Source organism: Candidatus Syntrophocurvum alkaliphilum (assembly GCF_009734445.1).
Lineage (GTDB): Bacteria > Bacillota > Syntrophomonadia > Syntrophomonadales > Syntrophomonadaceae > Syntrophocurvum > Syntrophocurvum alkaliphilum.
Genome location: NZ_CP046457.1, coordinates 865,071 through 1,095,756 on the forward strand (window position 1 = coordinate 865,071; position 230,686 = coordinate 1,095,756).

A 230,686-nucleotide genomic window follows, 5' to 3' on the forward strand; every position below is an offset into this window, starting at 1 on the left:
GTTGGATGCCTAAAAGTTATTTTATAGGAATTGAGAGCTATTTGCTTTCTCCGATTATTATTTTTCACCCCATATTTTTGATCTCCATATAAAGGATACCCTATTGTAGCAAATTGGACACGAATTTGATGTGGTCTTCCAGTATGTAAATTTATTTTGACTAAACTAAAATCTTGTTTTTTATCTATTACCTCATATTCAAGTATAGCTTCCTTAGCTTGTCTTACACTCTTACTAACAGCACTTACTGTATTTGTTTTCTTATCTTTTAATAAATAATGTGTTAATATGTCCTTACTCTTTAAGGTGTTACCATGAACAATTGCAATATAGGTTTTTTGAAATTCTCTATTTCTTATTTGATTTGACAATCGTGAGGCAGCTTTTGATGTTTTGGCTAATACCATAACACCCCCAACAGGTCTGTCTAATCGATGAATTAATCCTAAATAAACATTACCTAGTTTATTATATCGTTTTTTAAGATCTTGTTTTAGTAAACTTAAAATATCTGCATCTCCAGTTTTATCACCTTGTGATAGGATATTAGGAGGTTTATTTATTACCAATAAATGATTATCTTCAAAAATAATTGGTATTTTGATCATAGAAAACACTCCTCTTCTTAACACATAGAACTTTCTTTAATACGGGATATTAACTTAATAGACATGTACTATTTTATTATTTAACATAGCACTTCATAAAAAATTATGCAAAAAATCATAAAATTCTTATTTGCTTACCTTATAAAAATCTATCATATTGTTTTAAAGTAATAAAAGTTTTAACAAAACTAATTGTTTATCATAACCAATTAGAAAAGAATATTATTAATAAACTACAGTTTAACAATTCCAATAAAAATATATCAAGTACCGCAAAAAGTTCTATAAGGACGGTTTGATGGTTCAGGCAATGAAGAATAATCAGCCTGTTTTGGAGAGTGGGCGTAGGGTTTTAAAAGCACTTCAAGAAACCTCTCCATTACACTGTAGTCACCATCTTTTTCTGCTGCCTCTATTGCTTCTTCTACTCTGTGGTTTCGAGGAATTATCGCAGGATTGCTATTTCTCATTAATTGATGAGAGTCAGTTTTAGTTTCCTGTTGTCTATCTAGTCTAGATTGCCACAACTCATACCAATTAGTGAATTCTGTAGTGCCAAAAAGGTCTGTATCCTCTAGATTATCAAAAGTTAATGCAAGAAAGGTATTAGTATAGTCGGCACTATACTTTTCCATCATAATAAGAAGTTCTTCAATTAAGGATTCATCATGTTCTTCTTCGTTAAATAATCCTAGTTTCGCTCCCATTCCACTAAGCCAATCACTATGATATAATTTGGGGAAAATCGAAAGTGCATCTTGAGCTATTTTAATAGCTTGCTCCTGATTATCATGTAACAATGGCAATAAGGTCTCAGCAAATCGTGCAAGATTCCATGCGGCAATATTAGGTTGATTACCATAGGCATAGCGACCATGCTTATCAATAAAACTAAAAACCGTTGCTGGGTCATAAGCATTCATGAAAGCACAAGGACCATAATCAATTGTTTCCCCACTAATGGTCATATTGTCTGTATTCATAACACCGTGGATAAAACCAACCAATTGCCATTTAGCAATTAACATAGCTTGACGTTTGATAACTTCCTGGAGTAAAAAAAGATATGGATCATCTACAGTTTTGGCTTCCGGAAAATGTCTTTGTAGAGTATAATCAGCTAGTATTTTAAGGTCCTCAAAAGTACCCCAATGTGAAATATATTGGAAGGTACCTACACGCAAGTGACTAGCTGCTACTCTAGTTAGAATTGCACCAGGTTGTTGGGTTTCACGGATTACATGCTCACCAGTTGTCACCACCGCTAGGCTACGGTTAGTAGGAATTCCAAGTGCATGCATAGCTTCACTGATAATAAATTCGCGTATCATTGGTCCAAGTACTGCTCGACCATCACCACCACGGGAGTATGGTGTTCTTCCTGAACCCTTTAGTTGAATATCAAAACGCTCACCGTGTGGAGTAATCTGTTCACCAAGAAGCAAAGCTCGGCCATCCCCTAACATTGTGAAATGCCCAAATTGATGTCCAGCGTAAGCTTGAGCAAGAGGTAATGCACCATCAGGAATCAAATTACCAGCAAACACCGCTACACCATCATTAGTTTGCAGTGCTTCTACGTTTAAACCTAGGGATGTTGCCAATGTTTTATTTAAAATAATCAACTCTGGAGAACGTACAGGAATTGGGTTAATAATAGTAAATAATGATTGTGGTAAACAAGCATAACTATTATCAAAATTCCATCCTATTTTATTAATTTCTTTTATCTCTGTCATCATATCGCCTCTTTTTTATCTTTTTGTGTTTAGTTTTATCATTATAAGTAAAAATAAATCATTGATTCTGCTGCAAAAAGTAACTACAAAGAACTTAAGGCTGAGCAAACATGTTTGTCTAAGTCCCGAATAGCAAGGCGTGGTGCATAGATCACGGCTAAGTATAAATAAATTTTACTTTAGATAATAAGTGCTAAGCAAAAATGAAGATAAAGACCGATGAGCGGCGTGATAAACATGTTTGCTCAGCCGATTCCATAGCCTAAGTTTAACTTTTCGCAGTGAAACCAATCATTGAATTATTATTTTTTAAAATATAAAAAATGACTGCTCTATGCTTTAGAGAACAGTCATTAATTATTTGTTAAAAAGCTAGTATTGTTCTATACTCAAATGAACATACCACTATGCTTTCAACAAACTTTAAAATTTGTTGAAATGTAGCTTATCGTAAAGCAAATCACTTTCATCATATGGTTTTTTATGTTCTGCAGGGTAACCTATAGCGATTATACATTCAACATGATACTTTTCAGGAATTTCTAATATATTTTTGATATAATCCTCGGCCATTTGATTTTCGGGGTGTTCTCTCATTCGAACCTGTATCCAACAAGAGCCAAGTTCTAATGAGTGAGCAACCAATTGCATAATAATAGCTGTAATAGAACAATCCTCTATCCAAACATCACACTTTTCAGGATCTGCAATTATAACAATTCCTAAAGGTGCTCCCGCTAAAAAACTAGAACTGTGTTCCCTACAATTTGATAGCTTTTCAAGTAATTCTTTATCAGATACAACAATAAACTCCCATGGTCTCCTTGAACGTGAAGATGGGGAAAGCAAAGCACTTTTTAAAATTATGTCAAGCTTCTCCTTCTCTACTTCTTTATCTGTATATTTTCTAATACTTCTTCTAGTTTTCAACAAGTCAAATAGCATCAAAACAACCTCCTTTTTTCTTAGTCAAAAGGACAATCAGGCTTTAAATCCAAATTTTTTTGCAATCATTTCATAAGTCGGTACATTAACACCATATTGTTTTCCCAAAAGCACTACCTCAAAAATGAGACCTTGTATCTCGGAATTCTTACCTTGTTTTATATCTCTCTGCATCGAAGTAGTAGCTGTGGGTGATAAATTAGCGAGAATCTCCAGATTGGTTTCCACTATATCTACCGTGAAATGTATGCCCATAGCTTTTGCCAGTGTATCAATCTCACGCATCAACGCAATAAAAGTATCTCTTACTTCCCCTTCCTGTTGTGCTGCTCCAGCATTAATATCATAATATATGCCACAGGCAGCCATAGGGGATACATAAGAGAATTTCTGGAGTGCATCTCTTTTAATATTATCAGATACAATGCCCATTATACCACTATCCTCCAGATCTTTAGCGACTTGTTCAAGGACAATTCGATACTCATCTGGTTTTCTCACACCATATACAATCCTAAATATATCTCCTAATTGAAGAATGGTACCAGGTTCTTTAATTTCTGCAGATACATAAATACATCCATCTGTCACTAATATATCCGGTAACAGTTCCTGCATCCTGCCCCCAGTACCATATATATTTAGTACAGGAATTACAACAGTATCTTTATGAGCTACTCTTTTAATAAAGGGAATCGTTTCATCAATGGAATAACCTTTCACACAATTAAATATCACATCAGGTTGATCGTTATAATCAGCCATATTATAAGCTTTCATGGGAAAGACAGTATAATTCCCTTTACTTGTAGTCTCCATTTTTAAGCCATTTTTTTGAATTGCCTCTAAATGTGCTCCTTTGTCAATTACTGTAACATCTTTACCTGCCTCTGCCATAAATGCCCCAATACTTCCACCTGTACCACCAGCTCCAATTATTAAATATTTCATTTTATTACCTCCGCTATTTAAAAATAATTCACTTAAGCCAATTTTTCTGTGGCACATATTACAGTTTAATAATTATCTGGTACTAATAATGTATTTTCCTTTTAATGTTATTTTACAATATTATATATAATTGCCCATTATCCTCTTTTGTTTCCTTCATTATTATAATTTTTTCCTGTAGCACAGAGGGTAGGACTGGGGATGCTTCTCCTGTCCTACACAGATTCGATATTAATATTATGGTTAAGGCAAGCTAACCTCCAGGATAAAAGTTTTTACGCATAGTTGCACGCAGCTCACCTCTTAAATCTAGATGAGTAATTGCTATCAATTCATTTGCCCGTTCTTTCCTTGTCCTATATTTTAAATCAGCAACACAGTATTGAAACAAGCACATATGGACCTTTCTCTCCCGACAGTTCCAACGCCTTTCGTGTTTCTTCAAGCATGGTATCTATATCCCTTGGACTATTTGATGTCTCACTCCAGCTGTAACCTGATTTTTCTACTACTGCAATCCTGTATTTATCTATCATCCTCATCCATATTTGTTGGGATTAGGTCTACTTTTGAAATCCAAATACTGTCGTAATGAAAAATCGGTTTATAATGATTCCCCCACATTTGTAGGGTTTTTTTAACTATTTCTTCTAATTGATGATTACATTCTTGTGCATAGTGATGGGTGACATTTTTGTTATGTCTAATCTGATTGTAAAAGAGCTTATCAATCCAAATAAAATCAAATTTATCTATAAGCGATACCATTACAGCATAATCATCGGGTAAAAGTCTTTCGTTTTCAATTATATCTTTTGGCCAACCTCCTATATAATCTAAGGCTTCTTTTCTAAAAAATCGGGGACAATGTGTTTGCATCAAGGCTAACATTTCATATTTATCTTTATATTGAATGCCTTTATATATAGGACCTTCGTGCAATATACCTTCTTTATCTATCCATATTTTGCGATTACCATAAGCTAATGCAAAGTTATTAGCTAGTTTATCCATTTCCTTTACTAAAACTTCTAGAGTATCTGGCTCTACCCAGTCGTCACCATCTAATTCCATTACATATTGACCTAAAGCATATTGCAAACCAATATTTAAACATTCAACTTTACCGCGGTTTAAAGTTAGATGTACAGGAATTATTCTTGAATCATAAACGGCATTAATCTTTGTCCATGTATTATCAGTTGAGGCATCATCTATTATTATTAAATGAAAATTTGTATAGGTTTGATTTAAAACACTATATATAGTATTAGTTATGAATTTACTTACATTATATGCAGGTATAATTACCGAAACTTTTGGTATATCGCCACATTTTTTTCGATGATATACACTTGCATACGCACTTTTCATAGAGATTTTTTCTTCTTTATTTTTGTATGTTACAGAATACTCATTATTTATTCGATATTCCATAAGTATTTCTTCAATAAACACCTTATCTCCAACTTCTAGTAATCTCATCCAAAATTCATAGTCTTCTACATTCTCAAACCTACTATCATAATTACCTGCTTTATCATATGCATCTTTTTTAAACAAAAATGATGCACCGATAAAACAATTTTGGACAATTTGATCTTTTGGCCTATTCATAAACTTAACCATAAATTCTTGGTCTTGATTTAATTGTTTTCCTTGTTCATTAATTATCTCAAATAACGAATATGCTAAAACAATATTCTCATTTTTTTGTTCTAAATGCCTAACTAAAGTTGATAAAAAGTATGGATAGTGTTTATTGTCACTTGATATCTATGTGAGGTAGTCACAATTGGAAAGACATGAGAAGCCTTCATTTAATGAATAAGCTATTCCTTTATTAGTAGATCGTTCTAAAATTTTAAAAGGCTTTGGGAATTTTCTTAAAGCATTAAATAAAGCCTGTTTAGTACTTTTATTAGCTCCATCAATTACTATAACTAATTCAAAATTATTATAATCCTGAAGCTTCATTGAATAAATACATTCATATACGTATTCCGGTTTTTGGTCATATATTGGCAAAACAACTCCAACCTTTTTTATCTTATCGTGGATTAACAAATCAATCACCCCGGACACTTTTATAATAATTTATGAGTTTTACAGATATTAAGTGTATAAATTATGAACATTTATTAGTCACAAACCATGTACTTAACACATTTAATATATAAAAAGTACTGGGGGGATTATATGCAAAACGCTACTGCTTCCATAACTTTTCGGCCATCTCAAGATGCCTATATTACTCAGTTTTATCCTGAAATAAATTTTGGAAATGAACCATATTTATACACTGGACCTTATCAAGATTTAAATGATTGTTATAGGTGTTTACTTAAATTTGACATGACAAATGTAGGCTCAAATTATTTACCACCTAATAGTACCATTTGTTCTGCCTACCTAATACTAAAGATTTATCGCAATGAATTACCTTATGAAATACCATTATATGCTTATCGTATTTATGAGCAGTGGGATGAAGCCAATATTATGTGGGCAAATCAACGCGAAAAGTCCATAGAATTCTATGGTAAATCTTTGATAACTCCAGAAAATAATGATTATATTACAATTAATATTACAGATCTTGTTAAAGGGTGGTATACAGGATGGTATGTTAATAATGGCTTAATATTATCATTTGAGGAAAGTGTAAAAGGGTTAATTGGGTTTTATAGTAAGGAGTGTCCTAATACGAAATATTGGCCTAAGTTATTAGTTTATTACTATCAGAATTGTTGCATAACAAATTCTAATAAAACCTGTTATCCTGGTATAGTTTTAGAGTAAATTAAAAAATAAAATATATTATTAGCAATACTAATAAGTTTATTAAAATGCTATTTAGCTAAGAACAGAGAACCGTCAGTGGGTGTGAAAACTATTTTCCGATGCATATTTATTTAAATTAGCGCATATTATGCATTTGCACTTTCATTTTTCAGGCTAACATAAATGTCGCTTGTATAATTATGCAATACCCAAAGGGTTTTCACACAGTCTGCCGTCCCCTGTTCTGTTCTAAAATATAAAAAATGACTGCTCTATGATTTAGAGGACAGTCATTAATTATTTATTAAAAAGCTAGTATTGTTCTATACTCAAATAAACATACCACTATGCTTTCAACAAACTTTAAAACTTGTTGAAATGAAGCTTATCGTAAAGTAAATCACTTTCATCATATGGTTTATTATGTTCTGCAGGGTAACAGGAGAAACATCCCCTGTCCTACACAGATTTGATATTAATATTATGGTTAAGGCAAGCTAACCTCCAGGATAAAAGTTTTTACGCATAGTTGCACGCAGCTCACCTCTTAAATCTGGATGAGCAATTGCTATCAATTCATTTGCCCGTTCTTTCCTTGTCTTATATTTTAAATCAGCAACACCGTATTCAGTAATGACATATTGTGCATAGGTTCTGGGTACTGTTACCGGACTTCCAGTCGGTAACTCAGGTACTATTGAAGATACAAGACTACCATCTTTCATCTTTCTAGCTGAATTCAATAATGTAATTCCTTTACCGCCTTTAGCCCAATAGGAACCAATCATAAAGTCCAATTGTCCACCAGATCCACTTATTTGTTGATGTTCTATTCCCTCTGCGTTGATTTGCCCACTTAAATCAACCATTAGGGCCATATTCATTGTAACCATATTCGGATGTTGAGCAACTATAGCAGGATTGTTTGTATACGATGCAGGGTAAAATTCACAAGACGGATTTTCACTAACATAGTCATACATATCTTTATCTCCCATACAAAACGTAGCAACTGTTACTCCTTTATGTATTGGTTTTCTTTTGTTAGTTACAATACCCTTTTCTACTAACTTTTGCAATCCTATAGGAAACATTTCAGTTATAACTCCTAAGTCATGTTTTCCTTCTAAGCCACTAACTACCGCCTCTGGTATACCACCTATTCCCATTTGTATTGTATCTCCATCGTTAATTAACTCTAAAACATATTGGGCAATTGTTTTTTCAATATCTGTTGGCTCTCCCCGACCGAAAGATGGAATTATGGTTGAATTTTCTACGAAATAATCAAACTCAGAAATATGCATCCAGTTATCTCCGTAAATAATTGGCATTTGTTCATTAACTTCAGCGATTGTTACACGCTGTTTCCCAGATTCCCTACCTTGTCTTATTGCTTCCATGGTATAAAAATTTGTTAATCCCAAATTAACATAACCATGCTTATTAGGTGGTGTTACCATAGTTATAAATACATCTGACTTTTCCGAGTATTTGTAAGCTAAATCAAGAGTGGTACTCGGGTAAAAATCTGCCTGTCTAGTTTTTCCCATATTTCTTATAGTAGCTACTCCAAAAGTTGGAGCATAGTTAATATGTCCATCAATTTTTCTCATATATTGCGGGTCATAAAGTTTGGAAGGACGTAGTTGTACTGAATCACTAATTCTAACCTCTCGTAGTTCTTCGTAACGTTCCAAAATTGCATCATACATATCTGCGGAACACGCTCCAGCTGCCAATCCTACTCCAACGAAATCCCCAGATTCTATTGTGGCTGCTGCTTCTTGTAAAGAGACTGACTTTTTATTATATTCCTGCTTCCAATTCGACATATCTTATCCTCCTTATATGTAATGTTAGCAAATCGAACAACTCTTTTTGCCATTAATTAACAACGATTAAATTATTGAATGCTTTTAATGACAATTAACCCGATATTTCTTTTTAGTTATTCATTTAATCTAACAATAATACAAAATTCATTTTCTGCAAAGTTATTAGTACTATTTTTTGCAAAAATAATATTATTAAATCTTTATATTCCATCTTACTTTAAACATATTTTTATTTAGAATAAACGCATTTACTTATCATCACTAAAACCGCAATGCCTCGACCAACTATTTTAAACCCCTTCGTTTGTTCCTTGATATTTAATAAGCTATTAATGATAAAAATTAGGAACAATGAAAACAACTTATGATATTGAATCATTTTCTGCAATTTGACTAATTATAGATGAATTGTAGATATAGGCACCACTTTTTTCTTTTTTAGCTACTTTATACATTGTACAGGCAACCTTTTTACCCTCTATGGGTTTGTATGATTTCATTGGCCCTTTAAATATAAAAGGTATAAATCTTGTAATTTTAGCTGCTGTATATTCACCTAATCTTAACTCGTTTCTATCACCTAAAAGTAGAGATGGTCTAAAAATTTGTAGCCCATTTAATTCTAAGCTACATAGGGCTTCTTCAAGTTGTCCTTTTACGCTATTATAAAATATCATTGAATTAGCATTTGCACCGATAGTTGTCACAACCAAAAACTGTGATACTCCTTTATTTTTTGCCCATCTTGCTAATGCAAGTGGATAATGTAAGTCAACCTTTGTAAAAGCATCTTTAGATTTTGCCTTTTTCATAGTAGTTCCTAAGCAACAATAAACATGATCAACTTTATTATCTATTTTATAAGATTCTATTTCTTCAAAATCAATTACTTTCTCCTCTAATTTTTTATTAGAAATGTTAGTGTGTTGCCTAACCCAGATAATCACCTTGTTATATTCATTTGATTGTAAAAGTATTATTAAAAGTTCACTCCCCACTAATCCTGTTGCACCAACTATTAATGCAGTTTTGCCTTCATTGCTAATACTTTTCACCTCCAAAATTGTTTAAAAAAAAGTAGAACAGGGGACCGTCCCCTGTTCTATCCTATTCTACTAAGCCTAGATATAGCCTATCCCCTCTCTATCAACACGACACACTCGACGTGTGATTTGATAAAAAAATGATACAAAAACGCGTCACTGTGGGATTTTGCGTAAATATATACCCACCAAAGATGTTTTTTCCTATGGGGGTTCCGTTAACTAGCATAATAAAAACAGTAAGCGGCATTTGTTAATTGTATTATGGCAAAACTGATTCTTAAAATCTTTAATATAACCCATTATTTAATACTAATTAAGTGTTTTGCTCAATTGCGTGATACTTAGCAAGCGAACCCTTGCGCTTATAAAATATAACAGCATACCCCCATTTTTTTAGTAATCCTTTAGATATGAAAGCAATAATTCTTCTAGCCACTTGGGTATAAACTCAACACTTTTTCGCTTTAAGATTTTACCTAATATTTCAGCTCCATCTTCTTCTTTAAAGAACCTATTTCTAACATAACAATCGTTACTACAAAATTTACTGTTATTGCTTTGCGATATATATTGTTTTCTACAGTATTGACACCATAATTTATATACTTTTCGATTATTCTTTTCCCAATCTCTTTTGCAATCAATGGAACAGTATTTTTTCTTTTTACCTCTTTTAGATTGGACCAGTTTTGAATCACATTGCAAACAGTATACATATGTCTTTTCATTTATCAAATTCAAATTATGTTGTTCTGCCAAGTCAGCTCCAAAGCCATTTATTCCATTCCTTTTACAATAACCTCTGACAACATCACGTGATAAACAAAGATTTGCCGCTATTTTTTTGTATCCTTGACCTTGGTTTCGCATAACCCTGATTTGATATTTTTGTTCTTCTGTCATTATCACATCAACTCCTTGACTCGTATTCATCGCTTCATAATAATTACTTGTCAAGGAGTTTAATGAGCAATACTTATTAAATTAAAATTATTACTATATAACTAGATATTGCTTTTTGCCTTGTATTTAACTGCCAAAAACAATATTTTTAATATACTCTTCAGCCTTGTATTTTTCCCTACTAGGTAAATCAATAAATTCAGCTACTTGGTGTAATGAAACTGGTTGAATCATAACCTCTGCATATTTATTTCCATTAACAGGGTTCTTAATATCAATTTTCTGTAATTTCGCTGCTTTAGACATTGACGGATATAGTATTTTAGAATTATTATTTCCAATTCCACTTACAGCATATATTGATAGCTGATATAGCCAACCGCTCGGAAGCTTTGTCTCCCATAGATCTCTGTATTTTGCATCGAGTAAACATACTACTTTGCTTCCCTTTATAACTGCATAATCTGGACGTGGTTTTGGTGCAGTATTGCTTTTTGGGTTGTATCCCGGAGTATAAGAAAATAATTCATGTAGTGTATATTCATCTCTTATTATGTAGCCGTTTAAAAACTCTTTCATAAGTTTTGACAATAAAGATTGGAAGAACATGTTCATATCAAAAAAGAAGCCATTTAATTTCATATAAGAAGTTCCATCTTCAAGTTGAATACCTTTTGATTCAAATAAAATATTTATTAGTTCTAGTGCAGGCCTATAATGCTCACTTAACCGATTAATACTTTTTATTGTTTTATTTAATATAGTTCTGTTTAATTCTATATGGGTAATTTCATCACCCATGATTTTACAAAGTCTGTGAAGTTGCATTTTAATGTTTAAATCCTCTGTTAAATCAAGAGCTAAATGCAGACCTGCTAAAAGCACCTGGTTTAAATCATTGTTTTCACTTCTTGCAAAATAGGTACAAGGAAGTGTTGCACTAATAGAAGCAGAACGCATAGTTAACTTATTAAAATTTATTCGCCCCCTTGGCGATTCTAAATCCGCCTCATTTTTCTTATACTTTTTATTAAGCCCCCTATATACTAGTTCATTAATTTCTGCATATAGCTGATAGATAAGAAGATCATAAAATGGGAATGAATCTATATCGTGTATAGCACTTTCAAATATATTAAAATCTCGAAGCCCATAAGCATACTTAAGTAATTTGTAAAGGGGCATACCATCAATTTTGGGATGAATGTTTATTTGAAGTTCTCCAATATTAATTTTACCAACATAAGAATTTGATAAAATCTTAATACCATTTTTCAATTCAACGATGTTCAAGATTCCTTTATTATTCAAAATTTCTACAGTACGTCTAGAAGGCTCATCTTCTAAAAATCTGTTATATAAGAGGTTTCCCTTTTCCGGTAAGATTTCTTCCCACTCTTTTATATTTATGGTTAATCTATTCATGATTCCTGCACTCCACCAATGTCTTCATTGTCTATTTCGTAATCATCTTCATCATTTTCTTCTTGCTTTACAGATGATGATGTAGCTATTTCAGGTTTCGGTTCTAGAAGAGCTGATATTAATTCCGATTTATTTGTAAACTTAAATAAATCATGATTGATTTCTTGAGTTGATGTGTTAACAAATCGACTACCAATTATCTTAGATATCGTATGGTAATCTCCATAGCAGTATTCCTCAATTAATGGAATTACATCTTCTTGAATAACTTTCCGAAGTTTATCAAAATCCTTAATAGGATGGTCTTTTTCCATAAAGTATGAGTGCCCAATTTGGAGATTACGAGCATCACGCCCAACGTGCTCAACTACTCTTTTATTTAATTCTGAAAGCCATAGTCCCATTGGCAGGTTTTCGATTGTTATTTCTGATAATAGACTATAATCTGGCATAAGTTCAAAAAAGCCAAATCTTCTTCGCAATGCAACATCTAATAAAGCTATGGATCTATCTGCAGTATTCATAGTACCAACAATAAAAACATTTTCAGGAACACTAAATGAATCACCAGATAAAGGTAATATCATTTCCTTTCCTCTTTTACCTGTTTCAATAATAGTAATCAACTCTCCAAATATTCTTGATATGTCACCCCTATTTATCTCATCTATGATTAGGTAGTAATTTTTATCACTGTTGTTTACGGCCTCTTGACAGATATTTTTGAATATACCATCCTTCAAACTAAAAACAGTTTGACCATTTGATATACTTGGTTTAATTCCTTCAATAAAATCTTCGTAACCATATGACGGATGAAAACAACAGAATCTAACAACTCCTTTTGATTTTCCATCACCTAGTAAATACGCTTTTTCATCATCATTTGTCTCCGCATAAGTTTTTCTAAAAGCTTTTCTAGCTGCAAGTTCAAGACATGCTTTTTCCGCCCAATATGTTTTTCCCGTTCCAGGAGGCCCATAAATAATAACTTGATTTTTTCTTTGAAGTATTTCTTCAATTCTTTTGATGATTCCACTCAAACTTTCAAGTGTTCTCTGAGGTTGTTGTGGGAATTCTTTAATAGGTTCTGCACTATTCATTAGCCCTTCAATTGCTATAAGATTGTCATAATTTTTATATTGATTAACGGTTGTCATAAGACCTTCACTAGGATTTGGCAGTTTTTCATTAACATTTATAAACCACCTAACATTTAGACAGTGTGGAAATGATAGCCCCTCTTTATATTCATAATCTCCTATTACTCTTCCTATACCTAGTATTTTTTGCCCTTCAGCTGCTATAACTATATCTTCTTTTTTTATATCTTTATAAAATGATAGTATCTGATTTGCTGTTCTACCGATAGCTTGTGGAGTATTGGGATACTTTTCTGAAAGTTGATTTTTCAGATATTCCTTTGCTTCTTTATTACTCATATTTTCAAGATTATTAAGATCTCCTAGTTTAGGCCACCCTATTGATACATAACCATCTTTAAGCATTTGTGCCCAATAGCTTTGACTATCGTCAGTTGTGCCTATTCTCCAATAATTATGAGGTGAACCAAATAACTTCATTAAAACTCCGGTAAAATAATTTATTGGCATATTTAGTTGAGTTGCTAATCTCATATATTGCCCAGCTAAGGCATATCTACCATATGGTTTTAAAGGTTTTTCATGCATCTTAATTAAATAAAAATTTTGCCACTCAACAGAATGGAAGTCATCTATTTTATCTGGGTAAATCATATGATAATATTTATGTACCCAACCTAAATTTCCTAAATTATCTAATTCTTTATCGATTTTCTCTTGTAATTTTAGATATGTTTCATCTTCATAATTATCCCCTATTAAACTAATAAGTTCTGCTCCTTTTACCAATAAATCACGTCGTTCCCTTGCAACAATGATTGCTTCTTCTAGGTCAAGTTCTCGCATATCTTTTGAGCTACCTGTTATCCATTTTCCGTCCTCTTTTCTTTTATAAATACCAAATTTTAAGGCACTCCCGCCACCAATTCCTCCATATCTATTTGTTTGAAGTTCATCATCATTTTTAAATTCTAGCCAATACACTAGACTATCTCTATTTCCGTGATTAAAGATTGTTTCAAGTAATATTTCTCCATCTAAATTTTTTAATTTAGCAGGAGCAAATTTGTCCTTAAATATTTCATAGCCTTCTTTTAGTCTGTCTTCTGGAAGAAATTTGTCTTCCGCTAACATCTTTTGATAAATTTCAATTATTTTATTTTTAAAATCCATATTAGTAAACCCCTCCCATAGAATTTAATTACTCATTTTTATTTGCTAAAGTTTAACGTTCTTTAGACATTTTTATAGATTTAATTATGATAAAACCTTTACCTATTAAAAAACTTCATAAAACTATTCTTTTTAAAGTCAATATTGAAAAAATCTACCGCTTTATCTAAGTTCATTATTACTAATGTGTTTGATTTACGTGCCTCTAAATCCTCAGGAAGTTCTTTAATAATGCGGTCAGCTTCCCATGTTGCCCCTGCATTAAAAGTTAATTGAGAATATTTCTTGTTTACTTCAAAAGCCTTTCTATTTAACTGCCACGCTGTTCGAATATTCTTAAGCGCTTGAGATGCAGTTACTTTTTCACTAAAATAATCATCTAGTGATAACAAGCGAATATAATCAGGTAGCTCTCTTGTAGCATATTCTGAAATAATCTCATAAACAATTTTTGAGGATATATGTAAGATATCTGGTGCCCCTTCACCCTCCTCCTCCTTGAGAACATCAATTAAATTTGGCATTTCGGACATCATTCTTCGGAGATACTCGCGATAAAATGCTGTACCGATATTCTTTTGGATTCTTCTCACAACACCGGTTTTCATTAATTCTGTATTCTTTAATCCTGCTTGAACATGACAAAGTATTGTTCTCCTTGTTACTTCTGGTGCTACTGCCTTAACATCTTCATTAGCACTTATAACAACCGCTGGATACGTATTAATATTATCAACAATACCAAAATCATCGTTTTTTATTGTTTCTATAGCATGTTGGCTAAACCTTGCCTGAGTTAGGTCATCCACAATAATAGGAGCACCTTTAACTGATCTTTTTAATCCATCTATTGTAGAACGTGTAAAATCTGAAGCAGCAATTTTAGTTTTTTGCCCTATCATCATTTTTAATAAAGTTTCTAAAAAGCTTGTCTTACCTGCTTTACTCTTACCATATACTAAGCCAAATACAGGATAAGGAAGTAAGTTGTGGTTATATTTAACAGCCATGTTTCGCATAATAGCCATAAATGGTGTTGTGAAGAACCAATTTGCAAAGGCATAGTAATTTAATTGCATACCTATTACATCACCATGAAATTTTTTATAACCGTCCATATATTCCAAAAATAAATCAACATCATTTCTAATTTCCTCTTTTGTAGGATTCAAATCAACAACATTATCATTTAAACTAACTTGACCAAGAAAAATATCTATAACTAATTGTGGGTATTCATTACGTAATTCTTTCTCTTTTATATTTGCATCTACAACTCTTTTTCTTGTATGTATTACATTCTCAGGTGTTAATATAATTTTTCCCTTTTTATCAGCTTTGGGCATAAAAGGTGTTAGTTTGTTCACCAAATTATTTACATCTAAAACAAACTTAATTTCATCTTTTAATTCTGGCTTTGGTTCAATTATCATAGCCTTTTTTGTTTTTACTGTTTCCATAACAGGAATTTCATTAAGATTATCTCCATCGTTACCTAATTTCAATGCAGATACAGATATATCATCTGAACTAGTTTCTTTAAAATCATCAAAACTTTCTTTGTACCACTCAAAAGCACGCTCTCCATCTATGTAGCAAATGTTTTCTCGCTGTTGTCCAGAAAAAGCTGCATTAGACATATTTGCCGAACCCATAATTACACGTTTTTTTCCGTTGTCTGATTCCAATAGATATATTTTCTCATGCGATAACTGTTTACGTGCTACAAACATTTTTAATTCTTGATTGTCAATTTTGCTTATTATATCAACCTTTTTTTTATTAGAAGTTGTTCGTATCCTCTCAATTGTTTTAAGTTGATATGCCATTATTTCTTGTAAACTATAGGTCATTACACCTTCAAAACCAAATATTATTTCTGCGTATTTAAAATGCTGAAGCAAATCAGATATAAACCCTATACCAGAGGAATATGTAATTGCATAAAGTCTATCATATCCAGAAAACAGTTCATCCCAATTTAATTGTTTCGCTTCTACAAACTCCATCTGTACCACATCAATTTTTTTAGAATTGGTAGAAGGGTCATCAAATAAATTTTCATCTTGGTTTTCTTCTATATTAAATAATGAAATGTTCTCTTTCATGATTTCTATTCCCCTCCTAAAAATAATTTTTTTAGTTTAGTTTTAAAATAAGGTTACACTAGACTCTTTAATCTTAAACAATAGCTATTTTAATAACCTTTATTAATTTAAACTAATCTAAATCCCGCTTCCTTTAAGTCATCTACTATTGATATAAGGTCTTCACTACCGCTATTAACTTCTGGCACAAAGTAACGATGCACATCATCAAATGTATCAAACATACTGTTTAAAAAGCTTTTCTTAAAATCCTTATCTCCCATAAATAACTATGCAAATCGCCAATATGAGATATTCGCCTTTCATTGACACTTGTTTTTTTAATGGGGCACTTTATAAATTTGTTACTTAATTATAGTAATACCCCTCGTTACCATCGTAATCAACTGGTACTGCTAATTCTAACTAACAAAGAATAGAGATACAGCTACTACCCTGATCAATCATTTCACCATTTACTAAAAAAATAGCTAGTGCAATGGTAAGCATAAATAATTTTCTATTAGTATAACCTGAATCTGTCTAGTGTCTGGGAGGTAGAGTGCATGTTCTCGTAATTTGCTAAATCCAAAGAAATATTTAATTGTTTTTCAATTCTCAATTTTATCTTAATAACTATACTAATCTGTTTATCTGTAAGCATCTTACCTTTTTGAAAAAGTTTTAACTGATTTCTAAGAAAATTTAATTCCCATTCATTAACTAACTCTTGTTTTTGTTCTATTAAATAAACCAAATAGGGCAAAAACTTAATGTTATTTTTAGTCTCTTCTATTATTTTTGTAGATTTTAGAGATTTTTGTCTTAAAAGTTCATTAAAGTTCTCCAATGAATTATAGGATTCATCATCAGCATACTCTGATAATGCTTTACTAAGTATCGCATTGTCCTCCAAATCATTGTAAATAGGCAGCTCATCACAAATTATTCTGTGGTACTTACTATCATAAAAACTAATTTGCTGTGTTACTCCAATTTCGGAAAGATGTTCAAAAAAATTATAAATTGCAAATGAGTAATGCCTATTCTCATTTCTAGATACATACTTAACTCTGAATATGCCCTTATTAACCATAGATTTAAATTCTTCATAAACTTTAGGTACCCAAACTTTTTCTTGCTTGGATATTTTTTTATATATAAAATTATCATAAATCCAGAGTTGCCATAAATAAGGCGGTGTAGCAATTAAATCTGAACATTCAGTATCAATGTGTAAAATCGGTGGAAAGTTATTTTCATTAAACCTCAGTTTATTGCAGATAACTTTAAATTGTTTTTTTTCCTTTTCAGTCATTAATTTTGTAGCTTGTAACCGTTCCTCCTTAATATCATGAATGTAAGTTTTTGCTTTTTTCTCTTTTTCCATTTGTTTGCGTTTCTGCTCTTGTTCATAACGAAGTTGTTCTTCTTTTGCTTTAGCCTTTTCTTTTTCTAACTCAATTAACTTTGTATGTTTCTCTTTGGTTATTAGCATATCTTTAAAAATGTATACATCTTTAAATTCACAGATAATTTCATCACAGATAATAACAGTATCAGAGTGGTAATAAGATTCTTTTTTATATAAAATCCTTATTATTTCAGTATCAGGGTTGAGGTAATAAATACCTTCATATGCAGAATAAACTTCCTTTTCAAAAGAGCATAATTTATGTTTTTCGTAATCATTTTGATTTTCTGTTCTACCATAGGAGTGCATAGAACCGCCAAAAATCCATATGTCCTTAACTCCCGCTTTTTCATATAACAAATGTCTATCCAACCATACTTGATTAGAAATCTTAGAACATTGAATTTCAACTGCCCAAATTTCTCCATTTGAATGAATAATAGCAATATCTGAACGCTGGTTTGTTTGCTTTATACTATATTCTAATTCAACTTGTGCTTCAGGATATAGTTTTTCAAAGTGTTGCTTGATCAACAACTTCCCTTTTTGATGTTCTAGTGTTTCTGGCTCATGATATAGGTAACTACATTCGGATTTATGCGCAAAGTGTTTAATCTTTTTTTCCCCAGCTCGAAAAATCATACTGCTATTACATTCAGGACAAAAAAGTTCTCCATTCTTAGACATAGTCTTAAGCTTACTAACATTATCGTCCAAAGCTGATATTCTGGTTCCATATTTATCTTGGACTATAAACAATATAATTCACCCCGCAGCATCTAGTTTAATAAGCTTGCTTATGTGTATGGCTCAACATTAACTTTACTATTACTAATTATTACAAAGAGTAAAGTGTAAAATTTCTTGTTTAAATTAACTTCCTTTATTTAATAAATAAATGTTTGTCTTTATTTTAGTATTGCAACATAGACAATACATGTCCATGTTGTATATTATCTATAGTTTTTTCTAAACTATTTATAAAGTTGTTTCATCTTGAAAGTTGTCTCCTTCATTTCCTCCCTAAACTCCTTTGGTTCTAATACCTCTAAACAGTCACCCTGGCTTAAAAACCACATCTTAATTCCCTGCCCAAAAACCTCTGCTTCCAAAATGTATTTACCTTCTTCATACTGTTCAATTACTTTAGCCGTAGGAAGCCGGTCTAAAATAGCTTCTATTGATTTTCCCCAGTACTTAAATTTAATTTTAAGAAGTTTACCGGTCTGCATAAACTGAACTCTTTTTCTAAATTCACCTTCTTCAAAGCGATCACAATATGGTATATGAAAATGTTCATCCTTTATCGTATAATCTTTAATCCTGTCTATCCTATAAATTGTTGGAAATTCGTATATATGTTCATCAAAATATGCTATTAGATAAAAGTAATATTCTGAAAATACTATCCCTACTGGTTGCAAATTGCGTTTAGCTGCGGTTGTACTTGCTAAACTTGAATATTCTATACTAATAGCTTTTTGTTTTTTTATAGCAATACTTATATCCCATAGAATATTAAAAATAGATTTGCCGTGTTTAACTGGTATGTAGTGAAATAATTCATTTGATATAATTTCTGTGATTTGTTTTCTTTTGGTAGGTTCACATTGAATAATTATTTTGTTCACTATATCTTCTAAATCTTGTTTGGGGAAAGCTCTACTTTCAAGTAAAATCCTGCTCATAGCTAAAATCTCATCTGGTAATAGCCAGTAGTTGTCATGCTTATCTAAAATATAACCTTTCTTACTATTGCTATATATAAGTTCAACTGGTTTATCGCTAATATAGTTCTCACTAAAATAAGCCCTTAATTCTTCTAAATCTCTTTGAATAGTTCTCTCGTTTACTTGATACTTAATAGCTGTTTCCTTTTTATTAATTACTTCTCCCTGACATAGCTTTTCAAACAAAGATATGATTCTAAAAGACTTATTAGCTGAGCTTTCTTTAAAATCTCGCATATTTTATACCTCATGTCATAATATGTATTATTCTCTAATATTTGATGTAAAGGTTTTATTTTCCTGTTTATTGTAAGTGAATATTTCCTAATTTTTTATTTGTTGTTTGTTCTGATACATCCTTCTATCTGCAAAACTAATTAATTCTTCAATATCATAAGTATCTTCTGGATAGTTGGCTATTCCAATACCTAAACTAACACCATATACAGATAATTCAGAGTTATTTAGAGCAGTAACTATTCTTTCTTCAATTTCTTTAGCGTCTATGATATTTGTATCAGGTAAGATTAGTATAAATTCATCTCCTCCATATCTAATAAATAAATCTCTTTTTCTTATATTACTTTTAATTGTTTTAACTAACTTTTGTAAAAACTTATCCCCTATCTCATGACCAAGGTTATCGTTAACATTTTTAAAGTTATTAATATCCATGAAAATCACTGATAAAGATGAATTATCTTTTTTGGCTTTTTTAACACATTTCTTTAAGATTCTTTTCAAGTTGTTTTTGTTGTAAATACCAGTTAATGAATCATAGGTTGCAATATAAGCTAGTTTTTTTAATGCTTTGTTAACTGAAATAGCTAAAAGAATAATACCACTAGCTAGAAGAAATTCTAATACATTTTTATAACTTACTCCCTCCATAACCTGACTAGATAATATAGAAATAGTAATTAATAAAAACCCAACAATAAATAACATCATTAATTGTTTATCCCAGTTTATTAACTCTATCTTCATAAAAGTTATTAAGATACTTATAAGGCCTAATATAATAGCAGTTCTTGTGAAAACAAATATAGTTCTATCTAAAAGTAAAAAATCAAACATTGTATCACTTCCTAATGTTGTTAATACAATAATACCTAATACTCTTAGACATATAGTGTCTATGTATAAAAATAAACCACTATTGCATTAAACAATTGTGGCTTTGAGTTAAGTATATAATTGTCGACTACTTATTATTTTTGTATGTCTTGTAATGCTCAATCAATTACCTTGTTCTGTTTATCTAATATTTCATCATAAATTCTCTTTGCATATATCTCAGAGAGTATATTTGAACTTTTATCTTGTATATATGGAATGCTAGGTATTATTGAAAAACATTTCATTCTTCTTTTATTTTTACCTCTACCCGTAAAAGTAGGTTCAGATGTATCCTCAGATATTTGAATTTTTATAATATTAATTGCTTCTAAATAATTTCCTTGAATTGTTGCATTATAAATTTCAATACCATTATTATTAAGAACCTGCTCTAATTCTTTTAACTGAAAACTTAATAATTCATTAATTATATCTTTTTTCTTGTTTTTATTAGTATTACTCTTAATAGGCACAACAAAGTCCTCAAACCTTTGATCGTGCAACAAATCTACATGAAAGCTCACTGTCAACTTATATACCATTCCATTAACAAAACTATCTTTACGTGTTTCTATCACATTGTTTAATTCTTGACTTAAATTTTTATCAAATATATCAGTGTTTAATGTATATTTCATATCAGCATCTCTCCTAGGTGTTTTATATACATTTATTTGCTTTTAACCAAACTAATATACGTTTATTTCCTACAATAACAACAAACAAACTGATTGAGCTATACTTTACAACTCAATCAGTTTGTTTTACTAATAATTAACTTTTTATTATGTTTACTTTATTACTATACTATATTTGGTTTATCAAATCGCTATACGTACATGGCCAAACCATTATTTGTCAAAACGTGTCTTGATACCCTCCCACTACCTTCTATTAAATATAGAAAAATGACTACCTTGTTTTAAATATATCATTCTATATGGATTACTACTTGGGAAATCAACATTTGCTTGATTAATATATACAAAATCACCAATCTTAAAGTTTTCATTATTTTTCCATTCTCTTAAATAATGATGGTTAATAAAATAGTATTGTAATTCATCATTTTCAAAATAATAATATCCTATAATTTGATGAGGGAAAAGTGCATATTTAACCATAACTTCATTATGAATATTTCGGTACCAATTTACTCCCATCCTTTTTAGTTCGTTTCTTACATAATCTGCATTTCTATAAGTATGGTTTTCTTCAGAAACAAGCTCCCAATAATCTAAAATAACAAATGCTTTATTCTGTATTTTATTTATAGACTCTGGAAATCTTAGGTTCCCAACGCCATAAAGATATGCATTCTTATATCTGTTATTCCCCATAGATGTTGAAACCCATGGACTTATTGCACTAAACTTCTTATTACCACCTGTATGTAAAGCAAAACCTAACCACTCTTTAATAAGAAGTAAATCATCATACAAATCAGTATCTATAATTTTTTCTCTAATTTTATCTATAACTTCTTGTGATTCTGCCTTATTATTTTTTAAATATTTTCTGCAATGATATGAAATTTCTTCTTCATACAAATTAAGCAGTCTAAATAGCATTTCTTTATTTACTACGTCCGGTTCCAAAAATTCTCTAACTTCAGAGCTTTCAAAAAAAGCGTGCATGGATTTTTGTCCCCAATCAAAAATTATTTCAGGAGAATTAATTATTGATTTGAGAATTAATCTTCTACCCTCGCCGCGAGCTAATTTTATAATATTATTATTATCTTCAGATATTAGTAATTGATTTTTTAAATATTCATTATCTAGATTAAGCAAATCAGGGTATTGGGATTTAAAACACGGTATGGAATTTATAAGATTCTTTGGTTGTAGATTCTCAAATATATTCACACTAATCATCCTCATCTCGTGAACAGTTTATATTCCATTCAAATTAGCAAACTATTAATTTTACACTATTAGGTAGTTAATTATTTTTTTTCTTCAAAAACTAAAAAATCCCTTCTTTTCCATTATTATAATTTCACTAATAGCTTTAAGACATAATTAATCATTCAACTGATTTCTATATTATTCAACCTCGCACTCAACTTCACTTCCATCAAGCAAACTAAAAACAACTATTCCCCCTGTTGTTTTGCACAATAAACTAACCACACTTTAGCACATTAAAAATAAATAAAATCCGTTTTAATCTGCAAAATTAGCAGATTAAAATTCTTTAAAAACCAAAGTTTTGCAAATTAAAACAATTAAAAAAGCCGGTACAAAGACCGGCAAAAAAATATATTACATACCTAAATCTATTGCAGCTAATCGAACTGCCTCGTCATCAATATACTTTAGTCCCTTTTGACAACCAAAAACTAGACTATTAGTCGCTAGGCTATTAATCAAACGTGGCCATCCACGACTTACAGAAGTAATTGCTTCAATTGCTGCATCTGAAAATATAGGATAACTAGATCCAGCTAAAGTCATTTGGTGTTCAATATAAGCTTTAATTTCTTCTCTAGACAAAGCTTGCATTTTGTATCGCATAATAAGCCTTTGGTTTAATGGTTGATGATGTCCTAGTGATAACTTCATACTTAAAGATGGCATACCACACAGTATAAGAATAAAAGGATTTTCTGCATCCATAGAGAAATTAAATAGCATATGTAAATCACTTAAAAAGCTTGAAGTTGCAAATTGTAATTCATCTAAAACAATAAAAGGTGTAATCTTTTTATTATGGTAAAAGCTTAAAATAGCCTCTTGAATTTGTTTAAAAAGATCAATTTTTCTAGAAGCAGGTTCTAAATCAAGACTATAAGCTAAGCCTCTATAAAAATCATTAACAGTAACAGTAGATAAAGGGAAATATACAGTCTTGTATAAAGCAGGATTAAGAGAAGTGGTAAAAGATCTTAATCCTGATGTTTTCCCTGAACCTGCTTCACCTACTATCATGCCAATTCCACGATTATCTTTTAAATAATTAAGTCTAGCAGTTAATTCATTGTAAGAATTAGAAGTAAACATATTCTTAGAATTAATTTCTTTACTAAAAGGTTTAGAAGATAAAGAATAAAAACTTTTAAACATAATTAACTATCCCCCTTTTGCGTTGAAGCCTGATGAAAAGAAAGCTTCTGTTCTGGGTTATCTAGAGAATAGTCACGTTTAATAATAGCATTATCAGCTAAAGATACTAACTTACCATATTCTAAAAACTCATCATTTTCATATACCATTACCTTATCCATATTTTTAGGATCAAATCTTACTTCAACACGTTTACCTATAAAAATAGAAGAGACCTCATAAAACTGATTGTAAAGAGAAATAGTAGAATCATTATTCACCTTGCGTTTCTCTCTTTTTAAAAATAGATTATTAACCCATAAAGGGTCATCAACCACCTTGATTTTGCTTGCCTGGGACATATACTTATCAAGAGGTGAAATTTTCAAAGCAGAATGTATGCGCCTGTGATAATCCTCTTCTAACCATCTTAAAAAAGCGTTATTAAGTTCTTCTAAAGAAGACGGCTTTTTAGGGATTAACGGTAAAAACCTATCTCTTACAGTGCGAAAAAATCTTTCTATTTTCCCTTTACTAGCAGCATCATACGGCTCGGTATGTGAAATAGCAGTTCCCATTCTAGCGCATGCTTCATGAAATAGAGTAGAGCGATAAACCTTAGCATTATCAAGATAAACTACTTGAGGAATACCCCTTCTAAGTAAAGCCTCAACATATATACTCTTCATACTCTCAAAATTTTGCTCTACATCAAATCTAGCAAAAGTAACAAGTCTTGAACAATCATCAATAAATGCAAAAAGATAAGTAGGTTTTCTTTTTCCATTAACATAAAGATAAGGTCCAACCATCATATCGCCTTGCCATAGGTGATTAACTTCATCATAAGCAAATTTTTTTCTAACCTTAGAAGATGATTGTTCTACTAAAGGTTTAGCTAAATTTCTTTTAGCAAGAAAACGGTAAACTGAATGATAAGATATCTGTGAACGTAAAAACAAGCCATCTTTAACCATCTGTTCATAAAGTAGCATTACACTAATACTAGGGTTTTCTTGTCTATAGGATATTATCTTTTCACCTAAAGATGAAGAAATAACTCTAGAAGAGCCCTTGTCTTTTCTGCCTTTAGGTTTCAGTGCATCTAAGCCGCCTTTTTTGTAATCATAAAACCAGATCCGAATTGTTTTAGCATTATACTCTCTTTTACCGTAATAAGGGACATCATGGACTTGTGATGCTAATGTCTCTAAATACTCACTAATATCTTCAATTTGATTATTAAGAATTGGAGCAACAAGAGAAAAGCGAAATAGAGCTATTTGTAGTTTTTGTTCTTCTGTAATAGCCATTTAAACACCTCCAGTTATTATTGGAGGTTAACCGGTTAACCTAATTAAATATATTTTATTAGTAAATACCTATATAAAGCTAGGCAAAAGGTTTGTGGAATAAAAAAATTGTTTAAAAACTTCTTAAAAATGTTAAAATGAAAGTGCCATAAAGTTATTAATTATTTGATCATAATGACCTTTTAAGGTTGTTTCTCTTGGCGGAGGGGTTAAATATTTTAATAACTGAATGGCTTTTTTATTTTCATCTCTAGAAATGCCATACAATTGCTGCTTCTCTCTTAATGCAACTATTAAAGCATTCATATTCCTTAAAAATCTAGCTTTATAAAAGGCTGCTTGTTGCCTTGATAATCTTGTGGGAAGTTTACTAAAAATTTTATTAAGTTCTTTTAATATAAGTGGGCGAGAATGCTGAAAATATGGTAGTAGGAAACTTGGGATTAAAGAAGTGGTTTTCTTGCAAGAGCGACAATAGTACCTACAGATTTTTATCTGGTATTCCTTCTTATAATAAATGACATTTCTATAGTAATACCCATGCCTATATAACTTAATCCTAGCTTTACAGCAAGGACATTCTAAAATATGAGGAAAAGTATTATTTACTGTAGTTTTTATATACTTTGAAATTTTATTTGCCTTTGTCCATATAATTTGCAATATTATTACCTCCATAATAATCTGCAAAAAGTTTAGCAAATTATTATGGCTTTAACATCACTTTTATTAGTTGTAATTTGCAAATAAAGTAAGGGGTTTTGTATAGTTTAATGTGCTAAATAACACCCCCATCATAAACTGTTATCTTTTCAACCAGTTTAAAGTACAAATCAATATCAAACTGCTTAATTATTTCTGCCTTAGAAAAAGTCTTAATAAATCTTTTAGCTACAATAACCTTTAAAACATCATCACAATTAAGTAACTCCTCCCACTTTTCAATAAATTCATCCTTATTTTCAACTATCACATTAAAAACACTTACAAAAGCTTCATATAAAACTTTATCATCTATATGCTTGCTCACGCAGCCCTTTTGGCCTTTTGCTAAATACCTAACATTACAACGCCATATAAACCTACGCAATTGCTGGTTAGTAGAGTTCCATACTTTCCTGCCATATGTCTTGCCACAATTACCACATATAACCCTGCCTGCAAATGGATTATCTATGGTTGCATAATCAACTTTTTGTATTCCATGCAAAGCTGCAAATGCCTTTCTCCTATCCATTTCAAGCTGTACTGCTTCCCAAGTATCCTTATCAATAATTACTGGGTGGCTATCCTCAACATAATACTGTGGAACTTGACCATTGTTATTCATTCGCTTCTTACTTAAAAAATCTACTGTATAGGTCTTTTGAAGCAGAGCATCACCTTTATATTTCTCATTACTAAGCATTTTTCTGATACTACTTTCATACCACTTAGTCGAACCATTCCAATTTAAAACTCCATCAGTTTCAAGATCCTTAGCTATACGGTTAGCACCTTTTCCCTCTAGAAACTCAGTATAAATCCGCCTAACTATTTTAGCTTGTTCTGCATTAATAATAAGATCACCATTTTCATCTTTATCGTAACCTAGAAACTTGTTGTGATTAACAGTTACTCTTCCTTGCTCAAATCGTCTGCGAATTCCCCAAGTTGAATTTTCTGATATAGATCTGCTTTCATCTTGAGCAAGTGAACTTAAAATGCTTAAAAGCACCTCACCCTTGCTATCTAATGTATTTATATTCTCTTTTTCAAATATAACTCCAACACCTAAATCCTTAAGTAACCTTACATAGTTAAGACAATCTAATGTATTTCTTGCAAACCTAGATATAGATTTGGTTATTATCATATCTATTTTTCCTTGCTTACAATCCTCAATCATTTTATTAAACTGTTCTCGCTTTTTAGTGTTAGTTGCTGAAATACCTTCATCAGCATATATACTTGCTAGTTCATAATCTGGGTGGCCATCTATGTATGTGGTATAGTAATTAACCTGAGCTTCATAGCTTGATAACTGTTCTAATTGGTCGGTTGATACCCTGCAGTAAGCTGCCATTTTCTTTTTCTGTGTTGTTAATTCCTGAGCTAGATTTGTCCTGTTCGCCTTTGCGGGTATAACTGTAATGTTTTTTGCCATTCTTGATTACCTCCTCAACAAAAGTAGGTTCTTGTATATTAACTTTAGAGATTGTTTCATCATCAATACTGATACCAGTACAAGCATCTTTGCCATTCTTTATATAATTGCTGCATTGCCATACGATTTTTCTACATGCATGTTTGCTATTCCAGGTTCTACGTCTTAATGTAGCTTTACATTTATTACAATAAAGCAATCCAGTTAATTGATACCTGTTTTGATACTTGTTTGTACCTGCATAAATACCTTTAGCTTCAGCTCTATTTTTAATCTCATTCTGAACTTTATCCCACATTTCTTTTGGAATAATAACTGGATGGTTTTCTTCTATATAATAACTATCTAGTTGACCAATGTTTTTCTTTTTAAGTTTATTTAAGTGGTTCATAATAAAGGTTTTTTGTAAAATAGCATCACCTTTATACTTTTCGTTTTTTAAAACTGCAAGAATAGTTGTCTCATTCCACTTTGAGCCTGTAACTGTAGGTATCCCCTCTTGATTAAATAGTTTTGCTATTTTAAATGTTCCTTTTCCTGATAAATATTCTTGAAATATACGTCTTACTATAGAAGCTTCTTTTTCATTTATAATTAAATCTCCATTTTCATCTTTGTCATAACCAAGAAAGCGATTTGTATTAATAACTAATTCACCATTTTTAAACTTTTTATGATAGCGCCATTTTATATTTTCACTTACACTCCGGCTTTCTTCTTCTGCAAATGAAGAAAGGACGGTAAGCATCAACTCACCGTCCCCTGATAATGTATTTATATTTTCTTTTTCAAACCTTACTTCAACCCCGATTTCTTTTAGTTCTCTTACTGTTTGAAGCATTACCGTTGTATTTCTAGCAAACCTTGATATTGATTTAGTTATAATTAAATCGATTTTACCTTGCCTACAAAACTCAAGCATTTTTTGAAACTCTGGTCTGTTTTCAGTTGTACCTGTTATTCCTTGATCAGCAAATACTCCAATAAACTCATATTTGGGATTACTTGTAATTAGGTTTTCATAATAACTTACTTGATTTTCTAGGGATTCACCTTGTTTTTCGCTATCAGTAGATACCCTAGCATAAGCACATGTTTTTCTTTTTTTTAAAGTTTTCTCTTTAGGCTCAATTACTCTAACCCTCAAGAAACCACCACCTTCTATTATATTGGTAGTAACATATATCACTCTGGATTTAATAGAAGTCAAGCTATGTATTGCTTAATAAAGCTATCCTTTTTATAAGAATTGCAGCATATTCTCCTTTGACTGTTTTATCTTTTCTTGCATTATCAATCCAATATTGAGGGGAGTTAATAATATTTTTATCAACTAATATATTTACAGCATCTATTAATTCTTTATCTTCCTCTACATATGTTATTCCTAGTTGATCTAATATAGCTTTAGTAATACCTGTTGTTATTTCTTCTCTCCTACTGTCAAAAAGGTAATTATCATTTTTATTATCAAGAAAACCTATTTCTATTAAAACTGCAGGTGCTTTTGTTTCTCTTAATACATGAAAGTTTGCTGTATTAACTCCGCGATTTATAAAACCTATATCTGTTAATGCATTTTGAATTTTAGCTGCTAGTTCTTTTGACTCTTTACTAGCTCTATTAAATATATAAGTCTCAACTCCTGAAGCTACTTCAGGTTTAAAGGCATTTCTATGTATTGATATAAAGTAGTCATAATTACCCTTATTGGAAAAACTACTTCTTTTATTTAAAGAAACTGTAGTATCTGATGTTCTAGTTTCACCTACTTTAATACCATGACGTCTTAACTCTTTTGCTATTTCTCTTCCTATATATAAGTTGTCATCTGATTCTTTTCTTCCTTTATATTTAGCACCGGGATCATTTCCACCATGACCATAATCTAAACAGACTTTATACATTTTTACTTACCCCCCTTGTTATTTAGTTGTGCTAGAACATCTTTTAGTTTTTGTGGAATTGGTAAACCAATATTTGATGTATTTTCAATAATACTTATACCTTCATTTGAAATATAAAAAAAGATGACTGCTGTGCGAATTGCACTTCCGTCACCAATTATATAAGTATCTATTATATGGGCTAAACCTACTAAAATAAATATAAGTATCTTTTTTAATATACCTCTTGCTCCTATATCACTAGATAATTCTTTATTAATTATGGCTAACATTACACCGGTAATGTAGTCAACAATCACAAATACTATAAGTGTATATAAAAAGCCATCATAACCTCCAAGAAACCAACCCAACCATCCCCCAACGGCAGCAAAAATAACTTGTGTATATGTCCATAATTCTTTTAGTTCCATATTTATCCCCCATTTAAAAAAGCCGCCTAAGTGGCGACCTCTTTGTAATTGCTATATTTTTTTTACTCTTCATCATAAATTCTATTACTTGATTTTTCTTGTGTAATTTTCCCTATATAATCTGTTAATCTTCCTTGGCCAATTCTTCCTCCACTATCCACTGTAAATTCAGTGTAAAAGCCACCCTTTCCAAATCTGTGTCTAATCTGAGTAATTAATCCAAGGTTTTTCCCTCCTCTATCATCGATAATAACAGCTTCATCCCCAACTAATAAATATGGTCTAAATGGGCCTGTAAAACTTTCTACTTTCCCAACATATTCAAGCTGCTTTACAATATTTTCAGCATAAGTATTAGCATCACTTTCACTTGTTCCTTCAGGGATAGGAATATATATAGTTTTATTTCCTCTTAAGTTCCAACCTTGATAGGTTTGGACTTCTTTGTAAACATGGACTTTGAAATCTCTATCATGAACACAAACCCTTCGATATGACTCCATATCGTCTCTAACTATATTTCTTGAGAAAATATCTTTATTTCTTCTAAATTGATATATACCTCGCGTCTCAAAAACACCATAGTCAATACTTCCCACAATAATAGTTCCATCTACCTTCTCTTCAATTTTCCAATTGCTTTCACTCTTCAAAATGTCCTCTATTCCACAAAGATAATCCATACTAGGATTAAATTTATATCCTGCTTGAACACTTGAAGCTTGAATGGAAATACTGTAGGGACTTACTCCTGCTTTAATTAGAATTTCTCTAATATGTTCATGTATATTGTTATAATTTAGTAGATGTCCTTCATCAAAGGATTGATCCTTTAAGGCTTTTCCTATTAAATTTCTACCACTGCAATTTGCAGTATGACTTAGTACTCTATAATTTGAACGATCAATATAAAATCCACCTAAATCATAATCTTCACTGTCTCCCATTCTTAATTTAAAGTTTATTTTTGCTCCTGGAATAAGGTAAGATTCATGTTCAGATATTCCAATATTGCCTTTCTTTTCTGGGTCTGGGTTTTCAATATTTTCTATAGTTAACTCAAAATTAGATACTGGACTATTAATGTCATATTGGATACTTGCATTGTCCAAATAGGGGCTAATATCTATCTGTAATTCATAAATTAAAAGTCTATGAATATTACCAGTTTTATAAGCACCTATGGCTCCAAATCCACTCATGGATTCTATCCCAAAATACTTAATATTTTGATCTATAGATATATCTTTCTTTTCCTCAAAGTTGCGATTATCCCATTCACCATAAGGAACTTCAGTTATTTTTCCGTATAACCTCCCATCTTTAATAAAAAATACTTGGGCTTCATTATTAAAAAAATGAAGAAGATCAGGATACTCACCCTGATCAATTTCTTGTATTTCTATAAAGTTTAATTTCATGTAAACACCTGCTTAACTTCTTCACTTAGCCTATCTTTCTCCGAATTGAATCTCAAAATCAACATCTAATACGTAATCCTCTGTCTTAGGAATAAACGGAACACTGTAATCCGCTGTAATAATAGCATCTTCTTCTGGTGGCGTATCAAAGGTAACTGTCGGTCTATTGTTTACATTATTTAATATGCTTACAGAGTGAATACGTCCTGTTGTATTACCGTAACCAGTAAATCTAAATCTTAAGTATTCATAAGGTTCTTCAATTGTATAAAAGTACGATTCAGCACCATTACCACTATTCCAATCTGTATATATTTCAGTAAAATCCTCCCCGTCATTTGAAACATCTAAATAGACCCTAGCAGATCTCGGACTCATAAAATACTGCCCTTCTAATACAAACTCTAGGGTTTTTCCTACTAAAAAGGCAGGATCCACTTTGGTAATTACTGAAGGCATACTTTGAGCATATATTGACATTCCAATAAACGGTCCAGAAAATATATTAAGATCTTTTATCTCAGAAGTTAAGTCCACCGCCTTCCAAAAAGGAAACTTCTCTCGATTAAGATCTTTTTCTATGTTATTTAGTGTGTATTCATTTGTAAGCTGTCCATTTATTTTTATACTTACATTGTTAACATCATACCACTTTAAATCAAATTCTGTGGTTTCTCCGTCTCCTGTTCCAATATCTACGTCCTCAAGCATATAGGGATTCCATATCAAAGAATTTACTATATTTGCTCTGCAAATATCCGATAATGCAACTTCATAAATATCGTGATTTCCTTCTTCCGTCCCTAATCTTGTTGAAAAAGTAACCTTTCTATTTTCTACGTCTGCACTTCTATTAATAGATTTAGAATATATTAAATTGCCAATACCCTTAGCCGCATTTTCTTCACCAACATCTCCTGTAAGTACATTTGGATTAGAAAAGCTACTTCCAGTTAAATATGAAATTAACCGATTGTCTATTGCATTTTCGTAAAATTTCACATCGGGATGTTCATTATCTAACTCTATAAAAACTGTTGCATATATAATGATAATATCAATGTCTGTTTTTGTAATGTTCAAAAGGTTACCCTCTGCATCGCGAATTAAGGCATGGGTGTTTATGTTTGTACTATGATCACTAATTCCAACCTCAGTAATTACCTCTCCTACAAACTCATCAGGTTCTAGCCTTATTTTCCTTGTCCATGAGCTTATGGGAAACTCTTTAATAACTTCTTCTGTTGTAGCATTCTTGTTTCCAATCCTATCAAATAATGTTATTCTGGATGGGTCAAGGGAACCTGTCCCGCGTCCAAAGACGATGTTATTAAAATAATTATTAAAATTAACAAGTCTTTGATACATTCTATCTAAAATAATATTCTCAGCTTGTCCCTTGTTTTTTAACATATTTGACTTTGCATCCCTAACTTCAATATCAAATCGGTTATGTATTTTAGTTCGTGTTTGAATCTTCATATTAATTCACCTCTATGGATTAATTATATCGGCGTGGATAAGATCTAAATTTACATTTAATACTCTTGCTGTTATTATCCCTTGGTCTAAAGGACTTAGATAGTGTAAATTAACTTTAGCAAAATGTATTTTTACTGTTGCTAATATCTTCAGATTTTCGGACACATAAGGGTTTGGGGTTGGGTTTAAATCTTCTGGTGTAAATGAAACTTCAAAGCTTTCTACACTTCCTCCTGCCCCCCTTAGATTTCCCTTTGATGCATCGTATTTTATCGCTAGCTCACCTTCCACATTATGAAATCTCTCTAATGAATCTGTTATTAGTTGCATATATTTCATATCATTAGAAGTCATGATTTTAAAATCCATCTGATTTATAGATGGTGATATTTTAGGGTTGGATGTCTCTAATTCTACCTTGATAAATAGATTTTTATTTGATAGATTTGCTCCTTCTTCTACTGATAAAATCTGTGTGCTTCCAAAAGGTTGATAAATCCAATCTTCACTTTCTGGAGTGTTTCCTTTATCAATAACTGCAGTTGATACTATTACTTGTGTTCCTTCAGGAGTTTCTTGCATCCAAGAAATCTCACTACTTAATACTTGCTCTACATTTGATACATCTTTGTTATATGTAAACATTCCATAAGTTTTGTACTCTTTCCCTAAATTTATAATTACTTCTGTTCTTTCACTATCACTAAATAAATTTGCTAAATGATATTGATTATATAGTGTTGTATTAGTAGAATCATTTCCTTCAAATACATTAAGATATAATTGATGACTTGTTCCATTGATCTTTTGAAAAAAGAATTTAACTTCCTTTTCTGTAACTTGTATTGCCAGGGCAAATTTATCTGTGCTGCTATTATATCTTCTGTGCTCTGCATAAATACAAAATCCTTTTTCATTCTCATTCCATTTTGTGTTTTCACTTCTTAAATCTTGAGATGGCGGTCTAAATGTAAAAAATATTAGTGGTAAGTTAAAAGTTGTGTACATTCTACTTACATTAGGAATAGAACTTGCTATAGACCTTCTTGATATATTAGAAGGTGTAGTATTATAAAATCCTAAACCTGCTTCAGATGAATAGTTAAACCCTGTGGAAAATTCAATTTCTCCTTTGATTGATGATAAAGTTTCAATAAACCAACTACTATCGTCAGCATTAAAACTACCTTTAGATATGTTTTCATTAATTCCTAGTTCACCACAATAATTTTCATACATGTCCAATGCTGTTAAATTAGTTTCATCTTTTTTTACTAAAACTTGAGTCTTTGCTATTAATAGATCCTCTTTTCCTGTTATTTCTAACTCCATCATTCTCCATCACCCTCAGCAAATTCTAAGATTAGTCTGTCACCTATAATTTCAAGATCTATCACTTCTCCTTCTTCAAACTTTATTTCGCTACTAGCAACTGGAGGTCTATATTTTACTTCTGAAATTGTATATTTCTTTTCTATCTCCTCACCATTCACATGTTTAAACTCTTCACCTTCAACATTAAAAGCTTGTTTATTTTGATTTATATCATCTGTTGTATTTGTTAATAATTGTGTAAATTTAATTCCTATCTTTTGACCTTGCCCCTTACTCATTCCAAATCGCCTCCACTTCAGGTAGCGGTAATCCTACTGGTTCTAAGTTTTGGGGATAAAATATTTGTTCAAAAGGAGTATATACTTCCCCTACTCCATTTTTAGTTTCCATTCCTAGAAACTTTAATGTCCCCTCTTTATCTACATCATTGAAATTTGCAAATGTAAGCTTATACTCTTTATAACCTAACCTTTCAATACTTTCTGGATAATATAAACGACTAAATTTATCTTGAATTTCAAAGTCTATTGTTGAATAATTGTATAACTCATTTTGAGTTCTTAAGATTAGAATTTTCCCCCAGTCCCCTTCTTCATCAGGTGTATTTTCAATATAAGTAAATTTATTGTCTGTTTTGCTGTATAAAAACGCTATATTTAGCTCCTTTATATTTAAAGTTATGCTTCCATGAATTGACATTAAATCTTGTTTAACTGTGTTTATAAAGTCAAGCTTTGCTCCTTGTCTTACATATATTCTTTCAGGGGATATAGCCATACCAGCCCAATTTCTAGATGTTATTACCCAGCTTGTAATTCCCAAAACATTTTCTATCATAAAGCCTACTCGGTAATCATTTGTAATAAATAAGTTAATATTTTGAGCTATGCCAGTAAACTCTTCTACAACACGCTCATTTTCCCATCGATAATTTCCATCTTCTTGTTCTGAATAATTTTTATAATAAACTTTTCCATCCTCTTTAATGTATGCTGCAATTACTCCATGGTCATGTGTTGGTATCCCTACACTTTTCCAACCCCTTATGGCCTTTACTTTACTCACATTGACTGCTAATTCTTTTCTTGTTTCTTCTTCATCCCATAACTGTGTAAATAAGTTCCCATCTTCTTCAACCCAAAATATGTACGGTTTTAAAAATGTTCTAATACTCCACTGATTAATTCGGTTTAACTCCCATCTCCCATCAAAGGCAATGGCAACAGATTTTGCAGGTCCTATTTCAAATTGATTAATAAACCCCTCTGCATATTTATCGGGATACTCTCTTTTGGAGGTCTTTGCTATTCCATTATCTATATGGATGTCATAAATTCCTGTAGGACTTCCATGAGGAAGAAGTCTTTGTATAGCTACAGCCACTTCTGAAATCCCTACTTTTTCCCTTATGGTTTCAATATTAAAATAATTGGTATCTTGAATAGAAGATCTGGCTCTAGCAATAGTTACTTCAATTTGAGGTTCACTGTTTTGATATTTTGTATATTCTTGTTTGGATAGTTTTTCTTTTAAAGAGGGTGGAATTCTCCTCATTAAACCTCACCTTCTTCAACAATATTTAAAATGCAATCTCCCTCATAAAGCCTACGATTTCTTTCTTTATAACCGATAGTCAATCGTTCCCAGGAGATAGGGTTTCCAATTTCTCCAATATAGGTTCTATCATATTCAATAAGCTTTATATTTTCTCCATTCGTTTCTAATCTATTAATTTTTTCCACTTGATCTTGGTTAGCAATAACCTTGAAATTAATGCTTTTAAGAGGTTCTCCTATTATTTGTGTATGATAACTTCCGTCTAACAGTTGATTCCTAATCTTTATACTCTTATATTGTATTGGCGAGACATGCTTTACAATTTCACTTAGACGTTCTTGATTTATATTTTCAATTCTAATGTTATTGAACATTACATCCTCGCCTCCTGCCTTAATCGATCCATGATAATTTCAACTGTTCCCTGAAGTTCGTTTTTATTATTAACCCCAATTACTGTTATACTTCCAGAGTGTTCAACCTTTCTTTTAAAACCTTCTCCTATAATTTGATTGGTTTGATAGTCATTATATATCTTACTTGCTCTAGGCAATTCCACAAGTTCTGGTCCAAGTTCTCCTACCATGGTAAGTCCTCCTTGGAAATATGAGGTTCCTGAAAAATTCTTTTTTATAGGCGATGTTACCGTACTTACAATGTTTTCGGTAATGTTTCTAATTCTATTTGTAAAGGTAGCCTCTTTATTTTCTACCCTTTGACTATTCCATTCTAGTAGCTTGTTAATCCCACTTTGAATGGACTCTCTAACCCTAGAAAAAGCTCTAGAAACTTTATCGGACATAGCACTAAACTTTGATCCAGTTACACTATCCATGGTGGATAGAGCTGTACTCCAAACATATCTATACCCTTCAGTGTAAGTTGTGATTACTCCACTAATGCCTCCACCATTTTCTTCAATAGTTCCTTTAATATTTGCCCATGCTGAAGATGTATTGGTTTTTAAAAACTCCCATGTTTCATTAGTTCTTCCTCTTACTTTTTCCCAGCTAACACTTACATTTTCTCTAATACTACTTAATGACTCAGATGTACTAAGCTTTATACCTTCCCACTTATCTACTATTCCAGCCTGAATTAATTCCCATCGTTCATTAGTTGAGGTTTTAATATTTTCCCATCCAGTGGTGATGTTTTCATTTATATTAGTTAAAGTATCGGCAGTATTTTCTTTTATACTTTCCCATCTATCACTAATTCCTGTTTTAACATTTTCCCAAGCTTCAGTTGTGTTTTCTCTAATGGAGTTCCATCTTTCACTGATTGATTCTCCTAGTTCTGCAGCTTTTTCCTTGATGGTGTCCCAATTTTTCCATAAGGTAATCCCTACTGCCGTTATTGCTGTTATAGCTAAAACGGCTAACCCTATCGGACCAGTTAAAGCTGTAAACGCAGCAGCTAACACCCCTTTTATAGCAACTAGTCCTCCTGCAGCAGTTGTTGCTGTACCTATTGCTGCTGTTTTACCTGCAAGAGCAATTGATATTTTAGATAATGCTCCAATTACAGTTCCAGCACCTATTACTATCTTTCCACCTATTATTAATACAGGTCCTAATGCAGCAGCTAAAGCAGCTATTTTTACAATAGTTTCTTGAGTAGCTGGGTTTAGATTAGAAAACCAAGTTACAGCTCTTTGTAGGTTCGTAACTAGTGTTTTTAAGTGTGGTACTAAAATTTCAAATATCTCTATTGCTACACCTTCGAGTTGTGATTTTAAAATAGTTAGCTGACCTTGAAGGTTATCCTGCATTATATCTGCCATTTCACCTGCTGCACCACTATATTCTCTAGTAGCTGCAGTTAAGTTTTGATAATCCTCCTCTGATGCATTAATTATTGCTAACATACCACTCATAGCTTGCTGTCCAAATAAAGTTGATGCATATTGGGCTTGTTGCTCCTGAGTTAGATTGGCAAAGGATACTCTTAACTGATCCATTACATCTTTAAAAGGCAACATATTACCACTAGCATCAGTCATGTTTAGACCTAGCTGAGATATAACATCTGCAGCTTGTGATGTAGGCTGGGCCAGTCTTGTTATAGATCCTCTTAATGTTGTTCCAGCTTGAGACCCTTTTATTCCAGCATTAGCCATTAAACCTAAAGCTAGGGCTGCATCTTCTGCACTATAGCCCATTGAACCAAATATAGGAGCTACATATTTAAAGGACTCCCCTAGCATCCCAATATTTGTATTAGCATTACTTGATGCACTAGCTAAAAGGTCAGCAAAACCTCCCGCATCACTAGCTTGCATCCCAAAGGCGGTTAAGGCATCTGTTACTATGTCAGATACAGTAGCTAAGTTTTCACCTGAAGCAGCAGCTAGCATCATTACGCCATCTAAACCATCTAGCATTTGGTTTGTATCCCAACCAGCCATAGCCATGTAGTTTAAGGCTTGAGCTGATTGACTTGCACTAAACTTAGTAGAAGAACCCATTTCTTTAGCTTTTTCACCTAGTTTTTCTAGTTCATCACCTGTTGCTCCAGATATAGCTTGAACTTTACTCATTTCTGCTTGAAAGTCTGAGCCAATTTTAACTGCAGCAGCCCCTATCCCTACTAGTGGTAAGGTAACTTTTTTAGTAAGGTCTTTACCCACACTTTCCATCTTCATTCCGATATCCTGCATGGATTTTCCTACTGGTTCTAGGCTTTTACCTAACTGATACCAACCAGATGATTGAACTTGAATCTCTCTATTTATACTTACTAAATCTTGCTCCATCTGAACAAGCTGGGTTCTTGCTTGATTAAGTTTAACTTCTAAATCTGCTGTTGCTTTAGCATCTTTACCTTTGGTTTCTACTGCATTTTTATGAGCTTTTTCTAATGCTTCTACCCTTTGTTTTTGTATCTCTTTTTGTTTGGTTAAAGAATCTGATCTAACTTTTAGTTTATCTAGTTCACTACCATGCTTTCCTAGTTCAGTACTTGCTAGTTTAAATTCAGACTGAACTTTTCGCATTTCTTGATTAAGTTTACTAATCCCATTTTGAAAGCCACTACTATCAAGTCCAACCTTAACATTTAGTTGCCCTATGTCTGACATATCCCTCACCTCCTTTTGGGCATAAAAAAACACCTATCTATAGGTGCTACAAGATTTCATCTATATATGATTGGTGTGTTTGCAGTTTCTTTTTTAGTAGTTTTAGATAATAAATGATATCCATAGTATCAATATCATTTAAGGTCCATCCTTGTTCTAAGAGGTTAAGGTAAAGTTTATCAATAAAGTCTTGGGGACTCATTATGTTCCCCTCTAGGCGTTTTTTTCATCACCTGTAGTCACACTACCCATTTCTCCTACTACTTCATTAATACAACTTATTAATGTTGGTACTAATTCTTTAGATGGAAGTCCATCATATACATCATCTAGAGTAAACTGTTTATTAAAAAGCTGTACTAGAAATTCAACCATTAGGTCTAGCTCATCTACACTTATTTGTTCAAAGTTAATACTCTGAGATATTTCTATAGTTCTTCTCATCATACGAGCACTAATGAAGTCTGAAACAAAGGTTTTTTCTTTCCCATCAATTAATAAAGTTATTTGCAAATGTTTCACCTCCATTAATCTTCAAAGCCTTCTTCTTCATCATCTCCTGGAACCTTATCAAACCAAGTATCAGCTCCGGTAAAAGAAGTACTATCTTCATCAGCAGTATGTTTCCACTCACCATCATGAGTTCTTGGCATAAAGGTTAATTTAAGTTGAGGGGTTTTGTGTTCAACATTATCTTTTTTGGTAGAGTAATCCTCGGCCATAGGTTGAGCTATTCCTTTTAAAAGCCATATATATCTGTACTTACCATTGGATTTTTGGCTTTTAAAACCTAGGGCAATATGGGGTGCTACATCACTAGATTTTTCAATCAAGACTCCTTCTTCTATGGTATTTCCACCTAGTTCGGCTCTAATGTTTAATGGTAAATCTGCAGTTTCAATTTCTACATCAATTTTTCCTAAAGCTGAAACAGACTCCCAAAGTTGATCATCAGCATATAATTCTTGGGTGTTTACTGTGGGGCTTATAGTAGCATTAATTGCTCCAATTAACGGTGTTGGTGTTTCATATATAAGTGAGTCTTTACTATCTTCAGTTAAAATTGCATAATGTAAATTTTTTAATCCAACTTGAGCCATTACTATTCCTCCTTTTCAATTCTATATCTCATCACTTTGTGATAGATTTTTAAGTCGTTTTCATATAGGTCGTTAAAACTTATCTTAATAAATCCAGCTTGTTGCATAAGGTTATGAACATTATCTACTAGGTCTGTATAATCTGAATTAGACCAGATATCTAACTGGATATACTGACCGGTAATTCTTTCTTCATCATCAGCATGTTGTTCTGCTTTATCTAGATAGGTAAAAAATGTGATATAGGTATTAGCTTTTCCTTTGTATGTTTGGAAAGTTACTGGTACTTCTAAATTAGAAAGGGCTGTTAGGATAGTTTTATTAATACTCATATCCCTAAGCCTCTTTTTAGTTCATATTTTATTGTGTTAACAGCATCTCTTTTGGATTTTTCATAACCTCTACCCATAAAGGGGTTAGCTTTCATTTTTACTGTGCCATATTCTATGAATTTGCTATAAAATACTTTATTGCCTGGCCCAACTAACACATGTTTTGCACCATCTTTAGTTCTAATACCTGAGGTAGAAATACTTCTTTTAAGTGTTCCTGTTCTAGTGGGTGCTTCACTTTTTATCGCCTCTTCTACAACATTACCAGCTTTTCTTAAGGCTGAATTTTCAATTCTCTTAGCTTTATCTCCTAACTTTTGCACTTCATCTAGTAGTTCTTGCATACCTACTAGCTCCATCTTAACCACTTACACCCACCTCCTGTGCTCTAATCTCTATATACTTGTTTTGATATTTGATATTATCAATTGCTATTATGTTGTACTGTTTATCTTTAAAGATAATTCTCATACTGTTATCTATTCCAGTAATATAGCGGATAGTAAATTCAACTGTATTTTCAGCTTGAACTGCTGCAGCCGCATAGTATTCTCTACCCCTAAGATTTGAAACTGCTGCCCATACTGTTTTGAAGTCTTTTAAAGTTTCTTCCTCAAAGCCATTAAGATTGGTGGTTATGATAGGTTTTTGCAAAGTAATCCGGTGTCTTAGTTCTCCTATCTCCATTTAATCACCAGCTTTCCTTACGAAAAGGGTTTAATAATCTTTTGATAGTATCTAAGGTTTCTTTTAATCCTTCTCCTTCTCTTTTTTCATACATTGAAGCAATACTAAATAAAACAGCGCTTTTGATTAACTGTGGTACTTCTTCAAATTCGGATACAGGATATCTTAATATTCCTTCACATAGTTCAATTGAGGATTCTATTAAAGAGGTGATAAGAGCATCTTCCTCATCACCTTCCATTCTTAAATACAGTTTTACTTCTTCAAGTGAGACTATCAGTTTCCCTCACCCCTATCTAGTTTAGTTTAGTCCCCTTCAACCGTTACACTTGCTACTTCTGATGTTACATCAGGAGCTTCTTCTGCAGTAATAACACAGTAGTAATAAATTGTTCCTTCGGTTAAATTAGTAGGTAAATCAAACACTGCTTCTGTAGCTCCTTCAATTAATGTTCCATCTTCATTAGACTCTGTGTTATTGCTATACCACTGATAAGATAATTCACTACCATTACTTACTGTTGCATCTACTGTAAGACTCTCCTCAATGCTTCCTTCTGTAACTATTACATCTTCTGGTTCTATTAGTATTGTAATTACCGGTGCTTTAGAAAACATAACTCCTGCTGATCTAAGTTTTACTAAAAGTTTATTAAAATCAGCTACTAGTCCGGCAATTGTAGTGGCCTGACTATTAGATTGATAGAGTGCTTGTGATAACTCCTCTCCATTAAACATTAGTTTACCTTGCTCTATAATGTTTAGTTCCCCACTGATGATGGTTTTTTCTCCACCTTGTTCGGTATAATTTTTCGTGTTGTATGTCATGTTAGTTCCTCCTTAAAAATATAGAAGGCAGACTATTAAGACTGCCTACCAATATTTAATTTACGCTTTTTGTTGTAATACCTTAACTGCTTCAGAAAGTATTAGTTTTCCATCAAGGCGCTGCCAAGCTAGGAAACCTACTTGTCCATTAGCTGCATATAGCTCATTAAGTCTTTTAAATGTTCTACCCTGACGATCTGCAATCCAATAATAACTTAAATCACCAAAAAGAATAGTTTTCTCACCTGCTGCCAGTGTTGGCATGTACTGTGACGTTACTACTGGGCGGTTTAAAATAGTATCTGATGTTCCAGCTACTACTGAAGGCTGCCAGATATAATTCCCTTGTCCATCTTTTAGTTTTCTAATAGCCTTAATAGTAGCATCATTAACAACAAAGGTAGCATTTTTTCTATATGGTGCTTTAAGGCTATGATATAGATCAATTACTTCATCCATTGTTATAGCTGTAGCACTTGCTGCTGTTACTCCAACATCTGCACCACCAGCACTATTTAAAAGTCCTGTAGGTTTACTACTTCCATCACCTAATAGAAAAGCTTCTTCTTCTGCAGCACCTATTCTTCTAGCAAACTCGGTAGCTACATAAGATTCTAAGTTAAAGAAAGCATCATGTAAGAGTTCATCAGATATCTTTAACATAGTCCCTAATTTATAGGCAGATAAGCTTACTTGAGTAAAACTATCATCACTTTCTTCAAAAGCTCCTGCTTCATCCATCCAAGCTGCACTACCATGACTTGCTACTACAGGAATTTTACGATCACCATGACTAGTATTTATAACATGGCATAGATTTCTCATTAAATTAACGTCTTCTAAAGCTTTTATTAGCTGTTGTTCATATTCATCAGGAACTAGGTAACCCCCTTCAGAATCTTCTCCGGTCTGTAAGGCGTTTTGCACAGTTGGATTAACCTTATTTCTCATAGCACCCCAAAATGCACTCTTGTATGCATCAGTTGCTCTACCGGTTTTTTCTTCTATGTTTGTATTCGGGTTGTTTCTAATAGGGTTACTAGTGGCCTTTGATAGTTCTAATTCTATTGATGCTTGTCTTTCTAAACGCTCTATTTCTTTACCTAAACTGATTACTTCTGCTTCCATTTTTTCATAAGTTGCAGTATCTTCTGCTGATAAGAGTTCATTCTCATTTCTTCTGGAATCTAAAAAAGCTTTGGTTTCTTCCCAAAGCTTCGCACGTTTTTCTCTTAGTTCTAATATTTTATTCATTTATAAATCCTCCATTTATTTAAGTATTTCTAGCCTTTTAGCTAGGTGGTTGTAAGGCGTTCCTGTTTCTTTTGGTTCACTGGTTTTAGGTAATTTACCCATAAAGTTATTGGTTACAGTAACCTTATCAAACATAAAGCCATTCATGATTGCTTCAGGGATAGCTTGTTCTGTGTATAAAACCTGATCACAGAATCCTAGTTCATGAGCCTTTTTAGCGCTCATCCAAGTTTCTCTATCCATCATATTTGAGATTTTATTTCTTAAAAGACCTGTTTTTTGTTCATAGGCATTGATAATACTTTCTTTTACTTCAGATAACATTTCGATCCCTTTTTTAATGTCAGCCTCCTCTCCCCAAACTATTGTGGCCGGGTTATGAAGCATCATCATTGCAGTTGGGGACATTAAGACTTCATCTCCTGACATAGCAATTACTGAAGCAGCACTAGCAGCAATTCCATCAATCTTGACAGTAATTTTTCCTTGGTATTCTTTTAGCATAGTGTAAATCTGACTTGCTGCAAAAACATCGCCACCAGGGGAATTAATCCAAAGGGTAATATCACCATCTGCTTCTTCAAGTTCTGCTTTAAATTCTCTAGGGGATACATCATCATCAAACCAGCTTTCCTGGGCGATATATCCATCAAGATAAAGGGTTCTACCATCTTCATTTTTAACCCAATTCCAAAACTTCAATTATTCTTCACCTCCATTTTGTTTGTTCGCATAAGCTCCAATATCCTCAAGCTTAAGCATATTACCATTAACTGCGTAGACATCTCCGTGTTCTATGGTGTTCATGTTTTCTAGCTCTCTTACATCGTTAGGTGATAGAAAGCCATTTTGAATGCCAATGCTGTAACCTTCCATGCGAGTTTTATAGTCACCACGCAGTAAACCTTCAACATTCAGCTTAAAGAAGTAGTCTTTCTTTTCATTTGGTGATAAAAGAGCTTTGTTTAGGACCATTTCCCATCTAGATAGCCAAGGGGTTAAGGTGTATTTCACAAACTCAATACTTTGGTTTTCTATATTGGAAAATGTAGCTCTCTCTAAGTCACCAATTAAATGTGGTGGTATCCTAAATATCCTAGCTATTTCATTAAGCTGAAATTTTCTAGTTTGTAAAAACTGAGCCTGTTCTGGTGGTATTCCAATAGGTTTAAAACTCATACCTTCTTCTAATACTGCAACTTTATGAGCATTTCCACTACCACCATAGACACTGTTCCAACTATCTCTTACTTTGGCCGGGTCTTTTAAAATGGCTGGATGTTCTAATACTCCACCGGGATTAGCTCCATTATTAAAAAATTTAGCTCCATATTCTTCAGTTGCTATTGCCATACCAATAGCATTTTTGGCCATAGCTATCGGAGAATAACCTACTAGCCCATCAAAACCTAGTCCTGGAATGTGTAGTACTTCGTAGTTTCTTAGAAGGTATTCCTGGCCTTCTTTCTTATAGCTATAGTAAATCTCACCTTTGTCACTTCTATTAACAGACATGTTATCTGGCATTAATGGGTATAGCGCAGTTATTTTTCCTCTACCATCTCTTATTATTTGGCTGTATGCATTTCCCCATAATAAAAGATGACCCATCAGTGTTTCGCGAAACACAAATGAAGTCATCTCGGGATTAGGCTCATCATGTAAAAGATAATATAGTGGATGGTCTAGTGCTTTTTCCTTACCTTTATCAGTTCTTTTGTAAGTATGTAAGGGTAAGGAAGCTAAGGTTTCAGCTAAGATTCTTACACAGGCATAAACTGCAGTAGTTTGCATTGCTGTTCTTTCATTAACTAACTTACCACTTGATGTTGAACCAAATAAAAAGTTATATGTGTTGTTAAACATATTATTCTTGGGACTAGCTCGGGGGTTTAGTAATTTTGATAAAAACGGTATTATGATTATGATCACCTCCTAAAAATAGGCATAAAAAAAGCACCTCATTCGAGATGCTTAATTACGAGCTAACATTCATAAAGGAGCAAAACATATAGATCTACTCCTCCCGTAAATGGAATATTTGGATTAAGGCATTACCCATGCCTTCCTACGGTAAAAATCTTTATCTAACTTCTTATTTTAAAGTTATATTTTAGCTACTCATTGTTATTTGTTTTGTATTAATAGAAAGTTCTAATTTAACCCTTATACACTCTTGGCATTGCATATCTTTATTTAACTCAACTACTTTCACTTCGTATGTTGCTCCGTTTTTGAGAAATCTAATAACACCTTTACTATAGTATCTCGGTATATATCCAACATGGCTTCCCTGCTTATCAAGTATTTTGATTGCATTTTCATCATATTCATTTGTCGGTTCTAATTCTAAGCTTAATTGGTCGCCTAAATTTAAATAATTATTTTTTTCACAATTATAACCATCACAGCCTATACAATGTCTTACACCCGCAATATAAAAAACTCTTTTAACTTTACCGTTAGGTTTTTCAGGAATCGGATCAATAAATTCTAGGGTATCGATTGGTAATTTTGCACCACTTTTTTTTAATAGCTTATACTCATCAAAGTTTGTCAGGTCATATTTTGCTAAAATTTTTTCGATTCCTCTCCTTTTGCTATCAGGTAATCTACTTGAAAAGGTCGGAAATAAAGTGTCACTTTTATAAACTTTATCAATATCATCAAAAGGTATTAATAGTTCAAACCCTTTTTCAATTGCCTTTTTCACCTCATGACCATAGGAAAATTCATATTGACTATTTTTGGATAGCTGACCCACGATAAAATTTCGTCTTGAAATAGGATCCTTCCATATTAAATAAAGGTAATCCTTTTCATTTTTCCTTGACACTGTTATTCCTCCTTTCTAAGATTAAACTGATGTGCCATTAAGTTAACTTTTTCAATTAAAAACTTTTTTATTAAAATTTTTCTACGTTTACTCACTATGTCAGCTGTGTATTGTTCTAATATTTCATCTAAACTATTTTCATTAATATGATAATTTATTGTTTGTACAATATCAATAACATCATTATAGTAATTATCTCTTAAAAACCTTAGTACTTCTAGATGCGTCGGTTCCTTTTTTATATTCTTATTTATTCTAATTCTCGACGTGGATTTGGTGTCAACTAAAGACAGGAATCTTACTTTATCATTCCCAAGATAACCATCTATTTTCGATTCTTGTATATAACAACAAAGAGACGAAGCATTATCATACAAAGGACATAAAGTATAACTTTTTCCTTTTTGTAAAATCGCCCAGTTGTTTTGATGTCTATCAGTATTACCTATCAAAAAATCAAATATAGGTATTTTAAGAAACTCCTTTTGAAAATCAAATTCTTTTAGAGAGTGTAGTATCATATCTAATGAATAGTACTCCATTTGTTCGTTATCATATAAAAGATTTGGATCATAACTGGGATAATACTTGTTAATAAATTGTATTCCTTCTCTTAAATTTTCGTTATCATTATTTATTTTATAACTTATACAGCCTATTCTAGAATTATATGAACCTAAATCCACTTTCATACATTCAATATTAATTAACTTGGCAATTTCAGAAGCTATTTTCTCAGATAAATGCTCTGTTGTATATTCTGATTTTCTAAACTTAAACAAACCTACCTCACTATTATTTGGATCGACTAACCAAATCTTTTCACTACGACCACTACCTTCAGAAGCTCCCTCGTATTCCATCCACGAACTAAAATCTTTTATCATAACACCCAACCCCAACTCAAATACGTACTTTGAATTAGTTTAATGTAAATATTTGTATAATGTCTAGAATAACATAAATGTATGATATTTTACAACATAATTAGCCCCTCTAACTATAAACACTTCCTTAATTTCCGCCTTCATTTCTTACAGTATCATGTGCCATAATAAGAGAACTACACCATCTATCTTTTAAGTTTACTTTTACTTAAAAAGGGTATTTTAATTATGATCACCTCCTGAAAATGGGCATAAAAAAAGCACCTCTAAGTTCTTATGAGATGCTTTATATATTTTATCTATTAATTAAAGTTCTTATTTTTGGCTTAAAGTCTAGTAATCTTCTACTTTTTACCGCATAACCAAGATTAATCATTAGGTTAGTTCTTGCAGTTGGAATAACAGATGTTGGAATAGTTGCAGTATGAATTTCTCCTACTGCAGTCATCTGCGGTCCAGCATAAAGAATACCTAAGAAAAGCAGTCTAGTACCTATACTTATACCATTTGTAGTTGGATATGAACCTTGATTATATATAAATATCGGTGAACCACTGGAACCCGGAAAACATGCCATATCAACTACAATGTCGGTTTTATTATTGTAATCAAATCTTGGATGAATAGCAGTAACCCCTCTTCTAATTATTGGTAAGTTATTCGTTTGATCCCATAAACCGTTCGGATAGCCTACCATAATAACATCTTCCAGAACAGATAATGTCTCTATTTGTTCAGAAGTTGGAATTAATGATTCGTCTAATGACATAGTAAACAAACTCTTATTATATTTCGCAATTGCATCTTCATAAATTGGTTGCATAAACATAATACATAGGTCAACGTTTATATCAGGATGAAAAGTAAATGCTTTCTCAAAATCGTAAATTACATATGAAAATTTCTCTCCATAATCTGGGTTATTTTGAGAATCCGCGACTGTAAATACAAGCCTCCCGATTTTTGCACCTTTGACTACGTGTTTGTTTGTCACAAGTATTGGGACGTACTTATCTTCATCAAATATGTATCTAAAAGAGAACCCTGTTCCGGTACTTAGTATAATTCCTTCTTTATTTATTACTTCAATTCTAACCGTACTATGCATTAACCTTTCAGAAATTGTAAGTTTCATGTATTACTCCTTTAAGATGTTAATTTTTCTGAATATATCTAATAATGATTATAACAAAACTATACTTAGATAACTTAAGGTATACTATAAAAATTACTATTCCTATCTACCATAACACTCCCTGTCTAATGCAATAATTAGTGCTAAGGAAACGTTAATGCACTCGATATTTCTTTGTCATTTAATTATGTAGGTATTATAATCTCACCATTTCTTATTCTTCGAGATAATTTTTCAGCTTCATAAACTGCTTCTGGAAATTGTTTGTTTAATTTAGAGTTGACTACAACTTCTAATGCTTCTATCGCTCTTCCTGATTCTATTATTCTTAACAAGCAATTTACTCTTGTTCTTGTTGCACTAATTTCTTTATCAAATTCATTATCTCCATCGTTGTAGATTTCTTCAATAAATTTAGTTTTTGATACACTATCTTTTAGTTCATTAATTCTTAAAATAAATGCTTCCATATAAAGTGCAACAAACCATAGACCTGCTGATCGATAACAATTAATAAATTGCTTATCCGAAATCTGTTTTTTATCCATTAATTCGCCCCCTCGATTTTTGCTATTTATAGTATAACAATTATTCGAGCAGCCTGATTTAGCAATTTTACAGCTAACAACCATCATTAATCACCTATGATTATATACGGTTACAATATCAATATCCCTCTATCATCATATACACTTCCACCACTTCTACCTTCATTCCTGATAGCTCTATCCAGTGCCATAATTAAGGCAACTGCACCATCTATCTTTTCAGTACTTTTATCCTTATCCGGTTTGATATTGCCAGCTGGATCAGTTTTGATGTAGATATTATCCATCATCCACCTTAAGACAGGATTACCACCATGGGCTATCTTTTTTTCAAGTGTTAGCTTCATAAGTTCCTTTGAAGATGGTGACATGTCCTTATACCCTTGCCCGAATGGTATAACTGTAAACCCCATATCATCAAGATTTTGGGCCATTTGAATAGCACCCCATCTATCAAAAGCTATTTCTTTTATGTTATAAATCTTACCTAACTCTTCAATGGTTTTTTCAATAAAAGCATAATGGACTACATTTCCTTCTGTAGTTTTAATATATCCTTGCTTTTCCCAAACATCATATGGAACATGATCACGTCTAACTCTTACTTTTAAGTTTTCATCTGGTATCCAAAAGTAAGGTAAAATAATATAATTCTCCTGCTCTGTTCTTGGTGGAAATACTAAAACGAAAGCAGTAATATCTGTTGTACTAGATAAATCTAATCCTGCGTAACATTCTCTTCCCCTTAAAGAATCTAAATCTATATTTTCATCACAAGAATCCCATTTCTCCATTGGCATCCACCGGACTGATTGTTTTACCCACTGGTTAAGTCTTAATTGCCTAAATAAATTTTCTTCCGCAGGATTATCTACTGCACTGTTATATGCATTTCTAACTTTCTCTACATCAATTGTATAACCTAAAGATGGATTAGCTTTATACCAGTTTTCTTCTAAGCTCCAATCATCATTGTCATTAATACCATATATTACGGGATAAAAAGTAGGATCATTTTTTCTACCTTCAAGTATATCTACTGCTTTTTGATGTACTTCATAACAGATTGAATTTCTATCTGTACCTGCTGTTGTTATTAAAAAATATAGTGGTTGAAGCCTTGCATCACCAGAACCTTTTGTCATAACATCGAATAAATCTCTGTTTGGTTGAGCGTGAAGCTCGTCAAATACAACTGCATGGACATTAAGCCCGTGTTTTGTGTAGGCTTCAGCTGATAATACCTGATAAAAACTGTTAGTTGGTTTATATATTAAGCGTTTTATAGACATAACTGGCTTAATTCTCTTTTTTAAAGCAGGAGATTGATCTACCATATCTACTGCAACATCAAATACAATGGATGCTTGTTGACGATCTGAAGCACAACCATAAACCTCAGCGCCCCATTCATTATCCCCACAAGTCATAAGTAATGCTACTGCTGCAGCTAGTTCACTTTTGCCATTTTTCTTAGGCACCTCAATATAGGCTGTATTATATTGCCTATAACCATTTTCTTTAACTGTACCAAAAATATCTCTTATAATTTTGTCTTGCCAAGGTAATAAATCAAAAGGTACGCCTCTCCACTGTCCTTTAGTATGTTTTAAGCAGTTAATAAAATTTACAGCATGTTGAGCTCTCTTTTCATCATACACTTTTAACCACCACCCTTAAAAAGAACAAGTTCCATAGGGTCTTCAGTTATGTCAGGTGTATCTGCTACAATTCTACTTCTAGATGAAGGTGTTAGCCCAAACTGCTCACAGAATCTATTCATTAGTTTTAAATAGGTCTGGGCAATTGATACTTGTGGCACTTGCTGCCAATATCCTGAAGGAGTTTTAACAATTGTGCCATGTTTAGTTATAAATTCTTCTGCTTCTTTCCACCTAGCGTAAGCTTGACAATATCCAGCGAAAGCGGCCATATCTATTTCTGTTAATAAACCTAGCTGTTCTAGTTGCTTGACCATTCTTCGCCATTCCTTTTTGGCTTCTGGTTCAAGCCAAGTAGGACATCTTGGTGCTTGCTTTTTTGGTTTGGGCTCATGTTTATTTATATCCCGCTTACCTGGATTACCTTCCAGCACTTTTATTGCTGTTGGCTTTGGTTTACGTCCACGTTGGGCCACAGGTATCACCTCCTTTATTTAATTTATATATAACAAAAAAGAGCCTTAATGGCCCTTTGTCAAAACACTGTTATTATATTTCATTCTTACGGGGTAATGGCTTATTAGACCAAGTGCATATGTTTAAAGCCTTATCGAGAATGATTAAGGTTATTTTTTTCTATAGGTTCAATTACTAGTTTACCTTCTTCTTCTTTTACAATGATGTTATCACCAATTTCATAACCTAATCTTTTAAGCCACTGCCCTTGCAATCTTATACATGGGATGTTTTTAGATTTACTATTTGAGCTTTCATAAACCTTTAATATTCTTTGATTCATGACTACTTGCCCCCTTGTCTAAAAGCTGCGTTCCCACTTAAGTTTTTAAGTAGAACTTTTCTCGCCTCTTTATATTCATCACCTATCATCCCAAGTCTAAGTAGCCATGTTCTAAATGTGTACTTTTCATTATCAGTAGGCTTTGCATTAAATACTACATGTTTCTGGTTTTTAGATTTTGCATCGATTAGGTTAAATAACTGGATAGCTACTCCTTCATCTTTTGGTGTTTGTGGTAAATTAAAGGTTATACTTTCATCGTCTATTTCTATGTTGGTTTCAAGTGGCTTAATATCTAATTTAAATTCTTGTATGGTTTCAGCTTTAGCTATATTAATGTCTGCAACTAAATCATCCTCTACTATGTTGTCTATTAAACCTATTGATTTTTTAATTAAGTCCTGTTTGCTGTATATCATGTTTATTAGATTTCTTAGGGTTCTGCCACTATGACCTTCTAAAGAAATATCAATTTTAAAACCTAAATTTTCTTTGGTTTCATCAACTGCTAAGGTTTTTAATGCTGTCGTTTCTATAGTTTCTTCAAACGGTTCTGTAACAGCTTTATTTAATACTTCTTCCAGTTTCATTTCTAAACCAGCTGCTGTTACTATTTTTCCTTCCTTGCTAATAGTGTAGGTTTCATCATCTGTTGTAATTTCATAAGCATATGTAGGTAGGTATAAGTATTTTGCCTTTACTTTAAAATGATCTTCCATTCTTTTTACTATTTGTTTTCTATCCATAAAATCCCTCCTGTGCTTTTGGTATGTCTATATATCACTCAAAAACACAGGGATAGCAAGGGGTTTATGCTGCATTGTTAATGTTTTTAAAAGGTATTTTCTCACCTTCTCTTATTAGAAAAACTTCTTCATCAGAGCCTACTTGTTCGATATATCGTTTAATTCCTACATCCACAAACTTTTCTTCTAGCTCTATTGCATAACAAACCCTATCCAATTGCTCACAGGCTATTAGTGTAGATGCACTACCTGAGAAGGGGTCAACTACAATAGCATTAGTAGTTGTACTATTTTTAATCGGGTAAGCAATTAATGGAATAGGTTTCATAGTGCTGTGAAGTTTACTACTAGAGGGTTTATCAAATTCCCATACAGTAGTTTCTTTTCTTCCTGCATACCATTTATGTTTGCCTTTTTTCTTCCAGCCAAATAAGCAAGGTTCATTTTTCCACTGATATGGAGACCTTCCTAATACCAGTGATTGTTTAACCCACTGACACACCCCTGATAAATAAAAGCCAGCATCTTCAAAAGCCCGTCTAAAAATTAACCCTTTGGTATCTGCATGAAAAACATAGATAGATGCGTCATCAGCCATTACAGCCTCCATGTTTTCGAAAGCACTAAGTAAAAATTGATAAAACTCTTGGTCTTTTAAGTTATCATTCTTGATTGTTCCTTGGCTCCCATCATAAGACACACCATACGGGGGATCGGTAACTACTAGATTAGCTTTCTTGCCATCCATCAGTTTTTCATATATTTCAGTTTTGGTGCTATCACCACAAATAAGTTTGTGTCTGCCTAGAAGCCATATATCTCCTTGTTTTGATATAGGTTCTTCTTCTAGAGCAGCATCTACATCAAAGTCATCATCTGTAACATCTTTATCATGAATATTACTAAATAACTCATCTATTTCTGGAGGTTCAAAACCAGTAAATTTAATATCAAAATCCTGCGACTGTAGATCCATAATAAGTTCACCAAGCAATTCTCTATTCCATTCACCACTAATTTTATTAAGAGCAATATTTAACGCTTTTTCCTTGGTCTTATCAATATCTATAACCACACAGTCAATCTCGGTATAACCTAATGACTTCAATACAGATATTCTTTGGTGTCCACCAATTACCGTTAGGTCTTTATTAACTATAATCGGCTCAACATAACCAAACTCGGTTATGCTATTTTTTATTTTCTCAAATTCACTATCACCGGGTTTTAACTTTTTTCTTGGGTTATAACTGGCTGGTATTAGTTTATCTATTTCCAGTTTCATAAACTTCATCTTCATCACTCCAAAATCTTGATTTTATATAGCAGTCATGGCCGCAGTATTTTCTTTTTTTGTTACCATAACTACTAAACTCTTTACCACAATGTGGACAAGTATAATGATATATAGCTGTTTCACTTTTACTTCGTGCCTGCGGATTTTCCTTCCACCATTTCCGCCGACATTCTGTAGAACAAAATTTTCTTGTTCTACCACGCCCTGTTTGTTTAATTGGTTTTGCACAGCAAAAACACAGTAAATGGTTATTTATTTTTTCTTTGACATTTAAAGAAACTACTTTTGAATCTCCATCTAAACCGTTTCTTTTACATAACCCTCGAACACTATCCCGCGATATACCAAGTAATGCACCTATGGCTTTATATCCAACTCCTTTAAGTCGTAGCTCATATATTTTTTGCTTTTCTAATTCTGTCATCTCGCACACTCCTTTTGCGTGAAAATAAAAAACGCCCTTATATAGCTATCTGCCAAGCTTTAAAAGGCGTTTATATATTATTAATTTGCAGTTTATTGATTATAGTAAACTTTTGGCTGTTAATCCTAACGTTATCGCAATTGTAAAAGCGTTAAAGGGCCATATTAATTCTTATGTCTAAGTCATTTTATCTATAAAATGGATAACCCCCCTTATTTAATTCCGCGAAAATTCACGCATGAGAGGGCGGCGGTCCCGGTGCTATAAGGGTTTAGAGATTATGACTCCCCTCCCCCCTAGCAGGGCTTATGGAATTTTATGTTAATAGCTGTACTCTTGATACTGATCTTTTGTCCTAGTCTTCCTATCATGGCACCTCTTACATAATGGCTGCCAGTTACCCTCATCCCAGAATAGTTTTTCATCACCTCGATGTGGAACTATATGATCCACTACTGTAGCAGGTGTAATCCTACCTTCTTTTTCACAGTACCTGCATAATGGATTAGCTTTTAAGAATCTCTTTCTTGCTTTTCTCCACCTACTGTCATAACCACGACTTGCAGCACTAGGTCTATCATTAGTATGAAACTTACAATAAGTATTAGTTGTTAGTTCTGGACACCCAGGATAACGACATGGTGTTTTTGGTTTGTAAGGCATTTTCTTTCACCTCTTTAAAACAACTAGGGAACATGCAATACACCTTCTTTGTCGTATACCATGTTCCCCATACACATTTTTTGCATTTCATTTTTCTCAACTCCTGTTTAATGGGCATAGAAAAAGCCCTCGGGAGTTTACTCCTTTGGGCTTTAATACTGCGTTTCCCGGGAGTCGTAACGATCTATCCCTTAGGCATATCCAAACAGCATGTGATTCTCTTGATTATTTCTATACCTTTACATCTTATATAATATCAACATTGCATAGTGGTTTAAAGTCGCTTTTAGTTGCTTTTAGTTGCTTTTAGTCGCTTTTAATTTTTGTTCTATGACTTTTAATGCTTTTCCATGTACACGAAACACCCAACTACGTTCATAACCTAAATCTGCTGATATCTCTTCCCACGACTTTCCACTAATGTAGCGCATCTCAAGGAGCAATCTATAGTTTAAGTCATTAACCTTATTAATCGTTTCTAGGATTTCCCTTTTTAAATCTACTAGTCTATCTATATCTGCATTGATTTCATTTTCTAAATCTATAACTTTTACAATAGCATTTTCTGCGGGGCTTCTTACATCATTACCTCCTGAAACTTTTGTATGGGTAAATGTTGCAGTAACTTTTGTAGCTAAACTCTTTAATGATTCCAATTGCTCTAACTTACTATCAATTATCTGATCAAGCCAAATCCCCTGTGATAAGTATTCTTTAGCTTTCAAAACCCATCCCCCCCTAATTATTTGACTTCGAGTTTACCCTTGTAGTAAGTATCGATAATAAACTTTTGTGTTTCTCTATCTAGTGAACGTATTCTTTCAATAATCTTTTCTTGTTCTTCTTTCGCCTGTTCTTTAGTTTTTAAGAATGAACAATCTGGCCCTTTGCATTTATTAATTGTTAAAATAGTGCACTTCTTATTTTTATAAGCAAAACAGTCTTTTTCATTTTTCATCTCTTTGCAACTGGTACTAAAATATTTAATCGGCATCATAAGCTTTTTTGCCTGATTAATCTCAATACTCATACCAGGGGAGATATACTCACCAAAAACCCATAACTCTTGACATTTAGCTAATATATTTAATCCTAAATTAATTCCTAAGTTTCTCTCTTCTGGATCATGCTCATTTAAAATTTGTGGGTATAAAAGATGCGGCACAAATGGCACTGCGCCTTTACTTACAGCAAATCTCCCATACCTTCTTGCACGTTGTGAATTACCTTTGATATCACCGGCGAATGGTGAACATATGAATACTATTTTTTTATCTATATCTGCCACTTTAAAAACCCTCCTTCAGTCTAGCTTTGACAGCTTCAATTAAAGCCGTCTGGCTAGTATCTTTATCTTCAATTGCTTTCATAACCCGTTCATCGATAGTGTCTTTAGCAATAGTGTGGTGAATTACAACCGTATTCTTTTGTCCTTGTCTCCATAGTCTTGCATTGGCTTGGCTGTATAGTTCTAAACTCCAAGTAAGTCCAAACCAGATAATAGTACAACCACCATCTTGTAAATTAAGACCATGACCTGCTGATGCTGGATGGCACAGAGCTATATTAATATTTCCCGCATTCCACTTTGCTATATCTTCTGAGGTGTTAATCTCTTTTGCATCAAAACGTTTCTTGATTCGATCCTTATCATGTTTAAAGCTATAATAAATAAGAACAGGTTTTCCATTAGCTGATTCTATTAAATCTTCTAGGGCATCTAGTTTATTATCATGAATATACTTAACATCACCATGCTCATCATAGACCGCACCATTTGCCATTTGTAGGAGTTTGTTAGATAAGACTGCTGCATTGGCAGCATCTACATCACTATCCTCAAAAGGTAGTAATAGATCTTTTTCTAACTGACGGTATAGTTTCATTTCTTTATCTGATAAGCTAACTTCAACTTTATTTAATATACAGTCAGGCATTTTGATATACTCCAAAGCCTTCATGCTAATACAAATATCAGTTATTTTTTCATAGATTTTATCTTCAGCATCTTCGTTAAGAACATAATCAGTAGGAATAATACCATTAACAAACTTCTGTGGATGAAAATACCTGCTGCGGTAGCCTGTAAAAGTTCTACCTAACCTTTGACCGCCATCTAAGAGATAGACTTGACTCCAAATATCTAAAAGATTATTAGGTGCAGGAGTACCTGTTAACCCTACTATACGTTTGATTTTATGACGCACTTTCTTTAATGCCTTAAACCTTTTGGCTGATGGAGATTTAAAACTAGATAGTTCATCAATAATAACCATGTCAAATGGCCAATCATTTTTATAAAGCTCGACTAGCCAAGGAACATTTTCTCTATTAATTACATAAATATCAGCTTTTTTATAAAGGGCCATTTTCCTTTCTTTTTCACTGCCTAGTACATTAGAGATAGTCAAACCATTAAGATGCTCCCATTTTTCACATTCTCGAATCCAAGTATCTCTAGCTACTCTTAAAGGTGCAATAACTAATACTTTAGTAGCATCAAAATAATCATAAAGTAAGCTAAAGATAGCTGTTAAGGTGATTACTGTTTTACCAAGCCCTGGTTCAAGAAAAAGTCCTGCAACATTATGTTTTAAAATAAAATCAGTTGAGTAAGTTTGATAATCATGTGGCTGATATTTCATTTAACACACCCCTAATATCTTCTGGGTCATCTAAGCAATAAACTAAAAACCCTAGTGACTCTAACTGTGCTTTTCGCTTTATCTGAATAGGTCTCATTTTCTTGCCAGGTGCTTTTACTTCTATAAAACCTATTTTTCCGTTAGGCAAAAGTACCAGCCGGTCAGGCACTCCATTTATACCTGGGGATATTAACTTAAAAGCACGTCCACCTCTTCTTTTCACTTCTTTTACTAGCATCTGCTCTATATTTTTTTCTGTCATTTTACCTCCTTTAACATCAGTGATAACTAAGTGGTGATGGTCGGTGATGGTTATTTCCTTAACTTTATATATAGGCTATTTTTTTAACCCTATAGAAAAGTTATATAAATGACTATCATCGACCATCACCTTTATAGAAAATAGGCTTATTCCATAAATTCAGATTTCAGCCTAAACCCTTTAATAACCGCACCTTTTTTGGTCTTATGCCTTTCAAACCCTTCTGAGTCTAGTACAGTATAAAAATCAGCTGTACTTCGTGCGAACTCACCTGTTCGAAAACAAAAAGCACGATATTCGTTATACACTTCACCAGACTTTGCTGTAAATGTTTTATCAATCTCACAGCACTCTGTAAGAAAATGTGAAAGCCAGTCATTGTTTTCCTTATATGCCTGCATCGCATCTTTAACTTTCTGTGGAGGTTCTATTCTATATGCATCTTTAATTGCTTTTTTTGCCCCCTCAATAATCCAAGCTAATATCGCACCGCCAGCGTTCTCGAAAAGATAATCTGCATAATTTTTTATATCCTGATTTCCTTGAATCTTTGCTGCAAAAGGAATAAGAATCAACCTTCGCCATGTACCTTCATCAATCGCCCCAACTTTTGGAAGGTGATTGGTATACAGCACTAAAGTATGACTTGGGATATAGCTAAAAGGGTCTTTATATTTCTTTTCCGCATATATTTCATCTGTGGAGCAAAGCTGTTTAACGTTAGAGGTATTAAGACGCATACCCTCTTCCATTTCTGCTGCAATCAATAGTCTTTTTCCCTTAGCTTCGGCTAGCTCCGGTTTTACATTTCTGCGACAGCCTACTGTCAGCATATCTGCTGAGATATTACCACTATATGAACCAAGTACCCTTGATACCGTATTCCAAAAAGTCGATTTGCCGTTACGACCTTCGCCATAAGCAATAATTAAAGCCTCCACATAAACTTTACCAATAGCACAAAGCCCCACGATTTTTTGTACATAGTCAATAAGATCTGCGTCACTTAAGAAAAATATATTTAGTGCGTCCTCCCATTTGCTTGCTCCTACATCATTTGGGTCTACCTCTGTTTGCTTTGTAATAAAATTAGAAGAATCCTGCTCTAGTTTAGTCCCCTTACGCAAGTCATATGTAGCAGAAGGGGTATTTAGCAAGAACTCATCTGCATCAAGTGTTCTTTGTTCAATTTCAAGCATAGGGCGGGCCTCTTTTAATACTGATGTAATATATTTTGAATCTCTGCGTTTAATAGCGTAGTTCCTGTATAAAGTAGCTGCTTCATACATATTAAAAAAATGAGCCTGTTCTTTGTTAAAAGAGTTTATGGCTTTTTTAGCTCCCATTGATGCCATTATTTCTGCAGCACCGTTTTTAACCATTTTGGCCATCGCTTTTTTCATCTCTGATTCAGCTTCATCTAGCTGTCTAGTGGTAAGTTCTTGTGCGACCGCCTGTGCCTTTGACTTTGACTCCTCCCAAAAGCTACCGTTGTATACGATATAATCTGTGGCCGAAGAGTATCTAAGGGTAGCTGCATATTCTCTTGATAGAACAACTGCCTGTCCAACATCAGAAAAATCATCAGGCTTTAATAATATATCTGAGTTGTAAGCCTCAGGTGGTATATATCCTTTCTGTACTGACACCCGTTTTCCAAAATTAGCTGCACTTTTCCATATCAGTTTAAGTTCACTCTCTTCAAGTGGTGGATTGCAATTCTCTGCCTTTTTCAGGAATAAATCATATGCCTGATCTGTATCCCCATAACGCTTGATGATTTTTCCTGCGTAATTTGACATTGTACTATTACGTTTTCCCTCAGGTATCTCTTCTTGTTCGTTATCCCAGTTAATAAAAGCAACATCTTCTAAAAATTCAGTAATACTTTTATCACCTTCATAGATTTCTACATCTGCATTATCGGTGCCAAATATAAGCCTCGCACTATCAATAGCATTTACGTCAAAGTAGGGAAATGCCGATACAATCTGCTGCTTTAATGTGGCATATTCAATTTGGTCTGTTGTTATTGGAATCATAAAATATACATGAAACCTTGGACGTGCAGACTTATTGCCTTTCTGCTTCATATGATTTCTGCTATATGCCACTGCAAAAGGAATACCTGAAAATACCCTTGCAACATCAGATGAAGTAACCCACTCTTTAGGATCCTCCGAGTGGTCATTATCACAATCAAGTGCTACATTATCAGCCTGAATAAAATTATCCTTGCTGCGGTAGTTGTCTTTATATTCTGCTGTAACATGGTCAAACTTAATTGCTTTAAGAAAGGTTTCCTTATCCTCAATTACAGCCTTTTGGGAATAAATGCAGTTTGAAAGATTTCCTGCGCAATCTGCTGTATGTAAAGTAAACTTCATTCTAAGGCCTTCCCTCCTTAAACTTCATTGCTTCAAGAGGTTTGAAGGCAGGCTTTCTTTCTGCCTTCTCCTCTTTGCAAAATATTTCACTGTAAATTATTTTATATAGCCTTTTCCTTCATCTTAGTTACGTACCACTCCAAATAACGCTTTCGTTGTTGATAATCTGGGACTGCCACAAGCAAACCTACATCAATTTTTTGTAAGGTTTCAAGCATACTGATTTGTTCATCACTAAGATAAGGTCTAATACTTTTTCCTTTTTCTATGTTATTTGTCAATCTAAACTGCTTTGCTGACATCCCAATAACAATGCGATTAAGCATATCGCACTCATTGCTGAAGTGATATGGCTTAGGATTATCGTGTAGTAGCTTAATATTTTCGGTAAGTAAAGGGAATTCCTCACGAGCTGACACAAGAGTATTAATAAACTGCTCCATCTTGTTAAAGCGACGAATATACTTTTCCTTGAATCTCATTGCTTTCTGACCCGTGTAGCCCATGACCAACATTGTAAACCCATCGCGTGTCATAAAATAACACGGTAGTCTTCTCCCTGTACTATCCTTATAAAAACTAGATTTAAAGTTTGAACTAACAAAATCTTCACTCAATCCAGATTTGGAGTCAGTGATTCTTGCTATATCGCGAAGAACATGAAAATGTTCTTTCTCAAAATATTGGGCGATATAAAGGCTGTCTACTCTTGCAGTGTTCTCTCTGTCAGCGAAAACACCATATTTGTCTTTAGGTATCAATTCTTTCATATGCCGCCCTCCATTCCGCTCTTACTACATTTAAGGCAGTAAACTGCTGTGCCATTTAGATCTCCGTATTTAGAATTTAAAATTTCTACAAGGTCAACATTAACTTCACACCCGCAATCAGGACAGATACCAAACACATTGTCATCATGGATTTCTGTGGTAATCTCGACAACATCGTTAAATCTTGCTTTAACATAAAACATAAAAATTTTACCTCCTGTAATTTACTAAGGGTTTAAGCTCCTTATTATTCACAGGACAGAAATTATTATTTTGAGTACCTTTTATTAATCTTTTTTATAGAATTCTGTTTCAAAACCATCTGCTTGCATCGGCAACCCTGGTGCCCATTTGATGGGCTGACACATAATAGTATTAACCTTATCTAGTGAACCTTTTTTTTGAGGAACATCTAACACCACCTCATCGTGGCAATGCATTACCACCTTATAACCTGCTTCATCAAGCCTAAGAAGTGCTTCAGCTAAGCAGTCTCTTGCAATTGCTTGAACACAATTCTCCACCAGCCGGCCTCCGTATGTGCTTATGCGCCCCCAGTTTTTTGTGGTTTGATCCACCCCTTCATAGGTAAGTTTTTCTTTATTAAACCGAGTATCTATTTCAATCCTAGGTCGTACATAGGCTAAACTTCTACCCGAGGGCAATCTGATAAATAGCATGCCACTTTTGTAGTAAAATTTAAGACCATACTGCATAGTGACTGCTGTTTTTTCTTTTACTGATTTGATTGCTGCTTTTTCAATATTCCACCAAAGCTTGACTATGTTAGGGTTAGAATTTCGCCATGCAGCTACAATCTCTGGCAGTTCTTCTTCCTTTAAACCCATCTTTAATGCTCCCATGGCAATAAGTGCACCTACACTCCCTTGGTAACCACATGCCAAAGTTGCTATCTTCCCTTTTGCTCTTAGCTCATACTCAGGATTGCCCTTAACAATTTTCTCAAGGGGTACGCCAAACATACGGCTTGCTGCCATTTCATAAATCTTCCCATGCCCTTTAAAAGTTTCTACAACCCATTTTTCTCCGGCTAGCCATGCAATAATCCGGGCTTCAATAGAGCTAAAATCCGATACAATAAACCGACAACCGGGGGATGGGATGAAAGCTGTTCTTATAAGTTGGGATAAGGTGTCCGGTACTGAGTCAAAAAGTAGCTCCATGGTTTCATAGTTTCCAGCTTTTAAAATCTCTCTTGCAATGTGTAAATCCTCCATGGAGTTTCTAGGCAGGTTTTGAATTTGAATTAGCCTACCTGCCCATCGCCCTGTTCGACTTGCTCCATAATATTTCAATAATCCACCGGCTCTTTCGTCTTTTCTTATAACCCGCTTCATAGCCTCATACTTTTTCACTGAGGTTTTTGACATATCTTGCCTAAGTTTTAATAAATGCTTAACGTCTTCAATATGGGTTTCTTTTAGCAGTTCTGATACTACATCTTTAGATAAACTCTCCACTTTAATTTCGTGTATATCATTTAGCCAAGTTTTTAGCTGGGCAGGGCTGTTTGGGTTATCAAGCCCAGTTAAATCCTTGGCTTCTTTTATTAATTTCTTCTGATAGGCTTCATTGAAATAAATGGCGTTTTGTACAAACTTCATATCAACTCTTACGCCTAAGTCATTTGTTTTTTGGTCTAAACACCACAGCCTTATTTCTTTTTCCGGCATAGGGTAGCGTTCTAGTTTTTTCCTTATAGCCTGCTCCACTTCTACATCTTGCTTGCAGTACGTCTTAAATTGCTCCCACTTTACAAGGTCATGCTTGGGTAAGTTTCTGGTTCTCCCATTATTGGCTTTAGTCGGCTTGCAGGGCGTGGAAAAATATCTTATTAAGCCTTTACCTTCACTTATTTTTTGCTGCGATAAATTCATGCATTTAGCAACTCCTTCCAAACTAGCTGGTAGACCTAGCGTTAGGGAATGGGCTTGGCTACACCGCCATTGTTCTGGTGGCATTAATGTTCTAAAGTATCTAGCAAGACAGGTTCTTTCAAAATTAGCATTAAAAGCTGTTTTAATAATTTCAGGGTTTGTTAATGCGCTATGAAGCTCACTAGGAATCTGTTCTCCACTAGCTATGTCGATTATTTCTACCTCGCCATCATCAAATGCGTAAGCTAAAAGTAGAATTTCAAAATCAGAAGAACTACTATAGGCATAAACCCCACACTCGGTGAGGTTTATGCTTGAATAGGTTTCCAAATCTAGGGTTAAGGTTCTCATGAGAGAAAGTCCTCATCAATTTCGGTAGCAAAATCATCCTCCGGTCTGCTTTTAGCACCTAAGGCTTCGCCGTCACGAATTTTTTGCAAGTTATTTAGCCCACAGGCAATGCCTTTATTACCATTGCTATTAAAGGCATAGAAGTTGATGCTTACCCTGCCATATACTCCGCTGTAAACTTCAGATCTCTCAAGAATAGGCTGACGATCAGCATCTACAATGCCAGGTGCGCTTGTAGAATTAGCGTTAATGAAATAGGCATTAGCATAAGCTGCATCATCAGGTCTCTCAGTATCACCACAACGTAAAGGTTCTTTAATAGCTGAAAGAGGTGGTACAGTTTTACCATTTCCTTTTAGCTTACCTTCTCCCTCACGGTATGCAGCTTCAATGGCAGCCTTGATTTTTTCTACATTTTTGGTATCAGATTTGGGGATAATAAGCGATACTGAAAACTTTGGAGTACCACCATTAATTGATTTTGCTTCCCAAATATTGGCATAAGACCAACGAGTATCAGGACCAGTTATAACTTTTGTAGGGTTGTTTGACATATTGTTTTCCTCCTTATAATTCACTAAAATCTTGTTGTACAGTATTAATAGTAGGGCGTTTATCGCTATGCAAAACTAGTGTAGGTTTGCCTTGAGGTTTTTCTACAAGATTACCTAGTAGTTCAGCAAATTTACTTTTACCAAGTTTTTTTTCCATAGCACTAATTCCAATGACCTTGTGTTCAAAGGGATCGTAGCCTGCTGCCTGTACTACCTTTGCTACTGCATCTTCATTAATGTATTTACGGTTGCTTTTGCCTTCCACAAGCTTCCAGCCACTCCAATGCTTTCCGCTTAGAGCGCTTCGCAATGCATAATCCTTGATGTCATTAGCCCATGATACAAGGGCGTCAATTTTTTCAAGAATATTATCTACCTCATCATCTTCCAATAAAGGAGGAAGCTTAAAGTCATAGCGGGCAAGTTCCAGATTGTGTTCGGCTCTAGCTCGGCACTCATTTTTCGCTTTGCAAAACCGGCACCATTCACCGCATTGGTAATTACCTTCCCCGGCATAGGCTAATTCTGCAGCAGGTTTTATTATTTCTTCAGCCCACTGATACAGATTTTCTTTTGATACTATGTAGGTAGAAACATTATCCCTGCGTGGCTGATAAACAGTCATGGAAACATTATCAATGTCGTAGATGTCATCGAATAATTCCAATGCGCCTAAACTATAAAGCTTCATTTGTGGGTTGTCTTGGGATTCTACCAAAATACCTGCTCCGTGTTTATAATCTGCTACGTGGATAGTTCCATCTGCAATAAGCAGTGCATCTACTGTGCCAAAACCTTCTTTAACATATTTTGAAAAGTCGAGACGCTGTTCAATAAGAATAATTGGATCTTTGCAGGATTCCTTTGCTTTTTCTAGCAGTCCCAGGATAAATTCGGTATAACCGTCTGCACATTTTTCCATCTCCTCGTTATAAAAGGTAAGATCTGCTGTAGGTTCTTTAGCATCTAAACCTAATGCTTTTTTTAATTTATACTCGCAAAGTAAATGTGCAGATGTACCTTCAGCAGCATAATCGCTACCCTTGTCCTCATAGTTTTCGCCAAGCCTAGCTGATGGTGGGCAGCTTATCCACCTACTAGAAGATGAGGCTGAAAGCAATGCGTGTTTACCCATTGCCTAGCACCTCTGCTTCCTTAAGCAGTGCGGGATACTTCGCAGGATAGATTTCAGATAGTTTCTCAGCACCATGTTTTTCTAATAGTGCTCGAACCTCAGATGTATACCCAGCTAATGCTTTATCAGCAAGAACTGCTCTAACTGCTTCAAGAGTAATGGGGTTTTCCTCTGTTTCTTGCGAAGATGTTATCTGGATACCACCACTGCTATTAAAAAATTTAGTAAGTAAATCTGCTGCGCTGTTAAGTGATTGAACAGCGTTTCGCAGTTCTGTTACAACTTGAGATAGATCACTCATCTTTTGCTCTCCCCCGTTCCTCTTCTTGCTGCTTAAGGGTTAATAATTTTTTCGCAAGTCGCTTTGACACTACGCTGATGGCTGTGAGAACATCCGCCAATTTCTCATCCATCTCAGAGTCACGGCTATTAGTGTCAGTTTGGTTTGCTTGTTTCTGCATTGTTTAACCTCCGTTCCGAGGGCTGTTTTTTTTCCCTCAACCTCCAAAGGACAAAAGGTAGAAGTTTGAGTAATGACTTTGAAAAATAGTTTTGATTATACCCTCTGATATCCACAGGACCCCAGAGGGTATTGTGAGTAATTAATTACTCACAATCCTTCAAAAGTTCTTTTAGATAGGCAAAAATCTTTAGTTTACGATTGTTGATTGTCTTTTGAGACCGACCGATACAATCTGATATTTCACGTTCAGTTTTCCCCATGCTGAAGAGTTCAGCGATACGGCGATTCTCCGGGTCAAGCTCATCAAGGGCTGCATAGAGTTCCTCAAGAAGTAGCTTGTCCTCTAGAAGTTCATCAATATTTACTGAATCAGGAACGTCGAAACCATCAGCACTAAACTTGTCCAGCGATAGGACGTTTCTTGTTCTTTGATTATCACATGTACTACAATCATCCATGCAACGTTTGGTTCCACCTCTTCCATTACTAATGATGCAACGCTTCTCTCTTTCCTTGCGCTTGTTTTCGGCCCAGAGTGGTTGCTTGTAGGCCCGATAGACTTCTTCTGTGACTTCTATCACTTGGTTGTCGATTGTTAAGTGCCATGCACCGTTGTAGAAATCCTTGTTCTTTGGTTGACCATGATTGTCATTGATTGACATTTTTTTGCACCCTTTCCGCCGGACTGCACTGGCGGCAAAGAATACAAAAATAGGTCTGTGCCTAGAAGTACACAGACCCTTTTATCTTAAAAATGAGCGCAATAAGGGAAGGTACTTCTATTGCACCGCCACAGTCATTTAGGACTGGAGCGAAACAACTTATGTATCCTTTGCCCTTATTGCAAATCAGGCATTAAATATTTTTGTAGAAAGAAAGTCTACTGTCGGATTTCCATTAATTAAACTTTTATTAAGCCATATGGTGGAATTTACCACGCAGCTTTGATATGATTAATTTGACAGCTTTTATTCCACAATAAAAAACCTTAAGTAACTCTCCCTCTAAGAATTAGCTTATAGTTTATTGGGTTTCCCGTAACAGTTACTAAGGTTTATTTAGTTACTATTTTGCTTTGGGGGTCTATTCATGGATAATATTAATCACCCATACCTTTCCGGTGGGATCTTTTTTACATTACTCTTACAGGCAAGAAAACAGCGTGGTAATGCACGAGGTAGATTGCAAGGTGGGAACGACAGTTTTTCTGATACCGAGGTCTTAAAAGGTCTTATTTATGTAACAAATCGTAAAAAAGAGATTTCTTATCTTACTACTTTTAAGAAAAACACTTCCGAATATAAATCTTGTCAGTTTTCAGGTGGTACTTATATTCCCTTTAATGAAAAACATGTTATTGATAGTTTCGATGATGCTATAAAAAACAACTATTCTGACACCCTTGGGAGAATGTCAGATTTTGTGGATAGCTATTTAGATATAGAAAACACCTCTAAAGTTGAATGGCTTATAAAGGCACTACTTGAGGTTGTAGAGTTGGATGCTGCTATTAAAGATTCAGATCTATTTTACATTCAAAGTACTGGACAGGCTTTAAGCAAAAAGGCACTAACATCATTAGTCAATATTGATTTTCAGCCCTTTCTTTTGGGAGTTTTACACTATATTATTTTAAATCGGCAGGACAACACTCTCGGCCGTGCTACCTATGAAGCTTGGCATGAAAGGTCTACTAAGCATTCAGGATGGAAATTTACTAGCGATATTGGTAGCGGCATTAATCGACATGTAAATGTTGCTGTATTGCGCACGAAAGAGAAATCTACATCTGAATTCACTTCTAGTCAAAATTTTTCAGTACAGACGAAAATGACAAACATCCAGCCCGACAACCATCTACAATTTGATTTTTGCATCTCTTTTGCCGAGCAAAACATCAAACTAGATGTAACTTCGGAAGACGGTGCGCAAAAGGTTTTCTCCACAAACTATACAGATTGCAAAGCCGATGATTTTTCAATCGAAGTTAAGAACCGCATAATGAGGTGGTATGTGGGTGGCGGGAACCAACCTTTTACTGTGACCATAACAGATAAGCGGATCGACCTTGCCAAGTCCCAATTTGCTGATATTGAGGTCAAACTTTTTGCAGGAGATGAACTCAGCTTAGAAGAAGAATTACGATATAACCACTTAGGACTGCTTATTAAAAGGTTTGAACATGAACGTTGTGTTAAAGAGAAAGCTGTAACAGCTTATCTCAAGGATAAAATGTTCCAAACCTATAGTCATGTGGGTTTTTATACACATTTGCTTGAATTTATAAAGGAAATCCTTGACTTTCCATATCGCCGGGGTGCATTTCAAGATGCCGAATACAGAGAAAAGTTTGTACAATTTGACGTGTATACAACCACTGTTTCGAAGCATTGCGGAGGGTATTTTGTTGTCGATTTGCCAAGGCAAGATGTTGAGGAAGCATTTAAAAAAGATGGGCTACTACAATTTCAAGGTAATTCAGTTTGCGACTGGGGTGTTGAGATGGCCAAGAAAATAGCCGTTCAATACTATGTACGATATATTGGAAGGCAAATTATTGATCATGAACATATTGTATTAGATAGTGATGAATATTGGAATACTCAAAAAACTAGCGTTCATATATGGAACATTGGCCCTCATTGAATACACCAGAAACCACCCACTCCTCAAGGCAGTTAGCCTCGAAAGGTGCAAAAGTGAAAACCTTCTTGACGATAGATTGTTTTTTGTTTATTCGATCAATATATTCTATTAGCTTAGTTATATTAAAAACAAATATAACTTTTTTGAAGTATTCATGCAATAACCTTGCTACTGCTAGTCTTATGTATGCATGTTCTAAAAAAATACATGAAATTGATGAAGAAATTACATACCAAGGTCAAAAGGATTTTGAGGTATAGTGAATAAGTAAAAGTGGTTTGAAAATTGTTGTAAAAATTCAATATTATTATATTAAATAAAGCTGTTAGCTAAAGAATTTTTTACTTTTAATTATATATTGCTAGTTAAATAGATTTACTTAAAAATCATAAGAATAACTTTTTTTTGAAATGGGCAGCTAAACTTGCTCTTTTCAAATTTTTATATGGCTTATTTAATTTATCTTTGTAATTAAGGTCACATATAATGCTGCTGTAGTTTGAAAAATACCTACTATTGCACCTAGTTTAATTTGAAAATCTACAGTGTATGGTTTTGGAGGTTTTAGGAATCACCCCCGCATGTGCGGGGAATATCATAAAGTCTGTTTCGTCTTTCTTCCTCCTGTTTAATCACCCCCGCATGTGCGGGGAATATCCTTTTTCTTTCATATAATCCCTGCCTATGATGGGATCACCCCCGCATGTGCGGGGAATATTTTAAAAAACATCTCAAATCTCTTAGCTTGTTAGGATCACCCCCGCATGTGCGGGGAATATATAGCTATTTTATAAGCCATAATAGCATCAATAGGATCACCCCCGCATGTGCGGGGAATATCTATATATCTTTCCTCTAATCATCATATATTCAGGATCACCCCCGCATGTGCGGGGAATATTCACCGTGTATAATTTTATTTATAAATTCGTTAGGATCACCCCCGCATGTGCGGGGAATATGGGCATTCATCTCCGGTATATGGTTTGAGTTCAGGATCACCCCCGCATGTGCGGGGAATATTTAGTGGTGCAAAGAAAATACTTGATAAAAGAGGGATCACCCCCGCATGTGCGGGGAATATATCTAGTATTTTTGATATTATCTAATAATATCAGGATCACCCCCGCATGTGCGGGGAATATGCTATTTGCAACAATAAATCAGCTGTTATTACAGGATCACCCCCGCATGTGCGGGGAATATATTTTAGAATTTTTGATGATTCTGTTATATAGATAGGATCACCCCCGCATGTGCGGGGAATATTTTCCTTGAAACCTTAATTCACTTACTCCGTCAGGATCACCCCCGCATGTGCGGGGAATATAATTGATAAACTTCAATAAATTCATCTAAATAAGGATCACCCCCGCATGTGCGGGGAATATATATAAGTATCAGTAGTTGGATTTACCCAATTAGGATCACCCCCGCATGTGCGGGGAATATTCCTCCGTTTTTACCTACCATTTTAAAGCCACAGGATCACCCCCGCATGTGCGGGGAATATATTATGAAGAATATCAAGTTAGAACAATTGTTAGGATCACCCCCGCATGTGCGGGGAATATGGTTTACTTTCACCACAATAAGCACATTTATTGGGATCACCCCCGCATGTGCGGGGAATATTATTTCCGTATAGCTCCCAACCTCTTGAACATAGGATCACCCCCGCATGTGCGGGGAATATCGCTTTTTTCTTCCTTGCAACTGTCGGTAAATAGGATCACCCCCGCATGTGCGGGGAATATTATTTCTCTAAATTTATTTGACTATCCTTCGCGGGGATCACCCCCGCATGTGCGGGGAATATATCTTTACTCCTTCACCTAAAACTGGCGTTCTAGGATCACCCCCGCATGTGCGGGGAATATTAATCCGGGTGCTTCTACCATAGCACCATTAAAGGATCACCCCCGCATGTGCGGGGAATATGGTAGTATATCATATCTTTCTATAGTTAAATCAGGATCACCCCCGCATGTGCGGGGAATATCATCTTCGTCAACTTCCCATTTCGGGTTAATTGGGATCACCCCCGCATGTGCGGGGAATATAATCCTGTAGCCTATCCCATCAATCTCAATCCAGGATCACCCCCGCATGTGCGGGGAATATCTTTAATCTTCTTTGCATTGGTCATTTTGTTAAGGATCACCCCCGCATGTGCGGGGAATATATTAGCACTTCTACACTACTGTTTTTACTTTTAGGATCACCCCCGCATGTGCGGGGAATATTCTATATCACATCCTTATCAATTAGCTCCTTCAGGATCACCCCCGCATGTGCGGGGAATATTTAAAAGAAATGGGTTGGAGTAGCGTTGAGGAAGGATCACCCCCGCATGTGCGGGGAATATTTCTTAGGGTAATTCGCGTTAATAACCCTAATAGGATCACCCCCGCATGTGCGGGGAATATTCACGGTTGATGTTTTCACAGAAGATGGGGAAAGGATCACCCCCGCATGTGCGGGGAATATCTGTTCACCCATCTCAGGCTTATCAAACAACATGGATCACCCCCGCATGTGCGGGGAATATTGAGGTGGGAAAGATTCCCCACGCGCTTTGAAAGGATCACCCCCGCATGTGCGGGGGATCACCCCCGCATGTGCGGGGAATATTGGTAGGCTTTTTGTCTTTTTTCATACATACCAGGATCACCCCCGCATGTGCGGGGAATATAGTGACTTCTTGCTATATCGGTAGCCTTACATGGGATCACCCCCGCATGTGCGGGGAATATTTTACAGTAAAATTTTTCGCCTTTCCACTCCCAGGATCACCCCCGCATGTGCGGGGAATATTGCCTGTTTAGCTAACTCAAAATTCACTTGTTGGGATCACCCCCGCATGTGCGGGGAATATTTATATTTTCTGAGGTGAAAGATGAAATATATAGGATCACCCCCGCATGTGCGGGGAATATACTAAAATAACGTTGATAATAAGGCATTTCTACTTTTGTTCTTTCTCTAATTCAATGAGTTTTTCATAGAGTTGAAATGTAATTTTACAGTCTTCAATGCTACGATGCATAGTTTGTACCTCAATCCCAAAGTATTTTAACAGTGTTGATAGCTTATAGTTTTTCACATCATCTACCAAACGTCTTGCAATCTTTAAAGTGTCCAAACATCTGTTGGAAAATAACGGTATATCAAGCTGTTGACAGGCAGCTCTCAAGAAACTGTAATCAAAATCTCCATTATGGGAAACAACTGGCATATTCCCTGCAAATTCTAAAAATTCTGGTAAAACTTCTTCCAATTCTTTGCCTTTCTCTTCAAGCATTATATCAGAAATACCTGTTAATACCTCAATAGATTTTGGCACGCTACCTTTTGACTTTACCAAGGCTTGAAATGTCGCTTCTACTTGTCCATCTTTTATTTTGAGAGCTCCTATTTCAATAATTTCATGTTCTGCCACTGACAAGCCTGTTGTCTCCACGTCCAAAACTAAATATGTTTTGAGAAATTTTTCTCCTTTATTATTTTTCTTCGTCATTTGCTTAGCTTTTCTTATTTTAGCTGCATTGCTGTAACCCATCCGCTGCTCCCCCAGTTTTTGGATACGTGCAGGGCTTGGTCGTAGCATTAATTTTAATCCATCAAAATTAATAGGTTCCCATGTGGTATTATGAACACGAAAATCAAGTCTTTGTTCATTTTTAGCGCTGTAGACCATTGTTGCCCTGCCATTTTTCGTATTTTCTGTTATCCGTGTCCAAAGCTGATCTCTGACTCTGGCACTTACTTTGCCTACATATACGCCTGTGTCTATTTCCTGTAACCACTTGGTTAAATCTCCACGCAGACTAATAGGGCAGTCTGTTAACGTAATAACAATCATGTTTCTTCCTCCAAAATGTTGCCATAACCTTCTTCCAGCAAGTCTTCCTCCAACTCTGATAACTCTTTACCATAGGAGACTGCATTGGGCACTAGACCTTTTTTATCGTCCCACAGATGCAACGTTTTTATTTCCGGCTCGTCTTCAGACGCTAATTCGCCCAAAAGTAGCTCCCTAATATCCTTCACGACTTGTTTTAGAAGATACCCATCAGCAATGGCGTCACGCACCCTGTGTCTTGTGGCAGAGCCAATGTCATCCGGCTGCTCTGCTGCAATTATAAAGGCAATTGGAATTGTAATAGTGCCTTTATAAAGATCTGCTATGTCATAAACGAATGACCGGTCATGACCTGTGTGAACAAATCCCAGACCAGGAGAACAGCCCAATGCCACAATGACACTATGCACAACACCGTAAAGACAAGCATGAGCTGCGGATAATGCCATATTGACCGGATCGCTGGCATTGAAATTATTTGGATCGTACTCTCTGCCATTCCAAGACACGCCTGTCTCTTGGGAAGCTTTACGGTAAATGGCTCTTACCCTAGCTCCTTCTCTTCCTCTCAGCTGCTGCATGGTTAAGGATGAAACATCTTCTCCATGAAAGCGCATCTTATACATGTGTCGAGCAACGGCTACCCTTGTTTGAACATTTGAAACCAGCTTTGCCTGTCGAATCAGCAAGTGGGCAGAATGGGAAAGTGGGTTGCCGTGAGCGTAATACCTCACTCCCTGTTCTCCCACCCATATAATACTAATTCCGGTATTACCCGCCAATTCCATGGCTCTATGAGAAATATTTGTACCCGGACCCAGCAGTAATACACTAAGTGATGCTGCTGGCACATGCACTGTTCCCCTTATATCTGTGACAGTGAGAGCACCATCCTGTCGATTGATCATGCAACGCTCAAGGTATAAGAAAGAGATTCTGTCCTTTGTTTGGGGCAATGTCTGTAAATCTGGCTTTTCGATGCCAAAATGTTCAGCCACCTCACTCACCCCTTCATCGTGCTATGGTAAGCAGTCCACAGCCATAGGCCTTTGCTCTTCCAATTCCTGTGGTCAATGACGCTGTAAAATGTTCAATGTCAGTGATTGTTAATAACCCTTCAAAGGTTGCGGTTCTTATAATCACTTCCCTAGCCCCTTTCCGACTCTTGGGAAATTTTTCCCACTGGGTGTGCGTTACACCAAAATTATCTTCATTCAATTTAAACCCACATTTTTCTGATCGTTTTATTAACCATTGCCGTTGTTGTTCCTGAGTAACATGGGCATGTACTTTTCCTCGCCCTGTTCCTTCGTCCTTCTCTTTAAAACTGCTTTGGGTGGGATTAGCCCGCAGTCGAAATTTCCAAGAGTCCCCTTCTTGCAATTTTGCTAAAAAGGTTCTGTAATCCTTTGTTTCCCATCCTTGTTCATTATCTGTGTACCCAAATTGTCTCACGAGATGGGTGAAATCAGGCTGTTCACCACTGAGCACTAATAAATAACATTTATCGCCCATCCAATCTACACGCCATAGGTTGCGTTGGCGCTCTCCATTAATACTCTGTTCCACAGCTCCATGCATTAATGGAGGTATGACTAAAGCTTGCATGGTTTCTCTACGTTTTGCATTTAATGCAATTCGAGATATATACATGAGCTATTCCCCCCTTAGTTCCTGCATCGGGTCATGGGCTGTTGTATCTCCCTGTACAGTATGACGACTCTCATTATTAATAACCACTTTTGCTTCAATTTCCGTAACAAGACGGAATCCAAATTTCCGATGGTTTTGATCAAAAGAGATAGGGTTGTCGCGAATATAATAAGCTCCCCCTGTTTCTTTTTCTACTTCTACCACAATGGGCAGTTGAACGTATTTGGCCTCCTTACGTCGCAGCCAGTCACTAATAAGCCATTCTTCTTCCTGCAGTGCTTCTACCAAATTTTTATTAGTACGGATTCCTAAAGAAATTTTTCCTTCCGGCGGACAAGAGCGTCTGCCTAAAAACAATGGAAACGTAGGGATGCGTAATGCCGTATCTATTTCTTTAAGAAGGGTTTCTACACCTTGCAGCCCAACTAAAAAGACAGCATCAGAAAGATAATAACGGTTGGTGACATAGGTAGATTTAACACTTTTAGCAGTGTGATAATCCCTTAGTAAGTCACCTGCTTGATCAACTCGAACACCAAAACGCAAAGACTGTAAATCATCAATTCCTTCATCCCGACGACGGCCTAATGCTGCAGCAACAAGTCCAATAACACCACTTTTGGTTGGAATAGACTGGGTACCCCTCCGATCAAATTTTGCGTCAACACCCCATGATTGTAGAGGTGCGGCTAATCGCAATAAAAGTGTGCTCATTGGTTATCCCCACCAGTTCTTAACCGTTCCTGAAGTTCTTCTTTTAATGTATCAAGCACATCCTTCAATGGCTTTGTTTCACCAGCCAGCTCTTTCAGCGACTCTCCTATTACTAATGATAACACAGGTGACCCTAACCAGTTTTTGTGTACATCATTGGCATGTTTTACTAACGCTTTTGCTGATGCTTCCACATATCCTTCATCGTTATTTTTACCTGATTGCACCGGTCGTTCGAAAGCTCCCACCAGATTAATGGGCTGGTCGTTCCGCAGTGTTACAAATACGGCATCTGGCAAGGTGCGGTTGGCAAAGGTGTTTTGCTTACCTGTTGGCATCGAGCACACAAATGCATTAAGAAAGGCTTTCACTGCTTCTGCAGTTTCTTCTTCCAAGTAGCGATGTAGTTCGTGTACTGCAATTGTGGCGTAGCGGTAAAGAGTTGCAGAATTAAACTCAACAGTGCCAATGTGACCTGCACCAGCGTTATCTTCTGGAGACAAGTCGTCTACAGCTGTGAAATAATCGTATTCTCTGTTAACTTTATGGGTGGATATACTGTGAGCTACTTGGGCACAAGCATCGGTGTTCAGCGATGGGTCATCTGCTACCATGCGACCAAATAATGCAATTTCAATGCCTGGTGATTCTTTTAATGCTTGCTTTGCTTTTTTCTTAGCTTCTGTTGACGGCGTGCTTTTTATAGCATCAGGATCCTCTGTCGCTAATTCTGCCAATGCTTTTGCCTGGGCAACGCTCATAAAAAACAATGCATCCGCACCTTTTTCTGCTGACTTGATTTTTAAACCTGCAGCAGTCAGTATATTAATAGCTGCTTCTTCTGTTTTTTCAATACCACCCAACTTTTTAATCTCTTTTTCCACCATACTTACAATCCGTTTAGTTCTTTTTCCAAGGCTATCTTGAGGTATAATCTCTTCAAATATGACTCGCATAGCTCTCTTCCAGCTTTGGGAAGAAACCCTAGCCCGATTGGCACCTCCGTACACGGCTGACTTAGGACTGCCGGTATCATCTCTATTGACGCAGCTAGGAGGTACTGTTTGTAAAACATGCACATCTAAATATAGTCTTTCATTGGTTTTCATTTGTTTACCACCCTTTCTAACTTCTTAGATTACCATCACCTTCAACATTGCTTTTAATGCGATAAAATTCTCGTCCCCAGCGTAATCTCACTGAATCTCTAGCCTCAGGAAACTGAAATAAATATAAATCTTTTGCCAGTTCGGGATAATCCAATGGTATGTCCTGAGATTTTAACAGCTGAATCAAACCTCTTAGATGATGTGAAAACTCTGCCAAGCTGTCTGATGTAGCAGCTGCATCAAACCTTCGTTTGACCCTTATTTCATCTTCTTCATTTTTAATTAATTTACGTAGAGATGTGCCTAGGGTATTTTTATCTTTACTCATGGCGTTCTGTTGCATATCTGCCCCCTGTTGATGTAATGCATAAAGAGTTAAGGCGGTGTGCACCGCCCATTCTCCTCTTGTAGGTGCGCCATCTTTACTGGTTAACGACTCATCCAGCCCATTTAAGGTTATATCCCATAATTCCGGCATACTGCCTGGTTCATTACCAATGCCCCGCCGCAATTTTGCCAATGTTGCGCGAGCTGCTGCTTCGTTGCTACTGCCAGACAACCGGCTGATTTGATATTTTACAAAATTACTTACCTTCTTGACTTCATCAGCCATATTCAGTCCTCCTTCTTGTACAGTCTGTTTAGTGTTTCTCTATTGGAAGTTTGGTAGAGAAAACGGTTATAAGCTTCTGGTGCTGTGTAGCGATATTCCTTTCCGGTTCTTTCGTCTTTTTCAACACGTCCAGCAAATGCCTGGGGGCCAGACTTGTTTACCATTTCTTTGCCCAAATCTTGAATAATTCCTTTTGCCTGTTCCCACCACTGACTGCAAAGTTCATCTTTTTTATCATCGTCTTTATGCGGGTCAATACTTGCCAACCATCGGCGGAAGGGTTGGTTGATTCGGTAATAGGCCTGCTCCTTGGCGGCATTTCTTGGTCCGTTGATTTCAGCATTACCAGATGCCTTGACCAAATTTCGGGCTAACTGTCCTACTTGGTCCACCAGCCTATCCGTTGTTTCTATCTCACCGATGATTCGGTTCACCCAGCTTTCTCCCAAGTCTGTAAGTAATTCTCCGCTAAAAGTAATGGAATCACTAAATACATCGTCAGCAAAGAAATCTTTATCTCCATATTTAACAGCTGCTGTCATAAAGTGAAAGTGTGTACGCGAAATCAATTGCTCTCCCTTTAAACGTGCAAGCCAAGAGATAATCCCGGGTGTACGGTTGCCTTCACTTTGTCCAGTCAACACTGAAAAGTCACGCCATAGTTGCCGTGAAGGATCATGCCGTTTGGGATTATATTCGGGAGGGCCTGTTTTCTTTTTGGATGCATTTCGCCACAAAGTCATTTGCTCCATCAAAGCGTTTTCTTTTGGAAAGAAATCGCCTCCCAATAGTTCACAACCCACAACTTTATCTTCATGACGCTTGAGACACAAACGTCTGGACTGCAATGTCAGAAGAGCAGAAGGATTATCCGGTATAGTTATTTCTCTGCGTTCTTCGCTTTTAACTTTTTCACTTTCCCAAACAGGCGCTTCTTCTCCCCATAATTCATCACCACCATTCTTCAGAAAAACTAGATTTAGAGTAAGTGTTTCAAACAAGTTTTTTCCCACTGCTGTAATTAAACCCAGTTTCCCAAGCCATCCTGCTCCAGGGCTAGGCAAACCCTTTTGCGTCGGTTTTGCAGCTGTGTCATCAAATGCGTTTATGTAAATCAACCACCGGGCTGCTTCTGAATATTGTAAAGCTAGCTTCTGACTTCCTGCTCGCTGTGGAAACAAACGACTTTTATTATTACTCTCAGATAATTCGCCATTTAGTTTTGCAGCTGTATACGAAGTGGCTTTCTCTATGCCAGCCACTTGATAAAATGGGTGTTCTGGATGAAATAGATAAAATCGGTCTTCAAAATGCAACAAATACTTCTCAATGATTTCCATAGGAAAACTACCTTTATCCCAAAGTGCTTTCCACCTTTCCAAAGCTGCATATGGAGACGCTAGAGGTGCAAAATTACCGTTTATGTCGTAGCGACCAAAAACGGCATGGAGTACCGCCAGTAACAGACGCAGTATTGCTACGTCTTGGGTTGGTAGTTCTCCTGCAAGGCTTCGATGTTCCGGTGCCTTTCTAAATAGTTCGAGTATAGATACTTCCTGAGTTTCTCCCCCCTCTTTCATGACCATAATCCATGGTTCATTGAGTAAATTGAATTCTTTTTCAAGCATCCACAGCCTCCTCCTTTTCATAACTTAGTCCTTCCTGCTGATGATAAGTTAAACAATAATTTCCCAGTTTAGCTGTAAATGATTCATTAAGGATCAGAGCCAGTTCACCCTTTAACCAAGGAGATTGTTGCCATTGGGAAATTTTTATGCTGTTGTATTTTTCTAATTCTGATATGGTTTTTTCAATAGACCACGGCATGCATAAAATGTTGGGCAGACGTACTCTTTGTCTGGCTAGGGCACGTGCCAGTTCGTGGCCGGGCACTTCATATAAGGGTATCTCTCGCCCCTCCTCTGTCTCGGACAAAAAATACAAACGACCGCCGTTTTTTTCCTGAATCAGAATTACCTCTATTGACTCATCTGTATCTCTGACAGTTGCCTCACCTTGTTGTTCGGATATATCGGTGTCCATCCAGCCCACCAGGTTTTGCGGAGAATCTTGCCATGCAGGACCTATTCTAAAGTCTTTGGCTCGTTTTTCTTTGTCTGCTATCACTTCTTTCCATTTCTTTTCGGCCTCGTCATAACCATTTGCTTTTTGAGAAAGAGCGACGTTTTCGTCATACACATCCTGCACTAGTTCAGGGATGTCATTGGGAAGCGTTAACTCCTGTGGCAACAGTGCTTTCGTACGCATCAACAAATATTTGCCATAGATTATCTCAGTGGTTGATTCAAAATTTTCACCATCAACTCCCATGATAAAACATTGGGCTTTTTTAAGTTTTGATGGTCGTGCCCTTATGTGTCGATGAAGACGTCCGATGCGCTGTAACAGTAAATCTATTGGACAAAGGTCTGTGATCATCAAATCGAAATCAATATCCAAGGATTGTTCCAATATCTGAGTGCCTACTACAATCCGGAGTGCCGGGCGCTTATTCCCCGTCCCGGGTTTCCCCAGTTCCTGCATTAACACTCGCTCCTTTTCAGCTCTGTCCGGTGCAAGGAACCGGGAATGAAGCAACTTCACGTTTTCTTCTCCAAACCTAATTCTAAGTTCCTCTGCCAAGACTTGCGCTCGTTTAACGGTATTGACCAAAATCCCTACACATCCACCATCAGACAGAAGTTCCTCCAGCTTTTCCAACAATGTTTCTTCTGCGAGAAAACCCAGCTTAACATTTCGTGTTGAGCCATCAGTCGGTAATATTTCCTGCCTCACTTGAACCCCATCGGTATAGGACATTAGGGGATATCCCCTGCTTTGCGCCCATGATGGCGGTTCCTTAAAGAAGGATTTATTACCTGCCAAAGGGTCATTGGACTGTTTGGGAAGGTTATCTTCGTTAAGATAGGCATCAATCACCGACTGTCGTTTTTCTGCAGGCAAGGTGGCTGAAAGAACTATAACCGGAACGCCATAGGCTCCTAGCCAGTTTAGAGCTCTATTCAGATATTGACCCATGTAGGCATCATAAGCGTGACATTCATCAATAACAACCACCTTGTTAGCCAATCCCAAATGTCTAAGCATCAGGTGTTTTTGTTTGAGGGAAGCCAGTAAAAGTTGGTCGATGGTTCCAACAACAAAATCGGCCAACATGGATTTTTTTTGTCCTTCAAACCATTCATGCACAAGTACGCCGCCTTCTTCATCGTAATTTATATTGGTGCTGCCTTCGAATATTTTCAAAGACTGGTATTCTTCATTAAACTGTGCTTTGCCATGAGCCAGACTGATGGTGTAGCCTGCTTCCCGGTCTAGGTAGCTGATCCAACTCTTTAAGCGAGGGAAAATGCCATCAGAGGTTGCTTGGGTAGGAAGGGCAAAAAAAACACCTTGTCTATTTGTTTTTTCAGCAAATACTTCAGCACAAGCCAGAGCCGCTTCTGTTTTTCCGACTCCCATAGGAGCTTCCAATACCAATATGCCTGGAGTATTAATATCACCTGTTGCTTTTATCACAGTTTTTTGCAATCCGGTAGACACAAATCCAAAACGTTCCTGATAGAGATCGCTGTTCATCCATGTGTTATCCGCTTCCCATGGATTGGATAAAGATAGCTGTTTCCACGCCCTCTTAATGCGTTTATCCGTCTGTAAAGAGGCAATAGAATCCTCTAAGCGAATATAGGGGAAATAATCTTCATTGCTGGCAATCCAGTCTGTCATCACTAGCAGACCGCTCAACAATACCTGAGAGATCATGTTAGGATGGGGGATATCTTTCATACTTGGAAACTCAGCCAATTTTAAAGCATATTCCGTCAATTCATTCTGAACACTGGTCCAGGCTTCCTTACCTTCTTTTCCAAGATGATAATTGAACCCATAAGATTCCACACCACACGTATTTAATGTACTATGATTGGTTGGTTTTCCATGATGGGCGCCCAACACAGATGCTACATTCTTATTGCATCCGGCATTTTGTAGCAAGATTTGCGTTGCTAAAGCATGTGGCGTTTTAGCCGCGTAGGAAAACTCATGATAAGGCCTCAAAGGTACACCAGCAATCTTGAGTTTTTCTTCTATCTGTTCATCTAATTCTCGACATAGCGGGTGAGTTAATTTTACTTGAAAAACAGGCGTTGCTTTACCCAAATCATGAATCGCTGCCAAAAACACAAAAAGTTTTTCCGCCTGTTCTTCTCCTCCTGTTCCAGCACTAATTATATTTTTGACTCCTTTGGATAGCCAGCAATTCCATAGTCGTTCTGCTACCACAGCACTGTCTTTCATATGTATCATTAATGGCAACCACAACATCATCCCATCATTGTAGGATTTTTTTGCCCAAAGATTTTGAGCTGCTAAAGAAAGTTTGTTCAAATCAAACATCCCCTTGTATATAGATTTATGTCTATGGAATCAAATAGTAATTTTTAAAGATACAATCATAAATATTGTTTGTACCTTCAACCGTTTCTTTTATCTCCTGTCTAAACTCCTTATATTCTAATACCTCTAAACAATCACTTTGGTTTAAAAACCACATTTTTATTCCTTATCCAAAGAATTCGGACTCTAATATATATTTGTTGTTTTCGTCTTGTCCTATAACTTTCGCTGTTGAAAGTCGATCAAGTATTATTTCTAGTGATTTACCTCAGTATTTAAACTTTATTTTTATTAACTCACCGGTTTGCATAAACTCAACTCTTTTTCTAAATTCACTTTCTTCAAAACATTTCGTATAGGGTAAATGAAAATGCTCATTGTTTACTTTATAATTCTGAACTCTATCTAATCGAAAAATATTTGGAAATTCATAATCACTATTACATATATAAGCTATAAGGTAAAAATAGACAGTTTATTTACAGTATAATCAATGCTTTTAATCATAATCTATATAACCTCATTTATTTAATACATTGTTCTTGATAATTAGACTTCCTTGAAATATTTCCCTCATTATTATACTCTATTTACTTGGACAACAATTGTCTAAGCTTTAATTTAAATTATTTTTTACTGCCAATACTAGCATTTTAAAACTTTAAAAATACAAACCAATTTTCAGTACAGAATGGTAATTAAAAGGGTAATAAAAAAAAATTATATAATCGCAAGATGTAAATTATCAAATTAACCATATAAAAACAGCCCATATTTTATGATTAATTAGATGATAGACACTCCTTAACTGGCAAATCTCTACCTGTTTTCCATTATCCTTCTACACAAATACGCAAAACCCTCCATATATTTCCACATAAATTCCATTTTCGCGTAATTATGTACCCCCGGGGTCTAAAATATGTTCTCTCAAACAAGACTAACTACATAAATTCAGAAAACAAAAAAAGGGGCAAATTGCCCCAAAGCCTAGATATAGCCTACTCCCTCTCTATCAACACGACACACTCAACGTGGTGCGTTTGCGGAAACATATCAATTGGTTGAATAATTTTTGGGTTATAACCATTATTATTAATTACAGCTAAATCCCTAGCAAGTGTTGACGGGTTACAAGATACGTATATGATTTTATTTGGTTGCAACTCACATAATGTGTTAAGCATTTCTTTATCACATCCCGCCCTAGGTGGATCAACGATAACTGTATCATATTTTTCATTTAATTTAGGCAATACCTTTTCTACATCTCCAGCTATGAATGTGCAGTTTTTTATATTGTTTAGCTTAGCATTGTGCCTAGCATCTATTACTGCTTTTTCATATGATTCAATTCCTATTACTTTTTCAACTGAATCGGCTATATATAAAGATATAGCACCTATACCACAGTAAGCATCTAAGACGGTTTCTTCTTTTTTAAACTCACCTAATTCTTTTACTAAAGTAAATAACCTCTCTGTTTGTATATGATTTACTTGGAAGAAAGATAATGGCGATATATCGTAATTAATATTGCTAACCTTTTCTCTAATTGTTTTTTTACCTTCTAATAATTGTTCAGTTTGTTTATTAACCAAATATATTGAATCAGTATAATCTTTAAGGTAAGCAATTAGATCTTTAGGTAAAGTCACTAGTTCTTCTCCATAGAAAATAAGCATTTTGTCACCTAGACTAGTACACCTAACAATTATTTCAGTACAACCTTCTACTATAAATTTATTTAATATCATTTTAGTTTTATTACTTATTGTCTCTATTATTTCTGGTATAAGTTTACAGGTTTGTACAGGAAATAAATGATTATCATCATAACGATAGTATCCAAGCTCATAGTGAGTATTTTTAAATAGATGCCATGTTATTTTGTTTCTGTATCTCCAAGGATTTTCTAAACCTATTATAGGGTTAACAGGTATGTCTAGTTTACCTATTCGTTTAATATTATCTTCTACTACTTTTTGTTTTAGCTTTAGTTCTCTATCATAATTCACATGCTGATAGACACAACCACCACATGTATAAAAATGAGGACATAAAGGTTCTACTCTATCTTCACTGACCTTTTTTATGGTTTTAATTCTTCCTCGAGAAAATCTTTTATTTTCCGATGTTATATGAATATTTATTTCTTCTCCAGGAATTGTAAATGGTACAAAAACTGCTTTTTTATTTATTCTAGCAACCCCTTCTCCTCTATGTGTTATGCCATCAATTACACTATGCAAACAGATTCCTCCTAGAAATAAAATAGGAGCGAAATTTATTTCGCTCCCACAATTATATTATAATTTCCCTTTTTATACCACTTGCCTAGCTGGCATTAGATAATAGTTTACGTCCTTCTTCAAAAGCCTTTAAGTTTACATCTAAAGCTTTTTCAGGTACCATTTTTTTAATAGCTTTTTCAACCTCTTCAGGTGGTAAGCCTATTGCATCACTCAGCATACCTACTAAAACAACATTAGCAGATTTAATATTTCCACATTCTATTGCTAATGATGTAGCATCTACTATTTGGGTATCTGGAACTAATTGACTTATTTTATCGGTTATATTTATAGGATATTTTGCTTTACCACTCATTACTGGCAATGGATCTACTCTATCGTCATTTATTATTACTTTTCCATCTGGTTTTAAAAACCCTAGCCAACGAGCTGCTTCAATTTTTTCAAATGCAAGGATAATATCTGCATCACCTTTTTTTATAATAGGTGAATATACTTTTTCACCATAACGCACTTGAGTAACCACACTTCCGCCTCTTTGGGCCATCCCATGTACTTCTGATACTTTAACATCCTGCCCCATCTGAACAGCAACTTGAGCTAAAATTCTACTTGTTAAAAGAGTACCTTGTCCTCCAACTCCCACAATAAGAATATCTTTTATTTGTTTTTGCATCTATTATCCCTCCACTTTCTTAATGGCATCAAATTTACATACTTGTGGACATAATCCGCAACCTACACAAGTATTGCTTATTGCAGCTTTTTTATCATCTTCTATATAGTAAATTCCTGTACAACCAATTCTAGTACAAACCTTACAACCATTACATTCTTCTATATCTACATAATATTTTTCTTTACTTAGTGTATTATCTATTAATGCACACGGCCTTTTAGTAATAATTACGGAAGGTTCGTCTCGATTTAATTCGTCTTCTAAGGCTTTTTTAAGGTCATCTAGATTAAGTGGATCTACCACTTGAACATTTTCTATTCCGACCGCTTTTACTAGTAGCTCTAAATCAAGCTTTTTAGTCGGCTTGTTTTGGAGTGTTATACCTGTTGCAGGGTGATCCTGGTGTCCAGTCATTGCTGTTGTATCATTATCTAAGATTAGTACTGTAGAACTTCCTTGATTATATACAACATCTACTAATGAAGTAATACCTGAGTGAACAAAGGTTGAATCTCCAATTACAGATACAAGTTTTTTAGTAAAATCTTTTCCTCTCGCTTTTTCCATACCTAATGCAGTACCAATACTTGCACCCATACAAATACAAGCATCCATTCCATCAAGTGGACTTAATGCTCCTAGAGTGTAACAACCAATATCACCCATAACCGTAACTTTCATTCTTTTTAGTGTATAGAATACTCCTCTATGAGGACATCCAGGACACATTAATGGAGGTCTAGGTGGTATTTCATTTTGTAAATTCAAGGTATTATCTAATTCTTTGTTTTTTAATCTTTCTTCAATAAGTTCTGGACTATATTCTCCTAATACTGAAAAGTATTCTTTGCCTTTAACATCAATTCCCCATGATTTAATTTGTTCTTCAAATACAGGTTCTAGTTCTTCAACAACAATTAGAGTTTCAACCTGCTCTGCAAATGTACGAATTAGATCTTTAGGTAATGGATGAACTATACCTAGTTTTAATACTGATGCTTCTGGCATAGCTTCTTTAACATACTGATAAGCTATTCCACTAGTTATTATTCCTATTTCTTTGCTTGCCCACTCAATTTTATTTAATTCAGAGGTTTCAGCATATTCTTTTAACAGCTGCATTCTTTTTTCAACTTCTACGTGTCTTGCACGAGCATAAGCAGGTAGCATTACATATTTAGCTGCATTTTTTTGGTAATCTTTAATTTCAGGTTCAATGCATTCTCCATCTTCTACTAATGTTTGAGAATGAGATAATCTAGTAGTAACCCTAACCATAACAGGAGTATCATATTTTTCACTTATATCAAACGCTAATTTAGTATAATCCTTTGCTTCTTGTCCATCTGAAGGCTCTATTACAGGAAGTTTTGCAAATCTGCCATATCCACGATTGTCCTGCTCGTTTTGAGAGGAATGCATACCCGGATCATCAGCAGATATTAAAACTAGTCCACCAGTTACTCCAGTATATGCAAAAGTATATAAGGGATCTGCAGCCACATTTACTCCAACATGTTTCATTGTGACTAATGTTCTAGCTCCACCGATAGATGCACCACAGCCAACTTCTAAAGCAACTTTTTCATTCGGTGACCATTCAGCATAAACATCTTTATATTTGCCAAATTCTTTTAGTATTTCACTACTAGGTGTCCCAGGATATGCTGCGGCTACACTTACACCTGCTTCATAAGCACCACGAGCTATTGCTTCATTGCCTAACATTAACTTTTTCATTAATTCTCCAAACCCCTTTCGTTTCTGTTACCTGAACTTGATTATAAAAAGTCTCTTATCCGCCTAAGGACAAGAGACCAGCGGTTTTTAAAATAACTTATCTTTGTTTAATTAAAACACTACAATCTCAATTTATTTTTATTATCACACATTTACTATATCACATTGCTCAACTACATGATATATAACATTGGCCATATGATATACATTAGTTAAACTCCCATTACTATAAGGTTTTTTTTGTGTTTTAGATATAACACGTTCAGCTACAGTTCCTGTTATAGCTATATCTCCAACAGTAGGTAATCTTTTAGCTAAAGCTCTACCCGGAAAAAGACTACCTTCTCTAATTTGTATTACACCTATTTCTTCAGATCCACCAACACTAGCGTCAATTGCTATTTCTAAATTATTTTTATGTAGACTTCGTATTTTTTCTAATTCTTCACGAATATTGCCAGCATGAATAGGATGATCTAAGGTTCCATAAACATGTAATTGTGAAAAATCATAGCTTATCATTGTCCCAACCAAGGGTCCAAAGCAATCTAACAAATGTCGGTCTGTACCTATACATATAAAAACAGGTTCCATTTCAGTTTTATTTATTAATGAATTAAATGCAACTGTTAATTCATCTATCGCATTATTATCTTTATAATGTGCTTTAGCTATATACATTTAATCTTAATTATTCCTCCAATATAGCTTTTAGCGCATTTATAAGTCTTTCATTTTCTTGTTTGGTGCCAATAGTTAATCGCATATAAGTTGGGTAACCGAATATATCTCCTGTTCTAATTATAACGCCTAATTGAAGGAGTTTATTAAAAATAAATTGTATATCTTTATGCGTATCAACAAAAATAAAATTGGCTTCGGTTGGAACATAATCAAAGCCTAAATTTTTAAATTCTTTATATAGATATTGTTTGCCCTCTGAGTTTAAATTTTGGCTCTTTTTTACATGTTCATGATCATCAATAGCAGCTAAGGCTGCTACTTGTGCTAACATATTTACATTAAACGGTTCTATAACTCTTTCTATTGCCTGAGCTATTTCTTTAGTAGTAATTGCGTATCCTATCCTAAGTGCTGCAAGTCCATATATTTTAGAAAAAGTTCTTAAAACAAGTGCATTTTTGCCTTGATCTACATATTTTAAACCACTAGCGAAATTTTCTGCTTCAACATATTCTACATATGCTTCATCAAATACTACTAATACATCTTCGGGTACATTATTCATAAAATAATCCATTTCCTGTTCTGTTACTATAGTACCAGTTGGATTGTTTGGATTACATATATATACGATTTTGGTTTTATCCGTAATAGCTTGTAACATTGCTTCTAAGTCATGAGTAAAGTCTTTTAAATTAACTTTAATACACGCTGCTCCCATGATTTTAGCTGTAAATTCATATTCTACGAAAGATGGGTCAGCAAATACAACTTCATCACCTTGATTTATAAATGTTTCTGCTATAAGCTTTAATACTTCATCAGAACCATTTCCTATTATTAAGTTTTCATTCTCATAACCTAATATTTCACTAAGCCTATTTTTTAGATAAAAGCAATTACTATCTGGGTAAAAATGAAGTTGTGCAAGTGCTTTTTCAACTGCTTCAACTCCTTTTGGAGATGGACCAATTGGGTTTTCATTAGAGGCTAATTTAATTATGTCATCAATACCTAGTTCACGTTTTACTTCCTCTATTGGCTTGCCTGGCACATAAGGTTTTAAGTCAAAAATTTCTTTTCTGCCCTTTTTTTTGATAAATTCGTTCACAATTTTTACCTCCTTATTTTCTTAAATCTATTACTCTTTTCGCTTTTCCTGAAGATCTTTCTATACTATTAGGCTCTACTAATTTTATCTTTGGTGTAATTGATAATGTATTATTTAGTTGCTGTTTTAAACTTTCTTCAACTGCTTCAAGCTGTCTATAATTATCACTAAAAATATTTTCAGAAACTTCAACTCTAATCTCTATATCATCTAAAAATCCTTTTTTATAAATTATTATTTGATAATGGGGGGCTAGCCCTTCAATATTTACTAATACACTCTCTATTTGTGATGGAAATACATTTACTCCTCTAATAACTAACATGTCATCAGTTCTCCCTGTAATCTTACTCAATCTAGCTGTTGTCCTTCCACAAGCACACTGTTCATACTTTAAGGAGCTAATATCTTTTGTTCGATATCTAATAACAGGAAGAGCTTCCTTGGTTAATGTCGTAATAACCACCTCACCTTGTTCACCTGGTTTAACCGGTTGTAATGTTTCAGGGTCAATTATTTCAACTATATAATGATCCTCAGCTACATGTTGTCCACATATATGTTCACACTCACCCGAGAAACCAGGACCACCGATTTCACTTAGTCCATAGTTATCTGTAGCTAATATTCCCCAACGATTTTCTATTTCCTTTCTATATTCTTCGGAAAATGCCTCTCCACCAAAAAGACCAACTTTTAAATCTAATTCTGCTTTAGGGTCTATTCCCATTTGTTCAGCTACTTCGGAAAGATGAAGTGCATATGTTGGAGTGCTAACTAAAACTGTAGTTTTAAAGTCCTTCATTAGCATTAATTGTTTTTCAGAATTCCCTCCTGAAATAGGAATAACTGTAGCCCCAACTTTTTCTAGTCCATAATGTAAACCATGAGCACCTGTAAATAATCCGTACCCAAATGCAACTTGTGCAATATCTGATGATTTAACCCCGGCCATTGTAACCATTCTTGCAACAAGTTCAGACCATATTTGTAAATCATTTTTTGTACATCCAATAACAGTAAGTTTACCAGTAGTACCAGATGATGCATGTAGTCTAACAACTTCATTCATTGGTACACAAAACATATTAAATGGATAATTGTCTCTAAAGTCATCTTTTACTGTAAAAGGAAGTTTATTCAAGTCTTCCAAATTACTAATATCTTGTGGTGTGAAACCTACTTGATTAAATTTATCTTTATAAAGTTTAGAATTATTATATGCACGTTGTAATATATTTTTTAATTTTTCTAGCTGGAGCAACTCTAATTCTTCACGTGGCATACATTCAAATTCTCTGTTCCAAATATCCATAAATTAACTCCCCTATCTATTTTACATTATATTTAAAATCCCGAAACATTTTCATAGGCAATTTCTCCATTTTTTCTATTATATACTTCATCTAAGTGTTCCTCTGTATAATCAGGTGTAAAGTAACTTACTAATGGTACTATAGCTAATGGTATAAGCATAGCTAAAGAACCAAAGAATGGGGTTCCCCATTGAGTTAATAAAGTTAGTACTTCACCATTAATAAAAGCAGGTTGATTACTTATTATTAAATATCCCCCAACCGAAATCGCAAGCCCACTAAGCATACCTGCCCATGCTCCAGCTTTGGTTGTTTTTTCCCAAAATAGCCCATATATATATGCTGCCAAAAATGTACCTGCTACTGTCCCCCATGATAAAGCCATTAATGTAAGTATTAATGCAGGTGGATTTAAGGCAATCCAAAGTGAAAGCATTACAAAAACAACACATAACAATCTCATTATAATCATTGTACTCTTTTCGCTCATATCTTTAAATAATGAACCTTTAAGTAAATCAATTGAAACTGATGAACTTGAGGCCAATACTAATGATGATAATGTTGACATTGATGCAGATAAAACTAATATCAAAATTAGCACAGCAACTAGTTCAGGTAAGGTAGTACTTAATATATTAGGTACTAATAAGTCTGTATTTGGTACTCCATTTAATAAAGGAACACTATCAAAAAACAAACGACCTACCGAACCTACAAAATAAGCACCTCCAGTAATAATTAAAGCAAATATTGTTGATACTACTGTTGCTTTTGGTATTACTGCTTCACTTTTAATACCATAAAATTTTTGCACCATTTGTGGTAAACCCCAAGTACCTAGACTCGTTAATATTAATAATGACAATAAACCAATTATTCCTGGGGGTCCTACAGGTGCTGCTAGTTGTGGGTCAATAGCTCCTAATGACTGTAGACCAGTTGCAAAACCTCCGACTGCCTCAAAACCCACAACAAAATAGACCATTAGTGCAACACCAACGATCATTATTAATCCCTGTATAAAATCTATTAAAGTAACAGCAATATATCCACCTATAGTAAGGTAAAGTGCTGTTAATAAAGTCATTAATACTAATGCCATAACATAAGGAATTGAAAAGATTTGTTCAAAGAGATAACTTAATCCCATAAACACAGATGCCGAATATGGTACAAAAAATACAAATATGACTAGACTTGCAAATATCCTCATATTTCTTGAACCATATCTAGCCTCAAGAAATGAAGGCATTGTAAGAACATTAAGTCTGCTAGTCATCTCTCTAGTTCGAGGCGCCAATATTTTCCAAGCTAAGTATGTACCAAGTATAGAATTACCTAAAGCAATCCATAATGCAGATACACCATAATTCCAACCAACACTTCCAGCAAAACCAATTAATAATACAGCTGAAAAATACGCAGTACCAAAAGAAAATGCAGAAATCCATGGTCCTACTGATCTATTACCCACTACAAAATCATCAATTGTTTTCGTCTTGCTCCGAGTATATAAACTCAATCCTACAATTAGAGCAATATAAAACGATATCATAACAACTTTTAAAAACATTCCCATCCTCCCATACAACAATTATTTAGTTTTAGCACGCCGCTTGCGAGAAAAACATTCCTACCATACTACCTAATCATTTGATTTATAAATGGTGGTAGTGCAAAAGCTGCCTTATGCACACTCTCACTATAGTATTTTAACCCAGATATATAGTTCTTGTCATTAGGTAAATTTTCTGGATTATACTTTTTTGAACCAATAGTAAATGACCATGGGCCACTAACATAAGTAGGAATAGTAGCTAAATAAACATATACATTTGAAAAAATTGCTGACATGTTTTTATGAACTGATTTAAAAATATCTTCATAAAAAATAGGTGATTCTGATTGTACTACTACTAAACCATCATCATTTAAACAATTGCTTATGTCTTTGTAAAATTCTTTGCTAAACAATCCAACTGCTGGCCCAATAGGATCTGATGAATCAACAATTGCTACATCATATTTGTTTAGAGTATTCTTGACAAATTGCATTCCATCTTTTGTGTGTAAATTCGATCTAAAATCATCAAATCCACTAGCAATTTGAGGAAAAAACACTTTGCTATTTTCAACTACCCTATCATCAATCTCTACCATATCTACATGAATTACTGAATCATATTTTAAGACTTCTCTTAATACCCCGCCATCTCCACCACCAATTATCAATACTTTTTGTGGATTAGGATGGGTTTTCATAACTACATGAGTAATTATTTCATGATAAATAAATTCATCTTTTTCTGTAGTTTGGAACATACCATCTAGCACAAGAGCTTTTCCCCACTCAACCGTATCAACTATTGCTAGATCTTGAAATTTTGTAGTTTCTTCATGTACTATTTTCTTTATTTTCCAATTAACACCATAGCCATCAGTATGATTTTCATAAAACCAATAATTGCCCATTTGTTTCTTACACCTTCCTGTTTTATTTTTCTATTAATTCTTTAATGATTTGTATATTTATACTGTATGACTCCTTATCTCTAAAATCAGTACTTAATAATGTTGATTTAATTATTTCATTAGTTTCATCATCTAGATCTGTATGCCACCACTTTTTTAAAACATCTATTATTTCTACATTATCTTTTTGTATTATTATTTCTAAGATATTTAATAAAAAAATCATCTCTTCTTCCTGTATTGCACCTTTATAATAAATGCGAGCTATCATGCTTGCAGTCTCATCATATAATTTCATTAGTTTTTGCTCGTTTTGTATCATTACAAAGCTATCCTCTCTGCATCTCTCATAATTTGCTTTTGTAATTCAAAAGTAATTGGTATCATTACTCCACTTCTTCCATCTCTATTTTTATCTATTGTTATAAAATAGTTCGGATTTACATATTTTTGTAGTTCTTCATCTTCTTCTATAACCTCTTTCGGAATAGGACCTAGTTTTAACATAAGGTCACATTCGTTTTTCATTCTTTTGGCTCCTTGTAGTGATCCATCAGGATTTAATTGTACTAAGCACATAACTGTTATATTAAGGTTTTGTGCTAACATCTTCTGAGTTTTAACTATTTGCTCTAATATTTGCCATTCTTGTAATTTTGGATCTTGTTTATCCATCCTACCTATGTAATCTATTATCATCATTGATATATCTTTTTGAGCTTTAAATTTGCGTGCTACTGATATCGTTTTTTCCGGAGTAAGATTAGGACAAGGATATGAGTAGAAACCACTTTCTCTAAGACGAGAATAGGCATTAATAATCCTAGAAAGTTCGGTTTCATTAATTTCTCCTTTACGAATACGATCATGTTCAATATTTGATAAAATAGAACCCCAGCGTAACGCAATCTGTTCTCTACTCATTTCGGTATTAAGATAAAGAACATTCTGTTGTGACTCAACTGCTATAGCTTTAGCTGTATGTAAAGCAAAGGCTGTTTTTCCATGCCCTGTTTGTGCACCTAATATTATTAAGTCACCTTGTTTATAACCTAGTGTAATATTATTCAAACTATCAAACCCTGTTGGTAGGCCTTCTAAAGGCAAAACACCTTTATTTAACTCTTTTATTTCTTTATATTTAATAAACCTTTTTTCTACCTCATCATAACCTAATTTTGCTAATTCACTCGGTGTATCAATATGATCATCAATTTCTAAAGCTGTTAAATTTGTCAACTCTTCTTCTGCAGACATTAATAATTGTTCAACATCTTGTTCTTGCTCTTCACTTAAAATTTGGTAACTTTTACGTAAAAACCTCTCAAACCTTCTTAATTTAGATTTATCCTTAACTTTTTTAATCCAGTATTTTATATTTTCATCATCAATATAATGCTCAGATATATATTTTAATTCTTCAATATCCCTTGGATTAGTAAATATTCCTAAGCTATGACCTTCTTTAAGTAATTCTACATATGTTGGTTTTGTTTCTCTTTCAAATAAACTGCTTATTAATTCAAAAATAGTTGTATGTTTAGGTGAGTAAAAATCAAATGATTGCAAATTGTTATATGCTTCTATACATGCTTCTTCAGAGTGAATCATTGAAGATAAAACCCTACGTTCACTCTCAAGATCATATAAAAAGTCTTGAATTAAACTCTCTTCAACTGCCATAAAAAACACCATCCCCAAAAATAAAACCGAGGTTATTTACCTCGGTTTTATTATACATTACTTTTTATATCATCTAAAGGTACAGGTTTAACATAGATTTCATATTCATCCTTATTACTTCTCTGGTTTTCTTTTTTTATGTTTGCAGTAGATGATTTTTCACGTTTGTTTTTATTTTTAAAATCTTGAAACTCCTTTTCAGCTTCTTCAATAGATCTTATTTCTTTTTTCAACCAGTTGTTTAACACACTATCTATATATTCTAGACCTCCATTTTTGGTGCGCTGACACATTATTTCCCCAGCTTTCATTATCATGGAATGTGTAAAGCCCCAATCATATCGCCATTTATAGTAAATTCTTTTTCTAGCTTCAGCTATCATATCGATACCAGTAAAGCTTCCAAACTCTTGTATATCAGGATCAAATTTGTTATTACGTATAATTGTATTTTTCTCATTATCAACATATTTATTAAAATAAAGCTCTAATCCTTCTACACTTTGTATTGAATATTCTACTAAATCCTTTGCTATATTAGTAATTTCTTTGGGATTATAAATTTCTCTTTCAAAACATAGTTCTAACATACATAAAAGGTATTCAGGGGTAAGTGACATTTCTTGTAACCATTTTTTTAATTCATTGCTCATTTTAACACTCATTAGATTGCCAGTCTTTTTAGATATGAAATCAGCAACTTTTTTATAATTATTATCTGAATTACCTAATGTTTCTGTATAAGCAATTTTTTTGTTTCTTTCTTCTTCAAGCTCGTTTTCTAATTGCTTAATTTTTTCTAAATATTCTATTTTTTCATCATCTTTAGTCTTTTCATTTTGAACAAAAGATAATTGGGGGTGATCCCTAGTTATTATTTCTTCTAATTTTTCTAATAAAGGCTCTAATTGTACTTTTTTATCTGTAAAGTTTTTCGAACCTTCTTCTATAATATCTATTATATTCTGATTACTAAATTTTAATAATCTTCTAGATAGTTTGTTTTTTGTTAAAGTAGGACAACATTGAAGAATTTGACCTGTTGTAATACCTCTTTCAAATAATGGTTTAGACTTCACTTCATGTGCATATAAAATCGCAGCTAAAACTCCTATATCTTCCATATCTAAGTCTAATTCTTTCGAATAAGTAAATAATACCCCAGGTACATGAGCATAGCCCCAACGGAATATTTCTAGTAAAGCTGAAGTAGAGTGCATATATTATCTAGCCTCCAAAAACAAAGTAAAGAAATTATAGCATTTAGTTATTTATAACAACAAACATATAAATTAAAGTATTATTTAAAAAAGATTATTAATAATACAATATTCTTCTTATTTTTAAACGTAGTGGTCTAATAATTCAAAACAGGTAAAATTTAAGACTTGACTGGTTTGAATTGCCATATAATAAGGAATCATTATTTTAGAAAAATTTATTTTATAGTTGAATCTATTTTTTTAAGTGTTTCTATTAATTCGTTATAAGATGAATTTTCCCAACCTGATTTATATAAATTGTGTAGTTTCAACTTAATATCTAAATAAAGCTTTTCAGCTTCAATAGCTCTATCAATGTTTTGATCATATGGTCTAATTTTATCTTTAGTATTTAATTCATATTCATCAAGCCAATCTGGGATATATACACATGTGTTTATTTCACTTTTAATTAGATCTGCAAGTGCTATTTGACTATTTTCCTCTCCATGAACTAGGAAAACAGCATGTGGTGGGACTCTAAAGTTTTTAAGCCAAGCTAAAATTCCAGCCTTATCAGCATGTGCTGAATACGCTTCTAAACTAAAAATATCAGCCTTTACCGCTACATTTTCACCATGAATTCTGACTAATTTTTCTCCATCAACAATTTTTCTACCTAATGTACCCTGTGCTTGAAAACCTACAAATAAAATAGTTGATTCTGGACGCCAAAGATTATGCTTTAAATGATGTTTTATACGTCCTGCTTCACACATTCCACTTGCCGAAATAATAATTGCATTTTTTTCTATATTATTAAGCTGCATCGATTCTTCTGTTGTTTTAGTAAATTTAAGATTAGGTGTTTTTAATGGATGATTTCCGCTTTCTAATAACTGTCGAGTACTATCATCATAATACTCAATACTTTTTTGAAAAATTTGTGTAGCTGCAATTGCTAATGGGCTATCTACACATATGTCAATATTTGGGTTTAGTTGACCTTTTTTATATAAATGATTTAAATCATATAACAGGTCTTGTGTTCTCTCAACTGCAAATGCAGGAATTATTAAATTCCCACCTTTTTGCATAGTATAATCTATAACCTCTATTAAATTATCAACCCTTGAGTAATTGCCTTTGTGTAACCGGTTGCCATAAGTTGATTCTACTACAACATAATCAGCGTTTTCTATAATAGTTGGATCCTTAACAATGGGTTGGTTGTTATTTCCTAAATCACCAGTAAATACGATTTTTGTTTTCTTTTCTTCTTCTTCTATCCATAACTCAATAATGCTAGAACCTAATATATGCCCCGCATCTCTCAAGCGCATCTCTATGTTATCAGATACTTGTATTGATTCATCTAAACTCAATGATCTAAACTGAGCAAGGCATTTTCTTGCATCATCAGCAGTATATATTGGCTCTAAAAGTAATTTACCTGCTCTTTTTAATTTGCGGTTTTTTCTTTGAACTTCCATTTCTTGAATATATCCTGAATCAGGAAGCATAACCGATACTAAATCCTCAGTAGCATGACTACAATATATTGGTCCTGTAAAGCCTTGTTTGCATAATTTAGGGATTAAACCTGAGTGATCAATATGAGCATGGCTTAAGATTAAAAAATCTAAAGTTTTTGGATTAATTATAAAATCTTGATAATTACGTTCTTTTATTTCTTTTGAACCTTGAAATAGGCCACAATCAACACCAAATTTTATATCCTTTGTTTCAATAACAAAAAAAGAACCAGTAACTGTTTTAGCTGCTCCATAAAATTTTATTTTCATAAATGTAGGCCTCCATTTAATTTGTTACCTACAATTATACAGCAACTATTTTTCTAGCGTCCTTATTTTTTGCAAATTTATTAAAGCCTTCTGAAAAATCAACTACTTCTAACCTAATTAGGTGGCAATTTTTAATATCTATTGCTCGTTTAATATTAAAAAAACTATTTCTACCAAACTCTTTTACTAACTCATGACTATCTAAATCCTCTATTAATTCAGAATACTTATTATGAACCTGTTCAAAAACACCATAATAGATTTCTTTAATTTGACCTACTCTTTTCTCTACTTGACTAATATCAAATTCTTCTCTTTCTACTATATAAAGTAAATGACGTATTAAATTATGTATTATTTGGTTTTGAAAAACAGCATGCATTACCTCTCTTTTATATTGTTTGCACAAAAGATACCTTGTGTAATCTTTTAGTTCCTTTTGTCCAGTTGGACTAAGTGTGTGATAACTATTTAATAATTGAATGTCTTCTGCTGTAATATCCCCCATCATAAAAAAACCCCCTTAAGTTTTTTCTTCTTCTTAAGGAGGTTCAATTATTAATATTAAATTCCTTTAATTAATTATCGTATAATTACCGTTTAATTCATGAGTATTCGAGATTATTTTTTCATGCTCGATTAGTTTTTTGTGATTTTTTACTTTATATGTCGAATGCAAAAATTGGACATTCTTTCTAGAGCTTGTTCTATGTTTGACACACTAGCGGCATAACAGCATCTTATAAAACCTTCGCCACTCTCTCCAAATGCATTACCCGGTACAACAGCAACTTGTTCCTCTATTAACAATTTTTCGCAAAATTCTTCACTGGTCATTCCAGTTTTTTGTATTGAAGGAAAACAATAGAATGCACCCTTAGGTTCAAAACATGTTAACCCCATTTCATTAAATTCGGACACAATGATTTTTCTACGATAGTTGTAATCTTCAACCATTTTCCTCATTTCCCCTTCACCATGACGCAAAGCTTCTAATGCAGCTTTTTGAGCCATTATTGGGGCACACATAATTGTATATTGATGTATTTTGGTCATTGCTCCAATTATGTCTGGATGTCCACAAGCATAACCAATTCGCCATCCCGTCATAGCATATGCTTTTGAAAAACCATTTAAGACAACAGTTCTCTCTTGCATTCCAGGTAATGATGCTATGGACACATGTTTGCCATTATATGTTAATTCTGAGTATATCTCATCTGATATTACTATTAAATCATTTTTCACAATAATATCTACTAAAGCTTCAAGGTCTTCTTTATGCATAATTCCACCAGTCGGATTGTTAGGATAACCTAAAATTAAAACTTTACTTTTGTCTGTAATTTTACTTTCCAATACATCTGGCCTTAATCTATATTCATCTTCATCATAAGTAGGTAAGCTAACCGGTTCGCCATAAGATAATGAAGCACCAGGGCCATAACACACATAAGATGGGTCAGGTATTAAAACCTCATCACCAGGCTCAATTAAACTGCGAAGAGCAATATCAACACCTTCGCTTACACCTACTGTAACTAAAATTTCATCTTCTGGATTATATTCTATTCCTATGCCCTTTTTCATATATTTTGCTATTTCTTCTCTTAGCTCAAGTAATCCACTATTAGAAGTATACATTGTATAACCTTGCTCTAAAGAGTGAAAACAAGCTTCTCTAATATGCCAAGGTGTAGCATAATCTGGTTCACCAACACCTAATGAAATAACTCCTTCTGTTTGAGAGACTAAGTCAAAAAACTTGCGTATTCCTGATGGAGGTATTGATTTAACGGTATTAGAAATATATTTTTGCATACTGCTCATGGGCTAACCACCAACCTTTTATCTTCTTCTGGTTCATCAAAAAGATAACCATCTTTTTTATAAGTTTTTAAAATAAAATGAGTTACTGTACTTTGAACATGTTCAAGTGTTGATAATTTTTGAGAAACAAAATTTGCTACATCTTTCATATTTTCTCCGAAAACAACTACAGAAAGATCGTAAGTTCCACTCATCAAATTTACACTTCTCACTTCGGGAAAGCGATAAATTCTTTCTGCTATGCTGTTAAATCCAACTTCTCTTTGTGGAATAACTTTAACATCAATCATAGCAGTGACCCCTTCGCCATCAACTTTTTCCCAATTAATTATAGTATTATAACCAAGTATCACTTTATCTTGCTCAAGTTGCTTAATAATAAAATTAATTTTTTCTTCACTCTCATCAAGCATTATCGCAAGATTCTTCGCTGTTAGTTGACTATTGTTTTCAATTAATTTTAGTATTTCTTTTTCTAATTCCATTAGGCTACCTCCTTTATGCTATTAAATATAAAAAAACTCTCTATCCCTAAAGGGACGAGAGTTATTCCCGCGGTACCACCCTAATTGAACAATGCCCAACTTAAACCAATAACGGCTGGTTACCGTCCGGCTTATTCACCGGCACTCACAGGTGGCATTCATCAAAGTACTGTTGCCGGTTTTCAGCTACCCCAGCTCTCTGGAAACAGTTCCTATGATTACTAGTCTGTTCATCGTTTTACATTTAAGATTTGTATTATCCTATCACTATCAGAAGAAACAGTCAAGTTATTAAAAATATTATCTACAAAAGTAAAGTTTTTCAAGAACTATTTTTCAAATTAATGCATATTATTACTCTAGAATTTTATTTGGAGGTGCTTTATATGTTTACAGCAGGTAAATTATCGTTTGAGGAAGAAAAAGTTGCAAAGAGAGTAGAAACTTATTTTAAATCAAAAGAAATGACCCTCCATGAAAAACTATTTAATGCTATGTTAATTGCTCAACACGATTTGGAAGCACATAACTTCGCTAATGAAGATGAGCGAATGAAAATAATTCACTTTAAGAAAGTTGTAGACAGCTTGTTAAAAAAAATTCATGTCTAAAAACAACAAGGCAGACTAGAAACATCATGTTTCCCTGCCTTGACATATCTGTTATTTAAATAATAAAAACTTTCTTTTTAACCATTTATATTCAATTAGATATCCAATACCCATCACCAAAATAACAAAAGCAAAAATGCCTCTTTCAGTCCATATTTGGGCTTTTAATTTTGCAATAGTCTGTTCCTTTTCACCAAAAAAATCAAATATGCTTTCTTTTTCTTCTTTTATTGAATTTAATTGTCTAATTGTTCTGTCTAGTTCATCTGCAATTTTATAATATTGTACCCAGTTATTTATCCTATCTTGTTGCAACTGTTCTATCCATTTTGAATTAACTTCTTTTTGAGTATCTTCTGATACAACATAGGTATTATATAAAGCAATACCTCGTGAATTATAAGGTTTTTCTAAACCAATATAACTGGCTATAGTTGGTGCAACATCAATTATTAATGATCCTTCAATTTTGGTATTACTTTTAGTATTTGGTCCCACTATAATTAATGGCACGTAATCACTTGGAGATGAGCTCCTAGAAGAAGTTAATATTATTAGTGATTTTGAATAATAACCACCATCTTTTAAGCGTTTTAAAAAAACGGCTAATTGATTATCTAAATCTTTCCATTCTTCATAATACTCATCTTGATCAACTTTTAATAAAGCCTCTTTGCACCCACTAAGATATGCATAGTTAAAAAATGTTTTCTCTTTCACAAAATTATCATAGAGAGTGTCTAGTACTTCTTTATTAGACGCAGATTCATCAAGTTCAATGTATTTTTTGTGACCATGATCAAAAGATTTTAGTTTTCCACCAGAACCATCTACAATCATAATTGACTTTTGGTTCTTTTTTAAAACATCTAGTAATGATTCTACCTCAACCTTATCATTTGCTGTTAAATGCTTGTGGTGATTTGGAAATACTCCTGTTAATAGGGATGCCTCTCCAGCTTCTAAAGTATCTGCACGAACAGCCATTGCTTTTTCATCAAATGCTCCTGTTTGAGCAAAATAATCAATATTAGGTGTTGACATACTAACATATCCTTCATAATTCAAGCCATCAACACTTATTAAAAATACATTATTTATTGGTTTATCAGTATTTGCAGAAACTTCATTTGGTATAAAAATAATAAATATAAATATAATACAACATATAAGGACTTTAATTTTATTTTTAATAGAAAGCATAATTAATCCCTCCTAAACTCTTTACCAAATTTATATTTTAGGAGGGATACGTTTATGTCAATATGTTAATATCTACCACTTCTTAAAATAGAATAAGCAAGAAATAATCCTAATATCATAGCAGTAGCAAAACCTACTTCTACTAAAGGAATTCTAGCAAATATATTTGTAACACTTTGATCAGCCATTAAAGATGTGCCTACTATTATACTAGCAACAATTATTGCAAGTGATAAACGATTAGACATTATATCCAATTTTGATGTGAGCTTTTGCAAATTAGCATGTTCCATTTTAATTTTTAGCTCACCTTCACTAATTACATCTAAAATGTTTTCTAATTCACGAGGTAATACTTTTATCATAGTTGTATAATCAAGAAGTATTTCCTGTATATCAGTTTTTAAATTTTCAGGTGAATAACGTTTAATTATAATTCTTCTTCCATATGGTTCTGCTATGTCTACCATGCTTATTAAAGGATCAAGTTGTGAAACAATGCTCTCAATGGTCATAAGCATTTTAACCATAAGTGATAATTCAGATGGTACTCTTACCTTATACTTTACTGAAAGCTCTATAAGCTCACCTAAAGCTTCACCAATTTTTATTTCAGATAATGGAAGTCCATAGTATTTTTGCTGTAATCGCGAAACATCCCTTTTTAGTTCCTCTCTATTTATATAATGATCTGATATTCCTAATGCTAATAGTGCCCTAACCACAGCATTTACATCATATCGTATCATTCCCATAACTAAATCCATACACTTTTCTTTTAAAACTTCATCTATAGTTCCAACTTGTCCAAAATCATAAAATATTATTTTTTCTCCGTTTGCTACAGCCATATTACCTGGATGTGGGTCCGCATGAAAAAACCCTTGTTCATATATTTGTTTAAATAAAGCTTCTACTAAGTTTTTCACTATGTTATTAGTATCATAATTTGCTTTTTTTAATTCAATAAAATTTGATATTTTTATACCTTCAACATATTCTAATGTCAGTATTTTCTTGCCCGAAAACTCCCAATAGACTTTTGGTATAATAACATCTTCATCATTTTTAAAATTGTTATAGAAAATGTCAGCATTTCTAGCTTCTTTGTAAAAATCAAGTTCGTTCCTTAAAGCTTCAGATAACTCTTTTATAATATCAGAAATTTTATATATACTTCCCCAGCTCGTTCTTCTTTCTATTAAGTCAGCAATATGTTCAAGAATTGTTAAATCAGTTTCTACGACTTTGTCAATATCTGGTCGTTGAACTTTTATAACAACTTTACTTCCATCCTTTAACTCCGCTTCATGTACTTGAGCTATTGAAGCTGCTGCCATTGGTTCTGGATTAATGTAACTAAAACATTCTGCAATATTAATATCCTCATGAATAAAAGTATTAATAACTTTTTCAAAAGAAAATGGTGGAACATTATTTTGCAGGTTTTCAAGTTCTTTTATAAATTCTTGATTGAGTATATCTGGCCGAACACTTAATAATTGTCCTAATTTAATAAATGTAGGTCCTAATTCTTCAATAGCTAGTCTAAGCCTTTTAGGCATCGTACTATCATATTCATTTAATTCTTGCTTTTTCTTAGTAAAAGGTATTCTAATATTATATTTTTCAAACAAAAATCCAAAGCCATGTTTTGCAAAAATACTTACAACTTCTTTATACCGAGGAAAATTATTAAAATGCGAGAAACGCTTTTTCATGTACTTCTCCCCCACCAAACATTTTGTGTATAAAATACTGCCGGATAAATCCGGCAGTATATGATTTTTAATTTAATTTACTTTCAATTTCAGCAATACGCTTTTCTAATTTTTCTAAATCTGTACGAGTAATTATACCAGTTTCATTTTTAACATTATTTATTTCGTTATTTATAATCGTACGTAATTCTTTTTTTTCTTCTTCACCTTTTTTCAACATTTCATCAACAAACTGTTTAGCTTCATCTCTATTCATTTCACCTTTTTCTACCAAATCATTTATAAGTTTCTCAGCTTTTTCCTTGGTAAGTGTTATTGCTCCTATACCTAGATACAGTGCTTTTTTCATAAAATCCATAGCAGATACCTCCTTATTTAAAATAATTTTTCCTCTTAAATATTTCCCTACACTTAGAATATCATTTCTTAAATAATGTTTATATATTATGCTATTTTGTTTTTTCCAATTCAAATTACAATTCTTTAATCTAATATTATCCTTAAAAATTAAATTTTTCTAGCATAATTAATAACAATTTACACAAACTTATATTGTAAACGATGGGATGTAGCCAAGTGGTAAGGCAACGGACTTTGACTCCGTCATGCGTTGGTTCGAATCCAGCCATCCCAGCCAAAAATAAATTTTCATGAGGCTAATTAGCCTCTTTTTTATATTTTTCTCTTGATTTTTATCAATATAAAAAGTTATAATAACATTCGTTCACAAAAATTTTTAATTGGGCCATTAGCTCAGTTGGCAGAGCACCTGACTTTTAATCAGGGTGTCCCAGGTTCGAATCCTGGATGGCTCACCATCTTAGAATTATCACCTGTCAAGCTTGACAGGTTTTTCTATTTTCTGAAATATATCAAAAAAAACGGTTCCTTTGATATATTCACTTCTAACTACTCTGTAACCTTAAATGCAAATTTTATAATCATAGAGCTTTGCCTTTCGCATCTGCTTCACGAAAAAGATTAAATAATAAATAACACTTAATGTATAAACTGCATATCATGGCATTAAATCCCTGTTAGTGGAAAGGAGGGGCATAATTGGAAAAACTATATGTAATTTTCTACTTGTTAGATAATGATCTAAAGTATGAATTAGGTATTCCAATTGAAGATGTTAGTGAAATTATTAGACTGAATAATATTACTCCACTACCAGATGCTACAGATTCAATAGAAGGCATAATTAACTTGCGTAATAAAATAATACCTGTAATTAATGTAAGACATTTATTTAATATACCTAGTAATAATTTTTCAGAACAATCTAGAATTGTAGTTTTTCAATATGATGACTTAATTACTGGAGTAATAGTCGATGAAGTAACTGAGGTCTTACGTTTACATGAAGCTAACATCGAACACATTCCTGATATCTTTGATGATGAAACATCTAATTATTTACATGGTATTGGCAAAATAAATGACCGGTTAATTCTACTATTAAATGTAGGAAGTTTAGTTATTAATAGAGAGGTTTGTGAAGAATCTTTTGTGTGACAGGAGGTTAGAAATTGAAACGCCTATCTTATAAGTTAATGCTTTATTTTGGTTCACTTTTGGCTGTAATGTGCCTTAGTTTAATATTAATAGTTTATATTAATGTTTCTGATACTTTAGTTTCTGATGCTGAAGAGGATGTTATGGTTAAGTCTCAGCTTGTGTCTCAAATCATATCTACTGGCATGGAGAAGCATGTAGTAACAGTAGAACAAACTGCTTCTTTGGTTAGAATAAGAAGCATGGATTGGGATGTTCAACAGCCGTTATTGCAAGAGGAAGTAGAGCGTCACCAATTAGCACAACTCGGAGTAGTAACAGCTGATGGTATAGCAAGATTTAACGATGATACAACTGCAGATATAGCAGATAGGGATTATTTTCAAATTGCACTTAGAGGTGAATCTAATTATGCAGACCCAATTGTAAGCAGAATTGATGAATTCAATAGTTATACCAGTTGCTAGTCCAATAAGAGATGAAAGTAATAATGTTATTGCGGTTCTTTTAGCTATTTTGCCAATAGAATTTTTAGGTGATATTACTAATAGTATTCATGCAGAAGGTGACTCTTATGCATAATCATATTATAGAAAATTTGAAAGTATTATCTTTAATGCACGATATCGGGAAAATAGCCATTTCTGATTCTATATTAAATAAACCTGGAAGATTAAATAAAAAAGAATGCTTTGAAATGAAAAAGCATACTGAAATAGGACACCGGATAGCTGAAGTTACACCAGAATTTTCTCATATTGCACACGAAAGATTTGATGGTAAAGGTTACCCACAAGGTTTAAAGGGATTATCAATCCCTCTAGAATCGAGAATTTTGGCAATAGTGGATGCTTATGATGCCATGACTAATGACCGTGCTTATCGAAAAGCAATGAGTTGTAAAAAAGCTATTCAAGAAATAACAAAAAATTCTGGAACACAATTTGATCCTTTATTAGTAAAAGTTTTTACTGAAACAATTATAGATGAAAAAAAAACACCTAAAACAAGGGAGTATCCATAATTCCGTAAATGAAATTTAAGTTACTATGTTTTTATTAGATGTTTAGCATAATTTTACTAATAATTGGTTATGATATTTATGCTTACTTGCTAAAAAGGATAAAGCCGCTGAATGCAAGGGGGTTTCCCAAAAGAATAAAGGAAGACTAGTTTTTTTAGGATTGGATAATTACTTAACTAGTCTTCCTTTTAATTTTTCTTTTACTTCAATTGCATTTTGCAGATATCTTGGCTGCTTCATCTTAGGTTAATGTTTGTTATACTTTTTAGATATGATATCTAGTACATTCTCTTATACTCTTTCATTCCATATAAATATTAATATTTAAACTTTTTAATTTGTTCTTGCATATCTTCTGCTAATTTAGCAAGGCCCTGTGCTGCATTTGCAATTTCTTGAATTGAGGCTGTTTGCTCCTCTATAGATGCTGCAGCTTCTTCTGTACCTGCTGCATTCTCTTGTGCTATAGCTGATAAGCTTTGGATTACTTCTATAATTTCGTTTTTCTTTTGCTCCATTTCTACTCCTGATGCATTTAGTCTTTCTATAGCTTCTTGAGTGTTTTCTATAGCCCCAGCAATACCTTCAAATTTGCCTTTGGTATCAGTTACACTAGCAGTTTGCTCATCAACTATAGTTTTAACTCCTTCTACAGTTTTTACTGCTTTGTTTGTTTTACTAGAAAGATCATTTATTATTGATTCTATCTCTTGTATAGAGTCATTAGATTGTTCGGCTAGTTTTCTTACTTCTTCAGCAACTACCGCAAAACCCTTACCATGTTCACCTGCTCGTGCTGCCTCAATTGCTGCATTTAGAGCTAGAAGATTTGTTTGATCAGCTATACTTTTTATAACTTCACTAGCTGTTTTAATTCCTTCTGCACTAGTATTAGTTTCTTGTATTACATCATATATTTCATCTGCTGCTTCATTGTTTTGGTTTGCTTTAAGTACTAGAGTTTCAAGTGTTTCAAATCCTTCGTCTTTTAGTTTATTTACTTCATCAACCGTTTGGTTTACTACTTGAACATATTCTTGTTCTTTATCCATTATATTACCTAGTTCATCAATTTTAACAGCCCCTTGCTCAGTACTTTTAGCTTGATCACCAGCTCCTTTTGCCATTTCTTCTATGCTTCTAGCCACTTCATTTGCTGTTGTAGATGTTTGATCACTAGTTGCAGTCATTTCCTCTGAGCTTGTTGCTACTTGCTCAGAAGCTTTTGATACATTCTTTATAGTTCTTCCTATATTTGAAGTAATTTTTTCAATCGCATTTGCAATTTTTCCTATTTCATCTTTTCTTTCTAAATATTCAGGAGGTATTTCTGCTTTGAGGTTTAAATTAGATACTTCTTCAGTATATCCCACAATGTTATCAATTATCTTGCCAAGTTTTATTGTAACTATATAGACACCTACAACAACTATAACAAATATAATTGCTAAAAATATACCTATATCTCTTTGGGCTGAAAATGCTACTGAACGTATTTCATCATTGCTAATTCCCACAAACCACATTCCAATAATATTTCCATATGTATCTTCAATGGGAGTGTAGATTGTAAAATGAGATTCACCAAGTATATCGGCTTCACCAACAAAAGTTTCTCCATCAACTAATACACTTTGTGCTACTTCTGATGAAACTTGGGTGCCAACAGCTCTGTTTCCATTTTCCATAACATTTGTAGATATTCTAGTATCATCTAAAAAAACAGTTGCCAAAGAGCCCGTCGCATCTCTTAGGCTATCTACTAATTCAGTATCATTGTTAATCAGATGTTCTCCTTTATAAAGCTGTCCATCTCGTACTTCCCACTCACCCGGATACATAACATCTGCTAAAGTAAGTCCTATGTTGCTATCGGAATTTAATTTATCCTCAACTAATATTGATTGAATTGCATTACTGCTCATAATAAACATTCCTATAGCAATTGTAAGCACTACTGCTATACTAAAAAATAGCAGACGTTCCTTTAGTCCTAAATTTTTCATAACATACCTCCTCGTATAATATGTTTAGTTCCACTTTTGAAATGGCCTAAACATATTTTTTTATTTTATTTAAGATATCCCAGTGCTAATCTATTCATAAGAACGATTGGCGAAGGAAAATTCTTCCTCTCCTTGCAAAACCTAAACGGTTATTGCCAATAAAGCGTGCTTCCTGACTTAGTTGCCATATTCTGCTTACTCAGATGCTGCATCCCTTTGACTAGCCAGCAGCAAGGTATTTTTCAAAGGTGAATGCTAATAATGCGAGGTTGCAGTCAGCTTCTAAGATTGGGATATCTCCTTTAATAATTGTTCCACCATTATCTTCCTATGAAAGGTGGTGATTTGATGAAGAACAATGTTCTATCAACTTTATTCGTTGGTATTGATGTTAGTTCAAAAACCAATGTTTTGTGTGCTCTTGATTTTCAAGGTAATAAACTCCTAAGTTTAAAGACTCAAAATAATCAACCAGGTGCTGAAGCTATTTTAGATAGTATTGTTACTTGTTTAAATTCCAATGGCTTAAAATATGTGGTTATAGCTTTAGAATCAACCTCATTTTATAGTACTCATATTGCTAATTTTCTTTCCTCTAACCAAGACTTATTGTTTTTTAAGCCTCTAGTCTACTGTCTTAACCCTAAGTCTGTTGCTAATTACAGAAAATCTTTTGTTGATATGAATAAGACCGATCCGTTAGATGCTTTTGTAATTGCCGACTTCGCTAGAGTTGGTCGAATTACTTGCAAACCTTGGCGCGGCGCTCAGTTTCTTGCTTTGCAAAGACTTTCTAGGCATAGACTTCATTTGGTTGAATGTATTACCAGAGAAAAAGCGTATATGGTTTCTAATATTTATTTAAAGTTTAGTGAGTTGGCTGTTTTGGATAAAGATAACAAGCCTTTTTCTAATACCTATGGCACTACTTCTGCTGCTGTTTTAACTGAATTTTTATCTCTAGACGATATTACTTATTCTTCTATTGATGATCTTGTAGCTTTTGTGTCTGCTAAGGGTAAGAATCGTTTTGCTAATCCTTATGAGACCGCTAAGCTACTGCAAAAAGCAGCTAGAGATTCTTATCGTTTAGATAAAATGTTATATGAGCCTTTAAACACCTCAATTGCTTCTTCCTTTAATATAATTAAGGCCTTCGAAGATGAAATAAAAACTATTGATAAAGCTATTACAAAAACTATTAAAGGTCTTAATACTACAGAGTATCAATCTCTTATTTCAGTTCCAGGCATCGGACCAGTGCTTGCTAGCGGTATTCTTGCCGAAATAGGTACTATTTCTTCCTTTGACTCTCACGATGCTTTTGCTAAATATGCTGGTCTTACCTGGAGAGTAAACCAATCTGGAAACTATTCTGCTGATGATACTCGTATGACTAAAACTGGTAATAAATATCTAAGGTATTACTTAATCGAGGCTGCAAATAGCGTTAAGAACCATGTGCCTGAATACAAAGATTTTTACCTTAAAAAATATAGTGAAGTAACTACTCACCAACACAAAAGAGCACTCGCACTTACATCGCGTAAATTAGTACGTCTGATTTTTGGCTTGCTGACTAAAAATCAAATTTACTCCAGCAATAAAGTTGGAGAAGTTTAATTAAAATCTTCCTTCCTAACCTATTTTTTTTGTTGCAAAACGATAGGTTTAATTTGTGTTGCCCTTTTTTAAATAAACGATTAGTTTTCTTTAAAATTTGTGTCTTGACATATTACCAGATTGCTTAATATATTTATTAATTTCTTTTCACTTTTGTGTTGAATCTTTTAATTGCAAAAATCATCTAATTTATTTTTGCTAACTCTTCATTTTCTATTTTGTTAAAAACATTTTCTAGTTCTAGTAGAACAATTAATCTTTTATCTACTTTAGCTATACCATTTATATAATCACTACTGACACCACCTATAACATCAGTAGTTTCTTCTATGTTTTCTGCCGACAATCTTAAAACTTCTGAAACTTCATCAACAATAACTCCTATAAAGTTCTCATTTAAGTTACAAACAATAATACGGGACTGATCAGTTAGTTTGCTTTTTATATTAAAAAAACGTTTTTTAAGATCAATAATTGGAATTACATTTCCACGTAAATTAATTATACCTTCAACAAAATCAGGCATCTGCGGCATTTTAGTTATCTCTAATAATCTATTAATTTCTTGAACTTTTTCTATAGATACTCCATATTCAATTTGATCTTTATCGACAAATAACGAGAAAACAACAACTTGTAATTCTTTTTGACTCATAGACCCTCCACCCCCTATGCTACCTTGGTATATTTGTTTTTAACAAATTATTGATATATCAAATTTTCAAATCTTCTATTCTTTTAGAAATAATTTCTACAAAAATTTTAATATTCCTTTTTATATAGGTATTTTTTCACAGTTAATGTTATTTCTTGGTCCTATAAAAATATATAATAATTTTATAAAGATAAAAATAAAAACACCCCCTATTTAGTAAAATTTAAATAGGGGATGTGGGGGAATAATTATTAAAAGCTTATTTATTAATACTTAAACTGTTTAATTTGTTCTTGCATCTCCTCTGCTAATTTAGCAAGTCCTTGTGCGGCACCTGCAATCTCCTGGATTGAGGCTGTTTGTTCTTCTATAGATGCAGCGGCTTCTTCTGTACCTGCTGCATTTTCTTCTGCTATAGCTGATAGACTTTGGACTACTTCGATTATCTCGTTTTTCTTGTTCTCCATTTCTACACCTGATGCATTTAGTCTTTCTATAGCTTCTTGAGTGTTTTCTATAGCCCCAGCAATACCTTCAAATTTGCCTTTGGTATCGGTTACACTAGCAGTTTGTTCATCAACTATGGTCTTAACTCCTTCTACTGTTTTTACTGCTTGGTTAGTTTTAGTTGAAAGATCATTTATTATTGTTTCTATTTCTTGTATTGAATTATTTGATTGTTCAGCTAGTTTTCTTACTTCCTCAGCAACTACAGCAAAGCCTTTACCATGTTCACCTGCTCGTGCTGCCTCAATAGCTGCATTAAGTGCAAGTAGGTTTGTCTGTTCGGCAATACTCTTTATAACTTCACTAGCTGTTTTAATTCCTTCTGCACTAGTATTAGTTTCTTGTATTACACCATATATTTCATCTGCTGCTTCATTATTTTGGTTTGCTTTAGTTACTAGAGTTTCTAGGGTTTCAAACCCTTCGTCCTTTAGTTTGTTTACTTCATCAACTGTTTGATTTACTACTTGAACATATTCTTGTTCTTCGTTAATTATATTACCTAGTTCATCAATCTTAGCCGCTCCTTGCTCGGTTCCTCTAGCTTGATCACCAGCACCTTTGGCCATTTCTTCTATACTTCTAGCTACTTCATCTGCTGTAGTAGATGTTTGGTCACTAGTTGCAGTCATCTCCTCTGAGCTTGCTGCTACTTGATCAGAAGCTTGTGAAATACTATTAATTGTATCTCGTAATGCTTCAATCAAAGTTTGGAATGCTTGAGCTAATTCACCTATTTCATCTTTTCTGTTTAGGTCTTGCTCAGGTACATCTATACTTAAATCTAAGTTAGCCATTGCTTTTGCTCGTTCTACAGTTGCACTAATTGGAACTGTTATCTGACGACCTATAAAATACGCAACTGCTAAGCCTAAAGCTACGAAAACCAAGGCTGCTAATCCTATACCGGTTTGTAAAGCACCTAAGCCTGACATTACATCACTGCGTAGAGCAGCTACACCAACACTCCATTCAGTACCTTCAACTGGTGAAAAGCCCATGTAAACTTCTCTATCATCTAAGTTAACATAACTACCAAAATCTCTTTCACCTTGTATCATTCTATTCTGTACTTCAGCTATTGGTGCTAATGCACTATCCTGTCTTGCTTCTTCTATAAAGTTTCTTTGGTCAAATATAAATTCTTCATCTGGATGAGCAATAATAGTACCATTTTCATCAATTACGTAAGCATATCCACCTTCACCAAAATCAACTTCATTAGTTATTGCACTTAAAGCCATTCCATCCATTGCTGCCATTAATACTCCAGCAATACTTTCATTTTCATCATAAATAGGGGCGGCAATAACTAATACTATCGTATTATCTACTCTACTTACTACAGGTTCTAGAACTGAATTACCCTGCATAGCTTCTTGGAAATAGCTACGGTCTTCTATTTGATCTACCTGCCCATTAGTCATTCTTATATGACCATCAGTAGTAGCTACACCCATAAAATCATAATCATTTCGCTCTGCTTCCTCGTTAAGTGCTGGATATTGTTCTTCCCAGTCCATACTTCTAACAGCATTACGATTTGCTACCCCCTCTACAATATTAGTTTGAGCTTCATGTGCTCTTGCTACTACTGCTGCTACTTGGTCAGCCAACTCGGGCAAATTTTGCCTTTGGTTATCTTCTAAGGCATTAGATGCACTATTATAAGCAATTAAGCCTAAACCACCTGCAACAACTAAAAGAGTTGCTGTGATATAGACCATAATTTTTTTTCCGATACTTTTCATTGTCCATTTACCTCCAAAATTGTTCTAAAATAAGTTTAAAAATATTTTAAATTCTAACTAACTTCAATTAATTCGCTTTTTTCTAGTTTAGAAAATACGTTTTCTAATTCTAAAAGAACAATTAACCTATCCCCAATTTTTGATATGCCAGCTATGTAATCACTGCTAATACTACTTATTACATCATTAGTGTTTTCAATACTATCAGCAGGCAATTTCAAAACCTCGGAAACCGCATCAACTATTATTCCTATGTAAGTACCTTCTAAATCACAAACAATGATTCTTGATTGTTCAGTTTGTGCACTCTCTGTAATAAAGAAACGCTTCTTTAGGTCAATTATTGGTATAATATTTCCTCTTAAGTTAACTATTCCTTCAACAAATTCGGGGGCTTCGGGGATTTTTGTTATTGCTAATAACCGGTTAATTTCTTGTACTGACTCAATTGGCACACCGAACTCAATTTGGTCTTCCTCTATAAATAGAGTAAAAACTACTACTTGTAATTCTTGCTGACTCATTTACTAACCCTCCCTCCTTGTTTAAAATCTTTAATAATTAAAACTTGTTATTGGTAAACCTTTTGTATTGAATTGAGATATTTTTAGTTAATTCTTCCTGTATTGTTACACACTTTTTATCTTTTCAACATTTTACCCAAATTTCCTTTAAAAAAGATAACCGAAATTGCGACATTTGTCGTTTATTTCTTGGGTCAATCGTAAGCATTGTTTTTGCTGTAAATATTATGTTATTGAAATAAAACTAGAAAAAGTTAGTAAGTTAATACAAAAATCAATAGTGTTTTTGGGCATTGTCGTCTATTCAAGCTCATTTATTACTTAATAATATCTGTTTAATTGTAAATGGAATAATTAAGATAGATAAGTATATTTATACAGGTAAGTATTAATTTTCGTGGTAGGATGATTATGTTTTTTTCAAAAATATTCATAGGACTGGTGTGAATGGTTTTAGTTTTTGCAGTAAAATCAACCTTTATTTAGGGATTATTTATATACAGGGGGGGGATTCTTCGGACTAAATGGTTAGTAATATAGATTAATGTTATATTTATCTTTCATTGTTTTTAAATAGTCTTCATAATGATTACAACTTACTCCACATAAACATAATTTAGATTCTAATCTTTTTTGTATTATATGCTTATAATTATTAAATTCCGTATTAACTTTAGCTATTTTTTTATTTAAATAAACATATATCATTACTGTTATAATACAAATATTTAATAATAGATAATTAATGGTACCTTCAAACCAATTTCTTATATCAATACCGTTAATAACAAAAAACAAAATACTTAAAGATATCAAAAATATTGTAATAAACTTATTTATATAAACTAAGGTTTCTTTTTGTTTGCTACATTCAATAAGTTTTGCTGTAACTACTTTTGAAGACTCAGATAGATAAGTTAAATCTGTCATCATATGTACTCCTTTAGTTATTATTTATTTAAATATATTTATGTATAAATAATAAAAAAAAGAAGTATTTACCTTTTTTTATATTAACACAAAAAGACCTTTATCATTTTGATAAAGGTCTTTTTTATTTTAGATTAGGGTGGCGGAGAATAAACCTACTGTGATAATCAAAAAACTAAATAACCTCTCTTTTTAGGATACCGCCTTGTATAATAACCGATAAACTTATTTTTTAAAAATTCGAAGAGTTTTTTATTATTTAATAACCGTGGTTAAGAATCTAATAACTTTCTTAGGGGTTCAAGTAACTTTAATCTTCTAAAAACTATGAATCTTGGATACTTTTTAATTGACCTTTGAAAAACTATTATTTCTCCGCCACCTAACTTTATTATAAGTATATTAATTCAAAATATCAAGTAGTAAAAATAAAATTTTTAGTGTTATTTACAATTAACTTTTGTCTTAATATCTAATAAATTTGTTGCATTTTTATAAAAGATCATCTCTTCTAATATTTTATCTCCTTCACATGCATATTTTACTGTTTTAATGGAAGGTATTCTATTAGTAAAAGGCCAATCTGAAGCAAACATAATTTTTTCTGCTCCAAATATTTTAATGAGTTTATTTATATTAGCAGGAGGTTGAAAACTTGTATCAAGCCAAATATTCTTACAGTCTTTTAATTGTTTACATACTTCATCAATTTGAGATAGTCCTGCATGTCCAATAATAAAATTTATATGAGGAAAGGTTCTGACTAAAACATTTAAGTAATTAATCTTCCCATAATCTGGTATGTTTTTATGTTGTTCATTTTTTAGATAATAATAAGCAATACCAGCATGTACTAATATTGGTTTTTTCCAATATGAAAACAATTCAATAACATCAAAAACACGTTCATTATTTAGAGCTATTTTTTGTATTATTGGATGCAGTTTTAATCCTAAAGCTCCTATATTTATATCGTGTTGAAATTTTTTCTTTAAATCATTAATATTATCAAAATCAACACTAGTAAAAAATAATATCCTATCGTCAAACTTAGATGCATTGTATAAATCCTCAATAGTAACATTGGGCTCAATAGGCATACAAACTGTATATATGATATCTGTATTTTTTAATGAAAGTCTATAGTTTTCCAAAGTAGCTGTAAAATTTCTAGCCCTTTGAGCTTTTGTAGACCAATAACCAAAAACAGTATAAGGTATAGAATTCATTCCTATTTCCTGCATGTGATTTTTTTCATTTATATTTTGTGGATCAAACTCTACTGGTAATTTAACTCCTGTTTCATAAATTAATTTCCCTCCATCATTGTATAATATGTCTCCTAAATGACAATGTACATCTATTATATTCACTAAATCATCACCTATATTTTTTTAATATTTGGTTTAACTGCGAAAAGCTAAACTTAGATTATGGAATCGGCTGAGCAAACATGTTTATCACGCCACTCATCGGTCTTTATCTCTATTATGGAATAGCACTTATTTTCTAAGATGAATTTTTATTTATTTCTTTGCCGTGATCTATGCACCACGCCTTGCCATTCGGGACTTAGATAAACATGTTTGCTCAGCCTTATGTTTTTTGTAGTTACTTTTTGCAGCAGAATCATATTTGAATAAATAATATTTTTCCCTTAAATAAAAATATTTATTACATGTAAATAAATTAGCGTTTTACAGGTAAAAATAAATATATGATTAGAAAGGAGTCAACTAGATGCATGGTTTGTATATAAAAATAATAGTGTGTCCTTTAGTGGTTTATTTAGCTCATCTGCTTATTCCACAAGTAGTATATCTACAAATTTGGCAACCATTAGTTGTTGGATTAATTTTAGCATTTTTAGGTCATGTAATGGAGTTGTTATTACTCAATGAAGCGACAGTTATTTATACTGCCCTTATTGATTTTGTTGCAGCTTCATTAATTATTTATATTAGTGGAATATTTTTTGTTGGTGCTATTATCACAATTATGGGAGCAATTATTACTGGTGCTATATTAGCTGCTACTGAATTGGCTCAGCATATATATCTTGTCAAGGGTACATTAACTGGTAGTATGAATAAAATTAGATAAAAAAATAACCGATTGTAAAATGCATCGGTTATTTTTTTAATTAAAATTATATCATATCTAACTGTTCTAATAATGAGTTTACTGAAGTCATTTGATAATTTACTCTCGTAGATAAATTATCCCTCATAGTTGATTCAAATATAAATGCATTTATTTCATGAAGTTCTGCAGCACTACGCGCTAAACTACCTCTTACAGGGTTACGTATAACTGTGAATTGTTCTCTTTCTCTAGATATATCTTTATTTAGCTCATCTGCTATATTAAGAACGTAGGTTCTTGCACCTCTTGCTGGATAATATATTATAGTTTGTCCTACAGAATTCGTATCTGGATTTTTATGATAGTCAAAACCTTCATGTAAATCCATTAACCAATCTATTTCATATTCTTCTATAACTTCATCCCATATAGCTGTTGCTAAAGTACCACTTGGGTTTCCATTACTTGTCCTTGGAAATTCTCTGTTTAAATCTTCTTCTCCCGGAACAAAACGCCTTTCAATTTCAACTGACCTTTTGTTTGCTTCTGGTAGGACAAGTAATTTTCCTTTATTAATTTCTATTTCTTTAGATTTATAAGCTGCTTCAACACCAGCTATTTCATTTCCATGTACCCCTCCTACAATTAAAACAACTGGACCTGGTTTGCCACTATCTATTATATAGAGATTTGTAGCATATTTTGTACCAGAGGCAATAACCTCTTTGTCCATTGTAATTTGCTTATTACTCGCAGCGTCAGCACCAATCGGATTTGCTAATAAGACACCTAGCATGAATAATGGAAGAATTATTAATGCTATAAGTCTGGTGTGAATGTGTCTCTTTTTTGTCATTTTATCATCCTTTCTTTTCAATAAAGTAACATTTAAAACTATACAACAAGTTAGGGATATAAACCTGCAGGTAATATAAAGTATTTATAGCTAATTTAGGTTGAAAAATATAAATAAAAAAAGTACCTTTTTCCGTAGAATTAGGTACCTAAATAATTATTTATTAATTTTTATAACTACTTTATTTTGTATAATATTGAATTAATTACTTATAATTTATCTATCAATATTTTATTTTTCGGTACAGTATACTATACCAATAGCACCTGGTCCTACATGGAGCCCTATAACAGGACCAATAGGAACTACAGGTACAGTAAAATCATATTTATCACATATTTTATCTGCAATTTCTTTAGCTTTTTCATGACAATTAATATGATGGACAAGAATATGTTTTAAACCATTAGTTTTATAATCATTATCTAGTCGCTCAAGCATTGCTTCAATAGCAGCCTTAGATCCTCTTGCTTTTTTTAGTACTGCTGTTTTCCCATTTTCCACAAATAATACCGGCTTTATATTTAGAATTGATCCTAATAACGCTGAAGCTCCACCAATACGCCCACCTTTTTTCAAAAATTCTAATGTTTCTGGTGCAAAATAAAAGTGAACTCGCTTAATCATGTATTTAGCCAAATCAACGATTTCATCAAATTTTTGACCTGATAAAGCAGCACGTGCTGCTTCTATAACAGGTAAGCCTAATGCCATACTGTTGGTTCTACCATCTAATACCTCAATTTTAGCATGGGGATAATCTTCTAATACTATATCACGTGCACTTATAGCGGTTTCATAAGTACCACTCATATCAGATGATAAAAAGATAGCAACTATTTCATTTCCATTAGATACTATATTTTCGAAAATACTAATTATACTACCTTGAGACGGTTGCGAAGAAGTAGGTATAATTCCTGTGGTCTTTATTTTTCTATAAAAGTATTCATGATCAACTTCATTTTCCTTAAAAGATTCGTCGGGAAAATTAACACTTAACGGCACTATAGTTATATCTAATTCTTTAATAAGTGAATTTTCAATATATGATGTACTATCTGTTACTACCTTAATAGCCATATCCTAACCTCCCAATAATTATATAAATCTTTTCTTCAATTAATTAAATTTTTCCTGCAAAATTTTATAAATCAATATTGATTCTGCTACAAAAAGTAACCACATAGAACTTAAGGCTGAGCAAACATGTTTATCTAAGTCCTTAAGTAGCAAGGCGTGGTGCACAGATCACGGCTAAGTATAAGTGAATTTTACTTTAGATAATAAGTGCTAAGCAAAAATGAGGATAAAGACCGATGAGCGGCGTGATAAACATGTTTGCTCAGCCGATTCCATACTCTAAGTTTAGCTTTTTGCAGTGGAATCAATATTAGTTCTTATTATTTTAACCATAATAGTGTAATAAATAAATAATTCCGACACATGCTGTTAACAGAATTCGCTATTTATATTAAAAAATGACCTGCATTTAAGTTAATAAAGACCATTTTATTAATTTATTTTGTTTAGGTTAGCGTAAAATTACTGTAGGAAAAAAACAAAAGAGAATAACTCCCTTGTGATAGAATTTAAGTTAATCAAAAAAACCAAAAACACACAAGAAAGGAGCTATTCTCATGGATAAAATTATACATGAAATATTGGGAAAAATCATTCGAGATAACACTAAAAATTTAGAAAATCTATTTACTAATCATAAGAGTATTTCAGACTTCATATTACAAACAAAGAAAATGTTAGATGAAGTAGGTGTCTTACTTGTAGAACAAGCATTTGAATTAGCTGATGAAATGATTAAAGAATCAGTATGGCGTAAAGAAAATTGGTATATACAGCGTAATAATGATAATAAATCACTAACAACAATATTTGGTGTAGTTAACTACAATAGAACTTACTATAAAAATAAACACGATAACTCTTACAGTTATCTATCAGATGAAGCTTTAGGCATTGACCCACACCAGCGAATGGATTTATCTATGAAATCACAATTGATTGAAAGAACACTAGATTTATCCTATAAAAAAAGTGGTGAGAGTGTAGCTGAAAGTGTAATCATAAGTGATCAAAGCGTAATGAATAGTATCAGAGAGTTAGGAAGTGTTGAAAATACTTCAGCTAAGATTACAAAAGAAAAAAAGCAGCTAAAAACACTTTACATAGAAGCTGATGAAGATCATGTGCCAATGCAAGATGGAAGTAATAGAGAAATGAGATTAGTATATGTTCATGAAGGTAAAGAAAAAGTTAATAAAGATAGATATAAACTTATAAACTGTCGGTATTTTTCAGGAGAATACAATGATAGTGAAGAACTATGGTTAGAAGTTGCAGAATACTTAGATAAAGCCTATGACATAGATAAAGTTGAAAAAATATACTTGTCAGGTGATGGGGCACAGTGGATTAAAGAAGGTTTGAATTGGATAAAAGGCAGTCTTTTTGTTTTAGATAAATTTCATCTTGCTAAATATATAAAAACAGCAACTGGACATATGCCACATTTAGAATCTATGCTATGGAATTATATAAACGAACAAAATAAAATATATGTTGAGGATTTATTAGACGCGATTATAAAAGAAACTGAAAGTGAGACTAAGAAAAAAAGTATTAAACAATCTAAAAAATATATACTAAATAACTGGGAAGGAATAAAAAGGCAATATGATGCAGACTACATAGGTTGTAGTGCTGAAAGCCATGTAAGTCACATATTATCCTCAAGATTAAGTTCTAGACCAAAGGGTTGGAGTAGAGTAGGTGCAGATCAAATGGCAAGATTAAGAGCTTTTAATGCAAACAAAGGCGACATTTATGAATTAATGAAAAATAAGAAAAAAGAAAATCAAAAGGAAAGAAACAAAGCTAAAATAAGTAAAAAAATAATAAGAAATAAACTAAATACTAGTACTTATGGACAAATAGATAATATTACAATCTTAAATACTGGTAAACGTACTTGGGCAAGAGAATTCCTTAAATCCATACGTGGTGCTTAATTATCTTTTTAGTAGGGAGATTTCTTTTTTAAATTTTCCTACAGTATATTGACACTATCTTTGTTTAGGTTTTGATTGGCATACTATGCATAATTTTGGTAGACTAACATAAATAACTTTTGAAAAATGAATTAGGTGAAATTATGGAAATTTTGAATAATCTAAATCTAGAGTATTTTATTAATACAATTATCAATAAATACGTTATTAATGAAACGATACAACTAATAATAGTAGCAATTTTAATATTTCTATTTTTCCTTATACTTAGAAAAGCATTTACAGGGTATATTATCAAATTTCTTTTAAGAGTAACTTCTAATAACGAAACTGATTATGTTTATCGAGTTATAAAAGCTTATGAAATGCCTTTAAGATACTTTTTTATTTTCTTAGGTATTTATTTAGCATTATCTTATCTACCATTAACTGTTGGACAAGATGAATTTATAACTGCATTATTTAGGTCAAGTATAGTTGTGCTTTTAGCTTGGGGAATATATGAATTATTTCAAGGTGGATCATTATTAGCTAATGATTTTAAATATCGTTTTAATCTTGATGCTATACTCATACCACTTATTACCAAAGTTGTCCGCTTTATCATTATCGCATTAGTTGTAGTAATTATTGCACAAGAGTGGGGTTATAATGTAAATGGATTTATTGCCGGACTTGGTTTAGGAGGTCTTGCTTTTGCACTAGCAGCTCAAAATACTATTTCTAACATATTTGGAGGAATAGTAATAGTTGTTGAAAAACCTTTTTCTATAGGTGATTGGATTAAATCACCTAGTGTTGAAGGTACAGTTGAAGATATTACTTTCCGCAGTACAAGAGTAAGAACTTTTGCTCAAGCATTAGTAACTGTCCCAAATTCTACATTAGCTGATGAACCTGTTACCAATTGGACTAAAATGGGTAAAAGGCAAATTACTTTCCACTTAGGAGTTACATATACTACACCAATAGAAAAACTACAAAAATGTGTAGATCGTATAGAAGAAATGTTAAAAGAACATGAAGATATTCATAAAGAAACTATATTTGTTACTTTTGAAACTTTTAATGACAGTAGTTTAGATATCTTCCTATATTTCTTTACTCAAACAGTCAATTGGGGTGAATATTTGAAGGTTAGAGAAGATGTTAACTTTAGAATTATGCAGATTCTAGAGGAAGAAGGAGTTTCCATAGCCTTTCCAACACGAAGTATTTACATGGAAAATGTTCAAGAAGACGATAAACAACAAAGCATGGATTAATCATGCTTTGTTGTTTAACTATATTAACCTTCAATAATACTCTTAGTGATAAACTGAAACTTTTTCATTAAATGTTTCTAAACCAATTCGATCAATCATCTTTCCTAAACGTTCATTCCTTTTTGCTTCATTTTTATAATACTCAACTATTTTATCAATAACCTCTAATGCTTGATCAGGTTCAAGTGAATTAGCAATTTTGTCTCCTAATCTAGGCTGAATACCTGCATTTCCACCTACCATTAGTGTATATCCTTTAGGAGTGCCCATTAATCCAATATCACGCACTGCAGGTTCAGAACATGAATTAGCACATCCACTAACAGACATTTTCATTTTACTAGGAAGATCTATTCCATGATAACGCTTATCGAGTTCCATGCCCAAGCCTACTGCATCTTGTTGTCCACGTTTGCAAAATGTAGTACCCGGACAAAACTTGACACTTCTTAAGCATAATCCTGCTGCATGACCTGGATTTAAATCTAATGTTTCTAAATCACCCCATGCTTCATCTACAACTTCCTTTTCTAAGCCTACTATGGCAATTCTTTGCGCAGATGTGCATTTTAGCGCTTGTGCATTATATTTTTCTGCTACATCAGCTATTTTTCTTAATTGCTCAACACTCACTAACCCACCAGCTAAGTGAGGAACTATAGCAAAGGATTTCTTGTCGCGTTGTAGAACTGCTCCTTTAGGCATTTTAAGTGAGGCAGTTTCTGACGACATTTCACCATGTTCAACGTTATTTAATTTTTCCAGTAATTCTTGTTCAGCTACACCATGCACCTTGGCGGCTGCTGAAATTGATTCTCCTGTAGCTGAAGGACACCCTAAACATTGCATACCAAAAGATTTAAAAACATCTGCTGTTTTAGGGTTCATATCTAATACTTCTTTTACTGTCATGTTTTTATCTATAGCCATTTTGAAGCACTCCTTTAAATTATTTCTACTTTTGTTAGTGTAACCAATACGAATATAGTTTATTTTTAGAAAAACTTAAATAACAACAGGTTTAAAGCACAAAACAAAGTTTAATTAATTTCATAATTAAACTTTGTTTCAATCTGCATAAGGGACTCCTATTTGAATAAATTGAATTTTATTTTCACCTATAAAAAACCATAACATTTGATCTTTATCTAAATTGTAATGTATTGTAAAATAACTTCTATCACCATGAGGTGACGGTATTATTTCTCCTTCACCGTAATAATCTATAATTTTTAGATAGTTATCTCCTTTTTTTAATCCATGATCTATTTCTTCTGTATGAATAGTTTTGACTGTATCATTAATGTTATCTATTATAATAAAATAATCTTTATATATCCAAACTGTTGCATCCCATAAAATTGGACCCCAATTACCTTCTAGAATAGAAATAACTTCTAATGGTTCTCCTAACTTTTCAACTACCTTATTAGAAGACATACCATAATTTACACCTCTATAGATAAAAGCCTCTTCTAATGTTATGGTCAATTCCTCCTCTAATTCTTCTTGTTCAGCAATAACAGCTTGAACAGTAATAATAATAATTAAGATAATAGCAATAGAAAATAATGAATAAATAAATATTCGCTTTACTTGTGTCATAAATGTCACTCCTAAATCCTAACTTGTCTACTAATCAAACCTGATATTTAAATATATGCTAAATATATAATGAAATACTAATTCCACTGCAAAAAGCTAAACTTAGAGTATGGAATCGGCTGAGCAAACATGTTTATCACGCCACTCATCGGTCTTTACCTTCATTTTAGCTTAGCACTTATTATCTAAAATGATTTTTTATTTATACTTAGCCGTGATCTATGCACCACGCCTTGCTATTCGGGACTTAGATAAACAAGTTTGCTCAGCCTTAAGTTTGTTGTAGTTACTTTTTGCAGCAGAATCAATACTATATTTATAATATCTAATTTTTAAGGAGAGACATTATATTCTATTCATGTTGGGATGCTAGTTATTTATATTAACTATTTAACAAATAAAATTAATTATATTTGTACAGAAATAAAAAATACCGACCTAATGAATAGGTCGGTATTAATTCTTAAGTTAATTTACTTAGCAGCCATGCGGATAGCACCATCTAGGCGGATAGTTTCTCCGTTTAGATAGCTATTTTCAACGATATGTTGAACAAATGCTGCAAATTCACTGTCTGGATCTCCTAATCTTGATGGCATTGGAACTTGTTGTCCTAATGATTCGCGAACATTTTCTGGCATTTGTTGCATCATTGGTGTATTAAAGATTCCAGGAGCTACTGTAACACATCTAATTTTATTTCTTCCAAGATCTCTTGCTATTGGAAGTGTCATTCCTACAACAGCTGCTTTTGAAGCTGAATATGCAGCTTGACCAATTTGTCCATCAAATGCTGCTACAGATGCTACATTAATGATAACACCTTTTTCGCCATTTTCTTCTTCATTTTTATCCATTTCCCATGCAGCTTTTGCTAGCATATCAAATGCACCAATAAGGTTTACATTCACAGTAAATTGGAAGTTTTCAAGTTTTGCTGGTCCACTCTTTCCTATTACACGTCCACCAGTTGCTACACCAGCATTGTTCACTAAGATGTGAACTGCACCAAATTTGTCCATTGCAGCTTGAGTTACAGCACTTACATCATCTGGGTTAGTTACATCACATTTTACAAAAATTGCATTATCGCCATATTTTGCTGCTAACTGATTACCTGCTTCTTCGTTTAAATCACTGATAACAACTTTTGCACCAGCATTAGCTAGTCTTACTACTGCAGCTTCACCAAGACCTGAAGCTCCACCTGTTACAATTGCCACTTTTCCATTAACATTCATTATAGGATCCTCCTTTTTGTTGGTAAAATTTATTTAGTCTAGTAATTATTACTTTACCATATTTTTAAGAAAAATACATGGTTTTTTATTATTTTTGTGAAAAAAATATTAATCAATTAAATAATGCTGAATATACAGAGAAGTTGTAAATTTTTTGTAAAGTTTTTATTTAAACTCACAAATTTATTATTGTATATATAAGTTTTTTTTATTCATAGAAGAAAATATTTTTAAGATATTTTCATAATATAGCTATTTTAAACAAAAATAAAAGGACAGCCCATTGTCTGTCCTTTTATTCAAAAATTAAACAGTTTTTTGTTACTTACTATTATTTACTTGTAATTCTTGTGCTAATGCTTTACTTTTTTCCGATAAACTCATTGCTAATGAAGCAGCATCTTTATGTTTACCTAAAATTAAAGTAGATGCTAAATCTGCAACTAGTTTTCTTATTTCCATAAATAACGGGTTCACCATATGCATACCTCCGAATATACCTTATATTAGAAGCAATAATTTTATATATTATTTACTATTTTAATTATACACTAATTATTCACTTTTTTTGCATTTGGTTGATTTGTTATTTTATTTAATTTTAAATAACTTTTTGATTTTAAGAGATTTTACTTAAAATATTATCAACAATGCTTTTTACATCTGAAGATTGATAGTCTTCTATTTTTCCTTCATCAACTAGTTTATTTAGATTAACATCCCATGGTATGCCACCTAAGAAATTAATACCTGTTTCTGTTTGAATTTTTTCCCCTTGACTCTTGCCAAATATTTCTAATTTTTCATCACAATGTGTACATATAGCATAACGCATATTTTCAACTAATCCTAAGATAGGAATGTTCATTTTTTGGGCCATTTTTATAGTTTTCTTAACTACCATTAACACTAGTTCTTGAGGTGATGAAACTATAATAATACCCGATACTGGTAAAGATTGCATTACAGTTAATGGTACATCCCCTGTTCCAGGTGGTAGGTCAACTATCATATAATCTAATTCTCTCCAATCCACCTCATTCCAAAACTGATTTACTGCACCTGCTAACATTGGTCCTCTCCATATAACAGGATCATCTTCTTGAGGTAAAAAGAAGTTTATTGAAATAATCTTTATTTCAGATTTTGTAACTGGTGGAATAATGCCATACTCAGATGCCTTTAATTTGTGAGTATTTAAACCAAATGCCTTTGGTTGACTTGGTCCCGTAATATCAGCATCTAATACCCCTACTTTTTTCCCTTCTCTAGCTAAACTCGATGCCAATAGTCCGGTAACTGAGGATTTTCCAACTCCACCCTTTCCACTCATAACTACAATAACATTATTAATATTATTAAGTGAACCAAACAAACTTTTTTCGGTATCAACACCACATTCTGATGCTTCAGTTTTGCAAGAATTACTTATACTACAGCTATTACATTTTTCTGACATATTACTATCTCCCTTCAACTGCAAATGATTTACTGCTTTATTCTAAGCACTATAATATTAATTAACTATTTTACGCCTGACTACCACAATTATCAAGTAATATTAACATTTTCCTCAATCAACTTTATTAATTTAGACTTAAATTTTATATTATTTTTATCGCTTCTTTTTTTAGGACCACTTACTTTTTGACCTGACTGTCTTGCCTTCTGTTTAACATATCTTTGCATTAATAAATAATCTATGGTTTTTAAATCATATTGGACTCCGGAAAAATTAATTGTAAATGCACCTTTACCTAAAGCAACAGCCGCAAGACCATAATCATTAGTTATAACAATATCCCCTTTATTGGTATTATTTAGTATAGCTATATCTGCTGATTGTGATTTGTCATCAACTATCATTACTTTTGAGTAATTGCTGTTTATAATGTGATGTGAATTACATACTAATACAACCAATAACTGATAATTTTCGGCTATTTCTTCTATTAAATTTTTTACAGGACAAGCATCAGCATCAACTAAAATCTTCATTAGTTTTCCTTCTTTTCATTTAATTATCTATTTTCAACATATTTAAATCATATTTTTCCTCAAAAACTTTTTTTGCATCGATATTTAGAAATTCAATAATTACTGCCTCTACAATTAAGTACACTTCTGTATCGTCTCTTAAGCACCCTACTATACTATCGTTTTGTCGTCCTACTGAAGAATGAATATGAAAAACTGGGTTTCCATTTTCATCAGGAAAGATTGTACCAATAGCAGCTATTTCTCTTCCATCTTCAAAGATATATGGAATAACAACAGGAGGAACAACGCATTCTTCCGGCCCAACTACCATTTTACTCTTTTTTAAAGCTCCAATCATTAAAAGTGTTCCTGTAGTTATTTGTTCTTTATTTAATATTAATTGTAATTGTTCTATTAAGTTATCACCGTGTTCAAATTTGATCACAAAGACTCTTCCCATACTACCCTGAGTATATTGCATTATATCACCCCTATTAATTGCACAATAATATTATATTAACATATTTTACATATTTCATACTTCTTATTAGAAAAATCTTAATTGCCCATTTTTAATATAATTTAGATGGTTTTAGAATATACAAGCTTATAGTATGATAATGTAAAGTTAAGGTGTAAGTGTACGTTAAAAATTACGTATTATAAATAAGAGGACTTGGGGAGCTGAATAACTTGAATACAGATGAGATGCTTGTAGCAAGTACCCTAAAAGGTGATTTAACCGCATTTGAAGAACTAATAGATCGCTATAAAAATTCCGTATTTAGTATAGTTTATCGCATAATAGGTCACTATCAAGAATCCGAAGATATTGCTCAAGAAATATTTATAACAGTATACCAAAAATTATATCAATTTGATCAAACTAAAAAGTTTAGTCCTTGGTTACATAGAATTGCTGTTAATACATGTATAAACTCCTTACGCAAAAAAAAGAAAATTGTTACTTTGAATTTTGATGAAACATATACTCAACAATATGATACACATACTACTAACACTTTTGGAGATCCTCAACAATTTTTAGAAAGAAAAGAACTAAGTAAAGAAATTAATAATGCCATTATGAATCTTAATGAAAACTACAGATTGGTACTAATTCTAAGGTATCAACTTGAGATGACTAATCAAGAAATTGCTGAAGCATTAGAAATTAGTAAAGAAAATGTAGAGGTTAAAATTCACCGTGCTAGGAAAGCATTACGTAAAGAGTTAACAAAAAGATGGGAAGAAAGGGGGGTATGTTAATGAACTGCAAATTAGTTGAAAAGCACTTATATGATTATTGTGATGGAATTTTACCACCTGAAATTGCAAATGATATAGAAAATCATTTAAAAGAGTGTAATTTATGCAATAATTTGGTTTTATTAACATTAGCTGAAAACGATGAGTTAGCTAATCCCCATGAAATTCCTAAACTAAATGATGATTTCAATAATAAGGTGATTAATAATTTACCAGAACAACAATTAGAATTTAGTCATAACAATACTTTATTAGATAAATTAAAAAACAATTTTAAAATACCATACGTTATTCCTGTTGCTGCTACAGTTTTACTAATCATATATTTAGCCTTTCCACAATACTTTTTATTAAATGATGACATTAGAACTTTAACTGATGTAGAAAGCAAATCAGAAACTAAAAATGGTTCTGAAATGATTGATAAAGAAGATTCTAGAAGTGTTTCGCCAGATAAAGATTCTCTATCAGATGTAAATATATTTGATCAACATCAATCTAGTGAAAAAATAGAATCAGTAGATGAAAAATCACCTCCTGCTCCAAAAAAAGATGAAAAACCAGAAGAATCATCTGTAAGTATAATGCAAAATGATTTAGATTCAGCCCCTAAAGGACTAGGGATAATGACGACAGATGATAAAGAAAGCAGTGAACACTTAATAAATTTTCCTGTTCCTGCAGAACAAATTAATGATTATAAACTTGTAAAAAATGTACCCAACAACGGACAAATACTTTACAAGTATAAAAGTAAAGAAGAAAGCTTTATACTTTTAATAAAGTCACATACAAGTAATTTTTGTGATAAATTTTATTCAGATTCACATAATATTTATAGTTGGACAATTAAAGTAAAGGATAATGAATATCAGGCTATACTTAAAGCTGATAAATCTGTTGATGAATTAAAAAATATAGTTAATGATTTGTATTTTGAATAATCTAAAACTGATTCTGCTGCAAAAAGTAACTACAAACAAGTAAAAGCTAAACTTAGACTATGGAATCGGCTGAGCAAACATGTTTATCACGCCACTCATCGGTCTTTACCCTCATTTTAGCTTAGCACTTTTTATCTTAAATGATTTTTATTTATACTTAGCTGTGATCTATACACCACGCCTTGCTATTCGGGACTTAGATAAACATGTTTGCTCAGCCTTAAGCAGTAAAATCAAAACTGAGTTTTTTAAATAGTATTTTTTGCAAAAAAGTACTATTTTTTTTATGTGAAAAAGGAAACAGAGCAATTTCGACGAAATAATACATAGATGTATAAAGGTATTTCGGAGGGAGTAGCATACTAATGGAAAAAAACAACTTTTTAATAGAGCAAAATAATCATGAAAATGAACAAATATATCGTCATTTAATTGAAAGCGCGATGTTTGGTATTTTAATTCATGACTTAAATAATATTTATTATTCAAATCAATACTTAAAAGATATACTCGGCTACAACGAAATTGATTTTAAAAAAGGATTAAGAATCTACGATATTTTAACCCCTTCTTCCAAAGACCAATATTATGAAATAACAAAAAAAAGTTTGGAAGTAAAAAGCAATTTTTGTGACACAATTACATTAGAACTCCAATCAATAAATGGTGAAATTTTTATCTTTGATACTACCATTACCTCCTTTCTATATAATGGAGAATATGCTTTACAAATTACTTGTGTAGATGTTACCCAAAGAGTACAAAATGAAAAATCATTACAAAATAATATGAAACATCTAGAATTATCAGCTAATAAATATAAACATTTAGTGAAATCAATGAACGATGGGTTTATTATTGTTGATTCTGGTCTTAAGCTACTAGATTACAATTCAGCTTTTGCTCATATCCTAGAATATGAAGTGGAAGAATTAGAAAATATAAATATTTTAGAATTGGTAGCTACGCAAAAAGATAAAGAATTATTGTTGGTAAATATCGAGAAAAGACTCCAAGGCTTGAATGATAGCTATGAATTAAGCTTTTTATCTAAGTCTGGAAAAAAAGTACCTACTTATGTTAATCCAACGCCTTATGTAGATGTTAATGGTAATATAATTGGAAGTTATACAGTTATTCAAGACTTAAGTCAAATAAAACAAGCACAAGAAAAAATAAGTTATCAGACAAATTTGTTGGAAAATGTAAATGAAGGTATTATAGTTACTGATGAATTCAATATCATTACCTATTGGAATGCTGGGGCTGAAAAGTTATTTGAATTTAGTAGGGAACAAGTACTTAATCGCAATTTATTAAATTTTATTCCATCTTATAATAAAGATTTAACCAATTTAATATATCATAATATTGGCCAAAACCAATACTGGCAACAAGATATTGAATTCACCACTAAAAGCGGAGAAATTAAATATGCCCGCATATCAGGTGCTCCACTCCGTACTTCTGAAGATACATTGTCTGGAACCATTGCTATAGCAAGTGATCTTACTGCTTTAATTAATTCACGTAAAGATGCTGAAATTGCTAATTTATCTAAAACTGCATTTTTAGCTAAAATTAGCCATGATATTAGAACCCCTATGATAGGAATTGTAGGAGCTAATGACCTTTTAAAATTAGAAAATTTAACTTTTTATCAAAAAGAATTAGTTTCAACTATTCAACAATGTAGTGAGCAATTACTTGATTTAATTAATGATGTTTTAGATCTTTCTAAAATTGAAACTGGTAATATTAATTTAAATAATAATACATTTAATTTATCTGATCTTATAAGTGAATGTATGAGTACAATTGATGATAGGGTTAAACCACAAAATGTAGAGTTGATAACAAAAATTGACTCTAGTGTCCCATCGTTTTTAATAGGTGATGATTTGCAATTAAAACGTATTATTGTTAATCTCCTTAGCAATGCCATAAAATTTACAGATAATGGCTATATAGAAATTGCTGCATCTCATTATCAAAAAACTACTAATGATAAATCCAATATATGGGTTTTAATATCTGTAGAAGATACTGGAGAAGGCATTCCCCCAACCCAACTAGAAAAGATTTTTGATGCATATCACCAAGCTGAAAATAATATAAACATAGGTTCTGGTTTAGGATTAAGCATTTGTAAACAATTATGTGAAATGATGGGGGGTAAAATTTGGGTAGATAGTGAATTGGGCATAGGCACTAAGTTTTTTTGTTTAATTCCTTTTAAAATTGGTGCTGAACCAGAAGAAGAATTAATGAATGCAAATACTGATAACATAATAAATACTGAAATTTATTTTAAAAATATTCTTTTAGTAGAAGATAATGAAGTCAATAAAAAAATAATTTCATATATGCTTAAAAAGGCTAACTTTAATGTCACAATTGCAAGCAATGGAAAAGAGTGTTTGGAAATATTGGAAAAATCAAATGATTATGATTTAATATTAATGGATATGCAAATGCCTGTAATGGATGGTTATGAAACAGTACAACATATCAAAAATAACAATAATTATAATAATATTCCAGTAATTGCTCTTACAGCATTTGCCTCCGAAGATGATACAAATAAATGTTTAGTAGCTGGATGTGATTATTATTTATCTAAACCTATATCTTTTAAGGAACTTTACAAAGCACTACGAATGTTTGTTAAAAGCGATAAAAGTAAGAATAATTTAAATGATAATCATGATTTATTAGCTCATTTGTTACCTGAATTTATAGAAAGTATGGAAGAATTATTAAACCAATTATATGATGCAATAGAACATAATGATTTAGAAAATATTAAAAGTATTTCACACGACATTAAAGGCACAGCTGGTCTGTATGGGTATAAAGAATTATCAAGCATAGCAGATAAATTGAATACATTAACACGAAACAATAAAACTGAATTTTTAAATTCACTTAGTAACCAGTTATATAAAAATTTAGAAAAAATAAAGACCTCTAGAAAAGACTAAAGGTCTTATTTTTTTATTTTTTAATTTTTTAATTTTTATGAAGCAACATTTTTACTCTCTTCATAATGTGAAAAGCACATTGAAAATCCGGCTCTTCCTTGACTTAATGAACGTAATACTGTTGAATAACCAAATAATTCAGCAAGTGGAACACAACCCTTAATAACTTGAGTATTATTTTCGGATTCCATAGAGTTTAATCTACCTCTTCTATTATTAATATTATTTATAATATTACCTGTAAATTCCTCTGGTGTTGAAATTTCTAATTGCATAATTGGTTCAAGTAATTTTGGCTTGGCCTTTTTTAGGCATTCCTTGGCAGCATTCAAACCAGCTGCTTTAAATGCCATTTCAGATGAATCAACTTCATGATAAGATCCATCTAATAAGGTAGCTTTAACATTTACAACTTGATATCCTTTTACAACTCCTTCTCTTAAGGCTTGTTTTACACCAGCCTCAACTGCAGGAATATATTCTTTAGGAATAGCTCCTCCAACAATTTTATTAACAAACTCAAAGTCATCACTAGGTTCAAGTTTTAAAACTACATGTGCAAATTGTCCTTTTCCACCAGTCTGCTTTACATAACGTATAGATTGTTCCGCTTCTTTAGTTATAGTTTCTTTATATGATACCTCAGGCTGCCCTATATTTATATCTACTTTAAACTCTTTTGCTAACCTTTCAGCTATAATTTCTAAATGCAATTCTCCCATTCCAGAAATTAATGTTTGGCCAGTCTCTTTATTATAAAGTATTTTAAGAGTAGGATCTTCAGATACTATTTTATTTAAAGCTTCTGAAATTCTACTTTGATCAGTTTTAGTTTTTGGCTCAATAGCTATTTGAATTACTGGTTCCGGAAAATCTATTGATTCCAATAATATGGGATTATCTTCATCACATAAAGTGTCACCAGTATTTATATCTTTAAGCCCAACTAACGCTACTATATCACCAGCTTTTAGTTCTTCTAATTCTTCTCTATGATTAGCATGCATTTTTATAATTCTACCTATTCTTTCCTTATTTTCCTTGGTTGAATTATATACATGACTTCCAGAGCTAGCTCTTCCAGAATATATTCTTGCAAAGGCAAGTTTACCAACATGTCTATCAACAGTTATTTTGAAAATCAGTGCAGAAAAGGTATTTTGATTTATATTTACATCAACAATATTACCTGTTTCTAGTTCATGAGCATCAACTGAATTAACTTCAAGTGGTGAAGGAAGAAAGTTAACTATAGCATCTAACAATGGTTGAACGCCTATGTTACGATATGAACTTCCACATAACACAGGTACTAAATTATTGTTTATGGTATTATTTCTTAAAGCTTTATTTACTAATTCTAAAGGAATATCTTCATTATTATAATAAAGTTCAAGTATTTCTTCATCTAATTCAGCAATACTTTCTATAAATTTTTCTCTCCATTCTGCTGATTCCTCTAAATAGTTATTCTCTATATCAGTCTCTATTACTTGATTACCTAATTCTCCTGAGAAGCTATATTGTTTCATATTAATTAAATCGATAACTCCAATAAAATCATCACCACTAAATACAGGAATGTTAATTACTATAGGATTAGACCCTAAACGAGTTTTTATTTGGTTTATTACTCGATAAAAATCTGCACCTACTGCATCAAGCTTGTTTACAAAAGCAATTCTAGGGACTTTATATTTATCTGCTTGTCTCCAAACGGTTTCAGATTGTGGTTCCACCCCACCTTTAGCACAGAATATAGCTACTGCACCATCTAAAACACGTAAACTTCTTTCAACTTCAGCAGTAAAATCCACGTGCCCTGGTGTATCTATGATGTTTATTTCCTTGTTTTTCCATTCGCATTTAGTAGCTGCGGAAGCAACAGTTATTCCACGTTCTTTTTCATACGGTAGAAAATCCATTATACTTTCACCATTATGAGTTTCTCCTAATTTATGAGTTAGCCCAGTATAATAAAGTATTCTTTCAGTTGTAGTTGTTTTTCCTGCATCTATATGGGCTATTATGCCAATATTTCTTAGGTTCTCTAACAATTTCGTCCACTCCTTTAAATTTAAAAACACAAAAATAAAGGCAATACCTACAATAAGTAATGCCAATAGGTGAATATTGATTTTTAGCACCTAATTATACAGTTTAAAGGTTTTTTTAATGTCTGTCAATAATTTTTTTGCTTCTACTTTTTATAGCCTTTACTTATTTTAAGTGTAATTTTGTTTATTTTATAATTGATTCATCTCTTTGAATAGGTTCACCTAAGTACCAATGTCCTGCTAAAGTATCTATTTGCTCTCCTCCAATTAATAACTTAACCTTTTCTATTTCTTCTAATTCCGTAAGTGAGTTTACTATAGATAGTATAGTCATTGTTTCTCCTGTTGTTCCTCCCCAATGTTTGGTTCTAAACTCTTCAGTAAAATCTACCTTAGCAATTCCATTAACTATATCTATAGCAAGAAGTCTTGTTTCAGGAGGAATAGTTGGTCTTAATTCTTCACTTTTTGGACCTTGTATAAGTTCTAATACAATTGCTCCAGCAGGAAATGGATATTTCCCATTTTTTTTACCTGTAACCATTCTTTTTTCTGGCACCAGATACATAGCTTGATCATCACTAAAATATAAAACGACTTCGTCAGTAATTAATTCTGATTCATCCTCATATGGTTCTAGAGGTGGTTGATCATTTGTTGCATTAGTCTGTCCATTACAACCCATTATGAAACCAGCAAACACTATAAGTAATATAAGTGATAAAACTACTCTTAATTTCATTTAAATCTCATCCCTTCAGTTTTCATTTAATTATAAATGATAACTATTACAGAATTATTACATAAGTAAAGGTTTCACTGCAAATAGCTGATTATTTTAATTTATCAACTATTAACAGGAATAGATACTTTTATTGTAGTCCCTTTACCTACCTCACTACTAGCCTGTATATTTCCCCCATGTGCTTCTATTATTTCTTTAGCTATACTCAACCCTAATCCAGTTCCTCCCTGGTCACGAGAACGAGCTTTTTCCACACGATAAAATCTATCAAATACATAATCTATGTCTTCTTTAGGAATGCCTATACCAGTATCTACAATAAATAATTCTACAAAACCATCTCTATCTTGGTTATAAAGTTCAATAGTTCCATTATTATAATTATATTTAGCTGCATTTTCAGCAATGTTTATTAAAGCCTCAGTTAATTCTTTTTTGTTACCTACTATTTCTTGATTATTAATTATATTAGTAATAAGGTTTAAATTTTTATGTTTACAAATTGGTTTTATAGTAGTTACAACATTTTCTAATAAATCACTAATATTTATAACTTCTTTAGTAAGTCTCTTATTATCATCATATCTAGCAAGTAATGATATGTCTTTTAGCAACATATCTAGTCTATCTAGTTGGTCCCGTATATCAGCTAAAAAGTCTTTTCTAATTTCTTTATTTTTTTCAAAATCATTAATTAAAGAATCAGTAAGTAATATTGCTGAACTTAACGGAGTTTTTAGCTCATGAGATGCATTATGAAAAAACTTTGTTCTTTCTAAATCATAGGCTTCTAATGAATTACTCATATTATTAAATGAATCAGCTAATGCGCCTAGTTCATCATTGTTATTAATTGATACAGTTAATCCTAGTTCACCTTCTTTAACACGATTAGCTGCTGAAGATATATTAATAATGGGATCAGTAATTCTAGATGCTAACCAAAAGCTTATAGCACCAACTATTAGAATTCCAAATAATGATACCCAAAGAATTTGTACTCTTATAGCATATATAACATTATATATATCATTAGCAGAAGCAGATATTAAAACAGCTCCTTGTATTTTGTCACCTTTTAATATTGGAGTTGCCCCATAAATAGCCCATTGATTATCCTCTAGATTATAAATATTAAAGTCACTATTTCCTCTTAATGCTGATACAACCTCTTGGTATTCTAATTGCCTATTTAATAAATTTTGATCATTAAATGAATCTGCTAATAATATAGAGTTTTCATCAAATATTAATACTCTACTTCTATATTTAGCCCCATATTCTTCAGATATTAAGCTCAAATAATCTTTATTATTCATATAATGAGCACTATCTGAAGCTATTAAGTTTGCTGATGAAATTATATCATTTCCTTTGTTTTCTATAGTCATGTTTTCTAATGCTCGTACCATAAAAATGTTTAAGGAGGCAGTCATAAGTAAAATTACAACAATATAAGTAAAAAGAAGTTTCCATCTTATTTTACTGAAACAATCACATCAACTCCCTCATATAATAGCCCACTCCCCATTTAGTTAGAATAAATACTGGTTGTCGCGGGTCATCTTCTAATTTTTCTCTTAATCTACGAATATTTACATCAACTGTTCTTTCGTCAGCATACTCCATATTCCAAACTAAATCTATTAATTGACTTCTTGAAAAAACCCTTCCTGAATTTTTTATAAGTACACTTAATAAATCAAATTCCTTGCTTGTTAATTCTATTTCTGTGTTTCCCTTATATACTGTACGCTTTGCTATATCTACTATTAAATTACCATTCTTGAAGTTTTCAGTAGGTGTTACACTTCTTCTTAAGACTGAATTTATTCTAGCTATTAGTTCACGTATATTAAATGGTTTTACCATATAATCATCTGCGCCCATTTCCAAGCCAGCAATTTTATCTAAATCATCTCCCCGAGCAGTTAACATTATTATCGGCATTTTTGAATATTCTCTAATTTTTCTACAAATCGTAAATCCATCTATAATAGGTAACATGAGGTCTAATACCATTAAATCATATTTTCCAGTTTTAGCTTCTTTTAATGCTTGTTCACCATCATAAACTCCAAAAGCTTCATAACCTTCCTGCTCTAGGTTATAAACTATTCCTTTTACCAATGTCTTTTCATCATCAACAACAAGGATTTTGGACATTATATTCACTCATTTCATAATGTTATATATTACATTATACATTTATTACACAATAAATTTAATTTAAAACAATTTTTGTTATATACTGTAAATATATTTATCATAACTAAAAAGCTAAAGGTTTAGCTGTAAGTCTAAAACCTTTAGCTTTTTTCAAATAATTTATTAACTTTTACAAGAAACAAAACTATTACTTTATAAAAAATTATTTAAGTAATGATGATATAGCTTTAAATTCTGGGGTTCCAGACTTCTCTAATATGTCAAAAACAATGGTTTCGGCATTTGTTATAACTGCACCAGCTTCTTTCATTAGGTCTAGACCATTTTCATAATTTTCATCAAACCTAGAACATACTGCATCTTTAACAACAAAAACTTTATAATCATCTTCTAATAAATCTCTTACTGTTTGAAAAACACAAATATGTGTTTCACTACCGGTCACAAGTATTGTTTTCTTACCTAATTCTGCTAATTTGTTTTTCATTTCTTCAATTAAAGCTGTAAATGTCATCTTTTCAATATAGGTACAATCAATGTCTTGATTTATTTCTTCTACTGTAGGACCTAAACCTTTAGGATATTGTTCTGTTATTATAATAGGTATTTGAAATTTTTCAGCAGTACCTACTAACAAATTAGTATTCTTATACACCTTCTCCTTATCCTTCATTGCTTTCATCAGTTTTTCCTGTAAATCAATTACTAATAATACTGCATCTTCTTTTTGAAATTTAAATTTAGACACCAGTCAAACGCCTCCTTTTTATTAATTATATAGTAGTTTCACTGCAAGTAGCTAAAATTAGCCTAACTTTCAGTAGAACCAATATTTAGTAGAATACACTGGTAATAAAAGGTTAGTTATTTTTTGGGGCGCATGTTTATAAGTTCTTTTAATTCCTGTTCTTCTAAATAATTTACTCCTGCTAATGATTCTATATGGTGCTGTAACTCATGAAGTATTGTTTCTTTAATTTCTTCTTCCCATTTTTTTTCATTGCTTTCTTTCAATACTGAACAAAAAGAACCATAATAAATAACTATATAGTTTCCCATAAACCCATTCTCAATATATTCACCCATTATGTAAAGACCATCTTCTTTTTTATTATCAGGCAGTAATGAAAAACCTCCATTTAAATTTATTAAAAATTTTTCAGGAATTGTGTTAATTATATCCTCAGTTAAATCCGCAAATTGTTCAAACGATAATTTCACCCTAACCCTCCTAACCTTTCAATACTCCTAAAGGCTTTAATTTTACTAATTTTTTAACTAATTCCGTTTGTTGCTTCAAAACATCTTCAATGTTTTTATATGCTAATGGTGCTTCTGAGTAATCATTTTTCCATGAACCAAAATAAATACCCTTCATTACTTCATTCGCCATTTCCTCAGTTATACATTTGTTAGCTTTTTTTCTACTCATTACCCTTCCTGCACCGTGTGAACATGACATAAAGCTTTCAGTATTACCTAATCCTTTCACAATATATGAAGCCGTTCCCATTGAACCTGGTATAATCCCTAATTGTCCTTTCTTGGCACTTGTTGCACCTTTTCTATGAATAATTAGTTGGCTATTAAAATGCTCCTCTACAGCAGCATAGTTATGTTGAATGTCTATTTTTTGTTGGATTTTGACTGGCCCTACTATATCTATAAATATTTCAAAGACTTTATAAGCTATTTTTGTTCTATTTGCCCGAGCAAATTCTAAACAAAAATTCATTGCATTATAATAGTCATTTCCTAGTTCTGTATTTAATGGTAAATATGCTAGATCATATTCTTTAGGTATAGATGAGTTAATTTTGCGGTTTAATTCTTTTGCTGCATCATTATAGTATTTTGCTACTTTAAGTCCAATATTCCTGCTTCCTGAATGCACCATTAACCAAATATATCCATCATCTCCTTTTTGACATTCAATAAAATGATTGCCACCTCCAAGGGTACCTATTTGCTTTTTTGCAGATGTTATTTCTTGGTTTATTATAGGTAAATTCGGTGCATTGTCAAAACCATCCCATAGCTGAGGTTTTTTATGGTGTTTAAAACCTAAAGGTATAAATTTTCTACATGTTTCAATAAGGTTTTTTACTTCATGCTGAGTTATAGTTTTTTTATCTGTTTGTAATGCAATTACCCCACAACCAATATCTACACCTACTGCATTTGGAATTATTACATCCTTAGTTGCTAATACTCCTCCAATTGGCATTCCATATCCTTCATGCACATCAGGCATAATTGCTATATGTTTATATGCAAATGGATGTTTAGAAAGGTTTATCGCCTGTTGCATTGCACCTTCTTCAATATTAGAAGTCCATGATTTAATTGGTATACTCCCTATATTAAAAGTTTTCATATATACCACCTTTAATATTAATTTCTTCCTTTATACTATTTTAAGATTTTTCACACAACAAAACCTTGTTTAGTTATTTATAATTGTAACCTCTAATTTTTTTATAGAAAACCAATACATAAAAATATTCAAAAAAAAACAGCTGATTATCAAAATCAGCTGTTTTTTTAAAATATTTAGTGTACTTCTACATCCTTAGCACCATAATTTTTTAGAGTTTCAGCAGCTCTTTCTGCGGTATTTTCATCTGTTTCTAACACAACTAATACTTTACCTTCTTCTACTTTTGATTCATAATGTTCACTACGCTCTTCTGGAATCCCATAATCAATTAATCCCCCAGCTACTCCACCTGTAACAGCTCCAGCAAGAACGCCACCTAAAGGACCTGCAGCTAATATTGGTCCTATTCCTGGTATTAAAAGTGCACCTGCACCTAGTGCTAAACCAGCAATACCACCAATAGCTCCACCAGTAAGTGTACCATCTGTTAGGTTTTGGTCATCGTAGCCACCGCCTTCTTGGCCACCTCCACCTTCACCTTCTCTAGCTATAATGGATATTTCGTTTTCTGTAAATCCACCATCTCTTAATTCTTTAACCGCTTCTTCAGCTGAACTGTGCTCTTCAAAATATCCTATTAATCTTTCCATTTGCATAACCTCCTTTATAAACTTATAAATACTATTCCCCGTATAAATCAAAAGTATTAATAAGTTTTACCTAAAGAAGGTTTTATATTTAATTGGTGTCTACCTTTTTATGTGCATCAACATGTACTATAACTTTAGATTCTTTCTTTGACTCAATTAAATTTTCAACCTTATCTGCGATTTGGTGAGCTTGTTCTACTGTTAAATTTTTATCTAGTTCTATATGTAATGAATAATTTTTATGAGCACCATAATCATGCATTAATATATCATGAGTATTTTTAACTCCCTCAATCGACATTGCAAGTTTTTCAATCTCCTCTATCTCTTCATGGTCAGTTTCACCAATTATTTTTGATATAGATTCATTTAGTATTACCAATCCAGTATAAATAATAAGTAAAGATACAGCAAATCCCAATATAGCATCAACTCTATAATATCCAAATTGTGATGCTAAAATTGCAATAGCTACCATAATGGATGCTATTGCATCAGTTCGATGATGCCATGCATCAGCTATTAAGGTTGTAGATTTGATTCTCTCTCCTAAGTTTACAGATAATTGTGCTAACCATTCTTTTAAAAGTGCAGCAAATATCATTATAGCAATTACAAGATATGAACCTGCTACCACTGTATTTTCAACAAATCTTTCATATGAATTTATAGCAAATTGGACCCCTATGTATATTAATAACATTGAAATAAATAAAGTTGTTAAAAATTCTATCCTTCCATGTCCATGAGGATGTTTATCATCGGCAGGCATAGCAGACAACTTAAAACCCATAATAACAACTAAAGAAGTTAATACATCAGACGCAGTATGAACAGCATCTGCTAATAATGCAATACTATTTATCATTAGACCAAAAAAACCTTTTATTATAGCTAAAAATAAATTTATTATTATACTTATAATAGCTTCTAAGTAACCAATTTTTTTCCTAGCATCTGGACTAGTAATATTTTCATCTTTATTTGTTTTTAAAAATTTTAAAATTAAAAAATCAGTAGTTTTGCTAGTTAGTTTTTTCATTATTTCCTCCTAACTAATAGTTAAAACCTATTAAAATGATATTCTTAATAATAATAAAGTTCCCTAAAAAATAAAAGGGACTTCAATTTAAATTGAAGTCCCGCATAAACTGCTGCTCATAAGAGCCCGACATGAAAGTCTGACCATTTATTTTATTTATTTCAATCATTATAACATATCAATACAATGCTGTTAATATTTTTTAATATTAATGTTTGATTCCACTGCAAAAAGCTAAACTTAGACTATGGAATCGGCTGAGCAAACATGTTTATAAAAAATAATCAAAGAACACCATAAAGTAATAAATGACGTGATAGAAATTACGGTTAAAACAACTTAGTTTATTAACTTTATTCCTAGTTCCCTTGCATATTCAATTGCCTCTTTATATTCACATGTATTAAGCATGTTATTTAATTCTTTATATTGAGTAGATTTATAAGCTGGATAGTATTGTTTCATAATATTTACTAAACAATCTGAATCTAATTCATTTTTTATAAATCTTAATATTTTTAATGTATTATTTAAACCTTCTGGAAGCATTAAATGTCTAATTAATAAACCTTGATAAACTATATTTTTATTGTCTAATTTTACTCCCCCAACTTGTCTGTCCATTTCTCTTAATGAGTCTTTTACTGATTCTGAATAATTTTTTACTTTTGAATATTTAGCACCCATTTCATTAGAATGATATTTAAAATCAGGCATGTAAATATCTATTATACCATCAAGCATTTTTAAGGTATCTACAGATTCATATCCTCCACAATTATAAACAATGGGAATATTTAGACCATTTTCACAAGCTATTAATACTGCTTCTATAATTTGTGGCACAAAATGAGTTGGGGTGACTAAATTAATATTATGACACAAGTAAGATTTTTGTAGCTTAATCATAATTTGAGCTAATTCATTATTACTTACTTGTATACCTTCCCCTTTATGACTTATATCCCAATTCTGACAAAACACACAACTCATATTACAATAACTGAAAAATATTGTTCCCGAACCATTTTTGCCAACTAAAATTGGTTCTTCACCAAAATGTGGGGCATAATTTGCAATGACTGCTTTATCTTGAGCTTTACAAACTCCTTGTTCTTCATACCTATTAATTTCACAATTATGCGGACATAATTTGCAATTTTTTAATTGCTCTTTTACTTTTAAAGTCCTTTCTTTTAATTCTCCAGTACTAAATAATGAAAGATAAGAAGGAATATTAACTTTATTCATAGCTATAAATACACCTCGGTAATAAAATCATATTTTTAAACAAAGAAAATAAATTCTCTGTTACTTGGTTAAATTATTTATTATAATATTCTTCTTTGTAGTTTGGACTATTTATAAACAGAGTTAAAAACGCTCCTATCACTAACATTCCACTAACATAATAAAAAGCTCTAGTATAACCTTCTGTAACAGCTATTTTCACTTCATTAGGTGTAGCCCCCATTAATAGGGCATTTTCTCTAGCAACATCAGCAAGTGTCGAAGCTATGCTAGGTCCAATAAATGCTGCAAAACCATAAGCTAAAAATAATAATCCATAATTAATTCCTAAGTGTTTTGTACCATAAAAATCAGCAGAAATTGTAGGAAATACACCAAACAAGCCTCCAAAACATAACATTATAACTGAAGACACTAATAAGAAAGTTACAAAGGTATTAGCTAACGGAAGTAACAAAAAAGCCAATGCTGCTAGTATGCATAAAGAAGTTAATGAGTATTTTCTACCAATATAATCTGATAAAGTGCCAAAAAAAGGACTGCCTAAGGCATTAAAAATAGCAATGATACTAACTATAGAAACAGCTTGCATAGATGTTAAGCCAGCAAATAATTGGGCAACTTCCTGAGCATTACTTAATAGAGCTAAGCCAGCACTACAACCCATAACATATACAAGCCATATAACATAAAAATTTTTATGAGCTAGCATTTCTAATGGTGTTAAATTCTTTTGATTTTTTATAATGTTAATATTATTATCCCTATTTGAGTCAGGAGTTATTAAAAATTGTGCTCCTCCTACAACAGCGATTAAATATATGATTCCTAATATAATAAAAGTATCATTAATGGATCCGGTTAAAGTTATTAAATAACTAGCTAAAGGTCCAAATAAAAATGCTCCTGCACCAAAAAACCCCATTACTATACCACTCATTAAACCTCTTTTGTCAGGAAACCATTTCAAAACTGTTGCTAAAGGTGTTACATATGCTGAACCTATCCCCATACCAGCTATAACTCCATGCCATATGTATAATTCAATTAATGATGTTGCACGACCAGACATAATTATCCCAATACCTAATAAAATACCTCCCGTTGTAGCAACCCATTTGGGACCTATCTTATCCTGGACCCATCCTGAAATAATAGTAGTCATAGCAAAAGCAAATAACATTATAGAAAACACAGTAGCTATTTGAGATATAGTCCATTCGGGATTTTCAATTCTTAGTTGGGTAGCAAATATGCTCCAAGCATTTATTGCACCTAAACATAAATTTATAACTATAGCTGAGGTTAAAACTAGCCATTTAATATTTTCAGTCCGTATTACCATTTTATATTTCCCTCAATCTACCTTGCCATGTATTTCTTGCTTTCATTCTTTCATCAATACTATTTAATACCTCCCATTTATTTAAGCTCCATTTTGGTCCAATTAATAATTTCCTCGGACTATCCCCTGTCAATCTATGAATAACCATTTCTGGAGGAATATATTCTAAAATATCTACTACTAAATCTACATATTCTTCCTTTGTTAAAAAAGATAATGTATTTGAGTTAGCTTTTGCTAATGGTGTATTTTCCATTAAATGAAATAAGTGAATTTTAATACCTTGTAGCGGTAGTTTAGCTATTTCTTTACCCGTAGAAAGCATTTGTTCTCTAGTTTCATTAGGAAGACCTAGGATAATATGTGCACATATTTCAATATTTCTACTATTCAGTTTATCTAATGCTTTAAGAAATGTATTATAGTTATAATGTAGGTTCATTTTTTGCGCTGTTTTATTATGTATAGTTTGTAAACCTAACTCTACCCACATATGAGTACGCTTATTAAATTTATTTAATAAATTTAATACTTCATCAGGTAAACAATCCGGTCGTGTAGCTATTGCTAATCCAACCACCCCTTCTTCCTCTAAAGCTGATTCATAAAGATTTTGTAAATGTGATATAGAAGCATAGGTATTTGAAAAAGCTTGAAAATAAGCTATATATTTGCCATTACGCCATTTTTTATGCATCATTTCTTTTGTTTTTTTAAATTGTGTTTTAACATCAAATTCTCTATTACCAGCAAAATCACCAGATCCTCTAGCACTACAAAAAGCACAACCATCTGTTGATAATGTTCCATCTCTATTTGGACATGTAAAACCTGCATCCAATGGTATTTTAAATACTTTTTGCCCAAATTTTTTTCGTAAGTAATAATTTAGTGTATGATAACGTTTGTCATTCCATAATATGGGATGGGGGTTTTGAACTACCATATTTATACCTCATTCGTTTGTATTTTAAAAATATAATACCATAGTCTACTAGACTATAGAAATTAGTACAAGTTAACAATAAATATTAAGTAATAGGAGTGTCTGCAAAACTTATGATACATAATCGTTTTAGTATAAAATTTATAACAATTTATAGTATTTTAAAAAATCCTTTTACTACTTTTCTAAAAATTTCTACTTAAATAAAAAACAGCTATACAGCTGTTTTTTATTAATAATCATCCTATTTTTAGTGAATATTCACATTAAAAAAACCTGTGTTGAAAACACAGGTTTTTAAGTAATGCAATTATTATATGTTTCCAAGTAAGTTTACCATTTCAATAGCAGCTAATGCTGCTTCAGAACCTTTATTTCCTGCTTTTGTTCCCGTTCTTTCTATAGCCTGTTCTATCGTATCTGCAGTTATTACACCAAAAATAACTGGAATACCTGAATTTAAACTAACTTGTGCTACACCTTTGGTTACTTCAGCCGAAACATATTCAAAATGAGGTGTACCACCCCTAATAACTGCTCCTAAACATATTACCGCATCATAATTTTTAGAAGTCATTTTTTGTGCTACTAATGGCATTTCAAATGCACCTGGTGACCAGACAATTTTTATATTATCTCTATTAACCCCATGTCTTACTAAGGTATCTATACAACCTGATAAAAGTTTACCTGTAATAAATTCATTAAATCTTGACACTACTATTCCTATTTTTTGTTGTTCTCCAATTAAATTTCCTTCAATAATTTTAGTCATTTTGTTATAAACCTCCTATTTTTTATATTGTAGCTATTAGGCATTGACAGTCCCTAATATTTATAGTGATTTAAACATATGTCCCATTTTATCTTTTTTAGTTTGTAAATATTTTTCATTTTCAATTTTACAATTAGTTTCTAATGGAACTCTTGAAATAATTTCTAATCCATAACCTTCCAATCCTTTTAGTTTTTTAGGATTGTTTGTAAGTAGGCGCATCTTCCTAATTCCTAAATCCACAAGTATTTGGGCACCTATTCCATATTCACGCAAATCATCAGGAAAGCCTAATTCTATATTTGCTTCTACTGTATCTCTACCTTTATCTTGTAGTTTATAAGCCTTTATTTTATTTATTAATCCTATACCTCTACCTTCTTGCCGCATATATAAAAATACACCTTTACCTTCATTTTCAATCATGTTTAAAGCTGTAGCAAGTTGGTCACCACAATCACAACGATTTGAACCAAATACATCTCCTGTGAGGCACTCAGAATGCACTCTCACTAATACTGGCTCGTTTTCATCCCATTCTCCCTTCACTAAAGCAATATGTCCTTTTCCATCTAATACAGATTCATAAGCAACCGCATCAAAATCACCATACATAGTAGGTAGCTTTGCATCATCTACTCTTATGACTAGTTTTTCTTTTCTTCTTCTATATTCAATTAAATCTGCTATTGTAGCAATTTTTAAATCATGTTTTTGTGCAAATTGCATTAATTCAGGAACTCTTGCCATGGTCCCGTCTTCACTCATAATCTCACAAATTACTGCTGCTGGATAAAGACCAGCTAATTGTGCTAAATCAACTGAGCCTTCTGTATGGCCTGCTCTTCTCAATACTCCTCCTTCTTTATATCTTAATGGAAAAATATGACCAGGCATCCTAAAATCCTGGGCTTTACTATTATTTGAAATCATAGCTTGTATAGTATCAGATCTTTCATGAGCAGAAATGCCTGTTGTTGTTGATATATGGTCTACTGAAACTGTAAACGCGGTTTCATGATTATCAGTATTATCAGTAACCATAGCAGGTATTTTAAGTTCATCTATTCTTTCACCTATAATGGGTACACAAATTAGTCCTTTGGCATATGTTGCCATAAAGTTAACTATATCAGGAGTAGCTTTTTCAGCAGCAACTACTATATCACCTTCATTTTCTCTATCTTCATCATCAACTAAGATAATCATTTTACCTTCTTGTATATCTTTTATAGCTTCTTCTATTGTATTAAACATTAAAAAACCTCCTTAGGTTATATTGTTGTTATATAAATCCATGTTCACTCAAAAAATTTAAATCTATTTTACTTTGATCCTTTATTTCACCTTTGTTATTCAGTATTAACCTTTCTATATAACGCCCTATTATATCAGTTTCTAAGTTAACTTTATCTCCAGTATCTTTTTGCCCTAATGTTGTTATAGTTGCAGTATGTGGAATAACAGATACACTAAAGCTTTCTGCAAATACATCTACAACAGTTAAACTTATACCATCTATAGCAATAGAACCTTTAGGAATAATATATTTTAATACATGTTCAGGAGCTTGAATTCTAAAAATGATTGATATATCTAAGTTTTCTTTTTCCAAAATAGTTCCAACACCATCTACATGACCTTGTACTAAGTGACCACCTAATCTATCACTAAGACGTAGCGCTCGTTCCAGATTAATTTGGCTACCAGATTTTAATTCTTTTAAAATTGTTTTTTCTAATGTTTCAGCCATAACATCTGCAATAAAATGGTTTTTTGAAAACTCTACTACTGTAAGACATACACCATTTATAGCTATACTATCACCAAGTTTAACATCACTAAGTACTTCTTGACACTGAATATTTATTTTGCATGAATTTGCCCCTTTAACTATATTTTTAACAACCCCTAATTCTTCAATAATTCCTGTAAATATTTTTACCACCACCTTATATAACCAGTTATTAGTAAATCATTTTCAAACTTATTTATATTTATTCTTTCTACGTATAAAGCCTGATTTATTAATTCTATACCTTGTCCACTAACTGGTGAAGGTGCATGTTTTCCACCAACTATTTTAGGAGCAATAAACCAGTATACTTTATCTATTAGTCTTTTTTCTATAAAAGAACCATTTATCTCTCCCCCACCCTCTATTAAAACACTATATATACCCTTTTTAGGTAAATTATTTAAAACTTCCTCTAATATTAATTTATTATTCTCATCAGTTTCAGTTTGCTCTATTTCTATTCCTTTAGACTCTAATATGTTTATTTTTTTGGTTGCAGTATTTTTAGAAGTATATATAATAGTTCTTTGCTCTTTACTTGTATTAATTATATTACTGTTTATAGGTATATCTAAATTTTCATCTATTATAATTCTTACTGGATTTCTAATATCATTCTTATCTAGACGTGTATTTAACGAAGGATTATCCTTTAATACTGTTCCTATTCCAACTAATATACCATCATATATATTTCTTAATTCATGAACATAATTACGTGAAAGCTCATTGCTAATCCATTTTGAGTCCCCCGTATATGTTGCTATCTTACCATCTAGTGTCATAGCAGTTTTTAATGATATATAAGGCATGTTAGTTTTAATATATTTAAAAAATAATTGATTCATTTTATTAGCTTCATCTTTACACATGCCTATTTCTATAGTTATACCAGCTTCTTTTAATTTAAGAGCACCTTTTCCTGCTACTAATGGATTTGGATCTAATGAAGCAATTACTATTTTTTTTATGCCAGCTTGTATTAACGCGTCAGTACACGGTGGAGTTTTACCATAATGATTACAAGGTTCAAGGGTAACATATACAGTTGAATCTTTTGCATCAGTACCAGCTTCTTTTAAAGCATGTATTTCTGCATGAGGTGTTCCCGCTTTTTCATGATAGCCTGTGCCAATTATTTGATTTTTTTTAACTATAATAGCTCCTACTATAGGATTAGGATTAGTCCTTCCATAAGCTTTTTTAGCTAAATTTATTGCTTTATTCATATAATATTCATTGTTATGTATTTTCAATTTTACACCTCTTATTAAAACCACTTAGTGATTTTTTCTTTTAACCGTATTATAAGATCATAACCACTTAGCACAATTAATGATAATTAAATTATGGTTTCACTGCGAAAAGCTAAACTTAGGCTATGGAATCGGCTGAGCAAACATTTTTATCACGCCGCTCATCAGTCTTTATCTTCATTTTTGCTTAGCACTTATTATGTAAAGTAAAATTTATTTATACCTAGCCGTGATCTATGCACCACGCCTTGCTACTTAAGGACTTAGATAAACATGTTTGCTCAGCCTTAAGTTCTATGTAGTTACTTTTTGCAGCAGAATCAATTATAGAAAATAAAAAAACCCAGAATTATTCTGGGAGTTATAGGCATAAAAGACAGCACAAAACAGCAATCAGGCCCTTCTTCTCCCATCCAGACTTTAACTGTCGGCTTCGGAATTTCACCGAATCATGCCTTTTGGCTCGCGGGCTTTACCGCCGGTAGGGAATTACACCCAACCCCGAAGAAAGGTATATATTGTTATTAAGTTTTATTAATAGTAGCACTCCTATTATTATTGGTCAAGATTTGATTTTATTGCATATATTTTATATGGATTCTATATATATTTTTTATTTAATATCTTTTAATGCTTTTATTCGTTTTTCAATATCATTAGAATTAAATATATATGATCCAGCCACTAGAACATCAGCACCTGCTTTAACAGCTTCTGCTCCCGTATCTTTATTTATTCCACCATCAACCTGTATATATGTGGTTAAACCTTTTTCTTGAATCATATTTTTTATGCTTTTTATTTTGGGTAGACAGTTAGATATAAAATTTTGACCACCATACCCAGGATTTACTGTCATAATAAGTACTAAATCTGTATCACTAATTACATTTTCTATAGTTGTTATAGATGTAGCTGGATTTATTGCAACTCCAGCTTTTAAACCACTAGCTTTTATCATTTGTATAACTCTATGTAAATGCACACAAGTTTCACTGTGTACTGTTATCATATCAGCTCCAGCCTCAATGAATGCTGGTATTATATTTTCTGGTTTTTCTATCATTAGATGTACATCAAAAAATAATTCACACACTTTTCTGATATCTTTAACTACTTGTGGACCTATTGTTATGTTAGGAACAAAATGGCCATCCATTACATCAATATGTAGCCAATCAGCACCAGCTTTTTCAGCCTTTATAATATCAGCTTTTAAATTCGAAAAATTTGCTGACAAAATTGATGGAGCAATCAATGTCACTTGTAGCACCTCTCATTTTCTATAACTTCTTCAAGCATTGCAATATAATTATCATATCTTATTGAACTTATTAAATTTCTTTCTACTGCTTGTTTTACCCCGCATTCTTTTTCTTTAGCATGTAAACAATTATTAAATTTACAATTATCAATATATTTTTGAAAGTCTGGAAAATATAATGCTAGTTGCTCTCTTTTGATTTTTGGCATGTCCAAAACACTAAATCCAGGAGTATCAGCTATCCAACCTCCTGACTTTATGGAATAAAGCTCAACATGACGTGTTGTATGTTTACCCCTACCAATTTTTTTGCTAACCTCTTGTGTTTTAACTTCTAAACCCTCAATAATTGCATTTAGTAAGCTAGATTTACCCGCACCAGAAGGACCTGCTAATACTGCAATTTGATCTTTAACTACTTCTTTTAATTGTTCTATCCCAATATTATTAATTGCTGAAGTAGATAAAATATTAAACTTAGAATAATAATCATAAATTTCTTTAGCTTTCTTATCCATTGTTAGATCACATTTATTCATAATTATATATGGAATTAAATTGTTATATTTAACTAAAAAAAGTAATCTATCGAGTAAAACCAAATTAGGAGCAGGTTTGTCATGAGCCATTACTATTAAAACAATGCTTACATTTGCTATCTTTGGTCTATACAGTTCATTGTCTCTTTCTAAAACGTTTTCAAGTATTCCCTTTTGTTCCTGTAGTGGTGTTATAATGACCTTATCTCCAGTTAATACATGTTTTTTTATTTTACCACGCAATTTACATTCATAAATTTTTTTATCTGGAGTCTGAACATAATAAAAACCACTGTATTTTTTCAGTATTAAGCCTTCCAACTGAATACTGTGCATAACTTCCCCCCTTCAAGTAATTATAAATTAAATGTTTTATAGTCTTGGTTATTTAATGTTACAATTGCAGATCCACTTCCAAAATAACTAACACCTACAGATACTGTATCATTTGCACTATGAAGCTCATTATAAAATTCGCGTTCACCCCTAATATCGTTAACTTTAATAATTACTTTGTAAAAATCCTGCTCATCTGGTAAATCAAACTCAAGTGTTTGTGTTCGTGCATCAGGTCCAGGACCAGTACTTACAACAACATCAATTTCACTTTCCTCTTCAACTAAAACACCGGCATCTATTTCCTGCTCTATAATTTGATCAGCAAAATATTCATCACTTTCTTTCTCTGTAACATCACCTAAATCTAAATTCCGCTGTTGTAAAATTTCTGTTGCATTTGATATTGTCACTCCTATTAAATTTGGAACTGAAATTCTATTAGGAGTTGCACCTTTACTAACAATAACATTTACATTTTCCCCAAGGTTTAGTTCTGTTCCTGACTCTGGACTTTGGGAGATTACTGTATTTTCTTCATATTGGTCATCAAATATTTCATCAACATCCCCTACTGTAAGCCCTTGATTGCGTAAAGATATACGTGCATCAGCTAAATCTAAGCCTACTAAATTAGGAACAGATTTTAGTTGTGGACCTTTACTTATAATAACTCTTATATCTCTTCCTTGCTTAACTAGTTGTCCTTCTCTAGGGTTTTGAGACATTATTGTATCTTGTTCGAATTCATCACTAAATTGTTCATCAATTATATCTAAACCTAAACCTAAATCATTTAATTCACCTCTTGCCTCTTGTAATGTCATACCATCCAAATCAGGAACAACAACATCTTCTGGGAATAAGGTTGGGGTTAAGATGAAGAAGACTCCTGATAATAAACCTAAAACAGCTACAGTTATTAAAGCAATGCCAACAGGACGAATTTTTCTTTTTTCCTTCACTTCAGATTCATTCCCTTCTAAATCCTTGGGAGACATTATTAGTGTTTTATCATATCTTTGTTTCTGATGAGAAGATAAAACATTAGTGTTTAAATCGAGTAATGCATTTCGCATTTCCTCTGCATTATGGAATCTATTAACTGCTAATTTTTCCATTGCTTTAATAATAATCGCTTCTAAGGATGGTGGTATTTCTTCATTTAAATTGCTAGGATTAACTGGTTCATCATGTATATGTTTTAATGCTACTGTAATTGGACTTTCTGCATCAAAAGGTACTTTGCCTGTTAAAATTTCATATAAGACACAACCTAGTGAGTATAAGTCAGTAGTTGTATCTACCGGCTCACCTTTTGCTTGTTCAGGTGATATATAATGTACTGAACCAACTATATTTCCGCCGAATGTTATAGTGGCATTAGTAACTGCTCTTGCAATACCAAAATCAGCTACTTTTACCATACCTTCCTCAGTTAAAAGAATATTATGAGGTTTTATATCTCGATGAATTACACCTTTATTATGGGCATGTTGTAATGCATCACATATCATAATAGCTATATCTACTGCTTTATCGGCATCTAAAGGAGCACTTTCATTAATAACCTTTTCTAAGGTTTTGCCTTCTACAAATTCCATTACAATATAATAAATATTTTGTTCTTGACCAACATCATAAACATTGACAATATTAGGGTGTGAAATTCTAGCTACTGATAAAGCCTCAGTTTTAAATTTATCAACAAAGTTACTATCATTTGAATATTCATTTTTTAATATTTTAACTGCAACAATTCTGTCAAGTATTTTACAACGAGCTTTATAAACAACAGCCATTCCGCCTTCGCCTACTACTTCAATTAGTTCATAACGCTCGCTTAAAACAGTGCCTTTCAAAACTACTTACCTCCTAATTAAATGCGTATAAGGATTATAGTAATATTATCACTGCCACCCCTATAAATTGCTAATTCAATTAATTCTTTAGCTATAGTTTCTAAAGAATTGTTATAATTATCCATTATAAATTCAAGTATTTCTGCATCAGGTATTAAGTCAGTTAGACCATCACTACACAATATTATAAAATCATTTGAATAAATCTCTTCAAAAAACAGATCAACAACAACCTGCTTGTCTATTCCTAAAGCTCTAGTTAGTACATGGTTATAGGCATTAGAATTTATTTCATCTGCACTAAGCAACCCCTTAGATAGCATTTGTTCAGCTAAAGTATGATCTTTTGTGACCTTAATTAAATTGTTATTACGAATTATGTATAAACAACTGTCACCTACATTCGCAGCAATAAGTTTGTTATTATGTATAATAGCAGCTGTTACTGTAGTACCCATTTCATAGCACTCGGGATTTGTTTTACTCTCATGCCATATAAGATAGTTTGCTTTTTGAATTGATTCTAATAAAATCTTTGATGGTTCATCTAAAACATTATTTTCTATAACATAATTATTTATCTCTTTAACCGCAAGGTCAGAAGCTATATCACCACTTTTATGACCGCCCATTCCATCACACACAATAAATAGACCAATATCTTCATTAATTAAATAACTATCTTCATTTTTTTTACGCATTAAACCTATATCCGACATTCCAATAAAATCCATAATACACCTCTATTAAATGTATTTGTAGTTAACGTTCTTTTCTTGAGCTTAATTGTCCACAAGCTGCTTCTATATCAGAGCCTCTTTCTCCTCGAACAACTACATTTATCCCACCTTTTTCTAACCATTCATAAAATTGTGCAACTTTACTTTCTGATGGTTTTTTAAACTCTATACCTTGTATTTCATTATAAGGAATTAAATTAACATTAGCCAATAGAGGTTTAACTAATTTTATTAAGTTAGTTGCATCTGTTCTGCTTGTATTTATTTCATCTAGCATTATATACTCAAAAGTAACACGACGATTTGTTTTTTTTATATAATTATCTACTGCTTTAAATAATTCTTCAATAGGATATTTTTTATTTAAAGGAATTAATCTGTTTCGCAAATGATTGTTAGAAGCATGTAGGGATATAGCAAGTGTAACTTGCAAAGCTTCTTTTGCTAATTTATTTATACCATTTACTTCTCCTGCAGTTGATATGGTTATATTTCTTTGCCCAATATTAATTCCCTTATAATCAATCAATAGGTGAATAGATTTTATCACTTCATCATAGTTTAAAAAAGGTTCACCCATCCCCATATAAACAACATTCGTTATCATTTCTGAATTAAAATTCTTTAATCTTTTAGACAACTCTCTACGTGAAGATAAAATTTGCCCCACGATTTCATAAGATTTTAAGTTTCTTTGAAATCCAGAAGTCCCAGTAGCACAAAATGAACAACCAATAGGGCACCCTACTTGAGTTGATATACAAAGTGAGTATTTTGTGTTTTTTTCTAAAGATTGAGGAATTACAACTGTTTCTATTCTTTTTTTATCAATCATTTCCAAAAGAAATTTCCTAGTCCCATCTTGTGATACACGCTGTTTTAGAAATCTAGGAATTGATATATTTGCATTTTCATCTAATTTAACTCGCAAGTTTTTTGGTATATCAGACATATTATAAAATGAACTTATATTTTTTTGATAAATCCATTTATATATTTGCCTACCTCTATACTTTGGCTCACCAATCGAAGATAAATATTCTTCAATTTCATCATTATTCATACCTAAAAGCTCAGTTTTTTCATTCACTATACTGATCTCCTCCTAATGCGAGCATAAAACATTCCATCTGTTTGATATTTACCTGGAATTATGGTTAGCATACCTTTTTCAGATGCCTTCCTATCTGTTTTATCTAACGGAAAAAAACTTATATTTTCCTCAAAACCCTCTAAATAATATTCGTTGTTTCTTATCAGATCTTCAACAATACATTCATTTTCTGATTTGTTTATGGTACACGTTGAATATACTAATACACCACCGGGTTTTACTAATTTACTAGCTTTGTTTAATAGATTTTTTTGTAATTTGTTTAGTTCTTTTATTTCTTCTATAGATTTGCGCCATCTTGAATCAGCTCTTCTATTCAATACCCCTAAGCCAGAACAAGGTGCATCTAATAAAATTTTATCAGCTTTATTTGCTTCATCTATTTTGAAAATATCTTGACAATACTCTTTTACTATTGAAATATCAAGGCGCTTACAGTTCTTTCTTAGTAATTTAAGCTTATGTTCATAAATGTCATAAGCATATATTAGACCTATATTCCCCATTAATTCAGCAATATGTGTGCTTTTTCCTCCAACCCCACAACAAAGATCATAAATTATGTCTTCCTTCTTAGGACTCAATATTAAACCAGCTAGCATAGATGCTTCATTTTGCACATAAAACCAACCTTTATTAAATATGATTGACTGATTTAGTGGTTTTTTTAGTTTTGAGATCTTTATTGCACTTGGATGGACATCACTAATTTGGGCAGAAAAATTTTCATTGTTTAATTCCTGAACTAATTTTTCTCTAGTTGTTTTTAAACAGTTGTTTCTAGCTACTATTGTACCCGGCTTATTATTATATTTTAAAATATCAATTGTGTTTTCAAAACCAAATTCGTCTATAAATAATTCTACTATCCATTCAGGATGAGAATAAAAAGTAGATAAAAATTTTATTTCATCTTTTTCTAATGGATAAGTTAGCTTTCCTCTGTTACGTAATATATTACGTAATACAGCATTACAAACACTTGTTAATCCAGGTGTCTTTTTTTTAGTTAATTTTACTGCATTATCAACTACTGCATAATCAGGAATTTTATCCATAAAAATAATTTGATATACAGATATTCTTAAAATATTGCGAAACCATGGATTTTGTTTGTTTATTTTTGCTTTTAAAAAAAGATTAAGCACCCAATCTAGGTGCTTATGCATACGTACAGTACCATTAACTAACTCAGTTACAAGGCTTTTATCACTCTGAGGAAAATTCTTATCCTTTAGTACTTTATCAAGATAAATATTTGTATAAGCATCTTTTTCTAACACCTCATAAACAACCTCTAAAGCTATATTTCTTACACTTTTACTAAACTCAGATTGTTTTTTTTTATTCATTAATACACCTCTAGTTTTAGACTAGTCATTACTTCCCATAAATATCATTATATAATAAAGTAAATTTGCAACTGCCATCAAGGTTGCGGCTAAGTATGTTAACGCGGCTGCTCCTAATACTTTTTTGACCATTGGCACTTCATCATGAGCTACTAAACCTGCTTCCGACAATTGTACTACTGCTCTTCTGGATGCATTTAATTCTACTGGTAATGTTACAACATGAAATAAAACTACAGCTGCAAAAAGAATAATTCCTATAAATATTAAGTCAAAACTTTGCATTAGTATACCAACTAATAATATTGGAAAAGAAGCTGATGATGCAAAATTTGTAACTGGTACAATCTTATGGCGTAATTCTAGAGGGCCATATTGCTCATTGTGCTGTATAGCATGCCCTACTTCATGAGCTGCAACACCAATTGCTGCAATTGAGTTTTCACCATATACAGTTTCAGATAGCCTCACTTTATAAGTTGATGGATCATAATGATCTGTAAGGCTTCCTGGAGTTGGTTCTATTCCAACCTTATTAGTCATGCCATTTCTTCTAAGTAATGTAGATGCTACATCTACACCAGTTGTTCCTTTAGAAGAGCGTACATCTGAATATTTTTTAAAAGTTGATTTTACTTTAAATTGAGCATAAATTGATAATGCTAAAAATGGCAACATTATTAACAAAAAGTACATTTAATATCATCCTCCTTTATAATTTTTAGTGCTTTTTCGATATCATCTAAGCTAACTTTAGTATTATAGCAAGGTCCGTTTGGCCTACTATTTAATACTCCTATAACTGGTATAGAACTAGTATCCTGTATTCCTAAAGAAAGATCTCTTTCACATGCTATTGCAATAACTCCTTGTGGCCTTTTGTCTTTAATAAATTTTCTAGCTAATGTACCTCCTGATGCAACTACTAACATAACATTATAAGTATGCGCAAATGTTATTAAATCACCAATAGTACATTTACCACATTGTTTACAATTAAATACATCTATAGTTATTTTATAAGGACAATCTGCATGTTGTAAACAATGGGGAGCTAAAATCATAATTTTATTGTTTTTTAGATTAAGATGTTTTGATTTTATTAAATAGTTATTTACAGCTATAAAAGATCTAAGAATTCTTTCTTTGGGTATGCCAACTAACTTACCTACCATTATTGTTAATGGAAATAATAAATCATTTGCCTTTTGAGTTATATTTTCTAATGATGGTATTGTTTTAGATCTAATAATCATAAATATTATTGCTAATGTACCTAATCCTAGAATTAAAAAGGCAATAGTAGCTATTATTGCTAAAGCTATTATGAATATCTGTCCAAAAAAAACGTCTTTATTATTTAATAAAAACCATATTAGTGTAAAACTCAAAAGTATAAAAATGAGGCTTAAAATTAACAATCCAATATAAGTTCGTTTTTTATCTAACATTTTTGTTAACTGCCTCCTAATCCCCTAACACATCACCTGAATGTAATTTGAATCCTCTTAAGAATTCCTTACTAGAAATTCTTTTTTTCCCTTCTTTTTGCACCTCTATTACCTCAATAGTACCATCTTGACATTGTACTATAAAACCATTTTCTGTTATTTCTAATACCTCTCCTATCACCCCATTCTTATTTTTATTTTTTTCTAATGCTTTAAATACTTTTATTTTTGTACCTTTATAAGATGTATATGCACCTGGTGTGGGGCTTAACGCTCTAATTTTATTTATAATATCTAAAGCATTATTAGACCATTGTATTTTTTCTTCTTCTTTAGTAAGCATTTTGGCATATGTAGATTTTGATTCATCTTGCTTTCGACGAGGTAATGACCCACTAGCAAGGTTAGCAATAGTATCTATGAGAAGTTTTGCCCCTTGTTTTGCCATCACTTGTTCAAGTTCGCCATAGTCCATTGTTGGTTCTATAGTAACAGGTAGTTGCATTATTATATCACCTGTATCTAAACCTTCATCCATAAACATCGTAGTAATGCCAGTTGTTTTCTCACCTGCCATTATTGCTCTTTGTATTGGCGCTGCACCTCTATATTTAGGTAATAAAGAAGCATGCACATTTATACACCCTAATTTAGGATATTCAAGTAAGTCAATAGGTATTATTTGTCCATAAGCTACTACAACAATTAAATCTGGCTGATAGTTTTTAACACTTTCTATAGCTTCAACCTGTTTAATTCTCTCTGGTTGTAACACAGGTAAATTATATAATAAAGCTGTACTTTTTACTGGAGTTGGTTCTAATTTTTTTCCTCGACCCCTAGGGCGATCTGGCTGGGTTACAATAGCTACTATATCATGATCAGATTTAATTAGTTTTTCTAATGAAGGAACAGCAAAGTTTGATGTTCCCATAAAAACAATTTTCAACTGTAATCCCCCTAATATTATTGTTTTTCTCGCTTAATGTCCTGTGCTTTATCAATAAACAATATACCATCTAAATGATCTATCTCATGCTGAAGTACTCTAGCAAGCATTTCATCAGCTTCTATCTGCACTTCATTACCTTCTCTATTTAAACCTCTAACAACTACATTCTTTGCTCTTTTTACAACACCAGTTACTCCAGGTACACTTAAGCAACCTTCTACTCCATATTGTTCACCTTCTTGTTCAATAACTTCTGGATTTATTAATTCAATATAATTTTCACCAGGATCTATTACTATGATTCGTTTTGAAATTCCAATTTGGGGAGCTGCAACTCCAACACCATCAAAAGCATACATTGTATCACGCATATTATCTAAAAGTCTTATAACACCTGAATTTATATTTTTTACTGGTATGGATTTTGTTCTAAGTATTTCTTCAGGTAATTTGACTACTTTGTAAACTGCCAACAAAAGTCCTCCTTCACATAAATATTAATGGATTTATATCAATTTCTATTTTTTCATTGTCACTTGGTAAATCATATGATAAGTTCTTGACTATGCTATTTAAAAATGGTTCATTAGGACTCTTTATAATTATTTGATATCTGTATTTGTTTTTTAATTTATAGAGTGGACAAGGTGCAGGACCAAGTATTGTTATATTTTCCTCACTAGCATCAATAATTTCTTCTAAATAATTTTTTATATAATCAACTTTTTCCTTCACAATTTCAGAATTTAAACCTGTTACAACTATACGTAATATATTAGTAAATGGTGGATATTCCAAGAGATTCCTCATTTTTATTTCTTCTGTATAAAATTCAAAGTAATCTTGATTGGCAAATATTTCAATAATTTTGTTTGAAGTGTCAAAAGTTTGAATTATAACTTCACCAGAAACATTAGCTCTACCAGCTCTACCAGCAGCTTGTAAAATTAATTGCACACATCTCTCAGCGGCTCTAAAATCAGGTATGTTAAGCATAGTATCTGCATTTATTATACCCACAAGTGATACATTTGGAAAATCAAATCCCTTTGCTACCATCTGAGTACCAATTAATATATCAATTTGCTTTTTTTTCATATTGTTAATTATTTCTTCTTGTATACCTTTTCTTTTACTTATATCAATATCTAGTCTTTGAATACTTGCATTAGGAAAAAGTTTTAACGCCTCTTCCTCTATTTTTTGAGTACCTAAACCTGTATAGTTAATTTTTTGCAACCCACAATTACTACAAGTAATCCCTGGTGAAATTTGATAGTTACAATAATGACATATATATTTGTCGTCTTTAAGGTGATATGTAATGCTTACAGAGCAATTTGGACAATTTGTAACTTTTCCACAATTTGTACAAATGACATATGGGGAATAACCTCTGCGATTTAAAAACAATATAACCTGTTCACCTTTATATAAAACATGTTTAATTTTTTCTTCCAAATAATCACTAAAGATAGTGTACCCTTTTTCTCTAGATTTTTTAAGATCAACTACGCTAATTGTAGGTAAATTAGCTCCTTTAACTCGCTTATTTAGTGTTAAAAGTTTAGTATCACCTTTAATTGCTTTATAAAAAGTTTCTATAGACGGTGTAGCACTACCCAGAATTAAAATACTATTTGACATTTCTGCACGTTTACGAGCAACCTCACGAGCATGATACTTAGGAGTTTCTTCTTGTTTGTAACTCGTTTCCTGCTCTTCATCTACTATTATTAGTCCTAGTTTAGGTATTGGTGCAAAAATAGCTGAACGAGTACCCAAAACCAAGTCTACTTCACCATTTTTAATTCTTTGCCATTCATCATATCTTTCACCATCAGACATTTGACTATGTACTACAGCCATTTTAGCTATCCTTGTGCTAAAACTTTCAACTAAATGACGCGTTAAAGCTATTTCTGGTACTAATACAATAACTCCTAAACCATCATTAATTGCTTTTTGAGCAGACTGAATGTAAATTTCTGTTTTTCCACTACCAGTAATACCATATACCAAAAATTCTATAAAGGTTTTTTGGTTAATATATTTATTAATATGTTCTATAGCATTGGTTTGTTCAGTTGTTAATTTTATATTAGGATTTTTCACAGTGTTTTGCTGTTTAGTAAGGCGTATATATCCTTTTTGTAATAATGATTTAATACTATTTCTAGGAATTAGTTTTTCTAATTTTTCTTTTTTTATAGACTTGTTCTTATAAATAATTTCCATGGCTTCTGCCTGTCGATATGCTTTTTTTCTTAAAACATCTAGGTCTTCATAATCAAACTCACTTATTTCATATATATATCCTTGTCTTTGCCATTTAGTAGTTTTATAAGTAGTAGAAAAATTTATTAAGCCTCGAGATATAAGAGCATTTAATTGATATGTTGATAAGTGTTTTCTGGCATAATTTATTGATACTTCACCTTTAGATAATAATTCTTTTAAAAAAATTTGTACTGAAGTCTCAAATGTATTTAAATCTAATTCACTCTCACTTATTAAAGGAATTATAACATTATTACGCTTACTACTTAGAAGCTTAGGAATCATTGTATTAACAACCCTATAAAATGAACAGTTATACTTATCTGACATCCAATACGTAAGATTTAATAACTCAGGAGTAATTACTGGGTCAATATCTAATACTTTAATTATAGGTTTTATATTTTTAAATTCTAATGATTTACTTAATGACTTAAAAGTTTCTACTATTATTCCTTCAATTTTTTGGTTTCCAAATTCTACCAATGCCCTTTTTCCAGTTAAATTAACCTCATTTATTTTTTCTGGAATACTATATATATAGGGATGATCCAATCTATATGGTAATTTTAATAAGATTTTAGCATAAGTATCCATTGTTATCACCCCTTATCCACTTTATAAATCCCCAATGGACTAAAGGCGGGTTTTTGCCCGCCTTTAACTTATATAAATATGTATTTCTTATATATCTGTTATAATCCTGCTAATTCTTTTAATTTATTTGCTCTATCAGTATTTTCCCATGTAAAACCTTCATCTTCAATACGTCCAAAATGTCCATATGCAGCAGATCGTTTATAAATGGGTCTTCTAAGATTTAAATCTCTTATAATAGCAGCAGGTCTTAGATCAAATGCCTCTCTTATAATACGTTCTATTTTATCTTCTGATATAGTATTTGTTTCAAAAGTATCAACTCTTATTGATACAGGTTGTGCTACTCCTATAGCATATGCTAGCTGTATTTCACATTTTTGAGCTAAGTTAGCTGCTACCACGTTTTTGGCAACATATCGTGCTGCATAAGCTGCTGAGCGATCAACTTTTGTAGGATCCTTACCTGAAAATGCTCCTCCTCCATGTCTAGCCATTCCACCATAAGTATCAACTATAATTTTTCGCCCTGTTAATCCACAATCACCTTGGGGGCCACCAATAACAAATCTACCTGTTGGATTAATATAGTATCTTGTATTATCATCAAGCATTTCTTCAGGAATTATCGGCTTTACCACATGTTGTATGATATCAGCTTTTATTTTTTTTATATCAATATCAGGATGGTGTTGAGTTGAAACTACTATCGTATCAATTCTAATTGGTTTATGTTCATCATATTCAACTGTAACTTGAGTTTTACCATCAGGACGCAAATACGTTAATATCCCTTTTTTTCTAACTTCAGATAACCTTTTTGATAGTTTATTTGCGAGTAGGATAGGCATAGGCATAAGTTCATCAGTTTCATCTGTAGCATATCCAAACATCATCCCTTGATCTCCTGCACCTATAGCTTCTAACTGAATATCATTCATCTCACCTTTTCTTGCTTCATATGCTTTATTTACTCCCATAGCTATATCACTAGATTGTTCATCTATTGAAGTAAGAACTGCACAAGTTTCGAAATCGAAACCATATTTAGCACGTGTATAACCAATATCTTTTACAGTGTTACGAACTAATTTGGGTATATCCACATAACAATTTGTAGTAATTTCACCTGCTACTAGTACTAAGCCTGTAGAAACTATAGTTTCTGCTGCTACTCTAGCATAAGGATCTTGTTCTAGTATGTTATCTAAAATTGAGTCTGATATTTGGTCTGCCATTTTATCAGGATGTCCTTCTGTTACAGATTCAGATGTAAATAACCTTTTTTTCAACTTATTCAACTCCTCAAGTTACTACACTTATTTAATTAAAGGTTAATTCTTTTTATGTTTATAAAGATAATAGAATAGATTTTTCAATAAAAAATTAGTTTATATTAAATCTACAACTTTATCAATAATAGCATCAGCTACATCATCTTTGGTCATTTTTTCAAGTGGAACTATATCACCATCTCTTGTGATAAAAGTTACTATATTTGTGTCACTAGCAAAACCTGCACCTTCCATAGTAACATCATTAGCTACTATAAAATCAAGATTTTTGCTTTCAAGCTTTTTCTTTGCATTTTCCACTATATTTTCAGTTTCTGCTGCAAAACCTACTGTTACTTGATGATCTTTTTTCTTCTTCCCTATTTCTTTTAAGATATCAGGTGTACCAACTAATTGTAATGTTAGAACATCTGATTCATCTTCCATTTTTTTCATTTTTTGTCCAGCAACACCAGATATTTTAAAGTCTCCCACGGCCGCAGCCCCAATTATTACATCACATTCAGGTTGGAATTTTAACATTACCTCACACATTTCATCAGCACCCCATACACTCTGAAAGTTTACCCCTTCAGGAGGTTCTAATGGTGATTTGCCACTTACTAGTATAACATCAGCACCTCGATTATAAGCTGCTTGTGCAATTGAAAAACCCATCTTCCCTGTACCGCGATTTGCAATAAAACGTACTGGGTCAATATCTTCACAAGTTGTCCCAGCATTCACCATAACTTTCTTCCCTTTTAAATCTAATTTAGGTTTTAATATCTTTAAAATTTCATTGTAAATTTCATCTATTTCAGGAAGTCTACCCTTTCCAGAAACACCACATGCAAGGATGCCACTATCTGGTTCTTGTACTTTTACTCCAAACCCTTTGAGTTTTTCAATATTATTTTGGACTATAGGGTTTTCTAACATATTGGTATTCATCGATGGTACTATTAGTGTTGGCGCAGTATTAGCAAGAAACACTGTTGAAATTAAATCATCCGCAATTCCATTAGCCATTTTTCCAATCATATTAGCTGTTGCTGGAGCAACAACTAATAAATCAATTTCTTCAGCAACATCAATATGCTGAACTTTATATTCTTGAGATTCATTCCATAAGTCGTTTACAACTTCACGACCAGTTATAGTTTTAAATGTTAATGGAGAAACAAATTGCTCTGCACCCTTAGTCATCATTACAACTACCTCAAACCCATCTTTTTTTAACTTACTAGCTAAATCTACTATCTTATAGGCAGAGATACCTCCTGTTATTGCTAAACCAATAGTCTTCCCCATCTTTACTCCTCCTTTACAGGATCTACTAAAATTTTAATTCTTCCATCTAAAACATCATCAAGTGCATCTGTTACCATACTTGATAACCTATAGTCCTCTTTATCTTTCCTTTCTTCTGATAAAACTCTAGCTCTTTTAGCAACGGCAACTACCACCGCATACTTACTATCAGTAATTTCAATCAAATCCTTTGTGGATGGTGGGATCAATTTTATCACCTCTATGCAGTAAAATTATCTATTTTACACCTTTCTGCTACAATGATAGCTTTTGCTTTTTTGACTGCTTCATTTAAATTATCATTGATTACAACATAATTATAATATTTCATATGTTCCATTTCCTCTTTGCAGTTGGCTAATCTAATGCTTATACTTTCTTGACTATCCTGTCCTCTAGTACAAAGACGAGAAACTAATTCTTCTATACTTGGTGGAGAAATAAAAATATAAACACCTTGTGGGTATTTAGATTTAACTTGAAGAGCTCCTTGTATATCTATTTCTAATAAAACATCTTGTCCATTTTTTAATTTTTCCTTCACATTTTTCAATGGAGTTCCATATAGATTTTTATATACTTTTGCCCATTCAAGAAAATCATTATTATCAATCATTTTTTGAAATTTATTTTTTCCTATAAAATAATAATCTTTACCATCTATTTCGCCTTCTCTAGGTAATCTTGTTGTAGCTGATATAGATAAGTGAATATCTTTTGTTTCTTTTAAAAGAGCACTTTTTATTGTACCTTTACCTACCCCAGATGGTCCAGATATTACGAACAAAATACCCTTTCTGTTCATAGTGCCACCTTTCCGCTATCCATCTTCATTTATATTATCTTTAGAAGTTAAGCGATTAGCAACTGTCTCAGGTTGTACCGCAGAAAGAACAACATGTCCACTATCAACAATTATAACCGCTCTAGTCCTACGACCATAAGTAGCATCTATTAATATACCTTTTTCTCTTGCTTCTTGAATTATACGCTTTATTGGTGCACTTTCTGGACTAACTATAGAAACTATTCTATTAGCTGCAACAATATTTCCAAATCCTATGTTTACTAATTTTATATGCATATATCCCGGATTTTTCCGGCTCACCTCCTACCTATTCAATATTTTGTACTTGTTCCCTAATTTTTTCTAGTTCAGATTTAACTTCAACTACCACTTTACTCATTTCATAATCATTAGCTTTAGATGATATTGTATTTATTTCTCTAAACATTTCTTGTAAAAGAAAATCACACTTTCTACCAACCGCACCAGTGCTAAAAGTTAATTCATTAAATTGCTTTGCATGACTTTTAAGTCTTACTATTTCTTCATCAATATTTACTTTATCAGAATATAAAGCAATCTCTTGAATAATTCTGTTTTCATCAATTTCCTCTTGTGGAATTAATTCTTTAATTCGATTTATTATTCTTTCTTCATGTGTTTTAATCACATCTGGAGCTCTTTTTTCAAGTTGGTCAACAAGTTGTATAATCTGTTCGTTACGTTCTTTTATATCATACGCAAGATTTTTTCCTTCCTCAGTTCGCATTTCATTTAAGCTAACTAAAGCTTGCTCAAGAGCTTTTTGCATTACTTCCCAAACTAAATCTAGGTCTTCTTCTTTGTCTTGCAGACTATATACATCTGGCAAGCGATATATATCAATTATCTTCAATTCTGATGAAATATCTAGTGTTTTTGCTAGTTCTTCCAATGACTTATAATAAGCTAAAGCCAATTTTTTGTCAACAAGTATACTTCTAGCAGAATCATCTGTTTTTTCAATAGTAACATTTAATTCTATGCGGCCTCTATTTACATAACCTTTTACTTTTTCTTTAATTTTATCTTCTAAGATATTATATCTTCTTGACATTCTCAGATACATATCAAAGTATCTATGGTTAACACCTTTTAGTTCACAGCTTATTTGGTATCCCTGATCTATAATTTCACCCCGCCCAAATCCTGTCATGCTTCTAATCATATATTTCAACCTTTCTTTAAATAATTATTTTAAATAAAAAATTGGTTTTACTGCGAAAAGCTAAACTTAGGCTATGGAATCGACTGAGCAAACATGTTTATCACGCCGCTCATCGGTCTTTATCTTCATTTTTGCTTAGCACTTATTATCTAAAGTAAAATTTATTTATACTTAGCCGTGATCCATGCACCACGCCTTGCTACTTAAGCACTTAGATAAACATTTTTGCTCAGCCTCAAGTTCTTTGTAGTTATTTTTTGCAGCAGAATCAAAATTATATTTTTTATTTATTAAGTAGCAAATATACTCGTTTAAGTTAAAATTCTCTCTTAAAGTCTTATTTTAGCATATATATTTCTATTTATGAAAACTCTTTGAATTATATAAGTTAATAATCTAAATATAAATTGTAAACCAGATAAAATAATTATTATACCCCAATGCCACCAATCTAGCGGAACAGTTCTAAATATTTCTTGTAATGGTGTATAGTATATTACAGTTAAATGCATCATAACAGATAAAGACACTGCTATAACTAAAAACTTATTCTTAAAAAATCCTAGCTCAAAAGGCGAAAATTTTTCCGAACGACACTCAAATACATAGAATAACTGAGCAAAAACCAATGTTGTAAATGCCATAGTTCTTGCTAGATCTAAATTATCAATACCATGCATTTGAGAATAAGCCAAACCCACAGTAAAGGCTGTTAGAGTTATTATAGCAATAAATATTCCACGCAATAAAATGATCTTTCCTAATCCATTAGAAAAAATGCCTTCATCTTTAGACCGTGGTTTTCTTTTCATAACCCCAGGTTCTGCTGGTTCTAATCCTAATGCCATTGCTGGTAAACCATCAGTAACAAGATTTACCCACAAAATTTGTATAGGTAAAAGGGGAAGTGGCATAGCTAATAAGGCCGCTAAAAACATTACTAGTACTTCTCCTATGTTACATCCTAGTAAATATCTAATAAATTTTCTAATATTATCATATATTGATCTTCCTTCATGTACAGCAACTACAATAGTTGAAAAGTTATCATCAGCTAATACCATAGAGGAAGCTTCTTTAGTTACCTCTGTACCACTAATAGCCATGGCAACTCCAATGTCAGCTGATTTTACTGCTGGAGCATCATTTACACCATCACCAGTCATTGCTACAACCTGCCTACGTTCCTGTAAAACTTTAACAATACGGTTTTTGTGTTGTGGAGACACTCTAGCAAAAACTCTTGTTGACATAGCCTTTCTATAAAGAGCCTTGTCATTTAAATTATCTATGTCACCACCAGTAACAACTTCATCATTATCATTAGTTATCCCTATTTGTTTAGCTATTGCAAGTGCAGTAATGGGATGATCTCCTGTAATCATAATAGGAACTACGCCTGCATCTAAACATTGATTAACTGATTCATCAACATTTGGTCTAGGAGGATCAATCATCCCTGCTATACCAAGTAAAGTTAAATCAGATTCTAATTCATTATCACTAATTTTATGTATATCTTTAGAATCTATCTTTTTATAAGCAAATGCTAGAACTCTTAGCGCGTTTGATGCCCATTTTTCTTGCAAATCTAAAAAATATTTACTATTATTCTCATTAAGCTTAGTATCATTACCTTCTTTTACCACTTGTGAACAGGATGACATCAAAACATCTAATGCACCCTTTACCATTATGTAATAATGGTTGCCTTTTTTTACGATAACACTCATCTTTTTACGTTCTGAATCAAAAGGAATTTCTCTAATTTTTTCAAAGCGTTCCTCAAGACCACCTTTCATAGCCAAGACTAAAAGTGCCGCCTCAGTTGGGTCACCCTGGATTTCTATTTTTCTTTTTGAATCAGCTATAGCAGCATTGTTACAATTTAATGCTACCTCCAATATTTTATTAAATACAGGATCTTTTTTAGGATTGAACTTCCCTTCAGCTGAAAAAAAACTACCTGATTTATTATACCCTTCCCCTTCAATATCTAATGTTTTATCAAAGATTGCTAAACGTTTAACTGTCATTTGATTTTGAGTTAGAGTACCGGTTTTATCTGAACATATTACTGTGGTACAACCAAGTGTTTCAACAGCAGGCAATTTCCTTACTATTGCATTTCTTTTAGACATTCTCTGAACCCCAAGAGCTAGAACTACTGTCACAATAGCTGGTAATCCCTCAGGTATTGCAGCAACTGCAAGACTAACTCCCGCCATGAACATGGTTAAAGTATCTTCGCCTCTATATATGCCCATGGCTGTAACCATAGCACATACAACCAGACATATTATTATAAGGATTTTTCCTAATTGGTCTAAACGTTGCTGCAGAGGTGTTTGTGCTTCTTGAGATTCTTTTATTAAACTTGCTATCTCTCCCATTACAGTTTGCATACCAGTAGCAATAACTACACCTTGCCCATTACCCCTGGTTATTGAAGTGCCCATAAAAGCCATGTTTCTCTGATCGGCTATTGATACATCTTTTTCCAAATTTGCCTGTGCAGATTTTTCAACTGGTACTGATTCACCCGTTAAAGCAGATTCTTCTATTTCTAAACTATAACTTTGTATTAACCGTAAATCTGCTGGAATTTTATCACCAGCTTCCAAAAATACTATATCACCCGGCACTAAATCTTCAGCAGGGATTTTTACTCTTTTACCCGCTCTAAGTACATTTGCATATGGTGATGCTAGTTTTTTAATTTCATCTAGAGATTTTTCTGCCCTATATTCTTGAACAAAACCTAAAACAGCATTAATTATAACTATTGCCATTATAGTTATTGCATCAATCATAGCGCCGATTATGCCTGATATTACAGTAGCTGCTAATAACACTATAACCATAGTTTCAGTAAATTGATTTAAAAACATTAGCACTGGATTCTTTTTGGTTCCTTCTTCTAATACATTTCTATATTGCTCTTTACGTTTTTCTACTTCTTTACTACTTAAACCATAACCAGGTTCACTTTTTACCAATTTAAAAGTATCTGCAATAGATTTTTGCCACCATGATGTTTTATTCATTAATTTAGCCTCCACTAAACCTTTTTGACAATTCTTATTCAATGAAGGCACATAAAAGAACAAGGGACAGGCTAAAGCCTCTCCCTTATTAACTGTTAACTATTTCCTTTTTTATTTTAGGATCTTTCTTTTAACCAATTTGAAATTGTCGGATATACTTGTTTTTTCGCCACACCACCAAATACTAAGCCTCCATGTCCAATGGGATATTCTAGATAAGTTTTATCATCAGATGGAATGTAATCTATTGCAGCCTTAGTTTGATGAGGTAGTACTAAATGATCTTTTTCTCCACTTAAAATAAGTAATGAGCTATTTATATTATTCAAATCAACTCTATGACCTCTTAAAACAACTTCATTTTTTATTAATTTATTTTCTTGGTAAAAATCTTTAATCCATTGGCGATAAGCTTCCCCAGGGAAATTGGTATTATCATTTACCCATTTATTAAGTACTTTCCATGATTTAACCGGTAAATCCTCATCTATCATTTTCCATAAGCGAGTATAAGTACCCAAATAATTATTAACTGGATTTAATAATTTCACTCCATTATCTATAAATGTTCTAGGAATTAACTCGAATGTATCTGTTATTTTATCAGCATCAAAACCTTCACCATTTATCCAAACAGATGAAAGTCCTCCATCTTCAAAATCAATCGGTGCTGCTAGAAAAATTAAATTACTTATTTTTGGTGATGGGAATAATGAAGCATACATTGTTGATATTGTTCCGCCCATACAATATCCTAAAACTGATAATTCATCAGTATTTGAAAACTGACATACTTTTTTGACAGCTCGAGCAACATAGTCAAAAACAATATCTGCATAAGTCATATTCCTATCTTCCCAATAGAAATCTCCCCAATCAAGAAGATATACGTCAAAGCCCTGCTCAACTAAGTGCTCAACTAAACTCATCCCAGGAGTTAAGTCTAAAATGTATGCTTTGTTAATCAAGGCATACACCATAAGGATTGGCTTTTTATGTTTTACTCCATTTGGAGTTACATACCTGTATAATTTAGCTTTATTCTTTCTCCAAACTATGTCTTTGGGTGTCATACCTGTTTGCGGGTCAGGTTCAAAAGCTAACATTTCAGCCCATTGATGCGTACTTTCTAGCATTCGATCATAATTTGATTGCAATTTTTCTCCTACTTCAGATGCCGAACCACTTAAAAACATATTTTTTTTCATTTTATCTCCCTCCCATAATTAGTATCATTTTTAATCCGTTGTTTTTGTTCTGGGCGGGATAACTATTGCTTCTCCATCCAAAATCACTTCATCATTTTGATTTAAACAGGCTGTTTTAAGCTTTATTCTTCCTTTTCCAAGTTTTTCAATTATTTCAACTTGAGCCCTTATAGTATCATTCATAAAGCAAGGCTTTAGAAAATTTAAAGTTTGGCTTTGATATATCGTTCCTGCTCCTGGCAAATAATTTCCTATAACATTCGAGATAAAACCTGCTAGTAGCATTCCATGAACTATACGAGTCTTGAAATGACCTTTTTGGGCTCTCTTTTCATTAACATGAAGCCAACTTAAATCTCCTGTAATACCAGCATACATATATACATCAGTCTCAGTAATAGTTTTTTCTATAAAACTCTTATCTCCTACTTTCAGTTCATCATATGTGTTTTCTATCATTAAGCCTCACCTTCTTCCTTGCTAACACTTTCTTCCTTGATATTTTCAGATTGTTTTGTTTTTTTAGTTTTTGTACTTTGGCTTTGAGTTTCACCTGTATTCTCTTTAAATGTTTTTGTCAAGGTATTGAGCTTTTTATTCATATTATCAAGTTTAGTCTTCAAGCTATCAACATCAGATTTTACTGAATTAATTTCATTTTTTAAGCTATCTTGATAATCAACTAATTTAATTAAGTTATCAGTAAGTAAATTTATATTATTTGAAAATTGCATATCTATATCATCAATCTTTTCCTCAAGTGCAATTACTAATTCAGCAACTCTAGCTATATCTTTTTTTGAAGGAATAGGACTAGACTCAAAATACTTATCTAAATTCTGTCTGTTTACTTTTTCATATGATAAATATTGATTACGCATCTGTGTAAGCATCTCTAAAAAAGTTTGGGTTGCCATTGCTTGTTTAGCTGAATTTGCCCAAGCCTCTTCATTTTTGAAATACATTTCCTTCCACAGTTCTACCATATCGGGAATTTTCATGTATTCTTCATTTTTTTCTTCCTCAAAATTCTTTTTTTCATCTGCAGACACTGCCTACACTCCCTTCGGTATTCTCTGTATAAACTAATTATCTGCGGATTATGGCAACTAAACCATAACCGCAGATTGAAAGACTAATTTTTATTTCAATTTATCTACCTTCGCAGATAACTCATCTACTTTTTTATTCAAATCTTGTATGTTATTAGTTGTGGGTATGTTAGCATTTTCAAGCGCCTGTATTACGGCATCTTGGAATAGTTTTTGCATTTGCTGTTGATTTTTCTTAGTTTGACCCATTAATTCTTCTATAATTTTTGTGCTTTCTTCTCTTGCAATTTTTCTTTGTTCAACATACTTATTTAACATGCTTTCTAACTGATCTTGTGTCCATGATAAACTACCTAATGACACTAACCACATGTCCCACATTTTTTCTGCAGCACTATCTGAAACTGTAAATGATTTCTCAAAATTTTCTTTTAAACTCATTTAATCCCAACCTTTCTTTTTTCAAATATATCATAACCGCAACCGAATCGACTCCTAGCCTCACCTCCTTTAATACTTAATTATTTAAATATAAGTTAAATAATCTTTATAATACTATTTAACATAATTATAATATGAAAAATAAAAAAGCATCAAGGGCAACTAGGTAATATATGGTATTTTTTTAAGGTATTTACACCCCCCTTGTAAAACCACCTCTAATATATATTCAATTATTAATAAATATGTTCTTTATTTTATAAAAAGATTTGAAAAATAATTGTTGGGTTGTGACATAAAATTATGTCTTTTTTTTACATTTAATTTAAAATTATTGCATTATCTTTGTTAAATTAACACATAATTTTAAATTTCTATAATAAAAGATTTGATATTAGATATTTTTATTTAAAAATATTTTTGATGTGTAAAATTGTTAAGCGAAGGATATTAATGTGTATTATTCGGAAGATATAGAAGCTAAAGTTTCAGCATCGTTTTTAAGTAATTCATTAAAAAATATTTCTTCATCACTAGCAGAATATAATATACTTTTACCATAGTTATATTTTTTCCCAATTTCTATGTTATCATAGATGCCATAAGATTTTAAAATAAAATCTGTAACTCGATTTCCAAATAATATTATATATTGAGGTTGTAAAATCTCTATCTCTTCAATAATAAATGGCAAACAAGATATTATTTCTTCATCAGTTGGATGCACAGCAATACCATCACATCTCCTAGCAGTTAGCTTACAATTATTATCATTGTCCAATAAATAGCTTTGACCATATAAGTTACTATCACTAGCTCTAGTACATGCTTTAGGTTGGCATCTAACCATAAAACTATGGTAAATCTTATGTATACTTAACCCTTTTTTTATGTGATTCCTTAATTTTATAACATTATCTAAATCTTGATTAAAATTGTTTTCTGCTTCAAAAATAAGCATCATCTCAGGCTCAAGATCGCCTTTACCTAAAGATGATTTTCTTCTACATTTTAATAGTTTTTTGCATCGCATACAGTTATTTATTCTTTCTTCCATATCAATTATTAATTTTATCTTCTTTTCTCTAGAACTATTAGTCATACTCCCTCCTGTTAGTACGGAAATGTTAAAATGTCTTTATAATTTTCTATAATTCGACAGTCAAACATTTAAATCCTCCTGTTTTAATGTTAAATCCTTTTTTTCTTTTATACAGCTTTTTGTTTTAAAAACTAAATATAAACATGTTAGTTCAGACTGTTTTTTGTAGTACTTCTTGCAGCAAAATAATATGTAAGTAATAAAAATAGCGGAAAGTTCATTTTCCGCCTCTAAATAACTAGAATATATAGCATATAAATCTGTGTAACCAAAAATATTGTCCTGATAAAACATAATAAAACCGCACATGGCGGTTTTATTTTTTCATTTTATAAAGATAGCTACGTGTGTTATCGTTTATACCCCAAGTTGCATCTGATAGTTTAGCACAAACATAACTTCGTAAATTATCATCTACTTCTGGGTCTAATCTATCAAGAAGAATATAAAATGCTCTTAATACATCTACCATATTTGTGAAAATCCTATCTACTGGGGCGTTTTTTAGAATTTCATCTTTTTTTCCATAATAAAATATCATTCGCCTTATAATCCATAAAATTTCACTATTTGTCCAAACTTTTTTATTTATTATTTCATCTAGTAATTTTTCAGGTCCTATTTCATTTTCTTTTTGTTCTAGTTCTTTCCAATCTTGACTTTCGTAAACTGTAGAAATAAGGGGGACAATTTTTTCTTCCATTAGTTAATCCTCCATTCTTATTATTCTTTAGCTCCTATAAATAAATTTGCATAATAATTCTCACTTAATGACGAATATATAACACCACCACTTCTAGAGAACTTGAATGTATAAATATATTATCTCCTACATAAATACCTACATGATTAATTACTTATGAATTATTTCTAAAAAGCAATAGTTTTTATACTATAACTATTCTAGAAGATAGAATTTTGTCCTTTTTATTTATATTTTTTTATTTTTTGTATTATTATATCTGTTGATTCCACTGCAAAAAGCTAAACTTAGAGTATGGAATCGGCTGAGCAAACATGTTTATCACGCCACTCATCGGTCTTTACCTCGATTTTAGCTTAGCACTTATTATCTAAAATGATTTTTTATTTATACTTAGCTGTGATCTATGCACCACGCCTTGCTATTCGGACTTAGATAAACATGTTTGCTCAGCCTTAAGCTTGTTGTAGTTACTTTTTGCAGCAGAATCATCTGTTTATTTGTAAATATTATTTTTCTAGCTCTTTAACTAATGCTTCCTTTATGTTCATATAGTTTTTTTACTAAATCATAACTAACTCCTATACATCCTAGTCTACCTCTAGATTCATCGCCACTAGTTCCATGAAAGTCCGAACCACCAGTAACATAAAGTTTTTTTTCACTACTAAAGCTTAAAAATCTATTTATTTGACTATCCGAATGCTCTGGATAGTATGCTTCAATACCTTCTACTCCCATATCAACAACTTCGTTTATTAGTCTTTGATCTTTGATTAATCCTGGATGGGCTAAAACACTAATACCTCCAGCTTGTTTAATGAGATTTATAGCCTCATTAGGTGTAAATTTATATCTAGGAACATATGCCGCTCTTCCTTTACTTATATATTTATCAAAAGCTTCTTTTAATGAAAAAACGTAACCTTTGGCCATCAATGCTTGTGCAACATGTGGTCTTCCTATTAAATCACCTTGAGCTAATTGTTTAACGTAATCAAAAGTAATCTGAAAACCCATGCTTCGTAATTTATTTATCATTTTTTGAGCTCTTTCATAACGACATTCTCGAACCTCTTGTAATCTATTTTTTAAAGCCTGATTTTTATAGTCTATAAAATAACCTAAAATGTGAACCTCGATATCATTTAATTCTGTATTCAATTCAATACCAGGTATAAACTTTAACTTAGATCCAGTAGATGAGTTATAGTTTAATGCTGGTTCTAATCCATCAATTGTATCATGATCGGTGATGGCAATTCCAAAAAGCCCAAATTCTATAGAATATTTAATTATTTGCTCTGGTGAAAACATTCCATCAGAAGCAGTAGTATGAATATGCAAATCATAATACATAATAATTTTCTCCTGTCCTGTTAAAAATCTATATTATTTGTTTTATAACTCTAAGTGCATTTCCCCTAATTATGTTTTGTATTTCTTGTAATGAAAACCCTCGTTTTTGAAGAAGTTCTGGAATCAAACTATATTGCTCAACATTATTAATTACCATTTTATCAGCACCATCAAAATCAGATCCTAATGCTATATAGTCAGGTCCTATTAATTCCGATATATAAACAATATGATCAATCATATCGTTTATTGTGGGATTACTTTCTTTAATAAAAAATTTTACTTGATTTACACCAATAACTCCACCATTATCAGCTAATGCTTTTAATTGATGATCTTTTAGGTTACGTGGAAGGTTACATAAAGAAGCAGCATTTGCATGTGTAACCATAACTGGTTTGTTGTATAATTCAAGTGCTTGATAAAAGGAAGGTTCTGATATATGAGCTAAATCTAATATAATCCCAAGCTCCTCAAGAGTTCTTATTATAATTTTTCCAAAAGAGCTAATACCTGCTGCTCCTATTCCTTCCCCTACTCCATCTGCAAGTAAATTTCTGTTATTCCATGTTAAACCTAAACTTCTTAACCCTAATCGGTATAAAATTCTTAAAATTTCTATATCATTCTGTATGACTTCAGCACCTTCAAGATGAAGAATACAGCTTAATTTATTATTTTTATTAGCTATAATAATATCTTCATATTTTAATACATGATAAATATGTTGTTTATTTAAATCAATTTCATAATAAAATTTATCAACCTGCTTAAATATATCTCTTAAAATAGATTCTTGATTAGTTGGGTTGCTAAATAAGGCAAAAAATTGCAAATAAATATTTGCTCTTTTGGCTCTTTCTAAGTCAAAATGTAAGTTGTTTTTGTATAAACTTAAACCCTGATTATATATTTCTGATATTGTGTCACAATGTAAGTCAACTATATGCATAGTTGTCCTCCTTTTGAAATAAAAAACCTGCTATAATTAGCAGGTTTTATAACGTATAGCGTATTGAGTAATTTAAATTAAAATTATTATCTTGGTTCTACAATTAATTTTATTGCGGTTCTTTCTTCTCCATCAATCATTATATCTGTAAATGCAGGTATGCATATTAAATCCATACCACTTGGAGCAACAAATCCCCTTGCAATGGCAATTGCTTTAATAGCTTGATTAATTGCACCAGCACCAATTGCTTGAATTTCTGCAGCTCCCTTCTCTCTTAAAACACCTGCAAGTGCACCTGCAACAGAATTTGGACTGGACTTAGCTGAAACCTTTAATACTTCCATCAAATAAACCCTCCTCATTGTTAATTTAAATCTTAGATAGGTTGCTCTCATATAGAAGTATATTCTAAAACTTATAAGTAATTCCTGCTTTAAACTAAGTATTTGGTTAAATATTCTAATTTTAGTTAATAAGTGATATTCTTTCTATAGTTTTTATTTTATTTAAGTTTTCATCATAGTCCATTATTACGCCTTGTAGTTGAACTTTGCCTTTAGTTTCAACTTCAAATCTAATTGGCCTTTGTGTAACAAACTTTTGTATTATTATATCCTTTTTCATTCCTAATATAGAATCAACTGCTCCTGTCATTCCTAAATCAGTTATGTATGCAGTTCCTTTAGGCAAAATAGTCTCATCAGCAGTTTGAATATGAGTGTGTGTACCCAATATTGCATTAATTTTACCATCGAAATAATGTGCAATAGCTAATTTTTCTGAAGTTGCTTCAGCATGGAAGTCTAAGATAATTAGATCAGCTTTTTTTTCTATATCTTCTAATATTTCTTCAACTGCTTTAAAAGGACAATCTAAATCATTCATAAATACTCTACCGGAAGCATTTATAATAGCTATTCTTGTGTTAAAACCACCAATGTAAGTATGATAACCTTGACCAGGGCAGTCTCCAGGATAATTTATTGGCCGTATTAATCTATGCTCATCATCAATAAAGTTATATATATCTTTGTTATCCCAAACATGGTTACCCATAGTTAAAACATCTATTCCAGCACCTAGTATTTCATGCATTACATCTTTGGTTAGTCCTCTACCTCCAGCAGCATTTTCAGCATTAGCAATAGTAAACATTATATTATATTCTTTTTGTATCTTATTTAGTAGTTCTTTAATTGCTAATCTACCTGGTTTACCTACTATATCCCCTATAAATAATATATTCAATTTTTATAACCCCCACTATTTGTTAAAAACAAATACCCTTCCTTCCTCTCGATAAGCAAAAAAATTATTTGAAGGTGTATTTGTCTTGTTTATTTTTTTCAATAAGCTCTTTTTAATTTCTTTTTTATAATATTCTAATGAAAGCATATTTTCTTCTTCTCTTATTATTAGAGAATTAAATGATTCTTTTAACATTGTAGTAAAAAGATGCAGTTCTTCTTCAGTAAGTGTTTCTGCATCTCTATAAAAAGAAATTAAGGTAATACCAGGTAAATCTTCAAAAGTTAGTTTGCTTATTTGGGGATTACTATTTCTTAGTTTATGTAAACAATCTAAGCATTTATTTATATTTGTTATAAATTCTTGTTTACCCTCTTCCTCTAAAACACCCTCTAAAGCAAGTTCTAACTTAATAATATTGTTATCTGCCTCATATTTTATTGAACTAAACTCAGAAAATTGCACAGAAATAGATATGAACATATCTAAACCATTAGTATTTGTCATTTACAATCCTTCCCCTTTTTAATACATCTTAAACTTTCTTCGTCTTGTACCTAGCTAATTCCTTCTATTATACACTGTTAAAATATTGTAATTTTAAAAAGGCACAGAGTACTAGTCTGTGCCTTGGTTTTAATTATTATTTTAATTTACTTTGCATATTCTACTGATCTTGTTTCTCTAATAACCACAACTTTAATTTGTCCTGGATAATCAAGTTCCTGTTCTATTTCAGCTGCTATATCCTTAGAAAGAACAATAGATTGTAAATCATCAATACTATCCGGTTTAACTATTATTCTCACTTCTCTACCTGCTTGAATTGCAAAGGACTTTTCTACCCCATCAAAGGAATCTGCTAATCCTTCTAATTTTTCAAGTCGTTTAATATAAGTTTCAAGAGTTTCTCTTCTAGCACCTGGTCGTGATGCTGAAATAGCATCAGCAGCTTGAACTAATACAGCCTCTATGCTTTCAGGTTCAATATCACCATGATGTGCTGCTATAGCATGTATTACACCTTGGCCTTCACGATGTTTCTTAGCTAAATCTACACCAATTTCTACATGTGGGCCAACAACCTCATGATCTACAGATTTACCAATATCATGTAACAAACCAGCTCTTTTAGCAAGTTGTATATCAACTTCAAGTTCCGCAGCCATAATACCTGTAAGATGAGCTACTTCAACAGAATGCTTAAGAACATTTTGACCATAGCTCGTCCTATATTTTAGCCTTCCAAGTAATCTTATTAACTCAGGATGCAATCCATGAACTCCCACTTCAAATGCTGCTTGCTCTCCAACATCCCGTATCTCTTGTTCGATTTCTTTTTGCGCTTTTTCTACCATTTCTTCTATTCTAGCAGGATGGATTCGACCATCAGATACCAAATATTCCAATGCAACTCGTGAAATTTCACGACGTATAGGATCAAATGAAGATAATATTACAGCCTCTGGAGTGTCATCAATGATTAAGTCCACTCCGGTTAAGGTTTCAAAAGTGCGTATATTCCTACCTTCACGCCCAATTATTCTACCTTTCATTTCATCATTAGGTAATGCAACTACTGAAACTGTAGTTTCAGAAACAACATCTGCTGCACATTTTTGTATTGCTAAAGATACAATATTTTTAGCTCTTCTGTCTCCTTCTTCTTTAGCCTCTGCTTCAATGTTCTTTATCATTAACGCAGTTTCCTGTCTTATTTGTTGCTCTACATTTTCAAGAAGTAATTCTTTGGCTTCTTCAAAGCTTAATCCTGAAAGACGTTCGAGCTCTTTAAGTTGTTGCGTAAGGACCATTTGTAAATCATTTTGAGTTTTTTCTATTTCTTTTTCTTTCTCATTTAAACTGTTTTCCTTACGTTCTATATTTTCTGATTTTTTATCAAGAGTTTCTTCCTTTTGGATTATTCTACGTTCTATTCTATCTAATTCTCGCCGCCGTTCTCTTAAATCTTTTTCAGATTCTTGTCTATTACGATGAATTTCATCTTTTGCTTCTAGCAGTAGCTCTTTTTTCTTAGCTTCAGCTTCTTTTGCAGCTTCATCTAAAATTCTTTCAGATTCTTCTTCTGCAGCTCCAATACGACTTTCCGCAATAAATCTTCTACCATAATAGCCAGCAACCAATCCGACAGCAAGAGATAGTGTTATTACTAAAAAACTAACTAATGTCGTTATTATGTTCACCTCCTTTAATTTTATGTGTTTTTAATTTCATTAGATTTTAAACACTTATTTAAAAATAAAAAAACCGAGTTTCCTCGGTTTGAAAGAAGTATATCACCAAAATTTGTATTAATAATACTTATAATAACTTATCAATAATAAATATTATAATATTATTCTATTCTCAACCTAAACAGACACTATTATTATACAAGTAATATTGTTTACCACTTTTTATTTTATTTATAAATATATGTTTAATATAAATTTAAATATCTATAATCAACAAGTAGTCTATCTATATGGTTAAGTTTTTATTAGGTGATACTTCTTGTCAGGGACCTTATTTAGATTTTAGTAAGTTTCTAGGTTGGTGTCAAGCTTCCTCTGTAGTGTCTTCTTCATTTAATGCTAACATTTTTTCTTTAACTTTGTTTTCTAGTGTTGAGTAAAACTCTGGATTGTTTTTTATGTATTCTTTAGCATTTTCTCTACCTTGCCCTAAACGTTCACCTTCATATGAGTACCAAGAACCACTTTTTTGAATAATATTTAACTCTGCACCAATATCTAATAAATCACCTTCTCTAGAAATTCCAATACCATACATTATGTCAAATTCTGCAGTTCTAAAAGGAGGTGCTACTTTGTTTTTTACTACTTTTGTTCTTGTTCTACTACCAGTCATTTCAGTTCCTTGCTTTATAGCTTCCCCTCTTTTTACTTCTAGCCTAACTGATGAATAAAACTTCAAGGCCCTTCCTCCAGTAGTTGTTTCCGGACTACCATAGACTATCCCGACTTTTTCTCTTATTTGATTTATAAATATGACACATGCTTTCGACTTACTTATATGAGCTGTAAGTTTTCGTAAAGCCTGTGACATTAACCTTGCTTGTAAGCCTACATGTACATCTCCCATTTCACCATCTAGTTCTGCTCGTGGAACAAGTGCTGCCACAGAATCAACTACTACTATATCTATAGCACCACTCCTTACTAAGGCTTCTGCAATTTCTAAGGCCTGTTCGCCACTATCAGGTTGTGCAACTAATAAATTTTTAACATCAACACCTAATCTGCGGGCATAGAGTGGATCTAAGGCATGTTCTGCATCAATAAATGCCGCCATACCTCCTTCTTTCTGAGCTTGAGCTACAGCATGTAATGCTACAGTTGTTTTACCTGATGATTCAGGTCCAAACACCTCTACTACCCTACCTCTTGGAACTCCCCCAACCCCAAGAGCAATATCTAATGATATACACCCAGTAGAAATCACTTCTACATTCATTGCAGTTTTATCTCCAAGTTTCATTATCGAACCTTTTCCAAATTGCTTTTCAATACCCTTAATTGTATTATCAAGTGCTTCAACTTTACCTTTATTAACTTCTTTTTCCATAGTTGCACCCTCCTCAAACATATGTTCGTTTTTTATAGTATAATAATGGATATAAAAATTGTCAATTAATTTTATCCAAGTAATGAAAATCTTCCTAATTCTGAATATTGTGGACCATTAGAAGATAGTTTACTTTCCATTAATTTAAATTCGTTAATGGAAAATCTTAATTTTTTAATATTATTTTGCATAGCATTACACTTTTTCATGAACTCTTGTTTATTATCTTCTGATCGAATCCTTCCTAAAGTAAGATGAAAGTGATGGTTTCTTTCTGTTTCAAATCCTAAATTTCCAAGATATGCATCTACTCTATTGGTAAGAAAACTCGCTTTGTCCAATTCCCCTTTTAATCCAATCCAAACTACTCTTGGACGTATATGATTAGGAAAAAAACCTATTCGATCTAATATTAGATCAAAGTTAGGACAGTTTTCTCCAACTATTACAAGATTATGTTTAATCTCTTTTAATTGATTCTCATTTATATTTCCTAAAAATTTAACAGTTAGGTGATAATTTTCATATTCTACCCATTTGACATCTGGTTCAACTGTATTTAACTCAGTTTTCACTTTAGAAACATAGTCTTTAACTGTCTTTGGTATGGGTATAGAAATAAATGTCCTCATAATTATATCCCCACCATTACAATTATTTTATTTTTTTTCTTATTAAATCTAGTGCTGATTTTGCTGTTAACATTCGAATTGCATCTCGATCTCCTACAAAACGCAACTTTTTTACTGTACAATAATTGTTAAAAGCAATTGCTATATAAACTTCACCAACAGGTTTTTGCTCAGTCCCACCATCAGGACCAGCTATACCAGTAACCGCAACTCCTATATCTGCATCTGATACCTTTAAAGCTCCTTTTGCCATTTCATATGCAGTTTCCTCACTAACAGCACCATTTTTATTTATTGTATTTTCCTTAACATCTAATAAACCTATCTTTGATTTATTACTATATGATACTATTGTGCCCCAAAACACACTTGAACTACCCGGTACATCAGTAATTAATTTTGATATAAGTCCTCCTGTACAAGATTCAGCAAAAGCAATTGTTTTTCCTTTTTTATCTAATAATTTTACTATATTAGAAGGTAATGTTTCTTCATCATACCCATAAATATAATTCGATGTTTTTTCAATAATATTATTGACGACTATATCAAGGTTTTCTTGACTTTCTTTAAAATCTTTTCTATCAGCTGTTACCCTAATATGCACTTCTCCTTCATGTGCAAGTAAAACAATACTACAGCCATTAGGATTATTCATAACTTCGGCAATCATCTCTTCAATTTGAGATTCTCCCGGACCTATTACCTTTATAACTTTGGTAGCAATTTTTTTCTCTTCAAGATTTAATTCTCTTATTAAAAGTGGTTCCACCTCATCTTCATACATCTTTCTCATTTCATTAGGTGGACCAGGTAGCAGAATTGTTTTTTTGTTTCCTTTGTCTATGTACATCCCTGGTGCTGTACCTATTGAGTTTTTTAATATGATAGCATCTTTGGGAAACATAGCCTGTTTTATATTGCTTTTAGGCATATCTCTATTTCTTTTAGCAAAAAAATTTTGCAAATTATCTTCTACTTTCTTATTTAAAACAGATTGAATACCTAGAACTTCACATGCTATTTCCTTTGTTAAATCATCTTTTGTAGGTCCTAATCCACCAGTGGTAATCACAACATCGGCAGATTCTAATCCAAGCTTAAATGCTTTTATTAAATTTTCTTTATTGTCTCCCACAATACTCTTACCAATAACCTTAACACCTAATTTCTCTAGTCTTTCTGAAATGAAAATTGAATTAGTATCTAATGTTAATCCTAACAACAGTTCAGTTCCTGTAGATATTAAATATGCAGTTTTCACTTTAATTCCTCCCTAATTTTATCCAACTGCCTTGCATTTCCAGGCTTATTATAAATAAGTCAGTTCTTGTTTTTAAATTTTTATTAGTAATAAATTTAATTTTTACAGTAGAACTATATTTTCTTATTATAAACTTTTGGTTTCACTACGAAAAGCTAAACTTAGACTATGGAATCGGCTGAGTAAACATGTTTACTCAGTCTTAAATTTTTTGTAGTTTCTTTTTACAGCAGAATCTCTTTTTTATTAACATAAAAAAACCCTGCAATTTAATGCAGGGTTTAAATGAAACTTTATTATACAGCTAACTTATTGTTAGAGTTTAATAGCTTTACAAAAGCTCGTCTATCTAGAGATTCCTCCTGTAATAGATGCTCTGAAATATTGTATAGTGTATTAATATTATCTTTTAATAATTGTTCAGTTTCTTTCTCTAAATTAACTAGTATTTCCTTACATTCATTATAAAGTTTTTCCTTAGGCACTTCTTCAATGCTAACTACTCCCAATGAAGATAAACCAGATTCAACTATTTCCCTTGAAACCTTCCAGGCTTGATTAAAATCGTTTTTAGCTCCTGTGCTTCTATTTCCATATTTAAAATCTTCAGCAATTGCACCAGCAAGTGCAACCATTATATGCTTTTCTAGCTCTGAACGAGTGTATAAATATTGATCATCTTGAGATGATTTTCTCATAAACCCTAATGCTTTTCCACGAGGAACAATTGTAAGTGATGATACTGAGCCTTCTTCAACAAGCTCACTGATTAATGCATGACCACTTTCATGAACACTTACTCTTTCGACCTCTTTCTGACTAGGTCTACGATCTAATTTTTCACCCATTATTACTTTATCAATTGCCTCAATGAAATGACGATGTTCTATTTTTTGAGCATCTTCTCTTAATGCTAGAATAGCTGCTTCATTTGATAAACTTTCTAATTGGGCACCTGAAAAGCCAAAAGTTGCTCTAGCTATATCATCAATATCAATATCTTCTGCTAAAGGTTTATTTTTTGTATGAATGCTAAAAATTTTTGATCTACCGCTTTTGTCAGGTAAAGTAACTTGTACTTGACGATCAAAACGGCCTGGTCTTATTAAAGCAGGATCTAACATATCTGCTCTATTTGTAGCTCCTACCAGTAATATTCTGGTTTCATCATCAGGATTAATTCCATCCATTTCTACTAATAATTGATTTAATGTTTGATCATATTCCATATGACTTGAATTTCCACCACGTTTAGAACCTAATACCTCTAGTTCATCAATAAAAATTATTGCACTTTTATTCTTTGAGTTACTAGCTTTTTTCCTAGCATCACTAAAAAGTTGTCTAATTCTTTTTGCACCAACACCTGCATACATTTCAATAAATTCACTACCAGATGCTGCTATATATTCAGAACTAGTATATCCAGCAGCTGCTCTAGCTAATAATGTCTTACCTGTACCTGGTGGACCAACAAGTAATACCCCTTTTAATGGTCTTATACCCATTTTTTTCGTATTATCAGGTTTTAATAAAAATTGTAAAGCTTCCTTCAATTCGTTTATTGCTGAATCTTGGCCGCCAATATCTTCAAACTTCATAAAGTTAGTATTCTTAATGTTTTCGCCTACATTAGCTAATTTCATTTTTCCTTGATTCATCATAAAGTAGAAAAATCCACCAATTAGGAGAGCAAATAAGACGAAAGGGAATACATTTAAGCCCAAAATTGCTAGAAAAATAATTCCAGCTACACCTGATCCTGTTGCTATTTCTTTCTTCATTTATTTGCTACACCTCCTTTTTTATATTAACTACTGCTGTAGATCTATCTAATACTTTGTATATATAATAATTTTCTTGTTCTAGTTGAAGATATAGATTTTCTTCATCTACAAAAAGCTTATAATCATAATTCTTTTGTTTTTCTTCTAATTGCTTATCCAACCATAAAAATTGATTGTTAGCTATAGCTTCATATATTGCTAAGTGCAAATTATCATAAGCTTTTTCAAGTTCATTATTACTATTATCTAATATAATTAATTCGTAGTTTTCAGGATCATATTTGCTATTTAATACTTTTGTTGTATCTGTATATACTTTTTTTAGATTAGTTGTTTTTCCTAACTGTATTTTAAAAACATCTTTTCGATCTACTTTTTCAATTTTTACATCTTGTATTTCAGGAATCTCAGATAATTCTCCTTTAACAGGGTTGTGAACACCTATAGTATTATATAAGTTATACCCTCCAAATAATAAACCTAATACGACAACAAGGGATATAAGAGCTATTATTATTCTAAATTGTGGTTTGTTTTGCATTAGTACTCCCCCCTTTGTACTAAGTAATTATAACATAGACCTAAGTCCTGTTCTGTACATAAAATATGGTAAATTGGGGAGTTAACTTCAAGGTAAAAACTCGGCTTTCGCCGAGTTCTTCTGTTCGTATTATAAAGTTGTTTCACTGCGAAAAGCTAAAATTATACTATGATCGACTGGCAAACATGTTTATCACGCCACTCTTCTGTCTTTATCTTGATTTTGTAGCTATATTATCATTAGTTAATAACTATTTGATTTTATTGCTTTTTCTCCATATTTTCATAGCAGAAGCTTCCTTTATTAATTCATCTCTAAAACTTGGGTGTGAAATATTAATTAGTGCTTCTGCCCTTTCCCAAGTACTTTTTCCCTTCATATTAGCAATTCCATATTCGGTTACTATCATATGAGTAGCTGATCTAGTACCTGTTACCACTGTGCCATGAGCAAGTATAGGCTTTATTCGTGAAGTTACTTGATTAGATGTTTTATAAGTTGATGGCATACATATAAAGCTTTGACCATTTTTAGAACGATATGCACCTTCAACAAAATCTACTTGTCCACCAGTTCCACTAATATGCCTTGTCCCTACTGTTTCTGATGAAACCTGACCAAAAAGATCAACTTCTATACATGCATTTATTGATACAAAATCATCTATTTGAGAAATAATATATGGATTATTAGTATAATCAACTGAATAGGCAGCTACACCAGGATTATCATCTATAAATTCATACAATTCTTGACTCCCTAGTGCAAAAGAAAATACTTGCTTATATTTATCAATACTTTTTCTTAAACCTGTAATTTTACCTGCTTTAGTCATCTTTATATAAGCATCAACATACATCTCTGTATGAACACCTAAATCCTTTAAGTCTGATTGCGCAACTAGATTGCCTACTGCGCTAGGTATTCCACCAATTCCAAGCTGTATACAACATCCATCATAAAGCTTATGAATTATATTTTGCGCTATCTTTTTATCTGTTTCTGATGGTTCAGTAGCAGGCAGGGTTAGTAATTCTGGATTAGGTCCTTCAACCACAAAATTTACTTGAGAAATATGAATATTTTCTTGGTTTCCTCCTAAAACTCTAGGTATGTTTTCATTTACTTCTAATATCACATATTCAGCATTTTCAATAGATGCCATATTTCCTGCTGCACCTACACCAAAACTGAAAAATCCATGGTTATCCATGGGACTAACACTCGCCATAAAAACTCTTGCAGGAATACAGTCATTTCTAGTTAGCATTGGTAGTTCATTAAACTTCATTGGTATGTAATATGCTAAGCCTTTACTATAAAACTCACGAGCCGCACTACTGAAATGCCAAGTATTTAATGTAAAATGTTCTCCTGTTGGATCAGAATCTATTGAAAAATGAGGCCATAATCCTAAAGTATTCCTTATATTTACATTAAATAACTCATCCTTTCTCCTAGCTAGTGCCTTATCTAATTCATAAGGCCCTGTTAAACCAAAACCATAATCAATCCAATCACCTGATTCAATAACTTGTACAGCTTCTTCTGCTAAAACTAGCTTATTTTGATATTCACTTTTTAAGTGCACTCCGTACTACCTCCCAAAAAAACCTTGTGAAATAATTTAATTCACAAGGTAAAAAATACTACAAAATAATTTTTAATATTTTTAATTTATTAAGAACTTATTTTATATTTATAAAAGTATTCTAACCCAGATGCTATAGTAATTACAACAGCAATATAAATTGCATAATCCCCTAGTGGGATATTAATAAAAGAATAATATATATTTTGCAAAATTATTAATAATACAGCAACAACTTGAGTTATTGTCTTTAATTTACCTAATTTACTTGCAGGAATAACAATTCCATCCTCAGCTTTAACAGCTCTTAGACCTGAAACTGCAAATTCTCTTCCGATTATTACTATTGCTATCCATCCAGGTATTTTCCCAAGTTCTACTAAACTTATAAGTGCTGCTGTTATTAAGAGCTTATCAGCTAATGGATCTAATATTATTCCTAATTTAGTTACTTGTTTCCATTTTCTTGCTAAATATCCATCTAAACTATCCGTTAAAGCAGCAATTATAAAAACTGCTGCAGCTAAATAATCACCATATGGTACATTTATTAATAAAATAAGAACAAAAACAGGTACTAATAATATTCTTGATATCGTTAATATATTAGGTAGATTCATGTATATATTCCCCAATCATATCATAATTTCTAACACCTTTAAATTTAACCGGGCTAAATTCTCCTAATTTTAAGCTTTTATCAGTCTTGATTATTGTAACACCATCAACATCAGGAGCTTGAAAATAACCTCTTCCCAAATAAAGGTTCTTATCTAATCTAGATGTAACTAATATTTTTTCTTCACGGTCTATTCGAGCTATATTTTTATTTCTAGTTATTTTACTTTGAATCCTTAATATTTCATCTTTCCTATGTTGTTTTACTTCCTCTGGTATTTGGTTAGGCAAGGTAGATGCACTTGTGCCTTCCTCTGAAACATAACAAAATGCCCCTAGCCAATCAAATTCGGCGGCTAAGATAAATTCACATAATTTATTAAAATCATCTTGTGTTTCTCCTGGATAACCTAACATAACAGTAGTACGCAATACTATATCTTTTATATCAGTTTTTAGATTTTCAATAAGTTTATATAAATGATCAATATTATGTTTTCTATTCATACTTTGCAATATTTTATTTGAAGCATGCTGAATAGGTATATCCAAATATGGAACGATTTTTTCATGTTTTTTAATGAGGTTTATTATGTCCTCATTTAAATTTGATGGATGAACATACATTAAACGTATCCATTCAAGTCCCTCTATAGAACATAACTCTTCAAGAAGAGTTTTTAAATTAGGGTGACCAATTAATTCATTTCCATATGAAGTTGTATCTTGTGCTATAATTACTAATTCTTTAATTTTGTTTAATGATACTAATTTTTTAGATTCTTTTATAATATTATCATATGGTCGCGACCTTAAGTTGCCACGAATTAGTGGAATTGCACAATAACTACATTTATTATTACATCCTTCTGCAATTTTAACATAAGCCCAGCCTGGTGGTGTAGATAGTATTCTTGGACCCTCTTCTATATAATGAACTGTTGGATAATCAATAAATACTTTTTGTTGCTTATTGATTATTTTTTTAATTGCCTTATCTATATTCACAAAAGATGAAATGCCTATTATACCATCTAATTCAGGTATTTCCCTAATTATTTCTTCTCCATATCGTTGTATGAGACAACCAGTTGCAATAAGATATTTTAACTGTCCATATTTTTTTAGTTCACTAGTTTTTAATATATTATCTATTGCTTCTTCTTTAGCCTCAGTTATAAATCCACAAGTATTTATAATAACTATTTCTGCTACCTCTAGTTTATTTACAATTTTATAACCATTACTTTTTAAAATTCCCATCATTACTTCAGTATCAACTTGGTTCTTAGCACATCCTAGACTAATAAAACCTACATTCATTGTATATAATTTCTCCTTAGTCTGCTGTAAAAGTCAATTTTTCTGGTTGCCAACTTTCACCTATAGGCTCAAGCTTTTCACCATTTAATGTTAAATTTATTCCTCCAGCATTTCCTGCATGTATAAAAATCTCTTCCTCACCTTCATAAAATATTTCTTCACCAATATTTAAAACACCAGAAAATTTTTGTTCTCCATCAACTACAATCTCTAACCAACATCTTTCACTAGCTTCTATTAATAAACTTACTGTAGCTTCTTCCTCTACATCAGTAATTTCTTTTTCTTTTTCAACTGGGTCTCTAGGATCAACAACTTGAGGTGGTTGTTCAGTACGTTCACCAAATCCTTTATCTAAAAAATAACCAACTAAAATATTTCCTAAAAATATCGCTATAAATAAAAATATTAGGCCTGCTAAAATATTTTTGTAATTAATTTTTGAAAAGTAACTTATAGGCTTTTCTTCATTAGGTTTAGATATTTGGGCTAATACCTCTTCGTTAGGAGTATTATCGTATGCTATTTGCAAAAATTCTTCAGCCATTTCTTGGGGATCTAAATCCAAAAATTTTGCATACCTTTTTACAAAGCCAACTGCATATACCTTTGGAGGCAGGTTCTCGAACTCTTCGTTTTCTATTGAATCTAAATAGTGTTTTCTAATTTTTGTTTCTTCTTCTATTGCCTCTAAAGTATACCCCTTGCTTAATCGCTCTTTTCTAAATTTATCACCTATATCTGCCATCCGTTGTTTTCACTCCTAACCACCGTTAATATTAAGTTATGCTAATTTTAAATTTAGATTTATGTATCAATTGAGGAGGCTAAACCTACAGCCATTCTTATAGCCTGTCTCATAGGAAATTTCAGTGATAATCCATAAACAATACCTGCTAAAAATAAATGAAGTTGTTTCTTGCAATTAAATTCTTGATTTGGAGATAATGGTAAACTACTAACTCCTTTTTTGTTTATCGTTATTATATTATTGGTTCCATCAGTTATAATTACATCTCTTACACCTTTTTCAACCATATCTATTCCTTTTTCAGTATTAACCTGCAACATTTCGTTATTTTTAGTACCAATAATCACTAAAGAGTATTCATTTAGTATATCAGATATTTCTTGTATATTGTTATCTACATAAACACATGTACAATAGGAAGGAATCATTCTTAAGTCATTTTTGGTAATTAAATGTTTATATCCTATTTCTTGAAAACTTGGTTGAATTATTAACCATTCACTATTATACGCAATCCACTCTCTTTCACTAAGAAGTCCTTCATAATCATTTAATAAAAATCCTTCTGAAAATTCAATTACATTGTTAACAATAATTTTCCTACTACTTCTCTTATGTTGGTGCTTATATATGTTAGACAAGTCTACGTCTAGTTTCTGTAAATTTTCTATTAAACTAGTGCTTAAATCATCATTTCCAATTAATGTTATAATCTTAACCTTTGCACCTAAATTTGTTAATGCTTTACTTACCTCATTTGCAAACCCACCATAAAATATATCAATTTTATCTTCATCATTTTGTGTAACTTGAATATCAAGTGAAGATTCTCCAATAACTACTATAGGAATTTCTTCGTTAAAAACATAACCTTTGCCTAATATAACGCCCTTTTTCATTAAATTAGAAATATGTACTGCAACTGATGATCTAGTTATATTAAAGCGAAGAGCTAACTCTTCCTGCGATATCAGGGGTTCTTTTTTTAAAATATCTAAAATTTCCTTTTCACGCGAGGTAAGCCTCATAGTCCCCCTCCCCCCTACCTAATAACTTTCCATTATGACAAATACTAACATAGATTCTAATTAGAGTATAGGTTTTCAAATTGTTGATTATCTATTAGTACCTCTCTTTTTTTATTACTATCTAATTCTGAAACTATACCTCTTTCTTCCATCATATCAACAAGTCTAGCTGCTCTTGAATAACCAATTCTTAATTTTCTTTGTAACAATGAAACTGATGCTTTTCCATTATCAACAAATATTTTAACAGCATCCCAATATAATTCATCACCAATATCTGTATCAGACTTTTCTAGCGTGCTTTCTAGTTCATTGGTTAATTCTGCTTTTTCTTCAACAACCACTTGGGATTTAATATAGTTTACAGTGTTTTCAATGTCATTATCTGATACAAATGCCCCTTGAATCCTAAATGGTTTTACAGCTCCTATTGGGAAAAATAGCATATCACCTTTACCTAAAAGTTTTTCTGCTCCACCCATATCTAGAATTGTTCTAGAATCAGCTTGGGACGATACAGCAAATGCAATTCTAGAAGGAATATTAGCTTTTATTAATCCAGTAACAACATCTACTGATGGTCTTTGAGTAGCAACAATTAAGTGAATACCTGCTGCTCGAGCCATTTGAGCTAATCGACATATTGAATCCTCCACTTCCACAGGAGAAACCAACATTAAATCAGCTAGTTCGTCAATAATAATTACAATATATGGCATAAAGTCTTCACTAAGTTCATTATAACGGTTTATATCTCTAACGCCTTTTTCTGCAAATATTCTATACCTTTTCTCCATTTCTGTAACCATCCAACGTAAAACTACCGATGCTTTTTTAGGATCAGTTACAACAGGAGTCATTAAGTGAGGGATTCCATTGAAAACTGTTAATTCAACCATTTTAGGATCAATAAATACTAACTTTAACTCATCAGGAGATGAATTATATAAAAAGCTCGTTATTATACAATTCAAGCATACACTTTTTCCTGAACCTGTTGAACCTGCAATAAGTAGATGAGGCATATCCTTTAATTTTGCTACAACAGGATTTCCACCAATATCTTCACCTAATGCAAATGCTAAAGGACTATTTAAATTTTTAAATAATGATGATGTTAGTAGGTTTTTTAAACCTACACTTGCCATTAAACTATTAGGAACTTCAATACCCACAGCAGATTTTCCAGGAATAGGTGCCTCCATTCTTATGCCAGGTGCTGCAAGATTTAATTGTAGGTCATCAGTTAAACTTAAAATCTTACTAACTTTAACACCTGGAGCTGGAGTTAGTTCATATCTTGTTATTGCTGGACCACAACTTACTTGATTAACCTTTACTTTTATGCCAAAACTTGAAAATGTATCTTCTAATACAGATATGCTTTGTTTGATATTTTTCTTATCTACACTTTTTTCATTATTTATATTAGTTAACAATTCTAATGGAGGTTTTTTATAAATAAAATCTAAGTCATTATCTGTTTTATTAAAAGAAATATCTATTGGTTCTGATTTACTCTTGTTTTTTTGTCTTTTAACTGGCTTTTTATCAGTTTTATCAGATTTATCAGTTTTATCAGCTTTAACATAATCAGTGTTATTTGATTCTAAAATATGTGGTAAATTATTATCTGTATCTAAATGATTTATTATTACGGGCTCTGTGTTTGTAGAATCTATAGTTGAAGGTTCTTCTGACAAGTTTTTAACATCTTTTTTAGATTCGCTTTCTTCCGGTTTGTAATACATAATGTCAACAAAATAATTTCTAGTTTTTTTTACTATATTTATCAAGAATTTTATAATCTCAGATATAGGTTTTTCTATTATCATTATTATCGCTAATATACAGGATAATATTATTGCAATTACAGCACCTATATTACCAACTAATGTTACTAATGAATAAGAAATAAAACCACCTATATACCCTCCTCCAAGACCTTTTATTCCTGCATCCAAAGACGTAATTCCTTTAGGAGTATTATAGATGCTTATAGATATTAGTATAGCAATTGCTAAAATAGCAACGCCCCACATTCTCACCGACCATAGTTTTTTTATTACACCAATATGAATAGACCAAATTAGGAGAAATAAAGGAACTAAAATAGAAGCTAATCCAAAACTAATATCTATTAATCTCATTAGTTGAATACCTATTAAACCAATGAATTGGTCACTATCAGGAATACCTTGATAATTTCTTAAGCCTACATAAACAAATACGGCTATCATAAGCACTATTATTGATAATATTTCTTCTCTTATATAACTTTTCTTTTCTTTATTATTAGTTTTTTTATATCTAGTGGGCTTGGTTCTATTATTTTTTGACATTAATTATTATCACCTCTATAAGCTTATCGTAAAATCCTGCTACACAACCAAATTGTTTCTTGGTTAGGAAAACTATACAACTTTATTTCGATTGAATTTATTGTATTCCTTCCTTTTTTTAAATTATAAAAAAAAGAACCAGATTAAATCTGGTTTTTACCACTCTGAAGTTAAATGAATATTTGAAATTGGTTTCACTGCGAAAAGCTAAACTTAGACCATGGAATCGCTGAGCTACTTTTTGCAGCAGAACCAAATTTGTTTTTAAAATAAAAAATAAGCTACTAAAGTAAAGAAACCAACACCCCAGACATAGTATGCAAAAACTGAAAGTCTTCCAAATTTAACTAAATTGACTACAACCTTTATAGCTAAATATCCAAATAAAGCTGAACAAATAAGTCCTATACCATACGGAAGTAAGTTCTTGATATAAATTCCAGAAGCAAAAACATCACTAAGTTGAAAAACTGCTGCTCCTAAAATAACAGGAATAGATAATAGAAAAGATAATCTAGCAGCAAATTCTCTATCAAGTCCTGAAATTAAACCTGCAGCTATGGTTGCACCAGACCTCGAAATACCAGGTATAATTGCTAATGCTTGAAAACTACCTATCACAATAATATCTTTAATAGATGTTTTTTCCTCAAGCTTTAATCCCAATTTTAAATTCGATAATTTTTCAGAGTATTTAAGTATAAAGCCAGTAAAAATCAGTCCTATACCAACTACTAATAAAGAAGTAAAAGCTTTTTCTATTAAAGGTTCTAGGAAAAATCCTACTAGAGCTGCAGGAATTGATCCAATGATGATTAATAAAGTAATACGTGAAAAAGGTTTCTTAAGAATAGAAATTATATCTTGCCAAAAAGCTACAAAAACTGCTATAAGAGTTCCTAAATGTACAATAATACCAAAAGTTAATGGTGGTTCTTCAACATTAAGTAAATATTGAAAAATAACTATATGTCCAGAGCTGCTAACAGGTAAAAATTCTGTAATCCCCTGCACCAATGCAATTATTAGTGCCTCAATTATTGTCACATTGCCCCTCTCCCTACTACTAAATTATAAAGCACGTCAAAAGACGTGCTTTATAATAAGTATATTATTAATTTTTAGCTTTAGAATTTAATATATTTGATACTCTGCGAAAAGCTAAATTCATATTAGGGAATCGGGCTAAGCAAACTTTTTATTAATTAAGTTTTTATTTAACTTGAAAATCCAAAGTTATAATATTACCAGGCTGATAATTAGTATTTAAAAAATCGCCAGGATCAGTACTGTTAATTTCCAAAACTCTCACACTATTATATTCTATAGGCTCAACATTCATAACTCCACCTGAAGGTAGCTTCACCGTAACAGCTTTTTTATCTTTTTCAGAGGAATCCATGAGTTCAAAAGGATTTGGAGTATATACTATCATTGTAAAGTTCCTCCTGACTGATTAATTAATTCTTTCATTTTTACAATTGCTGTACTCATTCCACCAACTTCATCAATTAATCCACATTCAACTGCATCTTCTCCTACAAGTACTGTTCCAATATCTCTAGCTAATTCACCTGTTCTAAACATTAACTCCCTAAACTTTGAGTCGGTAACATTAGAATGTTGAGTAACAAAATTAACTACTCGATCTTGCATTTTATCTAAGTATTCATATGTTTGTGGTACACCTATTACAAGACCAGTTAATCGTATTGGATGTATAGTCATTGTTGCTGATGGAGCTATAAAAGTATAATCAGAACTTACAGCTATTGTAGCTCCAATAGAATGTCCACCACCTAATATAATTGATACCGTTGGTTTAGAAAGACTTGTAATCATTTCTGCAAGTGCTAATCCTGCTTCAATATCACCACCAACTGTGTTTAACACAACTAATAAACCTTTTATTTGTGGATTTTCCTCAACTGCAACTAACTGAGGAATAACATGTTCATATTTAGTTGTTTTATTCTGAGGAGGAAGCACCATATGACCTTCTACTTGTCCAGTTATGGTTAAACAATGAATATCACTTTTAAAACTAGGAATATCTACCTGCCCTAATTCTTTAATATTATCTAATTTGGCTTGGTTTTGGTCTTGAGGGTTTGGATTCTGTTCTTGTGGCGTAGGATTTTGTTGATCCAAATTAAGTGCTCCTTTCTAATAAGTTCTTTAAATATAGATTTGCCTGTTTGCAAAAAAAAATACGCAGAAAATAATTCTGCGTATTTTTTGGTTTACTGCTATACTAAGACCCAGTTGAGCAAAATTGTTTATCACGCTACTCGTCAATACTTTATCTCGAATTTGGCTCAGCCTTTTTTTACTAAACTTCCATGATTATTGGTAATATCATTGGCCTACGGCCTGTTTTTTCATATAAATGTTTACCTAACTTATCCCTAACCTGAGCTTTTATAACTGCCCATTCCGTAAGGTTTTTCTTATAACAAATATCTAAAGCTTCTTTTGCTTTTTCTTTAGCGTCTTCTATAAGCTGTTCAGATTCTCTTACATAAACAAAACCTCTTGTTACGATATCTGGACCTGCAACTACTTCGTTATTATCTTTATTTATAGTTACTACTACAATCATTATCCCATCTTGGGATAATTGTTTACGATCACGAAGTACAATATTTCCTACATCACCAACACCAAGACCATCCACTAAAACTTTACCTGCAGCCACCTTACCATTAAAAGTCGCCTTTTTTCTACCTATCTCAATAACTTGTCCATTTTCAGCAACAAATATTTTTGAAGGTGGTATCCCTAAACTTTCCGCTAATTTAGCATGTTTCATTAAATGGCGATATTCTCCGTGTACAGGAATAAAATATTTTGGGCGGATTAGATTTATTAATATTTTCAACTCTTCTTGAGCTGAATGCCCAGAAACATGTACCCCTATACCTTTTTCATAAATCACCTCAGCTCCTTGGCGGAATAATAAATCAACAGTTCGAGCTACAAGTTTTTCATTTCCAGGAATGGGGGTAGCAGATATTATTACTGTATCCCCTGGTTGCAATACCACCCATCTATGATCTGCAGTAGCCATTCTAGTAAGTGCTGACATTGGCTCTCCTTGGGAACCTGTAGTTATTATTACTACTTTGTTAGGTGGATATTTTTTTATATCTTCCATTTCAATTAATACATCTTCTGATATATTAATATATCCTAGTTCCTTAGCTATTTTAACATTATTCACCATGCTTCTTCCTACAACAGCAACTTTACGCCCGTATTTTTCCGCATTAGTCACAACCTGTTGTATTCTATGAACATTAGAAGCAAAAGTAGTAACAATTATTCTTCCACTACATTTTCCAAATAACTCCTCAAAGGTGTTGCCTACAACTTTTTCGGACATAGTAAAACCAGTTCTATCAGCATTCGTACTATCTCCAAGCATAGCAAGTACACCTTTTTCTCCGTATTCAGCAAGTTTTCTAAAATCAACTACCTGTCCATCTACAGGAGTTTGATCTAGTTTTATATCACCGGTATGCAATACAATACCTAATGGAGTATTTATTGCCACTCCCATACAATCTGGTATACTATGACTTACTCTAAAAAACTCAGTTTCAATAGGTCCAGTTGATACTTTTTCTCTTGGGCGCACTACTCTTAAGTCTGCATTGTTAATATTGTGCTCTTTTAACTTTCCTTCTACTATACCTACTGTTAGTCGACTTCCATAAACAGGAACATTAATCTCCTTTAATACATATGGTAAAGCTCCAACATGATCTTCATGACCATGAGTAAGTAAAATAGCTTTTACTTTTTCTTTGTTCTCTACTAGATAACTTATATCAGGTATAACAACATCTATACCTAATAATTCCTCTTCTGGAAACATCAAACCACAATCTATAACAATTATAGTATCCTCATATTTAACTGCTAGCATATTTTTGCCTATTTCACCAAAACCGCCCAGAGGAATAAGTTGTATACGTGAATCCGCATCTGACATCCAAACACCTCCTTTACTCTTTTTTAATTTTAATAAGTAAATCCGAATATTCCGCTTTGCTTATTATATCTGATTGTTTCGAATCTAACAACTTTGCAAATTAATGTAAACTTAACATTTTTCATTTAAAAATGAAAAAGATAGACTAAAAGTCTATCTTTTTCAGTAATTTATTATTTTTACTTATTTTTATAATTTCTTATATTTTTTTAATAAATCTTTAAGATAAACTTTCTCTTCTTTTGTTGCTGGAATTAATGGTAACCTAAAGCTTCCTGCATTCATACCCATTAAATTCAAGGATTCTTTTACTGGCACTGGATTAGATGTAATAAATAATCCCTTAAATATAGAAAATAGGTTTTTATGAATATCTAAAGCCTTTTTAGTTTCTCCTTTATCAAAGGCTTCTATCATACTCTTAATTTCATTTCCTACAATATGTGCAGCTACACTTACAACTCCAACTCCTCCTATTGCTAGCATAGGTAAAGTTAAAGAATCATCTCCTGAATAAATAGCCAATTTTTCATCTGTTTTTGTTTTAATTGCAGATACTTGATCCATATCACCACTAGCTTCTTTAATTGCTAATATATTGTCTATTTCTGCTAACCTAGCTACTGTTTCAGGTAATAGGTTAGAGCTTGTTCTACCAGGTACATTATAAAGCATAATTGGTAAAGAAGTGCTTTCGGCAATAGCTTTAAAATGACGATACATACCCTCCTGAGAAGGTTTGTTATAGTAAGGTGCAACAGCCATTATGCCATCTACACCTATTTTTTCTGCGTTTTTAGTCAACTCTACTGATCCTTTTGTATAGTTAGAACCAGTACCAGCCCATACCTTAACTCTGTCACCTACTTTGTTTTTAACTGTCTTATACATATTCACTTTTTCTTCTACTGATAATACTGGTGATTCTCCTGTAGTACCACAAACTACGATACCATCATTTCCATTGTTAGCTAGGTATTCTGCTACCTCTTCGGCTTTTGCATAGTTTACCTCTAAATCTTCTGTGTAAGGAGTTATCATTGCCGTTAATAGCTTAGTATCTTTCATTTTTCCACCATCCTTCAATTTTTATTCCCCAACTGAAATTTGTTGTGAAGGGCCTTTACTGCTTTTTGCATATCTGTTTTTTTAACTAAACACCAAATATTTGTATAAGAATCCCCTGATTGAAGTAATGTTATATCTTCTTCAGTTAATGCTTCCATTATCTTTGCCATAATTCCAGGTATACCTGTCATAGCTGCTCCAACTATTGCCACTTTTGAACAGTCTACCTCAATTTCAGGATATATATCAAGGTTTTTTAATACTTCTAATGCTTTTTCTAGGGAATCTTTAAAAACGGTAAACATAATCAAGTCTGGCTGTACACTGATAAAATCAACACTTATATTAGCAAGAGCTAAAGATTTGAAAATTTTTAGTTCTATTTCTTTTCTATCCTTTATGTCATTAATTAAAATTCTTATTTGAGAAATATTTGAAGTATACGTTATACCTGTTATCAGACGATCTCTCATTATGTTTATTGTCTGTGCTTCATTTATATTATGAGTAACCATAGTACCAAGCGAATTTGTAAAGGTTGAACGTATTCTTAAGGGAATACTTTTTTGCATTGCTATTTCAACAGCACGAGGATGAACTACTTTAGCTCCTTCTCTAGCTAACTGACAAACTTCATTGTAGGTTATCACATCTAATAACCGAGCATTTTCCACCACTCTTGGGTCAGCAGTCATAATACCTTCGACATCAGTAAAAATATCTATTACTTCTGCATTAATTGCAACACCTAGAGCGCTAGCAGTAGTGTCACTTCCCCCTCTACCTAATGTAGTTAATTCTCCCTCTTCAGTTACACCTTGAAACCCTGCTACTACTACAACAAAATCATTTTCTAAATACTCAAATATTTTTTTAGGATTTACATATAGTATATGGGCATCTCCATAGTTTCCATCAGTAATTATACCAGCTTGTTCACCAGTAAAAAAAACACTCTTTATTTCTTCGGCTATAAGCTTGCTAGTTAATAAGCTACCAGACAATATTTCACCGCAAGACATTATCATATCTAGCTCACGTTTTGGTGGATTCTCATTAATTTGTTTAACTAGATTTATTAACGTATCAGTGGCATAGGGTTCATTCACTCTTCCCATAGCTGATACCACTACAACAATAGCATATCCTTCTTCTTTGGCTGCAATTATTGTTTCACAAACTTTTTCTCTAAGCTCAGGAGTAGCGAGTGATGTCCCGCCAAACTTCTGAACAACAATTTTCAATATTATTCACCTTCTTAATAAAGGTTTTTATCAACTACTATCTCAGCAATTTGTACAGCATTTGTTGCTGCACCTTTTCTAATTTGGTCAGCTACGACCCAAAATGATAGACCATTATCACTAGAGATATCTTTTCTTATCCTACCAATAAAAACCTCATCTTTATATGAAGTGTATAATGGCATTGGATAAATATTATTTGTTGGATCATCTTGAACTATTATGCCAGAAGAATCAGATAATATTCTTCTAGTCTCCTCAACTGATAATATTTTCTCTGTTTCTAAATTTATAGCTTCGGAATGACTTCTATAAACTGGAACTCTTACTGCAGTAGCAGATATTTTTAATTCCGGTGTATTCATAATTTTTCTTGTTTCATTAACCATTTTCATTTCTTCTTTGGAGTAACCATTATCTGTGAAAACATCTATATGTGGTATTAAATTAAAAGCTATCGGATATTGAAATGTTTGTGGTATCATTTCTGATTTATTTAAATGGCTATTTACATGTTCATCTAATTCGTTAATACCAGCAACACCAGCACCGGAAACTGCTTGATAAGTAGAAACTACTACTCTTTTTAAACCAGCAGCCTTATGAATAGGATTAATGGCTACTGCCATTATAATCGTAGAACAGTTTGGATTAGCTATTATGCCTTTATGCCATTCTATATCATGAGGGTTTACTTCAGGAACTACTAGTGGAACATTGTCATCTAACCTATATGCTGAGCTATTATCTATTACCACACAATTATTTTGTTTTGCTAATGGTTCTAAGTGTTTAGTTATATTACTATCTACAGCAAATAAAGCAACATCAGCATTCTTAAAAGAATCTGCTGATGCTCCTTTAACTGTTAACGTTTCACCTTTAAACTTAAGTTTTGTTCCTTCCTCACGTGGATCTGCTAAACATATTAAATCTTTTATTTTTATGTTTCTTTCTTCTAATATTTGTAACATTTCTTGCCCAACAGCTCCTGTTGAACCAACAACTGCTAATCTTACTCCATCTGCCAAAACAATTACCTCCTGTAAAAAATATCTAATTAGTATTGTAGCATAATAGCATTCCCTTGCTCAATGCTTATACAGGCCCTAACATAACAGGCTGAATCTGTTTTCCTCGTAAGGCACATACAATCGTGTCAATTAATCTATCTAAATCCGCTACCACAGAATTTGCTTTTCCTACTGGGTCATCTTGTCTAAATGGTACAAAATATATATTTTTCATATTTAATAATAGCCCTATATTTTTAGCGTTTATTGATAAAGCATCATTTGTAGAAACAGCAACAACTACTGGTCTTTGATTTCTCAATTGTGCCTTTGCTGCCATTAAAGCAGGAGTATCAACTATGCCATTTGCTAATTTGCCAATTGTATTGCCTGTGGCTGGAACAATGACAACAATATCAAGAAACTTTTGTGGGCCTATAGGTTCTGCACCAACAATAGTATTAATAATTGGTTTCTTAGTTATATTACCAAGAGCACTCTTTAGGTCCTTCACTTTATAGAAGCGATTATCAACTTTATCAACTGTATTTGATAGAATTGGGTAAATTTCTGCACCTTCTTTTTTTAAAGCATCAAGCTGAATTAACGCATCATCTATAGTACAGTGAGAACCAGTTAAAACAACACCTACTTTTACACCTTTCAACCGAATTTCTTGTACTTCTTGCACTTTAGCACCTCCTTGCTAACCAAAAAGCAAGTTACCTTTAGAATCGGCGAGTTCATTAATTATTAATCTTGGTATAACATTAGCCAAAATTTTACCTGCTGTAGTTGGTGCTACTTTTCCTGGTAGCCCTGGAGCAAGAATTGCCTTAAGGCCATATGAGTTTGCTGCTTCAAAATCAGTACCCCCTGGTTGTGCTGCTAAATCTATTATCACAGCATCAGGATTACAGTATTTAAGTGTAGACTTATCAAGCATCATTGCAGGAACAGTATTATAAATAATATCACTATTATTTGTAATCTCTTTAAGATGATCATAATCAGCTATTTTCAACCCCATCTCATAAGCCCTTGCAAGTTGACCTTGATTTCTTGCAACAGCAGTAACTTCGGCTCCTAATGCTTTTAAACTTCTAGCTAAGGTCACAGCAACTCGACCAAACCCTATAACACAAATATTACTTCCATGTATAGTGATTGGTGTTTGCTCCATAGCTATTTGTATTGCACCTTCTGCTGTGGGTATTGAATTTAGTATAGCTAAATCATCCATCTCAATAATTTCTAAAAGTTTAAACCCATATTTTTCAGACCATTCCTTAAGGTATTCTCTTGCAGATCCTATAATAACTAAATTATTTGGACCAAGATTAGCAATACCTTGTTCAGTTAATTTAAGTTGATTCTCTGCAAATACTGCTCGAATAACACCTTCTGTATTAGTTCCTGGCAAAGGCAATATTACTGCCTCAGCACTTTTTAGTGCTTCATTAACACTATCTACTACAAATGCACCATGGCAAACCCTATCTTTAGGAAAACCAGTTACAGTTACAGTAGCTCCCATTGTCACAAGTTCTGAAATTAATATTAATTCTCTCTCATCTCCTCCAATAACAGATATTTTAAGTCCTGAAAGTGCTGAACTCACCTTTTTACCCCCTTTGGCTTTGGGTTAATTTGTTTATTGCTACAACTAATAGCAGTATATGTATTCCTATTGCAAGTGGTGCCTGTCTAGAATTATAGTTACATATTATTATACAAAAAAGAAGATAGATTTTTTTAAACCTATCTTCTATAGTTTATATTTCTAATTGGCACTATAAATTATGTTAAATGTAACGTGAATCCATAGAAACAAATTGTTTCACATGACAAAGCAAATAAGCTCTGCTATCCTAAACTACATTATATTTTCTAATCCGTAGACTAAGCCTTTAGTTTCAATCATATGTTTAATAGCCATTATAACACCTGGCATAAACCCTACTCTATCATAAGAATCATGCCTTATAGTCAAGCTTTGTCCTACACCACCAAATATTACTTCTTGATGTGCTATAAATCCAGGTAATCTTACACTATGTATTCTTACTTGGTTTACATCCCCACCACGAGCTCCAGCAACCTTTTCAAACTCTTTTGTATTACGAGGCGGACGTTGTTCTCTGTTTTCCGTAATCATTTGAGCCGTTTTTATAGCTGTTCCTGAAGGTGCATCCATTTTTTGATCATGGTGTAACTCTATAACCTCTACATCTGAAAAATACTTAGCTGCATCTTTTGCAAATTTCATCATCAAAACTGCCCCTATAGCAAAGTTAGGAATCACTGCAACTCCAACTTCCTGCTCTATAGCAAGTTTTTCTAATTGATTTAATTCAACCTCATTTAATCCAGTTGTTCCTACAACACATGTAATTTTATTACTTAAAGCTGTTTTAACATTATTGAATACTGCCTGTGGATTTGTAAAATCAACCATCACATCTGGTTTAGTTTTTGCAATTATTCTGTCTAAGTCATTTTCTAGATTTAAATTTATTTCCTTATTATTTACTATTTCAGAAAAATTTTCTCCTTTTCCTTTTACATCAACAACTCCAACTAAAGATAGTTCATTATCTTCGTGTACAGCTTTAACAGCTTCCACACCCATTTTCCCTAATGCACCGGTAATTATTACTTTGATTTTTTCTGCCATTGTTGGTTTCAACCTCCCTAATTATCTTAAAGTCTAGTTTTATATATTTTGTTGTTATAGTCAAGATTTTACTATAACTTAATTTATTTATTTACTTGTTTGTATAATCTTGCTTGCTCCGTAATAAATTTAGTTATTTCTTTAACCATTCTTTTTTCAACAAATGTAGTATTAGCTGGCATTTTCAATTGTTTTCTTATAACTTCTATAAAACGATTTGCATAATTTATTTCAGATCGTATTATCTCAACTAAATCTTTATTTTTTTCTTGTTCTGTATGACTATAGAATTTTTTAATTTGGTTAATCATCTCACTTTCATTATTTTTAATAGCAACAATTGCCGCTTGTTCAAATAATTTATGCTTATCTAGATCACAAATTACAAATTTTAAAATTAGATTAAGGCGCTTTATCTCGTCTTTGTATCTTAGTATATCTCCTGAAATCTCCAACTTTTTATTCTCAATTAAATAAACTTCATTTAGTATATCCTTAAAAAAGGTTGCTATTTTTTCATTCATTAATAAACCCTCGTTTTTTTTACGTAGTCATTCTCTCTATATAATATTATAAGTAATGACTTAACAATACTATACAACTTATTTGTCTTAATATTATTACAAATGCTATACTTTTTCTAATACAAGGAGGAAATTCTATGCCTTTTGATGGAATAACAATTAAAGCTATTACTCATGAACTAAATGCTGATCTTATTGATTCTAGAATTGATAAAATTTATCAGCCTGAAAAAGATGAGATTATTTTATCTCTTAGAAAACCACGTATTGGTAGTTTTCGACTACTAATATCTACTAATCCCCAGTGGTCTAGACTTCATATAAGTAGTGAAAAAAAAGTAAACCCTAAAAAAGCCCCAACATTTTGTATGCTTTTACGCAAACATCTAGAAGGCGGCAAAATCAAAGAGGTAAAACAACTTGAGTTAGAACGTATAGTTCATATAAGAATAGAAGCCCTAAACGATTTTGGTGAATGGAAAGATAAAACATTAGTTTGCGAGTTGATGGGCAAGCACTCAAATCTAATACTTATAGATCCAGATAACAATATTATACTAGATGCTATAAATAGATATGGAAGTGATATAAGCTCATACCGTGAAGTACTTCCAGGAAAAGAATATCTTTTCCCTCCTAGTCAAGGAAAATTAAACCCTTTTATTACTCAATTTGATGTTTTTGCCAAAACTATATGGGAAAATCATGCAGAAGCTAAGCTTCCTCAAGCACTTTTTAGAACATTTACTGGAATTAGCCCTTTTTCTGCAAAAGAACTTTGTTTAAATGCAGGACTAGAGAATAACACTCCAGTAGAACAATGTGGAGAATTTGAACTATCCAAAATATATAATTATTTAATATCTCTTTTAACTGACATAGACAAAGGAGTTATATATCCATGTGTAGTTGAAAATGATAACAAGTTAAATGATTTTGCGCCATTTCAAATCGGAAATAACTGTACAAAATTTGAGTCTATGAATCTTGCTTGTGATTACTTCTATGCAAATAAATTAGCTCACTTAAAATTAGAATCTACAAAAAGTAATTTGATAAAAAATTTGAAGAGCAATCTTGATAGATTATATAAGAAAGATTTCTATCAACAAGGAGATTACGAAAAAGCAATAAAAAATGAGAAATACAAAGTCTGGGGAGAGCTTATAACTGCATTTTCCCATCAAATAAAAAAAGGACAATCTAAAACCGAATTAGAAAATTTTTATACAGGTAATTATACAACTATAGATCTAGATCCCAGGTATACACCAATAGAAAATGCACAAAGATATTTTAAAATTTATAATAAAAGTCAAAAATCTTTAAAACACTTAGAAAAGTTAATGGCTAAAAACAAAAAAGAAATATCATACCTAGAATCAGTAATTCATAATATTTCACTTGCAGAAACACATGGTGAAATAGCAGAGATAATTGAAGAGTTAGAAAAAGAAGGTTATGTAAAAGAAAAAAGTAAAGCTAGTAAATCAAGTAAAACAAGTAAAGCAAAACAAGAAAAAAGCCAACCACGTAAATACCTATCATCTGATAATTATATTATTTATGTGGGCAGAAACAATAGACAAAATGATATTCTTACTACTAAAGAAGCAGATAGGTATGACATATGGCTACATGCTAGAAATATTCCAGGTAGTCATGTAATAATAAATTGCAATAAAAAAATTAATAAACTAGAAGAACTGCCTAATAATACCCTTGAAGAAGCAGCTTCTTTAGCTGCATATTTTAGTAATGCCCAAGATGCAGATAAGGTTGAAATAGACTATACTTTTAGATTAAATGTACGCAAACCACCTGGGGCTAAACCAGGTATGGTAACCTATGATAAATTTAAAACTATACTTGTAAATCCACAATCTGAATATAATAAAAAATTCATAGTAAACAACCAATCTAATTAAAATCAATAAAAAAGCATATATTACTTATATATCCCATATAACAAAAAAACAGGCTAGAAAAATTAATATCTAGCCTGTTTGATTGATTTTATTTCTACTCAAATTATTCGCTTTTAAAATCTAATAATGATATTGTTACAAAAAGTAACTACAACAAACTTAAGGCTGAGTTTAGCTTTTTGCAGTTAAATAATTAATCTGTTGATGATTTTATTATTTCTACTGATCCATCATCATGTTTTTTTACTTCATCATCTTTTTCTAATATATATACCTTGTTGTTTTTAGTGTCTATTTCTACATTTCTATTAATTAAAGTATTTACTTCCTTTTCACCAATCAAGGTTCTTATAATAACCCCATTATCGTACATTTGTATGTATAACTTATTACCATTCCCTTTTTCTATTGTTTCAGAATTAGATCGTTTATATGGTTTTGAAAAAACATATTCATAGCCACCATCTACAAATTGCATTTCCTTTCCATTTAAAAATGTCTTCACTATTTCCCTCCTATGAGCTTCTGCTTCCTGGTTTTATGGCAGGTAATTTGCCTTCTTTACATAAAGGACAATTTTCTTCTTCCCAAGATTCAATATTCATAGTTAAAACAGCTTCTTTTTTAACTCCAAAATCAGCTTTACCACCACTTCTATCTACTAATACAGCTACACCAGCTACATTTCCACCTGCTTTTTTAACTACTTCGATAGTCTCTAATACTGATCCACCAGTTGTCACAACATCTTCTACAACCAAAACCCTTTGTCCTTCTTTTATACTAAAACCTCTACGTAGTGTCATTTCTCCATCTTGTCTTTCACAAAATATACTAGTTATACCAAATTGTCTTGCTACTTCATACCCTACTATAATTCCACCCATTGCAGGACCTACTACTAGTTCAATATTATCATTTTTAAATCTCTCAGCTATTTCTATAGCAAGTTTTTCTGTATAGTTTGGATTTTTCAATACTTGAGCGCACTGCATATATTGATTGCTGTGTCTACCCGAGGTTAGTTTAAAGTGTCCTTCCATTAGGGCACCAGAATCTTCAAATATTTTAATTATTTGTTCATGAGTTAACATAAAATTTTAAGCCTCCAATTCTTCAATTATACTTTGTGCTGCTTCAACTGGGTCTTTTGCCTCTGTAATTGGTCTACCTATAACCATATAATCTGCACCCAATTCTAAAGCTTGGCGAGGTGTAGTAATTCTTTTTTGATCATTCTGTTCTGACCAAGATGGACGAATACCTGGTGTTACTATTACAAAATCTGACCCACACGCCTTACGAATTATTTCAATCTCCTGAGGAGAGCAAACTACGCCTGTAACTCCTGATTGTTTGGCCATTAAAGCCCATTTTTCTACCAATTCAGGTATTTTTAAATCACTAATAAACATTTCTTCTTCCAATTCTTTTTGTGAAATACTTGTTAATACAGTTACTGCAAGTAAAAGTGGTGAATTTTTGCCTAATTTTTCAGCTTCATTTAAAGTGTCTTTTGCTGCTTGTTCCATCATCTTTTTACCACCAGCAGCATGAATATTAAACATATAACTGTTTAAACGTGTTAATACCCTAGCTGCAGACCCAACTGTATTAGGTATATCATGAAATTTTAAATCTACAAAAACCTTACCACCTAAGTCATTAATCTCTTTAACTATATCTGGACCAGTAGTATTAAAAAGCTGCATCCCTACTTTAAAAACTCCTACGTGATCACTCAATTTTCCAACTAATTCTAAGGCTTCATTTTTAGTATCAACATCAAGTGCTAAAACTATCCTATCTTTAGACTGCAAATCCAATTCCTCCTTTTACTGTATTAAATATAATTATAGTATTATTCAATTAAGCAAGTGAGTCAATGTACAAACAAAAATAAACCCGGACATGAGAACAGGTACCTTGTCCTCATGTCCCAAAAATAAGTTTTATCTTTGTACAGCTACACCTACTATATCTTCTATTGAAGTTATGCTATTCGCTTCTAAGTAATCTCTTAGTCCTGTTATTATATCTTCAGCAATTTGAGGATTTACAAAGTTTCCTGTACCAATAGATATAGCAGAAGAACCAACCATTATAAACTCTAGTGCATCATTTACATTCATTATGCCTCCACCGCCAAGAATCGGTAAGTCTACTTCCTTATAAACTTGATAAATCATTCTTAATGCAACAGGTTTAATTGCTGGACCCGACAATCCCCCAAATATGTTTCCTAAAACTGGTTTTCTTGTATTTATATCAACTGCCATACCCATTAATGTGTTTATCATAGATAAGGCATCAGCGCCACCAGCTTCTGCTGCTTTGGCAATTTCTACAATATCAGTAACATTAGGTGATAACTTTGGTATTACTGGTATAGAGGTTTCAGATTTTACTGCTTTAACTACATCTTTCACTGCTTTAGGATCAGTTCCAAATTGCAATCCTCCTTGTTTTACATTAGGACATGAAATATTAAGTTCTATTGCGGCTATGCCTTTATGTTTTTCTATTCTTCTAGTTACCTCAGCATATTCTTCTACTATATTTCCTGCAATATTAGCTATAACTGTAACATTTCTTTCAACTAATTCAGGTAAAAACTCATTTAAAAAAACATCAATACCTGGGTTTTCTAGACCTATGGCATTTAGCATTCCTGCAGGTGTTTCAAATATTCTCTGTGGTGGGTTACCAGGGCGTGCCTCTAGTGTAGTACCTTTTACTATAATCCCACCAATTTTGCTTATATCTACATAGTCCTCATATTCTCTACCATAACCAAATGTTCCTGATGCTACAGTTACAGGATTATTTAGTCTAAGCCCCCCTAAGTTAACGATCATTTCAGGGCTTTTGTCCTCATTTTTTTTCAAGGTGTTAACCTCCTATCAGAAGTTTAAGATTAAAACTATTTGTTAAGTTCCACTTCATTAATATTAAATACAGGTCCATCTTTACAAACCTTAACATATAATTCATCTTTACTTTTTAGTTTGCGAGCACATCCTAGACATGCACCTACTCCACAAGCCATATGTTCTTCAAGTGAAACTTCACCATCAATATTATTTACCAGAGCATATTTAGCCACTTCTGCCATCATTGGTTCAGGACCACAACAATATATATAATCTATTTCTTTAGGGTTAATTTTTTCCTTTAAAAAATCAGTAACAAAACCTTTAAATCCAAAACTTCCATCATCAGTTGCTAGGATATATTCAACACCAATTTCTTCTAATTTATTAAAATCAACCAAATTGTTTTTTGTGTCTGTTCCATGAAGTACTTGAACATTGCAATTATTATCTTTAAGCACTCTAGCTAAATATACTAATGGAGCAATACCTACTCCACCTCCAATAAGTAAAGCATTACTTTTTTCTTCTAGTATTTTAAAACCTCTACCGAGTGGGCCCATAACATCTACATATTCTTTTACTTTAGTTCGAGTTAATATTTGGGTCCCTTTTCCTACAACTTTATAAAGCAAAGTTATACTACCTAACCTTTTATCTACATCATAAAGGCTTAGTGGTCTTCTTAGTAAAGGATCAAGCTCATTACCAACTTTAAGGTTGATATATTGACCGGGCTTACATTCATTGGCAATTTCTGGTGCTATGAATTCTAATTCGTACATATCCTTACTAAGTTTCCTATGCCCTACAACCAATCCATTTGCCAGAGAAGGCATATAATTACCCCCATTTATAATTTATTTTTTGCTACTTTATAACTTAAAGTTCAACTATACTCTCTTACGTTTTCAACCTTTATGCAAAACTATTTATAATTATTCATCGTTTGCTTTGCAAATATGTTTTGGTAGTGGAATCAATTCTTAATTCTCAATTCTTAATTTTTAATTGAGGTTGGGAAACAAAGTTTCCCTTTATTATTGATATCATATAATATATAGAAAAGCTTTACTTTTCATCATTAATTAAGAATTAAAAATTTAAAATTCAAAATTGATTCTACTGCGTAGAATAATATTCATACAAGAGCATTTATAATTATTCAATGTTTACTTCGATAATAAGGTTTTTGCAGTAGAATCTTAGTTAATTTTAACATAATCCTGTATAGAATTGATTTTTACTTCAGCTATGTTTTCGCCCTCTTCTATAACCTCTTGCATAACCTTTAACGTGTCAAGCGAGGTTAAACAAGGCACATTTAACTCAACAGTTGCTCTTCTTATATTAAAACCATCACTAAAAGGTTTTCTACCATGAGTTAATGTGTTTACAACTAAGTCAACCTCACCTTGTCTAATTAGATCAACTATATTTGGTGAACCTTCTTTAATCTTCTTAACAGTTTCAACTTCTACCCCTTCTTCTGCTAAAGCATTAGCAGTTCCTTCAGTTGCTAAAACCCTAAAACCTAGTTTAGTAAACTCTATTAATATTGGTATGGCCTCTAATTTATCTTTATCTGCTATAGTTGCAACAATTGTGCCTTTACTTGGTATGTTTGTGCCTGCAGCTAAAAGTCCTTTGTATATAGCGGTTTTTAGCGATCTATCTATTCCCATCACTTCACCTGTTGACTTCATTTCAGGTCCTAAACTAATATCAACATTATCTAATTTGTTAAATGAAAACACCGGAACTTTTACTGCATAAAAATCTAATTCAGGTATTATTCCCCCGTTATATCCTAAATCTTGCAAAGTTTTTCCTAATATAATTTCTGTGGCTAATTTCACCATTGGTACTCCGGTAACCTTACTTATTATAGGAATTGTACGGCTTGAACGGGGATTAACTTCTAATACGTAAAGCTCATTATCATACTCAACAAACTGGATATTTATAAGTCCTCGTACATCTAATGCAAGGCCAATTTTAGTAGTATAATCTACAACTTTATTTTTTATCTCTTCACTTAAATCATAAGGTGGATATACTGCCATACTATCACCAGAATGAACTCCAGCTCTTTCAATATGCTGCATTATACCTGGTATCAAAACTTCTTTACCATCACAAACCGCATCTACTTCTACCTCTTTACCTAGTAAATATTTATCAACTAAAACAGGGTATTCTCTATTTATTTTAACTGCATTTTCCATATATTGCTTAAGCTCTTCTTCATTGTATACTATTTCCATAGCTCTTCCACCAAGAACATAGGATGGTCTTACTAAGACAGGATAATCAATCTTATTGGCAATTTTAACTGCCTCTTCAAAGGATACCGCTGTTTTTCCTGGCGGGCGTGGAATGTCTAGTTCTTCAACTAGAGCATCAAAACGATCACGATCTTCAGCTCTATCTATGCTATCATTAGTTGTCCCAAGTATTTTAACTCCAGCATTATCTAATGGTTTAGCTAAGTTTATAGCAGTTTGACCACCAAATTGTACTATAACTCCTTCAGGTTTTTCTTCCTCTATAATATTCATAACATCTTCATAGATAAGTGGTTCAAAGTATAATCTATCTGAAGTATCAAAATCTGTACTAACTGTTTCAGGATTGTTGTTTACTATAATTGCCTTCATGCCAGCATCTTTAAGTGCCCAGACACAGTGAACTGAACAGTAATCAAATTCTATGCCTTGCCCAATGCGAATAGGGCCACTTCCTATAACTAAAACCTTTTTAGCATTAGGGTCATGTAAGGCTTCATTTTCTTCTTCATAACATGAATAAAAATAAGGTGTCTCTGCATCAAACTCTGCTGCACAAGTATCAACTAATTTATATGTTGGTGTAACTAAATTATCATTTCTCACTTTTCTAATTTCATCTTCATTTAAGCCTTTTATTTTTGCTATTTCAAAATCGGAAAAACCTATCTTCTTTGCTTCTTTCAAAATTTTTTCTGTTAGATCTTTTTTGGCTAAACGATCTGTAAAATCTATAATATTTTTTATCTTTTTTAAGAAGTATTTATCTATTTTAGTAATATCCCATATCTCATCAATGGTAAATCCACGGTTAAATGCTTCAGCAAGGATAAATATTCTTTCATCATCGGCAAATTTTAAGCGTTCTATAAGCTGTTTATTATTCAATTCAATTAATTCTGGTAAAATTAACCCTTTTATCCCTATTTCAAGAGAACGAATCGACTTAAGGAAAGCAGCTTCAAAGCTCCTATCTATAGCCATGACTTCACCAGTAGCCTTCATTTGTGTGCCTAATTTGCGATCACCAAACACAAATTTATCAAATGGCCAACGCGGTACTTTTAAAACTACATAATCTATTGCAGGTTCAAAACATGCTGTTGTTTTTCCAGTTATTTCATTAGGTATTTCATCAAGGTTATAGCCGATTGCTATTTTGGTAGTTACTTTAGCTATTGGATAGCCAGTTGCTTTTGAAGCTAAAGCACTAGAGCGACTTACTCTAGGGTTAACTTCAATAACATAATATTTTTTGCTAAATGGGTCTAAGGCATACTGAACATTACAGCCACCAGCTATTTTTAGATGTCTAATCATCTTGATTGCAGAAGCCCTTAACATTTGATACTCTTCATCAGTTAAAGTTTGTGCAGGTGCAACCACAATACTATCTCCAGTATGTATACCTACTGGATCTATATTTTCCATACTACATATGGTTATACAATTATCGTTATGATCTCGCATAACCTCAAATTCTATTTCCTTAAAACCTGCTATACTTTTTTCTACTAATACTTGATTTATGGGACTACTTTTTAATCCACGATAAACAATAGTACGTAATTCTTCTTCGTTATGGGCTGTACCCCCACCTGTACCACCTAATGTGTATGCTGGTCTTATAATTAATGGGTATCCAATAGAATCAGCAAACATAACTGCCTCATCTACTGAGTTTACAATTTCGCTTTCAACCATCGGCTCATCTATTTCTTCCATTGTTTGTTTAAATAAATCTCTATCTTCTGCTTTTTTAATAGCTATAAGAGGAGTTCCTAGTAATGGAACACCTGTCTCTTCTAAAATTCCTTCATCACTTAATGAAAGAGCCATGTTTAGCCCTACCTGTCCCCCTAGTGATGCAATTAAACCATCAGGTTTTTCTTTATCTATAATCTTTTTTACTGTTTGTACTGTTATAGGTTCAATATAAACACGTTCTGCTATATCAGCATCAGTCATTATAGTAGCAGGATTACTATTTAATAAAACAACTTCAATTCCTTCATCTTTTAATGCTCTACAAGCCTGGGTACCTGCATAATCAAACTCTGCTGCTTGACCTATAATAATAGGTCCTGAACCTATTACCATAACTTTTTTCAAATCATTATTTATAGGCATATAATCTCCTCCGTATCAAATTACAGGAATTAAAGCAACTCAACAAATTTATCATAAAAAAATCCTGTCTCACTATAGCCAGGAAATCCTTCAGGATCAAATTGTACTGAAAAAACAGGTAAGTTTTTGTGTTTTATTCCTTCAAGACTATTATCATTTAAGCTTCGAAGTGTTATTTCTAATTCAGAATGATTAATCGAACTTTCTAAAACAGCATAACCATGATTTTGAGTTGTTATATATACTCTATTATTACTTAAATCTTTTACTGGATGATTAGTACCACGATGTCCATAAGCCAATTTAAATGTTTTAGCTCCTAAAGCTAGTGCTAAAACTTGGTGTCCTAGTCCAACACCAAATATAGGGAGCTTTCCTATTAAGTCTCGTGTTGTTTCAATTACGGATTTAATAGCCTCAGGATCCCCAGGTCCATCTGATATAAAGACTCCTTCTGGTTTTAGTGACATTATGTCTTCTAATTCATAAGTTGCAGGTACTGCTATTATCTCAAGCCCTCTCTTAATTAATGATTCTAATGCACCTCTTTTAGTTCCTAGATCAAGTAGTACTATGCGTTTTTGACCACTACTATATTTCATCACATTTTTTCTGGTTACATAACGCACCAAATCACCAGTTAATTCTTCTGATGCTTTTTTTGCTTGGTTTATAAGCCGCTTTTTATTATCAATATTGTGAGTTATTATTCCACCCATAATACCTTCACTTCTAATAAATTTGGTTAAAGCTCTTGTATCGACCTCTGTTAATACAGGTATTTCACTTTCATTTAAAAAGCTTATCAAATCCATTTCCATTTCATAATGACTTGGAAAATCAGTAGCTTCCCTAAGCACCAATCCTTTAACCATTGCCAAGCGAGATGAAAAGCTTTTTTCGTTAAAACCAACATTACCCACCAAAGGATACGTCATAACTACAATTTGACCAAAATATGAAGGATCTGTAATAATATCCTGATAACTTATCATTGCTGTACTAAAAACTACTTCTCCATTAGCCATACTACAATCATTTAGTAGCTTTCCCTCAAATACTCTTCCGTTTTCTAAAACCAAATAGCCTTTCATTTGTTATCAAACACTCCTCATATAACAACACCATCGTGCGCAACTATTCTTCCATTTACAATAGTCATAATTGGCCAGCCTTTTAGTGTGCTTCCTTTAAAAGGTGTATTTTTTCCTTTTGAATAAAAATTATTGGTATCAACATCTTTTGTTAATTCTGGATCTATAATAGTTATATCTGCTAAATTACCTTCATTTAAAGTACCCTTATCAATACCTAAGATTGATGCTGGCTCTACTGCCATTAGTTCAACCATTTTGGTTATTGTAATTATGTTATTATCAACTAATTTATCCATTATTACTGCTATAGCTGTTTCTAATCCTGATATACCAAAATCGGCTAAATCATATTCACAATCCTTACCTTCAAAATGATGTGGTGCGTGATCAGTAGCTATACAATCTATTGTGCCATCTTTTATACCTTCTATAAGTGCTTCAATATGTTCTTGTGATCTTAATGGTGGGCTTACTTTAGTATCTGTATCATAATCTCCTACTATTTCATCAGATAGTATTAAATGATGTGGTGTAACTTCACAGGTAACATTCAAACCTTCTTCCTTTGCTTGACTAATTAATTCAACCGCACCTTTGGTTGAAACATGACAAAAGTGTACTTTAGCTCCAGTCAAACGAGAAAGCATTATATCACGAGCAACAATTACATCCTCTGCCTCAGCTGGAATCCCTGTTAGCCCATAAATTGTAGAAAAATACCCTTCATGCATTTGCCCTTCTCTTGATAATTGCTTATCTTCACAATGACACATTACAGGTAAATCAAACATTTTTGAATACTCCAAAGCATTACGCATAATTTTAGAGCTAGCTACTGTGTGGCCATCTTCTGATATAGCAACACATCCTGCAGAAATTAGTTCAGCTATAGGACTTAGCTCTTTTCCCTCTTGCCCTTTTGTAATACTACCTATTGGAAAAACATTAACTAACCCTGTCTTGTCTGCTCTGTCTTTTATATAAACAGCAACTGACCCATTATCTATAGCCGGGTTAGTATTAGGCATGCAACAAACAGTTGTAAAGCCACCTACAGCTGCTGCTTCAGAACCTGATGTTATGTCTTCTTTGTACTCAAGTCCTGGCTCTCGGAAATGGACATGTAAGTCAATAAAGCCAGGGCATACAATTTTATCAGTAGCATCAATAATTTCTGCTTCATTATCATTAATGTTTTTTTGCACTGTAGTTATTTTCCCATCTGTAATTAATACATCCATAACATCATCAATATTATTAATAGGATCTAATACTTTTCCACCCTTAATTAGCAATTTCATTGCGTGAACCTCCCATCATCAAGAACAATAATGCCATTCTTACTGCTACTCCATTAGTAACTTGTTCATTAATAAGTGCTTGTGTGCTATCTGCAATACGACTAGAAATTTCAATCCCTCTATTCATTGGTCCAGGATGTAATACTAATACATCTTCCTTAGCTCTAGATAGCTTGTCTTCATTTATTATATAGAGACTTGCATACTCATCTAATGTGGGAAACAAAGCCTGTTGTTGTCTTTCTTTTTGAAGTCTTAATATATTTACTACATCAACACCTTCTAATGCTTCATCAAGACTATAATATGGTTTAACACCTAGTTTTTCTACTTCTTTAGGCATTAATGTTGATGGAGCAACTACTCTAATTTCACAACCAAATTTACTTAATCCATATATATTAGACCTAGCTACTCTGCTATGAAGTATATCCCCAATAATAGCAACCTTAAGTCCTTCTAAAGTACCTTTTTTCTCTTTTATCGTATACATATCTAATAAAGCTTGGGTAGGATGCTCATTAGCACCATCACCTGCATTTATTATTCTTATATTTGTGTTTTTACTTACATAATGAGGGGTTCCGCTCATAGCATGTCGCATAACCATTAAATCAAAACCCATTACCTCTAAAGTTTTTATTGTATCTCTTAAGCTTTCTCCTTTTTGTACACTACTACTAGAAACTCCAAGATTAACAGTATCAGCACTTAAATATTTCCCAGCAATCTCAAATGATGTTCTAGTTCTAGTACTATTCTCATAAAAAACTGTTATTAAGGCTTTACCCCTTAGTGTAGGTACTTTCTTAATATCTCTTTTAATAATATCTTTCATTGGAACAGCAGTATCAATAATAGATTCAATTTCTTCTTTGCTTAATTCTCTTAATCCTAATAAGTCTTTTCTTTGTTCTAATTTCACACTTATAAGCCTCCTTAATATTTTTAGGCTATAAAAAAAGCCTTCCTTGTCCATGCCAGCAAGGAAGGCTTTATGCCTCTTTAAGGTCTTACCCCTTGCTGCCTCTCTGGACAAATTTAAAGGGTATTCTAATCCACAAATTCTTGTATAACCACCTCATCTTTTCCGTCTAGTTCCTTAACATAAACTGAGATAACTTCTTTTTTAGAGGTGGGAACATTTTTTCCTATATAATCAGCTTTTATTGGTAATTCTCGATGGCCTCGGTCTACTAGAACCGCCAATTGAATTGACTGTGGTCTACCTAAATCAATTAATGCATCTAGGGCAGCTCTAACAGTTCTTCCAGTAAATAGTACATCATCTACTAAAACTACGTTTTTTCCTTTTATATTAAAATTAACTTCTGTTCTATGTACTAAAGGCTGTTCAGCCAAAGTAGTTAGATCATCGCGATAAAGTGTTATATCTAGAACTCCTGAAGGGACTTTCACCCCTTCTATTTGTTCTATAGCATCTACTATACGTTCACCTAACGGACCACCTCTTCTTCTAATACCAATAATAGCTATGTTATCTACACCTTTATTTTTTTCTATTATTTCGTGGGCTATACGAGTAAGAGCTCTTTTCATTGCAACTTCATCCATTATGGAATTCTTTTCACGCATTTTCATATGCTCATCCTCCTTCTAAAACAAAAAGCCTGCCATTCGTTTGACCGAAGGCAGGCATAGATATCCCACTATCCTTGCTAGCCTCACGGGGCCAACTTAAAGGTTCCTAAATGATTTTATACAAACCTAAATTATATGTCAATCATTTATTAACTAAACTTTCAAGTATACATTTCAAATCATCAGGTAGTTCACTTTTAAATTCAACATACTTATCAGTACTAGGATGATTAAAGCCTAATAGATGAGCATGTAATGCTTGTGATTCTAAGCCAAATGGGTTTTTTCCAGAACTATATAAAGGATCTCCAACTACAGGGTGTTTAATATAAGAAAAATGAACTCTTATTTGATGAGTTCTGCCAGTTAGTAGCTTAACTTTAAGTAATGTATAATCCTTATATCTATTCAACACTTCATAATTACTTAATGCTTCTTTACCTTCACCTATAACCGCCATTTTTTTACGATCTTTTTTACTTCTTCCAATTGGTGCATCAATTGTTCCTAGGTTTTCTTTTATAATTCCATGAACTAGTGCAATATATTCTCTATTAATAGTATGATTTTTTATTTGTAAAGCAATATTTCTATGAGCTGTATCATGTTTAGCTACTACCATTACTCCTGAAGTATCTTTATCTAGTCTATGTACTATACCTGGCCTAATTTCACCATTAATACCAGATAAATCTTTTATATGATACAACAAAGCATTTACCAAGGTATTATCCCAGTTACCATGAGCAGGATGTACAACCATATTTTTAGGTTTATTTATTACCACAATATCTGAATCTTGATATATTATATCAAGTGGAATATTTTGAGGTATTATATCAACCTCACGTGGTTCTTCTAGCTCAACTATTATCTCATCACCTATGTTTACTTTATAACTTGCTTTTTTACTCTCTCCATTTACTTTAACCTTTTTTTCATCAATAATGTTTTTTATCATAGTACGAGAAATATCATCAATCTGTTCAGAAATAAAAAAATCAAGTCTTTCTCCATCCATATTATCTTCAACCAATAAAGTTATTAATTCCATTCCTCTTCACTTCTTTCAACAAACAGATAAATAATTAAAACAATACCACCAACTACTATGGCAATATCAGCTATATTAAAAATTGGCCACCATCCCAAATCAATAAAATCTACAACAGAATCAAACCTGATTCTATCAATAAAGTTCCCTATTGAGCCTCCAACTATAAGTCCCATAGCAATTACAGCATAAAATGGCGTTGAGTATTTTAAATAATAAAAAGTTAGTGCACTAATTACTATAATTGCAGATATATAAAAGACCCATGATTTACCAGCTAGCATGCCAAATGCTGCTCCTGGATTATGTATATAGGTAAAATTTATAATTCCACTTATTACTGGAATACTTTGTCCTAGGCTCATATTTGTGATAATTAAATATTTGGAAACTTGATCAAAAATAAGAATTATTGCCACAGTTAACCAAAATCTCAATATAATAGTACCTCCACATAATCATTTTAGACTAAGCATATATTACCACTAACCTCATAAACTAGCAAAACAATAATTTATAAAAAAATCAAGAAACATATCATGTTTCTTGATTTATATTAATCTATTTATATTGGTTATACTAAAACAAACTTGCTAATCTTAATCTAATATTATTGTTCTATATAATGATTTTATAGACTTATTTATGCATCAATTAACCATGTATTAACCTTGGTAAACATCTTGTACAACACCACATTGATTCACCTTTGTGCTTTATAGGCAGAAGATATTTATTATCTTCTGTGTTACTACAAAAATTACACTTTTGAGGTATATAAGTTGTATTAGACTGCCTCAAGTTTTTTTCTACCTCTAACTCAGAAAATTCTTCCGCTACTCTTTCCTCTAAAGTAAGTGCACCAGTAGGACAAACACCTATACAGAACCCTGCCCCATCACATAGTTCCTCTCGAATTATTTTAGCCTTTCCATCTATTAATGTTAGTGCACCTTCTGCACATGGACTAATGCAAGCCCCACAGCCATCACACAATTCTTCATCAATTTTAACAATAGTTCTTTTTACTAACACCATAATAACTCCCCTCTAATGATGAGTTCCTTTAATAATGCGTATTTCTTTACTTTTTAGCATTTCATTTATCTCGTCAATATGTGGACATTTTGGATAGTTTCCATCTAGGAGCATACAAGATGATAAGTGAATTGCATCTAACCCAAACTTTTTAAGACTATTTACAAGTCTTGATATTCTTCGTCCCGGACATCCTCCACAGGTGATAAAACCGATTATCTCTACATCATTTTCATACTCTTTAAAAGCTTGCTCACGCATATTAAAGGCTTTAAAACATGCTGTACCGGGACAAACTTCTGATACAGTTTCACAACGAACAACTGCAATCCTAGTTTTGTTTTCTTTATTCTCAACAGATTTTTCAGCAAATTTAAGATAATTTTCTCTACTCTTTGTAACATCCTCAGCAGTAATATTATTTTTACCCTCAGAATACGCTGCATTTTCTACTGCTTTTTTTGCTATACCCCTAAACATTGCTGGAACTTTTTTCAATTCTTTTAATGCATCCTCTTCCCAGTACATTTTTCCCCCTCCTATTTGGTGTTATGAAACTAAGGGAAGCACGGGACGGGGGAAGCAAGGGGACGGTTCTTTTGCTTCCTAAAAAAGGAAGCAAAAGAACCGTCCCCTTGCTTCCCCGCCCCTTACTTCCTTCCTGTGCTTCCTATTATTAATTATCCTAAGATAGTTTGTAAATCTTCTTCAACAGTACTAATAGGTTTTATACCATAGTTTTCAACTAATACATTTAATACACCTTCACTAATAAATGCTGGTAGAGATGGACCTAATCTAATATCTTTAATATCTAAATATAATAGAGTTAAAAGTATAGATACTGCTTTTTGCTCATACCAAGATAGTACTAATGATAATGGCAAATCATTTACTCCACATTCAAATGCTTCTGCAAGTGCTAATGCTATTTTAACAGCTGAATAAGCATCATTACACTGACCAATATCTAACAACCTTGGTATTCCATCTATTTCACCAATTTTGTGGTCAAAGAAACGGAATTTTCCACAACCAAGTGTTAGGATTACAGTATCTTTAGGTGACCTATCGACTAGTTCTGTGTAGTAATTTCTGTCCGATTTAATTCCATCACATCCACCAACTAACATGAAGTGTTTAATTTTTTCTTGTTTAACACCCTCTACTATCTTATCTGCAACAGATAATACAGCATTTCTAGCAAAACCTGTCATTACTTCACCTTTATCTATATCTTCTTCAAAACCAGGCATTTGCTGTGCTTTATCTATAAGTTTATCAAACTGACCATTTTCCACATGTGTAACTCCTGGCCATGCAACTGTTCCCGTTGTAAATATGCTATCTATATAACTGTCTTTTGGCTCTTGTATGCAGTTTGTAGTCATTAAAATTGGTCCTGGAAAATCAACAAACTCTTTTCTTTGATTTTGCCATGCTGTCCCATAGTGGCCATAGAAATGACTAAAATTTTTAAGTTCTGGATAACCATGAGCAGGTAACATTTCACCATGGGTATATATGTTTATACCCTTACCCTCTGTCGCCTTTAGTAAATCAAATAAATCCTTTAAATCGTGCCCTGACACCAATATAGCTTTACCCTTCTTTTGTCCTAAAGGAACACTAGTAGGTACTGGATGACCATAAGTTTTAGTATTAGCATCATCTAATATTTCCATTGCGATTAGATTTATTTCACCACATTTTAGTACTAATTCAACCCACTCAGCTAATGATCTATCTCTATTAATAGTAGCTAATGCTTCATGAATAAAGCTATAAATTCTCTCATCTTCATTACCTAAAACATAAGCATGATATGCATAGGCAGCTACACCCTTAATACCATATATTAGTATTTGTTGTAAGGATTGAATATCTTCAGTAGCATTTTCATCTATAATTAGCCTAAACTCTTCTCCTAATAATTCTAATTCTTTGGTTGATTTGGCTTGAGTAATCTTATTAAAAAATTCAGGTACTGGCTTTTGTATTTGTTGTGCTAATTCATTAGCTAAGAATTGTACATCAAGTACATACTTAGCTAGGCTATTTGAGTCAAAATTAACATTAGTTAAGGTTGTAAAAATTGATTCGATAGTAAAGCGATTAAATTTTTCGAGTTCTAATCCTTTTTCTTTAGCTTCATTTGCTAAAACGGATAATTCCTTTACTGAACATAATACTAAATCTTGTAGAGCTGAAACTTCTGCATTTTTCCCACAAACTCCTTTAACTTCACATGCTATTCCTTTTGCTGTTTGTTCACATTGATTACAAAACATATTAATTCCTCCCAAACACTTAATTTTATTCAAGGGGACCTAGTTTACCTTTAAGACCTTTTTTGTCCACAATTAAAACTTTTTAAACAAGCTCGTCTAATGTAACATTTTTTAGTTCTTTTAACATAGCATGTTGGGCTTTAGCTAAAACTCCCGAAACTTTACAATTCGATTTATTAGGACATTCATATCCGGGGGATAAGCAAACATTCAACGCAATAGGCCCTTCAATTGATGAAACTATATCAGCTACAGTAATTTTTTCAGCTGGTTTGGCTAGTCGAACACCACCCCGTGTTCCTCTTTGTGTTGTAACTAAATCACCCATACTTAATAATTTAATAGTTTTTTTTAAAAAATCTTCTGGGATATCTTGCTGTTCTGCTATAAATTTTGTTGAAAGAACTTCTCCAAAAGGAGCTTTAGCAATTTCAATTAGGGTTTTAATAGCATATTCACTTTGTCTTGTTATTTGCATTAATTTCACCTTATTCTATTGTGTACTATTTTTGTCCCCTTTGTCTATATTCAGAATATCAAATCCCTAATAATTTTGCAATATTGATTCTGTTGCAAAAAGTAACTACAACAAACTTAAGGCTGAGTAAACATGTTTATCTAAGTCCCGAATAGCAAGGCGTGGTGCATAGATCACGGCTAAGTATAAATAAAAAATCATTTTAGATAATAAGTGCTAAGCTAAAATGAAGGTAAAGACCGATGAGCGGCGTGATAAACATGTTTGCTCAGCCGATTCCATACTCTAAGTTTAGCTTTTTGGCAGTGGAATCAATATTAAATTTATATTTTTTTATATATCAGGGGAGACGTATATTACAAAAATTTTCTTACTTGTGAACATAGTTTAAATGTCTTCCATGCTGACTTGCCAGATTGATCTAACAACTCATTTGCTATATGAGTGTAGTCTTGTTCTACAACTTTTTTATCTGATAAATACATTGCTAAAAGACCTTCGACTACTGTTTTTTCAAATGGACTTTGATTAGCTGCTTTGTGTGATTGATCAATAAAAAATTTAAGTCTTTCTACCATTTCGTGATTATCTTTATAGTAAAATGTAAAATTTAAATCTCCACCTTTTTTATCTTCCTCATGATCTATAAAGTAATCCAGAAGTATATGTAATCCACATATCCAAGGAAAATAGGTATTCATTTTTTCTTTGCTTTGCTCTACTGTTACATTTCGTTCGGTTGCAAGACCAATTAAAGCAAAGATAGCTAAGGTTGAGCCACTTGCTGCGGAAAATTCCTGCCAATAAATTTCTTCAAATTTATTTATATGGCCATTAGCCCATTTTTTCAGGATATCTTCTCTAATATCTAATAACATATGTTTTTTAACCTGTAAGTCTATATAGTAATTTGCAAGGGTCATTATATCTTCATAAACAATATGATATGAAGGTAGATGTTTAATTATTGATTGACATTCTAAAACCAAATTGTTTAGGTAGTTATAATCTTCTTTTTGGGGATAACTTTCATAATACTCTTTAAGAGGCTCACTTGGAGTAAGGGCATCAATTAATGATTCATGTAATCTCTTAAAAGCCACTTCATCAGTACAATTAGCTCTATCGCAAAGATTATCTAAGTAATCACATATTGTTTGATATGCTACGATAAACCTTAGGAGATTTGACTCCCATTTAACATAAGGAGTTGCAAATACAGCTCCACCTTGACAGTGAAAAGCTTTGTTTTTCAAGCTACATTGTGCTTGTTTTTTCAGTTCATCATCAATTATGTTTTGAGATTGCATCTCCCAATACGTTAATAGTTTTTTAACTGTTGGTAATGTTTTTGATATATAGTTATATAGCAATTTGACTTGGTGCATTCCTGTATAATTTTCTTTTTTAGTAGTTAAGGCTGCAGGCAGTTCCATTTTTTTGCACAGCCCCCTTTTTAGCTATCATATTAACTTTTTTAATCTTTTTATAATAATGTTCTAGCATACGATACGCTAACAATTCTAATTCTTTACGCACAGTGCTATTAGCTAATGTGCTGATATGATTTACACCCAAATTTAAAAACTCTTGAGATGTTAAAACACTTTGATCTATAGATTTAGATTCCCAAAGTACATCTATAAGTAAATCCATTTTTTCAGGTATTTGACATTCCTGTATAAGGGTTTTAGTAATTTGGGAATACCCTTCATTTTTCAATGCATATATAACTGGAAGCGTAATATTACCCTGTATCAGGTCGTTTCCAGCTGGCTTTCCTAATAATTGACTATCAGAAACAAAGTCTAGCACATCATCAATTATTTGATACGCATAACCTAAATTTTTACCAAAGTTTTCAAGTGCTATAACTTCACTTTTAGGTGCCGAACTAATTAATGCACCAATTTTACTACTAGAAGCAAACAGGCAGGAAGTTTTTTGGTAGGTTTTAAGATAATAATCATCTTCATTAATATCTAAGTTATAAGCAAGTGCCATTTGATTAATTTCACCAGCACACATGGTTTGAATAGTCTCTGTAATATTCTCTAATACACTAGGCAATCCATACCGATTAATTAAATTAAATGCTGTTGCAAACAGATAGTCTCCAGCAAGAACACTTACCTGGTTATTCCAGACTGCATTTACACTATCCCGTCCTCTTCTTTTTAAAGATTTATCAATTACATCATCATGTATTAAAGACGCCAAATGAATTAGTTCTACTGCTACTGCTATATCCTTTACAACTTCAGGCTTATGATTATAAAGAGATGCAGTTAAAAATATTAATCTTGGCCTTAGCATTTTACCATTTGATTCTAGAATATAGGTAAATACTTTATCAATTTCGTTATTACCTGTAATTAATACTTCCTTTATTCTATTAATAATTAATTCTTCTGAGAATGGATACATTTTAAGACTTGTTTTCGTATTAATGGCTAAACACTCCTTAAAAGGATTTTCTAATATTCTGCCAATTACGATTAAAGTCTATTCTTACTTTGCTAAAATTTTCTTTTTTGTTTGTTCATTTGCATAAATTTCTAATTCATCGTTTAATAAATTATTAGTAAGTTCAACCCCTTTGTTCTGCAACATATTTTTAATGAAATAATCAGTTATTTTAGGATTTTTGGGCAGTAATGGACCATGAAGGTTAGTGCCAATTAAATTATTATATAATAGCCCCTCTTTGTTATCCTCACCGTTATTTCCATATCCTTTAATTACAGTTCCAAAAGGTAATAGTTTATCATCTTCAAAAAATGTTTTTCCTGCATGATTTTCAAACCCCACTACCGCAACTATTTCGTTGTTAATTTTACTTTCAATTAAAATATCACCAGTTAACCTCTTTTTCTGTTCAAGTGTATATATATTAAAAAACTTTAATCCATTTACTTCAGTTCCATCAAGATTTTTATAAGAGTTGCCTAGTAATTGGTATGCACCACATATAAATAAAGCTGGCAAACCTCTATCAATTTCTTTAAGGAGGTTGTCTGCTTTTTTGATTAGTTCAAGATATACCAAATTTTGTTCTCTATTAGAACCACTACCCATAAAAATCATATCTATGTTAGCCAAATCAACATCATCACTTAAGTATATATTTTTAATATTACATTTAAATCCATACCATTCTATTCGTTTCTTAAGGGAGATAATATTACCCCTATCCCCATAAAGATTCATTAAATCTGGATATAGATGAGCAATAGTCAATTCAACCACTAGACTTCCTCCCTTTGATATTGTTTTTCATCAATTTTACTTTTGCCTGTTGATTGTTCTTGCATTTTAATTAATATATCTCTTACCTCAAATAAAGCTGTATACGTACAAATAATATAAACTTTTTTCAAACTAGAGTTAATAGCAAGATTAACTGCATTCGAAAGATCTGCTTCAATTGTTATTTTGTTTTCACTGCAGCCTGAATACTTAAACCTAACAGCTATATCACCACTTCTTTTTCCAGTACAAACTATATGAGTTGGAGCATTATTGTTCTCAAAAATTCCCTCTACATTAGCGTCCCATATCCAAGATACATCTGTACCATCTGCAGAGTTATCATTTAAAGCAAAAAATATTGTTTTGGAGTCATAATCTTGTGTTATTGAAAAAAGAGCTTGATTAAACCCTGCAGAATTTTTAACTAAAACTAAAACAACATCCTTCTCATTTATTTCAAAACTCTCCATTCTACCTGCTTGGGGTTTGTATTTATTTATTGCACTCACAATGTAGTCTATCTCTATGCCTAGTAATTTTGTTAATGATACAGCTGCTAATATATTATAAGCATTATAAAAACCTTGAAAGTTTGTTTTAAATTGAGTTCCATTAACCTTAAGTTCTATATTTGGTGCAAGCTTAAAATCATGTACAGTAAAGTTTCTTTCTGCATTTTTATTTTTACATTTAGGACACTTATATTTTCCTAGTTGCTCATAATGAAATCTATGATAAATTAGTTCCTGACCACAAATAATACAGTGCCTTCCTTCCCTAATATCAACACTTTCTTTGGTATCATAAATTGTATTGTCAAATCCAAAAAACCATGTAGATAAACTTGGTTCTCTTTCGAAGCTTGTAGCTAAAGGATCATCGGAATTTAACACAAGGTCTATGGGCTTATCATCAACTGCATCTTTTATTAGGGTTATAATTTTATCTAACTCACCAAATCTGTCTGACTGATCCCTGAAGAAATTTGTTATAAGTATAAGGCCAGGAGTAATTTCATTTAAAAGTAGTGGAACATTTGCTTCATCAGTTTCTAATACAGCGTATTCAAATTCACGATAACCTAATATATCTATATCCTTTATAAATGCTGTAGTTATACCTGTTATTAAATTTGCACCAGCAGTATTGTGCACAAAACTAATATTTTTTTCTTTTAAAATTGATGCTACTAAATTACTTGTAGTTGTTTTACCATTAGTTCCAGTTATAATAACTATCTCATCAGTTATGTTTTCGCTTAAATCTGTTAATATTTCAGGATATATCCTCCTAGCAATTTTTCCAGGGAAATCTGTTCCTTGATTACCTAAAATTTTACTTAAGCGGATTAATATTTTTCCTGTAATTATAGCTAATGTTTTACGAATACCTTTCATAGTAAACCTCTATTCTTTTTTTTTCTAGTAAGATTAGCACAACTAAGCTAAAACATGCAAAAATAAAGACCTGTTTTAGATTATATCAGGTCTTTAATTAAAAACTAATTTATTTTTTTATATATTAATTAAAGTAGAATAGAAATTTTATTCTACTTTAAGATCCTAACCAAGAACCTACATCAATTAATCTACGTTGACGCTTGAGTTTTTTGGATACTAGTTCTATATACAAATCCTCAAGTTTACGAGCCATGTTTTGTGATGATAAAGCATCTGCTTTTAAAATTGCATTATTTTTCATTTGATCATATAACTCTTTATTATTTAAAATTGAGCAAACCGCCTGCGAAAAATCATTTTTTTCATTTTTAGTAAGATAACCATTGATATTATGATCTACCATATCTTGAACTCCATATGCACTTACCGCTACTACAGGTAATCCAGCAGCCATAGCTTCAATTAATACTAAGCCCTGTGTTTCCGTTACGGATGCAAATACAAACAAATCAGCTGAATTATATACATTTAATAATGTATCAAAAGGTAATGCACCGGTAAAAACAACATCATGTTCTAATGATAAACCTAAATCTAAGGTTAATTTTTTAAGTTCATTTTCTAATGGACCTTGGGCTGTAATCACTAGGGTAGTATTTGGTTTTGTATTTTTAATTTGTGCAAATGATTCAATTAGAAATTCTAAATTTTTCTCTTTAGCTAAACGACCAACAAATAAAAGTATCTTATTTTTTTCAGGAATATTATAATGTTTATATAACCAATCTTTATCATTAACATTTTTAAACTTATTTATTGGAACCCCAGTTGGAATAACTGAAATAGGACTTTTCACTTCATACCCCTCTAAAACATCTTTAAGTTCATTAGATGGTGCAATAATGTGATCACATTGATTACAAAAACGACTACTATATTTTATAGCAACCTCTCTAGCAAGTTCTTGCGCTAAAGGAACATAATGTACATACTGTTCGTATAAAGTATGATATGTAAACAATATGGGAAGATGGTATTTACGAGCATAACGCAATCCAACCCTTCCCATTGTAAAAGGTGAGTGAACATGAATTATGTCTAAATCAAGTTTCTTTACTAACATATTTAGTCCCGGTAATACAGGAATAGCTAAGGTATAGTCCGAATTAGTAGGTGAAGGTAATGAATAAAACCTATACACATTTTCTTCAGTATCCTCATGATTAGGGTAACTAGGTGCAAAAATATAGATTTCATGACCAAGCCTAGCCAATTCCTCTTTAAATGTAGATATTGACGTAACTACACCACTAGTATATGGTTTATAGCTATCGGTGAATATCCCGACTTTCATGCGGGCATCCTCCTTTAAAATAATTTAATTAGAATTTATAACCTTTTGTTTTTAAGTACAACAAACACCTAACCACTTATAATTTGTGTGTTAATTATTTGGTATAATCTGCTTTTTCTAGAGGCTTCTAACTCAATAAATCACAGTTTTATTTAGCTTATTCTTCATAAAATTCATATCCTGATATCTGAAATGTCTCACCTCTATCACTCATTGCGCCAGATTGCGTAATGTCTTCTTCAGCAGGTCTAGTAAATTTATCTTGAGTCTTATATGCACAATTAATGCAAAGTGTAGTATTTACTGCTCGCTCTAATCTTCTTTGTTCAATTTGATGTCCACAAAGTTCACATACTCCATAATTTCCACTATTAGCTCTAGCAAGTGCATCATCTACCTTTTCCAACTCAATCTCAAGCATTTCTAACAACCCACTATCTTTTTCTCTTTCAAATAACTCTGTTGCCATATCTGCTGTATGTTGATCATAGATAGATAATTCATTAGTGTTTTCGGACACAGGTATCATTAAGTCTTCATGTTTTTGTTTTATTAATTGTTCAAGTTGTTGCTTTTTATTTAATAAATTAGTTTTGTAGTCCATTAAAACACCCCTTTATAATATTAGTGCCTTAAGTTTGCATTTGTTGTTGTACAATTTGTACTAATTCTGCTATAAAATCGCCTATTAACGGCATATTTAATACAACTAACTTTTGCAAAAAATATACAAACAAAGCTGCAAGTATAGTAAATCCTATGGCCATTCCAAAACCTCGAGCTAACCCTAATAAAAAGTTAATATAAATAAGTCTAGTTGGGTTTTCTAACATATGAACGTACTCTGCTAATCGCATTTTCTCCATTGACTCAGATAGCTCTTGAACTTTATCATAAAGTTTGTTTATAACTTCACCTTGGAATTGAGAGTTATCTGATTTTTCTGAACCGCGTTTCATATGTTCCCTCCCTAATTGTTACTTAGTATACCTAAATAAGTATTTATCAATACCATTTCTTTTAACAACCATTTTTTTGGTAATTAAATATTAATACATACTACACATTTAAAAGTTGATTTTTCATTTATACTTAGCTGTGATCATTCACCACACAGAATCAAAGTTTTATTTAATTATTTAAAGCTTGAATAGGAGCAGGAATTCTGCCTTGACGATTAATAAATTTTTCAGGTGAAAAATCATTAAGCTTTATAATAGGTGCTCTACCTAATAAGCCCCCAAATTCAACCCAATCACCAACATTTTTCCCAGGTGCGGGTATTATTCTTACTGCAGTAGTTTTCCTATTTATCATGCCTATAGCTGCTTCATCTGCTATAATTGCACTAATTGTATGGGCAGGCGTATCTCCTGGAATAGCTATCATATCTAAGCCAACTGAACATACACAAGTCATTGCCTCTAATTTATCGATAGTTAATGAGCCTTGTAAAACTGCATCTATCATTCCTGCATCTTCACTTACAGGTATAAAAGCTCCTGATAAACCACCAACATATGAAGAAGCCATTGCTCCACCTTTTTTAACAGCATCATTTAATAATGCTAAAGCAGCAGTTGAACCATGAGTTCCTACTTTTCCTAATCCCATAGCTTCTAAAATATCAGCAACACTATCTCCTATTGCAGGAGTTGGAGCAAGAGAAAGGTCAACTATGCCAAATGGTACTCCTAATCTTTCGGATGCCACACGACCAACAAGTTCACCTGTTCGCGTTATTTTAAAAGCAGTATTTTTTATTATATTTGCTAAACCACCTAAATCTAATTCTGGGTGTTTCTTAACAGCATTTAAAACCACACCTGGTCCACTTATGCCAATATTAATTGTAGATTCAGGTTCTCCTGGACCATGAAATGCTCCCGCCATAAAAGGGTTATCTTCAACTGCATTACAAAACACCACAAGCTTTGCGCATCCTAACCCATCTCGGTCACCAGTTTGTTCTGCCGTTTCTTTTATAATTTTCCCCATACGATAAACCGCATCCATATTAATTCCCGACTTGGTATTACCAATATTTATAGATGAACATACTCTTTCTCCTTCATCAAGTATTTGAGGTATAGCATCAATCAGAGCTAAATCTCCATTAGTAAAACCTTTATGTACTAGTGCTGAAAATCCACCTATAAAATTAACTCCAACCTCTTGTGCTGCTTTATCTAATGCAAAACCTAGTTTTAACATATCATCTTTATTAAAGCCATTCCCTATAAGGGCTACTGGTGTAACTGAAATTCTCTTATTAATAATGGGTATTCCATATTCTTTTTCTATATTATCTCCTACTTTTACCAAATCATTAGCTTGACGTACTATTTTTTCATATATTTGTTTTGCAGTCTTTTCCCCTGTTTCCCTGCGGCTATCTTGTATATTTATTCCCATTGTAATAGTTCTTATATCTAGGTTTTCCGTAGATATCATATTTACTGTTTCTAAAATTTCATCTTTTGTTATTGAAAACGTTGCAAATGACATATTTCTTAAACCTCCTTAAACAAACAAAAGGGAGACACCATCTCCCTTTACTAAGCTAACAATTATTTAAATTCTGTGCATAAATTTAAAGACATCCTCATGTTGTACAGTAATTTCTAAATTCATTTCTTTACCTTTCTCTCTTAAAATATTCCGAAGCTCAGCTACGTCTATTTTACTATTAGATACATCAACTACCATTACCATAGTAAAAAAACCTTGAAGTATAGTTTGACTTATATCTAATATATTAATTTGATTATCAGCTAAAACAGTAGATATTTTAGCGATAATACCTACTTTATCATGACCTAAAACACTAATAATAAGTTTATTGCCCTCTTGCACTTTACTCCCCCTAAACTTAAAGTTGTTCTATAACGGTTGAACATCTATTACATAATGTAGGATGTTCATTATTTTCACCTACTGTAACACTAATAATCCAACAACGCTCACATTTTTCACCTTCTGCTGGTTTTACAGATACCCATAATCCTGATACATCCTCTAATGCTACAGAATTGTCAGGGCGGTTTTCAGCTATATCTAATTCAGCTCTCGATGTAATAAGTATCTTTTCTAAATTATTTATCTGTGAAAGAATATTATACCACTCATTATCTGCATATATACCAACCCAAGCCCCTAATGAATGACCAATAACTTTTTTATTTCTAGCTTCTTCTAAAGCCTTAGTAACAACTTCTCTAGCATCAAATACTTTGTCCATAGTATTTTCTAATTCATTATTTATATAACCATCATTTGCTTCCGGCCAATCTAACAATAATATACTCTCCACATCATTTTCTTTACGCAGATATCTCCAAATTTCTTCTGTTGTAAAAGCTAATATTGGTGTTAGTAGAATAACTAAGTTTGTTATTAGCTCATGCAATACTGTTTGAGCTGCTCTTCTCTCAGGATCATTAGGATGTGAACAGTATAACTTATCTTTTAATACATCAAAATATAGGTTACTTAAGTCGATTGTACAAAAGTTATGTACTGAATGAAATACAACATGGAACTCATAGTTGTCAAACGCTTTAGTTACTCTTCTATTCAATTTATCCATTTTTAACAATGCCCATTTATCTAAATCAGTTAACTGTTCATAGGGCACTTTATCATTGTTAGGATCGAAGTCAGATATATTTCCTAAAATAAATCTACAGGTATTTCTAATTTTACGATAAGCTTCTGCACATTGTTTAATAATATTTTTTGATACTGCAACATCACTTCTATAATCAGCTGAAGCAACCCATAATCTTAAAATATCCGCTCCCATTTGGTCGATCATTTTCAATGGATCTATAACATTTCCTAAGGATTTAGACATTTTGCGTCCTTTTTCATCTACAACAAAACCATGAGTTAAAACACTTCTATATGGAGCAGTTCCTTTAACAGCTACAGCAGTTGATAAGGACGAGTTAAACCAGCCTCTATGTTGGTCACTTCCCTCTAAATAAAGATCAGCAGGCCAGCTTAAGCCTTCAGTTGTTTCTAATACAGCCATATGACTTGAACCTGAATCAAACCATACATCCATAATATCTGTTTCCTTGCGGAAATTGTTATTACCACAGTCACATTTTAAATTTGTAGGCACAAGATCATTGGCATTTTTTTCAAACCATATATCAGAACCGTGTTTAGCAAATAAATCACTAATATGAGCTATAGTATCATTATTAACTATACTTTCACCACAGTCATTACAATAAAATATAGGAATAGGTACACCCCAAGTACGTTGTCTAGAAATACACCAATCACCACGGTCTCTAACCATATTATATATACGCTCTCTACCCCATGCTGGTATCCATTGCACTGAATCAATAGCGTTTAATGCATTCTCTCTAAAACCATCAATTGAAGCAAACCATTGTTCTGTAGCTCTGAAAATAATAGGATGTTTACATCTCCAGCAGAAAGGATATTGATGTTTCATATTCGATTTATTTACAAGCATATTTAGATCTTCTAGTTCGCTTATTATCTTTGCATTAGCATCTTGAACGTATAAGCCAGCAAATTGATAAGCCTCATCCGTAAATAATCCACCATTATCAACCGGAGAAATAACTGGCAAGTCATATTTTTGTCCAACAAAAAAATCATCTTCACCATGACCAGGTGCTGTATGAACACATCCAGTACCTGCATCTAGATTAACATGGTCACCTAAAATCACTAATGAATCTCTATTGAATATAGGATGTTTACAAACTACTAGTTCTAACAATTCACCCTTTAGCTCTGAAATTATTTCTACATTGCTCCACTCAAATTCCTCAACTAATCTTTCTAAAAGTCCTTTAGCAAATACATATTTTTCATCATTAACATTACATACTACATAATCTAATTCAGGATTAACACTTATTCCAGTATTTGCTGGTATCGTCCAAGGAGTAGTTGTCCAAATTAAAATATAAGAATCAGAAGGAATTACCTCCTTACCATCAGTAACAGGGAACTTCACAAAAATAGACGGTGAAACCTTGTCATTATATTCTACTTCTGCTTCAGCTAAAGCTGTTTCACAATCACCACACCAATATACTGGTTTTAATCCTTTGTAAATATAACCTTGACTAGCCATTTCACCAAAAACTTTGACTTGGACAGATTCAAATTCAGGATTAAGTGTAATATAAGGGTTATCCCAATCCCCAATAACACCTAAACGTTTAAACTGATCTTTTTGTATATCAACATACTTTAATGCATAATCTTTGCAATGTTGTCTAAATTCAACTACATCCGTTTTATTTCTATCTAACCCCATATTTTTAATAGCTTGTTGTTCAATTGGTAAACCATGCGTATCCCAGCCGGGAACATATGGAGCATTATACCCATTTAAAGAGCGTTGTCTTACAATAATATCCTTTAAAACTTTATTTAGCGTATGACCTAAATGTATATCACCATTAGCATATGGAGGACCATCATGCAAAATAAATGTAGGTTTTGCTTCATTTTTTTGTTGTAGTTTTTCATATATTTTGTTATTTTCCCAGAATTCTGTTGTTTCCGGCTCCCGTGTAGGAAGATTAGCTCTCATAGGAAAATCAGTTTTAGGAAGATTTAATGTTGAATCATATTTACCCTTTGCCATTTGATAAAACCACCTCACCAATTTTTATTTATAATTAACAAAAACCTTTCATCCAAAGGGACGAAAGGTATGTTCCGCGGTACCACCCTAATAGCATATAGATGCCACTTTATTGCTTTTAACGCAAGCAAACGTTCTAACCTACTATAATTCAGCTATGAAAGCTCACAGGTGATTTTCGTACAAAATAACAATGTCTGGCTCGCACCAACTCCAGACTCTCTGTGATTGCTAAAATTGTCTACTCTCCTGATCTTAGCCCTTAAAAATATTAAATATTGTAAAATCGTTATTATTTTAGCATATTGGTAAAATCAAAACAACAATATCTATTTATCTTTTAAATATTTATTGTATATTATTACCATATTAGAGCTTTTTATAAATATTATATTATTTTACTACATAAATTGTTCAAAACACAGTTTAAACAATCAGGGTTTTTCGCTTTACAAACTTTACGTCCATGATGTATAAGTAAATGATGAATTTTTGTCCAGTTTTCTCTTGGAAATATGTGCTTTAACATTAGTTCGGTTTTTTCTGGGTTTTTTTCTTTGACTAGCCCTAAACGATTAGAAACTCTTTGAACATGAGTATCTACACCTAATGCAGGATAATTAAATCCAACTGATAATAATACATTAGCAGTCTTTCGTCCAACCCCTGGTAGTTTGATTAGTTCATTAAAATCATTAGGAATATTGCCATTATATTTATCTCGTAAAATAATCGCAAGGTGTTTAATGTTTTTTGCCTTATTTTTATATATTCCTACACCTTTTATAAGGTTTTCTAACTCGTTAATGTTTGCGTTAGCAAAGTCATCAACTCCCTTAAACCTTTTAAAAAGTCTTTTTGTAACACGATTTACTTGAAAATCTGTACTTTGAGCTGATAAGACTATGGATATTAATAATTCAAAAAGATTGGAATATTCAAGTTCTGTACCAGCTAAAGGGTACTCATTTTCTAAAGTATTCATAATTTCTATCGAATTTTTCATAACTCACCTAAAATAATTATAAGATTATTAAATTTATGTTTTTGGCAAAAACTATATATTGATTGCACAAAATGGGTTATATTGTACAAAGTAATAGTAAAAACTTGAAATTAAAAATTGATTCTGCTGCAAAAAGTAATTACAAAAAACTTAAGGCTGAGCTAACTTAAGTCCTTAAGTAGCAAGGATGTTTGCTCAGCCGATTCCATAGTCTAAATTTAGTTTTTTGCAGTTAAATCAATAATTTGTTTTAAAAATTAATTAGTTTTCTACTAATGTAGCCTTTTCAAGTTTTTCTAAAACATCTTTAATATCTTTGGCATAAAAAAAGTTTGATAATTCTTCAACTTTTTTTTCATTTTTCTCTAACAACTCTAATTGACCATTAACCTGCGATTTTAATTCAGCATTAAATAAGTTTAACCTTTTTATAATTTCTTGGTATATCATAAGAGTTTCTGCAATTTTTCTTTTTGAATTTTCTAAAATTAAATCTGCTTCCTTTTGAGCATTATTTTTAACTTCTTCAGCAGTTTGTTGTGCTAAGACCAGACTATTATTCATTGTTTCCTCTATTTTGCGATATTTTTCTATTTCATATTCTACTCGCTGCATTTCTTCTCTTAATTTTACATTTTCACTATATAAGGCTTCATAATCTTGTGCTAATTGGTATAGAAAGTTTTTAACTTCATCCTCTTTATAACCTCTTACAGCTTTACTAAACTGTTGGTTTCTAATCTCCATTGCTGTTATCATTTTATAAGACCCCCCATACAGAAAAGTTATTTATTTATAGCCGGTAAATCAGTTAATCCTTGTGGGAACATTTGTAACAATTTTAGGTAATTTTCCTGCTGGTTCCATTTTTCTAATTGAATATCCTTAAGAGCATCTTTATAAATGTTAACAACATCTAAAAGAAAACCTTCTTCATACAATTGACCGTCTATTCTAATTGAAGAAACTCCCATAGTTGCTAATTTAGGAAGGTAATTAAAAATTGTATATTCATAAGGATAAACCAAATAATTTCTGCATCTATAATCAGTTATTATCTTATAATCTTGATTATATTCGTCACTTAAAGAAATATTTGCATCTTTACAATGGTTATTACAAGTATATTGGTCTTCTGTGATCAATGATTTTGATAAACAATAATCGGTTACCATGGCATACAATGGTCCATGAGCTAATATTTCTAAGTCTACCCCATTAGTTATCATGTTATTTAAGCTTTCAAATCCTATTTCTAATGATGCTGTTATTTTTTCAAAACCATTCTTTTTTAAAAAATGTTCCGATTGTGAATTAGCTACATTGAGAAAATATCCACTCCAAAATGGTATCCTAAAATCCCTAAAAAGCTTAATAACACCTAAATCATTTACTATCAAACCTTTTAATTTTTCTAAATTAGATATAGTTGTTAATTTCTTTACTACATTAAGATCTTCTTCGGTAATTATAAATGGTGTTTCAAGTAATACATTTTTATTTGTTTCTTGAGCCATCT

General features: G+C 32.3%; 222 protein-coding genes, 2 tRNA genes, 1 CRISPR repeat array, 1 riboswitch and 2 other annotated features (2 of these 228 only partly in view). Of the genes, 18 read left to right on the forward strand and 206 right to left on the reverse strand.

Annotated elements, in window-relative coordinates; all coding sequences use genetic code 11:
- The 7 genes from SYNTR_RS04255 to SYNTR_RS04285 all read right to left on the reverse strand — a co-directional run.
- Positions 1-608, reverse strand: the 5' portion of a protein-coding gene (locus SYNTR_RS04255; protein ID WP_156203360.1) for an RluA family pseudouridine synthase. The gene continues 124 nt to the left of window position 1, outside the view; the window shows 608 of its 732 coding nt (coding positions 1-608); its start codon is at positions 606-608; its stop codon lies off the left edge, out of view.
- A gap of 263 nt (positions 609-871) precedes the next feature.
- Positions 872-2,347, reverse strand: coding sequence for a protein adenylyltransferase SelO (locus SYNTR_RS04260; RefSeq protein WP_156204693.1), 1,476 nt, complete (start codon positions 2,345-2,347; stop codon positions 872-874).
- A 423-nt stretch (positions 2,348-2,770) separates the two neighbouring features.
- Entirely contained in the window at positions 2,771-3,292 is a 522-nt protein-coding gene (locus SYNTR_RS04265) for a nitroreductase family protein (protein WP_156203361.1), read from the reverse strand.
- 36 nt (positions 3,293-3,328) lie between these two features.
- Positions 3,329-4,243 (reverse strand): ketopantoate reductase family protein, encoded by a 915-nt coding sequence (locus tag SYNTR_RS04270; RefSeq protein ID WP_156203362.1) that lies wholly within the window; start codon positions 4,241-4,243, stop codon positions 3,329-3,331.
- Between the two features lie 253 nt (positions 4,244-4,496).
- A complete protein-coding gene (locus SYNTR_RS04275) occupies positions 4,497-4,688 on the reverse strand; it encodes an acetyl-CoA hydrolase/transferase C-terminal domain-containing protein (RefSeq protein WP_156203363.1) in 192 nt (63 codons plus the stop codon).
- An 80-nt stretch (positions 4,689-4,768) separates the two neighbouring features.
- On the reverse strand, positions 4,769-5,806 hold the full coding sequence (locus SYNTR_RS04280; RefSeq protein WP_197079193.1) for a glycosyltransferase family 2 protein: 1,038 nt from the start codon (positions 5,804-5,806) through the stop codon (positions 4,769-4,771).
- Between the two features lie 213 nt (positions 5,807-6,019).
- Complete coding sequence (locus SYNTR_RS04285) at positions 6,020-6,310, reverse strand: glycosyltransferase (protein WP_197079194.1); 291 nt, start codon at positions 6,308-6,310, stop codon at positions 6,020-6,022.
- A 132-nt stretch (positions 6,311-6,442) separates the two neighbouring features.
- Between SYNTR_RS04285 and SYNTR_RS04290 the strand changes: the two genes are divergently transcribed.
- Entirely contained in the window at positions 6,443-7,045 is a 603-nt protein-coding gene (locus SYNTR_RS04290) for a DNRLRE domain-containing protein (protein ID WP_197079195.1), read from the forward strand.
- A gap of 479 nt (positions 7,046-7,524) precedes the next feature.
- Here SYNTR_RS04290 and SYNTR_RS04295 read toward each other — a convergent pair whose 3' ends face one another.
- The 61 genes from SYNTR_RS04295 to SYNTR_RS04585 form a co-directional block, all read right to left on the reverse strand.
- Positions 7,525-8,862: an acetyl-CoA hydrolase/transferase family protein gene (locus tag SYNTR_RS04295; protein WP_156203367.1), complete on the reverse strand. Its 1,338-nt coding sequence runs from the start codon at positions 8,860-8,862 to the stop codon at positions 7,525-7,527.
- A gap of 365 nt (positions 8,863-9,227) precedes the next feature.
- Positions 9,228-9,920 carry an NAD-dependent epimerase/dehydratase family protein gene (locus SYNTR_RS04300; RefSeq protein ID WP_243140259.1) on the reverse strand — a complete coding sequence of 231 codons (693 nt, stop codon included), beginning with the start codon at positions 9,918-9,920 and terminating at the stop codon, positions 9,228-9,230.
- 384 nt (positions 9,921-10,304) lie between these two features.
- Positions 10,305-10,868, reverse strand: a complete 564-nt coding sequence (locus SYNTR_RS04305) for an RNA polymerase subunit sigma-24 (protein ID WP_243140234.1) — start codon at positions 10,866-10,868, stop codon at positions 10,305-10,307.
- A 72-nt stretch (positions 10,869-10,940) separates the two neighbouring features.
- Entirely contained in the window at positions 10,941-12,239 is a 1,299-nt protein-coding gene (locus SYNTR_RS04310) for an McrC family protein (RefSeq protein WP_156203368.1), read from the reverse strand.
- Positions 12,236-14,515: an AAA family ATPase gene (locus SYNTR_RS04315; protein WP_156203369.1), complete on the reverse strand. Its 2,280-nt coding sequence runs from the start codon at positions 14,513-14,515 to the stop codon at positions 12,236-12,238. The genes SYNTR_RS04310 and SYNTR_RS04315 overlap by 4 nt, the downstream gene beginning before the upstream one ends.
- Before the next feature lie 98 nt (positions 14,516-14,613).
- The gene (locus SYNTR_RS04320) at positions 14,614-16,623 is read right to left on the reverse strand and encodes a restriction endonuclease PLD domain-containing protein (protein WP_156203370.1); all 2,010 of its coding nucleotides are present in this window, start codon (positions 16,621-16,623) and stop codon (positions 14,614-14,616) included.
- 107 nt (positions 16,624-16,730) lie between these two features.
- Positions 16,731-16,886, reverse strand: a complete 156-nt coding sequence (locus tag SYNTR_RS04325) for a hypothetical protein (protein WP_156203371.1) — start codon at positions 16,884-16,886, stop codon at positions 16,731-16,733.
- 239 nt (positions 16,887-17,125) lie between these two features.
- Positions 17,126-18,775, reverse strand: a complete 1,650-nt coding sequence (locus SYNTR_RS04330) for a competence protein CoiA (RefSeq protein ID WP_197079197.1) — start codon at positions 18,773-18,775, stop codon at positions 17,126-17,128.
- A gap of 215 nt (positions 18,776-18,990) precedes the next feature.
- Complete coding sequence (locus SYNTR_RS04335; protein WP_156203373.1) at positions 18,991-19,983, reverse strand: helix-turn-helix transcriptional regulator; 993 nt, start codon at positions 19,981-19,983, stop codon at positions 18,991-18,993.
- A gap of 87 nt (positions 19,984-20,070) precedes the next feature.
- Positions 20,071-20,823 (reverse strand): diguanylate cyclase, encoded by a 753-nt coding sequence (locus SYNTR_RS04340; RefSeq protein ID WP_156203374.1) that lies wholly within the window; start codon positions 20,821-20,823, stop codon positions 20,071-20,073.
- Positions 20,824-20,981: 158 nt separating this feature from the next.
- Positions 20,982-21,503 (reverse strand): hypothetical protein, encoded by a 522-nt coding sequence (locus tag SYNTR_RS04345; RefSeq protein ID WP_156203375.1) that lies wholly within the window; start codon positions 21,501-21,503, stop codon positions 20,982-20,984.
- A 246-nt stretch (positions 21,504-21,749) separates the two neighbouring features.
- Entirely contained in the window at positions 21,750-22,733 is a 984-nt protein-coding gene (locus tag SYNTR_RS04350; protein ID WP_156203376.1) for a hypothetical protein, read from the reverse strand.
- Between the two features lie 399 nt (positions 22,734-23,132).
- The gene (locus SYNTR_RS04355) at positions 23,133-23,933 is read right to left on the reverse strand and encodes an ExeA family protein (RefSeq protein ID WP_156203377.1); all 801 of its coding nucleotides are present in this window, start codon (positions 23,931-23,933) and stop codon (positions 23,133-23,135) included.
- 2 nt (positions 23,934-23,935) lie between these two features.
- The gene (locus tag SYNTR_RS04360) at positions 23,936-25,219 is read right to left on the reverse strand and encodes a DDE-type integrase/transposase/recombinase (protein ID WP_243140260.1); all 1,284 of its coding nucleotides are present in this window, start codon (positions 25,217-25,219) and stop codon (positions 23,936-23,938) included.
- Between the two features lie 138 nt (positions 25,220-25,357).
- The gene (locus SYNTR_RS04365; RefSeq protein ID WP_156203378.1) at positions 25,358-25,888 is read right to left on the reverse strand and encodes a DUF6431 domain-containing protein; all 531 of its coding nucleotides are present in this window, start codon (positions 25,886-25,888) and stop codon (positions 25,358-25,360) included.
- A 115-nt stretch (positions 25,889-26,003) separates the two neighbouring features.
- Positions 26,004-27,290, reverse strand: a complete 1,287-nt coding sequence (locus SYNTR_RS04370; protein WP_197079230.1) for a recombinase family protein — start codon at positions 27,288-27,290, stop codon at positions 26,004-26,006.
- Positions 27,235-28,518, reverse strand: coding sequence for a recombinase family protein (locus SYNTR_RS04375; protein WP_197079198.1), 1,284 nt, complete (start codon positions 28,516-28,518; stop codon positions 27,235-27,237). The genes SYNTR_RS04370 and SYNTR_RS04375 overlap by 56 nt, the downstream gene beginning before the upstream one ends.
- A 64-nt stretch (positions 28,519-28,582) precedes the next feature.
- Positions 28,583-29,278, reverse strand: coding sequence for an N-acetylmuramoyl-L-alanine amidase family protein (locus SYNTR_RS04380; protein ID WP_156203380.1), 696 nt, complete (start codon positions 29,276-29,278; stop codon positions 28,583-28,585).
- Between the two features lie 2 nt (positions 29,279-29,280).
- Positions 29,281-29,691, reverse strand: a complete 411-nt coding sequence (locus SYNTR_RS04385; RefSeq protein ID WP_156203381.1) for a phage holin family protein — start codon at positions 29,689-29,691, stop codon at positions 29,281-29,283.
- A gap of 62 nt (positions 29,692-29,753) precedes the next feature.
- Entirely contained in the window at positions 29,754-31,112 is a 1,359-nt protein-coding gene (locus SYNTR_RS04390) for a hypothetical protein (protein WP_156203382.1), read from the reverse strand.
- 30 nt (positions 31,113-31,142) lie between these two features.
- A complete protein-coding gene (locus tag SYNTR_RS04395; RefSeq protein WP_156203383.1) occupies positions 31,143-32,594 on the reverse strand; it encodes a hypothetical protein in 1,452 nt (483 codons plus the stop codon).
- 12 nt (positions 32,595-32,606) lie between these two features.
- Entirely contained in the window at positions 32,607-33,929 is a 1,323-nt protein-coding gene (locus tag SYNTR_RS04400) for a hypothetical protein (protein ID WP_156203384.1), read from the reverse strand.
- Positions 33,926-34,207 carry a hypothetical protein gene (locus SYNTR_RS04405; protein WP_156203385.1) on the reverse strand — a complete coding sequence of 94 codons (282 nt, stop codon included), beginning with the start codon at positions 34,205-34,207 and terminating at the stop codon, positions 33,926-33,928. The genes SYNTR_RS04400 and SYNTR_RS04405 overlap by 4 nt, the downstream gene beginning before the upstream one ends.
- Complete coding sequence (locus SYNTR_RS04410) at positions 34,200-35,483, reverse strand: hypothetical protein (RefSeq protein ID WP_156203386.1); 1,284 nt, start codon at positions 35,481-35,483, stop codon at positions 34,200-34,202. The genes SYNTR_RS04405 and SYNTR_RS04410 overlap by 8 nt, the downstream gene beginning before the upstream one ends.
- On the reverse strand, positions 35,483-35,860 hold the full coding sequence (locus SYNTR_RS04415; protein ID WP_156203387.1) for a hypothetical protein: 378 nt from the start codon (positions 35,858-35,860) through the stop codon (positions 35,483-35,485). Before SYNTR_RS04415 ends, SYNTR_RS04410 begins: the two co-directional genes overlap by 1 nt.
- On the reverse strand, positions 35,860-38,568 hold the full coding sequence (locus tag SYNTR_RS04420; RefSeq protein ID WP_156203388.1) for a phage tail tape measure protein: 2,709 nt from the start codon (positions 38,566-38,568) through the stop codon (positions 35,860-35,862). The genes SYNTR_RS04415 and SYNTR_RS04420 overlap by 1 nt, the downstream gene beginning before the upstream one ends.
- Positions 38,569-38,614: 46 nt before the next feature.
- A complete protein-coding gene (locus tag SYNTR_RS11525; RefSeq protein ID WP_197079199.1) occupies positions 38,615-38,770 on the reverse strand; it encodes a hypothetical protein in 156 nt (51 codons plus the stop codon).
- Between the two features lie 11 nt (positions 38,771-38,781).
- Positions 38,782-39,081 carry a phage tail assembly chaperone G gene (gene gpG / locus SYNTR_RS04425; RefSeq protein ID WP_156203389.1) on the reverse strand — a complete coding sequence of 100 codons (300 nt, stop codon included), beginning with the start codon at positions 39,079-39,081 and terminating at the stop codon, positions 38,782-38,784.
- A gap of 14 nt (positions 39,082-39,095) precedes the next feature.
- The gene (locus tag SYNTR_RS04430) at positions 39,096-39,668 is read right to left on the reverse strand and encodes a major tail protein (RefSeq protein ID WP_156203390.1); all 573 of its coding nucleotides are present in this window, start codon (positions 39,666-39,668) and stop codon (positions 39,096-39,098) included.
- 2 nt (positions 39,669-39,670) lie between these two features.
- Positions 39,671-40,000 (reverse strand): hypothetical protein, encoded by a 330-nt coding sequence (locus SYNTR_RS04435; protein ID WP_156203391.1) that lies wholly within the window; start codon positions 39,998-40,000, stop codon positions 39,671-39,673.
- On the reverse strand, positions 39,997-40,359 hold the full coding sequence (locus tag SYNTR_RS04440) for an HK97-gp10 family putative phage morphogenesis protein (protein WP_243140261.1): 363 nt from the start codon (positions 40,357-40,359) through the stop codon (positions 39,997-39,999). The genes SYNTR_RS04435 and SYNTR_RS04440 overlap by 4 nt, the downstream gene beginning before the upstream one ends.
- Before the next feature lies 1 nt (position 40,360).
- Entirely contained in the window at positions 40,361-40,687 is a 327-nt protein-coding gene (locus SYNTR_RS04445; RefSeq protein WP_156203393.1) for a phage head closure protein, read from the reverse strand.
- A 4-nt stretch (positions 40,688-40,691) separates the two neighbouring features.
- A complete protein-coding gene (locus SYNTR_RS04450; protein ID WP_243140235.1) occupies positions 40,692-40,928 on the reverse strand; it encodes a head-tail connector protein in 237 nt (78 codons plus the stop codon).
- A gap of 65 nt (positions 40,929-40,993) precedes the next feature.
- Positions 40,994-41,515, reverse strand: a complete 522-nt coding sequence (locus SYNTR_RS11760) for a hypothetical protein (protein ID WP_320411457.1) — start codon at positions 41,513-41,515, stop codon at positions 40,994-40,996.
- Between the two features lie 60 nt (positions 41,516-41,575).
- On the reverse strand, positions 41,576-42,769 hold the full coding sequence (locus SYNTR_RS04460; RefSeq protein WP_156203395.1) for a phage major capsid protein: 1,194 nt from the start codon (positions 42,767-42,769) through the stop codon (positions 41,576-41,578).
- A 15-nt stretch (positions 42,770-42,784) separates the two neighbouring features.
- Positions 42,785-43,471, reverse strand: coding sequence for a head maturation protease, ClpP-related (locus SYNTR_RS04465; protein ID WP_156203396.1), 687 nt, complete (start codon positions 43,469-43,471; stop codon positions 42,785-42,787).
- On the reverse strand, positions 43,472-44,635 hold the full coding sequence (locus SYNTR_RS04470) for a phage portal protein (RefSeq protein ID WP_156203397.1): 1,164 nt from the start codon (positions 44,633-44,635) through the stop codon (positions 43,472-43,474). It lies immediately after the preceding gene.
- A gap of 247 nt (positions 44,636-44,882) precedes the next feature.
- Complete coding sequence (locus SYNTR_RS04475; protein WP_156203398.1) at positions 44,883-45,605, reverse strand: HIRAN domain-containing protein; 723 nt, start codon at positions 45,603-45,605, stop codon at positions 44,883-44,885.
- A gap of 2 nt (positions 45,606-45,607) precedes the next feature.
- Positions 45,608-46,492, reverse strand: a complete 885-nt coding sequence (locus SYNTR_RS04480; protein WP_156203399.1) for a HipA domain-containing protein — start codon at positions 46,490-46,492, stop codon at positions 45,608-45,610.
- Positions 46,493-46,787: 295 nt separating this feature from the next.
- Positions 46,788-47,627: a S1 family peptidase gene (locus tag SYNTR_RS04485; RefSeq protein ID WP_156203400.1), complete on the reverse strand. Its 840-nt coding sequence runs from the start codon at positions 47,625-47,627 to the stop codon at positions 46,788-46,790.
- A 185-nt stretch (positions 47,628-47,812) separates the two neighbouring features.
- The gene (locus SYNTR_RS04490) at positions 47,813-48,175 is read right to left on the reverse strand and encodes a hypothetical protein (protein WP_156203401.1); all 363 of its coding nucleotides are present in this window, start codon (positions 48,173-48,175) and stop codon (positions 47,813-47,815) included.
- Positions 48,176-48,285: 110 nt separating this feature from the next.
- A complete protein-coding gene (locus SYNTR_RS04495) occupies positions 48,286-49,836 on the reverse strand; it encodes a terminase large subunit (RefSeq protein ID WP_156203402.1) in 1,551 nt (516 codons plus the stop codon).
- A 2-nt stretch (positions 49,837-49,838) separates the two neighbouring features.
- Positions 49,839-50,312 (reverse strand): phage terminase small subunit P27 family, encoded by a 474-nt coding sequence (locus SYNTR_RS04500; protein ID WP_156203403.1) that lies wholly within the window; start codon positions 50,310-50,312, stop codon positions 49,839-49,841.
- Positions 50,313-50,443: 131 nt separating this feature from the next.
- Positions 50,444-50,635, reverse strand: a complete 192-nt coding sequence (locus tag SYNTR_RS04505; RefSeq protein ID WP_156203404.1) for a SymE family type I addiction module toxin — start codon at positions 50,633-50,635, stop codon at positions 50,444-50,446.
- A gap of 2 nt (positions 50,636-50,637) precedes the next feature.
- Positions 50,638-51,381 carry a virulence-related protein gene (locus SYNTR_RS04510; protein WP_156203405.1) on the reverse strand — a complete coding sequence of 248 codons (744 nt, stop codon included), beginning with the start codon at positions 51,379-51,381 and terminating at the stop codon, positions 50,638-50,640.
- Positions 51,382-51,445: 64 nt separating this feature from the next.
- On the reverse strand, positions 51,446-52,675 hold the full coding sequence (locus SYNTR_RS04515; RefSeq protein WP_156203406.1) for a site-specific DNA-methyltransferase: 1,230 nt from the start codon (positions 52,673-52,675) through the stop codon (positions 51,446-51,448).
- Positions 52,647-53,102, reverse strand: coding sequence for a helix-turn-helix domain-containing protein (locus SYNTR_RS04520; RefSeq protein WP_156203407.1), 456 nt, complete (start codon positions 53,100-53,102; stop codon positions 52,647-52,649). Before SYNTR_RS04520 ends, SYNTR_RS04515 begins: the two co-directional genes overlap by 29 nt.
- Positions 53,103-53,423: 321 nt before the next feature.
- A complete protein-coding gene (locus SYNTR_RS04525) occupies positions 53,424-53,765 on the reverse strand; it encodes an HNH endonuclease (RefSeq protein ID WP_156203408.1) in 342 nt (113 codons plus the stop codon).
- Between the two features lie 296 nt (positions 53,766-54,061).
- Positions 54,062-54,490: a DUF1492 domain-containing protein gene (locus SYNTR_RS04530; RefSeq protein ID WP_156203409.1), complete on the reverse strand. Its 429-nt coding sequence runs from the start codon at positions 54,488-54,490 to the stop codon at positions 54,062-54,064.
- A gap of 17 nt (positions 54,491-54,507) precedes the next feature.
- Entirely contained in the window at positions 54,508-55,053 is a 546-nt protein-coding gene (locus tag SYNTR_RS04535; RefSeq protein ID WP_156203410.1) for a DUF7768 domain-containing protein, read from the reverse strand.
- A gap of 1 nt (position 55,054) precedes the next feature.
- Positions 55,055-56,410, reverse strand: a complete 1,356-nt coding sequence (locus SYNTR_RS04540; RefSeq protein WP_156203411.1) for an SNF2-related protein — start codon at positions 56,408-56,410, stop codon at positions 55,055-55,057.
- Positions 56,391-56,672: a VRR-NUC domain-containing protein gene (locus tag SYNTR_RS04545; RefSeq protein WP_156203412.1), complete on the reverse strand. Its 282-nt coding sequence runs from the start codon at positions 56,670-56,672 to the stop codon at positions 56,391-56,393. Before SYNTR_RS04545 ends, SYNTR_RS04540 begins: the two co-directional genes overlap by 20 nt.
- Before the next feature lie 146 nt (positions 56,673-56,818).
- A complete protein-coding gene (locus SYNTR_RS04550) occupies positions 56,819-59,059 on the reverse strand; it encodes a phage/plasmid primase, P4 family (RefSeq protein WP_156203413.1) in 2,241 nt (746 codons plus the stop codon).
- 101 nt (positions 59,060-59,160) lie between these two features.
- On the reverse strand, positions 59,161-59,829 hold the full coding sequence (locus SYNTR_RS04555) for a Rha family transcriptional regulator (RefSeq protein ID WP_156203414.1): 669 nt from the start codon (positions 59,827-59,829) through the stop codon (positions 59,161-59,163).
- Entirely contained in the window at positions 59,826-60,032 is a 207-nt protein-coding gene (locus SYNTR_RS04560; RefSeq protein WP_156203415.1) for a hypothetical protein, read from the reverse strand. Before SYNTR_RS04560 ends, SYNTR_RS04555 begins: the two co-directional genes overlap by 4 nt.
- An 84-nt stretch (positions 60,033-60,116) precedes the next feature.
- Positions 60,117-62,078, reverse strand: coding sequence for a DNA polymerase (locus tag SYNTR_RS04565; protein WP_156203416.1), 1,962 nt, complete (start codon positions 62,076-62,078; stop codon positions 60,117-60,119).
- A complete protein-coding gene (locus tag SYNTR_RS04570; RefSeq protein ID WP_156203417.1) occupies positions 62,075-62,632 on the reverse strand; it encodes a DUF2815 family protein in 558 nt (185 codons plus the stop codon). Before SYNTR_RS04570 ends, SYNTR_RS04565 begins: the two co-directional genes overlap by 4 nt.
- 13 nt (positions 62,633-62,645) lie before the next feature.
- Complete coding sequence (locus SYNTR_RS04575) at positions 62,646-63,767, reverse strand: DUF2800 domain-containing protein (protein ID WP_156203418.1); 1,122 nt, start codon at positions 63,765-63,767, stop codon at positions 62,646-62,648.
- A complete protein-coding gene (locus SYNTR_RS04580; protein ID WP_156203419.1) occupies positions 63,760-64,068 on the reverse strand; it encodes a DNA ligase in 309 nt (102 codons plus the stop codon). Before SYNTR_RS04580 ends, SYNTR_RS04575 begins: the two co-directional genes overlap by 8 nt.
- Complete coding sequence (locus SYNTR_RS11535; RefSeq protein WP_197079200.1) at positions 64,061-64,228, reverse strand: hypothetical protein; 168 nt, start codon at positions 64,226-64,228, stop codon at positions 64,061-64,063. The genes SYNTR_RS04580 and SYNTR_RS11535 overlap by 8 nt, the downstream gene beginning before the upstream one ends.
- A gap of 145 nt (positions 64,229-64,373) precedes the next feature.
- On the reverse strand, positions 64,374-64,892 hold the full coding sequence (locus tag SYNTR_RS04585; protein ID WP_156203420.1) for a helix-turn-helix transcriptional regulator: 519 nt from the start codon (positions 64,890-64,892) through the stop codon (positions 64,374-64,376).
- Between the two features lie 427 nt (positions 64,893-65,319).
- Between SYNTR_RS04585 and SYNTR_RS04590 the strand changes: the two genes are divergently transcribed.
- Both SYNTR_RS04590 and SYNTR_RS11540 read left to right on the forward strand, forming a co-directional pair.
- Positions 65,320-66,876: a hypothetical protein gene (locus SYNTR_RS04590; RefSeq protein WP_156203421.1), complete on the forward strand. Its 1,557-nt coding sequence runs from the start codon at positions 65,320-65,322 to the stop codon at positions 66,874-66,876.
- A gap of 83 nt (positions 66,877-66,959) precedes the next feature.
- A complete protein-coding gene (locus tag SYNTR_RS11540) occupies positions 66,960-67,136 on the forward strand; it encodes a hypothetical protein (RefSeq protein ID WP_197079201.1) in 177 nt (58 codons plus the stop codon).
- Positions 67,137-67,444: 308 nt separating this feature from the next.
- Positions 67,445-69,815: direct repeats of the CRISPR family, unit length 28 nt; unit sequence GGATCACCCCCGCATGTGCGGGGAATAT.
- A gap of 29 nt (positions 69,816-69,844) precedes the next feature.
- Here SYNTR_RS11540 and cas2e read toward each other — a convergent pair.
- From cas2e to SYNTR_RS04710, 23 genes are all read right to left on the reverse strand, one after another.
- Positions 69,845-70,741 (reverse strand): type I-E CRISPR-associated endoribonuclease Cas2e, encoded by an 897-nt coding sequence (gene cas2e, locus SYNTR_RS04595; protein ID WP_156203422.1) that lies wholly within the window; start codon positions 70,739-70,741, stop codon positions 69,845-69,847.
- Positions 70,738-71,739: a type I-E CRISPR-associated endonuclease Cas1e gene (gene cas1e, locus SYNTR_RS04600; protein WP_156203423.1), complete on the reverse strand. Its 1,002-nt coding sequence runs from the start codon at positions 71,737-71,739 to the stop codon at positions 70,738-70,740. Before cas1e ends, cas2e begins: the two co-directional genes overlap by 4 nt.
- Positions 71,740-71,752: 13 nt before the next feature.
- The gene (gene cas6e, locus SYNTR_RS04605; protein WP_156203424.1) at positions 71,753-72,394 is read right to left on the reverse strand and encodes a type I-E CRISPR-associated protein Cas6/Cse3/CasE; all 642 of its coding nucleotides are present in this window, start codon (positions 72,392-72,394) and stop codon (positions 71,753-71,755) included.
- 3 nt (positions 72,395-72,397) lie between these two features.
- Positions 72,398-73,108: a type I-E CRISPR-associated protein Cas5/CasD gene (gene cas5e, locus SYNTR_RS04610; protein WP_156203425.1), complete on the reverse strand. Its 711-nt coding sequence runs from the start codon at positions 73,106-73,108 to the stop codon at positions 72,398-72,400.
- Complete coding sequence (cas7e, locus tag SYNTR_RS04615) at positions 73,105-74,217, reverse strand: type I-E CRISPR-associated protein Cas7/Cse4/CasC (protein WP_156203426.1); 1,113 nt, start codon at positions 74,215-74,217, stop codon at positions 73,105-73,107. The genes cas5e and cas7e overlap by 4 nt, the downstream gene beginning before the upstream one ends.
- 16 nt (positions 74,218-74,233) lie before the next feature.
- Positions 74,234-74,830 carry a type I-E CRISPR-associated protein Cse2/CasB gene (casB, locus tag SYNTR_RS04620; RefSeq protein ID WP_156203427.1) on the reverse strand — a complete coding sequence of 199 codons (597 nt, stop codon included), beginning with the start codon at positions 74,828-74,830 and terminating at the stop codon, positions 74,234-74,236.
- Positions 74,831-74,832: 2 nt separating this feature from the next.
- Positions 74,833-76,458, reverse strand: a complete 1,626-nt coding sequence (gene casA, locus SYNTR_RS04625) for a type I-E CRISPR-associated protein Cse1/CasA (protein ID WP_156203428.1) — start codon at positions 76,456-76,458, stop codon at positions 74,833-74,835.
- Positions 76,451-79,237 (reverse strand): CRISPR-associated helicase Cas3', encoded by a 2,787-nt coding sequence (gene cas3 / locus SYNTR_RS04630; protein WP_197079202.1) that lies wholly within the window; start codon positions 79,235-79,237, stop codon positions 76,451-76,453. The genes casA and cas3 overlap by 8 nt, the downstream gene beginning before the upstream one ends.
- Before the next feature lie 1,010 nt (positions 79,238-80,247).
- Positions 80,248-81,498, reverse strand: a complete 1,251-nt coding sequence (gene rlmD, locus SYNTR_RS04640; protein ID WP_156203430.1) for a 23S rRNA (uracil(1939)-C(5))-methyltransferase RlmD — start codon at positions 81,496-81,498, stop codon at positions 80,248-80,250.
- An 85-nt stretch (positions 81,499-81,583) separates the two neighbouring features.
- Positions 81,584-82,177 carry an indolepyruvate oxidoreductase subunit beta gene (locus SYNTR_RS04645; protein ID WP_156203431.1) on the reverse strand — a complete coding sequence of 198 codons (594 nt, stop codon included), beginning with the start codon at positions 82,175-82,177 and terminating at the stop codon, positions 81,584-81,586.
- 3 nt (positions 82,178-82,180) lie between these two features.
- Positions 82,181-83,920: an indolepyruvate ferredoxin oxidoreductase subunit alpha gene (gene iorA, locus SYNTR_RS04650; protein ID WP_156203432.1), complete on the reverse strand. Its 1,740-nt coding sequence runs from the start codon at positions 83,918-83,920 to the stop codon at positions 82,181-82,183.
- Positions 83,921-84,064: 144 nt separating this feature from the next.
- Positions 84,065-84,601: a spore protease YyaC gene (gene yyaC / locus SYNTR_RS04655; RefSeq protein WP_156203433.1), complete on the reverse strand. Its 537-nt coding sequence runs from the start codon at positions 84,599-84,601 to the stop codon at positions 84,065-84,067.
- Between the two features lie 10 nt (positions 84,602-84,611).
- Positions 84,612-85,715, reverse strand: a complete 1,104-nt coding sequence (hisC, locus tag SYNTR_RS04660) for a histidinol-phosphate transaminase (protein ID WP_156203434.1) — start codon at positions 85,713-85,715, stop codon at positions 84,612-84,614.
- A 13-nt stretch (positions 85,716-85,728) separates the two neighbouring features.
- Positions 85,729-87,030: a phenylacetate--CoA ligase family protein gene (locus SYNTR_RS04665; protein WP_156203435.1), complete on the reverse strand. Its 1,302-nt coding sequence runs from the start codon at positions 87,028-87,030 to the stop codon at positions 85,729-85,731.
- A 32-nt stretch (positions 87,031-87,062) separates the two neighbouring features.
- Positions 87,063-88,607 (reverse strand): sodium:solute symporter family transporter, encoded by a 1,545-nt coding sequence (locus SYNTR_RS04670; RefSeq protein WP_156203436.1) that lies wholly within the window; start codon positions 88,605-88,607, stop codon positions 87,063-87,065.
- A gap of 68 nt (positions 88,608-88,675) precedes the next feature.
- Positions 88,676-89,506: a polyamine aminopropyltransferase gene (gene speE / locus SYNTR_RS04675; RefSeq protein WP_156203437.1), complete on the reverse strand. Its 831-nt coding sequence runs from the start codon at positions 89,504-89,506 to the stop codon at positions 88,676-88,678.
- Positions 89,507-89,528: 22 nt separating this feature from the next.
- A complete protein-coding gene (locus SYNTR_RS04680) occupies positions 89,529-89,828 on the reverse strand; it encodes a hypothetical protein (RefSeq protein ID WP_156203438.1) in 300 nt (99 codons plus the stop codon).
- The gene (locus tag SYNTR_RS04685) at positions 89,828-91,189 is read right to left on the reverse strand and encodes a replicative DNA helicase (RefSeq protein ID WP_156203439.1); all 1,362 of its coding nucleotides are present in this window, start codon (positions 91,187-91,189) and stop codon (positions 89,828-89,830) included. The genes SYNTR_RS04680 and SYNTR_RS04685 overlap by 1 nt, the downstream gene beginning before the upstream one ends.
- A 50-nt stretch (positions 91,190-91,239) precedes the next feature.
- Positions 91,240-92,409 (reverse strand): DnaD domain-containing protein, encoded by a 1,170-nt coding sequence (locus tag SYNTR_RS04690; RefSeq protein ID WP_156203440.1) that lies wholly within the window; start codon positions 92,407-92,409, stop codon positions 91,240-91,242.
- 218 nt (positions 92,410-92,627) lie between these two features.
- The gene (locus SYNTR_RS04695) at positions 92,628-94,196 is read right to left on the reverse strand and encodes an MBL fold metallo-hydrolase RNA specificity domain-containing protein (RefSeq protein WP_156203441.1); all 1,569 of its coding nucleotides are present in this window, start codon (positions 94,194-94,196) and stop codon (positions 92,628-92,630) included.
- Positions 94,197-94,230: 34 nt separating this feature from the next.
- A complete protein-coding gene (locus SYNTR_RS04700) occupies positions 94,231-94,707 on the reverse strand; it encodes a hypothetical protein (RefSeq protein ID WP_156203442.1) in 477 nt (158 codons plus the stop codon).
- Between the two features lie 146 nt (positions 94,708-94,853).
- Entirely contained in the window at positions 94,854-96,026 is a 1,173-nt protein-coding gene (locus SYNTR_RS04705; RefSeq protein ID WP_156203443.1) for an aminotransferase class I/II-fold pyridoxal phosphate-dependent enzyme, read from the reverse strand.
- Entirely contained in the window at positions 96,023-96,511 is a 489-nt protein-coding gene (locus SYNTR_RS04710) for an Lrp/AsnC family transcriptional regulator (protein WP_156203444.1), read from the reverse strand. Before SYNTR_RS04710 ends, SYNTR_RS04705 begins: the two co-directional genes overlap by 4 nt.
- 47 nt (positions 96,512-96,558) lie before the next feature.
- Positions 96,559-96,754, reverse strand: a binding site (T-box leader).
- Between the two features lie 143 nt (positions 96,755-96,897).
- On the opposite strand from SYNTR_RS04710, the gene SYNTR_RS04715 reads away from it, so the two are divergent.
- Positions 96,898-97,122: a hypothetical protein gene (locus tag SYNTR_RS04715; RefSeq protein ID WP_156203445.1), complete on the forward strand. Its 225-nt coding sequence runs from the start codon at positions 96,898-96,900 to the stop codon at positions 97,120-97,122.
- Between the two features lie 51 nt (positions 97,123-97,173).
- Here the strand turns inward: SYNTR_RS04715 and SYNTR_RS04720 are convergent, their stop codons facing one another.
- The 3 genes from SYNTR_RS04720 to SYNTR_RS04730 form a co-directional block, all read right to left on the reverse strand.
- A complete protein-coding gene (locus tag SYNTR_RS04720) occupies positions 97,174-98,325 on the reverse strand; it encodes an alkaline phosphatase family protein (protein ID WP_156203446.1) in 1,152 nt (383 codons plus the stop codon).
- 65 nt (positions 98,326-98,390) lie between these two features.
- Positions 98,391-100,046, reverse strand: coding sequence for an ABC1 kinase family protein (locus SYNTR_RS04725; RefSeq protein WP_156203447.1), 1,656 nt, complete (start codon positions 100,044-100,046; stop codon positions 98,391-98,393).
- Positions 100,047-100,113: 67 nt separating this feature from the next.
- The gene (locus SYNTR_RS04730) at positions 100,114-100,404 is read right to left on the reverse strand and encodes a phasin family protein (RefSeq protein ID WP_156203448.1); all 291 of its coding nucleotides are present in this window, start codon (positions 100,402-100,404) and stop codon (positions 100,114-100,116) included.
- 204 nt (positions 100,405-100,608) lie between these two features.
- Here SYNTR_RS04730 and SYNTR_RS04735 point away from each other — a divergent pair.
- The 6 genes from SYNTR_RS04735 (at position 100,609) to SYNTR_RS04760 (ending at position 102,588) form a co-directional block, all read left to right on the forward strand.
- Positions 100,609-100,683, forward strand: a tRNA-Gln gene (locus SYNTR_RS04735).
- Between the two features lie 105 nt (positions 100,684-100,788).
- A tRNA-Lys gene (locus tag SYNTR_RS04740) sits at positions 100,789-100,864 on the forward strand.
- A gap of 241 nt (positions 100,865-101,105) precedes the next feature.
- Complete coding sequence (locus SYNTR_RS04745; protein WP_156203449.1) at positions 101,106-101,564, forward strand: chemotaxis protein CheW; 459 nt, start codon at positions 101,106-101,108, stop codon at positions 101,562-101,564.
- A 14-nt stretch (positions 101,565-101,578) separates the two neighbouring features.
- Positions 101,579-102,031 (forward strand): PDC sensor domain-containing protein, encoded by a 453-nt coding sequence (locus SYNTR_RS04750; protein ID WP_156203450.1) that lies wholly within the window; start codon positions 101,579-101,581, stop codon positions 102,029-102,031.
- On the forward strand, positions 102,000-102,146 hold the full coding sequence (locus tag SYNTR_RS04755; protein WP_156203451.1) for a hypothetical protein: 147 nt from the start codon (positions 102,000-102,002) through the stop codon (positions 102,144-102,146). The genes SYNTR_RS04750 and SYNTR_RS04755 overlap by 32 nt, the downstream gene beginning before the upstream one ends.
- Positions 102,139-102,588, forward strand: a complete 450-nt coding sequence (locus SYNTR_RS04760) for an HD-GYP domain-containing protein (RefSeq protein WP_243140236.1) — start codon at positions 102,139-102,141, stop codon at positions 102,586-102,588. The genes SYNTR_RS04755 and SYNTR_RS04760 overlap by 8 nt, the downstream gene beginning before the upstream one ends.
- A gap of 317 nt (positions 102,589-102,905) precedes the next feature.
- On the opposite strand, the gene SYNTR_RS04765 is transcribed toward SYNTR_RS04760, so the two are convergent.
- Positions 102,906-104,594 (reverse strand): methyl-accepting chemotaxis protein, encoded by a 1,689-nt coding sequence (locus tag SYNTR_RS04765; RefSeq protein WP_156203453.1) that lies wholly within the window; start codon positions 104,592-104,594, stop codon positions 102,906-102,908.
- Between the two features lie 348 nt (positions 104,595-104,942).
- Here SYNTR_RS04765 and SYNTR_RS04770 point away from each other — a divergent pair, with 348 nt between their 5' ends.
- Positions 104,943-106,217, forward strand: a complete 1,275-nt coding sequence (locus SYNTR_RS04770) for an IS110 family RNA-guided transposase (RefSeq protein ID WP_338140459.1) — start codon at positions 104,943-104,945, stop codon at positions 106,215-106,217.
- 184 nt (positions 106,218-106,401) lie between these two features.
- Here the strand turns inward: SYNTR_RS04770 and SYNTR_RS04775 are convergent, their stop codons facing one another.
- The 5 genes from SYNTR_RS04775 to SYNTR_RS04795 all read right to left on the reverse strand — a co-directional run bounded on the left by SYNTR_RS04775 (position 106,402) and on the right by SYNTR_RS04795 (position 111,957).
- Positions 106,402-106,872, reverse strand: coding sequence for a chemotaxis protein CheW (locus SYNTR_RS04775; RefSeq protein WP_156203454.1), 471 nt, complete (start codon positions 106,870-106,872; stop codon positions 106,402-106,404).
- 266 nt (positions 106,873-107,138) lie between these two features.
- A complete protein-coding gene (locus SYNTR_RS04780) occupies positions 107,139-109,130 on the reverse strand; it encodes a methyl-accepting chemotaxis protein (RefSeq protein WP_156203455.1) in 1,992 nt (663 codons plus the stop codon).
- A gap of 53 nt (positions 109,131-109,183) precedes the next feature.
- Positions 109,184-109,654 carry a chemotaxis protein CheW gene (locus SYNTR_RS04785; RefSeq protein WP_156203456.1) on the reverse strand — a complete coding sequence of 157 codons (471 nt, stop codon included), beginning with the start codon at positions 109,652-109,654 and terminating at the stop codon, positions 109,184-109,186.
- Positions 109,655-110,182: 528 nt separating this feature from the next.
- Entirely contained in the window at positions 110,183-110,587 is a 405-nt protein-coding gene (locus SYNTR_RS04790; protein ID WP_156203457.1) for a DUF2663 family protein, read from the reverse strand.
- Positions 110,588-111,027: 440 nt separating this feature from the next.
- Entirely contained in the window at positions 111,028-111,957 is a 930-nt protein-coding gene (locus tag SYNTR_RS04795) for an amidohydrolase family protein (protein ID WP_156203458.1), read from the reverse strand.
- A 367-nt stretch (positions 111,958-112,324) separates the two neighbouring features.
- Here SYNTR_RS04795 and SYNTR_RS04800 point away from each other — a divergent pair, with 367 nt between their 5' ends.
- Entirely contained in the window at positions 112,325-112,687 is a 363-nt protein-coding gene (locus SYNTR_RS04800) for a DUF2512 family protein (protein ID WP_156203459.1), read from the forward strand.
- A 46-nt stretch (positions 112,688-112,733) separates the two neighbouring features.
- Here the strand turns inward: SYNTR_RS04800 and SYNTR_RS04805 are convergent, their stop codons facing one another.
- Both SYNTR_RS04805 and SYNTR_RS04810 read right to left on the reverse strand, forming a co-directional pair.
- Positions 112,734-113,525 (reverse strand): succinylglutamate desuccinylase/aspartoacylase family protein, encoded by a 792-nt coding sequence (locus tag SYNTR_RS04805; protein ID WP_156203460.1) that lies wholly within the window; start codon positions 113,523-113,525, stop codon positions 112,734-112,736.
- A 231-nt stretch (positions 113,526-113,756) separates the two neighbouring features.
- Positions 113,757-114,608, reverse strand: coding sequence for a DegV family protein (locus SYNTR_RS04810; protein ID WP_156203461.1), 852 nt, complete (start codon positions 114,606-114,608; stop codon positions 113,757-113,759).
- A 557-nt stretch (positions 114,609-115,165) separates the two neighbouring features.
- Between SYNTR_RS04810 and SYNTR_RS04815 the strand changes: the two genes are divergently transcribed.
- Together SYNTR_RS04815 and SYNTR_RS04820 are read left to right on the forward strand one after the other, a co-directional pair.
- The gene (locus tag SYNTR_RS04815; protein ID WP_156203462.1) at positions 115,166-116,554 is read left to right on the forward strand and encodes an ISLre2 family transposase; all 1,389 of its coding nucleotides are present in this window, start codon (positions 115,166-115,168) and stop codon (positions 116,552-116,554) included.
- 119 nt (positions 116,555-116,673) lie between these two features.
- A complete protein-coding gene (locus SYNTR_RS04820) occupies positions 116,674-117,819 on the forward strand; it encodes a mechanosensitive ion channel family protein (RefSeq protein ID WP_243140237.1) in 1,146 nt (381 codons plus the stop codon).
- A 42-nt stretch (positions 117,820-117,861) separates the two neighbouring features.
- On the opposite strand, the gene SYNTR_RS04825 is transcribed toward SYNTR_RS04820, so the two are convergent.
- From SYNTR_RS04825 to SYNTR_RS04855, 7 genes are all read right to left on the reverse strand, one after another.
- Complete coding sequence (locus SYNTR_RS04825) at positions 117,862-118,749, reverse strand: DUF1858 domain-containing protein (RefSeq protein ID WP_156203464.1); 888 nt, start codon at positions 118,747-118,749, stop codon at positions 117,862-117,864.
- Positions 118,750-118,887: 138 nt separating this feature from the next.
- On the reverse strand, positions 118,888-119,424 hold the full coding sequence (locus SYNTR_RS04830) for a hypothetical protein (RefSeq protein ID WP_156203465.1): 537 nt from the start codon (positions 119,422-119,424) through the stop codon (positions 118,888-118,890).
- Between the two features lie 473 nt (positions 119,425-119,897).
- Complete coding sequence (locus SYNTR_RS04835) at positions 119,898-120,665, reverse strand: 3-hydroxyacyl-CoA dehydrogenase (protein ID WP_156203466.1); 768 nt, start codon at positions 120,663-120,665, stop codon at positions 119,898-119,900.
- 321 nt (positions 120,666-120,986) lie between these two features.
- Entirely contained in the window at positions 120,987-121,145 is a 159-nt protein-coding gene (locus SYNTR_RS04840) for a hypothetical protein (protein ID WP_156203467.1), read from the reverse strand.
- Between the two features lie 139 nt (positions 121,146-121,284).
- On the reverse strand, positions 121,285-122,124 hold the full coding sequence (locus SYNTR_RS04845; protein ID WP_156203468.1) for an Mrp/NBP35 family ATP-binding protein: 840 nt from the start codon (positions 122,122-122,124) through the stop codon (positions 121,285-121,287).
- Between the two features lie 92 nt (positions 122,125-122,216).
- Positions 122,217-122,663 carry a YaiI/YqxD family protein gene (locus SYNTR_RS04850; RefSeq protein ID WP_156203469.1) on the reverse strand — a complete coding sequence of 149 codons (447 nt, stop codon included), beginning with the start codon at positions 122,661-122,663 and terminating at the stop codon, positions 122,217-122,219.
- Positions 122,664-122,682: 19 nt separating this feature from the next.
- A complete protein-coding gene (locus SYNTR_RS04855) occupies positions 122,683-123,126 on the reverse strand; it encodes a PPC domain-containing DNA-binding protein (protein ID WP_156203470.1) in 444 nt (147 codons plus the stop codon).
- Between the two features lie 212 nt (positions 123,127-123,338).
- On the opposite strand from SYNTR_RS04855, the gene SYNTR_RS04860 reads away from it, so the two are divergent.
- From SYNTR_RS04860 to SYNTR_RS04870, 3 genes are all read left to right on the forward strand, one after another.
- Complete coding sequence (locus tag SYNTR_RS04860) at positions 123,339-123,914, forward strand: RNA polymerase sigma factor (RefSeq protein ID WP_156203471.1); 576 nt, start codon at positions 123,339-123,341, stop codon at positions 123,912-123,914.
- On the forward strand, positions 123,914-124,858 hold the full coding sequence (locus SYNTR_RS04865; RefSeq protein ID WP_197079203.1) for an anti-sigma factor family protein: 945 nt from the start codon (positions 123,914-123,916) through the stop codon (positions 124,856-124,858). Before SYNTR_RS04860 ends, SYNTR_RS04865 begins: the two co-directional genes overlap by 1 nt.
- Before the next feature lie 365 nt (positions 124,859-125,223).
- A complete protein-coding gene (locus SYNTR_RS04870) occupies positions 125,224-127,842 on the forward strand; it encodes a PAS domain S-box protein (RefSeq protein WP_156203473.1) in 2,619 nt (872 codons plus the stop codon).
- Between the two features lie 35 nt (positions 127,843-127,877).
- Here SYNTR_RS04870 and fusA read toward each other — a convergent pair whose 3' ends face one another.
- The 68 genes from fusA to SYNTR_RS05215 form a co-directional block, all read right to left on the reverse strand.
- Positions 127,878-129,899 (reverse strand): elongation factor G, encoded by a 2,022-nt coding sequence (gene fusA / locus SYNTR_RS04875; protein WP_156203474.1) that lies wholly within the window; start codon positions 129,897-129,899, stop codon positions 127,878-127,880.
- Between the two features lie 184 nt (positions 129,900-130,083).
- Positions 130,084-130,641 (reverse strand): GerMN domain-containing protein, encoded by a 558-nt coding sequence (locus SYNTR_RS04880; RefSeq protein ID WP_156203475.1) that lies wholly within the window; start codon positions 130,639-130,641, stop codon positions 130,084-130,086.
- A 104-nt stretch (positions 130,642-130,745) separates the two neighbouring features.
- Positions 130,746-132,056: a sensor histidine kinase gene (locus SYNTR_RS04885; protein WP_197079204.1), complete on the reverse strand. Its 1,311-nt coding sequence runs from the start codon at positions 132,054-132,056 to the stop codon at positions 130,746-130,748.
- 82 nt (positions 132,057-132,138) lie between these two features.
- Entirely contained in the window at positions 132,139-132,810 is a 672-nt protein-coding gene (locus SYNTR_RS04890; RefSeq protein ID WP_156203477.1) for a response regulator transcription factor, read from the reverse strand.
- Between the two features lie 205 nt (positions 132,811-133,015).
- Positions 133,016-133,561 carry an isochorismatase family protein gene (locus tag SYNTR_RS04895; RefSeq protein WP_156203478.1) on the reverse strand — a complete coding sequence of 182 codons (546 nt, stop codon included), beginning with the start codon at positions 133,559-133,561 and terminating at the stop codon, positions 133,016-133,018.
- A 116-nt stretch (positions 133,562-133,677) separates the two neighbouring features.
- Entirely contained in the window at positions 133,678-134,034 is a 357-nt protein-coding gene (locus tag SYNTR_RS04900) for a metallopeptidase family protein (RefSeq protein WP_156203479.1), read from the reverse strand.
- Positions 134,035-134,044: 10 nt separating this feature from the next.
- Positions 134,045-135,190 carry an RtcB family protein gene (locus SYNTR_RS04905; RefSeq protein ID WP_156203480.1) on the reverse strand — a complete coding sequence of 382 codons (1,146 nt, stop codon included), beginning with the start codon at positions 135,188-135,190 and terminating at the stop codon, positions 134,045-134,047.
- 176 nt (positions 135,191-135,366) lie between these two features.
- Entirely contained in the window at positions 135,367-135,843 is a 477-nt protein-coding gene (locus SYNTR_RS04910) for a DUF1269 domain-containing protein (RefSeq protein ID WP_156203481.1), read from the reverse strand.
- 88 nt (positions 135,844-135,931) lie between these two features.
- Positions 135,932-136,885: a cation diffusion facilitator family transporter gene (locus SYNTR_RS04915; RefSeq protein ID WP_156203482.1), complete on the reverse strand. Its 954-nt coding sequence runs from the start codon at positions 136,883-136,885 to the stop codon at positions 135,932-135,934.
- A gap of 339 nt (positions 136,886-137,224) precedes the next feature.
- Complete coding sequence (locus SYNTR_RS04920) at positions 137,225-138,136, reverse strand: radical SAM protein (protein ID WP_156203483.1); 912 nt, start codon at positions 138,134-138,136, stop codon at positions 137,225-137,227.
- 73 nt (positions 138,137-138,209) lie between these two features.
- Complete coding sequence (locus SYNTR_RS04925) at positions 138,210-139,481, reverse strand: L-lactate MFS transporter (RefSeq protein ID WP_156203484.1); 1,272 nt, start codon at positions 139,479-139,481, stop codon at positions 138,210-138,212.
- A 1-nt stretch (position 139,482) separates the two neighbouring features.
- Positions 139,483-140,427, reverse strand: coding sequence for a tRNA modification radical SAM protein MnmL/YtqA (gene mnmL / locus SYNTR_RS04930; protein ID WP_156203485.1), 945 nt, complete (start codon positions 140,425-140,427; stop codon positions 139,483-139,485).
- A 313-nt stretch (positions 140,428-140,740) separates the two neighbouring features.
- Positions 140,741-141,202 carry a 6,7-dimethyl-8-ribityllumazine synthase gene (ribH, locus tag SYNTR_RS04935; protein ID WP_156203486.1) on the reverse strand — a complete coding sequence of 154 codons (462 nt, stop codon included), beginning with the start codon at positions 141,200-141,202 and terminating at the stop codon, positions 140,741-140,743.
- Between the two features lie 60 nt (positions 141,203-141,262).
- Positions 141,263-142,459, reverse strand: coding sequence for a bifunctional 3,4-dihydroxy-2-butanone-4-phosphate synthase/GTP cyclohydrolase II (locus SYNTR_RS04940; protein ID WP_156203487.1), 1,197 nt, complete (start codon positions 142,457-142,459; stop codon positions 141,263-141,265).
- Between the two features lie 28 nt (positions 142,460-142,487).
- Positions 142,488-143,150 (reverse strand): riboflavin synthase, encoded by a 663-nt coding sequence (locus SYNTR_RS04945; protein ID WP_320411458.1) that lies wholly within the window; start codon positions 143,148-143,150, stop codon positions 142,488-142,490.
- Positions 143,144-144,256 carry a bifunctional diaminohydroxyphosphoribosylaminopyrimidine deaminase/5-amino-6-(5-phosphoribosylamino)uracil reductase RibD gene (ribD, locus tag SYNTR_RS04950; protein WP_243140238.1) on the reverse strand — a complete coding sequence of 371 codons (1,113 nt, stop codon included), beginning with the start codon at positions 144,254-144,256 and terminating at the stop codon, positions 143,144-143,146. The genes SYNTR_RS04945 and ribD overlap by 7 nt, the downstream gene beginning before the upstream one ends.
- Positions 144,257-144,653: 397 nt before the next feature.
- A riboswitch (FMN riboswitch) is annotated at positions 144,654-144,769 on the reverse strand.
- A gap of 100 nt (positions 144,770-144,869) precedes the next feature.
- Positions 144,870-145,520, reverse strand: a complete 651-nt coding sequence (rpe, locus tag SYNTR_RS04955; protein ID WP_156203488.1) for a ribulose-phosphate 3-epimerase — start codon at positions 145,518-145,520, stop codon at positions 144,870-144,872.
- The gene (rsgA, locus tag SYNTR_RS04960; protein ID WP_156203489.1) at positions 145,517-146,395 is read right to left on the reverse strand and encodes a ribosome small subunit-dependent GTPase A; all 879 of its coding nucleotides are present in this window, start codon (positions 146,393-146,395) and stop codon (positions 145,517-145,519) included. The genes rpe and rsgA overlap by 4 nt, the downstream gene beginning before the upstream one ends.
- A 20-nt stretch (positions 146,396-146,415) precedes the next feature.
- Positions 146,416-148,257 carry a protein kinase domain-containing protein gene (locus SYNTR_RS04965; protein WP_156203490.1) on the reverse strand — a complete coding sequence of 614 codons (1,842 nt, stop codon included), beginning with the start codon at positions 148,255-148,257 and terminating at the stop codon, positions 146,416-146,418.
- Between the two features lie 17 nt (positions 148,258-148,274).
- A complete protein-coding gene (locus SYNTR_RS04970; RefSeq protein ID WP_156203491.1) occupies positions 148,275-148,991 on the reverse strand; it encodes a Stp1/IreP family PP2C-type Ser/Thr phosphatase in 717 nt (238 codons plus the stop codon).
- A 28-nt stretch (positions 148,992-149,019) separates the two neighbouring features.
- Complete coding sequence (rlmN, locus tag SYNTR_RS04975) at positions 149,020-150,087, reverse strand: dual-specificity RNA methyltransferase RlmN (protein WP_156203492.1); 1,068 nt, start codon at positions 150,085-150,087, stop codon at positions 149,020-149,022.
- Entirely contained in the window at positions 150,087-151,463 is a 1,377-nt protein-coding gene (gene rsmB, locus SYNTR_RS04980; RefSeq protein ID WP_156203493.1) for a 16S rRNA (cytosine(967)-C(5))-methyltransferase RsmB, read from the reverse strand. The genes rlmN and rsmB overlap by 1 nt, the downstream gene beginning before the upstream one ends.
- Positions 151,464-151,484: 21 nt before the next feature.
- Positions 151,485-152,159: a zinc metallopeptidase gene (locus SYNTR_RS04985; RefSeq protein ID WP_156203494.1), complete on the reverse strand. Its 675-nt coding sequence runs from the start codon at positions 152,157-152,159 to the stop codon at positions 151,485-151,487.
- On the reverse strand, positions 152,144-152,914 hold the full coding sequence (locus tag SYNTR_RS04990) for a DUF116 domain-containing protein (protein ID WP_156203495.1): 771 nt from the start codon (positions 152,912-152,914) through the stop codon (positions 152,144-152,146). The genes SYNTR_RS04985 and SYNTR_RS04990 overlap by 16 nt, the downstream gene beginning before the upstream one ends.
- Positions 152,915-152,930: 16 nt before the next feature.
- Complete coding sequence (gene fmt, locus SYNTR_RS04995) at positions 152,931-153,863, reverse strand: methionyl-tRNA formyltransferase (RefSeq protein WP_156203496.1); 933 nt, start codon at positions 153,861-153,863, stop codon at positions 152,931-152,933.
- Between the two features lie 17 nt (positions 153,864-153,880).
- On the reverse strand, positions 153,881-154,339 hold the full coding sequence (gene def, locus SYNTR_RS05000) for a peptide deformylase (RefSeq protein WP_156203497.1): 459 nt from the start codon (positions 154,337-154,339) through the stop codon (positions 153,881-153,883).
- Between the two features lie 13 nt (positions 154,340-154,352).
- Positions 154,353-156,743: a replication restart helicase PriA gene (gene priA, locus SYNTR_RS05005; RefSeq protein WP_156203498.1), complete on the reverse strand. Its 2,391-nt coding sequence runs from the start codon at positions 156,741-156,743 to the stop codon at positions 154,353-154,355.
- Between the two features lie 98 nt (positions 156,744-156,841).
- Complete coding sequence (metK, locus tag SYNTR_RS05010; protein WP_243140239.1) at positions 156,842-158,035, reverse strand: methionine adenosyltransferase; 1,194 nt, start codon at positions 158,033-158,035, stop codon at positions 156,842-156,844.
- 99 nt (positions 158,036-158,134) lie between these two features.
- On the reverse strand, positions 158,135-159,331 hold the full coding sequence (gene coaBC, locus SYNTR_RS05015; protein ID WP_156203500.1) for a bifunctional phosphopantothenoylcysteine decarboxylase/phosphopantothenate--cysteine ligase CoaBC: 1,197 nt from the start codon (positions 159,329-159,331) through the stop codon (positions 158,135-158,137).
- Between the two features lie 2 nt (positions 159,332-159,333).
- On the reverse strand, positions 159,334-159,516 hold the full coding sequence (locus SYNTR_RS05020; protein WP_243140240.1) for a DNA-directed RNA polymerase subunit omega: 183 nt from the start codon (positions 159,514-159,516) through the stop codon (positions 159,334-159,336).
- A gap of 35 nt (positions 159,517-159,551) precedes the next feature.
- On the reverse strand, positions 159,552-160,136 hold the full coding sequence (gene gmk / locus SYNTR_RS05025; protein WP_156203501.1) for a guanylate kinase: 585 nt from the start codon (positions 160,134-160,136) through the stop codon (positions 159,552-159,554).
- 15 nt (positions 160,137-160,151) lie between these two features.
- Positions 160,152-160,415: an extracellular matrix/biofilm regulator RemA gene (remA, locus tag SYNTR_RS05030; RefSeq protein ID WP_156203502.1), complete on the reverse strand. Its 264-nt coding sequence runs from the start codon at positions 160,413-160,415 to the stop codon at positions 160,152-160,154.
- A 31-nt stretch (positions 160,416-160,446) separates the two neighbouring features.
- Complete coding sequence (locus tag SYNTR_RS05035) at positions 160,447-161,325, reverse strand: YicC/YloC family endoribonuclease (RefSeq protein WP_156203503.1); 879 nt, start codon at positions 161,323-161,325, stop codon at positions 160,447-160,449.
- A 329-nt stretch (positions 161,326-161,654) separates the two neighbouring features.
- Positions 161,655-164,372, reverse strand: coding sequence for a calcium-translocating P-type ATPase, SERCA-type (locus SYNTR_RS05040; RefSeq protein WP_156203504.1), 2,718 nt, complete (start codon positions 164,370-164,372; stop codon positions 161,655-161,657).
- Positions 164,373-164,488: 116 nt separating this feature from the next.
- Positions 164,489-165,580 (reverse strand): class III poly(R)-hydroxyalkanoic acid synthase subunit PhaC, encoded by a 1,092-nt coding sequence (gene phaC, locus SYNTR_RS05045; RefSeq protein WP_156203505.1) that lies wholly within the window; start codon positions 165,578-165,580, stop codon positions 164,489-164,491.
- A gap of 30 nt (positions 165,581-165,610) precedes the next feature.
- On the reverse strand, positions 165,611-166,039 hold the full coding sequence (locus SYNTR_RS05050) for a MaoC family dehydratase (RefSeq protein ID WP_156203506.1): 429 nt from the start codon (positions 166,037-166,039) through the stop codon (positions 165,611-165,613).
- On the reverse strand, positions 166,039-166,632 hold the full coding sequence (locus tag SYNTR_RS05055) for a hypothetical protein (RefSeq protein ID WP_156203507.1): 594 nt from the start codon (positions 166,630-166,632) through the stop codon (positions 166,039-166,041). Before SYNTR_RS05055 ends, SYNTR_RS05050 begins: the two co-directional genes overlap by 1 nt.
- A 90-nt stretch (positions 166,633-166,722) precedes the next feature.
- A complete protein-coding gene (locus SYNTR_RS05060; protein ID WP_156203508.1) occupies positions 166,723-167,073 on the reverse strand; it encodes a phasin family protein in 351 nt (116 codons plus the stop codon).
- 460 nt (positions 167,074-167,533) lie between these two features.
- Positions 167,534-168,175: a uracil-DNA glycosylase family protein gene (locus SYNTR_RS05065; RefSeq protein WP_156203509.1), complete on the reverse strand. Its 642-nt coding sequence runs from the start codon at positions 168,173-168,175 to the stop codon at positions 167,534-167,536.
- 316 nt (positions 168,176-168,491) lie between these two features.
- Positions 168,492-168,878, reverse strand: coding sequence for a hypothetical protein (locus SYNTR_RS05070; protein ID WP_156203510.1), 387 nt, complete (start codon positions 168,876-168,878; stop codon positions 168,492-168,494).
- A 525-nt stretch (positions 168,879-169,403) separates the two neighbouring features.
- Positions 169,404-170,237 (reverse strand): PHP domain-containing protein, encoded by an 834-nt coding sequence (locus SYNTR_RS05080; RefSeq protein ID WP_156203511.1) that lies wholly within the window; start codon positions 170,235-170,237, stop codon positions 169,404-169,406.
- 28 nt (positions 170,238-170,265) lie between these two features.
- A complete protein-coding gene (locus SYNTR_RS05085) occupies positions 170,266-171,189 on the reverse strand; it encodes a dipeptidase (protein WP_156203512.1) in 924 nt (307 codons plus the stop codon).
- A gap of 86 nt (positions 171,190-171,275) precedes the next feature.
- Positions 171,276-171,536 (reverse strand): stage V sporulation protein S, encoded by a 261-nt coding sequence (locus SYNTR_RS05090; protein WP_156203513.1) that lies wholly within the window; start codon positions 171,534-171,536, stop codon positions 171,276-171,278.
- Between the two features lie 121 nt (positions 171,537-171,657).
- Positions 171,658-172,440 carry a TIGR00282 family metallophosphoesterase gene (locus SYNTR_RS05095; RefSeq protein ID WP_156203514.1) on the reverse strand — a complete coding sequence of 261 codons (783 nt, stop codon included), beginning with the start codon at positions 172,438-172,440 and terminating at the stop codon, positions 171,658-171,660.
- Positions 172,441-172,455: 15 nt separating this feature from the next.
- Positions 172,456-172,947: a hypothetical protein gene (locus SYNTR_RS05100; RefSeq protein WP_156203515.1), complete on the reverse strand. Its 492-nt coding sequence runs from the start codon at positions 172,945-172,947 to the stop codon at positions 172,456-172,458.
- A gap of 146 nt (positions 172,948-173,093) precedes the next feature.
- Positions 173,094-174,635 (reverse strand): ribonuclease Y, encoded by a 1,542-nt coding sequence (rny, locus tag SYNTR_RS05105; RefSeq protein WP_156204700.1) that lies wholly within the window; start codon positions 174,633-174,635, stop codon positions 173,094-173,096.
- A gap of 364 nt (positions 174,636-174,999) precedes the next feature.
- The gene (gene recA / locus SYNTR_RS05110) at positions 175,000-176,028 is read right to left on the reverse strand and encodes a recombinase RecA (protein WP_156203516.1); all 1,029 of its coding nucleotides are present in this window, start codon (positions 176,026-176,028) and stop codon (positions 175,000-175,002) included.
- A gap of 71 nt (positions 176,029-176,099) precedes the next feature.
- On the reverse strand, positions 176,100-176,660 hold the full coding sequence (gene thpR / locus SYNTR_RS05115; RefSeq protein WP_156203517.1) for an RNA 2',3'-cyclic phosphodiesterase: 561 nt from the start codon (positions 176,658-176,660) through the stop codon (positions 176,100-176,102).
- A gap of 22 nt (positions 176,661-176,682) precedes the next feature.
- Positions 176,683-177,924 (reverse strand): competence/damage-inducible protein A, encoded by a 1,242-nt coding sequence (locus tag SYNTR_RS05120; protein WP_156203518.1) that lies wholly within the window; start codon positions 177,922-177,924, stop codon positions 176,683-176,685.
- Positions 177,925-178,220: 296 nt separating this feature from the next.
- Complete coding sequence (locus SYNTR_RS05125; RefSeq protein ID WP_156203519.1) at positions 178,221-179,708, reverse strand: AAA family ATPase; 1,488 nt, start codon at positions 179,706-179,708, stop codon at positions 178,221-178,223.
- Between the two features lie 7 nt (positions 179,709-179,715).
- Entirely contained in the window at positions 179,716-180,252 is a 537-nt protein-coding gene (locus tag SYNTR_RS05130; RefSeq protein ID WP_156203520.1) for a hypothetical protein, read from the reverse strand.
- Between the two features lie 250 nt (positions 180,253-180,502).
- Complete coding sequence (locus tag SYNTR_RS05135; protein ID WP_156203521.1) at positions 180,503-181,843, reverse strand: acetyl-CoA hydrolase/transferase family protein; 1,341 nt, start codon at positions 181,841-181,843, stop codon at positions 180,503-180,505.
- An 89-nt stretch (positions 181,844-181,932) separates the two neighbouring features.
- Positions 181,933-182,463 (reverse strand): CDP-diacylglycerol--glycerol-3-phosphate 3-phosphatidyltransferase, encoded by a 531-nt coding sequence (gene pgsA, locus SYNTR_RS05140; protein WP_156203522.1) that lies wholly within the window; start codon positions 182,461-182,463, stop codon positions 181,933-181,935.
- Complete coding sequence (gene rimO, locus SYNTR_RS05145; protein ID WP_156203523.1) at positions 182,450-183,784, reverse strand: 30S ribosomal protein S12 methylthiotransferase RimO; 1,335 nt, start codon at positions 183,782-183,784, stop codon at positions 182,450-182,452. The genes pgsA and rimO overlap by 14 nt, the downstream gene beginning before the upstream one ends.
- 16 nt (positions 183,785-183,800) lie before the next feature.
- On the reverse strand, positions 183,801-184,532 hold the full coding sequence (locus SYNTR_RS05150; protein ID WP_156203524.1) for a helix-turn-helix domain-containing protein: 732 nt from the start codon (positions 184,530-184,532) through the stop codon (positions 183,801-183,803).
- Positions 184,533-184,591: 59 nt separating this feature from the next.
- On the reverse strand, positions 184,592-185,563 hold the full coding sequence (locus SYNTR_RS05155) for a PfkB family carbohydrate kinase (RefSeq protein WP_156203525.1): 972 nt from the start codon (positions 185,561-185,563) through the stop codon (positions 184,592-184,594).
- 56 nt (positions 185,564-185,619) lie between these two features.
- Entirely contained in the window at positions 185,620-187,905 is a 2,286-nt protein-coding gene (locus SYNTR_RS05160) for an FtsK/SpoIIIE family DNA translocase (protein WP_156203526.1), read from the reverse strand.
- Positions 187,906-188,169: 264 nt separating this feature from the next.
- On the reverse strand, positions 188,170-188,952 hold the full coding sequence (locus SYNTR_RS05165) for an undecaprenyl-diphosphate phosphatase (RefSeq protein ID WP_156203527.1): 783 nt from the start codon (positions 188,950-188,952) through the stop codon (positions 188,170-188,172).
- Between the two features lie 166 nt (positions 188,953-189,118).
- Positions 189,119-189,340 (reverse strand): YlzJ-like family protein, encoded by a 222-nt coding sequence (locus SYNTR_RS05170; protein WP_156203528.1) that lies wholly within the window; start codon positions 189,338-189,340, stop codon positions 189,119-189,121.
- Positions 189,337-190,056, reverse strand: coding sequence for a ClpP family protease (locus SYNTR_RS05175; protein ID WP_156203529.1), 720 nt, complete (start codon positions 190,054-190,056; stop codon positions 189,337-189,339). The genes SYNTR_RS05170 and SYNTR_RS05175 overlap by 4 nt, the downstream gene beginning before the upstream one ends.
- Positions 190,057-190,237: 181 nt before the next feature.
- On the reverse strand, positions 190,238-191,902 hold the full coding sequence (locus SYNTR_RS05180) for a ribonuclease J (RefSeq protein ID WP_156203530.1): 1,665 nt from the start codon (positions 191,900-191,902) through the stop codon (positions 190,238-190,240).
- 189 nt (positions 191,903-192,091) lie between these two features.
- Positions 192,092-192,970: a 4-hydroxy-tetrahydrodipicolinate synthase gene (gene dapA, locus SYNTR_RS05185; protein ID WP_156203531.1), complete on the reverse strand. Its 879-nt coding sequence runs from the start codon at positions 192,968-192,970 to the stop codon at positions 192,092-192,094.
- 14 nt (positions 192,971-192,984) lie between these two features.
- Positions 192,985-194,214, reverse strand: a complete 1,230-nt coding sequence (gene dapG, locus SYNTR_RS05190; RefSeq protein WP_156203532.1) for an aspartate kinase — start codon at positions 194,212-194,214, stop codon at positions 192,985-192,987.
- A gap of 14 nt (positions 194,215-194,228) precedes the next feature.
- Complete coding sequence (locus tag SYNTR_RS05195) at positions 194,229-195,245, reverse strand: aspartate-semialdehyde dehydrogenase (RefSeq protein ID WP_156203533.1); 1,017 nt, start codon at positions 195,243-195,245, stop codon at positions 194,229-194,231.
- 67 nt (positions 195,246-195,312) lie between these two features.
- Positions 195,313-195,900: a dipicolinate synthase subunit B gene (locus tag SYNTR_RS05200; RefSeq protein ID WP_156204701.1), complete on the reverse strand. Its 588-nt coding sequence runs from the start codon at positions 195,898-195,900 to the stop codon at positions 195,313-195,315.
- A 33-nt stretch (positions 195,901-195,933) separates the two neighbouring features.
- Entirely contained in the window at positions 195,934-196,848 is a 915-nt protein-coding gene (gene dpsA, locus SYNTR_RS05205; protein ID WP_156203534.1) for a dipicolinate synthase subunit DpsA, read from the reverse strand.
- 255 nt (positions 196,849-197,103) lie between these two features.
- Positions 197,104-197,904, reverse strand: a complete 801-nt coding sequence (dapB, locus tag SYNTR_RS05210) for a 4-hydroxy-tetrahydrodipicolinate reductase (RefSeq protein ID WP_156203535.1) — start codon at positions 197,902-197,904, stop codon at positions 197,104-197,106.
- An 83-nt stretch (positions 197,905-197,987) separates the two neighbouring features.
- On the reverse strand, positions 197,988-198,428 hold the full coding sequence (locus SYNTR_RS05215; protein WP_156203536.1) for a hypothetical protein: 441 nt from the start codon (positions 198,426-198,428) through the stop codon (positions 197,988-197,990).
- Between the two features lie 137 nt (positions 198,429-198,565).
- On the opposite strand from SYNTR_RS05215, the gene SYNTR_RS05220 reads away from it, so the two are divergent.
- On the forward strand, positions 198,566-200,356 hold the full coding sequence (locus SYNTR_RS05220) for an Rqc2 family fibronectin-binding protein (RefSeq protein WP_156203537.1): 1,791 nt from the start codon (positions 198,566-198,568) through the stop codon (positions 200,354-200,356).
- Positions 200,357-200,549: 193 nt separating this feature from the next.
- Here SYNTR_RS05220 and SYNTR_RS05225 read toward each other — a convergent pair whose 3' ends face one another.
- The 29 genes from SYNTR_RS05225 to SYNTR_RS05365 all read right to left on the reverse strand — a co-directional run.
- Positions 200,550-200,861 carry a hypothetical protein gene (locus SYNTR_RS05225; RefSeq protein ID WP_156203538.1) on the reverse strand — a complete coding sequence of 104 codons (312 nt, stop codon included), beginning with the start codon at positions 200,859-200,861 and terminating at the stop codon, positions 200,550-200,552.
- 10 nt (positions 200,862-200,871) lie between these two features.
- Complete coding sequence (gene pyrE / locus SYNTR_RS05230; RefSeq protein ID WP_156203539.1) at positions 200,872-201,450, reverse strand: orotate phosphoribosyltransferase; 579 nt, start codon at positions 201,448-201,450, stop codon at positions 200,872-200,874.
- A gap of 6 nt (positions 201,451-201,456) precedes the next feature.
- Positions 201,457-202,176 (reverse strand): orotidine-5'-phosphate decarboxylase, encoded by a 720-nt coding sequence (gene pyrF / locus SYNTR_RS05235; protein WP_156203540.1) that lies wholly within the window; start codon positions 202,174-202,176, stop codon positions 201,457-201,459.
- A 132-nt stretch (positions 202,177-202,308) separates the two neighbouring features.
- Positions 202,309-203,214 carry a dihydroorotate dehydrogenase gene (locus SYNTR_RS05240; RefSeq protein ID WP_156204702.1) on the reverse strand — a complete coding sequence of 302 codons (906 nt, stop codon included), beginning with the start codon at positions 203,212-203,214 and terminating at the stop codon, positions 202,309-202,311.
- Between the two features lie 65 nt (positions 203,215-203,279).
- A complete protein-coding gene (locus SYNTR_RS05245; protein ID WP_156203541.1) occupies positions 203,280-204,068 on the reverse strand; it encodes a dihydroorotate dehydrogenase electron transfer subunit in 789 nt (262 codons plus the stop codon).
- A 366-nt stretch (positions 204,069-204,434) separates the two neighbouring features.
- Positions 204,435-207,647: a carbamoyl-phosphate synthase large subunit gene (gene carB, locus SYNTR_RS05250; protein ID WP_156203542.1), complete on the reverse strand. Its 3,213-nt coding sequence runs from the start codon at positions 207,645-207,647 to the stop codon at positions 204,435-204,437.
- 29 nt (positions 207,648-207,676) lie between these two features.
- Positions 207,677-208,741, reverse strand: coding sequence for a glutamine-hydrolyzing carbamoyl-phosphate synthase small subunit (carA, locus tag SYNTR_RS05255; protein WP_156203543.1), 1,065 nt, complete (start codon positions 208,739-208,741; stop codon positions 207,677-207,679).
- Between the two features lie 17 nt (positions 208,742-208,758).
- Positions 208,759-210,045, reverse strand: coding sequence for a dihydroorotase (locus SYNTR_RS05260; RefSeq protein ID WP_156203544.1), 1,287 nt, complete (start codon positions 210,043-210,045; stop codon positions 208,759-208,761).
- The gene (locus SYNTR_RS05265) at positions 210,029-210,970 is read right to left on the reverse strand and encodes an aspartate carbamoyltransferase catalytic subunit (protein WP_156203545.1); all 942 of its coding nucleotides are present in this window, start codon (positions 210,968-210,970) and stop codon (positions 210,029-210,031) included. The genes SYNTR_RS05260 and SYNTR_RS05265 overlap by 17 nt, the downstream gene beginning before the upstream one ends.
- A 128-nt stretch (positions 210,971-211,098) precedes the next feature.
- Positions 211,099-211,647 (reverse strand): bifunctional pyr operon transcriptional regulator/uracil phosphoribosyltransferase PyrR, encoded by a 549-nt coding sequence (gene pyrR, locus SYNTR_RS05270; protein WP_279285957.1) that lies wholly within the window; start codon positions 211,645-211,647, stop codon positions 211,099-211,101.
- Between the two features lie 142 nt (positions 211,648-211,789).
- Complete coding sequence (locus tag SYNTR_RS05275; protein ID WP_156203546.1) at positions 211,790-212,701, reverse strand: RluA family pseudouridine synthase; 912 nt, start codon at positions 212,699-212,701, stop codon at positions 211,790-211,792.
- Complete coding sequence (gene lspA / locus SYNTR_RS05280; RefSeq protein WP_156203547.1) at positions 212,692-213,138, reverse strand: signal peptidase II; 447 nt, start codon at positions 213,136-213,138, stop codon at positions 212,692-212,694. Before lspA ends, SYNTR_RS05275 begins: the two co-directional genes overlap by 10 nt.
- A 217-nt stretch (positions 213,139-213,355) precedes the next feature.
- A complete protein-coding gene (locus SYNTR_RS05285; protein WP_156203548.1) occupies positions 213,356-213,739 on the reverse strand; it encodes an ATP-binding protein in 384 nt (127 codons plus the stop codon).
- Positions 213,740-213,751: 12 nt separating this feature from the next.
- A complete protein-coding gene (locus tag SYNTR_RS05290; protein ID WP_156203549.1) occupies positions 213,752-214,267 on the reverse strand; it encodes a CGGC domain-containing protein in 516 nt (171 codons plus the stop codon).
- Positions 214,268-214,419: 152 nt separating this feature from the next.
- Positions 214,420-216,030, reverse strand: a complete 1,611-nt coding sequence (gene hcp, locus SYNTR_RS05295) for a hydroxylamine reductase (protein WP_156203550.1) — start codon at positions 216,028-216,030, stop codon at positions 214,420-214,422.
- Between the two features lie 82 nt (positions 216,031-216,112).
- Entirely contained in the window at positions 216,113-216,508 is a 396-nt protein-coding gene (locus SYNTR_RS05300) for an RrF2 family transcriptional regulator (RefSeq protein ID WP_156203551.1), read from the reverse strand.
- Between the two features lie 356 nt (positions 216,509-216,864).
- Positions 216,865-217,944 carry a tetraprenyl-beta-curcumene synthase family protein gene (locus SYNTR_RS05305; protein ID WP_156203552.1) on the reverse strand — a complete coding sequence of 360 codons (1,080 nt, stop codon included), beginning with the start codon at positions 217,942-217,944 and terminating at the stop codon, positions 216,865-216,867.
- Positions 217,916-218,935 carry a polyprenyl synthetase family protein gene (locus tag SYNTR_RS05310; protein ID WP_156203553.1) on the reverse strand — a complete coding sequence of 340 codons (1,020 nt, stop codon included), beginning with the start codon at positions 218,933-218,935 and terminating at the stop codon, positions 217,916-217,918. Before SYNTR_RS05310 ends, SYNTR_RS05305 begins: the two co-directional genes overlap by 29 nt.
- Positions 218,936-219,019: 84 nt before the next feature.
- The gene (locus SYNTR_RS05315) at positions 219,020-219,757 is read right to left on the reverse strand and encodes a type 1 glutamine amidotransferase (RefSeq protein ID WP_197079206.1); all 738 of its coding nucleotides are present in this window, start codon (positions 219,755-219,757) and stop codon (positions 219,020-219,022) included.
- The gene (locus SYNTR_RS05320) at positions 219,757-221,157 is read right to left on the reverse strand and encodes a MurT ligase domain-containing protein (protein ID WP_156203554.1); all 1,401 of its coding nucleotides are present in this window, start codon (positions 221,155-221,157) and stop codon (positions 219,757-219,759) included. Before SYNTR_RS05320 ends, SYNTR_RS05315 begins: the two co-directional genes overlap by 1 nt.
- Before the next feature lie 157 nt (positions 221,158-221,314).
- Positions 221,315-222,514 (reverse strand): glycosyltransferase family 4 protein, encoded by a 1,200-nt coding sequence (locus tag SYNTR_RS05325; RefSeq protein ID WP_156203555.1) that lies wholly within the window; start codon positions 222,512-222,514, stop codon positions 221,315-221,317.
- Between the two features lie 157 nt (positions 222,515-222,671).
- Positions 222,672-223,118 (reverse strand): TraR/DksA C4-type zinc finger protein, encoded by a 447-nt coding sequence (locus tag SYNTR_RS05330; protein ID WP_156203556.1) that lies wholly within the window; start codon positions 223,116-223,118, stop codon positions 222,672-222,674.
- A 28-nt stretch (positions 223,119-223,146) separates the two neighbouring features.
- Entirely contained in the window at positions 223,147-223,473 is a 327-nt protein-coding gene (locus tag SYNTR_RS05335) for a DUF5665 domain-containing protein (RefSeq protein WP_156203557.1), read from the reverse strand.
- A 172-nt stretch (positions 223,474-223,645) separates the two neighbouring features.
- Positions 223,646-225,022, reverse strand: a complete 1,377-nt coding sequence (locus tag SYNTR_RS05340; protein WP_156203558.1) for a PFL family protein — start codon at positions 225,020-225,022, stop codon at positions 223,646-223,648.
- 66 nt (positions 225,023-225,088) lie between these two features.
- Complete coding sequence (locus SYNTR_RS05345; RefSeq protein ID WP_156203559.1) at positions 225,089-225,370, reverse strand: ACT domain-containing protein; 282 nt, start codon at positions 225,368-225,370, stop codon at positions 225,089-225,091.
- Between the two features lie 16 nt (positions 225,371-225,386).
- On the reverse strand, positions 225,387-228,161 hold the full coding sequence (gene ileS / locus SYNTR_RS05350; RefSeq protein ID WP_156203560.1) for an isoleucine--tRNA ligase: 2,775 nt from the start codon (positions 228,159-228,161) through the stop codon (positions 225,387-225,389).
- A 53-nt stretch (positions 228,162-228,214) separates the two neighbouring features.
- Positions 228,215-228,427 (reverse strand) — a binding site (T-box leader).
- A gap of 122 nt (positions 228,428-228,549) precedes the next feature.
- Positions 228,550-229,146 carry an endonuclease III gene (gene nth, locus SYNTR_RS05355; RefSeq protein WP_243140242.1) on the reverse strand — a complete coding sequence of 199 codons (597 nt, stop codon included), beginning with the start codon at positions 229,144-229,146 and terminating at the stop codon, positions 228,550-228,552.
- A 282-nt stretch (positions 229,147-229,428) separates the two neighbouring features.
- On the reverse strand, positions 229,429-229,926 hold the full coding sequence (locus tag SYNTR_RS05360; RefSeq protein WP_156203562.1) for a DivIVA domain-containing protein: 498 nt from the start codon (positions 229,924-229,926) through the stop codon (positions 229,429-229,431).
- Positions 229,927-229,952: 26 nt separating this feature from the next.
- A protein-coding gene (locus tag SYNTR_RS05365; protein ID WP_156203563.1) for a peptidase U32 family protein crosses the window boundary here: on the reverse strand, positions 229,953-230,686 show its 3' end. The gene runs 1,153 nt beyond the window's last position; only the last 734 of its 1,887 coding nucleotides appear in the window; its start codon lies beyond the right edge, outside the window — the gene reads right to left on this strand; the stop codon is at positions 229,953-229,955.

Bases quoted from the DNA above. Each gene is read 5' to 3' on its own strand.
- SYNTR_RS04260 (WP_156204693.1), bottom strand. From the start codon at position 2,347: ATGACAGAGATAAAAGAAATTAATAAAATAGGATGGAATTTTGATAAT.
- SYNTR_RS04265 (WP_156203361.1), bottom strand. From the start codon at position 3,292: ATGCTATTTGACTTGTTGAAAACTAGAAGAAGTATTAGAAAATATACA.
- SYNTR_RS04270 (WP_156203362.1), bottom strand. From the start codon at position 4,243: ATGAAATATTTAATAATTGGAGCTGGTGGTACAGGTGGAAGTATTGGG.
- SYNTR_RS04290 (WP_197079195.1), top strand. From the start codon at position 6,443: ATGCAAAACGCTACTGCTTCCATAACTTTTCGGCCATCTCAAGATGCC.
- SYNTR_RS04295 (WP_156203367.1), bottom strand. From the start codon at position 8,862: ATGTCGAATTGGAAGCAGGAATATAATAAAAAGTCAGTCTCTTTACAA.
- SYNTR_RS04310 (WP_156203368.1), bottom strand. From the start codon at position 12,239: ATGAATAGATTAACCATAAATATAAAAGAGTGGGAAGAAATCTTACCG.
- SYNTR_RS04315 (WP_156203369.1), bottom strand. From the start codon at position 14,515: ATGGATTTTAAAAATAAAATAATTGAAATTTATCAAAAGATGTTAGCG.
- SYNTR_RS04320 (WP_156203370.1), bottom strand. From the start codon at position 16,623: ATGAAAGAGAACATTTCATTATTTAATATAGAAGAAAACCAAGATGAA.
- SYNTR_RS04325 (WP_156203371.1), bottom strand. From the start codon at position 16,886: ATGGGAGATAAGGATTTTAAGAAAAGCTTTTTAAACAGTATGTTTGAT.
- SYNTR_RS04335 (WP_156203373.1), bottom strand. From the start codon at position 19,983: ATGCGAGATTTTAAAGAAAGCTCAGCTAATAAGTCTTTTAGAATCATA.
- SYNTR_RS04340 (WP_156203374.1), bottom strand. From the start codon at position 20,823: ATGTTTGATTTTTTACTTTTAGATAGAACTATATTTGTTTTCACAAGA.
- SYNTR_RS04345 (WP_156203375.1), bottom strand. From the start codon at position 21,503: ATGAAATATACATTAAACACTGATATATTTGATAAAAATTTAAGTCAA.
- SYNTR_RS04355 (WP_156203377.1), bottom strand. From the start codon at position 23,933: ATGTTTAAAAGTTTTTATTCTTTATCTTCTAAACCTTTTAGTAAAGAA.
- SYNTR_RS04370 (WP_197079230.1), bottom strand. From the start codon at position 27,290: ATGGCAGCTTACTGCAGGGTATCAACCGACCAATTAGAACAGTTATCA.
- SYNTR_RS04380 (WP_156203380.1), bottom strand. From the start codon at position 29,278: ATGTATAAAGTCTGTTTAGATTATGGTCATGGTGGAAATGATCCCGGT.
- SYNTR_RS04385 (WP_156203381.1), bottom strand. From the start codon at position 29,691: ATGGAACTAAAAGAATTATGGACATATACACAAGTTATTTTTGCTGCC.
- SYNTR_RS04390 (WP_156203382.1), bottom strand. From the start codon at position 31,112: ATGAAATTAAACTTTATAGAAATACAAGAAATTGATCAGGGTGAGTAT.
- SYNTR_RS04395 (WP_156203383.1), bottom strand. From the start codon at position 32,594: ATGAAGATTCAAACACGAACTAAAATACATAACCGATTTGATATTGAA.
- SYNTR_RS04400 (WP_156203384.1), bottom strand. From the start codon at position 33,929: ATGATGGAGTTAGAAATAACAGGAAAAGAGGATCTATTAATAGCAAAG.
- SYNTR_RS04405 (WP_156203385.1), bottom strand. From the start codon at position 34,207: ATGAGTAAGGGGCAAGGTCAAAAGATAGGAATTAAATTTACACAATTA.
- SYNTR_RS04410 (WP_156203386.1), bottom strand. From the start codon at position 35,483: ATGAGGAGAATTCCACCCTCTTTAAAAGAAAAACTATCCAAACAAGAA.
- SYNTR_RS04415 (WP_156203387.1), bottom strand. From the start codon at position 35,860: ATGTTCAATAACATTAGAATTGAAAATATAAATCAAGAACGTCTAAGT.
- SYNTR_RS04420 (WP_156203388.1), bottom strand. From the start codon at position 38,568: ATGTCAGACATAGGGCAACTAAATGTTAAGGTTGGACTTGATAGTAGT.
- SYNTR_RS11525 (WP_197079199.1), bottom strand. From the start codon at position 38,770: ATGAGTCCCCAAGACTTTATTGATAAACTTTACCTTAACCTCTTAGAA.
- SYNTR_RS04430 (WP_156203390.1), bottom strand. From the start codon at position 39,668: ATGGCTCAAGTTGGATTAAAAAATTTACATTATGCAATTTTAACTGAA.
- SYNTR_RS04435 (WP_156203391.1), bottom strand. From the start codon at position 40,000: ATGAGTATTAATAAAACTATCCTAACAGCCCTTTCTAATTTAGAAGTA.
- SYNTR_RS04440 (WP_243140261.1), bottom strand. From the start codon at position 40,359: ATGGAGCTAGTAGGTATGCAAGAACTACTAGATGAAGTGCAAAAGTTA.
- SYNTR_RS04445 (WP_156203393.1), bottom strand. From the start codon at position 40,687: ATGGAGATAGGAGAACTAAGACACCGGATTACTTTGCAAAAACCTATC.
- SYNTR_RS04450 (WP_243140235.1), bottom strand. From the start codon at position 40,928: ATGGAAGGTGATGAGGAAGATGCTCTTATCACCTCTTTAATAGAATCC.
- SYNTR_RS11760 (WP_320411457.1), bottom strand. From the start codon at position 41,515: ATGACATACAACACGAAAAATTATACCGAACAAGGTGGAGAAAAAACC.
- SYNTR_RS04460 (WP_156203395.1), bottom strand. From the start codon at position 42,769: ATGAATAAAATATTAGAACTAAGAGAAAAACGTGCGAAGCTTTGGGAA.
- SYNTR_RS04470 (WP_156203397.1), bottom strand. From the start codon at position 44,635: ATGTTTAACAACACATATAACTTTTTATTTGGTTCAACATCAAGTGGT.
- SYNTR_RS04480 (WP_156203399.1), bottom strand. From the start codon at position 46,492: ATGATAAAAGATTTTAGTTCGTGGATGGAATACGAGGGAGCTTCTGAA.
- SYNTR_RS04485 (WP_156203400.1), bottom strand. From the start codon at position 47,627: ATGAAACTTACAATTTCTGAAAGGTTAATGCATAGTACGGTTAGAATT.
- SYNTR_RS04490 (WP_156203401.1), bottom strand. From the start codon at position 48,175: ATGGATAAAAAACAGATTTCGGATAAGCAATTTATTAATTGTTATCGA.
- SYNTR_RS04505 (WP_156203404.1), bottom strand. From the start codon at position 50,635: ATGAATCAAAGAATATTAAAGGTTTATGAAAGCTCAAATAGTAAATCT.
- SYNTR_RS04510 (WP_156203405.1), bottom strand. From the start codon at position 51,381: ATGGATAGAAAACAAATAGTAAAAAGAATGGAAGATCATTTTAAAGTA.
- SYNTR_RS04515 (WP_156203406.1), bottom strand. From the start codon at position 52,675: ATGAAGTTTATGAAACTGGAAATAGATAAACTAATACCAGCCAGTTAT.
- SYNTR_RS04520 (WP_156203407.1), bottom strand. From the start codon at position 53,102: ATGACAGAATTAGAAAAGCAAAAAATATATGAGCTACGACTTAAAGGA.
- SYNTR_RS04525 (WP_156203408.1), bottom strand. From the start codon at position 53,765: ATGCCTTACAAACCAAAAACACCATGTCGTTATCCTGGGTGTCCAGAA.
- SYNTR_RS04540 (WP_156203411.1), bottom strand. From the start codon at position 56,410: ATGAAATATCAGCCACATGATTATCAAACTTACTCAACTGATTTTATT.
- SYNTR_RS04545 (WP_156203412.1), bottom strand. From the start codon at position 56,672: ATGACAGAAAAAAATATAGAGCAGATGCTAGTAAAAGAAGTGAAAAGA.
- SYNTR_RS04550 (WP_156203413.1), bottom strand. From the start codon at position 59,059: ATGAAGTTTACTTTACATACAGCAGATTGCGCAGGAAATCTTTCAAAC.
- SYNTR_RS04555 (WP_156203414.1), bottom strand. From the start codon at position 59,829: ATGAAAGAATTGATACCTAAAGACAAATATGGTGTTTTCGCTGACAGA.
- SYNTR_RS04560 (WP_156203415.1), bottom strand. From the start codon at position 60,032: ATGTTTTATGTTAAAGCAAGATTTAACGATGTTGTCGAGATTACCACA.
- SYNTR_RS04565 (WP_156203416.1), bottom strand. From the start codon at position 62,078: ATGAGAACCTTAACCCTAGATTTGGAAACCTATTCAAGCATAAACCTC.
- SYNTR_RS04570 (WP_156203417.1), bottom strand. From the start codon at position 62,632: ATGTCAAACAACCCTACAAAAGTTATAACTGGTCCTGATACTCGTTGG.
- SYNTR_RS04575 (WP_156203418.1), bottom strand. From the start codon at position 63,767: ATGGGTAAACACGCATTGCTTTCAGCCTCATCTTCTAGTAGGTGGATA.
- SYNTR_RS04580 (WP_156203419.1), bottom strand. From the start codon at position 64,068: ATGAGTGATCTATCTCAAGTTGTAACAGAACTGCGAAACGCTGTTCAA.
- SYNTR_RS11535 (WP_197079200.1), bottom strand. From the start codon at position 64,228: ATGCAGAAACAAGCAAACCAAACTGACACTAATAGCCGTGACTCTGAG.
- SYNTR_RS04585 (WP_156203420.1), bottom strand. From the start codon at position 64,892: ATGTCAATCAATGACAATCATGGTCAACCAAAGAACAAGGATTTCTAC.
- SYNTR_RS04590 (WP_156203421.1), top strand. From the start codon at position 65,320: ATGGATAATATTAATCACCCATACCTTTCCGGTGGGATCTTTTTTACA.
- cas2e (WP_156203422.1), bottom strand. From the start codon at position 70,741: ATGATTGTTATTACGTTAACAGACTGCCCTATTAGTCTGCGTGGAGAT.
- cas6e (WP_156203424.1), bottom strand. From the start codon at position 72,394: ATGTATATATCTCGAATTGCATTAAATGCAAAACGTAGAGAAACCATG.
- cas5e (WP_156203425.1), bottom strand. From the start codon at position 73,108: ATGAGCACACTTTTATTGCGATTAGCCGCACCTCTACAATCATGGGGT.
- cas7e (WP_156203426.1), bottom strand. From the start codon at position 74,217: ATGAAAACCAATGAAAGACTATATTTAGATGTGCATGTTTTACAAACA.
- casB (WP_156203427.1), bottom strand. From the start codon at position 74,830: ATGGCTGATGAAGTCAAGAAGGTAAGTAATTTTGTAAAATATCAAATC.
- casA (WP_156203428.1), bottom strand. From the start codon at position 76,458: ATGCTTGAAAAAGAATTCAATTTACTCAATGAACCATGGATTATGGTC.
- SYNTR_RS04645 (WP_156203431.1), bottom strand. From the start codon at position 82,177: ATGCAAAAACAAATAAAAGATATTCTTATTGTGGGAGTTGGAGGACAA.
- iorA (WP_156203432.1), bottom strand. From the start codon at position 83,920: ATGAAAAAGTTAATGTTAGGCAATGAAGCAATAGCTCGTGGTGCTTAT.
- yyaC (WP_156203433.1), bottom strand. From the start codon at position 84,601: ATGTATATAGCTAAAGCACATTATAAAGATAATAATGCGATAGATGAA.
- SYNTR_RS04665 (WP_156203435.1), bottom strand. From the start codon at position 87,030: ATGGATATTTGGAACAGAGAATTTGAATGTATGCCACGTGAAGAATTA.
- SYNTR_RS04670 (WP_156203436.1), bottom strand. From the start codon at position 88,607: ATGTTTTTAAAAGTTGTTATGATATCGTTTTATATTGCTCTAATTGTA.
- speE (WP_156203437.1), bottom strand. From the start codon at position 89,506: ATGGGCAATTATTGGTTTTATGAAAATCATACTGATGGCTATGGTGTT.
- SYNTR_RS04680 (WP_156203438.1), bottom strand. From the start codon at position 89,828: ATGATACAAAACGAGCAAAAACTAATGAAATTATATGATGAGACTGCA.
- SYNTR_RS04685 (WP_156203439.1), bottom strand. From the start codon at position 91,189: ATGGCAGTTGAAGAGAGTTTAATTCAAGACTTTTTATATGATCTTGAG.
- SYNTR_RS04690 (WP_156203440.1), bottom strand. From the start codon at position 92,409: ATGCACTCTACTTCAGCTTTACTAGAAATATTCCGTTGGGGCTATGCT.
- SYNTR_RS04695 (WP_156203441.1), bottom strand. From the start codon at position 94,196: ATGAAAATAAAATTTTATGGAGCAGCTAAAACAGTTACTGGTTCTTTT.
- SYNTR_RS04700 (WP_156203442.1), bottom strand. From the start codon at position 94,707: ATGATGGGGGATATTACAGCAGAAGACATTCAATTATTAAATAGTTAT.
- SYNTR_RS04705 (WP_156203443.1), bottom strand. From the start codon at position 96,026: ATGAGCAGTATGCAAAAATATATTTCTAATACCGTTAAATCAATACCT.
- SYNTR_RS04710 (WP_156203444.1), bottom strand. From the start codon at position 96,511: ATGGAATTAGAAAAAGAAATACTAAAATTAATTGAAAACAATAGTCAA.
- SYNTR_RS04715 (WP_156203445.1), top strand. From the start codon at position 96,898: ATGTTTACAGCAGGTAAATTATCGTTTGAGGAAGAAAAAGTTGCAAAG.
- SYNTR_RS04720 (WP_156203446.1), bottom strand. From the start codon at position 98,325: ATGCTTTCTATTAAAAATAAAATTAAAGTCCTTATATGTTGTATTATA.
- SYNTR_RS04725 (WP_156203447.1), bottom strand. From the start codon at position 100,046: ATGAAAAAGCGTTTCTCGCATTTTAATAATTTTCCTCGGTATAAAGAA.
- SYNTR_RS04730 (WP_156203448.1), bottom strand. From the start codon at position 100,404: ATGGATTTTATGAAAAAAGCACTGTATCTAGGTATAGGAGCAATAACA.
- SYNTR_RS04760 (WP_243140236.1), top strand. From the start codon at position 102,139: ATGCATAATCATATTATAGAAAATTTGAAAGTATTATCTTTAATGCAC.
- SYNTR_RS04765 (WP_156203453.1), bottom strand. From the start codon at position 104,594: ATGAAAAATTTAGGACTAAAGGAACGTCTGCTATTTTTTAGTATAGCA.
- SYNTR_RS04770 (WP_338140459.1), top strand. From the start codon at position 104,943: ATGAAGAACAATGTTCTATCAACTTTATTCGTTGGTATTGATGTTAGT.
- SYNTR_RS04775 (WP_156203454.1), bottom strand. From the start codon at position 106,872: ATGAGTCAAAAAGAATTACAAGTTGTTGTTTTCTCGTTATTTGTCGAT.
- SYNTR_RS04780 (WP_156203455.1), bottom strand. From the start codon at position 109,130: ATGAAAAGTATCGGAAAAAAAATTATGGTCTATATCACAGCAACTCTT.
- SYNTR_RS04785 (WP_156203456.1), bottom strand. From the start codon at position 109,654: ATGAGTCAGCAAGAATTACAAGTAGTAGTTTTTACTCTATTTATAGAG.
- SYNTR_RS04790 (WP_156203457.1), bottom strand. From the start codon at position 110,587: ATGATGACAGATTTAACTTATCTATCTGAGTCTTCAAAAGTAGTTACA.
- SYNTR_RS04800 (WP_156203459.1), top strand. From the start codon at position 112,325: ATGCATGGTTTGTATATAAAAATAATAGTGTGTCCTTTAGTGGTTTAT.
- SYNTR_RS04805 (WP_156203460.1), bottom strand. From the start codon at position 113,525: ATGACAAAAAAGAGACACATTCACACCAGACTTATAGCATTAATAATT.
- SYNTR_RS04810 (WP_156203461.1), bottom strand. From the start codon at position 114,608: ATGGCTATTAAGGTAGTAACAGATAGTACATCATATATTGAAAATTCA.
- SYNTR_RS04815 (WP_156203462.1), top strand. From the start codon at position 115,166: ATGGATAAAATTATACATGAAATATTGGGAAAAATCATTCGAGATAAC.
- SYNTR_RS04825 (WP_156203464.1), bottom strand. From the start codon at position 118,749: ATGGCTATAGATAAAAACATGACAGTAAAAGAAGTATTAGATATGAAC.
- SYNTR_RS04830 (WP_156203465.1), bottom strand. From the start codon at position 119,424: ATGACACAAGTAAAGCGAATATTTATTTATTCATTATTTTCTATTGCT.
- SYNTR_RS04835 (WP_156203466.1), bottom strand. From the start codon at position 120,665: ATGAATGTTAATGGAAAAGTGGCAATTGTAACAGGTGGAGCTTCAGGT.
- SYNTR_RS04840 (WP_156203467.1), bottom strand. From the start codon at position 121,145: ATGGTGAACCCGTTATTTATGGAAATAAGAAAACTAGTTGCAGATTTA.
- SYNTR_RS04845 (WP_156203468.1), bottom strand. From the start codon at position 122,124: ATGTCAGAAAAATGTAATAGCTGTAGTATAAGTAATTCTTGCAAAACT.
- SYNTR_RS04850 (WP_156203469.1), bottom strand. From the start codon at position 122,663: ATGAAGATTTTAGTTGATGCTGATGCTTGTCCTGTAAAAAATTTAATA.
- SYNTR_RS04855 (WP_156203470.1), bottom strand. From the start codon at position 123,126: ATGCAATATACTCAGGGTAGTATGGGAAGAGTCTTTGTGATCAAATTT.
- SYNTR_RS04865 (WP_197079203.1), top strand. From the start codon at position 123,914: ATGAACTGCAAATTAGTTGAAAAGCACTTATATGATTATTGTGATGGA.
- SYNTR_RS04870 (WP_156203473.1), top strand. From the start codon at position 125,224: ATGGAAAAAAACAACTTTTTAATAGAGCAAAATAATCATGAAAATGAA.
- SYNTR_RS04880 (WP_156203475.1), bottom strand. From the start codon at position 130,641: ATGAAATTAAGAGTAGTTTTATCACTTATATTACTTATAGTGTTTGCT.
- SYNTR_RS04885 (WP_197079204.1), bottom strand. From the start codon at position 132,056: ATGGTACGAGCATTAGAAAACATGACTATAGAAAACAAAGGAAATGAT.
- SYNTR_RS04890 (WP_156203477.1), bottom strand. From the start codon at position 132,810: ATGTCCAAAATCCTTGTTGTTGATGATGAAAAGACATTGGTAAAAGGA.
- SYNTR_RS04905 (WP_156203480.1), bottom strand. From the start codon at position 135,190: ATGAAAACTTTTAATATAGGGAGTATACCAATTAAATCATGGACTTCT.
- SYNTR_RS04910 (WP_156203481.1), bottom strand. From the start codon at position 135,843: ATGGAAAGATTAATAGGATATTTTGAAGAGCACAGTTCAGCTGAAGAA.
- SYNTR_RS04915 (WP_156203482.1), bottom strand. From the start codon at position 136,885: ATGAAAAAACTAACTAGCAAAACTACTGATTTTTTAATTTTAAAATTT.
- SYNTR_RS04920 (WP_156203483.1), bottom strand. From the start codon at position 138,136: ATGAATAAAGTTAATATTCCTTCTTATCTTTCATTATTTAGTACTGGA.
- SYNTR_RS04925 (WP_156203484.1), bottom strand. From the start codon at position 139,481: ATGGTAATACGGACTGAAAATATTAAATGGCTAGTTTTAACCTCAGCT.
- mnmL (WP_156203485.1), bottom strand. From the start codon at position 140,427: ATGGTAGTTCAAAACCCCCATCCCATATTATGGAATGACAAACGTTAT.
- ribH (WP_156203486.1), bottom strand. From the start codon at position 141,202: ATGACTAAAATTATTGAAGGAAATTTAATTGGAGAACAACAAAAAATA.
- SYNTR_RS04940 (WP_156203487.1), bottom strand. From the start codon at position 142,459: ATGTTTAATACAATAGAAGAAGCTATAAAAGATATACAAGAAGGTAAA.
- rsgA (WP_156203489.1), bottom strand. From the start codon at position 146,395: ATGCACAGTATTCAGTTGGAAGGCTTAATACTGAAAAAATACAGTGGT.
- SYNTR_RS04970 (WP_156203491.1), bottom strand. From the start codon at position 148,991: ATGGATTTTATTGGAATGTCGGATATAGGTTTAATGCGTAAAAAAAAT.
- rsmB (WP_156203493.1), bottom strand. From the start codon at position 151,463: ATGAATAAAAAAAAACAATCTGAGTTTAGTAAAAGTGTAAGAAATATA.
- SYNTR_RS04985 (WP_156203494.1), bottom strand. From the start codon at position 152,159: ATGTACTTTTTGTTAATAATGTTGCCATTTTTAGCATTATCAATTTAT.
- SYNTR_RS04990 (WP_156203495.1), bottom strand. From the start codon at position 152,914: ATGTTAGATAAAAAACGAACTTATATTGGATTGTTAATTTTAAGCCTC.
- priA (WP_156203498.1), bottom strand. From the start codon at position 156,743: ATGGATACTTATGCTAAAATCTTATTAAAATTACCATATAGATTGGAT.
- coaBC (WP_156203500.1), bottom strand. From the start codon at position 159,331: ATGGGGAAGACTATTGGTTTAGCAATAACAGGAGGTATCTCTGCCTAT.
- gmk (WP_156203501.1), bottom strand. From the start codon at position 160,136: ATGAACAGAAAGGGTATTTTGTTCGTAATATCTGGACCATCTGGGGTA.
- remA (WP_156203502.1), bottom strand. From the start codon at position 160,415: ATGCATATAAAATTAGTAAACATAGGATTTGGAAATATTGTTGCAGCT.
- SYNTR_RS05035 (WP_156203503.1), bottom strand. From the start codon at position 161,325: ATGATTAGAAGCATGACAGGATTTGGGCGGGGTGAAATTATAGATCAG.
- SYNTR_RS05040 (WP_156203504.1), bottom strand. From the start codon at position 164,372: ATGAATAAAACATCATGGTGGCAAAAATCTATTGCAGATACTTTTAAA.
- phaC (WP_156203505.1), bottom strand. From the start codon at position 165,580: ATGAAAAAAAATATGTTTTTAAGTGGTTCGGCATCTGAAGTAGGAGAA.
- SYNTR_RS05050 (WP_156203506.1), bottom strand. From the start codon at position 166,039: ATGATAGAAAACACATATGATGAACTGAAAGTAGGAGATAAGAGTTTT.
- SYNTR_RS05060 (WP_156203508.1), bottom strand. From the start codon at position 167,073: ATGAGTTTAAAAGAAAATTTTGAGAAATCATTTACAGTTTCAGATAGT.
- SYNTR_RS05065 (WP_156203509.1), bottom strand. From the start codon at position 168,175: ATGACTAATAGTTCTAGAGAAAAGAAGATAAAATTAATAATTGATATG.
- SYNTR_RS05070 (WP_156203510.1), bottom strand. From the start codon at position 168,878: ATGGAAGAAAAAATTGTCCCCCTTATTTCTACAGTTTACGAAAGTCAA.
- SYNTR_RS05080 (WP_156203511.1), bottom strand. From the start codon at position 170,237: ATGTATTATGATTTGCATATTCATACTACTGCTTCTGATGGAATGTTT.
- SYNTR_RS05085 (WP_156203512.1), bottom strand. From the start codon at position 171,189: ATGCATATAGTTGACTTACATTGTGACACAATATCAGAAATATATAAT.
- SYNTR_RS05090 (WP_156203513.1), bottom strand. From the start codon at position 171,536: ATGGAAGTATTAAAGGTTTCAGCTAAGTCCAGTCCAAATTCTGTTGCA.
- SYNTR_RS05100 (WP_156203515.1), bottom strand. From the start codon at position 172,947: ATGACAAATACTAATGGTTTAGATATGTTCATATCTATTTCTGTGCAA.
- recA (WP_156203516.1), bottom strand. From the start codon at position 176,028: ATGGAAAAAGAAGTTAATAAAGGTAAAGTTGAAGCACTTGATAATACA.
- thpR (WP_156203517.1), bottom strand. From the start codon at position 176,660: ATGAGGACATTTATTTCTATACCCATACCAAAGACAGTTAAAGACTAT.
- SYNTR_RS05125 (WP_156203519.1), bottom strand. From the start codon at position 179,708: ATGAAGAAAGAAATAGCAACAGGATCAGGTGTAGCTGGAATTATTTTT.
- SYNTR_RS05130 (WP_156203520.1), bottom strand. From the start codon at position 180,252: ATGCAAAACAAACCACAATTTAGAATAATAATAGCTCTTATATCCCTT.
- pgsA (WP_156203522.1), bottom strand. From the start codon at position 182,463: ATGAATCTACCTAATATATTAACGATATCAAGAATATTATTAGTACCT.
- rimO (WP_156203523.1), bottom strand. From the start codon at position 183,784: ATGAATGTAGGTTTTATTAGTCTAGGATGTGCTAAGAACCAAGTTGAT.
- SYNTR_RS05150 (WP_156203524.1), bottom strand. From the start codon at position 184,532: ATGGCAGATATAGGTGATAAATTTAGAAAAGAGCGATTAAGCAAGGGG.
- SYNTR_RS05155 (WP_156203525.1), bottom strand. From the start codon at position 185,563: ATGAGGCTTACCTCGCGTGAAAAGGAAATTTTAGATATTTTAAAAAAA.
- SYNTR_RS05160 (WP_156203526.1), bottom strand. From the start codon at position 187,905: ATGTCAAAAAATAATAGAACCAAGCCCACTAGATATAAAAAAACTAAT.
- SYNTR_RS05170 (WP_156203528.1), bottom strand. From the start codon at position 189,340: ATGATAGTATATACTCCAAATCCTTTTGAACTCATGGATTCCTCTGAA.
- SYNTR_RS05180 (WP_156203530.1), bottom strand. From the start codon at position 191,902: ATGTCAGATGCGGATTCACGTATACAACTTATTCCTCTGGGCGGTTTT.
- dapA (WP_156203531.1), bottom strand. From the start codon at position 192,970: ATGAAAGATACTAAGCTATTAACGGCAATGATAACTCCTTACACAGAA.
- dapB (WP_156203535.1), bottom strand. From the start codon at position 197,904: ATGGCAGAAAAAATCAAAGTAATAATTACCGGTGCATTAGGGAAAATG.
- SYNTR_RS05215 (WP_156203536.1), bottom strand. From the start codon at position 198,428: ATGAATGAAAAAATAGCAACCTTTTTTAAGGATATACTAAATGAAGTT.
- SYNTR_RS05220 (WP_156203537.1), top strand. From the start codon at position 198,566: ATGCCTTTTGATGGAATAACAATTAAAGCTATTACTCATGAACTAAAT.
- pyrE (WP_156203539.1), bottom strand. From the start codon at position 201,450: ATGTTAACTCATGAACAAATAATTAAAATATTTGAAGATTCTGGTGCC.
- SYNTR_RS05240 (WP_156204702.1), bottom strand. From the start codon at position 203,214: ATGATCGTTAACTTAGGGGGGCTTAGACTAAATAATCCTGTAACTGTA.
- SYNTR_RS05245 (WP_156203541.1), bottom strand. From the start codon at position 204,068: ATGCCTTCTCTGGCAAATGGATTGGTTGTAGGGCATAGGAAACTTAGT.
- carB (WP_156203542.1), bottom strand. From the start codon at position 207,647: ATGCCTATAAATAATGATTTGAAAAAAGTTATGGTAATAGGTTCAGGA.
- carA (WP_156203543.1), bottom strand. From the start codon at position 208,741: ATGAAAGGCTATTTGGTTTTAGAAAACGGAAGAGTATTTGAGGGAAAG.
- SYNTR_RS05260 (WP_156203544.1), bottom strand. From the start codon at position 210,045: ATGAAATTGCTAATTAAGGGTGGAAAAGTATTAGATCCTATTAATAAT.
- pyrR (WP_279285957.1), bottom strand. From the start codon at position 211,647: ATGAAAATGCGTGAAAAGAATTCCATAATGGATGAAGTTGCAATGAAA.
- SYNTR_RS05275 (WP_156203546.1), bottom strand. From the start codon at position 212,701: ATGGAATTAATAACTTTATTGGTTGAAGATAATATGGATGGAGAAAGA.
- SYNTR_RS05285 (WP_156203548.1), bottom strand. From the start codon at position 213,739: ATGGTGTTAGTAAAAAGAACTATTGTTAAAATTGATGAAGAATTGTGT.
- SYNTR_RS05290 (WP_156203549.1), bottom strand. From the start codon at position 214,267: ATGTACTGGGAAGAGGATGCATTAAAAGAATTGAAAAAAGTTCCAGCA.
- hcp (WP_156203550.1), bottom strand. From the start codon at position 216,030: ATGTTTTGTAATCAATGTGAACAAACAGCAAAAGGAATAGCATGTGAA.
- SYNTR_RS05300 (WP_156203551.1), bottom strand. From the start codon at position 216,508: ATGCAAATAACAAGACAAAGTGAATATGCTATTAAAACCCTAATTGAA.
- SYNTR_RS05305 (WP_156203552.1), bottom strand. From the start codon at position 217,944: ATGGAACTGCCTGCAGCCTTAACTACTAAAAAAGAAAATTATACAGGA.
- SYNTR_RS05310 (WP_156203553.1), bottom strand. From the start codon at position 218,935: ATGTATCCATTCTCAGAAGAATTAATTATTAATAGAATAAAGGAAGTA.
- SYNTR_RS05320 (WP_156203554.1), bottom strand. From the start codon at position 221,157: ATGAAAGGTATTCGTAAAACATTAGCTATAATTACAGGAAAAATATTA.
- SYNTR_RS05325 (WP_156203555.1), bottom strand. From the start codon at position 222,514: ATGAAAGTCGGGATATTCACCGATAGCTATAAACCATATACTAGTGGT.
- SYNTR_RS05330 (WP_156203556.1), bottom strand. From the start codon at position 223,118: ATGGACTACAAAACTAATTTATTAAATAAAAAGCAACAACTTGAACAA.
- SYNTR_RS05335 (WP_156203557.1), bottom strand. From the start codon at position 223,473: ATGAAACGCGGTTCAGAAAAATCAGATAACTCTCAATTCCAAGGTGAA.
- SYNTR_RS05340 (WP_156203558.1), bottom strand. From the start codon at position 225,022: ATGTCATTTGCAACGTTTTCAATAACAAAAGATGAAATTTTAGAAACA.
- ileS (WP_156203560.1), bottom strand. From the start codon at position 228,161: ATGGCAAAGGGTAAATATGATTCAACATTAAATCTTCCTAAAACTGAT.
- nth (WP_243140242.1), bottom strand. From the start codon at position 229,146: ATGAATACTTTAGAAAATGAGTACCCTTTAGCTGGTACAGAACTTGAA.
- SYNTR_RS05360 (WP_156203562.1), bottom strand. From the start codon at position 229,926: ATGATAACAGCAATGGAGATTAGAAACCAACAGTTTAGTAAAGCTGTA.